Annotated in this window: 222 protein-coding genes, 5 tRNA genes and 4 pseudogenes (2 of these 231 only partly in view); 119 read left to right on the plus strand and 112 right to left on the minus strand. The window is 65.9% G+C overall.

Annotation, left to right across the window (positions count from 1 at the left end; translation table 11 throughout):
* From EXR94_04530 to lexA, 3 genes are all read right to left on the minus strand, one after another.
* Positions 1-1117, minus strand: partial view of a PDZ domain-containing protein gene (locus tag EXR94_04530; protein MSR01993.1) — the 5' portion only. The gene continues 311 nt to the left of window position 1, outside the view; only the first 1117 of its 1428 coding nucleotides appear in the window; its start codon is at positions 1115-1117; the stop codon falls past the left edge of the window.
* Positions 1090-1869, minus strand: coding sequence for a tRNA pseudouridine(38-40) synthase TruA (gene truA / locus EXR94_04535; protein MSR01994.1), 780 nt, complete (start codon positions 1867-1869; stop codon positions 1090-1092). The genes EXR94_04530 and truA overlap by 28 nt, the downstream gene beginning before the upstream one ends.
* Before the next feature lie 86 nt (positions 1870-1955).
* Positions 1956-2567, minus strand: coding sequence for a transcriptional repressor LexA (lexA, locus tag EXR94_04540; GenBank protein MSR01995.1), 612 nt, complete (start codon positions 2565-2567; stop codon positions 1956-1958).
* Between lexA and EXR94_04545 the strand changes: the two genes are divergently transcribed.
* The 3 genes from EXR94_04545 to EXR94_04555 are packed head-to-tail and all read left to right on the plus strand — an operon-like array spanning position 2560 to position 4102.
* Entirely contained in the window at positions 2560-3174 is a 615-nt protein-coding gene (locus EXR94_04545) for a hypothetical protein (protein ID MSR01996.1), read from the plus strand. The genes lexA and EXR94_04545 overlap by 8 nt on opposite strands.
* A complete protein-coding gene (locus EXR94_04550; GenBank protein MSR01997.1) occupies positions 3171-3704 on the plus strand; it encodes a hypothetical protein in 534 nt (177 codons plus the stop codon). Before EXR94_04545 ends, EXR94_04550 begins: the two co-directional genes overlap by 4 nt.
* Positions 3647-4102 carry a LytR family transcriptional regulator gene (locus EXR94_04555; GenBank protein ID MSR01998.1) on the plus strand — a complete coding sequence of 152 codons (456 nt, stop codon included), beginning with the start codon at positions 3647-3649 and terminating at the stop codon, positions 4100-4102. The genes EXR94_04550 and EXR94_04555 overlap by 58 nt, the downstream gene beginning before the upstream one ends.
* On the opposite strand, the gene EXR94_04560 is transcribed toward EXR94_04555, so the two are convergent.
* On the minus strand, positions 4058-5464 hold the full coding sequence (locus EXR94_04560; GenBank protein ID MSR01999.1) for a DUF4147 domain-containing protein: 1407 nt from the start codon (positions 5462-5464) through the stop codon (positions 4058-4060). The genes EXR94_04555 and EXR94_04560 overlap by 45 nt on opposite strands.
* On the opposite strand from EXR94_04560, the pseudogene EXR94_04565 reads away from it, so the two are divergent.
* A pseudogene (locus EXR94_04565) lies at positions 5373-5783 on the plus strand (hypothetical protein). The gene EXR94_04560 and the pseudogene EXR94_04565 overlap by 92 nt on opposite strands.
* Positions 5784-5987: 204 nt before the next feature.
* On the opposite strand, the gene rlmN reads toward EXR94_04565, so the two are convergent.
* Positions 5988-7052: a 23S rRNA (adenine(2503)-C(2))-methyltransferase RlmN gene (rlmN, locus tag EXR94_04570; GenBank protein ID MSR02000.1), complete on the minus strand. Its 1065-nt coding sequence runs from the start codon at positions 7050-7052 to the stop codon at positions 5988-5990.
* 116 nt (positions 7053-7168) lie between these two features.
* Here rlmN and aspS point away from each other — a divergent pair, with 116 nt between their 5' ends.
* From aspS to EXR94_04635, 13 genes are all read left to right on the plus strand, one after another.
* A complete protein-coding gene (gene aspS, locus EXR94_04575; protein MSR02001.1) occupies positions 7169-8971 on the plus strand; it encodes an aspartate--tRNA ligase in 1803 nt (600 codons plus the stop codon).
* Positions 8972-8975: 4 nt separating this feature from the next.
* A complete protein-coding gene (locus EXR94_04580) occupies positions 8976-9917 on the plus strand; it encodes a PhoH family protein (protein MSR02002.1) in 942 nt (313 codons plus the stop codon).
* The gene (gene ybeY / locus EXR94_04585; GenBank protein MSR02003.1) at positions 9853-10359 is read left to right on the plus strand and encodes an rRNA maturation RNase YbeY; all 507 of its coding nucleotides are present in this window, start codon (positions 9853-9855) and stop codon (positions 10357-10359) included. Before EXR94_04580 ends, ybeY begins: the two co-directional genes overlap by 65 nt.
* A complete protein-coding gene (locus EXR94_04590) occupies positions 10347-11549 on the plus strand; it encodes an HlyC/CorC family transporter (protein ID MSR02004.1) in 1203 nt (400 codons plus the stop codon). Before ybeY ends, EXR94_04590 begins: the two co-directional genes overlap by 13 nt.
* A complete protein-coding gene (locus tag EXR94_04595) occupies positions 11546-12751 on the plus strand; it encodes a CBS domain-containing protein (GenBank protein MSR02005.1) in 1206 nt (401 codons plus the stop codon). The genes EXR94_04590 and EXR94_04595 overlap by 4 nt, the downstream gene beginning before the upstream one ends.
* A complete protein-coding gene (gene mgtE / locus EXR94_04600; protein MSR02006.1) occupies positions 12748-14088 on the plus strand; it encodes a magnesium transporter in 1341 nt (446 codons plus the stop codon). The genes EXR94_04595 and mgtE overlap by 4 nt, the downstream gene beginning before the upstream one ends.
* A gap of 71 nt (positions 14089-14159) precedes the next feature.
* On the plus strand, positions 14160-15200 hold the full coding sequence (meaB, locus tag EXR94_04605) for a methylmalonyl Co-A mutase-associated GTPase MeaB (protein ID MSR02007.1): 1041 nt from the start codon (positions 14160-14162) through the stop codon (positions 15198-15200).
* Positions 15197-16909 carry a methylmalonyl-CoA mutase gene (locus EXR94_04610; protein MSR02008.1) on the plus strand — a complete coding sequence of 571 codons (1713 nt, stop codon included), beginning with the start codon at positions 15197-15199 and terminating at the stop codon, positions 16907-16909. Before meaB ends, EXR94_04610 begins: the two co-directional genes overlap by 4 nt.
* Positions 16910-16911: 2 nt before the next feature.
* Positions 16912-17334 carry a cobalamin B12-binding domain-containing protein gene (locus tag EXR94_04615; protein MSR02009.1) on the plus strand — a complete coding sequence of 141 codons (423 nt, stop codon included), beginning with the start codon at positions 16912-16914 and terminating at the stop codon, positions 17332-17334.
* Positions 17335-17399: 65 nt separating this feature from the next.
* Positions 17400-18455 carry a hypothetical protein gene (locus EXR94_04620; GenBank protein MSR02010.1) on the plus strand — a complete coding sequence of 352 codons (1056 nt, stop codon included), beginning with the start codon at positions 17400-17402 and terminating at the stop codon, positions 18453-18455.
* Between the two features lie 140 nt (positions 18456-18595).
* A complete protein-coding gene (locus EXR94_04625; GenBank protein MSR02011.1) occupies positions 18596-20125 on the plus strand; it encodes an acyl-CoA carboxylase subunit beta in 1530 nt (509 codons plus the stop codon).
* A gap of 39 nt (positions 20126-20164) precedes the next feature.
* Positions 20165-20542 carry a hypothetical protein gene (locus EXR94_04630; protein ID MSR02012.1) on the plus strand — a complete coding sequence of 126 codons (378 nt, stop codon included), beginning with the start codon at positions 20165-20167 and terminating at the stop codon, positions 20540-20542.
* Between the two features lie 361 nt (positions 20543-20903).
* Positions 20904-22775, plus strand: coding sequence for an ATP-dependent DNA helicase RecQ (locus EXR94_04635; GenBank protein ID MSR02013.1), 1872 nt, complete (start codon positions 20904-20906; stop codon positions 22773-22775).
* Here the strand turns inward: EXR94_04635 and EXR94_04640 are convergent.
* Positions 22772-24502: an alpha/beta fold hydrolase gene (locus tag EXR94_04640; protein ID MSR02014.1), complete on the minus strand. Its 1731-nt coding sequence runs from the start codon at positions 24500-24502 to the stop codon at positions 22772-22774. The two genes, EXR94_04635 and EXR94_04640, sit on opposite strands and share 4 nt — an antisense overlap.
* A 77-nt stretch (positions 24503-24579) precedes the next feature.
* Between EXR94_04640 and EXR94_04645 the strand changes: the two genes are divergently transcribed.
* The 5 genes from EXR94_04645 to EXR94_04665 all read left to right on the plus strand — a co-directional run bounded on the left by EXR94_04645 (position 24580) and on the right by EXR94_04665 (position 29000).
* Positions 24580-25800, plus strand: a complete 1221-nt coding sequence (locus tag EXR94_04645) for an acyl-CoA dehydrogenase (protein ID MSR02015.1) — start codon at positions 24580-24582, stop codon at positions 25798-25800.
* A 448-nt stretch (positions 25801-26248) separates the two neighbouring features.
* Positions 26249-27892 (plus strand): Rne/Rng family ribonuclease, encoded by a 1644-nt coding sequence (locus EXR94_04650; GenBank protein MSR02016.1) that lies wholly within the window; start codon positions 26249-26251, stop codon positions 27890-27892.
* 68 nt (positions 27893-27960) lie between these two features.
* Positions 27961-28278, plus strand: a complete 318-nt coding sequence (gene rplU, locus EXR94_04655) for a 50S ribosomal protein L21 (protein ID MSR02017.1) — start codon at positions 27961-27963, stop codon at positions 28276-28278.
* Between the two features lies 1 nt (position 28279).
* Complete coding sequence (locus EXR94_04660; GenBank protein ID MSR02018.1) at positions 28280-28531, plus strand: 50S ribosomal protein L27; 252 nt, start codon at positions 28280-28282, stop codon at positions 28529-28531.
* A gap of 127 nt (positions 28532-28658) precedes the next feature.
* Positions 28659-29000 (plus strand): hypothetical protein, encoded by a 342-nt coding sequence (locus EXR94_04665; protein MSR02019.1) that lies wholly within the window; start codon positions 28659-28661, stop codon positions 28998-29000.
* Positions 29001-29072: 72 nt separating this feature from the next.
* Here EXR94_04665 and EXR94_04670 read toward each other — a convergent pair whose 3' ends face one another.
* Genes EXR94_04670 through EXR94_04680 form a run of 3 tightly spaced genes read right to left on the minus strand, consistent with a single transcriptional unit; the run spans position 29073 to position 32484 of the window.
* Entirely contained in the window at positions 29073-30317 is a 1245-nt protein-coding gene (locus EXR94_04670) for an imidazolonepropionase (protein ID MSR02020.1), read from the minus strand.
* Positions 30314-31711: an amidohydrolase gene (locus EXR94_04675; GenBank protein MSR02021.1), complete on the minus strand. Its 1398-nt coding sequence runs from the start codon at positions 31709-31711 to the stop codon at positions 30314-30316. Before EXR94_04675 ends, EXR94_04670 begins: the two co-directional genes overlap by 4 nt.
* 32 nt (positions 31712-31743) lie before the next feature.
* Positions 31744-32484 (minus strand): hypothetical protein, encoded by a 741-nt coding sequence (locus EXR94_04680; protein MSR02022.1) that lies wholly within the window; start codon positions 32482-32484, stop codon positions 31744-31746.
* 142 nt (positions 32485-32626) lie between these two features.
* On the opposite strand from EXR94_04680, the gene EXR94_04685 reads away from it, so the two are divergent.
* From EXR94_04685 to EXR94_04725, 9 genes are all read left to right on the plus strand, one after another.
* The gene (locus tag EXR94_04685; protein MSR02023.1) at positions 32627-33157 is read left to right on the plus strand and encodes an RNA polymerase sigma factor; all 531 of its coding nucleotides are present in this window, start codon (positions 32627-32629) and stop codon (positions 33155-33157) included.
* Entirely contained in the window at positions 33154-33663 is a 510-nt protein-coding gene (locus EXR94_04690) for a hypothetical protein (protein ID MSR02024.1), read from the plus strand. The genes EXR94_04685 and EXR94_04690 overlap by 4 nt, the downstream gene beginning before the upstream one ends.
* Before the next feature lie 3 nt (positions 33664-33666).
* Complete coding sequence (locus EXR94_04695; protein MSR02025.1) at positions 33667-34182, plus strand: hypothetical protein; 516 nt, start codon at positions 33667-33669, stop codon at positions 34180-34182.
* Between the two features lie 74 nt (positions 34183-34256).
* Positions 34257-35585, plus strand: coding sequence for a nodulation protein NfeD (locus tag EXR94_04700; protein ID MSR02026.1), 1329 nt, complete (start codon positions 34257-34259; stop codon positions 35583-35585).
* 60 nt (positions 35586-35645) lie between these two features.
* On the plus strand, positions 35646-36617 hold the full coding sequence (locus tag EXR94_04705; GenBank protein MSR02027.1) for a UPF0365 family protein: 972 nt from the start codon (positions 35646-35648) through the stop codon (positions 36615-36617).
* A gap of 3 nt (positions 36618-36620) precedes the next feature.
* Entirely contained in the window at positions 36621-37151 is a 531-nt protein-coding gene (locus tag EXR94_04710; GenBank protein ID MSR02028.1) for a hypothetical protein, read from the plus strand.
* Positions 37152-37233: 82 nt separating this feature from the next.
* Positions 37234-37316, plus strand: a tRNA-Leu gene (locus tag EXR94_04715).
* A 165-nt stretch (positions 37317-37481) separates the two neighbouring features.
* Complete coding sequence (locus EXR94_04720; GenBank protein ID MSR02029.1) at positions 37482-40571, plus strand: SusC/RagA family TonB-linked outer membrane protein; 3090 nt, start codon at positions 37482-37484, stop codon at positions 40569-40571.
* 19 nt (positions 40572-40590) lie between these two features.
* Positions 40591-41901, plus strand: a complete 1311-nt coding sequence (locus EXR94_04725; protein ID MSR02030.1) for a RagB/SusD family nutrient uptake outer membrane protein — start codon at positions 40591-40593, stop codon at positions 41899-41901.
* A 69-nt stretch (positions 41902-41970) separates the two neighbouring features.
* Here EXR94_04725 and EXR94_04730 read toward each other — a convergent pair whose 3' ends face one another.
* Together EXR94_04730 and EXR94_04735 are read right to left on the minus strand one after the other, a co-directional pair.
* Entirely contained in the window at positions 41971-43017 is a 1047-nt protein-coding gene (locus EXR94_04730) for an aldo/keto reductase (protein ID MSR02031.1), read from the minus strand.
* Positions 43017-43358 (minus strand): TIGR04076 family protein, encoded by a 342-nt coding sequence (locus EXR94_04735; GenBank protein ID MSR02032.1) that lies wholly within the window; start codon positions 43356-43358, stop codon positions 43017-43019. The genes EXR94_04730 and EXR94_04735 overlap by 1 nt, the downstream gene beginning before the upstream one ends.
* 302 nt (positions 43359-43660) lie before the next feature.
* On the opposite strand from EXR94_04735, the gene EXR94_04740 reads away from it, so the two are divergent.
* The 25 genes from EXR94_04740 to EXR94_04860 all read left to right on the plus strand — a co-directional run bounded on the left by EXR94_04740 (position 43661) and on the right by EXR94_04860 (position 64750).
* Positions 43661-45145, plus strand: coding sequence for a leucyl aminopeptidase (locus EXR94_04740; GenBank protein ID MSR02033.1), 1485 nt, complete (start codon positions 43661-43663; stop codon positions 45143-45145).
* Positions 45146-45147: 2 nt separating this feature from the next.
* Positions 45148-45726, plus strand: coding sequence for a hypothetical protein (locus tag EXR94_04745; protein MSR02034.1), 579 nt, complete (start codon positions 45148-45150; stop codon positions 45724-45726).
* A complete protein-coding gene (locus EXR94_04750) occupies positions 45723-47573 on the plus strand; it encodes a hypothetical protein (GenBank protein MSR02035.1) in 1851 nt (616 codons plus the stop codon). Before EXR94_04745 ends, EXR94_04750 begins: the two co-directional genes overlap by 4 nt.
* A gap of 165 nt (positions 47574-47738) precedes the next feature.
* On the plus strand, positions 47739-48611 hold the full coding sequence (locus EXR94_04755; GenBank protein MSR02036.1) for a YicC family protein: 873 nt from the start codon (positions 47739-47741) through the stop codon (positions 48609-48611).
* Positions 48608-49246, plus strand: a complete 639-nt coding sequence (locus tag EXR94_04760; protein MSR02037.1) for a guanylate kinase — start codon at positions 48608-48610, stop codon at positions 49244-49246. Before EXR94_04755 ends, EXR94_04760 begins: the two co-directional genes overlap by 4 nt.
* Before the next feature lies 1 nt (position 49247).
* Positions 49248-49475 carry a DNA-directed RNA polymerase subunit omega gene (gene rpoZ, locus EXR94_04765; protein ID MSR02038.1) on the plus strand — a complete coding sequence of 76 codons (228 nt, stop codon included), beginning with the start codon at positions 49248-49250 and terminating at the stop codon, positions 49473-49475.
* 2 nt (positions 49476-49477) lie between these two features.
* Positions 49478-50671, plus strand: a complete 1194-nt coding sequence (gene coaBC / locus EXR94_04770) for a bifunctional phosphopantothenoylcysteine decarboxylase/phosphopantothenate--cysteine ligase CoaBC (protein MSR02039.1) — start codon at positions 49478-49480, stop codon at positions 50669-50671.
* Positions 50672-50726: 55 nt separating this feature from the next.
* Positions 50727-51443 carry a uracil-DNA glycosylase gene (locus EXR94_04775; protein MSR02040.1) on the plus strand — a complete coding sequence of 239 codons (717 nt, stop codon included), beginning with the start codon at positions 50727-50729 and terminating at the stop codon, positions 51441-51443.
* Positions 51406-52782, plus strand: a complete 1377-nt coding sequence (gene dnaB, locus EXR94_04780; protein MSR02041.1) for a replicative DNA helicase — start codon at positions 51406-51408, stop codon at positions 52780-52782. The genes EXR94_04775 and dnaB overlap by 38 nt, the downstream gene beginning before the upstream one ends.
* Positions 52782-54146, plus strand: a complete 1365-nt coding sequence (gene radA, locus EXR94_04785; protein MSR02042.1) for a DNA repair protein RadA — start codon at positions 52782-52784, stop codon at positions 54144-54146. The genes dnaB and radA overlap by 1 nt, the downstream gene beginning before the upstream one ends.
* On the plus strand, positions 54112-54834 hold the full coding sequence (gene ispD, locus EXR94_04790) for a 2-C-methyl-D-erythritol 4-phosphate cytidylyltransferase (protein MSR02043.1): 723 nt from the start codon (positions 54112-54114) through the stop codon (positions 54832-54834). The genes radA and ispD overlap by 35 nt, the downstream gene beginning before the upstream one ends.
* Complete coding sequence (locus EXR94_04795; GenBank protein ID MSR02044.1) at positions 54834-55481, plus strand: Sua5/YciO/YrdC/YwlC family protein; 648 nt, start codon at positions 54834-54836, stop codon at positions 55479-55481. Before ispD ends, EXR94_04795 begins: the two co-directional genes overlap by 1 nt.
* On the plus strand, positions 55379-55942 hold the full coding sequence (locus tag EXR94_04800) for a low molecular weight protein arginine phosphatase (GenBank protein MSR02045.1): 564 nt from the start codon (positions 55379-55381) through the stop codon (positions 55940-55942). The genes EXR94_04795 and EXR94_04800 overlap by 103 nt, the downstream gene beginning before the upstream one ends.
* Positions 55939-56736 carry a shikimate dehydrogenase gene (locus EXR94_04805; GenBank protein MSR02046.1) on the plus strand — a complete coding sequence of 266 codons (798 nt, stop codon included), beginning with the start codon at positions 55939-55941 and terminating at the stop codon, positions 56734-56736. The genes EXR94_04800 and EXR94_04805 overlap by 4 nt, the downstream gene beginning before the upstream one ends.
* Entirely contained in the window at positions 56708-57457 is a 750-nt protein-coding gene (locus tag EXR94_04810) for a ComF family protein (protein ID MSR02047.1), read from the plus strand. Before EXR94_04805 ends, EXR94_04810 begins: the two co-directional genes overlap by 29 nt.
* A gap of 23 nt (positions 57458-57480) precedes the next feature.
* On the plus strand, positions 57481-58494 hold the full coding sequence (gene gap / locus EXR94_04815) for a type I glyceraldehyde-3-phosphate dehydrogenase (protein ID MSR02048.1): 1014 nt from the start codon (positions 57481-57483) through the stop codon (positions 58492-58494).
* A complete protein-coding gene (locus EXR94_04820; GenBank protein ID MSR02049.1) occupies positions 58491-59681 on the plus strand; it encodes a phosphoglycerate kinase in 1191 nt (396 codons plus the stop codon). Before gap ends, EXR94_04820 begins: the two co-directional genes overlap by 4 nt.
* Positions 59681-60448, plus strand: a complete 768-nt coding sequence (locus EXR94_04825) for a triose-phosphate isomerase (GenBank protein MSR02050.1) — start codon at positions 59681-59683, stop codon at positions 60446-60448. The genes EXR94_04820 and EXR94_04825 overlap by 1 nt, the downstream gene beginning before the upstream one ends.
* Before the next feature lie 49 nt (positions 60449-60497).
* Positions 60498-60890, plus strand: coding sequence for a preprotein translocase subunit SecG (gene secG, locus EXR94_04830; GenBank protein ID MSR02051.1), 393 nt, complete (start codon positions 60498-60500; stop codon positions 60888-60890).
* A gap of 39 nt (positions 60891-60929) precedes the next feature.
* On the plus strand, positions 60930-62066 hold the full coding sequence (gene carA, locus EXR94_04835) for a carbamoyl-phosphate synthase small subunit (GenBank protein MSR02052.1): 1137 nt from the start codon (positions 60930-60932) through the stop codon (positions 62064-62066).
* Positions 62067-62130: 64 nt separating this feature from the next.
* On the plus strand, positions 62131-62478 hold the full coding sequence (locus EXR94_04840; GenBank protein MSR02053.1) for an integration host factor subunit beta: 348 nt from the start codon (positions 62131-62133) through the stop codon (positions 62476-62478).
* Between the two features lie 75 nt (positions 62479-62553).
* Positions 62554-62817 (plus strand): MoaD/ThiS family protein, encoded by a 264-nt coding sequence (locus EXR94_04845; protein ID MSR02054.1) that lies wholly within the window; start codon positions 62554-62556, stop codon positions 62815-62817.
* A gap of 15 nt (positions 62818-62832) precedes the next feature.
* A complete protein-coding gene (locus EXR94_04850; GenBank protein MSR02055.1) occupies positions 62833-63249 on the plus strand; it encodes a molybdenum cofactor biosynthesis protein MoaE in 417 nt (138 codons plus the stop codon).
* Positions 63246-64268 carry a GTP 3',8-cyclase MoaA gene (gene moaA, locus EXR94_04855; GenBank protein MSR02056.1) on the plus strand — a complete coding sequence of 341 codons (1023 nt, stop codon included), beginning with the start codon at positions 63246-63248 and terminating at the stop codon, positions 64266-64268. Before EXR94_04850 ends, moaA begins: the two co-directional genes overlap by 4 nt.
* A gap of 8 nt (positions 64269-64276) precedes the next feature.
* Entirely contained in the window at positions 64277-64750 is a 474-nt protein-coding gene (locus EXR94_04860) for a tRNA (cytidine(34)-2'-O)-methyltransferase (protein ID MSR02057.1), read from the plus strand.
* 204 nt (positions 64751-64954) lie between these two features.
* On the opposite strand, the gene EXR94_04865 is transcribed toward EXR94_04860, so the two are convergent.
* Positions 64955-66190, minus strand: coding sequence for a hypothetical protein (locus tag EXR94_04865; GenBank protein ID MSR02058.1), 1236 nt, complete (start codon positions 66188-66190; stop codon positions 64955-64957).
* A 286-nt stretch (positions 66191-66476) separates the two neighbouring features.
* Here EXR94_04865 and EXR94_04870 point away from each other — a divergent pair, with 286 nt between their 5' ends.
* The 35 genes from EXR94_04870 to EXR94_05040 all read left to right on the plus strand — a co-directional run bounded on the left by EXR94_04870 (position 66477) and on the right by EXR94_05040 (position 102787).
* A complete protein-coding gene (locus tag EXR94_04870; protein MSR02059.1) occupies positions 66477-67349 on the plus strand; it encodes a GTPase Era in 873 nt (290 codons plus the stop codon).
* A 13-nt stretch (positions 67350-67362) separates the two neighbouring features.
* Complete coding sequence (locus tag EXR94_04875) at positions 67363-67530, plus strand: Trm112 family protein (protein ID MSR02060.1); 168 nt, start codon at positions 67363-67365, stop codon at positions 67528-67530.
* On the plus strand, positions 67452-69212 hold the full coding sequence (cax, locus tag EXR94_04880) for a calcium/proton exchanger (protein MSR02061.1): 1761 nt from the start codon (positions 67452-67454) through the stop codon (positions 69210-69212). Before EXR94_04875 ends, cax begins: the two co-directional genes overlap by 79 nt.
* 58 nt (positions 69213-69270) lie before the next feature.
* Complete coding sequence (locus EXR94_04885) at positions 69271-70224, plus strand: diguanylate cyclase (protein MSR02062.1); 954 nt, start codon at positions 69271-69273, stop codon at positions 70222-70224.
* A gap of 11 nt (positions 70225-70235) precedes the next feature.
* Positions 70236-70328: a hypothetical protein gene (locus EXR94_04890; protein MSR02063.1), complete on the plus strand. Its 93-nt coding sequence runs from the start codon at positions 70236-70238 to the stop codon at positions 70326-70328.
* Between the two features lie 81 nt (positions 70329-70409).
* Positions 70410-70967 (plus strand): hypothetical protein, encoded by a 558-nt coding sequence (locus tag EXR94_04895; protein MSR02064.1) that lies wholly within the window; start codon positions 70410-70412, stop codon positions 70965-70967.
* Between the two features lie 96 nt (positions 70968-71063).
* Positions 71064-72168 (plus strand): peptide chain release factor 2 gene (locus EXR94_04900; protein MSR02065.1). Its coding sequence is split into 2 segments (ribosomal slippage): positions 71064-71129 and positions 71131-72168, totalling 1104 coding nucleotides; the frame shifts between segments, so codons are not numbered across the junction.
* On the plus strand, positions 72165-73703 hold the full coding sequence (gene lysS, locus EXR94_04905) for a lysine--tRNA ligase (protein ID MSR02066.1): 1539 nt from the start codon (positions 72165-72167) through the stop codon (positions 73701-73703). Before EXR94_04900 ends, lysS begins: the two co-directional genes overlap by 4 nt.
* A complete protein-coding gene (locus tag EXR94_04910; GenBank protein ID MSR02067.1) occupies positions 73700-74977 on the plus strand; it encodes an ABC transporter permease in 1278 nt (425 codons plus the stop codon). The genes lysS and EXR94_04910 overlap by 4 nt, the downstream gene beginning before the upstream one ends.
* Positions 74974-75684 carry an ABC transporter ATP-binding protein gene (locus tag EXR94_04915; GenBank protein MSR02068.1) on the plus strand — a complete coding sequence of 237 codons (711 nt, stop codon included), beginning with the start codon at positions 74974-74976 and terminating at the stop codon, positions 75682-75684. Before EXR94_04910 ends, EXR94_04915 begins: the two co-directional genes overlap by 4 nt.
* Positions 75594-76175, plus strand: coding sequence for a hypothetical protein (locus tag EXR94_04920; protein ID MSR02069.1), 582 nt, complete (start codon positions 75594-75596; stop codon positions 76173-76175). Before EXR94_04915 ends, EXR94_04920 begins: the two co-directional genes overlap by 91 nt.
* Positions 76172-77260 (plus strand): ATP--guanido phosphotransferase, encoded by a 1089-nt coding sequence (locus tag EXR94_04925; protein ID MSR02070.1) that lies wholly within the window; start codon positions 76172-76174, stop codon positions 77258-77260. The genes EXR94_04920 and EXR94_04925 overlap by 4 nt, the downstream gene beginning before the upstream one ends.
* A complete protein-coding gene (locus EXR94_04930; protein MSR02071.1) occupies positions 77257-79734 on the plus strand; it encodes an ATP-dependent Clp protease ATP-binding subunit in 2478 nt (825 codons plus the stop codon). Before EXR94_04925 ends, EXR94_04930 begins: the two co-directional genes overlap by 4 nt.
* Before the next feature lies 1 nt (position 79735).
* Positions 79736-82171, plus strand: coding sequence for an outer membrane protein assembly factor BamA (gene bamA, locus EXR94_04935; GenBank protein MSR02072.1), 2436 nt, complete (start codon positions 79736-79738; stop codon positions 82169-82171).
* Entirely contained in the window at positions 82092-82808 is a 717-nt protein-coding gene (locus tag EXR94_04940) for an OmpH family outer membrane protein (protein ID MSR02073.1), read from the plus strand. Before bamA ends, EXR94_04940 begins: the two co-directional genes overlap by 80 nt.
* Positions 82717-83841: a UDP-3-O-(3-hydroxymyristoyl)glucosamine N-acyltransferase gene (gene lpxD / locus EXR94_04945; GenBank protein MSR02074.1), complete on the plus strand. Its 1125-nt coding sequence runs from the start codon at positions 82717-82719 to the stop codon at positions 83839-83841. Before EXR94_04940 ends, lpxD begins: the two co-directional genes overlap by 92 nt.
* Entirely contained in the window at positions 83807-85117 is a 1311-nt protein-coding gene (gene lpxC / locus EXR94_04950) for a UDP-3-O-[3-hydroxymyristoyl] N-acetylglucosamine deacetylase (protein MSR02075.1), read from the plus strand. The genes lpxD and lpxC overlap by 35 nt, the downstream gene beginning before the upstream one ends.
* Entirely contained in the window at positions 85114-85905 is a 792-nt protein-coding gene (locus tag EXR94_04955) for an acyl-ACP--UDP-N-acetylglucosamine O-acyltransferase (GenBank protein MSR02076.1), read from the plus strand. The genes lpxC and EXR94_04955 overlap by 4 nt, the downstream gene beginning before the upstream one ends.
* A 1-nt stretch (position 85906) precedes the next feature.
* Positions 85907-86860 (plus strand): Gfo/Idh/MocA family oxidoreductase, encoded by a 954-nt coding sequence (locus tag EXR94_04960; GenBank protein MSR02077.1) that lies wholly within the window; start codon positions 85907-85909, stop codon positions 86858-86860.
* On the plus strand, positions 86512-87966 hold the full coding sequence (locus EXR94_04965; GenBank protein MSR02078.1) for a lipid-A-disaccharide synthase: 1455 nt from the start codon (positions 86512-86514) through the stop codon (positions 87964-87966). The genes EXR94_04960 and EXR94_04965 overlap by 349 nt, the downstream gene beginning before the upstream one ends.
* Positions 87963-88619, plus strand: coding sequence for a DUF374 domain-containing protein (locus tag EXR94_04970; protein MSR02079.1), 657 nt, complete (start codon positions 87963-87965; stop codon positions 88617-88619). Before EXR94_04965 ends, EXR94_04970 begins: the two co-directional genes overlap by 4 nt.
* Positions 88586-89629, plus strand: coding sequence for a tetraacyldisaccharide 4'-kinase (gene lpxK / locus EXR94_04975; GenBank protein ID MSR02080.1), 1044 nt, complete (start codon positions 88586-88588; stop codon positions 89627-89629). Before EXR94_04970 ends, lpxK begins: the two co-directional genes overlap by 34 nt.
* A 44-nt stretch (positions 89630-89673) precedes the next feature.
* Complete coding sequence (locus EXR94_04980) at positions 89674-90969, plus strand: Glu/Leu/Phe/Val dehydrogenase (protein ID MSR02081.1); 1296 nt, start codon at positions 89674-89676, stop codon at positions 90967-90969.
* A 3-nt stretch (positions 90970-90972) separates the two neighbouring features.
* On the plus strand, positions 90973-91440 hold the full coding sequence (locus EXR94_04985; GenBank protein ID MSR02082.1) for a 23S rRNA (pseudouridine(1915)-N(3))-methyltransferase RlmH: 468 nt from the start codon (positions 90973-90975) through the stop codon (positions 91438-91440).
* Positions 91441-91450: 10 nt separating this feature from the next.
* Positions 91451-92173 carry a class I SAM-dependent methyltransferase gene (locus EXR94_04990; GenBank protein MSR02083.1) on the plus strand — a complete coding sequence of 241 codons (723 nt, stop codon included), beginning with the start codon at positions 91451-91453 and terminating at the stop codon, positions 92171-92173.
* The gene (gene bshC, locus EXR94_04995) at positions 92167-93687 is read left to right on the plus strand and encodes a bacillithiol biosynthesis cysteine-adding enzyme BshC (GenBank protein ID MSR02084.1); all 1521 of its coding nucleotides are present in this window, start codon (positions 92167-92169) and stop codon (positions 93685-93687) included. The genes EXR94_04990 and bshC overlap by 7 nt, the downstream gene beginning before the upstream one ends.
* A 10-nt stretch (positions 93688-93697) precedes the next feature.
* Positions 93698-93979 carry a hypothetical protein gene (locus tag EXR94_05000; protein MSR02085.1) on the plus strand — a complete coding sequence of 94 codons (282 nt, stop codon included), beginning with the start codon at positions 93698-93700 and terminating at the stop codon, positions 93977-93979.
* 26 nt (positions 93980-94005) lie between these two features.
* Positions 94006-95529: a murein biosynthesis integral membrane protein MurJ gene (gene murJ / locus EXR94_05005; protein ID MSR02086.1), complete on the plus strand. Its 1524-nt coding sequence runs from the start codon at positions 94006-94008 to the stop codon at positions 95527-95529.
* Complete coding sequence (uvrC, locus tag EXR94_05010) at positions 95526-97343, plus strand: excinuclease ABC subunit UvrC (protein ID MSR02087.1); 1818 nt, start codon at positions 95526-95528, stop codon at positions 97341-97343. Before murJ ends, uvrC begins: the two co-directional genes overlap by 4 nt.
* A 9-nt stretch (positions 97344-97352) precedes the next feature.
* Positions 97353-98498 (plus strand): threonine synthase, encoded by a 1146-nt coding sequence (locus EXR94_05015; GenBank protein MSR02088.1) that lies wholly within the window; start codon positions 97353-97355, stop codon positions 98496-98498.
* A gap of 43 nt (positions 98499-98541) precedes the next feature.
* Positions 98542-99873, plus strand: a complete 1332-nt coding sequence (larC, locus tag EXR94_05020) for a nickel pincer cofactor biosynthesis protein LarC (GenBank protein MSR02089.1) — start codon at positions 98542-98544, stop codon at positions 99871-99873.
* Complete coding sequence (locus EXR94_05025) at positions 99870-101285, plus strand: tetratricopeptide repeat protein (GenBank protein MSR02090.1); 1416 nt, start codon at positions 99870-99872, stop codon at positions 101283-101285. Before larC ends, EXR94_05025 begins: the two co-directional genes overlap by 4 nt.
* Before the next feature lie 47 nt (positions 101286-101332).
* A tRNA-Gly gene (locus EXR94_05030) sits at positions 101333-101405 on the plus strand.
* Positions 101406-101483: 78 nt separating this feature from the next.
* Positions 101484-102470, plus strand: coding sequence for a sodium-dependent bicarbonate transport family permease (locus EXR94_05035; GenBank protein ID MSR02091.1), 987 nt, complete (start codon positions 101484-101486; stop codon positions 102468-102470).
* Between the two features lie 2 nt (positions 102471-102472).
* Positions 102473-102787, plus strand: coding sequence for a transcriptional regulator (locus tag EXR94_05040; GenBank protein MSR02092.1), 315 nt, complete (start codon positions 102473-102475; stop codon positions 102785-102787).
* Here EXR94_05040 and EXR94_05045 read toward each other — a convergent pair.
* Positions 102784-103530, minus strand: coding sequence for a TerC family protein (locus EXR94_05045; protein ID MSR02093.1), 747 nt, complete (start codon positions 103528-103530; stop codon positions 102784-102786). The two genes, EXR94_05040 and EXR94_05045, sit on opposite strands and share 4 nt — an antisense overlap.
* 32 nt (positions 103531-103562) lie before the next feature.
* Between EXR94_05045 and EXR94_05050 the strand changes: the two genes are divergently transcribed.
* From EXR94_05050 to EXR94_05100, 11 genes are all read left to right on the plus strand, one after another.
* Complete coding sequence (locus EXR94_05050; GenBank protein ID MSR02094.1) at positions 103563-104099, plus strand: hypothetical protein; 537 nt, start codon at positions 103563-103565, stop codon at positions 104097-104099.
* 101 nt (positions 104100-104200) lie between these two features.
* Entirely contained in the window at positions 104201-105466 is a 1266-nt protein-coding gene (locus EXR94_05055) for a DUF512 domain-containing protein (GenBank protein MSR02095.1), read from the plus strand.
* A complete protein-coding gene (locus tag EXR94_05060; protein ID MSR02096.1) occupies positions 105459-106784 on the plus strand; it encodes a ribosome biogenesis GTPase Der in 1326 nt (441 codons plus the stop codon). The genes EXR94_05055 and EXR94_05060 overlap by 8 nt, the downstream gene beginning before the upstream one ends.
* A complete protein-coding gene (gene plsY, locus EXR94_05065; GenBank protein ID MSR02097.1) occupies positions 106781-107383 on the plus strand; it encodes a glycerol-3-phosphate 1-O-acyltransferase in 603 nt (200 codons plus the stop codon). The genes EXR94_05060 and plsY overlap by 4 nt, the downstream gene beginning before the upstream one ends.
* Entirely contained in the window at positions 107380-108378 is a 999-nt protein-coding gene (locus EXR94_05070; GenBank protein MSR02098.1) for an NAD(P)-dependent glycerol-3-phosphate dehydrogenase, read from the plus strand. Before plsY ends, EXR94_05070 begins: the two co-directional genes overlap by 4 nt.
* The gene (locus EXR94_05075) at positions 108375-108770 is read left to right on the plus strand and encodes a MerR family transcriptional regulator (protein ID MSR02099.1); all 396 of its coding nucleotides are present in this window, start codon (positions 108375-108377) and stop codon (positions 108768-108770) included. The genes EXR94_05070 and EXR94_05075 overlap by 4 nt, the downstream gene beginning before the upstream one ends.
* Entirely contained in the window at positions 108767-109516 is a 750-nt protein-coding gene (surE, locus tag EXR94_05080; GenBank protein ID MSR02100.1) for a 5'/3'-nucleotidase SurE, read from the plus strand. Before EXR94_05075 ends, surE begins: the two co-directional genes overlap by 4 nt.
* A complete protein-coding gene (locus EXR94_05085) occupies positions 109498-110163 on the plus strand; it encodes a protein-L-isoaspartate(D-aspartate) O-methyltransferase (GenBank protein MSR02101.1) in 666 nt (221 codons plus the stop codon). Before surE ends, EXR94_05085 begins: the two co-directional genes overlap by 19 nt.
* A gap of 26 nt (positions 110164-110189) precedes the next feature.
* Positions 110190-110837, plus strand: a complete 648-nt coding sequence (locus tag EXR94_05090) for a DedA family protein (protein ID MSR02102.1) — start codon at positions 110190-110192, stop codon at positions 110835-110837.
* A 127-nt stretch (positions 110838-110964) separates the two neighbouring features.
* Positions 110965-111038 (plus strand) — tRNA-Arg (locus tag EXR94_05095).
* Positions 111038-111736 carry a tetratricopeptide repeat protein gene (locus tag EXR94_05100; GenBank protein ID MSR02103.1) on the plus strand — a complete coding sequence of 233 codons (699 nt, stop codon included), beginning with the start codon at positions 111038-111040 and terminating at the stop codon, positions 111734-111736. Before EXR94_05095 ends, EXR94_05100 begins: the two co-directional genes overlap by 1 nt.
* A 299-nt stretch (positions 111737-112035) precedes the next feature.
* On the opposite strand, the gene dapF is transcribed toward EXR94_05100, so the two are convergent.
* The 49 genes and pseudogenes from dapF to EXR94_05345 form a co-directional block, all read right to left on the minus strand.
* Positions 112036-112866, minus strand: coding sequence for a diaminopimelate epimerase (gene dapF, locus EXR94_05105; protein ID MSR02104.1), 831 nt, complete (start codon positions 112864-112866; stop codon positions 112036-112038).
* Entirely contained in the window at positions 112863-113582 is a 720-nt protein-coding gene (locus EXR94_05110) for a polyprenol monophosphomannose synthase (GenBank protein ID MSR02105.1), read from the minus strand. The genes dapF and EXR94_05110 overlap by 4 nt, the downstream gene beginning before the upstream one ends.
* Positions 113575-115935, minus strand: a complete 2361-nt coding sequence (locus tag EXR94_05115; protein ID MSR02106.1) for a hypothetical protein — start codon at positions 115933-115935, stop codon at positions 113575-113577. The genes EXR94_05110 and EXR94_05115 overlap by 8 nt, the downstream gene beginning before the upstream one ends.
* Positions 115922-116935 carry a flippase-like domain-containing protein gene (locus tag EXR94_05120; GenBank protein ID MSR02107.1) on the minus strand — a complete coding sequence of 338 codons (1014 nt, stop codon included), beginning with the start codon at positions 116933-116935 and terminating at the stop codon, positions 115922-115924. The genes EXR94_05115 and EXR94_05120 overlap by 14 nt, the downstream gene beginning before the upstream one ends.
* On the minus strand, positions 116835-117971 hold the full coding sequence (locus EXR94_05125) for a glycosyltransferase family 4 protein (GenBank protein ID MSR02108.1): 1137 nt from the start codon (positions 117969-117971) through the stop codon (positions 116835-116837). Before EXR94_05125 ends, EXR94_05120 begins: the two co-directional genes overlap by 101 nt.
* Before the next feature lie 3 nt (positions 117972-117974).
* On the minus strand, positions 117975-118955 hold the full coding sequence (locus EXR94_05130; protein ID MSR02109.1) for a glycosyltransferase family 2 protein: 981 nt from the start codon (positions 118953-118955) through the stop codon (positions 117975-117977).
* Positions 118952-120460 (minus strand): RNA polymerase sigma-54 factor, encoded by a 1509-nt coding sequence (gene rpoN / locus EXR94_05135; GenBank protein ID MSR02110.1) that lies wholly within the window; start codon positions 120458-120460, stop codon positions 118952-118954. Before rpoN ends, EXR94_05130 begins: the two co-directional genes overlap by 4 nt.
* Positions 120457-121221: an LPS export ABC transporter ATP-binding protein gene (gene lptB, locus EXR94_05140; protein MSR02111.1), complete on the minus strand. Its 765-nt coding sequence runs from the start codon at positions 121219-121221 to the stop codon at positions 120457-120459. The genes rpoN and lptB overlap by 4 nt, the downstream gene beginning before the upstream one ends.
* Positions 121218-122594, minus strand: a complete 1377-nt coding sequence (locus EXR94_05145; protein ID MSR02112.1) for a hypothetical protein — start codon at positions 122592-122594, stop codon at positions 121218-121220. The genes lptB and EXR94_05145 overlap by 4 nt, the downstream gene beginning before the upstream one ends.
* The gene (gene lptC / locus EXR94_05150) at positions 122591-123136 is read right to left on the minus strand and encodes an LPS export ABC transporter periplasmic protein LptC (protein ID MSR02113.1); all 546 of its coding nucleotides are present in this window, start codon (positions 123134-123136) and stop codon (positions 122591-122593) included. Before lptC ends, EXR94_05145 begins: the two co-directional genes overlap by 4 nt.
* Positions 123133-124086, minus strand: coding sequence for a KpsF/GutQ family sugar-phosphate isomerase (locus EXR94_05155; protein MSR02114.1), 954 nt, complete (start codon positions 124084-124086; stop codon positions 123133-123135). Before EXR94_05155 ends, lptC begins: the two co-directional genes overlap by 4 nt.
* Positions 124083-124628: a phenylphosphate carboxylase subunit delta gene (locus EXR94_05160; GenBank protein MSR02115.1), complete on the minus strand. Its 546-nt coding sequence runs from the start codon at positions 124626-124628 to the stop codon at positions 124083-124085. Before EXR94_05160 ends, EXR94_05155 begins: the two co-directional genes overlap by 4 nt.
* Position 124629: 1 nt before the next feature.
* The gene (locus EXR94_05165; GenBank protein MSR02116.1) at positions 124630-125439 is read right to left on the minus strand and encodes a 3-deoxy-8-phosphooctulonate synthase; all 810 of its coding nucleotides are present in this window, start codon (positions 125437-125439) and stop codon (positions 124630-124632) included.
* Positions 125436-127103 carry a CTP synthase gene (locus EXR94_05170; protein ID MSR02117.1) on the minus strand — a complete coding sequence of 556 codons (1668 nt, stop codon included), beginning with the start codon at positions 127101-127103 and terminating at the stop codon, positions 125436-125438. Before EXR94_05170 ends, EXR94_05165 begins: the two co-directional genes overlap by 4 nt.
* A 6-nt stretch (positions 127104-127109) precedes the next feature.
* Positions 127110-127871 carry a 3-deoxy-manno-octulosonate cytidylyltransferase gene (gene kdsB, locus EXR94_05175; GenBank protein ID MSR02118.1) on the minus strand — a complete coding sequence of 254 codons (762 nt, stop codon included), beginning with the start codon at positions 127869-127871 and terminating at the stop codon, positions 127110-127112.
* Positions 127872-128018: 147 nt separating this feature from the next.
* A complete protein-coding gene (locus EXR94_05180; protein ID MSR02119.1) occupies positions 128019-128780 on the minus strand; it encodes a hypothetical protein in 762 nt (253 codons plus the stop codon).
* 71 nt (positions 128781-128851) lie between these two features.
* Positions 128852-129784 (minus strand): site-specific tyrosine recombinase XerD, encoded by a 933-nt coding sequence (gene xerD / locus EXR94_05185; GenBank protein ID MSR02120.1) that lies wholly within the window; start codon positions 129782-129784, stop codon positions 128852-128854.
* Entirely contained in the window at positions 129754-130641 is an 888-nt protein-coding gene (locus EXR94_05190; protein MSR02121.1) for a DedA family protein, read from the minus strand. The genes xerD and EXR94_05190 overlap by 31 nt, the downstream gene beginning before the upstream one ends.
* A complete protein-coding gene (locus EXR94_05195; protein ID MSR02122.1) occupies positions 130368-130850 on the minus strand; it encodes a 2-C-methyl-D-erythritol 2,4-cyclodiphosphate synthase in 483 nt (160 codons plus the stop codon). The genes EXR94_05190 and EXR94_05195 overlap by 274 nt, the downstream gene beginning before the upstream one ends.
* The gene (mqnC, locus tag EXR94_05200) at positions 130847-131902 is read right to left on the minus strand and encodes a dehypoxanthine futalosine cyclase (GenBank protein MSR02123.1); all 1056 of its coding nucleotides are present in this window, start codon (positions 131900-131902) and stop codon (positions 130847-130849) included. Before mqnC ends, EXR94_05195 begins: the two co-directional genes overlap by 4 nt.
* Positions 131903-131919: 17 nt before the next feature.
* Positions 131920-132807 (minus strand): hypothetical protein, encoded by an 888-nt coding sequence (locus tag EXR94_05205; GenBank protein MSR02124.1) that lies wholly within the window; start codon positions 132805-132807, stop codon positions 131920-131922.
* Positions 132770-133915, minus strand: coding sequence for an aminofutalosine synthase MqnE (gene mqnE / locus EXR94_05210; GenBank protein ID MSR02125.1), 1146 nt, complete (start codon positions 133913-133915; stop codon positions 132770-132772). The genes EXR94_05205 and mqnE overlap by 38 nt, the downstream gene beginning before the upstream one ends.
* Positions 133916-134009: 94 nt before the next feature.
* Positions 134010-135254, minus strand: a complete 1245-nt coding sequence (gene fabF, locus EXR94_05215) for a beta-ketoacyl-[acyl-carrier-protein] synthase II (GenBank protein ID MSR02126.1) — start codon at positions 135252-135254, stop codon at positions 134010-134012.
* Entirely contained in the window at positions 135255-135497 is a 243-nt protein-coding gene (locus EXR94_05220) for an acyl carrier protein (GenBank protein MSR02127.1), read from the minus strand.
* 13 nt (positions 135498-135510) lie between these two features.
* Positions 135511-136254 carry a 3-oxoacyl-[acyl-carrier-protein] reductase gene (fabG, locus tag EXR94_05225; protein ID MSR02128.1) on the minus strand — a complete coding sequence of 248 codons (744 nt, stop codon included), beginning with the start codon at positions 136252-136254 and terminating at the stop codon, positions 135511-135513.
* A complete protein-coding gene (gene fabD, locus EXR94_05230) occupies positions 136251-137177 on the minus strand; it encodes a [acyl-carrier-protein] S-malonyltransferase (GenBank protein MSR02129.1) in 927 nt (308 codons plus the stop codon). The genes fabG and fabD overlap by 4 nt, the downstream gene beginning before the upstream one ends.
* On the minus strand, positions 137171-138157 hold the full coding sequence (locus tag EXR94_05235) for a ketoacyl-ACP synthase III (protein ID MSR02130.1): 987 nt from the start codon (positions 138155-138157) through the stop codon (positions 137171-137173). The genes fabD and EXR94_05235 overlap by 7 nt, the downstream gene beginning before the upstream one ends.
* Entirely contained in the window at positions 138158-139144 is a 987-nt protein-coding gene (gene plsX / locus EXR94_05240) for a phosphate acyltransferase PlsX (GenBank protein MSR02131.1), read from the minus strand.
* Between the two features lie 29 nt (positions 139145-139173).
* On the minus strand, positions 139174-139353 hold the full coding sequence (locus EXR94_05245; protein MSR02132.1) for a 50S ribosomal protein L32: 180 nt from the start codon (positions 139351-139353) through the stop codon (positions 139174-139176).
* A gap of 13 nt (positions 139354-139366) precedes the next feature.
* Positions 139367-139828 (minus strand): DUF177 domain-containing protein, encoded by a 462-nt coding sequence (locus tag EXR94_05250; GenBank protein ID MSR02133.1) that lies wholly within the window; start codon positions 139826-139828, stop codon positions 139367-139369.
* A gap of 42 nt (positions 139829-139870) precedes the next feature.
* Positions 139871-140302, minus strand: a complete 432-nt coding sequence (locus tag EXR94_05255) for a nucleoside-diphosphate kinase (protein ID MSR02134.1) — start codon at positions 140300-140302, stop codon at positions 139871-139873.
* Between the two features lie 9 nt (positions 140303-140311).
* The gene (sucD, locus tag EXR94_05260; GenBank protein ID MSR02135.1) at positions 140312-141184 is read right to left on the minus strand and encodes a succinate--CoA ligase subunit alpha; all 873 of its coding nucleotides are present in this window, start codon (positions 141182-141184) and stop codon (positions 140312-140314) included.
* Positions 141181-142320, minus strand: a complete 1140-nt coding sequence (locus EXR94_05265) for an ADP-forming succinate--CoA ligase subunit beta (protein ID MSR02136.1) — start codon at positions 142318-142320, stop codon at positions 141181-141183. The genes sucD and EXR94_05265 overlap by 4 nt, the downstream gene beginning before the upstream one ends.
* 91 nt (positions 142321-142411) lie before the next feature.
* A complete protein-coding gene (locus tag EXR94_05270) occupies positions 142412-144832 on the minus strand; it encodes a hypothetical protein (GenBank protein ID MSR02137.1) in 2421 nt (806 codons plus the stop codon).
* Positions 144832-146202, minus strand: a complete 1371-nt coding sequence (locus tag EXR94_05275; protein MSR02138.1) for a phosphomannomutase/phosphoglucomutase — start codon at positions 146200-146202, stop codon at positions 144832-144834. Before EXR94_05275 ends, EXR94_05270 begins: the two co-directional genes overlap by 1 nt.
* 89 nt (positions 146203-146291) lie before the next feature.
* Complete coding sequence (locus EXR94_05280; protein ID MSR02139.1) at positions 146292-147794, minus strand: NADH-quinone oxidoreductase subunit N; 1503 nt, start codon at positions 147792-147794, stop codon at positions 146292-146294.
* Positions 147791-149353 (minus strand): NADH-quinone oxidoreductase subunit M, encoded by a 1563-nt coding sequence (locus EXR94_05285; protein MSR02140.1) that lies wholly within the window; start codon positions 149351-149353, stop codon positions 147791-147793. Before EXR94_05285 ends, EXR94_05280 begins: the two co-directional genes overlap by 4 nt.
* Before the next feature lie 7 nt (positions 149354-149360).
* Positions 149361-151337 (minus strand): NADH-quinone oxidoreductase subunit L, encoded by a 1977-nt coding sequence (locus tag EXR94_05290; GenBank protein MSR02141.1) that lies wholly within the window; start codon positions 151335-151337, stop codon positions 149361-149363.
* A pseudogene (gene nuoK, locus EXR94_05295) lies at positions 151337-152194 on the minus strand (NADH-quinone oxidoreductase subunit NuoK). Before nuoK ends, EXR94_05290 begins: the two are co-directional and overlap by 1 nt.
* Positions 152191-152688: an NADH-quinone oxidoreductase subunit I gene (locus EXR94_05300; GenBank protein MSR02142.1), complete on the minus strand. Its 498-nt coding sequence runs from the start codon at positions 152686-152688 to the stop codon at positions 152191-152193. The pseudogene nuoK and the gene EXR94_05300 overlap by 4 nt, the downstream one beginning before the upstream one ends.
* Before the next feature lie 25 nt (positions 152689-152713).
* The gene (gene nuoH, locus EXR94_05305) at positions 152714-153925 is read right to left on the minus strand and encodes an NADH-quinone oxidoreductase subunit NuoH (protein MSR02143.1); all 1212 of its coding nucleotides are present in this window, start codon (positions 153923-153925) and stop codon (positions 152714-152716) included.
* A gap of 8 nt (positions 153926-153933) precedes the next feature.
* Positions 153934-155508, minus strand: coding sequence for a 2Fe-2S iron-sulfur cluster binding domain-containing protein (locus EXR94_05310; GenBank protein MSR02144.1), 1575 nt, complete (start codon positions 155506-155508; stop codon positions 153934-153936).
* Entirely contained in the window at positions 155505-156812 is a 1308-nt protein-coding gene (gene nuoF / locus EXR94_05315; protein ID MSR02145.1) for an NADH oxidoreductase (quinone) subunit F, read from the minus strand. The genes EXR94_05310 and nuoF overlap by 4 nt, the downstream gene beginning before the upstream one ends.
* A gap of 55 nt (positions 156813-156867) precedes the next feature.
* The gene (locus tag EXR94_05320) at positions 156868-157362 is read right to left on the minus strand and encodes an NAD(P)H-dependent oxidoreductase subunit E (protein MSR02146.1); all 495 of its coding nucleotides are present in this window, start codon (positions 157360-157362) and stop codon (positions 156868-156870) included.
* Positions 157359-158621, minus strand: a complete 1263-nt coding sequence (locus tag EXR94_05325; protein ID MSR02147.1) for an NADH-quinone oxidoreductase subunit D — start codon at positions 158619-158621, stop codon at positions 157359-157361. Before EXR94_05325 ends, EXR94_05320 begins: the two co-directional genes overlap by 4 nt.
* A gap of 17 nt (positions 158622-158638) precedes the next feature.
* The gene (locus tag EXR94_05330) at positions 158639-159268 is read right to left on the minus strand and encodes an NADH-quinone oxidoreductase subunit C (GenBank protein ID MSR02148.1); all 630 of its coding nucleotides are present in this window, start codon (positions 159266-159268) and stop codon (positions 158639-158641) included.
* A complete protein-coding gene (locus tag EXR94_05335; protein MSR02149.1) occupies positions 159265-159888 on the minus strand; it encodes an NADH-quinone oxidoreductase subunit B in 624 nt (207 codons plus the stop codon). The genes EXR94_05330 and EXR94_05335 overlap by 4 nt, the downstream gene beginning before the upstream one ends.
* A complete protein-coding gene (locus EXR94_05340; protein MSR02150.1) occupies positions 159879-160244 on the minus strand; it encodes an NADH-quinone oxidoreductase subunit A in 366 nt (121 codons plus the stop codon). The genes EXR94_05335 and EXR94_05340 overlap by 10 nt, the downstream gene beginning before the upstream one ends.
* Before the next feature lie 146 nt (positions 160245-160390).
* A complete protein-coding gene (locus EXR94_05345; GenBank protein ID MSR02151.1) occupies positions 160391-161587 on the minus strand; it encodes an acyl-CoA dehydrogenase in 1197 nt (398 codons plus the stop codon).
* Positions 161588-161733: 146 nt separating this feature from the next.
* Between EXR94_05345 and EXR94_05350 the strand changes: the two genes are divergently transcribed.
* On the plus strand, positions 161734-164115 hold the full coding sequence (locus EXR94_05350) for a hypothetical protein (protein MSR02152.1): 2382 nt from the start codon (positions 161734-161736) through the stop codon (positions 164113-164115).
* A gap of 51 nt (positions 164116-164166) precedes the next feature.
* On the plus strand, positions 164167-164745 hold the full coding sequence (locus tag EXR94_05355; GenBank protein MSR02153.1) for a dCTP deaminase: 579 nt from the start codon (positions 164167-164169) through the stop codon (positions 164743-164745).
* A 204-nt stretch (positions 164746-164949) separates the two neighbouring features.
* Here the strand turns inward: EXR94_05355 and EXR94_05360 are convergent, their stop codons facing one another.
* Positions 164950-165213 carry a hypothetical protein gene (locus tag EXR94_05360; protein ID MSR02154.1) on the minus strand — a complete coding sequence of 88 codons (264 nt, stop codon included), beginning with the start codon at positions 165211-165213 and terminating at the stop codon, positions 164950-164952.
* A gap of 317 nt (positions 165214-165530) precedes the next feature.
* Between EXR94_05360 and EXR94_05365 the strand changes: the two genes are divergently transcribed.
* Positions 165531-165740 (plus strand): hypothetical protein, encoded by a 210-nt coding sequence (locus EXR94_05365; protein ID MSR02155.1) that lies wholly within the window; start codon positions 165531-165533, stop codon positions 165738-165740.
* A gap of 204 nt (positions 165741-165944) precedes the next feature.
* Here the strand turns inward: EXR94_05365 and EXR94_05370 are convergent, their stop codons facing one another.
* The 6 genes from EXR94_05370 to apaG all read right to left on the minus strand — a co-directional run bounded on the left by EXR94_05370 (position 165945) and on the right by apaG (position 172244).
* Positions 165945-167375 (minus strand): hypothetical protein, encoded by a 1431-nt coding sequence (locus EXR94_05370; protein MSR02156.1) that lies wholly within the window; start codon positions 167373-167375, stop codon positions 165945-165947.
* Between the two features lie 45 nt (positions 167376-167420).
* Positions 167421-168194, minus strand: coding sequence for a succinate dehydrogenase/fumarate reductase iron-sulfur subunit (locus EXR94_05375; protein ID MSR02157.1), 774 nt, complete (start codon positions 168192-168194; stop codon positions 167421-167423).
* Positions 168191-170104 carry a fumarate reductase/succinate dehydrogenase flavoprotein subunit gene (locus EXR94_05380; protein MSR02158.1) on the minus strand — a complete coding sequence of 638 codons (1914 nt, stop codon included), beginning with the start codon at positions 170102-170104 and terminating at the stop codon, positions 168191-168193. Before EXR94_05380 ends, EXR94_05375 begins: the two co-directional genes overlap by 4 nt.
* A 3-nt stretch (positions 170105-170107) precedes the next feature.
* Entirely contained in the window at positions 170108-170803 is a 696-nt protein-coding gene (locus EXR94_05385; protein MSR02159.1) for a succinate dehydrogenase cytochrome b subunit, read from the minus strand.
* Positions 170803-171732 (minus strand): malate dehydrogenase, encoded by a 930-nt coding sequence (gene mdh / locus EXR94_05390; protein MSR02160.1) that lies wholly within the window; start codon positions 171730-171732, stop codon positions 170803-170805. Before mdh ends, EXR94_05385 begins: the two co-directional genes overlap by 1 nt.
* A gap of 107 nt (positions 171733-171839) precedes the next feature.
* Complete coding sequence (gene apaG / locus EXR94_05395; GenBank protein ID MSR02161.1) at positions 171840-172244, minus strand: Co2+/Mg2+ efflux protein ApaG; 405 nt, start codon at positions 172242-172244, stop codon at positions 171840-171842.
* Between the two features lie 20 nt (positions 172245-172264).
* Here apaG and EXR94_05400 point away from each other — a divergent pair, with 20 nt between their 5' ends.
* The 3 genes and pseudogenes from EXR94_05400 to EXR94_05410 all read left to right on the plus strand — a co-directional run bounded on the left by EXR94_05400 (position 172265) and on the right by EXR94_05410 (position 174279).
* Complete coding sequence (locus tag EXR94_05400) at positions 172265-172573, plus strand: hypothetical protein (protein MSR02162.1); 309 nt, start codon at positions 172265-172267, stop codon at positions 172571-172573.
* 103 nt (positions 172574-172676) lie between these two features.
* A pseudogene (locus tag EXR94_05405) lies at positions 172677-172922 on the plus strand (DUF1801 domain-containing protein).
* 274 nt (positions 172923-173196) lie between these two features.
* Positions 173197-174279: a nuclear transport factor 2 family protein gene (locus EXR94_05410; protein ID MSR02163.1), complete on the plus strand. Its 1083-nt coding sequence runs from the start codon at positions 173197-173199 to the stop codon at positions 174277-174279.
* A 444-nt stretch (positions 174280-174723) separates the two neighbouring features.
* On the opposite strand, the gene EXR94_05415 is transcribed toward EXR94_05410, so the two are convergent.
* The 14 genes from EXR94_05415 to EXR94_05480 all read right to left on the minus strand — a co-directional run bounded on the left by EXR94_05415 (position 174724) and on the right by EXR94_05480 (position 193499).
* Complete coding sequence (locus EXR94_05415) at positions 174724-176739, minus strand: hypothetical protein (protein MSR02164.1); 2016 nt, start codon at positions 176737-176739, stop codon at positions 174724-174726.
* Between the two features lie 27 nt (positions 176740-176766).
* The gene (locus EXR94_05420; GenBank protein MSR02165.1) at positions 176767-177951 is read right to left on the minus strand and encodes a homogentisate 1,2-dioxygenase; all 1185 of its coding nucleotides are present in this window, start codon (positions 177949-177951) and stop codon (positions 176767-176769) included.
* The gene (gene hppD / locus EXR94_05425; GenBank protein MSR02166.1) at positions 177952-179055 is read right to left on the minus strand and encodes a 4-hydroxyphenylpyruvate dioxygenase; all 1104 of its coding nucleotides are present in this window, start codon (positions 179053-179055) and stop codon (positions 177952-177954) included.
* A 43-nt stretch (positions 179056-179098) separates the two neighbouring features.
* Positions 179099-180463, minus strand: a complete 1365-nt coding sequence (locus EXR94_05430) for an MATE family efflux transporter (GenBank protein MSR02167.1) — start codon at positions 180461-180463, stop codon at positions 179099-179101.
* Positions 180464-180472: 9 nt separating this feature from the next.
* Positions 180473-182860: a hypothetical protein gene (locus EXR94_05435; GenBank protein MSR02168.1), complete on the minus strand. Its 2388-nt coding sequence runs from the start codon at positions 182858-182860 to the stop codon at positions 180473-180475.
* 30 nt (positions 182861-182890) lie between these two features.
* Positions 182891-184582 (minus strand): AMP-dependent synthetase, encoded by a 1692-nt coding sequence (locus EXR94_05440; GenBank protein MSR02169.1) that lies wholly within the window; start codon positions 184580-184582, stop codon positions 182891-182893.
* A 3-nt stretch (positions 184583-184585) separates the two neighbouring features.
* Positions 184586-184659, minus strand: a tRNA-Arg gene (locus EXR94_05445).
* A gap of 478 nt (positions 184660-185137) precedes the next feature.
* Entirely contained in the window at positions 185138-185974 is an 837-nt protein-coding gene (locus EXR94_05450) for a DUF4198 domain-containing protein (protein MSR02170.1), read from the minus strand.
* Positions 185971-189069, minus strand: a complete 3099-nt coding sequence (locus tag EXR94_05455; GenBank protein ID MSR02171.1) for an efflux RND transporter permease subunit — start codon at positions 189067-189069, stop codon at positions 185971-185973. The genes EXR94_05450 and EXR94_05455 overlap by 4 nt, the downstream gene beginning before the upstream one ends.
* Positions 189070-189078: 9 nt before the next feature.
* Entirely contained in the window at positions 189079-190557 is a 1479-nt protein-coding gene (locus EXR94_05460) for an efflux RND transporter periplasmic adaptor subunit (GenBank protein MSR02172.1), read from the minus strand.
* Positions 190554-191792 (minus strand): TolC family protein, encoded by a 1239-nt coding sequence (locus EXR94_05465; GenBank protein MSR02173.1) that lies wholly within the window; start codon positions 191790-191792, stop codon positions 190554-190556. The genes EXR94_05460 and EXR94_05465 overlap by 4 nt, the downstream gene beginning before the upstream one ends.
* Before the next feature lie 121 nt (positions 191793-191913).
* A complete protein-coding gene (locus EXR94_05470) occupies positions 191914-192324 on the minus strand; it encodes a hypothetical protein (GenBank protein MSR02174.1) in 411 nt (136 codons plus the stop codon).
* A gap of 393 nt (positions 192325-192717) precedes the next feature.
* Positions 192718-192791, minus strand: a tRNA-Pro gene (locus EXR94_05475).
* 30 nt (positions 192792-192821) lie between these two features.
* Complete coding sequence (locus tag EXR94_05480; protein MSR02175.1) at positions 192822-193499, minus strand: TetR family transcriptional regulator; 678 nt, start codon at positions 193497-193499, stop codon at positions 192822-192824.
* On the opposite strand from EXR94_05480, the gene EXR94_05485 reads away from it, so the two are divergent.
* Complete coding sequence (locus EXR94_05485; protein ID MSR02176.1) at positions 193345-195039, plus strand: class A beta-lactamase-related serine hydrolase; 1695 nt, start codon at positions 193345-193347, stop codon at positions 195037-195039. The genes EXR94_05480 and EXR94_05485 overlap by 155 nt on opposite strands.
* A 4-nt stretch (positions 195040-195043) precedes the next feature.
* Here EXR94_05485 and EXR94_05490 read toward each other — a convergent pair whose 3' ends face one another.
* From EXR94_05490 to EXR94_05520, 7 genes are all read right to left on the minus strand, one after another.
* On the minus strand, positions 195044-195820 hold the full coding sequence (locus EXR94_05490) for an aldolase (protein ID MSR02177.1): 777 nt from the start codon (positions 195818-195820) through the stop codon (positions 195044-195046).
* A 16-nt stretch (positions 195821-195836) separates the two neighbouring features.
* Complete coding sequence (locus EXR94_05495) at positions 195837-196457, minus strand: non-canonical purine NTP pyrophosphatase (protein MSR02178.1); 621 nt, start codon at positions 196455-196457, stop codon at positions 195837-195839.
* On the minus strand, positions 196454-197164 hold the full coding sequence (locus EXR94_05500) for a ribonuclease PH (GenBank protein ID MSR02179.1): 711 nt from the start codon (positions 197162-197164) through the stop codon (positions 196454-196456). The genes EXR94_05495 and EXR94_05500 overlap by 4 nt, the downstream gene beginning before the upstream one ends.
* The gene (locus tag EXR94_05505; GenBank protein ID MSR02180.1) at positions 197151-197624 is read right to left on the minus strand and encodes a D-glycero-beta-D-manno-heptose 1-phosphate adenylyltransferase; all 474 of its coding nucleotides are present in this window, start codon (positions 197622-197624) and stop codon (positions 197151-197153) included. Before EXR94_05505 ends, EXR94_05500 begins: the two co-directional genes overlap by 14 nt.
* Positions 197621-197992 carry a hypothetical protein gene (locus tag EXR94_05510; GenBank protein MSR02181.1) on the minus strand — a complete coding sequence of 124 codons (372 nt, stop codon included), beginning with the start codon at positions 197990-197992 and terminating at the stop codon, positions 197621-197623. The genes EXR94_05505 and EXR94_05510 overlap by 4 nt, the downstream gene beginning before the upstream one ends.
* Positions 197986-198582: a hypothetical protein gene (locus EXR94_05515; GenBank protein MSR02182.1), complete on the minus strand. Its 597-nt coding sequence runs from the start codon at positions 198580-198582 to the stop codon at positions 197986-197988. The genes EXR94_05510 and EXR94_05515 overlap by 7 nt, the downstream gene beginning before the upstream one ends.
* A gap of 606 nt (positions 198583-199188) precedes the next feature.
* Entirely contained in the window at positions 199189-199632 is a 444-nt protein-coding gene (locus EXR94_05520) for an acyl-CoA thioesterase (GenBank protein MSR02183.1), read from the minus strand.
* Positions 199633-199649: 17 nt separating this feature from the next.
* On the opposite strand from EXR94_05520, the gene EXR94_05525 reads away from it, so the two are divergent.
* Entirely contained in the window at positions 199650-200378 is a 729-nt protein-coding gene (locus EXR94_05525) for a UDP-2,3-diacylglucosamine diphosphatase (protein ID MSR02184.1), read from the plus strand.
* Positions 200379-200405: 27 nt separating this feature from the next.
* Here EXR94_05525 and EXR94_05530 read toward each other — a convergent pair whose 3' ends face one another.
* The 14 genes from EXR94_05530 to murA form a co-directional block, all read right to left on the minus strand.
* Positions 200406-200873 (minus strand): hypothetical protein, encoded by a 468-nt coding sequence (locus tag EXR94_05530; protein ID MSR02185.1) that lies wholly within the window; start codon positions 200871-200873, stop codon positions 200406-200408.
* 125 nt (positions 200874-200998) lie between these two features.
* Positions 200999-201379, minus strand: coding sequence for a hypothetical protein (locus EXR94_05535; protein MSR02186.1), 381 nt, complete (start codon positions 201377-201379; stop codon positions 200999-201001).
* 12 nt (positions 201380-201391) lie between these two features.
* The gene (locus EXR94_05540) at positions 201392-203065 is read right to left on the minus strand and encodes a formate--tetrahydrofolate ligase (protein MSR02187.1); all 1674 of its coding nucleotides are present in this window, start codon (positions 203063-203065) and stop codon (positions 201392-201394) included.
* A 20-nt stretch (positions 203066-203085) separates the two neighbouring features.
* Positions 203086-203865, minus strand: coding sequence for a TatD family deoxyribonuclease (locus tag EXR94_05545; protein ID MSR02188.1), 780 nt, complete (start codon positions 203863-203865; stop codon positions 203086-203088).
* Positions 203866-203886: 21 nt separating this feature from the next.
* Positions 203887-206484 (minus strand): protein translocase subunit SecD, encoded by a 2598-nt coding sequence (gene secD, locus EXR94_05550; protein MSR02189.1) that lies wholly within the window; start codon positions 206482-206484, stop codon positions 203887-203889.
* 15 nt (positions 206485-206499) lie between these two features.
* Positions 206500-207420: a bifunctional riboflavin kinase/FAD synthetase gene (locus EXR94_05555; GenBank protein ID MSR02190.1), complete on the minus strand. Its 921-nt coding sequence runs from the start codon at positions 207418-207420 to the stop codon at positions 206500-206502.
* Complete coding sequence (gene truB, locus EXR94_05560; GenBank protein MSR02191.1) at positions 207417-208229, minus strand: tRNA pseudouridine(55) synthase TruB; 813 nt, start codon at positions 208227-208229, stop codon at positions 207417-207419. Before truB ends, EXR94_05555 begins: the two co-directional genes overlap by 4 nt.
* Before the next feature lie 32 nt (positions 208230-208261).
* The gene (rbfA, locus tag EXR94_05565; protein MSR02192.1) at positions 208262-208636 is read right to left on the minus strand and encodes a 30S ribosome-binding factor RbfA; all 375 of its coding nucleotides are present in this window, start codon (positions 208634-208636) and stop codon (positions 208262-208264) included.
* Between the two features lie 9 nt (positions 208637-208645).
* Positions 208646-211552, minus strand: a complete 2907-nt coding sequence (locus tag EXR94_05570) for a translation initiation factor IF-2 (protein ID MSR02193.1) — start codon at positions 211550-211552, stop codon at positions 208646-208648.
* A complete protein-coding gene (locus EXR94_05575) occupies positions 211552-211869 on the minus strand; it encodes a hypothetical protein (protein MSR02194.1) in 318 nt (105 codons plus the stop codon). The genes EXR94_05570 and EXR94_05575 overlap by 1 nt, the downstream gene beginning before the upstream one ends.
* The gene (nusA, locus tag EXR94_05580) at positions 211866-213188 is read right to left on the minus strand and encodes a transcription termination factor NusA (GenBank protein ID MSR02195.1); all 1323 of its coding nucleotides are present in this window, start codon (positions 213186-213188) and stop codon (positions 211866-211868) included. The genes EXR94_05575 and nusA overlap by 4 nt, the downstream gene beginning before the upstream one ends.
* A 270-nt stretch (positions 213189-213458) precedes the next feature.
* Positions 213459-213827, minus strand: coding sequence for a hypothetical protein (locus EXR94_05585; protein MSR02196.1), 369 nt, complete (start codon positions 213825-213827; stop codon positions 213459-213461).
* Positions 213828-213862: 35 nt separating this feature from the next.
* Complete coding sequence (locus EXR94_05590) at positions 213863-214630, minus strand: laccase domain-containing protein (GenBank protein MSR02197.1); 768 nt, start codon at positions 214628-214630, stop codon at positions 213863-213865.
* Positions 214611-215894 (minus strand): UDP-N-acetylglucosamine 1-carboxyvinyltransferase, encoded by a 1284-nt coding sequence (gene murA / locus EXR94_05595; GenBank protein MSR02198.1) that lies wholly within the window; start codon positions 215892-215894, stop codon positions 214611-214613. Before murA ends, EXR94_05590 begins: the two co-directional genes overlap by 20 nt.
* Before the next feature lie 58 nt (positions 215895-215952).
* Between murA and EXR94_05600 the strand changes: the two genes are divergently transcribed.
* The 3 genes from EXR94_05600 to EXR94_05610 are packed head-to-tail and all read left to right on the plus strand — an operon-like array spanning position 215953 to position 217442.
* On the plus strand, positions 215953-216177 hold the full coding sequence (locus tag EXR94_05600; protein MSR02199.1) for a hypothetical protein: 225 nt from the start codon (positions 215953-215955) through the stop codon (positions 216175-216177).
* Complete coding sequence (locus EXR94_05605; protein MSR02200.1) at positions 216098-217375, plus strand: hypothetical protein; 1278 nt, start codon at positions 216098-216100, stop codon at positions 217373-217375. The genes EXR94_05600 and EXR94_05605 overlap by 80 nt, the downstream gene beginning before the upstream one ends.
* On the plus strand, positions 217341-217442 hold the full coding sequence (locus EXR94_05610) for a 30S ribosomal protein THX (GenBank protein ID MSR02201.1): 102 nt from the start codon (positions 217341-217343) through the stop codon (positions 217440-217442). Before EXR94_05605 ends, EXR94_05610 begins: the two co-directional genes overlap by 35 nt.
* Before the next feature lie 41 nt (positions 217443-217483).
* Here the strand turns inward: EXR94_05610 and EXR94_05615 are convergent, their stop codons facing one another.
* The 8 genes and pseudogenes from EXR94_05615 to EXR94_05650 form a co-directional block, all read right to left on the minus strand.
* A complete protein-coding gene (locus EXR94_05615) occupies positions 217484-217741 on the minus strand; it encodes an aminotransferase class V-fold PLP-dependent enzyme (protein ID MSR02202.1) in 258 nt (85 codons plus the stop codon).
* Positions 217742-217856: 115 nt separating this feature from the next.
* A pseudogene (locus tag EXR94_05620) lies at positions 217857-218537 on the minus strand (aminotransferase class V-fold PLP-dependent enzyme).
* A 161-nt stretch (positions 218538-218698) separates the two neighbouring features.
* Positions 218699-220114 (minus strand): Asp-tRNA(Asn)/Glu-tRNA(Gln) amidotransferase subunit GatB, encoded by a 1416-nt coding sequence (gene gatB / locus EXR94_05625; GenBank protein ID MSR02203.1) that lies wholly within the window; start codon positions 220112-220114, stop codon positions 218699-218701.
* Positions 220115-221494 (minus strand): Asp-tRNA(Asn)/Glu-tRNA(Gln) amidotransferase subunit GatA, encoded by a 1380-nt coding sequence (gene gatA / locus EXR94_05630; protein MSR02204.1) that lies wholly within the window; start codon positions 221492-221494, stop codon positions 220115-220117. It abuts the gene before it with no gap.
* Entirely contained in the window at positions 221491-221787 is a 297-nt protein-coding gene (locus EXR94_05635; protein MSR02205.1) for an aspartyl/glutamyl-tRNA amidotransferase subunit C, read from the minus strand. The genes gatA and EXR94_05635 overlap by 4 nt, the downstream gene beginning before the upstream one ends.
* The gene (locus EXR94_05640; protein MSR02206.1) at positions 221784-224075 is read right to left on the minus strand and encodes an ATP-dependent DNA helicase PcrA; all 2292 of its coding nucleotides are present in this window, start codon (positions 224073-224075) and stop codon (positions 221784-221786) included. The genes EXR94_05635 and EXR94_05640 overlap by 4 nt, the downstream gene beginning before the upstream one ends.
* 4 nt (positions 224076-224079) lie before the next feature.
* Positions 224080-225354, minus strand: a complete 1275-nt coding sequence (locus EXR94_05645) for a serine--tRNA ligase (protein MSR02207.1) — start codon at positions 225352-225354, stop codon at positions 224080-224082.
* The gene (locus EXR94_05650; protein ID MSR02208.1) at positions 225351-225920 is read right to left on the minus strand and encodes a hypothetical protein; all 570 of its coding nucleotides are present in this window, start codon (positions 225918-225920) and stop codon (positions 225351-225353) included. The genes EXR94_05645 and EXR94_05650 overlap by 4 nt, the downstream gene beginning before the upstream one ends.
* A gap of 116 nt (positions 225921-226036) precedes the next feature.
* On the opposite strand from EXR94_05650, the gene EXR94_05655 reads away from it, so the two are divergent.
* The 6 genes in view from EXR94_05655 to EXR94_05680 are tightly spaced (at most 52 nt apart) and all read left to right on the plus strand, a layout consistent with a single transcriptional unit that may run on beyond the window.
* Positions 226037-226387: a hypothetical protein gene (locus EXR94_05655; protein ID MSR02209.1), complete on the plus strand. Its 351-nt coding sequence runs from the start codon at positions 226037-226039 to the stop codon at positions 226385-226387.
* Positions 226387-227418, plus strand: a complete 1032-nt coding sequence (locus EXR94_05660; protein MSR02210.1) for a mannose-1-phosphate guanylyltransferase — start codon at positions 226387-226389, stop codon at positions 227416-227418. The genes EXR94_05655 and EXR94_05660 overlap by 1 nt, the downstream gene beginning before the upstream one ends.
* Complete coding sequence (locus EXR94_05665; GenBank protein ID MSR02211.1) at positions 227415-228572, plus strand: hypothetical protein; 1158 nt, start codon at positions 227415-227417, stop codon at positions 228570-228572. The genes EXR94_05660 and EXR94_05665 overlap by 4 nt, the downstream gene beginning before the upstream one ends.
* Positions 228569-229390 carry an MBL fold metallo-hydrolase gene (locus EXR94_05670; GenBank protein ID MSR02212.1) on the plus strand — a complete coding sequence of 274 codons (822 nt, stop codon included), beginning with the start codon at positions 228569-228571 and terminating at the stop codon, positions 229388-229390. Before EXR94_05665 ends, EXR94_05670 begins: the two co-directional genes overlap by 4 nt.
* A gap of 52 nt (positions 229391-229442) precedes the next feature.
* Entirely contained in the window at positions 229443-230255 is an 813-nt protein-coding gene (locus EXR94_05675; GenBank protein ID MSR02213.1) for a hypothetical protein, read from the plus strand.
* A protein-coding gene (locus EXR94_05680; GenBank protein ID MSR02214.1) for an amino acid permease crosses the window boundary here: on the plus strand, positions 230255-230686 show its beginning. The gene runs 981 nt beyond the window's last position; 432 of the gene's 1413 nt are visible here — the first part of the coding sequence; its start codon is at positions 230255-230257; the stop codon falls past the right edge of the window. The genes EXR94_05675 and EXR94_05680 overlap by 1 nt, the downstream gene beginning before the upstream one ends.

Below are 230686 nucleotides of genomic sequence, written 5' to 3' on the forward strand. Positions count from 1 at the left end.
CACCGGTGATGATCCGCCGGGACTCGACCGCGCCGGCCGGCGTTCGCTTGAAGCGAACCGCCACGGTATCGCCGACGTGGAGGTCGAGCTTGACGGCCTCCCAGTCAAGGTAGTTCCGGAGCCGGCGTCCGGCAGCCTCGACCAGGACGGCGCCCGCCTCGAGGCCGGCTCGCACGGCCGGGCCCGCTGGGGTCACTTCGGCGATCCGAACCCCGCCGGCACTCTTCCAGTCCCGCATCGAACTGGCATCGCCGACCGTGAGCCCGGTCCAGGCTCGGCGGACCGCGCCGCTCTTGACGATCTCGTCGGCGACCCGGATGGCCCGCTCGATCGGAATCGCGAATCCGAGGCCGATCGATCCGCCGGAGTTGGAGAAGATGAAGGAGTTGACGCCGATGACCTCGCCCAGGGAATTGGTCAGCGGACCGCCCGAGTTGCCGGGATTGATCGAGGCATCGGTCTGAATCATGTCGAGATAGAGGCCCGACTGGGTGTTGTTCGGTAGGACGTTTCGCCGGGTGGCGCTGACCACCCCGGCGGTGACGGTCGGCTCCGAGTTGCCCAAGAGGTAGGTGTACGGATTGCCTAACGCCACGACCCACTCACCGATCAGGATGTCGGTGCTCTTGCCGATGGCGGCGACCGGCAGGTCCTCGGTGATTCTCAAGACCGCGATGTCGGTCGTCGGGTCTTCGCCGAGGAGGCGAGCCGTGAAATCTCGGCCATCGGCGAGCGAGACGGTGATGGAGTCGGCGTTGTCGACGACATGCTGGTTGGTGATAATGATGCCGCCCGGGCGGACGACGAAGCCGGTGCCGTACCCCTGGATCTGGCGTTCCTGGGTCCGGGGGACAAAGAACGAGAAGAAGTCCATCGGGTCGCCGGCCGGCACCTGTCGTCGGGAGACCACGCTGATCGAGACGACGGACCGCGCGACCCGGGCGGCCGCATCGACGATCGCGGTCCGGCGGGAGGTCGTGAGCGTCTGGTTCTGCGCCGACCGCTGGGCATTGGCCGAATCGATGAGCGGGGGCATGGCCGGCTTGGCGGAGCAGGCCACGGACGCCGCCCCCAGCACGACGGAGGAGATTAGGAGCCGGAAGGAAGCGCGAACCATTCGTCTGGGTACACCGCGGTTATGAAGTAGAGGCCTTGCGCCGGTGCCGGCGGACTGGTCCGCACACCGGGGTCCAAGGCCAAGAGTCGGTCCATGTCGGCGAGCGCCCGACGCCCGAGGGCCACATCCACCATCGTCCCGACCAGCATCCTCACCATATGATGGAGGAACCGGTCGGCCCAAATCGTGAGGTCCATGCCCTGATCGGCGGGCCGGAGTGCCCAGCGGGCTTCCCGAATCTCGCATCGGGTATGGGGCCGCTTCGATCGGAGCACCGAAAACGCCTTGAAATCGTGCGTTCCCATGATCCGCCCGGCGGCCACATCGAGCCGGGCGGCGTCGAGGGCGATCCCGAGCGGCCACTCGTAGCGCCGGCGGAACGGCGACCGCGACAGTCGGTCGGTGCCGATCAGGTACCGGTAGCGCCGCTCAGTGGCCGCCCGGCGGGCCTGAAAATCGGCCACCGTTTCCCGCACCTCGGTCACGAAACAATCGGCCGGCAGCAGCGCATTCAACGCTCGATTCAACGCCGCCGGGGTCCAGCGATCGGGGAGGGTCATACTTACCCCTAATCCCAAAGCATGGACCCCGGCGTCGGTCCGTCCTGCCGCATGCGCGCGCACCGATTGGCCCGCGAGCCGCCCAAGAACGGCCTCCAACTCAGCTTGTACCGTGCGACCTTCACGCTGCCGCTGCCAACCGACGAAGGCAGTGCCATCAAACTGGAGCGTCGCGAGAAAAGTCCGCGGCATGAGGAATGGAATTTAGGCGGAAGGCGGCTCTGACGGTAGGACGTCGGGAGAGGTCGAGCCGACCCTCCCCTTGGCGGCTCGGGCGACTATTGGTACCGGCGAATGACCCCGACCACGACCCCTTGAATCATGACATCGGTTTCCGGAAAACGGAGGGGTTGAACGTTCGGGTTGGCCGGCTGCAGCCTGACCCACCCGCCGGCCTCCCGGTAGTACCGTTTGACCGTCGCCTCAGCCCCGTTGACCAAGGCGATGACCATCTCGCCGTTGTCGGCCGCTTGCCGGCCCTGGATGACGACAAAATCGCCGTCGACGATGTGATCGTCGATCATGGAATCGCCCCGGACCTTGAGGGCGTAGTTGGGGCCCCGGCGGCTCAGCATCTGGTCGGGTACCGAGAGGGTCTCGCCGTGGACGACCGCCTCGATCGGGGCTCCGGCCGCCACGAGGCCCAGGAGCGGAATCTCGGTGGCCCCCGCCGTGCCCTTCGGCGGCAGGACTTCGATCGACCGGCTCTCGTTGTAGGTGCGCCGGATGTAGCCTTTTCGTTCCAGATTGGTCAGATGCTCGTGAACCGTCGCGAGCGACTGGAACCCGAAATGCTCGGCGATTTCCTCAAAACTCGGCGCATAGCCATGGTCGCGGATGTGGAGCTCGAGGTAGCTCAAGATCTCTTTTTGACGCTTGGTCATGGCCATGGATGGTCTCCTGAGGGCACGGGGCTCAACGCCAGACCCGAAACTATCCCAAAGTACCCGAACGCGGCCCGAACCGCAACCAGGAGGTCGTTGTCGCCATGGAACTTGGCAACTACTTATCTTGGTGGCTTCCGCCGCCGGGGCCGCCAATTCGGCCCGAGTGGAGGTCGTCCGGACTGACCTAGGGGAGAGACTGACCACCGACATCGATTCCGCGGAGGCGAGCCGTGGGCAGGCCGAACTCGACTGGCCGATCGAGGTCGTGGTGGTCCCCACGGTTCGGGACGCCGACGGTTTGGCCTTGAGCAGTCGGAACCGGTTCCTGTCCCCTCCCGAACGTCAGCAGGCCTTGGTGCTTTCCCGGATGCTTCGGACGGTGGAGTCCGCCTGGTTGGCTGGCGTGCGAGGCGGAGCCGCGTTGCTCGAGGTTGGGCGCGAGGTGTTGGCGAGGGTGCTGGCGGTCCGCATCGACTACGCGGTGATCGTCGATCCGGCGCGGCTCGACGCCCTCGACGCGGTGGTTCCCGGGGCGATCGCGGCCGTCGCGGCGCGGGTGGGCACCACCCGATTGATCGACAACGTGATTCTTGCCGAGCGCGGATCGTGATCCCGGCCTGGGCCGCCATGGGGCCGGATCGCCTCGCTCATGTGCAGCGGGTCGTCGGGCTCGTCGATCAGTGGGCCGTCGCCATGCGGGTACCCGAGTCCGAGCGGCATCGGTGGCTTCGGGCCGCGTGGCTGCACGATGTGCTCCGCGATGCCGACCCAACCGAGTTGGCGCGGTGGGCGCCCGATGCGGTCGGTCCGATTGACCTCTGGCATGGGCCGGCCGCCGCGGCTCGCGCGCTGGCGGCAGGGGAAACCGACCGGGGCGTGCTCGACGCGGTTCGGTTTCACTCGGTTGGCTCCGCCGACTGGGACCGGGCCGGCCAGGTCCTCTACTGCGCCGATTTTCTCGAGCCCGGCCGGGAATTCGACCGTGCTGCCCGGGCCGCGTTGGCCGAGCGCCTGCCGACCGAGTTCGATGCGGTGTACTTCGAAGTGGTGCGACGGCGGCTGTCGGATTTGATTCGCTCCGGATGGACCCTTCCCGATTCGACGGTTCGTTTATGGAATTCGCTGGCAAGCTCCGGGTAGCCGCCATCGCGGTCGTGGCCCTGGCGGGGGTGGTGGCGGCAGCGCTGGTGTGGCGGGGAGCCGGTGCGGCGGACCTCGTCGGTGCCCAGGCTCCCGCCGCGCTACCGGGGATCGTCATCGAGGTTCGAAACGGCACCTCGCGGAGCGGCTTGGCCAGACAGGCAGCCCGGTTGCTTCGGGAGCGAGGAGTCGACGTGATCTTCGTCGGTACCTCGTCCGCCCGGCCAGACTCGACCACCGTATTGGTTCGGCGGGGAAGTGTGGTTCGGGGGCATGAACTGGCCCGGCTACTCGGCGGAGCGCGGGTTCGGTCGGAGCCCGATTCGCTGCTCCGGGTGGATCTCACAGTCCTGCTAGGCGCCGATTTTCGGCTCCCGAAGGGGCGCCTTCCCCTGTAGGTCCCTTGCGTCGCCCGTTACCGCGATCACGATATCCATGACGTTGGTGCCGGTCAGACCGGGGCGGAGGAGTCCGCCGATGCTGGCAAGGGCGGGATGGGCATCGTGGCGAGCCAGCGCCCGACTGGGGTCGAGGCCCGCTGCCCTGATGGCGGCCCAACTGTGGCGATCGACAACCGCGCCGCCCGCCTCGGTCGGACCGTCTCGGCCATCAGTGCCCCCCGCGAGCAGGACGATGTCTTGATCGCTCGCGGTGGCCGCCAGGATCTCCGCTGCGGCGATCGCTAATTCTTGGCAGCGCCCCCCGAGCCCGTGATCCTCTCCCAACGAGACCGTGGTTTCACCGCCCCAAATCCAGGCCCGGGGCCCGCCGGCGTCCGCCGCCACGAGCCGGCCGAGGGTCCGTCCGGCCTCGGCGGCGTCGCCGGTGAGCAGGGTGTCGGTTTCGACGACCTGGTAGCCTAACGCCCGGGCTCGCTCCGCGGCGTGGACCCGCGCGACCGCGTTCGATCCGATCACACGGGACCGGACGCCGGCAAAGGCCGAGTCGGCGGGCTTCGGCGTTTCGGGCAGGTCGCCCCGTTCCACCCGGTCGAGCACCCGCCATGCGAAGTCGGGCACGGTCACGGATCGCGGTACCCGCTGGAGGATTCGCCGGATCTCGCCGGCGGTGGACGGATCCGGCGCGGTCGGGCCGGACCCGATATCGGCCAAGTCGTCGCCGGGGACGTCGGACAACGCAAACACCCGGAGCGTCGCGGCGCGGAGGGCGTGGGCCAGGCGGCCGGCCCCCCACTGGGAAAACCGCTTCCGAACCCGGTTCAAGTCGCCGATCGGGAGACCGGATTGGCCGAGGGCCCGGATGAGCACCAGGTATTCCGTCGGCGATACTTCGGATACCGGGGCGCCGATCAGGCTGGTGGTGCCTCCCGACAGCAGGACCCAGACGTCCTCGCGGGGCTCGATCTCGGCGACCGCGACGGCCAGGGCGCCCGCGGCGGCCGTCGAGTTCCGGCCGGGGAGCGGATGATCACCGGCGACCCGGATCAGCCGGGGGTCGGGCGGGCTCCCGGCGTCGGGCGTCACGACCAAGCCGCCGGCAATCGGCACGTCGAGACGGTCGAGGTGCTGGACCGCGGCGGCGGCCATCGCGTAGGACGCCTTGCCCAGGGCGATCAACCGGACCCGCTCCGGGGGCGGTGTGGTGGCGAGCGCCTGGGTCAGCGCCCGGCTGGGTTCGACACCGCGGATGGCGGCGTCGTACATTGAGATGGCGTCGTGGCGGAGTTGGTCGAGTCGGCGAGACACGGCGGGCAATATACCTCCATCCCTCACCCGAGTGACGGTCGGATCACCGAGCATATTCCCCGGATTTTATGGACTCCACCGGCTCCCGGCCGAGGCGGAGCGACGCTTGGCGGGCCGGTTCGCGATCGACTGGAATACCGACGACCGGGATCTGCCGCCCGAGCAATTGGTTGAGCTCAGCACCCAGTACGACGGCCTGGTCACGACCGTGACAGATCGGCTCCCTGAGTCGGTTTTCGCCGCGAGCGGGCGCCGGATTCGGGTGGTCGCCAACTTCGGCGTGGGGGTAAACCTGATCGACCTCGCGGCCGCCCGGCGCCAGCGGGTGGTCGTGACGAACACACCCGATGTTCTCACGGACTGCACCGCCGATCAGGGGTGCCTTGGCGAGGAACGACACCGGCCGGGGAACGAAGGTCAAGAGCAGGAGCGGGTCGACGAGACCGTTCGGATGATTGATTGCGAAGATGACCGGGCCCCGCGGCGGTACCCGATTGGTCCCGGACACGTCGATGCGGCGAAAGAAGAGTCCGAGGATCCAGCCGAGCGTCGCGCGGAGGACGGTGCGGAGCATCGGTTACCCGGTCGGGGCCGGCTTGGCGGCGCGCCGCCGTTTCGCTTCCATCTCAACATAGAGCTGGCCGCAGGCAGCGTTGATGTCGAGGCCCCGGCTCCGGCGGACGACGGCTTCGATGCCGGCCGCTTTGAGGCGTTCGGCAAAGATCCGGATCCGGTTGCCCGAACTCGGCACCAGCCCGTCGCCTCCGCCCGGATGCAGCGGCAAGAGGTTGACGTGGGCTCCCAGCGGTTTCGCGATGGCAGCGAGTTGGTCCGCGTCGTGGTCGGAGTCGTTGCGGTCCCGGATCATGACATACTCGAAGGTGACCCGGCGGCCGAAACGGCGCGCCGAGGCGAGGACCTGATCGAGGGGATACTTCTGCTCGATCGGCATCAGCCGGATCCGGGCGTCGGGGTTGGCCGAGTGGAGCGAGATAGCCAGCCGGAACTGTTCCGGCCGGTTCCGGAGCGCGTCCATCCCCGGCAGAATCCCAACGGTTGAGACGGTGATGTGCCGGGCCCCGATCCCGAGGCCGGCGGCGTCATTGAGGATCGTCAGGGCGGTGTCGACCGCGGGCCAGTTGAGGAGCGGCTCGCCCATGCCCATGAACACGATGTTGGTGGGGCGGTCGTCCGGGTTGGCCAGAATGATCTCACGGGCCTGGGCCGCGATTTCGCCGCCGGAGAGATTACGGCGGAAGCCCATCCGCCCCGTCGCGCAAAAGACGCAGCCTAACGCGCAGCCCGCCTGCGAGGAAATGCACAAGGTCCGGCGGGTTCCGCTTGGAATCAGGACCGACTCCACCGCTTCACGGTCGGCAAGGCGCCAGAGGTACTTCTTGGTCCCGTCCGCGGAAACTTCGACCGATGCGGCCGTCAGCCGAAGGAGGGGCCAATCCTTGGCCAGTGCCTCCCTGAGCGTGCCCGGCAGCTCGGTTGCGTCGCTCCAGGAACCGATCGGCGCAATCCAGAGCCGGCGGAGGATTTGGTCGGTGCGGTAGCCGGGGAGGGCGTGCGCCGCGACCCAGGTGTCGATCGTGGAACGCGCCTCGGCGGGCGACAGGTCGAGAATGCTGGGGGCCATGGCGGGAAAGGTAACGATCCACCACCGGGCTGGCGAACACCCGGAAGAACTCACGTAACTCCTCTTGTTCCAATTGCTTGCCCGCAGGCAACCGGCGGCGTTACGTTTGGCCAATTATGCTATCATCACCCGACCGAACGGCCCACCGAACCCATCGCGCCGGCTCTCTGACCAAGGCGAACCTCGGGCAGACCGTCCACGTCGCCGGCTGGGTCCACCGCCGCCGAGATCTCGGCGGCTTGGTGTTCCTCGATCTCCGCGACCGCGACGGGCTTCTGCAACTCTCGTGCAGCCCCGATTGGAGTTCCGCCGCCGTGATGGCGTGCGCTGGTTCGCTCGGGGTCGAAACCGTCATCCTCGCGACCGGGCGGGTTGAACTCCGGCCCAACCCGGCCCGCGACGCGGACATGACGTCCCGGGAAGTCGAAGTCTACGTCACCGAGTTGGTCGTGGTCGGGCCCGCGGGTACCCCGGCTATTCCGGTGGCCCGGAAGGACAACGAAGAGCTCTCGTCGGAGGAACTCCGGCTGCGACACCGGGTGCTCGATCTCCGTCGCCCCGAGTTGCAGCGGAATCTTGTGTTGCGCCACCGGTTGGCGCAACGGGCCCGGGGCGTGCTGAGCGACTTGGGGTTTCTCGAGGTCGAAACCCCGATCTTGACCAAGCCAACCCCTGAGGGGGCCCGGGACTACCTGGTGCCCTCGCGGGTTCATCCGGGCGAGTTCTATGCCCTGCCGCAGTCGCCCCAGATCTACAAGCAACTGCTCATGGTGGCGGGATTCGATCGCTATTTCCAGATCGCCCGTTGTTTCCGCGATGAGGACCTTCGGGCCGATCGGCAGCCGGAGTTCACCCAGATCGATATCGAGGCCTCGTTCGTTTCGGCGGATGACGTCATGGGGTTCATCGAAGCGGTGCTCGAAGGTCTCTGGGCGGAGGCGGGCCAGCCGGTGCCGATCCCGTTTCCCCGCCTCACGTTCGCCGAAGCGATGGAGCGGTTCGGGATCGACAAGCCGGACTGCCGGTTCGGGCTCGAGATCAGCGATCTCACCGCGCAGTTAGGCGCGGACCGGGCCCCCTTCCTCTCGGACGCCGGCCGTGGCGGGATTCGGTTCCGCGGGATCCAGGTCCCCGCGGCTGCCGCGCTCACCCGGAAGGACTTCGACGCCCTGACCGAGACGGCCAAAGACGCGGGGGCTGGCGGCTTGGTCTGGATGAAGCGCGGGGATGCCGGCTGGGAGGGGCAGGGCGTCAAAGCGGTCGGGGCCTCGGGCACGGCGGCGTTGGCCGGTTCCCCCGGCGACGTGGTGGTGGCGGTGGTCGGGCCGGACCGGATGACGTCGCCGGCGCTCCATGCCGTCCGGACCGCGCTGATTCGCCGGTTGGGGTTGGAGCCGTCGCGGAAACATGCGTTTCTCTGGGTGATCGATTTCCCGCTGTTCGAGCCCGACCCGGCCACCGGGCAGCACATTTTTGTGCACCATCCGTTCACCTCGCCCCACCCCGACGACGCCGAATTCCTGGAGACGGATCCGGGCCGGTGCCGCGCCGTCCATTACGACGCTGTGTACAATGGCAACGAACTCGGCAGCGGGTCGATCCGCATTACCGATCCCGCCCTCCAGGCCCGGGTCTTCAAGCTGTTAGGCATCGAGGCCGATGATCAGCGGCGCCGGTTTGGATTCCTCCTCGATGCCTTGGCCACCGGGGCCCCGCCGATGGGTGGGTTCGCCATCGGGTTCGACCGCGTCGTCATGCTGCTCGCCGGCGCCACCTCGCTCCGCGATGTGATTGCGTTTCCGAAGACCACGGCGGCCCGGGCCCTCTTCGAAGGGGCCCCGACCCCGGTCGAGCAGAAGGATCTCGATGTCCTGAACCTGGCGATTTGCCCGGCGAATCCGGGGGTACCCGGTGTCTGAAGAAATGACCCAGCGGTTCGGGGTTGAAGGGGCCGACCCGCTGCTGCTCGCGGGGATCAACGACGCCAACTTGGTGGAACTCGGCCGGGTCTTGGGCGTTCGCGCCACCCTCCGGGGCGACACCCTGGCGGTCTCGGGGCCCGGCGAGCAGGTCGATCGGGCCTCACCCATCGTCCAGGGCCTCATCGATCTCGCGAGGATCGGGGAAGCGGTGACCCCCGATGTGATCAGCCGGTTGGTCACCGACGGCGTCATCCCGGCCGATCTCGCGGCCCCGGGCGAGGGGCGGATCCTCCTGCCCGGCCTCCGCCGGGCGATCCTCCCCAAGACCGTGGGTCAACGGGACTACCTCCAAGCCATCTCGCAACACGACATCGTCATCGGGATCGGACCCGCCGGTACCGGCAAGACCTATCTGGCGGTTGCCAAGGCCATTGAGGCGCTGGCCCGCAAGCGGGTCCGCCGGATCATCCTCGCCCGTCCGGCGGTCGAGGCAGGCGAGTCGTTAGGCTTTCTGCCCGGTGATATTCAGGCCAAGGTCGACCCGTACCTCCGGCCGCTCTACGACGCGCTCGAAGACATGATGCCGCGTGATCGGGTCCAGAAGGCCATCGAGAGCCGGACCATCGAAATCGCTCCGCTGGCCTACATGCGGGGCCGGACGCTGGCGGACGCATTCATCATTTTGGACGAGGCCCAAAACGCCACCGGCGCCCAGATGAAGATGTTCCTGACCCGCCTCGGCGTGAACAGCAAGGTGGTGGTCACCGGCGACAAGACCCAGGTCGATCTGCCGAAGCGCGAGGATTCGGGGCTGATCCAGATCGAGCGAATCCTCCCGGGTATCGACGGCTTGGTGTTCCATTACCTCACCGAGGCCGATGTGGTACGCCACCGGTTGGTTCGCGAAATCATCCGTGCCTACGCCGAGGATCAGAGCGGCTGAGCGGCGCCGAGCCGGGGCCGGCGAGGCAGCCGTCGTGACGGTTGCCGGTCGGCACCCGCCGGTGTCCCGGGTCCGAGTGGTTCAGGTCGTCCGCGGCGTGCTCGCCGGGGAGCGGGCGCGGGTGGCGATGTCCGTTACCTTCGTCGGGCCGACGCGGATCCGCCAGCTGAATGCCCGGTGGAAACACGCCGATCGGACCACGGATGTGCTGGCGTTTTCGCTCCCGCTCCCCGACGGGGGTCGGCAGGGTGACGTCTACATCTGTCGGGCGATGGCGGCGGGCGAGGCCAAGAAACGGGGTATTGCCGTGGGCGAGGAATTGGTCCGGCTGGTGATCCATGGCACCCTGCACGTGCTCGGCTACGACCATCCGGAGGGTGACGGGCGGGTCCGGTCCACGATGTGGCGGCGCCAGGAAAGGTACCTCGCGTGTCTGGGTTGATCACCGCGCTCCAGCTTGGTGTCGCGCCAATCCTGGCCGGCCTCTGCACGCTCTGGGCCGCGTTGGTGGCGCTCGCCTCGGAAAACGATGCCGGCTTGCCCCGGCTCCTCGGCCCGAGCACAACCGGTGATCACGCCTCGCTCAACCCGGCTCGCAGTCTCCACGTCATTCATCTCGCGCTCCTGATGATCAGCGCGTTCCTCGCTGGGCTCGCCTTGGCTTGGTGGGCGTGGCCGTTTCCTGAGTCGCTGCTTCGGTTGGCGCTCGCGGTCGCCGTCGTGTGGGTCGTGGGCGATCTCCTGCCGAGGCTCTGGGCCGCCAACGAACCCGGGCTGGTCCGATTCGACGGCCGGGTGGCGACGGGATCAATTGCCCTCTTTCAGCCGATTCTCCGCCTGGTGGCCTGGGCCGATCGGGGTGGCCGCCCCCTCGACAATGTCCGGTCCGGCCGGGGCGGGGACCAGGACGTTCGCGAACGACTGTCCGGCGTCTTCAGCTTGAAGGACATGACGGTCGAGGAGGTCATGACGCCCCGGATGGATGTCATCTCCGTCGACCTCTCGGCGGTCAAGGGCCAAGTGCTCGAAACCTTGCGGGCGGCGGAACACTCGCGACTGGTCGTCGTGGACGGCGATCCCGACAACGTGGTGGGAGTCATCTACGCCAAGGATCTCCTGGCCAGCGGCATCTTGCTCGAACAGCCCGATTGGCATCCGTTGGTCCGTCCGGTCGAGTTCGTTCCCGAGGCCAAGCGGCTCGATCGCCAACTCCGGGATTTCCAACGGGGAGCCGGCCACTTGGTGGTCGTCGTCGATGAGTTCGGGGGCACCTCGGGCATCGTGACGTTGGAGGATGTGCTGGAACAGATCGTCGGCGAAATCCAGGATGAGCATGACACGGAGGAAGCGCTCCCGATGGTCCGGACCGGCGACGGGGGGTTGACCGTTCAGGGTCAGGTCCCGCTCGTCGATTTGGAGGCGGAGCTGGAGTATCAGTTTGGCCGTGACGATGTCGGCACCGTGGGCGGATTGGTCTTGGCGCTCGCCGGGCGGGTTCCCCGCGCTGGTGACGCGGTGCCGGCCGGCGCCTATACCCTGGTGATCGACCAAGTGGCTCGGCGCCGGGTGCGTCGGGTGACCGTCCGGCCCACGGTGGCCGCGCCGGCCTCCTCGCCGGGAGATCGCCCGTGATCTGGCTGGCGGTCGGCATCGGCTTGCTGGTGACCCTGCTCGGGGCCACCGAAACGGCGGCGTTGATCACGGTGAGCCGGTCCGATCTGGCCGACGCGGTGTCCCGTCGTTTGAAGGGCGGGGCGGAGACCCTCGATTGGTTGGTGGACGCCGAGCGAGAACTGGCCGCGGCCACGGCCACCACCGGTCTCGGCATCGCGATTCTGGCGGCGGGTCTTTCCGCGGTGTTCGATGTGGCGACCGGCACGTTGCCATTATGGGGCGTCTTGGTTCTGCTCTTGTCGGTGGCCCTCCCGTTCGTGCTGTTCAGCGGATACGTCCTGCCCCATTGGTTGACCGCGCACCGGGCGTCCTGGGTTGCCGACCTGCTCCGGCCGCTGTTCAAGCCATGGACGCGGGTGGTGGCCTGGTTGCTTCCGGCCCCGACCCAGCGGCCCGCCGCAGACGTCCGGGCGTTGTGGCGCGAGGGCGCCGCGGGGGCGTTAGGCACCTCGGATGAGTTGGTGATGGTCGGCAACGTCATTACGTTCGCCGAGCGGCCGGTCCGGGAGCTGATGACCCCGCGGACCAAGCTGGTGGCCATCCCGGAGGGTGCCGGGTACGACGAGATCCAAGCGGCCTTCATCCACAGCGGTTACAGCCGCCTTCCGGTGTATCGCGGCACGCTGGACGAGGTGGTCGGCATGGTCCACGTCTTCGATCTGCTGAACGTCAAAGACGCGGCGCCGGTGCCGATCCGGCCGGTTGGGGCCACCCCGGCCAGCCGGGCCTCGGGTGATGTGCTGCTCGACATGCAACGGGAACGCCGGCATCTGACCGTGGTGTTGGACGAATTCGGCGGCACGTTAGGTATCGTGACGCTCGAAGACTTGCTCGAGGCGATGGTCGGCGAGATCTTCGACGAGCACGACGAGACCGCCGAGCGGAAGGCGCCCGATCAGTTCAGCCCGTGGGAAACAACCGGAGCCGCCGAGGTGGCCGAACTCGAGGACCGCTTCGGCGTCGCCCTCCCGGCCGGTCCCTCCCAGTCGGTTGGCGGCCGGTTGGCGGAATTGCTGGGCCGGTTTCCGCGCCCGGGCGAACGGCTCCGGGTGAGCGGTCTCGAGTTCGATGTCCTCGGGGCGACGGCCACGCGGATTGAACGCCTGCTGGTTCGGCGTGCCGGGGCCGGCCCAGTGCTGCTCGATCGGGAAAGGCGATGACCGGCGACGACGCCTGTCGGCTCTTGGCCCTGGTCCGGAACGGCCAGATTGCCGACTTCCTGGCCGAAGCCGAGGAACTCGGGGCCGCCGATCTGGCCGACGTGCTGGCTGAGGCTGACGAAGACGAGCGGGTTGAAATCGTCAAGCTCCTGCCGCCCTCCCTCTCCGGGTCGGCGCTCTGGGAGTTGCCGGAGGAGGAGCACGCCGAAGACACGCTGGCGGCGTTGGAGCCCGGCGAAGCCGCCGAGATTCTCGAAGGGCTACCGGACGACGATGCCGCGGATTTGCTCGAGGACCTCGAACCCGAAGAGCAACGGCGAATCCTGGCGGAAGTCGAAGATCCCGAACAGCGCGAAGAGGTCGCCGACCTGCTCCAGTACGACCGGGAGACCGCCGGCGGCCTGATGACGTCCCAGGTGGTGACGGTGATGGAGCACGAATCGGTCGGGCAGGGGCTCGACGAGATTCGGCGCCAGGCCGACGAGCTCGAGGATTTCTCCGAGGCCTACGTCGTCGACGGTGAAGGGCGTTTGAAGGGCATCATGTCGTTCAAACGCTTGGTCCTCTCGGCCCCGGACCGGCCGTTGCGGGAGGTCATGGAAGATCCCGACGTGACCGTGCCGCCGGAGATGGACCAAGAGGAAGTGGCCCGCTTGATGGGGCGCTACAACGTGTCGGCCATTCCCGTGGTCAATCGCGACCAACGCCTGCTCGGTCGGATCACGTTCGACGATGTGATGGACGTCGGCGAGGCCGAAGCCACCGAAGACCTCCTCCGATTCGGCGGCGTCTCGGGCGACGAGGACCTCGGCGCCGGCTGGCGCGAGGCGGTCCGGAGCCGGCTGCCGTGGCTCCTCGTCAATTTGGCCACCGCCTTCTTCGCGGCCATGGTGCCCCTGTTCTTCAGCGGCACCATTGAACGGCTGGGGTTTCTGGCGGCCTTCATGGGGGTGGTGGCCGGGATGGGCGGCAATACCGGGACCCAAGCCCTCGCCGTCAACGTCCGGCGGTTGGCGCTCGGTCTGATCGACTTTCGGGAATTCTGGGAGGTCATTCGGAAGGAAATGGTGGTCGGGGGGATCAATGGTGTGGCCACCGGATTCGTGGCCGGCCTCGTCGCCACCGTCATTAAGGGGAACCCGATGTTCGGCGTGGTGGTGTTCTTCGCCATGACCGGCAACATGCTGGTGGCGGGCTTCGCCGGGGCTTTCATCCCGATGATCCTCAAGCGGTTCGGGATCGACCCGGCGCTCGCGTCCTCGGTTTTTGTCACCACCTTTACCGACACCTGCGGGTTCTTCTTTCTCCTCGGGCTCTCGACCTGGCTTCTCCTCTAGCCTGAAGCTGCCTAACCCCATTTGCCGCCGCAACTTGCGTGTGATTGCCCGGGGTGCCAGTTTTCCCTGTAATGGAACCCAACCCGTTACTTGCCACCTTGACCGTTGAACACCCCGCTGCCCTGGCGCGGGCGATTTCAATCGTGGAGAACGGCCGCCCGGGTTTCGAGGAACTGCTCTCGGCTCTGCATCCGAAGCTGGGTCGGGCCCATCGGATCGGCATCACGGGTCCGCCGGGCGCCGGAAAATCGACCTTGACCCATGAACTCGCGGCCGCCTATCGCGCCCTGGACCTAACGGTGGCCGTCGTGGCGGTCGACCCGACCAGTCCGTTTACCGGCGGCGCCCTCCTCGGCGACCGGATTCGAATGGAAGGGGTAGCGCTCGATCCGGGGGTCTTCATTCGGTCGATGGCCACCCGCGGCTCGCTCGGCGGCCTCGCGACGAGCACCCGGGAGGTCTGCGATGTTCTCGATGCCGCGGGGTTCGACCGGATCCTGATTGAGACCGTGGGCGTCGGCCAGTCGGAACTCGATGTGGCCCGAATGGCGGATTCGACGGTGCTGGTGCTGGTGCCCGAATCGGGCGATGGGATCCAGACCCTCAAGTCAGGGGTGATGGAGATTGCCGACCTCTTTGTGGTGAACAAGGCGGACCGCCCGGGGGCCGAGAAATTGCGGTCGGAAATCGAGGTGACCCTCGGGATTCGGAAGGGGAATGCCCTCCGCCGGATCAAGGGCCATCACGGGGTCTCGCTCAAAAAGTTGGGCGTCAAGGACGTCCCCCCGACGCCGGAGCCGGCCGGGTGGGAGCCGCCGGTGCTGCTGGCGTCCGCCGCGAAGAGCGAGGGCGTCGCTGCCATCGTGGCGGCGGTCACGGCCCACTATGCGGCCATCGAGGCGACGGGTGAGCTGACCGAGCGCCGTCGTCGCCGGCTCGCCCTCCGGACCCGCGAAGTGGTCAGTCGGGCCGTCGAGCGTTGGGTGTGGCGGGAGGCGACCACCGAGGCCTTGATCGCCGATCGGATCGATGACATGGTCGCAGGCCGGACCAGCCCGTACGAAGTGGCCGCCCTGGTGGTGGCCGGACTGAAGGAAGGAGCGCTTTCATGAGTCACGGCAATGCGTCGGCGTCGGACTTGGCCAGCCGTCTGGCCGATCGGGAACGCGAGCTCGCGGAACTGACCCGCGAAGTCGAGGCGTGGCGGGCCGAGTTCGGCCGCCTGCCGTTTCGGTCGGACGGGAATTTCACTTCGATCTCCGGGCGGTCGGTTGAGCCGGTCTACACCCCCGCCAACTTGGTCGACACCCTGGGTGGGGACGGGATGCTCCCCGGTCGGTTCCCGTACACTCGCGGCATTCACCCGACGATGTACCGCGGGAAACTCTGGACGATGCGGCAGTTCGCCGGGTTCGGCACCGCAATCGATACCAACCGACGGTACCAATTCCTCCTCGAACGGGGCCAGACGGGTCTCTCCGTGGCCTTCGATTTCCCGACCCTGATGGGGTATGACTCGGATCATCCCCGATCCGAAGGCGAGGTCGGCAAATGCGGGGTCGCGATTTCGAGCCTGGCCGACATGGAGACGCTCTTCGAGGGGATTCCCCTCGATCAAGTCTCGACGTCGATGACCATCAACGGTCCCGCGGCGATTCTCTGGTGCTTCTACATCGCCGCCGCCGAAAAACAGGGCGTTGACATCGCCAAACTCCAGGGGACCGTCCAAAACGACATGTTGAAGGAGTACCAGGCGCAGCACGCCTGGGTCTATCCGGTCGACCGGGCAATGAAGATCATCGTCGACATGTTCGAATGGGGTGCGGAGCACACGCCCCGTTGGAACACCATTTCGATTTCCGGCTACCACATCAGGGAGGCCGGCGCCACGGCGGCGCAGGAGTTGGCGTTCACGCTCGCCAATGGCTTCTCGTACATCGAACACGGAATCGCCCGCGGGTTGGCCGTCGACAGTTTTGCGCCCCGGCTTTCGTTCTTCTGGGATGTCCATAACGACTTTTTCGAGGAAATCGCCAAGCTCCGGGCGGCCCGTCGGATTTGGGCCCGTCACCTCCGCGATAAGTATGGCGCCCGGGACGATCGCAGCTGGAAGATGCGATTCCACTGCCAAACCGCCGGCGTGAGCTTGACCGCGCAACAGCCGCTCAACAACGTGGCCCGGGTGGCCTACCAGGCCCTGGCCGCGGTGCTGGGCGGAACCCAGTCGCTCCATACCAATGCCCTCGATGAAACGCTGGCCTTGCCGACGGAAGAGTCGGTGCGCGTCGCGCTCCGGACTCAGCAAATTCTCGCCTACGAAACCGGCGCCGCAAACGTCGCCGATCCGTTGGGCGGCTCCTACTATGTCGAGGCGCTCACCGACACGATGGAGCGCGAAGCCGAAGGCCTCTTTGCCGAGATCGATGCCCACGGTGGCGTGGTCAAGGCCATCGAAAAGGGCTGGTTCCAGCGGCAAATCGCCGCGTCGGCGGCCCGGTTCCAGGATGAGGTGGATGCGGCGACTCGGGCGGTGGTCGGCGTCAATGCGTTTGTCGAAGATGAACCCGACCGTCCGCTCGAAACCCTCCGGGTCGGCGAGGAAGCCGATCGGACCCAGCGCGACCGGCTCGCGACGCTCCGGGCGGCCCGGGATGCCACCCGGGTCGGCCACGCCCTCGCCGAACTCACCCGAGCCGCCGAAGAGGAAAGGAACGTCATTCCCGCGATGCTCGACTGCGCTCGGTCGTATGCCACCTTGTTCGAAATTCGCCATGCCCTCGAACGGGTCTATGGCGCCTACAAAGAACCGGTGTTCTTTTAAACATGCCTAACACGAAACCGTTACCCCGGCCGATTCGCGTCCTGGTGGCCAAGCCCGGGCTCGATGGCCACGATCGCGGCGCCAAGGTCGTGGCGGCCGCCCTTCGCGACGCCGGAATGGAGGTCATCTACACCGGCCTCCATCAGACCCCGGAGATGATCGCGACGGCCGCCATCCAGGAAGACGCCGACGTGGTCGGGCTCTCGATTCTGTCCGGTGCCCACATGACGCTCTTCCCGCGGGTCCGGAAGCTGCTCGATGCCCAAGGACGCCCCGATATCCTGCTGACCGGCGGGGGCATCATTCCGCCGGAAGACATCGAGAGTCTGGCCAAGCAGGGTGTCGGCCGGCTGTTCGGGCCCGGCACGCCCCTGGCCGATTTGATCGACTACATCAACGCGTGGGCCGCCGATCATCTGGAGTAATCGATCCGAAGGGACCTCCTCGTGAGAACCTCGCTCATGACCCGGCCGCCGGGCCCTGGCACCCGATGCCCGTGACCTCCGAACCGGTCGTCCTCTGGCTCGGGCTCGCAGGGCTGCTCGCAGGGTGCGGCCCGCCGACCCTGCGGCTCGCTCCGCCACCGTTAGGCGCCGAGGCGGTGTCGTTGCTGGGTGACACGCTCTGGTCGGTCACCCTGTCCGCCGCGGAGGGTCAGGCCCGGGTCAGCCAGTTGGCGGAGGCGAAGCGCCGGGCCGGCGCCCGGTGGGACGATCTCAACACCCGGTTGCTGCTCGGACGCCGAACCGCGGCCATGGGTCGGCTCCGCGAAGCCATCGATATCTATACAGAGGCTATCGAAGCCGATCCGACCGACCCCCGGCTCTTCCGCCGCCGGGGTGAGTTGCTGTTGCTGGTCCGGGAACCTGATTTGGCGGCCCGCGATCTCGAGCGGGCCGCCAGCCGTGCCCGGGAGAGAATCTCGCCGGACGGCCGCCGATTCGCTCCCCCGGTCATGGAGTTTCTGGAGGGCCCTGACGGTCAGCTCAGCGGCGCCGGGGTGCTCCATAGCAGCCAGTTGCTGTTGGGCATGACTCACTTCATCCGGGGCGATTACCGCCGGGCCTATCCAATGCTCGTGGCCGCCGCCCAGTCGGCCGACGACGCCGACGGCATTGCCACGGCCTCACTGTGGCTACTGTTCACCCTGCGGCGCGCCGGGCGGCTCGCGGAAGCGGGCCAGATCGCCAAAGTCATCCCCGCGGACCTGCCGGTCGTCCATCGAACCGCCGAACTACGGCTGCTCCAGGCGTTTGCCGGGACGCTCTCTCTCGACTCGCTGCAGCGAGGCCTCGGCGGCGACATTCAATCGGAGGCGGCCGGTCTGTACCTGTACGGGCTCGGATCCACGCTGTTGGCCCGCGGTCGCCAGGCCGAGGCGGCGGAAGCGTTGGACGAGGTCCGTCATACCACGAACTGGGCGTCAATCATCTATGTCGCGGCCGAGGCGGACTTGGCGCGGCTCCGCCGTCCGTGTCTCGAGCCGAATCCGGTTCGGTTCCCCGACCACCGTTGGAATCGCTGTCTCGTCACCGCCATTCAATAGCAACCTTCACGATCGAGAATCACCTCGTGCCGTCTAAACCCCCGCCCCCGAAATCATCTCGACTCCGGTCCCTGACCGGCGAGTACCGTTCCCTAGCCGAGAAACTCCGCGCCGGCGGCGGTCCGGACCGGGTGGCGAAGATGCATGCCCAAGGCAAGCTCTCGCCCCGGGAACGAGTGGAGCGGCTCCTCGATCCGGGCACGCCGTGGTTTGAGATCGGCCTCTTGGTTGCCTACGACCGATACGACGGCCAAGCACCGGGTGCCGGGGTGATCACCGGCGTCGGGGTCGTCGAGGGCCGCGAGGTGGTGGTCGTCGCGAATGACGCCACGGTCAAAGCCGGCTCGTGGTGGCCCGAGACCATCGCGAAGATCCTCCGGGCCCAGGAAATCGCGATGCGCCAGCGAATTCCGATCATTTATCTGGTCGACAGCGCCGGCGTGAACCTGCCATACCAAGGCGGCGTCTTCCCCGGGCAATACGGGGCGGCCCGGATCTTCTACTACAACTCGATCATGCGGCGCTACCTCCACGTGCCCCAGATCGCCGCGGTCATGGGCAGTTGTGTGGCGGGCGGCGCCTACCTTCCGGCGTTGTCGGACGTGATCTTCATGGTCGACGGCACCAGTTTCATGGGCCTTGGCGGTGCTAACCTCGTCAAGGGAGCGACTGGTCAGGCCGTCGATGGCGAGACCTTGGGTGGCGCCAAGACCCACACCGAAATCAGCGCCGTGGCCCACTATCTCGCGGCGTCCGATGCCGAATGCCTGGTCAAGATTCGCGAGTACGTGGCCCGGCTGCCGCGGTTGCCCGGCGTTGCGCACCGGATCGCGGAGACCGTCGCGCCGGCCCGGCCGGTGGACGATCTGTACGACATTCTGCCCCAGGATCACCGGATGTCATACGACATGCGCCATGTCTTGGCCTGCCTGCTCGACGGCGGCCGGCTCGAGGAGTTCCAGCCGGCGGTGGCGGCGGAAATGATCTGCGGCCACGGCCGGCTCGAAGGCCGCCCGGTGGCCGTGATTGCCAACCAGCGGGGATTGATCAAGGCCAAAGCCGGCGAGCGGCCGCATTTCGGCGGCATCATCTACACCGAGAGCGCCGAAAAGGTGGCCTATTTCATCGAAACCGCCAGCCGCGAACGGATCCCGATCCTGTTCATCCAAGACGTGAGCGGCTTCATGGTCGGCCCGGAAGCCGAGCACTCCGGCATCATTCGCGCGGGCGCCCGCTTCGTCGAGGCGATGGCGACCGCCGTCGTGCCCCGGATCGTCCTCACGGTCAATCACGCCTCCGGCGCGGGGTACTACGCCATGGCGGGGCAGGGCTTCGATCCGGACTTCATTGTGTCCTGGCCCACTGGTCGGATGGGTGTCATGGAGGGCGAGGCGGCCGTCATGGCCGTCCACGGACCCACCATCGAAAAGGCCAAACAGCTCGGCAAACCGGTGGCGCCTGAGGTGGAAACCTCGATGGCTCAGATGCGAGCCGACTACGACCGCGACCTCGATGCCCGGCACGCGGCGGCGAGGGGACAAGTCGATGCGATCATCACGCCGGAGGAAACCCGGGGCATCCTGTCGCTCCTGCTCAAGGCCGCAGCCAACTACGCCGGACCGCACCTGGGCGCGTTCGTGCTGCCGCCGATCGATGACCATGGGCGCTAGCCGGCTCGGGGCGCTGGTCGCCGTTGCCGTTCTCGCCGCCTGTGCCGGCCGGCCGGGCCTCGGTGGGAAACCGGTTCCGAGGACAAGAGCGGCACCAGTATGGCGTCGCCCCACGTGGCGGGGGCGGTCGCGCTCCTGCTGTCAGCCCTCCAGCCAGAGCGGTGCCCCTGGACGTCGGAGCAGGTGAAGCCAGCCATCGTGGCGACCGGCGGGCGCTGCCGGCGTCGCTCCGGGTCGATCAGGGGGGCGGGTTGCTCGACCTCGTCGCCGCGGATCGGGTGCTCCGCCGGTTGCCTGTTGGCGCCTCGGTTCGGCTGGCTGTTGGCGGGGTGCCGGGAGCCGGAGTGTACCGGATCCTCGACCCCAACCGGCCGGCCACTGACACGACCGTCATGGTCGAGATCCTGGGATCGTTAGGCGGCCCAGTCCGCCTGACGTCGAATACCGCTTGGGTCGAACCCCCTGGGCAGGTGCAGCTCACCCCCCCGCAGACGTCGGTGCCGATTGGGCTCAGAGGGTCGGCCCTCCGGGACCCCGGCGTCTTCGGCGCCCGGGCTCGCGGAACGATCCAGCCCGGCGGAACCCAGCGGGTGTTCTTCCCGCTCGGCCAACTGCTGGTCGAGGTCAATGGCTCCGGCTGGGGCCGGGAGGTCCGGCTCCCCGAGCCGCTCCCGCCGATCATGCGGTGAGCCGATTCCGCTCCCCTCCGCAGTAATTCGGTCGTCCTCGCGGTAATTTCGGTTACCGCACCCCGTCGGCCGGGTGCCAGATTGTCGGCGTGACTCACCCAACGCCCTCGGGCAGCGACGGCCTGATCCAAGCCCGCGCCGTGCTCGCCCGCCATTTTGGCTATTCCGATTTCCGGCCCAGTCAGAGCCGAGTGGTGCACTCGGTCCTCAACGGCCGCGACACCTTGGCGGTCCTTCCAACCGGGGCGGGGAAGTCGGTGTGCTTTCAGGTGCCCGCCATGGTCCGGCCGGGCGTCACCGTGGTGATGTCGCCCCTCCTGGCGCTCATGGAGGATCAGGTCGAGGCGGCCCGCGCCCGGGGCCTCCCCGCCCGAGCCCTCAACAGCATCCAGAGCAAGTCGGCCCAGGCTCGGGTCAAGTCCGAACTCGCCGACGGCCTCGTCCGGCTGCTTTACGCGGCGCCCGAGCGCGGCCCCCGATTGGTCGAGGAACTCGCGAGCGCCGGAGCCACCGTCGGCTTGCTCGCGATCGACGAAGCGCATTGCATCGCCGAGTGGGGGCCGGATTTCCGGCCCGCCTACATGGCCCTCGGGCGACTCCGCCAAGCGCTCGGCGATCCGCCAACGGTGGCCTTGACCGGCAGTGCCACCGCCGAGGTCCGCGGCGTGATTGCCCGAACCCTCGGCCTTGGCGCCCGGGGTGGCTACGACCTCCACCTCGCCTCGTTCGACCGGCGGAATCTCTGGTTCGGCGTGGTGCCGGTCGGCTCCGAACGGGACCGGTTGGAACGACTCCTGGAGCTGCTCGGGCACGGCGACCGCGTCGCCATTGTGTATGGGCCAACCCGCAACGTCGTTGAGGCGCTGGCCCGGGTGGTTCGGGAGCGGGGCTTCCGAGCCGTCGCCTATCACGCCGGCCTAACGAAAGAACGCCGGGCCGAAGTCCTGACCGGATTCCTCGCCGACCGGTTCGAAGTGATCGTCGCCACCTGTGCGTTCGGGATGGGGATCGACAAGCCGAACGTCCGGTTGGTCGTCCATTGGACGATGCCGCCCACGCCGGAGTCCTACTATCAGGAGGCGGGCCGGGCCGGACGGGATGGCGGGTTGGCCCGATGCATCGCGCTCTACCAACCGGGCGACATCGATCGGGCCGTTCGGGAGTTGGCGGTGACATTTCCGCCGCGAAAGGTCATCGAATCCGCCTGGGCCGACCCGCGGGTGCTCCGCCGGCTTCCGAAGAATGTCGCGGCATCGGTTGAGCGCCTCCGCCGCGAGCTCCGGCCGGAGCGAGGGGTGGTCCGGTGGGACCGCGTCGTCCGCCGCGAGGGAGCCGCCCGAGCCCGTCTCACCACGGTGCGGGAGTACGCCGGCAACCGGACCTGCCGGCGGGCCACCCTGCTCCGGTACTTCGGCGAGCGCGTGGTCCGTTGTTCAGGGTGCGACGTCTGTGGCGGGCGATCGGCTCCGATCGTCGGTCTGCCGGCGGAGGCGGTCGCTCGGGTCCGTCGCCTTCGCTTGGCCCTTGGCGCCTCCGGCAGCCCATGGCGGGGCTCGCTGCTCGACGCCCGAACCATCACGGCCCTCGCCGCCGATCCGCCGGGAACGCTCGACGACCTGGCCGGCCGGGCCGGGGTCGGTGAGCATCTGGCCGAGCGGTTGGGCCCGGCGATCATGAGGGCACTCGGAACGGTGGAGCCCGGCCTGGAAGAACGACCCGATGGCGGGCCGTTCGACCGGCTGCGCGCCTGGCGGGCCGCGACCGCCCGGACTCGGGTGGTCGCGGCGTTCCGGGTGGTTCCCGAGGCCGTCCTCCAGCGGATCGTCGAGCAACGCCCGACCTCGCTCGGCGAACTCTCGGCCATCCCGGGTGTCGGACCCCGGTTTCTCGGGAACTATGGCTCGGACATCCTCGCGTTGCTGTCCGCTCTGGGTCCGACCGACCGGCCGGGGTCGGGCTAGGCCGTCGGTTTGGTCATCTGCTTCACCAGCCAATCCACGACCAATCCGATGGTCGGCCGGTCAACGGCAAACGACTTGATCTCGGTATATCGCCCCGGGAAACCGTCCGGATCGTAAACGAAAAGATGATTCAGATTCGGAAGCACCTTGGCCGTGATGTGTCGGTTCCCGGCGGCCTTGAACGCCTTGACCAGCAACGGAACCTGGTCGGGCGTCACCTGCTGGTCGTTGGCGCCGTTCAAGATCAAGACCGGGGTGGTCACCTGCCGAGCGGTGGCCAACGGCTCGTATTCGGCAAAGAACTTGAGCCAAGGGTTGCCGGCGGTCATCGAGTCCACCCGGGGGGCCACGGCGCGGAGGGCCGAATCGCGCGCCGCCGGCCTGAGCGAGGTGTCGTTCTTGATCCCGTTGCCGAGCTGGAAGTTGAGGATCTGTCGGCCGGTGTAGGCGGTGCCAGCCAACAGCACGATGCCCTTGAGCGACCCCTCGTCTTTGGCCACCATCGGCGCAATCAATCCGCCTTCGCTATGCCCGATCAATCCGAGCCTGGTTCGGTCGATCTCCGGGCGGTTCCGCAGCCAAGCCAGCCCCGCTTGAATGTCCTTGGCGAAATCGGCGCTGGTGGCGGTTGCCGCATTGCCCCCGGAGCCACCGAAGCCTCGGTCATCCATCCGGAGCACGGCAATTCCTCGCCGGGCCAGTGAATCGGCAAATTCGCGAAACGGCCGGAAGCCCTTGAACAGTGAGATGGCCTCGTCCCGATCTTGTGACCCGGATCCGGTAATCGTGACCACTGCCGGCGCGGGCGCCGCAGCCGTGGCACCCGCTGGAATCGTGATGGTTCCGGCCAGCGTGTGACCCATGGTGGTGGTCACCGTCACGTCGATCGCCCGGTACGGAGCCCCGGCCGGGGCGGAGTAATCGGGCTTCTCCATCGTCATGCCGGCCGAGCTCGGGCTGGTTCGTTCGATGGTGGCTTTCTGGGCCGGTATGGCGCCGCCGAGGATCCGGCCGTCGCGGTCGACCTTCAAACGCATCTCGCCGCCGGCCATCGTCAGGACCATGGAGTCGGCGCCCAGGGTGGCGACCCGCACCGGGAACGTCTGGCCCCCGTTGACCATGAACGCCGGGACCTCGGCCGGATTGCCGCCAAGCAGCTTGGCTCGCAGGAGAAAGACTTCGATCAGGGCGAACGAGGGATTGATGTAGGGCAGGGCCCCGGGCTTGGAGCCCAGACGCTCCGTCCGGGTCTGCCCGCCCCCGGAGATCGCGGCAAAGGCCGAGTCGCCCGTCAGGGTGAGCACCGCGGTCTGGCGCGCCGGTGCCGACCCGGAGTCGGTAGCCATCCAGAATTGGTTGTCCAACGATCCGATCAGACCGTCGGCTCCAATCGTGGCACTGAAACGGAGCCGAACGGCGTTAGGTTTGAGGAAGACCTCGGAGTCGATGCGGGTCGCCGTGCGGGTGAATCGCTCCAGGCTGATCGTGTCCTTCCCGGCCCGGAGCACGAACATCGCTTCCTGGGCGGCGAGCGGACCGGCGGCAAGCGCCAAGCCAACAACAGCAATCACGGACCTGACCATGGTGCCCTTCGGGTTGGGAGTGTGGAGCCAGTGTACCGCCGGGTCGGTGCGCGGGTTTCGAATCAGGGCCGTCTCGCGACCATCGTCCCGGGCCGGCCACAACCGCCCGTCCTGGACGGCCCCCGACTTCTCCATGAGGGCCACGGTGGTTCCTGAATGGGACGGTTCAAGCTAATCACCTTCTGCGGATCGTGGCCCTGAGGTGGCTATATTCCCGCCCTATGGACGACACTCTGTATTTTTCCGAGCACCATCAGCAGGTGCGCGAAATGGTCCGCGATTTCGCCAAGACCCATGTCGCGCCGGTGGCCCGCGATCTCGACCGCACCTCGACCTTCCCCTGGCAGAACATCAAGAAGATGGGGGAACTCGGCCTCCTCGGCGTTCCTTGGCCGGAGAATATTGGCGGCGCCGGCATGGATCAGATCTCCTACTACATCACGATCCACGAGATGGCCAAGGTTGACGCCTCCCACGGTCTGACCATCAGCGCCCATACCAATCTCGGCACCTCCCCGATCGTTGAGTTCGGGACCGAGGCCCAGCGCGGGCGCTACGTGCCGCTGCTCGCGTCCGGCGCCGTCATGGGCGGGTTCGGATTGACCGAACCGGGCGCCGGTAGCGATGCCGGGGGAACCGCGACCACCGCTGTGGACAAAGGCGACCACTTCCTGCTCAACGGCTCCAAGATCTTCATTACCCATGCGGGCGTCGGGGAGATCTTCTCCGTGACCGCCCGTACCGATCCGGGGACCGGACATCGTGGCATTACCAGCTTCATCGTGACCAAAGACACGGTCGATCTCGAGCTCTGCCGGACGCTGGGCGTCGGCCACGCCCCCGAGTTGCCCAAGATTGCGGGGGTCAACGCCGGCAAAAAGGAAGACAAGATGGGCTGGCGGGCCAGCGATACCCGCGAACTCCATTTTGACAATGCCGTCGTTCCCAAAGAAAACATGCTGGGCCCCCGGGGCGCCGGCTTCGTCAATTTCCTGAAGACCCTCGACGCCGGCCGGATCGGGATCGCCGCGCTGTCGTTGGGGATCGCTGAGGGAGCCTACGAGGCCGCCCGCCAGTACGCCGGAACCCGGAAGCAGTTTGGTCGATACATCGGGAGTTTCCAGGGCATCAGCTTCAAGCTGGCTGATATGGCCATGGGTATCGAAGCCGGAACCCACTTGCTGTATACGGCGGCCCGGCTGAAGCAGGCTGGAAGGCCGTTCAAAACCGAGGCGGCCATGGCGAAGCTCTTCTGCTCGGAACTCGCCATGAAGACCACCACCGAGGCCGTCCAGATATTCGGGGGCTACGGCTACATGGCTGATTACCCGGTCGAGCGGATGATGCGGGACGCGAAAGTCTGCGAGATCGGCGAGGGCACCAGCGAAATTCAGCGCCTCGTCATCGCCCGCCAGATCCTGGGCCGGGTGGTCGACGGCTGACCGGAATCGGGGGATCGGGCCGGACGCCTCCCCCTAAACTGCTTTCCGGCATATCTTTACCCAATGCGACCTATCCAGACCCTCCTGTCTTGGAACCCGGCGAGCCTCAAGCTCGGACTCGGCCGGGTCGTCGCCCAATGGATCAGTTTGCTGTGTCGTCCCTTCCGCCGGCACACCCAGGGCCGCTCGATCGTTAGCCTCAAGGCATCGCCATCCCACCATTGGTCGCAAGGTCTTCGGGCCGGCGTCGGGCTCACGGTCCCGGCTTCGGTCCGACTCCGGTTGCGGCCGGTCGGCGAGCAGAAGCTACCGCGGCGCTCGGGGGCAGGCGGAGGACTCCCTCGGCTTCGGACCATGGTCGGTCCGGCCACCCACCGTATGCGCGTCGTGACGTCGCCCCGGGCCGTGGTCCGGCCAGGCGAGGTGACGCCGGCGAAGGAAGTCTTTCGTGAAGCGCGAGATTCTCATCACCAGTGGCCCCCGGGAAACCCGGGTAGCCATCCTCGAGGACGACCGGTTGGCCGAACTCATGGTCGACCGGCCCGATCACCGTCGGATCGTGGGCGACATCTACCTCGGCCGGGTCGATGCCGTTCTGCCGGGGCTCCAAGCGGCGTTCGTCGATATTGGCTTGGAGAAGAGCGCCTTTCTCCACGTGTCGGATCTGTTGGAGCCGGACGAGGACGACGAGCCGAACGATAAGGACGAGGACGAGGTTCCTGATCCTGATGAGGCCGAGTCGGCCGCGGAGGAGGAGGAGGCGGCTTCCAACGGGACCAGTCGGCGGGGCGGCCGCCAGGCGGTTGCGGAACCTCGGCAGCGGGAGGTCTCCGGACGCCGGGCCCTGCCGGACATCGGCGAGATCTTGAAGAAGGGGCAGACCCTTCCGGTCCAAGTCACCAAAGAACCGATCAGCACCAAGGGCTCCCGGGTCACCGCCCAGATTTCACTGCCGGGCCGGTTCTTGGTGTACATGCCGTACGCCTCGCGCGTCGGGGTGAGCCGGAAGATCGAGAGCCGGGAGCAACGCGCCCGACTCCGCGAGATGGTCACTCGGCTGCTGCCGGAAGACGCCGGCGGGATGATCATCCGAACCGTGGCGGAAGGCGTAACCGAGGACCACTTCCAGCGGGAGGTCGAGTCGCTCCTCGCGCAGTGGAAGAAGATCAAGCGGAAACAGTTCTATGTCCGGCGGGCTCCGGCGTTGCTGCAGCGGGAAGCGTCGCTGACCCGCGGGCTGATCCGTGACGTCTTCTCCGACAAAGTCGACGCCCTCTGGGTCGACTCGGAGGAGGTCCATTCGGAGGTAGAGCAGTATCTCGAGCAGGTCGATCCGGACCTCAAGGGCCGCGCCCACCTCTACACCGAGGCGATTCCCCTGTTCGACAAGTTCGGGATCGAAGCGGAGATCAAGTCTCTCTTCAAGCCCCGAGTCGAACTGCCGACCGGCGGATCGCTGGTGATTCAGCCGACCGAAGCCCTGGTGTCGATCGACGTCAACACCGGCCGCTATACCGGGAAGAAGGACCCGGAACGGACGATCCTCAAGACCAACCTCGAAGCCGCCCGCGAAATCGCCCGGCAGCTCCGGTTGCGCGATCTTGGCGGGATCATCGTGTGCGATTTCATCGACATGGAGACCAAGGGCAACCGGGACCGGGTCCTCCAGGAACTCCGGGGCCATTTGGTTCGCGACCGAGCCCGGACCAAGGCGCTGGCCGTCTCGGACCTCGGGCTGGTGGAAATGACCCGGCAGCGGGTCCGGCCGTCCCTCTGGGCCTCGATGACCACCGAGTGTCTGCTCTGCCATGGGACGGGCCGAGTCTTTACTCCCGAGGTCGTGGCCCGCCGCATTGAACGGTCGCTTCGCCGGTGCGCCCTGGAGCGTCGGGAAAAGATCGTCTGTGTTCGGATGCACCCGGAAGTGGCTCTGTACCTCAAGGAAGAAGAGCCGAAACTGATGGTGGCGGTCGAAAAAGCCACCAGTCTTACCATCGAGCTCCGGGACGATCCGACGATGCATCAGGACGAGTTCCGGCTGATGTCCAGGCCTGGCGGCAGGGATATTACCGAGCTCTACGCGGTGGCTTAACCGGGCTCTTGCCCTATCCCGTTCTGCTGCTTATCATTACGGGCTTTCTCAAAACCCTGGAATCAGTGATGTACGCGATTTTTCGCTCCAAAGGTCAGCAGTACAAAGTCCAGCAAGGGGAGACCGTTCGGTTACCCTTGATGGACGAGGCCGAGCCCGGAGCCAAGTTGACATTCAGTGAAGTTCTTCTCACCTCAGATGGCAGCACCATCCAGGCTGGGCAGCCCTTTGTCCCCAACGCGGCCGTCGAAGCCGAAGTGATCGGCGAGGCGAAGGGCGATAAGCTCTACGTCTTCAAGTTCAAGCGGCGGAAGAACTACCGTCGCAAGACCGGTCATCGGCAGAAGTACACCGACGTCCGCATTACCGCCGTGAAGGTAGGCTGATATGGCTCACAAGAAGGGTGTCGGCTCGTCCAAGAACGGCCGGACCAGCAATCCCCAGTACCTTGGCGTCAAGCGGTACGGCGGCGAACAGGTGATCGCGGGCAACATCATCGTTCGCCAGCGGGGAACCAAGTTTCACCCCGGCCGAAACGTCAAGCGGGCCAATGACGACACCCTCTTCGCGCTGATCGACGGCAGGGTCACGTTCGAGTGGAAATCGAAGGGCAAGCAGAAGATCTCCGTCTACCCTTAGGGGCGGATCGAAAGGCTGGGGTCAATAAGGGCGCTGATGAGGCGCCCTTCGTCATTCTGAAACCTGGATCGGCAATTCGACGTTAAGCTCGCCACCCCCTGTTTCCATTTCCCGAGGAGGATCTGCGATGGCCACAGTGTTTGATCGTTTTCGAGATGAGCTCGACCAGTTCGGTGATCGCCTCAAAGAAGCCGTCGAGTCGAGCAAGTTGCATCTCGAACGCTCGAGTTTGATCGGCGTTCGAAGCAAGATCGCCTACAAGTTGGGGATGGCCGTCTACAAGAAGGAACGGGGCGGCGAGGCCAACCAAGGGCAGGTCGACGCGCTCTTTGCCCAGATGGACGATGTCACCGCCAAGATTGCCGGTATTGACCGCGAGCTCGACGGGCTCGACGGCGAAACGGTGCGGGTCGACGAGAAGCCGGCCCCCCCGGCCGACCCGGCCGAAGCCGAAGTGGCCAAGCCCTAGCCGGTCCAGCATCCCACCAAGCGACAGCCCGCTGCCAATCCACGGGCTGTCGCGCGTTCGGCGAACCCGGGTCTATCGAACCGGCGGCAGCGTTCGATACCGGTCCCGCAACTCGTGCTCCCGAGTTCGGAGTGAGGTATCCTGGCCTCGAACAAACACCCGCTCCGCCACGCTCGAAAACTCAAACGGATCGCCCGACCACACCACCACGTTCGCCACCTGACCGGCCGCCAGCGATCCATACTGAGTCAGTCCGAACGCTTCGGCCGGCCACGTGGTGACCATCCTGAGGGCGTCGTCCCATTTCACCCCATTGCGGACCGCGTTGCCGGCGGCATACCGCAAGCTCCGCTCTCCCCCGGCGTCGCCTTGCGCGATGACCACTTTGACGCCGGCCTCCCGGAGCAAGGTCACGTTGTCGAGTCGGGCCCCGAGGCCGTCAAAACTCGGAATGTCCCGGTTGGGCTCCATGATCACGGGGACCCCGGCGGCGGCGATGGCCGGGGCCACCTGCCAGCCTTCAATGGCCCCGGACAAGATGAGCTTGAGGCGGTATTCGCGGCCGAGCTTTAGGGCGTTGGTGATGTCGATCCGCCGGTTGGCCGTGATCACGACCGGCATGGTGCCCCGGAGCGCCGGCAACAGGGCCTCGAGCTCGGCAGCCGGGGCGCTGAACGCCTGGGTGGCGCGTCGCTTGTACTCGAGCCGGCGCCGGTCGTACTCGATGGCGTCGGCAAACAGACGCTTGAGTCGGGCAATCGTGCCAGCCCGGGCCCCCCCTCCCGCGCTTTTGCTTCCATCACTCAGGTCGATCAACAGCGCCGCCGGCGACCGGACGATCATCTGGCCCACCGTTTCACCGGCAAAATCAACAACCACGGCCGTGCCCGGAATGAACGACCCATCCGGCGTGTAGACGCCGGTTGTGACACCGCCCGTCCGGGCCACGGCGATCGAGAAGGCCGCCGGGTCGATGCCGTCGGTCAGATTAAATGACGGATTGACCTCGCCGCTTACCGAACGCTCGCCATAGCCACCGAGTCCCGCGACGCCGGTTCCCGCATTCGCCCCGGCATGGATCAGCCCGGGTGTGACCCACTTGCCGGTGGCATCAACGATGGTCGCTCCAGCCGGGACGGTCACGTTCGGCCCCACTGCGGTGATCTTGCCGTTGACGATCACGACCGTGCCGCGCTCGATCTTGGGGCCGGCTCCTGGAAAAACGGTCCCGCCGGTGATGGCGATCGGCTGGGCCGCCACCGGCGCCACGATGGCGCGGGCCGCCATCATCACCCCTAACATCCATCGGTTGTTCATCGTCCCACCCCCGGTTCGGTCTGGCCCAAGTTGAAGTCGGTTTTGTACTGGCGGGTCTTGTCGAGGCGGTCAAACACCAGCCAGCCTTCGTTCCAGACCTTTTCGGCTTTCGAGTACACCGAGAACGGGTCGCCGGACCAGAGCACTACGTCGGCCATCTTGCCGGGCTCCAGGGTGCCGGTGAGCTGATCGATCCCCAAGGTCCAGGCCGGGTTCGCGGTCACCCATCGAATCGCCTGGTCTCGGGTAACCGGAATCCCGGCGCGGTTCCCCGCGTACATCGCTTTTGCCGCATCTTGGTTCATGCGCTGAATCCCATCGGGGCTGTCGGTGTGGAGCACGCCCCGGGCCCCGGCGGCGGTCACCATCGCCAAGTTCTCGAGGATCTGGTCGTAGGCCTCCATCTTGAAACCGCCCCAGTCCGACCAAATCGACGCGGCCGTGCCCGCTTTGGCGAGCAGGTCGGCCACTTTGTAGGCCTCGATGCCATGGTGAAACGACCGGATCTTGAAGCCGAACTCCTGGGCCAAGTCGAGCATTTGGACCATTTCGTCCGCCCGGTAGCAGTGGTTCTGCACGAAGATCTCGCCCCGAAGCACGCCGGCGAGGGTCTCGAGCTTGAGGTCCCGGGTCGGCGGATCGCCCTTCCGGTCCTTGAGCCACTTGTCCCATCGCTGCCGGTATTGCTCCGCTTGGATGTATCCCGCCCGATAGCCGGCCATGTTGCCCATGGCGGTCGAGGGGCCCCGGCTTTGATACACTCGTTTCGGGTTCTCGCCGCAGGCCATTTTGAGACCGTACGGCGCGCCCGGGAATTTCATTTCTTGGACGGCCCGGGCGGGAACCAGCCGCACCACCACAGAACGACCGCCGAACAGGTTGGCCGAGCCGGGCAGGATTTGCGCGGTGGTCACGCCGCCGGCCACCGCGAGCGGGATCTGGGGATCGTGCGGCCAAAAGGAATGCTCGGCCCACACCTCGGCGGTGTTCGGGCTGGTGGCCTCGTTCCCGTCGGACTGCGCCGGGGCCCCTGGGGCAGGATACACCCCGATGTGGCTATGGGTGTCGATGAAACCGGGCGTCACGAATTTCCCGGTCCCATCGACGACGACGGTTCCAGGCGGCGGGGTCGAGACGTCGCCGACCGCTACGATCTTGCCATCCTGCAACAGAATCGAAGCGCCTCGGAGTTCCGATCCGGTGGCCGTCATGACCGTGGCATTCCGGATCACGACCGCGGGATTCGCCCGCCGCCGATAGGTCGACGGGAATTGCGGCCGATCGATACTCAAGGTGTCCTTAAATCGATCGTCCGCTTGCTCTGCAACCGCAGCCGCGGCGACCCCCGCTTCCATCGAACCGACCAACCAGAGTCTCCAAATTCCCCGCATCATTTCCCCAAGCCTTTCTGATGGATGACTTCGGACTACGGCTTTGTGCTGAGAACGACCTCGACTGGTGTATCGGTGATCCCGATTTTCACCAGCCGGAACGGCGGTTGCGCGGTGATCCAGAAGACCGCCGGCTGCCACCCGCCTGACCACTCCACCCGAAATGCCTCGATGGCACCGCCCCGGATCTCGACCGATTCCGTACCCAGGCCTCGGAGCGTGGTAACCCGGGCCTCGTTCTGCCCGCCGCTGAAGGTCAGAAACGACCATGTCGCGTTCGGCGTCCAGGGGAGGCCCGGCAACAAGCCCTGGATCGCGTTGTCATCGACCGGATTGGACCCGAGAGTAGTGTCGACCGGCACGGTCCTGGTGCCCTCGGGCGAGCCGGCGGTTGCCTGACCGCTCACCCGGGGGCCCTGGTAATCGAGTTCGACCGTCGTCGGCTGACTTTGGTTGGTGCCTTGCTGGCGAACCCGAAGCATGGCTCCCGCGTCGGAAATGTCAACGATGGTCCTCTGCTCCACGAGGCCCGCAATGCTGCTCTCTTCGGTCAGGCGCTTCCCGGTCGGGGTGTCCTCAACAACCGTTCGGGTCCACCCGAGTTGAATTCCCTTGACCAGGACCGCGAAGCTATCCGACCGCGGCACCAGCAAAGTCATGTCGAGGGGCAGGGCCGAGGCGGCCGCCGAAGGCGGCGATTTGGCGATCGCTTGCCCGGAGGCGGGCCGCGGGCCAAGAACGAAGATCAGGAGCATCGAGGCGGTGGGGCGGATCATCGCGGGGAATCTAGCGAGACCACGGCCTAACCCGCGAGCGCGATGATAACGCCATGCGGAATACGCGGTTATCCTTGAAACCAACCGCTCCGCCGATCGGGTACTTAACGCGGGCACCGCCGTTGCGTCAGATGGGCAGCCAATGATAGCCGAGACGGATGACGACCTGGTGACCTCGTTCTGTGCCGGGGAGGCATTGGCGGCCGACGAATTGGTCCGGCGCCATGCGACCTCCCTTGGTCGGTTTCTCTACTCGAACGGGGCCCCCGAATCCGACGTCGAGGACTTGGTTCAGGAGGCGTTCTTCAAAGCGTTCCGAGCCCTGCCCGGCTGGCGGCGGGAGGCCTCGTTCAAGAGCTGGTTGTTCCGGATTGGCGCGAACTTGAATCGAGACCAGTTCCGCCGCCGGAAGGGGCGGGAGACGGTTCCGATCGAGGATCATGATGTGGTCGATGGGTCTGACCCCGAGGGCGAGTCGGGTGCCGCCGACATTGAACGGCGGCTGCGGGCCGAGTTGGACCGGCTGCCGCGACTGCAGCGAGAGGTGTTCTTGCTGCGAGCCCAACAAGGCATGGAGTACGACCAGATCAGCAGCACGTTAGGCACGACGCCGGGGGCCGCCCGGGTCCACTACCATCATGCGGTAAAACGGTTGAAGGAGACGGTCCAATGACGCCGTGCGAACTACTCTCCGACCGGATGGCCAAGGTGGCTGCCGGAGATGCCGGGTGGACCGCCGACGAGGCCGGCCACTTGGCGGCCTGCGCCGATTGCGCGGCGGAATGGCGGTTGCAAAGCGCCGCCGGCCACCTGGGCCGGCGGCTTCCGCCGCTCGATCCGGCCCGAATCGTGACCCGGTTGCACCAGGAGCTGGCCACGGACCGGCCGGAGGTGGTTCCGCTGACCCGGCGGGGTCCGGTGCGGTGGGCCCTCGGGCTGGCGGCGGCGGCCTTGATTCTGGCCGTTCGGATGGTCGGTCCCTCGGGCGGTTCCGGGCCGGCGGACTCCGCCGTCCCGGGCGGCGTGTTGAGTGAGTTGGACGACCTGAGCGGCCAAGAATTGGCCTCGGTACTCGAAGTGATTGAAGTAGACCGCCCGGGGCCCTCGGTCGAGGAGCCGGGCCTCGGTGATTTGACGGCCGATGAGTGGGAGCGTTTGCTCCGAAACTGGGAGGGTTGAGGAATGATCAAGTGGGTAGTGGTTCTCGCGACGCTGGCGGCGGGGTTCGCCGGCCGGCTGCCGGCTCAGGACACGGCCGTCGCCGGGCCGATGGCGGAACGGCTCCGCCAACAGATCGAAGTCCGGTTTGGGGAGCGACTCTCCGAAGAATTGGGACTCACCGATGGCCAATCGGTCAAGGTCCGCGGCATCTTGGCCACCTGGGCCGTGAAACGGCGGAATCTGGAGCGGGAGGATCGCCAGCAGCGAGCGGAATTGTCGGCCGCGATGCGGCCCGGGGTGGCCGCCAACGATCAGGCGGTGTCGCGCCTCGTCGATGCGATCTTGGCCACCCGCGGCGCCATGGTCCAGACCTTCCGGGACGAGATGGCCGAACTCGGGACCGTCTTGAGTCCGGTGCAGCGGGCCCAGTACCTGCTGCTCCGCGATCGGCTTCTCCAGCGGGTTCAAGAGCTCCGCCAGGAACGGCAGGCCGAGGGCGGTCGGCCGCCACTTGCCCGGCGGCTCCGGCCCCGCTAAACCCCGCCTCGGCTCCCTCCCCATCCCGGGGGGAGACTATTAAATTGGTGCGGTCCACTTCAATGGAGTGAACGGTGCGGTCTGTCCTTCTGATCGGGTTGCTGCTGGCGGTTCCTTCCGCCCGATCGGGATTAACCCAGAAACAGCTGGTGTATCGGATTCCGATCACCGGGACGATCGAAAATGGGCTCGCGCCGTATGTGGCGAGGGTGTTGGCCGCGGCCAAGGCGGCCGGCGCCGAGGCGGCGGTGTTGGACATCGACACGCCCGGCGGGCGGATCGACGCGGCCCAACGGATCGTTGACGCCGTGCGGGGCGCTGGGCTGCCGGTGTACGCCTTCGTCAATCCACGGGCCTATAGCGCGGGGGCTATGATCGCTCTTGCCGCCGAGGGGATCTACATGGCCCCGGGTGGCGTGATCGGCGCCGCCACCCCAGTCGACGGGCAGGGCACGAAGGCGTCGGAGAAGATCGTGAGTGCCATGCGCGGTGAGTTCCGGGCACTCGCGGAAGCCCGCCAACTCGACCCGACGGTGGCCGAAGCCATGGTCGACGAGTCGATCGAGATTCCCGGCGTCAAGCCGGCGGGGAAACTCTTGACGCTGACCACCGATGAGGCCGTGCGGCTCGGCTACGCCAAATCCGTGGTGACCGATTTGCCAGCCCTGCTCGCGGCGGTGGGCCTCCCGGGGGCCAGGGTCACCTCGATCGAGCTCAACTGGGCCGAACTCGCCGTCCGATTTTTGACCAGCCCGCTGGTATCCCCGCTGCTGTTGTCGTTGGGGATGCTCGGTCTGATCTTTGAAATCAAAGCAGGGCATTTCGGACTCGGTGCCGTGGCGAGCTTGACCTCACTCGGGCTGTTCTTCGGGAGCGGGATGATCCTCGGACTGGCCGGTTGGGAGGAAGTCCTTCTGCTGGCCCTCGGTTTCGTGGCGCTCGGGGTCGAGGCCCTAATCCTGCCGGGCTTCGGCGTGGCGGGGATCATTGGGCTCGGGTTGGTGTCGACATCGATCATCCTGGCGTTGGTCGGCACCGCGCCGACCGGGGGCGACTTGGTGCAGGCCGGGGCCATTCTCGTGACGGCCCTGGTCATCACGGCGTCGGTGCTCTTTGTCTGGATCCGACACATCCCCCACAGTACCCGATTCCGGAAGGTCATGCTGCGGGACGGACATGCCGCGGTCGATGGGTATGTCGCGGCCCCGACCCGGGGCGACTTGGTGGGGCAATCCGGTACCGCGGTGACCGACCTTCGGCCGTCGGGCGCCGCCGTGATTGGCGACGAGCGGCTCGATGTCGTCACCGAGGGGGAGTATGTCGCCGCTGGGGCACCGGTCACGGTGCTTCGCTCGGACGGCTATCGGCACATCGTACGCGCAGTCAAGGTTTTGACGAATTGATCCAGCCTTTATCTCAACTTTGCGGGGGCATGAGTGAATACGGATAATCTCCAGCTCGGGCTGGTCGTGGCGCTGTTGGTCGGCGGCATGATCGTCTTGTCGATCTTCTTCCGGTTCGTTCCGATCGGACTCTGGTTCCAGGCCTTGGTGTCCGGGGTCAAGATTTCCTTTCTGCAGCTGTTCTTCATGCGGTTTCGGAAAGTCGACCCCGCTTCGATCGTGAATCCCTTGGTCAATTCCCACAAGGCGGGGCTAGTCCTGACGGCCGACCAGCTGGAGTCGCACTATCTCTCGGGCGGGAACGTGACCCGGGTGGTCAACGCCTTGATCTCGGCGGAAAAAGCCGGCATCGCGCTCGATTTCAAGCAAGCCACCGCCATCGACCTGGCCGGCCGCGACGTGTTCGAGGCGGTGCAGGTGAGCGTCAATCCGAAAGTCATCACGACGCCGAAGGTGGCGGCGATGGCCAAAGACGGCATTCAGTTGCTGGCGATTGCGAGGGTAACGGTCCGGGCCAACATCAATCGGCTGGTCGGCGGTGCCGGTGAAGAGACCATCCTGGCCCGGGTCGGCGAGGGCATCGTCAGTACCATCGGCTCCGCCGCCAGCCACAAGGCGGTGCTCGAGCAGCCGGATATGATCTCGAAGACGGTGCTGGCCAAGGGACTCGACGCCGGAACGGCGTTTGAAATCCTGTCGATCGACATCGCCGACGTCGACGTCGGTAAGAACATCGGCGCCGAGTTGCAGACCGACCAAGCCGAGGCCGATAAGCGAATTGCGCAAGCTAAGGCGGAGGAGCGCCGCACCTTGGCGGTGGCGATGGAGCAAGAGTACAAGGCCTTGGTGCAAAAGGAGCGGGCCAACTTGGTCGCTGCCGAGGCGCAGATTCCGCTCGCCATGGCCGATGCGCTTCGGAAGGGTAACCTCGGAGTCATGGACTACCAGCGGTACCGGAACATGGAGGCCGATACCCAGATGCGGCATTCAATCGCGGGCCCTCAGGACGCGGGCCCGGCCGGGTCGATCTAGTCGATGGGCGAGATTCTTCTTCTGGTCGTCTTGTTTGTGGTCGGCGGCCTGCTCCAGGCCGCCGGCAAGCGACGGCGTCAGGGTGCCGAGGGGCCGACCTTGCCGCCGACTGGGCTGGAGCCGTCACGGGAGTCGGGCGGCATGCTGGCCGAGATCCAGAAGGCGCTCGCAGAGATGAAACGAGCGAATGAGGCGGCCACCTTCTACAGCCTGGATGAGGACGAGGTGGAGGCCGTCACTCGTGAAGTCGAATCCGAAGTTCGGAACCTCGATGACGTGGCGCCCCGGCCGGCCCGGGTCACCGTCGTTCAAGACGACGCGATCGAGGCGCTCACCGCGAAACGAGCCGAATGGGCCGAGACACGGTCCCGGTCCCACACGAAGGCCGACCACCGGGCGTTCGATGCGAAGATCCGGGCGGTGGAGCCGGTGCTACCTGCCGGTCCGGACCGGGCGGCAGCACTCCGCCGGATGATCGTGTGGCACGAGGTGCTCGGAAAGCCGGTGGCCCTCCGGCGCCCGGAAGACGGCTAGCGGTTACCGGAAGGTCCGAAATGCTTGGGGCGATTGTAGCGGCTTGCCTGGCCCGCGGGGGAGACCCATATTCGGGGCCGTTGCCCGAGTGGCGGAATGGCAGACGCAGTGGACTCAAAATCCACCGGGGGCAACCCCGTGCGAGTTCGACTCTCGCCTCGGGCATTTCGTAGCCAAAGTTCGCGGCCGCCGGGCCGCCCTATCAGCAGCGCCCTTGCGTATTTTCCGCGATACCATAAGGTTTATACTGTATACCAATTCGGTAACACGTATATAGTCGATCGCTTATAGCTTCGATTCGCAGTTCCCCCTCGTTCGGAGAACGCCCGTATGGGTAATCGCTTCGCTCAAGCGCTACGTCGAGTAGCGTCTTGCTTGGTTGGGCTTGCCGTGGTCGCCACGCCATTCGCTCGGCCGGTTTTGTCCCAGGCCGCCGGTGCGGTCACCGGCACGGTCACCGACAGCAAGTCCGGTCGGCCGCTCGCCGATGCGCTGATCGCGGTGCAGGGAACGCCGGCAGGCGCCCGGTCCGGCACCCGCGGTGAATTCCGATTGGCCACCACGGCTACCGGTACCCTCACGCTCAACATCACCCGGATTGGCTTCAAGCCGACAACGGCCCAGGCCACGGTCGGCGGGGAGGCCATTCGGGTCGAGCTCACCGAGTTGGTCGTGAAACTCGACGAGTTGATCGTCACGGGTACGGTCGGTGATGCGCAGCAGCGCTCCCTCGGCAATGCCATCGGCCGGGTATCGGTAGCCGAGGTCACCAAGATCGCTCCGCCCTCGAAGCTCCAGGACATGCTGTCGGTCAACGTCCCGGGCGTCCGAATCATTCGGGCTTCCGGGGCGATTGGCTCCGGCGGCACCACCCGGATCCGCGGCTCGGGCAGCTTGAGCTTAGCGAACCAGCCGCTGATCTACGTCGACGGGGTCCGGGTCAACAACGCGGACGCGGCGTTCAGCGACGCGTTCGGCGGGCAGGAATCGCCGTCGCGGATCAACGACTTGAACCCCGAAGAGATCGAGTCGATCGAGGTCCTGAAAGGTCCCTCGGCCGCGACGATCTACGGTACTGAGGCGTCGAACGGGGTGATCCAGGTCATCACCAAGCGGGGCCGGGCGGGCCGGCCGACGGTCGACTTCCACGCCGATGCCGGAGTCAACTGGCTGCAGAACCCGGTTGGCCGCTACGCGTCCAACTACTACTACAGCCAGGTCGACAAGAAGGTCAAAGAGTTCAACGTTCTCCAGCACAACATTGACAAGGGACTCGGCACCCCGTTCTCTAATGGTACGCCGTTGGCCGCCGGCGCCTCGCTCTCTGGCGGGACCGACCAGCTGCGCTACTTCTTTTCGACCGATTTCAATCGCGACGAGGGGAGTGTCGACTACAACTGGCAGAACAAGTACTCGGCCCGGGCCAACGTCAGCTACACTTCGTCGAACGACAAGTTCAAAGTGGACTTCAGCATGGGCCAGGTGCGCTCGAAGTTGCAGGGAGCCTCGGGGTTCCAGCCGATCACCACCTCGATCCTCTGGGCCTGTAACTTCCCGGGGTGCGAGCCGAACCCGTCCGACCCGAACCACACCGGGTACAACGACGCGGGCCACGGCTACCAGTATTATCGGCCGGAGGACTACAGCATGGTCCGCGGGTTCGATAACATCGACCGGACCACGCTGAGCCTCAAGTTCACCCACCGGCCGTACTCCTGGCTCCGTCAGTCCCTGACCGTCGGCCCGGACTTTGTGAACAACAAGTCCTCGCTCGAGGTGGAGCTGAACAGCGAGCCCCGGCGGCCGTTCTTCAGCTACAGCAACGGCGTCAAAAACTCCACCCAGCAACGGTCGACCTTCGTCACCCTCGATTACGCGCTGTCCGGCGACTGGAACATCAGCAAGAACCTGGTCTCCACGACGGCGGTTGGCGCGCAGTACTACACCAAAGAGTTCGATTTCGTCCGCGGCACCGGCGAAAACTTCTCGATTCCGGGCGGCGGCAACATCTCGAGTGCGGCGCAGATCGGGGCCTCGGAAGGGTTCCAGCAAAACAAGACCGTCGGCGTGTACGCGCAACAACAGTTGGCCTTTAAGAACCGGTTGTTCATCACCGGTGCCGTCCGGGCTGACGACAACAGCGCCTTCGGTAACAACTTCAACCTGGTCTACTATCCCAAGTTCAGCGCGTCCTGGGTCGCCTCGGAAGAGCCATTCCTCCGGGATTCCAAGATCTTCTCGCAGCTCAAACTGCGGGGCGCCTGGGGCCGGGCCGGTCAGCAGCCGGATGTGTTCTCGGCAATCCAGACCTACCAGGCTAAGGTCGGCAGCGGGGGCCTCGGTGGGATTTCGCCGCAGAACTTCGGAAACCCGGACCTCAAGCCGGAAATCGGCGAAGAGTATGAGACCGGGTTTGACGCCGGTCTCTTCAATCAGCGGATCGGGATCGAGTTCACCTACTATAACAAAGACGTCAAGGACGCGATCCTCTCGCTGCCGCTCCGGCCGTCGCGCGGGTTCCCAGGCAACCAGTTCCTCAACATCGGGAAGACCCGGAACCGCGGCATCGAAATCGGGATCGACGGATCGGTGATTCAGTCCAAGAATTTCGGGCTTGACCTCCGGGCCACCCTGGCCACGAACAGTTCGTTGATCCTCGATATGGGCGGCACACCGCCGGCGTTCGTGGGGGGTTCGTTCATCCAGCAGTACAACGTCCAAGGCTTCGCGCCGAGCAGCTTCTTCTTCCCGAAAGTTGTGAGCTCCGACATCCAGACCATCAATATTGGGATACCGCTACCGCTCGGGTTCAACGTTAAGTGCGAGGGTGGTACGGATCTCGGGCTCGGCAATGGGACCGTGGTTCCCTGTGCCGGGGCCCCGCGCCTCTATGCCGGCCGCCCGACCCCGAGCTGGAACGGCAGCTTCAGCGCCACCTTCACGATCGGGAAGCGGCTCCGGATTCTCGGCTTGGTTGACGCGCTCGGTGGCAACACCGTCCTCGTCGGCGACATTGCCGCCATCCACTCGTTCTTCTTGAGCTCGAAGCAAATCCTGGAAGGCACCGACCAGGTCCTGTCGGGGTACGTTGGCCTCGAGATCCTCCAGGGCGATGGCAACAGCATTGGGGCAACCGGTCTGACCAAGGGTGGTTTTGCCCGATTGCGAACGGTCTCGGCGTCGTATGACTTCCCCAATAGCATCGCGAAGTTCTTCGGAGCCTCGCGGGGGTCCTTGACGCTGGCGGCCGAGAACATGGCGTTGCTATGGCGGGCGCAGAAGGAAGTCTTCGGGGTCAAGTGGATCGACCCGGAAATCACCCCGAACCGTAACGGGGACACCACCGGCAACTTTGGCTATACCCAAGAGTCGTGGCCGCAGATGGCGCGGATTCGCACCACCGTCCGATTCACCTTCTAACGGCGACTACCACACGGAGATGATGAGCGATATGAACATCCAACTACTCCATCGCGTCAGGGCGACCGCTGCTGTGGTCGCCGCCGGGTTCGGTCTCGGAGCGTGCGGCAATCTGCTCGATGTCGAGTTCCCGGGGCAGATTCCGGCAGAGAACATCAATAATCCGAGCCTCGCGCCGGTCCTGGCGCGGAGCGTCATTGGCGACCTCGAGTGCGCCTACAACAACTACTCCGCCGGCAACTCGGCCCACTCGGATGAGTGGGAGAGTTCGAACGGCAACGTGCCGGGTAGCAACTGGGGCGAACGCACCATCGGTGCGGGTGAGGACGACTATGCCCTCGGTCCCTGCGAAAACTACTCATACTTCGGCATGCCCTCGACGCTCGGGACGGCCCGGTACCAGTCCGAGGACATCTTTGCGAAGTTGTCGGCGTGGACGGACGCCGAGGTCGCTGGGCGGGCGGGTCTGATGGCCAAGGTTCGGGCCTACGGCGCCTACTCATATCTCCTGATGGGCGAGACCTTCTGCCAAGTCGCCTTCGACGGCAAGGCGCCGGAAGCCCCGGCTGCCGCGCTCACCAAAGCGGAGGCGCAGTTCGCCGAAGCCGTCACGCTGGCCACGACGGCCGGTAATGCCGATATCGTCAACCTGGCCCGCGTCGGTTTGGCCCGGGCCAAGATGGATCTCAAGAAGTGGTCGGAAGCCGCCACCGTCGCGGCCTTGGTTCCGGTTGGTTACGAGAAAATGGCCGACCGGGGCACCGAGACCTCCCGGCGTTTCAATAAGTTTTACTACTTCATGACCGATGGCGGCTACTACACCGTGACGGCCGAGCTGCGAGCCACGGCCGATCCGCTGTCCGAGAGCTTCGATCCGAGGTATAAGGTCAAGGACTCCGGTCACGGGGCCTTTACCCCGTTTATCCGGCTTTGGTACACCGAGAAGTATCCCGCGCTCGGCACCCCGATCCGGTTGGCCAGCGGTCGTGAGGCCCAGTTGATCCTGGCCGAGGCCAAGACCTATCCGGGGCCGCAGCTGGACGTCGCTGGCGCGTTGGGGATTCTGAACGCCCGCCGCGGTCAGCTCGGACTGTCCTTGATCCCGGCGACGACCAACACGTCTCCGTTGGTGGCTCGGACCGCGGTGATCAATGAGCGCCGGGCCGAGTTGTCGTTCGAGGGCGGCCACCGGACCAACGATCTGCTCCGGTACGCGCTGCCGTGGAAGGGCGCCAACGGCTCGACGAAGGTTGTGAATGAGTTCGACGGTCGGCCGTACGGCACGACCACCTGTTGGCCGCTTCCCACCAAGGAAGCCAACGGGGCCTGATCGGCTCTTTAGGTTTGCGAGGCGAAGAGGCGAGGGGCCGGGAAACCGGCCCCTCGCCTCGTTTCAGGGCTACCCGTCGCCGGCCTGGGCGTTGAGGTCGTATCGCATGATGGCAGCATGCCGGCCGCTCAAATCCCGCTCGGCCCCATAGACATCCCCGAACGGACCGGGGGCGGGTCCGGTCGCTTCAGCCAGGGAGGTCCGGTCGGCGTCGGTCAACCGGAGGGCCAATGCCGACCGGAGTTCCTGGGCTCGCTCGGCGCTCGGCATCCCGACGATTATGGCCGCGACACCGGGCCGGTCGAGAATGATCCGAGCGGCCACCGCCGACACCTCGACCCGGTGGCGGTTTGCGATTTCCGCGACGACCGCCAATATCCTCTGAAACACCGGCCATCCGCCGAGGTCGTCGATCACGAGCCGGTACTTCACCAACGAGCGATTGAGAAGCTCGAGCGGCTCGGCCCGGCCGAGCCAACGCCTCGACAGAAACCCGCCCGCCAGCGTCCCGTAGCAGAGCAGGGCCACGTTGCCGCCTTGGCACGCGGCCGCCAAGCCTCGGGCGGGGCGCTGATCGAGGATGGAGTACTGGAGCTGCATCGAAACGACCGGCACCCGAATGGCCAGGAGCTCGTGGAGCCGGGGGGTGTCGAAGTTGGTCAGGCCGATCAGCCGGATCTTTCCGTCTCGGGCCAGGTCGCCCAAGTACCCTAGCACCTCGGCGTAGCGCGCGACTCGGTAGTCCCACCAATGGAACTGGACCAGGTCAAGCCGCTCGAGGCCGAGCCGGGCCAGGGATCGGTCGATGATTCGCTGGACGCCCCGGCGGTTGAGGGTGGGGAGCGTGGCCAGGTCGGGCACGAACTTGGTGTGAACCTGAGGCGGAGCCTGGCCCGCCGCCAGCCGGCGCCGAACGTACTCGCCGATCGTCGCCTCGACGCCGGTATAGATGTCGGCGCAATCAAAGGTGGTGAATCCCTGGTCCAAGAAGCTATCCCATCGGGAAAACAGCTCGGACCGCTCCAGAGTCCGATCGGCGTGGCCGGCCGAGAGTTGCCAGCCGCCCAGAATAACCCGTGGAATCGAGTACCCGGGTCCCAAATCGATCAGTGGCATCATCCGGCGAGCGGCTCGCCGGATTCTTCGCTATGCCGGAACGTCCGCTTGCCGGTTCGGGAAATCCGATAGATCGCGCCGCAGTGGACGTCGGGGCAGGCGATGTCCGAGTCGGTGGTCATCCAATCGTTCCGGTGGGTTTCCCGTTGCTTTGCCGGCAGCAAGGGCAACAGGGCCGCCATGGCGTACAGGGGAAAGCCCTGACCCGTCGGAAAGGCGATCCGGCCGCCGTGGACCTCGAAGTAGTCACCGACCTGCTCGTGACAGAGCATTCGGCCCCGGCCCTCGATCACTTCGACCCGCAGGTCGTACAGACTGAACTGGTCGGATCCGGCGGTCATGGCATTCTCCCTGGGGGTCGAGCCGAAAAGTAACGGGGCGGCGGGCCCGCCGAGCCCGATTGTGCTAGGACACTGATACGGTGGCTCGGGGTTTGGGTTGAGACCCGATATGTCTCCCAAGCGGCCCGGGCTCCTCCTCCCTGTGCGGCTGGCCGATCCGATCAACCCGCTGGCCGCCCAGCGCCGAACCATGTTCTAGGCCCGCGTTTCCTTTTATCCTGGCTTGGTTTAGGTTCCCCGACTCGATCCGGTCCGCTGGGATTCAGGGACCTTCACCCTCGGCCACGGGTGGCTACCGACCGATGCCGTTTGCCTCGACCATTTCCGTTCTCTCCGCTGAGTCATACCGCGGCCCGCTGCTGATTCTGCTGGTTCCACAAGCCCCGCTGCCGAGTTCGCTTCAGCCGCTCGATCACCAGACGGGGGGTGCTCTGAGCCGGGTGTTGGCTAGCGGGGATTTTTCCGGCAAAAAGGATGAGACCGTCACCCTCTATCCGACCGGCGACATCCCCCGGATTCTGCTGATTGGGTTGGGCAAGCAGCCGGACCGCGCGTTGATTCGGCGGGGAGCCGCGATCGGTGCCAAGCGAGCGCGGGTTCTTGGCGCGCCGCGCGCCGCGCTGGGGTGCCCGGCCGAATCCCGGGCCGGCGTCGCCACCAAAGACGCCTTCCAGGCCCTGGCCGAAGGCGCGTGGCAAGGGGCCTGGCACTTCGCTGAGATGAAGCGGCCGCCCGAGGATCCCAAACCGGCGTTCGAATCGATCGAAATCCTGGCCGAGGCCGCTGATCGGGCCGACGCGGAGGCCGGCCACCGCCTGGGCGCGGCCATTGGGGCCGGGCATCAGTTTGCCCGCGGGGTCCAGGTGCTTCCGCCTAACGTACTTACCCCGACGAAGCTCGGCCAAACGGCTGCCGACCTCGCGGCGCGGTATGGTTTCGGCTGCACCGTCCTCGATCAGGCCGGGTTGGTCGCCGAGGGCATGGGCGGGATTCTCGCGGTCGGGCAGGGGTCGGCTGAGGAGTCGCGGTTCATCGTGCTCGAATACCGTGGTTCGAGCGCGGCGCCGATTGTCCTGGTCGGCAAGGGCGTCACGTTCGATACCGGCGGGATCTCGATCAAGCCGGCCCAGAGCATGGAGGACATGAAGTACGACATGTCGGGAGCGGCGGCCGTCCTGGGCACCTTCGACATGCTGGGGCGGCTCAAGCCGGCGGTGTCGGTGATTGGGCTGATTCCGAGCGCCGAGAACATGCCGTCGGCCACGGCCTATCGCCCGGCCGACGTGGTGACGAGCCATTTGGGTAAGACGATCGAGATCATCAACACGGACGCCGAGGGACGGCTGTTGTTGGCCGACGCCCTGTCGTATGCCCGCCGTTACCAGCCGGCCTGTGTCATCGATATCGCCACCCTGACCGGCGCGATCGGGATCGCCCTCGGTCACACCGCCTCGGGCGTGATGGGGAACGATGCCGCGCTGATTCGGGAAGTGATCGAGGCCGGGCAGCGGGCGCACGAGCGGGCCTGGGAGTTGCCCCTCTGGGACGAATACCGCGAACTGATCAAGTCCGACATTGCGGATGTCAAGAATTCCGGCGGCCGGGCCGCCGGAAGCATCACGGCCGGGTGGTTCCTGAAGGAGTTTGTCGAGGGCTATCCGTGGGCTCATCTCGACATCGCGTCCACGGCCTACACCGAACGCGATGACGCCGCCATGGTCAAGGGCCCGACCGCGATGGGCGTCCGTCTCTTTTCCGAGTTTGTGTTGGCTCGGGCCGGCGCTTAACAGTGTGGTGGCGGCTGGCGGCACTCGGCGGCGCCGCAGCCACGATCGCGTGCGGCGGGGGATCGACGGCGCCCGCGGACGAGGCGCCGTTCGATTTCGAATTCACCGACGTCGCCGGGGATACGGTCGCGGCCACGGCCAACCCTGAGGCGCTCAAGGGCATCGATGTGCTCAAGGTGTCGGGCCGAATCGACCGCGATAAGTTGATCGTAGTCCTGGAGTTTGCCGAGGCGCCGGCGCCGTGGAGTGCCAGCGAGCCGAACTCCCTGGATGGCTTCATCGACTTCGACCCCGACATCACCGGCGACCTCAAGACCACCAGCGGCTACTACCTCGATCTTCGGGACAACGGCGCGGGCCAGGCAGCCCTGGTGGGCGTGAGGCAGCGAACCGTGACCCTGGTGAAGGTCAGGTTCGACGGGACTCGGATGGAAGCGGAAATTCCCCGCACGGCCATCAGCTCGACGCGGGATTCCGACAACCAGCTGCAGATGGCGGTCGAAGTCGGTCCTCGAGGCCGGTCTCCCTCTGACCGGTCACCCAATGTCGGGTCCCACACCCTGAAGCCTCCGACCCCGTGATCCGGACCCTGGCGGCGGCGGGGATCGTCCTGGTTGCGGCGGGTAGCCTGGCCGCGCAGGTCCCGGACTCGGTGCGGGCCGACACGACCGCCCGGGACTCCACCGACTTCTCGGAACTCTTCCTCAAGACCTTTGAGGCTGGACGACACCGCGTCCCGGTGTTTCCGCGGCTGGGCCGCGCGGAGTTGATGGCGCCGCTGGGCCGGATCGTATACCACCGCGATTCGCTCGAATGGCATAACATGGCCACGTTGTCGGATCTGCTGGCGAAAGTGCCGGGCGTGTTCGTCTGGAGGGGCGGCTGGCTCGGCCGGCCCGAGCCGATCAACTTTCAGGGCCGGGCCACGGCCTCGATGGAACTCGTCATCGACGGGGTCCCGTACCAACCGCTCGGCCCCGATAGCGTCGCCGTCGACCCCAGTCTCTTGCCGATGACGTTTTTCGACCGGGTCGAGATCGAGCGCCTCCCTGGTCAACTTCGGGTCCACCTGTTCTCCCGGCGCCACGACCGCTTACCGCCTCGTACCAGGGTGGGGGTAGCCAGCGGCGATTTTCAGATCGCGCGGTATATCGCCTCGCTCGAAAAGCGAACCGCCGCTGGCTTCGGCTATGTCGTGGCGGCCGAGCACTTGGCGGTCCCGCTGCGAAGCGGCGACCAAGGCTCCTATTCCAATACCCAAACCTGGTTTCAGGCCAGCTACGCCCCAGTGGGCCGGATCAAGGCCATGGTCCAGCTGTTCCGTTCGGTACCGAAACGCGAAGATGTGGTGGCGCTGTCGGCCACGGGAGGCGTCAATCCGGCCGGGGACACATTATCCCAGGGCCTCGATGGTCACCGCGCCGACTTTCAGGCCAGTGCCGTGTACCAGGCGAGACCTGACGGACTCGGGTTCCGCGGCGTCGCGATCGCCGGCAGCAGCAGTTGGCGCGAGGATTCCACGGCCGTGTCCCTGGGAGGGCCGAACCGGCACGTCAAATATGTTGACCAGCAAGTTTGGCAACTCGGTGGCCAAGCCGGCTTTCGGACCCGGACCAGTAACCTCGAAGCGCGGGCATGGTACCGCAATCGGTGGACACCCCTCGAATTCCGGGCGACGGCCGCGAGCACGCCCGCTCGAGCCTTCGGAGCCGATCTCGAGGGGGTGTACCAGCGGCATGACGGCGATCGGCGCTCCGCGTATCTGAGTGGGCGAGTCGGCGTCAATGGGCCGGGCGGGCTTCGGATCGGCGCCATGGGTCGCACCGGCTCGCGGGTGGTGTACCCGATGCTGGCCGCCGCCTCGGCTGTGCCACTGACCGATCTGGCCGGGACGGTCGCTTGGGAGCGAGCTCGGGTCGGCGTGGAGGTCGGGTATTGGCGAACGGCTGCCTTCTCGCCGGAGCGGTATCCACTCTATCGAACGATCGACACCATCGGACCATCGGGACCCACGCGGTGGCTGACGGTGGCCGGCCGAGTGGCGCCGAAGCAGTGGTTCATTCTCGATGGCTGGTATAGCAACCCGATCGGAACCAAGCCCGAGGGCATACCCCCGACCCATTCGATCGTCAACCTGACCATTCAGAGTCGGTTCTTGCCGACCTTCCGAAGTGGGATCTTCGGACTCAAACTCCAGGGGTCGATGGAGACCTGGGGGACCGGAGTCATCGGGCGGGACCAGAAGGGTCTCCCGATTACCGAGCGGGGTGCCACCTTTTTCCGGGCGCAGATCCAGCTCAAGATCGGTGATTTCATCGCCTACTACGATCGGGCCAACTTCCAAGCGGCTCGGGCCGGATACCTCCCCAATCTTCCGGTGCTACGCCTAGCCAGTTCCTTTGGGGTCCGTTGGGAGTTCGCCAACTGAAGCCGAAGTGACCTAATCGCCCGGTTTCTCGTCTCTAAGAGTTTGTGCCACAATCGCTTACGACGTTTTTTCTCGCCGGGGTCCGATTCGGGCCGGCCAACCAAAGGGCTACCTCCGCGCCGGGCGTTCCGGTATCTTCCGTGGCTCTGGGTGAAGGAGTTCGGCGTGGCGTACAGTATGACCGGGTTTGGAGCCGCCGAAGGGGCGGTCGGGCAGGGCATCCTGAGGATCGAACTCAAGTCCGTCAACCACCGCTATCTGAGTCTCTCGCTCAAGGCGCCGAGCGAGTTGGTGGCCATGGAGCACGAGATTCGCGAACGGCTGCGCCGCGATTTCGAGCGCGGGCATTTCTCGGTGTCGGTTCGCTGGCTCGAAATGCCGGGGCGACAGAGCGGGCCGCGCGTCGATCCAGTCGGCACGGCTGCCGCCATGGATCGGCTTCGGGCATTGGCCGTCGCCGCCGGGGTCGAACCGACGATCAGTCTCGAACTGCTGAGCCGTCAGTCGGAGGTGTTTATGTCCGCCGACCCCGCGGCCGCGGTTGAGTGGTCGGCCGTCGAAGCCGTATTGGCCCAGGCCATCGATGAGTGTCGGGAAACCAGGCGTCGGGAAGGTGGGGTTCTCTCCGCCGACCTCACGCTCCGGCTGAGCTTGATTCGGGGCCACGCGGCCCAGGCGGCCGAATTGGCGCCGGCGCGGTTGATCCGGGAACGCGATCGTCTCCGGACCCAGGTCGCCCAATTGTTGGAGGGGCGAACCGTCGACGAGGGCCGCTTGTCGCAGGAGTTGGCGTTCTTGGCCGACCGGCTCGATATCACGGAGGAGTTGGTGCGTCTCGCGGCCCACCTTGACGCCAGCGACGCCGCATTGGTCGCCGATCGACCGGTCGGCAAGCAACTCGGTTTCTTGGCCCAGGAAATCGGACGCGAAGTGAACACCATCGGGTCCAAGGCTAACGAAGCCGCGATGCAGCATCTCGCCGTTGAGATGAAAGGGGAGTTGGAACGATTCCGGGAGCAGCTCGAGAACTTGGCCTGAAGCCGTTTCTGCTGGTGCTTTCGTCACCATCCGGCGGTGGGAAGTCGACTATTGCCCGCCACCTGCTGGCCGGCCGGGACGATGTGGCGTACTCGATCTCGGCCACCACCCGGGCGATCCGGCCGGGCGAGATTGATGGGCGGCACTACCACTTCCTCGGCCGGGACGAGTTCCTCCGGCGGGTGGCGGCGGGCGACTTTCTGGAATGGGCGGAATACGGCGGGCAGTGCTATGGTACCCTGCGCTCCGAGGTCGACGCCGGACTCGGTACCGGTCGGCACGTCGTCCTGGATATCGAAGTGAACGGCGCCGAGCAACTGCGGACCCGGTTCGAGAATGCGGTGCATGTGTTCGTGCTGCCGCCTTCGGGGGCCGCGTTGGTTGGACGCCTGCGGGCCCGGCGGACGGAGGATGACGCCGCCTTGGCCAAGCGGATCGACATCGCGACCCGTGAGTTGGCGGTGGCCGACCGCTACGACTATGTCGTGGTCAACGACGACCTGGTCGAGGCCGTGGCTGACGTGGCGGCGATCATCGACGTCGAGTCGCGGCGCCCCGCGCGGCTGGCAAATTTGCGGCAAGTCATTACGGCAATCCGGGCTGGATTGACCGGCGCAGTACCTAACGGAGGATGACATGGAAATTGTGACCCCGACCGATGCCGCACGGCATGCCGGCACCAAGTATCGGAGCATTTTGGTGGCCGCTCGCTTTGCCCGGATGGTCAATGAACTGCCGAAGGAGCGCCAGGTCCAGTTGGAGCAGGCGCACGGGTACAAGAAGCTCACGACGCTGGCGCTCCGAAAACTCGCCGCCGGCGAGTTGTCGTTCCGGGAATTGCGGCGCCGTCGGTCCGAGGTCTGACCGTGTGGGCCGACCGTCACGTCGTGGTCGGCGTGACGGGTGGCATCGCGTGCTACAAGGCCTGCCATCTCGTCCGTCGACTCGTCGAAGCAGGCGCTCGGGTTGATGTCGTCCTGACTCGGGGGGCAGCCGAGTTCGTTCAGCCGCTGACGTTTGAAGCCCTGTCGGGCCGCCCGGTCCTGGCCTCGCTCTGGGAGCCGGAGCGCGCCCTCGACCACGTCCGCCTGGGCCAAACCGCCGATCTGATTGTCGTCGCGCCCGCCACCGCCCATTTCCTCGGCCGACTCGCCGCCGGCATGGCCGACGACTTCTTGACCGCCCTTTGCTTGGCCCGGACCAAGCCGCTGCTGGTTGCCCCTGCCATGAATGACGCGATGTTTGCCGCCGACGCCACCCAAGAGAACCTTCGACGGCTGACCGACCGGGGCGTGGCCGTGGTGGGTCCCGAGCGCGGGGCGTTGGCCGAAGGGCCGTCCGACCGTCCCGGCCGGATGAGCGAACCGGAGACGATCCTGCACCATGCCGCCCGGGCACTCAGCGGCCGGTCGTCGTTGGCGGGACGTCGCGTCGTGGTGACGGCCGGGCCGACTCGCGAGGCTCTCGACCCGGTCCGGGTCATCACGAATCGGTCGAGTGGTAAGATGGGATTTCGGATTGCCCAGGCTGCCTGGTACCGGGGCGCCTCGGTCCGGCTCATTTCCGGGCCGAGTGGCGAACCGGACCCCGTGGGTGTCGAGGTCGAGCGGATCGAAACCACCGCCCAACTTGGGCAGGCCGTCCGACAGGCCCTCCCGACGGCCAACGTCCTGATCATGGCGGCCGCACCGGCCGACTACCGGCCGACGGTTCCGCTCGATCGCAAGCGTCCCCGGCAAGCGGGCCCCTTGTCGGTTGAGCTCGAACCGACCGAGGATATCTTGGCCGCAACGAGGCCGATCAGGAAACCGGGGGCCCTGATGGTGGGCTTTGTGCCGGAAACCGGCCAGGCCGTCGAGAAGGCCGCCGCCAAATTGGTCAAAAAGGGACTAGATCTGATCGTGGCGAATGATGCCTTGGAGCCGGGGGCGGGGTTCGAGGTCGATACCAATCGGGTCACCATCATCGACGCGTCCTGGGGGAAGCAGGTGGTGCCGTTCGGAACCAAAGCTGAGGTTGCGGAAGCCATCGTCAAGGCGGTCGAGGTGCGGCTTGGATGATCTTCGGCGGCGGTACCTCAAGCAACAAGCGGAACTCGGTGGAAAGGAACTGGTCATGAGCGGTGCCCGGCCGCGAGCCACCGCGTCGGCGGGGCCCGAGGAGAGTCCGGCTGCGGTGACCGCCCCGGCGGCCAAGGATTGGAGGGTCGGTGCGCCCCCCATTCCAGGGCCGGGGCTCACCATCGGCGAGCCGGACGGCCGCCTGGGGGCCGCGCCGTTGGCATGGGCCACTCTGGCCGACGTGGCCAAAGCGGCCAAGGCCTGTACCAGGTGTTTCTTGGCCCAGGGGCGCGCCAATGTGGTACCTGGGGAAGGCAATCCCCGAGCCCAACTGCTGCTCGTGGGCGAGGGGCCCGGGCAAACCGAAGACCAGACCGGCCGGCCCTTTGTCGGGCGGGCCGGTGAATTGCTGACCGGCATCCTTCGGGCCATCGGATTCGAGCGAGACCAAGTCTTCATCTGCAACGTGGTCAAGTGCCGGCCGCCCCAGAATCGGAAACCGCTGCCGGACGAAATGGCGAGTTGCTCGCCGTTTCTCGAGGCGCAGTTGGCCCTGATCCAGCCCAAGGTCATTCTCGCGCTCGGTGCCACGGCGGCCGAGGCACTCCTCGGAAGCAAGCGGAGCCTATCCGATCTTCGCCTGAAGGTGCATTCTTATCGGGGCACGCCGTTGGTGGTGACTTACCACCCCGCCGCGTTGCTTCGAAACCCCAACTGGAAAAAGCCTACCTGGGATGACGTCCGCATCGCCCGACAACTCGTCGAACGCTGATCCGCTCCGCGGGGCACCATGGAGCCAAGAGGCCGAACAGGCCGTCTTGGGGGCGATGATCCTCGACCAGGACGCGGCGCTTCGGGCCGCGGAGCAGATCGACCATTCGATGTTCTACAAGGAACCGCACCGGAGACTCTTCCGGGCCATGGTGGCCTTGACGGAACAGCGCGTGGTAATCGATCACATCACCCTTCGCGACGAGTTGGTCCGCCGCAACGAACTCGAGCTCGCCGGCGGCATGGAGTACATCGCCGAGATGGTCGAGTCGGTCTCGACGGCCGCCAATCTCGAGCATCATGCCCGGATCGTCAAAGACAAGGCGATTCTGCGCCGGCTGATCGAGGTGTCGACCAAGACCATCACCGAGGCCTATGACGCCCGGCTGTCGACGGCCGAACTCGTTGATCAGGCCGAGTCGCGGATCTTCAAGATCTCTCAAGAGCGGCGGTCCGACGGCTTCGTCCGGATCAAAGAGATGCTGTGGCCGACCATGGAGCGCATTGAAACGCTTCAAAAGAGCGGCAAATCGGTTACCGGAGTTCCGAGCGGCTTTGCAGATTTGGATGAGATGACGTCGGGGTTCCAGAAGTCCGAGTTGATCATCGTGGCGGCGCGTCCGTCCATGGGCAAGACGGCCTTCTGTCTCAATATCGCAACCCAAGCCGCCGTCGATGGTCATGGGGTGGCCATTTTCTCCCTGGAAATGTCGAAGGATTCACTGGTGCAACGGATGCTCTGTGCGGAGGCCCGGGTCGACAGTCAGGCCGTGCGTCGCGGCCTGCTCAAAGACCGCGACTTCACGAACCTGGCTCGGGCGGCCGGCGTCATGGGGCAATGTCCGGTGTGGATTGACGACACGCCGGCTATCACCCTGCTCGAGATGCGGGGCAAGGCCCGCCGGCTCAAGGCGGACAACGATCTCGGGATGATTATCGTCGACTACCTCCAGCTGATGCGGAGTCCGGAATACGCGGAAAATCGGGTTCAGGAGGTCTCGGACATTTCGCGGTCCCTCAAGGCCCTGGCCCGGGAACTCGAAGTGCCGGTCATGGCCCTGTCGCAGCTCTCCCGGGCCTCCGAACAGCGGGGCGGCGATCGCCGTCCGCAACTGTCCGACCTCCGCGACTCCGGGGCGATCGAGCAGGACGCCGACATCGTGATGTTCATTCATCGGCCCGAGTATTACGACCGGGAGGACGAGAGCAAAAAAGGCCTGGCCGAGATCATGCTGTCCAAGCATCGGAACGGCCCGACCGGTGAGGTCATCCTCCGGTTCACCAAGGAATACACCCGGTTTGACAGCTTTACCGCCCGGGACAACGCCGGTCACGGATGATGGCCCGAGCCAAATCGGTGTATCTCTGCGCCGAGTGCGGCCATGAACATCCGAAGTGGGTCGGCCGGTGTGAGGCATGCGCCGCCTGGAACGCGGTGGCGGAGGAACGGCTGCCCGCCACCGCCGGACCTCGGCGGTCCGCGAAAGATGGGGCCCCGGCGCGGCGTCCGGATCGGGTCAAGGCGTTAGGCGATGTCGCCGGCGAGAAGCTCCACCGTTGGTCGTTGGGGATTCCCGAACTCGATTTTGTGTTCGGAGGCGGGTTGGTCCCCGGGTCGATGTCGCTGATCGGTGGCGAGCCGGGCATCGGGAAATCCACCTTGCTCCTCCAGGCCTCCGCCCGGATGGTCGAAAGCGGCCGTCGGGTGCTCTACGCCAGCGGGGAGGAATCGGCCGAACAGATCCGGCTCCGGTCCGATCGGATGGTCGAGGATGCGAGCGGGGTTCTGGTCCTTGGCGAGACCCACCTCGAGTCGGTGCTGGCCGCGACGCGGGAGGTTCGGGCCGACCTCCTCATTCTCGACTCGATCCAAACCGCCTTTTCCGATTCCCTCGAAGGCGCCCCCGGAAGTGTCGGCCAGGTTCGGGAGTCGGCCGCCCTGCTGATGCGGTTCGCCAAGGAAACCGGCGTGGCCGTCATGGTCGTCGGTCATGTCACCAAGGGGGGCATGCTGGCAGGGCCCAAGACCTTGGAGCACATCGTCGATACGGTGCTTTATTTCGAAGGCGAACCCTCCCTCAACTACCGGCTGCTTCGGGCCACCAAGAATCGGTTTGGGTCGGTCGACGAGTTGGGCGTTTTCTCCATGACCGAGCGGGGCCTCCTCGGTGTCCCGAATCCATCGGCGGTGTTCCTCGCCTCGCGGTCGGCCGGAACGAGCGGCAGCGCCGTGACCGCCTTGATGGAGGGGACTCGGCCAGTATTGGTCGAGGTCCAGGCCTTGGCCGCGCCCTCCGGCTACGGGACCCCGCAGCGAGTGGCCACCGGGCTCGACCCCAAACGTCTCGCGGTACTGCTGGCGGTGCTGGAGCGACGCGCCGGCCAGCGGTTCGCCAACCTCGATGTGTTCGTCCAGGTTACCGGTGGGGTGCGGCTGAACGAACCCGGCGCGGACTTGGCCGTCGCGGCGGCGCTGGTCTCCAGTCTGACCAACTGCCCGACGCCTGCGGATGCCCTGTTCCTGGGTGAGGTCGGTTTGGGTGGCGAGGTCCGCCCGGTCGGCGGCGTCGACCGGCGCTTGGCGGAAGCCGGACGGTTGGGGTTCCTGCGGGCATTCGGATCGGGGCGCCACGTCTCGGTCAGCGGGGTCCGCACGATTCCACTGGATCATGTCGAAGAACTCGTTCGGGCCTTCGCGGCCTGACGTCGGCGTCGTGGTGGTCGCCGCCGGCCGGGGCCTTCGGGCCGGTGCCGGCCCGGCCAAGCAGTTTCGGCCCATCGCCGGCGTTCCGATGCTGCTCCGGTCCCTTCGTCCTTTTCTGATGCACCCGGCCGTCCACGTCGTCGTGGTCGTGGTGCCCGTCGAGGTGGCGGCCAAGCCCCCCGATTGGCTCGGGTCGCTGGCCGGTGAGCGACTCCGGGTGGTGGCTGGGGGGGCGGAGCGGCTCGATTCCGTTGAGGCCGGCGTGGCCGGCTGCGGAACGGACGTCGCGGTGATCCTGGTTCACGACGGGGCGAGGCCGTTCGTCGACCCGGGCGTGATCGGTGCCGTGATTGCCGAAGCCCGGTCGGGCCGGGGAGCCGTGGCGGCCGTCCCCCTCTCCGACACGCTGAAGTCCGCGACGAGGGGCCCCGGCCCGATCCATATTCTCGGCACGGTCCCGCGGGAGGGACTCTGGCGGGCCCAGACTCCGCAGGGCTTTCCCCGGACCATGTTGGCCGCAGCGCTCGCGGCGGCCCGCCGGGAGGGCCGTGGTGCCACCGATGACGCCGCCCTCTGCGAGGCGATCGGCGCGCCGGTCACGCTGATCGAAGATCTGACGACGAACTTCAAGGTCACCTCCGCCGCTGATTTCGTGTTGGCCGAGGCGGTGGCCAAGGAGTGGCGCTGATGGTTCCGTTTCGGACCGAAGCGGAGGTGGCCGCCGCCACGGCGGCGATTCGCGATCACTTCGGCCGCGGGGGGCTGATCGGGTATCCCACCGAAACCGTGTATGGGTTGGGTTCTCTGCCTAACGATGCCGGACTTGACGCCTTGGCCGCTCTGAAAGGGCGCCCTCCCCGGAAGCCGTTTCTACTCCTGATCTCAGGCCGGCCGATGGCCGAGCGATTTGGGCTGGTGTTCAGCGCGGCGGCCCGGGCCATGGCCGAGGCGTTCTGGCCCGGCCCCCTCACCTTGGTCCTGCCCGGCGGCGAGGGCCATCTGCCGCGCCGGCTTCGGGGCCAAGGGGGCGGCGTCGCGGTCCGCCACACCGGCCACCGCGGGATGGCGTCATTGGTCGTCGCCCTCGATACCCCGATTACCTCGACCTCGGCCAATCGACCCGGCGGCCCGACGGCGCCGGGCGCGGCGAAGATCGAGGAGTTGTTTCCGGCGGCGGTGGCCAACGGAACCCTGATGATTCTGGATGGCGGAGTCCTCGGGAACGTGCCGCCATCGACCTTGATCGACTGCACCACCACGGTACCCTCGATGATTCGCGAAGGGGCGATCCCCCGAGACGAGTTACGCCGGGCCGTCGGGAGGCTGGCGCCGTGATTCGGGTTCTAGTGGTCTGTACCGGGAATACCTGCCGAAGCCCGCTGGCTGAGGCCCTCCTTCGCCGGACGATTGAGGAGACTGGGCGGACCGATATAGCCGTCACGTCCGCGGGGACTGGGGCGTGGGACGGGGCGCCCGCGTCTGAAGGGTCGTACCTCGTCGCCTTGGAGCACGGGCTCGATCTCTCCGCCCACCGGGCCCGGCTCCTGACCCGGGCCATGGTGGAGGAGAGCCAGCTGGTCCTCACCATGTCCCGGACCCACCTCGCCCGGGTTCGGGAGCTCGGCGGCGCGGGGCGGGCGCACCTCCTCGGGGAATTCAGCGGTTTCACCGGCGCTCGAGGCGAAATCGACGACCCGTTTGGCGGAGATCTCGAAGAGTACCGCGCCACGCTGAAAACCCTGGCGGGGATCATGCGGGCTGTAGTGGCCCGGCTCAACGGCAGCACCCCGTCATGATCTCCGGTCGCACCAGAGTGTTCGCGCTGTTGGGCAATCCCGTCAGCCATTCCCTGTCACCCGCCATGTACAACGCCGCCTTTGGGGCGCTCGGTCTCGATGCGGTGTACGTCGCCCTCCGATGCGAGGCCTCCGAGTTGGGATCGCTGATGCAGGGGCTGGCGGGGGGCGGGGGCGGGGGAAACGTCACCATTCCGCACAAACGCGCCGCGGCGATCCTGGTCCGACCGATCGCCGAAAGCCCACTGGTAGGCTGCAACACCTTTTGGGGTGAGGCAGGTGATTTGATCGGTGACGATACCGATTCACTCGGCATCCGGGCGGCGTTTGACTGCCTCGGCCGCCCGGCTGGGACCTGGCTGGTGCTCGGGAGTGGTGGGAGCGCCATCGCGGCGGCCCTGGCCGCCGGCTCGGTCGGGGCTGGCGTGGCGATTCGGTCTCGGTCGGTGGGCCGGCGAGCCGCGCTGGCCGCCCAACTCCGATCGTTCGGCATCGCCGTCGAGCCGGAGGCCGGTATCGGGCTGGTGCTTAACTGTACCCCGCTCGGCATGGATCCCTCGGACCCCTTGCCCCTCCCGGTCGGTGAAATCCCCGCCGGCGCGGCCGTGCTCGATCTGGTCTACGGGCGGCCCGAGACTCAGTGGGTCCGCCTAGCCAGGGCCGCCGGGCACCGGGCCGCCGATGGCCAGAAAGTGCTGATTGCCCAGGGAGCCGCGGCCTTCGAGCGGTGGTTTCCGGATTCGAAGGCCCCGATCGAGGTGATGCGTGCCGCGGTGGCTGGCCGACTCGGCTGAGGCCCTCCGGGCGGCGGAACGATGGCTCTTGCCCGGCCATTGCCTGCTTTGCCAAGAGCGAGTGGGGCGGGGGACCGAAGACGCCTTGGTCTGCGCGCTGTGTCGTAGCCGATGGGTCCGGCTCCCCTTTCCTCAGTGTCCCCGGTGCGGCCAGCCGACCGACGCTGAGACCGAGTGCCGGGTGTGCCGCGAGTGGCCGCCGGAACTTGCCGGGGTGGCCAGTTCGGTGTGGATGGAGCCATCAGCCCGAAAAGCCGTGCACTTGCTCAAATACGATGGCTGGCATCGAATCACCGATTCCATGGCAGTGCCGATGGCCACGCTGTCTCCGGTGGCCGCCGGCAGCCTCCTGATTCCGATTCCGCTTGGGGCCGCACGCCTGCAAACCCGAGGTTATAATCAAAGCGCCGGGTTGGCGCGTTCAGTCGGCCGCCTGGCCGGAATTCCGGTTGCCGAAACCGCCCTAATTCGGGTCAGGGACACCCGAACCCAGACGACGCTGACTCCCGAAGAACGGGAAGCGAATCTGCGGGACGCGTTCCGGGTGGCTGGGTCCGTGCCGGCCAGGGTGGTCTTGGTCGACGATGTGTTTACAACCGGGGCAACCCTCGTGTCGGCGGCACGGGCGTTGCTAGAGGGTGGGGCGCGGGCCGTCACCGCCGTCACATTTGCCCGAGCCGAGTTGCCGCTTGCCGCGATCAGCCGGATCGGTCCACACTAAACAAACCGAAGGGGAGTCCCGCAATGGCGATTCGAGTGGCGATCAACGGATTCGGCCGGATCGGTCGGAATGTGCTCCGGGCCGCGACCATGGCCAACGTCACCGACCTCGAGATCGTTGCCGTCAACGACTTGACGGACACGAAGACTCTGGCCCATCTGCTCAAGTATGACTCGGTCCACGGCAAGTTCCCCGGCACCGTTGCGCCGGCGCCGGACGGGATCCATGTCAATGGCCGCACCATCAAGGTGCTGTCGGAGAAGGACCCCGCCAAGCTGCCGTGGCAAGCGCTCGGGGTGGATGTGGTGCTCGAATCGACCGGCCGCTTCACCGACCGGGAGCCGGCCGCGAAGCACTTGGAAGCGGGCGCCCGCCGGGTTGTGATCTCGGCGCCGGCCAAAAACGAGGACATCACCATCGTGTACGGGGTCAATCACCAGGCCTTCGATCCCGCCAAGCATTTCGTGATTTCCAACGCCAGCTGCACCACGAATTGCCTGGTCCCGGTCGTGAAAGTCATCCGCGATCATTTCGGGTTCGTCCGCGGCTTCATGACCACGGTTCATTCATATACCAACGACCAAATGATTCTCGACCTTCCCCACAAGGATCTCCGCCGGGCCCGGGCCGCGGCGATGTCGATTATTCCGACCACGACCGGAGCGGCCAAGGCCACCGCGCTCGTCATCCCGGAGGTGAAGGGTAAGATCGACGGCGTCGCACTCCGGGTCCCGACCGCCGATGTCTCCTTGGTCGACTTGACCTGTGTGGTCGAGAAGTCGACCTCGGTGCAAGAGATCAACGATGTCTTCACCGCGGCCGCGGCCGGCGCCTTGAAGGGGGTCCTGGCCGTCAGCGACGAACCGCTGGTGTCGATCGACTACGTCGGGAACCTGGCGTCGAGTACGGTGGATCTCCTGTCGACCCAAGTCATCGACGGGACGATGGTCCACGTGTCGTCGTGGTATGACAACGAGATGGGCTACTCGGCCCGGTGCGTCGACCTGATGCGGTACATCGGAGCGCTCGGCGCATGAAGCGGACGTTGGCCTCACTCGACCCGGCCCGCCTTGACGGTCGGCGGGTGGTAGTCAGGGTCGATTTCAACTGCCCGGTCAAGGACGGTAAGGTGACCGACGACACCCGGATCCGGGCGTCGCTGCCGACCATTGAGTATCTCCGGTCCAAGGGCGCGCGAGTCGTCCTCCTGTCGCATTTTGGCCGGCCCAAGGGGGCGCCGGATCCGAAATATACGATCCGGCCGTGCGTCCGCGCCCTGGAGTCTGCGCTCGGGGCCACCGTCACGTTCGTCGAGAATCCGGCCTCCGAGGCCGCGGTCGGTGCCACGAAGCGACTGGCGCGGGGCGGTGTGGCATTGATGGAAAACACCCGCTTCTATCCCGGCGAAGAAACCAACGATCCTGAGCTCTCGAGGCAGTTCGCCGCCCTTGGCGAACTTTACGTCAATGATGCGTTCGGTTCCGCCCATCGGGCTCAGGCCTCGACTTCTGGGATCGCGGAGATCCTCAAGCCGGCCGTGTCCGGGTTCTTGATGGAGACCGAACTCAACTATCTCGGCGAGGCGTTGACTCGGCCGAAGCGGCCCTTCATCTCGGTCATGGGGGGCGCCAAGATTAGCGGGAAGATCGATCTGATCGAAGCGCTGCTCCCCAAGGTCGACCAAGTGCTGGTTGGCGGGGCCATGGCGTGCACCTTCTTCAAGGCCATGGGACTCGAAACCGGGAACTCCCTGATCGAACCGGACCGGGTCGAGTTGGCGAAGGCGTTGCTCGACCGGGCCGGCGACAAACTGGTGCTGCCGCGGGGCGGGGTCGTGGCGCCTCTACTCAAGGTCGGGATCACGACGATTACGGTAACCCGCGACCGGATTCCGCCCGGGTTTGCGATCTTCGATATCGACCCGGCAACCGTTCGGGACTTCAGCGCCCGGATCCACGCCGCCGGTACGGTGATCTGGAACGGTCCGATGGGCGTCTTCGAAACGCCTCCGTTCGACCAGGGCACCCTGGGGATCGCCTTGGCGATGGCGGAGGCCACCAAGCGAGGAGCGGTCACGGTGGTGGGCGGCGGCGATTCCGCGGCGGCGGTGGCCCAGGCCGGATTGACGGACCAAGTCAGTCATGTCTCCACTGGCGGCGGTGCGGCCCTTGAGTTTCTCGAAGGCAAGGTCCTTCCGGGCGTCGCCGCACTGGACGAGGCCTGATGGCTCGGGGAAGGATTTTTGCGGCGAACTGGAAGATGCACCTCGGGCCAGCCGAGGCGCGGGACTACCTGGCCACGTTCCTTGCGGGATTCGAACCGGATCCCGCCGCCCGTTATTGGTTCTTCCCGAGTGCCGTGAGTCTGGAGGCGGTCGCGGTTGCGCTCAATGGTCACCCCAACATCGCGGTGGGAGCCCAGGACGTGTATTGGGAGCCCAAGGGGGCCTTCACCGGCGCGACCTCCGCCGGGCTCGCGAAGGCTGCTGGGGCAAGCATCGCGCTGATCGGGCACTCCGAACGGCGCCACGTCTTTGGGGAAACCGTGCCCGAGACGGCGCGGAAGCTTCGGGCAGTGCTCGGGAACGGCCTGACGCCGCTGCTCTGCGTCGGGGAGACGGTGGCCGAACGGGAGGCCGGGACGACGCTCGAGGTGGTGCTCGGTCAATTGCACGGCGCGCTCGACGGACTGGTCGCGTCCGACCTCGCGAAGGTCGTGGTGGCCTATGAGCCGGTATGGGCCATCGGAACCGGCAAGAACGCCCCCCCCGCCGCCGCCGCCGCGGTTCACTCGGCCATCCGGACTGATCTGCGAGGCCACGGGCACCCGGCCCCGGAGGTGCTCTACGGCGGCAGCGTCAATTTGGGCAACGTCGGCGCCCTGCTCGCCGAGTCGGAGCTCGACGGCGTCTTGGTCGGTGGAGCGAGTCTCGACCCCGCCGGCTGGCGCCGACTCGTATCGGGCACCTCGCCGCCCGGCTCAAAATCTTGACGTAGGCTGCCGCCAGCGGCTATCTTCACTAGCTAATTCCGAGGCCAATATGCTCTACGGGTTCATCCTAACGTTGCTAGTGATCGACGGGCTTCTTCTCGCCGTCGTCGTCCTGTTGCAGGCCGGACAAGGCGGGGGCATGGCCTCGCTTGGCGGCGGCACCACCGATTTGGTCATGGGCGGCCGTCAAGCGGTCACCATTCTCCACACTCTGTCGTGGTGGACCGGCGGCATCTTCATGACCTTGGCGCTGGTGCTGTCCTTGATCGCCTCGCGCAGTGCGGTCGGAGCCACGGACGTTCAGCAACGCCTCCGAAACGCTCCAGCTGCGATCGCACCAGCGCCGCTCAACCAGGCCCCGGCAACGACCGGAGCCGCGGCCCCTTCGGCATCCACGGCGGAGGCTCCAGCCCCCGCGACCCCGGCCGCGGCCACCAAGTAGACTAATGATCCACACTGACTGTCGTGACGGGGCGCTTCGATGACGGAGCGCCCCGCTTTCGTATTGCTCGAGGATGGCACCTGGTACGCCGGCACCGCTCGGGACGACCAAAGACCTGGCTTCGGTGAAGTGGTGTTTACCACCAACCTCACCGGGTACCAGGAGACCTTCACTGACCCGAGTTACATCGGTCAGATCGTCGTGATGACGGCCCCGATGATCGGCAACTACGGGGTGAATGACGGCGACATGGAATCCGGGCGCCCGCAGGTGGCGGGTGTGGTCGTCCGGGAAATGGCCCGGAGTTACTCGAACTGGCAGGCCACCGGCGGCCTTGATCAATGGCTGGCCGCGGCGGGCATCCCGGTCATTGAAGGGGTCGATACCAGGCGGTTGACGCGGCACATCCGAGAGCGGGGAGCGATGCGGGGCGTCATCGCGGTCGGCGCCGAGCCGAGCCCCGAACTCATCGCGGCACTCGCCGCGTCGCCGACGATGGTTGGCTTGGACCTGGCTTCGACCGCCGGGACCCGGGAAGTCTACGGTGAAGGTGGAGGCGGCAAGGGACCCCACGTCGTGGCCATCGACTTCGGTATGAAGCGGAACATCGTTCGGATGCTGTCCGCGGCCGGCTGCCGGGTTACAGTAGTGCCCTCGGACACCCCGGCCGAGGCCATCCTGGCCCGGAATCCCGATGGGCTGTTCCTCTCGAACGGCCCCGGCGACCCGGGGGCATTGGGCTCCGCCATCAAAACCATTCGGGAGTTGGCCGACACCGGCCTTCCCACTTTCGGGATTTGTCTAGGACATCAGTTGTTGGGCTCTGCTTTCGGCGGCCGGACGGTCAAGCTCCCGTATGGCCATCGGGGCGGTAACCACCCAGTCAAGGATCTCAAGGGCGGCCGGGTCCTCATTACGTCCCAGAACCATGGCTTTGCCGTCGAGGGCACCGCCGAAGGGGTCCCCGGAGCGCCCGACCTCGAGGTTACCCACCTCAATCTGAACGATGGGACGGTCGAGGGCGTGCGCCATCGGCACCTCCCGGTTTTTGCGGTCCAGTACCACCCCGAGGCCGCCCCGGGGCCCCATGATGCTTTCCCGCACTTCGGCGAGTTCCTTGACTTGATGGCCTCCCGGCCGTTGCAGGGACGCAACCCCTTGACACACAACAGTTAAGCCCCTACTATCGGATCGCAAGAAGCCGCCCGAAGGTGGGGGGCATGACCCTTGAGGGGGGAGAATGACGAAGGCCGATCTGGTTGAGCAGGTGACCGCCGCCATGGCTCGAACGGCGGGCCCGCTGATCTCGAAGAAAGATTGCGCGCGCGTCGTTGATGCCTTTCTTGACGCCATTAAACTGGCGCTTCGAGATCAGCACAACATTGAAGTGCGCGGATTCGGCACCTTCAAGATCCGACGCCGGAAGACCCGCATGGCGCGGAATCCGCGCACCGGTGATCCCGTCGAAGTGGCCGCCCGGCCGGTGCCGGTGTTCAAGCCTAGTAAGGAGTTACGAGCTTTGGTCGCCGAGGAGCATGACGGCGGACCGTTGCCGCCGTCGCATGACGACGACGATGATAACAATTAGCGAGTAACGCACCACTGTCGTCTCCAAGGCGAGCCTCGGGCGGCTCGCTTTTTTGTTCCTTGCCCGTTTCGGATCATGTACCCATTATCCGTCATGGCCTCAGTCCAAGTCCTGCTCTTCGCCCGCTATGCCGAGTTGCTCGGGAGTTCGCGCCTGCCTGTTTCGCTCGATCACGCCGCGACGGTTGGCGATCTGGTGGCGGTTCTCAGAACATTGCCCGGAGGTAACTCGTTGCCGGAGCGTCCGTTCGTCACCGTCAACCTGACTCAGGCCGGATTCGAACACCGACTGGCGGCCACTGACGAGGTGGCCCTGCTTCCTCCAATGGCCGGCGGCTGAGTGTCACATTTAGAGATGGCCCCGTTGGACGTGGCAGGTCTGATGGCCTCGGTCGGCGCCGCTGATCGGGGTGGCGTCGCCAGCTTTGTCGGGTTGGTGCGCGATCACCATGGCGGCCGCGCGGTGGTCGAATTGGAATACACGGCTTACGAAGCCATGGCGGATGCCGCGCTGGCGGCGATCGTGGCCGAAGCCGAAGGCCGGTGGCCGGTGGCCGTCGCGGTCCGCCATCGTCTGGGCGTCCTCGCGATTGGGGATGCCGCCGTCGTCGTTGCGGTCGGCGGGGCCCACCGTGACGAGACCTTCGCCGCCTGCCGGTATGTCATCGAAGAACTGAAGCGCCGGGTTCCGATTTGGAAACGAGAGCGCTATCTCGATGGGACCGAGGCCTGGGTGGACCCGACAGTGCCCGGCGGGATCGTGTCGGCATGACGGCGGTTCTTGACCGGTTCGCCCGGCCGTTAGGCAGCCTTCGGCTGTCGGTCACCGACCGCTGCAACATGCGGTGCGGCTACTGCATGCCGAACGCCGACTATGTCTGGCTCCCCCGTAGTTCGATCCTTTCCTTCGAGGAACTCGATCGGCTGGCCGGCATCTTCGCGTCCCTCGGCGCCGGGAAGGTGCGGCTGACCGGCGGGGAACCGTTGCTTCGGCATGACCTCCCGGCGCTGGTTCGCTTGGTGGCCGCCCGATCGGCCATCGGCGAGGTGACGCTCACCACGAACGGCATTCTCCTCGCCGATCAAGCCAAGGCGCTTCGGCAGGCGGGACTCGGCCGCGTCACCATCAGCCTCGACACCCTGAGCCCCGCCCGTCTCAAAGCCTTTGCCAAAACCGACCGGCATGGGGCGATTCTCGCCGGCCTCGACAGCGCCCGGCGGCATTTCCCGTCCGTCAAGCTCAATTCGGTCATCATCCGCGGGTATAACGAGGATGAAGTCGTCGGGCTGCTCGAGTTTTCGATCGAACGCGGCATCGAGCTTCGGTACATCGAATACATGGACGTCGGCGGCGCCACGGGGTGGGACCGCGACCAAGTGGTGAGCCGCGCGGAGATTCTGGACCTCGTGGCGAAACACTTCGGTCCGCCCATTCCAATCGATGGCCGTGGTCAGGCTCCGGCCGAAACCTTTGAATTGCCGGGCGGACACCGGTTCGGCGTCATTGCCTCGACGACGGCCCCGTTCTGCGGGAGTTGCGACCGGAGCCGGGTAACCGCGGACGGCACCTGGTACCTTTGTCTCTACGCCGATCGAGGCGTCGATCTCCGCCAACCGCTTCGCGACGGGGCCACCGATGCGGACCTCGCGGCGCTCGTGTCGGCGACCTGGGCGGCGCGAACCGATCGCGGGGCCGAACAGCGCGTGGCGTTGGCAGGACGTGGCGTGCTCCACGCCATCGAAGGCCTTCGGGCCGATCCTCGCCGAGAGATGCACACCCGCGGAGGGTGACCGATCGCATGGCCTTACATATCGCCTTGATCCAACCGGAGATTCCGCCAAACACCGGCAATATCGCTCGGCTCTGTGCCGCCACCGATACCAGTCTTCATTTGATTGAGCCGCTCGGCTTCTCGATTGAAGACGCCGACCTGAAGCGCGCCGGGCTCGACTATTGGGAGCACGTCGACCTCTGGCGCCATCGCAACTGGTTCGCCTTTCGCGACGCGATGGCCCGGAGTCGTTGTCTCTACTTTTCAGCCAACGCGGACCGCCCCTATTGGGAGGCCCCGTACCGGCCCAATAGCTGTCTCGTCTTCGGGAACGAGACGGAGGGGATGCCGGCCCGGATTCTGGAGAAGCATCCGGACGAGTGCTTTACCATTCCGATGTCCTCGGGCCACGTCCGAAGTCTCAACCTCGCCACGGCCGCCGGCATCGTCCTCTATGAGGCGATCCGAACCATGACCACCCTGCCGGTCAGGTCCGCCTAACCCACCACCGCGTCAGTCGGTGGGCTCGATCTCCCGGAGTTCGATCCGCCCGAATCGAAGATCCGGGCAGCTCCGGTCGATCTACCTGGAAGCCAAGCGCCGTCAGGGATCGGACTTCGTTGTCGGTCGGTTCGTCGACTCAATGATCTCGCTTGGGTCGGTACCGATTGCTAACTACCGCAGCGTGGTCTTGGGCCCGAAACCCTAACGGCACCCGTGGCCGTGATCGGCCGGCGTGCTCAGTCCATACCGGCCCATAGATCGGTGGTCGGCCCAGGAAACCTTGAGCCCGATACTCAGCGAGGTGAAGGTGGTCTTGCCGTAGGTGGCGGCGACATCGAATACGGTGCCGGCCGTTGACCGAACCCCGCCGGCCGTGACCTCGCCGAACGTGACGACGCAGCCTTTCGAGAGGAAGCGGCCCACCGGGACGGTGGCGCCGATCGTGTGCGAGGTCCAACGAGACATGCCCAGAATGCTGTTTTCGAGGTGGGGGCGGGCGGATCGGAACGGCGAGATCCGTTCTTCCTCCGGCCGGTCGGTCGTCTCGAAGCGATACTGGATCTGGAGGCCCGTCGTCCGCCAGGCTACCTCCGTAAGCCACGTGTCGTAGACGAAGAACCCGTCGAGCTCCGAGGTTCGAGCCCATTCGCCGAAAACAGCCAGCGCGGGTCCGGCCGGCCGGACGGTCAGGCCGAGGTGGCGTTTGGCCTGATTGGCTCCGGCGCCCGGCCGGTGCTCGGGGGAGCTGACGCCGGCCAACGAGGCCGCCACCTCGGCAACATCCCGATGCCGGATCGTGGCGCGAAGGGACCACGAATCGCCGAATCGGCCTCGGATCCGGGGCCATTGGCCGGGCCGCTCCGGTTCGTCTCCGTTGAAGACTGACCCCTCGATCAGGGCCGGACCGACTCCCAACTGGATTCCGGCAACGGCCCGCTCGAGGATTTGCGCCAAGTGGTGGTTGGTTGGATAGCGCGCAAAGGGTCGGGTCATCGGGTCGGCGGAACCAAAGGGAACGAATCCCTTGCCGGCAAAACCACCGACCCGGCATTGGAGTCGACGGCCGCACGGCAGGCGGGACGCTCCTTCGAGGATGATTTCGTGCCAATAGGTGTGGGGGTGGCGGCGGTCGACGAATCCTTCACCCCAGGCGCCCGGCGTCAGCTCCCCGTTCGGGATGGTGAGTCCTTCCAGGTTGACCGTGGCTCGGGCACCGAACCCCCGACCCAGGCGGACGGTTGCGGCGATCATCGGCTGGACCAGTTGGAACGCGGATCCGATCCGGGCTTCGGCAGTTGGATTAACCCGGTGGACCAGGCCGATGGCCTGGGCCGCCACGGTCACCCGAGTCTGGGCCCGCCCGTCCGTGGCCCCGGGCCATGCCAAGCCTGCCCCAAGGAGCCCGATCGCGGTCACCGCCCGAATCATAGACTTCATGTTAGCGGGGACAGTACATTTTTCACCATCTCTGACGATTGCCTGGTTCAACCCGGCTCGGCTGACCTTTCCGATCCGGGCCACCAATCTGTTCTCGATCGAGTTCTTCGCCTACACGTCGATCCTCGAGTGGGGGGAGGAAGAAGCTCCGGATTCCACTCGAAGACGATGCGGTCGTGACCGGCCGGGGGGTGGAGTGGCTCTACCCGGTGAACCAGCGGATCCTGGTGATCAAGTGAGGGGCGACCGGGTTATCCTTGGCTGTCGACAAGGATAGGCATTCGGAATGGCCCAAGGCCCCAAACTAATGACGAGATGCGGTCGAATTGCGATCGCCGGCCGGCCCAACGTCGGCAAGTCGTCGCTTCTGAACGCCCTGGTGGGCGACCGGCTGGCCATGGTGAGCCCGAAGGCCCAAGCCACCCGCGAACCCGTGATCGGCTTGCGCTCCGAAGGCGAGAATCAGTTCATCTTCGAGGATCTGCCGGGCCTCTTGGACCCGTCGTACTTGCTGCAGCGCCGAATGGTGGCGTTGGCGGTTGCCGCGATCGAGCGGGCTGACGTGATCCTGCACCTCCATCCCGCAGCCGAATTTCCCGCGCCTGATTTGGTGACCTTGCTGCCGAGTGGGGTCCGGCCAACCCATCCGGTCGTGGTGGCATACACCAAGGCCGATGTCGTTCCGCCGGCCAAGAGGGTGGCAGGGCAGTTGTATGTCTCGACCGAACCGGTGCAGGGACTCGACGTCCTCACCGCGATCCTCGCGCGGCATCTCCCGGAGCGGCCGTGGCAGTATCCAGGGGACGATCTCGGGACCCAGCCGGTCCGGTTCTTCGTCACGGAGTACCTCCGCGAAGCCGCCTTCCAGCACCTCGAAGACGAGGTCCCCTACTCGTTCGCTTCGGTGGTGGAGGAGTTCCGCGAAGCCGCCGACCCCATATACATTCGGACGACGCTTTTCGTCGAACGCGAGTCCCAAAAACGGATCTTGATCGGGGCTGGGGGCCGCACGATCAAATCCATTGGCCAGCATGCGAGGCTCCGGCTCGAACAACTGCTGGGCGGGCGGGTGTTTCTCGAGACCTGGGTCAAGGTGGTGCCGCATTGGCGTCAGTCGAGCGAGGTGCTCGCCCGTTTGGGATTTCCAGAACATTCATGATGGAGACCGCTTGATGAGCCTCGCGCCGGAATTGCTGGAAATCTTGGTGTGTCCGAAGTGCAAAGGGGACCTGGAGCACCGGCCGGACGAGCAGGTGCTGATTTGTCGCGCCTGCCGGCTGGTCTACCCAATCGAAGACGATATTCCCGTGATGCTGATCGACGAGGCCCGCCCGCTGTGACCGAAGGCTCCCTGCTCGAACGAACCGTGGCCACCGCCACGGACCTAGCCGCCAGTCATCGCCACAACTTCGTTGGCACCGAGCACCTCCTGGCGGGGCTGTTGCAGGACTCCGATGGGTTTGCCGCCACGCTCATTGCGAAGACCGGCCTCGATCTTGGGGTGGTCCGGGCCGGTTTGATGGATGGCCTCCGACAGGCCTCCGAGTCGGAATCGGCGGCGCGACTGTCCGTCAGCCGGTTTGCCGAGCGGGCCCTCGAAATGGCCAAGGCCTCGGCGGCGGCCGACGGTCGGGCCGCAGTGGAAGAGCGGGACCTGCTCCAGGTCTTGATTGCCCAACCCAAGGGCCGAATGGCGCAGCTGCTCAAGGGCGATGGGACGGCATTGCTGGCGCTTCGGGCGGCGCTCGGAACGCCGCCGCCCGCACCGGCGGCCCCGAGGCCCGAACGGAAGGCGCCGGACCGGCCCGAGCCCAAGCCAAAGCCGGCCGAGGCCAAGCCGGCCCGGCCTGCCCGGGAACCCAGGCCGCCGCGGGGGGGACCGGCCCCCTCTCAGCCGAGGCCGCCCCGGGGGGCTCCGGAGCCTGAGGAACGGGATCCTCGGCCGCTCCGGATTGCCAGGCCGGATCCGCCCAGGCGGTTTCGGTGGTCGCTCCTGTTGCTGCTCGCGGTGCCCGCGAGTGTCGGTCTCAGCATGATGAACGCGGCCCCCATCCTCGTCTTCGTGACGGCGTGCGTCGCGGTCTTGCCGCTGGCGGGCTTGATGGGTGAGGCCACTGAATCGTTGGCGGAACGGACCGGCCCGACGATTGGCGGGTTGCTCAACGCCACGTTCGGCAACGCCGCCGAATTGATTATCGCGATCGTAGCCCTCAAGGCCGGTCTGATCGAGCTGGTCAAGGCCTCGATTACCGGCAGCATTCTCGGGAACCTGTTGCTGATTCTCGGACTCTCGTTCATTGCTGCCGGCACCAAAACGCCGATCGTGAAGTTCAACCGGGCCAATGCCGGGATGAGCGCCGCGATGCTCGCCCTCGCGGTGATTGGCTTGGTCTTTCCGGCGCTGTTTCATGCCACGCATGGGCCGCCGAACGCCACCGCTGAATTGTATTTGTCCGAGGCGGTGTCGGTCATCCTGATCGCCACGTACCTCTTGTCGCTCCTGTTCTCGCTCAAGACCCATCGAGCCCTGTTCGGCGGCGGCGATCATCCGGCCATCGAGCCCAAGTGGCGGGTTGGGCCGGCGATTGGGATTCTGGCGCTGGCCACGGCCGGGATCGTGATCGAATCCGAGCTGCTGGTCCACTCGGTGCAGTCGGTGACGGCCACCTTCGGTCTGACCCAGACCTTCGTCGGGCTGGTCATCATCCCGATCATCGGGAACGCCGCGGAGCATGCCACGGCCATCGTGGTGGCCCGGAAGGGTCAGACCGACCTGGCCCTCCAGATCGCCCTTGGATCAAGCACACAAATCGCACTTTTGGTGGCACCGGTCCTGGTGTTTGTCGGGTTATTCCTGGGCACCGACATGAATTTGGTCTTCCCGGTGTTCGATGTCGCGGCGCTCGCAGTGTCGACCATCGTGATTGCAATTATCACCTTGGACGGCGAGACCCATTGGTTCGAAGGGGCCCAATTGCTAGCGGTTTATGCCATGATGGCGGCCGCCGCTTTCTTCATTTGACTTGGGTGACTGGTGGTCCTAAGTTACTAAGCCATAACCTTTTACGAAAGAGACCCGGGTGAGGAATCGCCCGACCATCTTGATGTTTGGCCTGGCGGGAAAGCCGGTCCCCGAGTTGGTCCAGACATGGGCCACGGAGAAGGATTTCCCCATCGAGATCCTGGACCAGCCGGACGACGTCGAGTCGATCATTCTCCGGGGGCACCCCTGCTTCCTGGTGGTGGACGGCGATGCCGCCGACGGCATGGGCCCGGAGTTGGTCCGGCGTCTGAAGAGCGATTCCTTTACCGCAATTGTCCCGACCCTGGTTCTGGCCACCCAGCACCACCCGGACCGGACGCGACAGTGGTTCGCGGCCGGGGCGGAGGAGATCCTCACCGAAGTGTTCCCGCCGGAGGAACAGCGGGCCCGGCTGGACGCCCTCCTGGTTCGGAGCCAACGGGACGTCTCGGTCCACCCCTCGACCCGGCTGCCCGGCGCTCCCGAAATTGACCGCGAAATCCGGCGCCGGCTCGATGCGACCCTGGACTTCGCGGTGTGCTACGCCGACCTGGATCACTTCAAGGAATACAACGACCGGTACAGTTACAATGACGGCGACCGGGTCATCTACATGCTGTCCCGGATTCTTCACGATGTGGCCAAGGGGCTCCTCGGCCCGCGGGGCTTCGTCGGGCATATCGGCGGCGACGACTTCATCTTCATCATCCCGGCATCCGAGATTAGCCTGGTGTGCACCGAGATCTTGTCGGTGTTTGACACGTTGGTCCCATATCAGTACAACGAGCAAGACCGGCGGGCAGGGTACTACCTCGGCAAGGACCGTCGAGGGCCACTGCACCGGGTACCCTTGATGACGCTGTCCGTCGGCATTGTCACCAACCGCCACCGCTCGTTTGCTCACCCGGCTGAAGTGAGCGAACTCGCCACTGAAATGAAGAGCTACGCCAAGACCCTGCCTGGCTCTGTTTTCGTGGTTGATCTCCGGCAGGCACGTAGCGACGAGAAGTAGGGGACTGGGGAATGAACGTTACCTGCACCGCCTGCCAAACTGTTTTCCGAGTCGACCCGGCTAAAGTTCCCGCGGCCGGTGTCCGGGCCCGTTGCTCGGTCTGAAGCGGGGTATTCTGGGTCCGCCACCCGGTCGCCATCCCCATCAGCAGCGCGCCGCCGTTACCGGCCGATCCGGTACCAGTGGTGGCGACCGGATCCTCTCCGGCGTCGGCGCCGGTTGCCCCGGCCGTCGCACCGCCGGCCCGGGTCGAGGTCGCATCGTCGGTGCCGGCACCGCTGTTGGCGCCGCTCTCCCTGATCGCTCCGCGACCGGAGGGTCCTGCTGTGGCGCCTCCGGTGTGGCGGCCCGAGCCGACCGAACCGCTGCGATTGCCGCCGAACCTCGTCCAACCGTCGGGCTGGCCGGCATTGCGTCCGACCTCGAATCCAAGCCCTCGTCCGGCCCCGCCGGCGGATCCCGGGGCCAAGAAGCCCCGGGGGAATCCTTTCCTCAGCCAGGATCCGGCCGCCAAGGCCCGACGGCTGGCCCGGGCCCTGATCTCGGACATGGTTGTCTACCACCCCGCCAAGCGGCGCGAAGGCCTCCAAAACGCCTCGCTCAAGCGGCTCTTCGACGAAGAAATTCGGAAGAGTTGGGAAGAGTATGTCGACCAAGTGGGCAAGGACGTGGCCGAGTCGACCCCGTTTTTCCACGAAGCATTGAATGAGATCCTGGCCGGGGGCAGTCCGGTTTTCCCGTAGAAACCATCGCCCTTTCCCCCTATATTTCGTTTGAGCCGGCCCTCCGGTCCCACGGAAGGCCGGCTCGCTTCTTTCTCGAAACCGGAGAGTATTCCCATGGCCGATACTGCCGAGCGCTTGACGACGTTGGACCGGCGGATGACCGAACTTCGAGACTTTCTTTGACTTGCCTGCCAAGACGGAGCGCCTCGCGGTTCTCGAGACCGACCAACTGATGCCCGGCTTTTGGGCCAACCAGGAGCGGGCTCGCGTGGTGGTGCAAGAGGTCAAGTCCCTGAAGGGATGGATCGGCCCGTCGGCCGATATCGCGCGCCGGCTCGCCGACGCTCGGGGTCTTGTTGAGTTGCTGGCGATCGAGCCGGACCCCGACCTGGCCGAGGACCTCGAGGGCGAGATCACGGCGCTGGAGCGGGCCACCGAGTCGTTCGAGCTCAAGTCGATGCTCCAGGGCGCGGACGACCATCGGGACGCGCTGCTGACGGTCCATCCCGGGGCCGGGGGTACTGAGTCGCAAGACTGGGCTGAGATGCTGACGCGAATGTACCGACGGTGGGCGGAACAGCACGGCTATCGGGTCAACGTGCTCGACATCGAACCGGGCGAAGAGGCCGGGATCAAGTCCGCGTCGCTCGAGATCATCGGTGAATATGCGTATGGGTTCTTGAAGGCGGAAAAAGGCGTCCACCGGCTGGTTCGGATTTCGCCGTTCGACTCCCAAGCCAGGCGGCACACCTCGTTCGCGTCGGTCTTCGTGTATCCGGAAATCGACGATACGATCGAAATTGACCTCCGGGACGAAGATATCAAGATGGATGTGTTCCGGGCCTCGGGGGCCGGCGGACAGCACGTCAATAAGACGTCCTCCGCGGTGCGCCTGACCCACATGCCGACCAAGACGGTGGTGTCGTGCCAGCAGGAGCGGAGCCAGCACAAGAACAAAGAAACCGCGATGAAGATGCTCCGCTCGGCCCTCTACCAACTCAAGCTGGAGGAACAGGAGGCGGCCCGTGCCAAAGTGGAAGCGACCAAGACGGACAACTCATGGGGCAATCAGATCCGGTCGTACGTGTTCCAGCCGTACACTATGGTGAATGACCATCGGACCGAGCTCAAGATCTCCGACGTTCAGCGGGTCATGGATGGCGATTTGGACGCCTTCATCCGGGCCTATCTCAAGCGGTTTGGAAGGTCGATCGGATGACCAGCGCTGACGAACGGAATTACGTCGAGCAGGCCCGGCGCGACACTCGGACTCAACTCGAAGCGCTGGGCGTTCGGCCATACGCCTATCGGTTTGACCGGAGTCATACCGCCTCGGCTGCTGTGGCGGCCTACCAGGACGAGATGGCCGACGCGGGCCCGGTGGTTCGGGTCGCCGGCCGGGTGGTGGCGCTCCGTTCCCAGGGCAAGACCATGTTCGCCCACCTTGAAGATCACACCGGCAAGGTCCAGGTGTACATTCGCCAGGATCAGCTCGGTGACCAGTATGCGGTCGCCAAGCTGGTGGACCTCGATGACTTCCTGGGCGTTTCGGGACAGTTGTTCCGAACCCGGACCGGGGAGGTCACCGTGAAGGCCTCGGCGGTCGAAATCCTGACCAAGAGTCTCAAGCCGCTGCCTCGAGGCAAGGCCCAAACGTCGGAGACCGGTGAGGTCGTGACGTTCGGTGGCGTCCATGATCCGGAGTTTCGGTACCGGCAGCGGTATGCGGACTTGGCGGTGCATCCCGAGGTCCGCCAGGTGTTCGTGACTCGGGCCGCGGCCATTCGATTTATCCGGCGGTTCATGGACGATCGAGGCTACCTCGAGGTTGAGACGCCGATTCTGCAGCCCTTGTACGGTGGCGCGGCGGCCCGGCCGTTCGTCACCCACCACAACGCGCTCGACATGCCGCTCTACCTGCGGATTGCCGACGAACTCTATTTAAAGCGGCTGATCGTGGGCGGGTTCGATCGGGTGTACGAGATCGGCCACGACTTCCGTAACGAGGGCATGGACCGGACTCACAATCCGGAATTCACCATGCTGGAGTTCTATGAGGCCTACGCCGACTATACCGACATGATGGCCATGATGGAGGCGATGATTCCCGGTCTGGTCGAGCATTGCCGGGGAAGCACGACGATCGACGTGGAGGGCCGGGCCATCGACTTCACGCCACCGTGGCCGCGGCTCCCGTTCGCCGAGTCGGTGGCCGAGCGGTCCGGGGTTGATATTCTGACAGCGTCGGAGTCCGCGATGCGGGATCGGTTGGTCCAGGCGGGCGCCACGAGGGAGGCGGCGGCCGCCATGACCGGCGGCAAGCTGATTGACGAAATGTTCAAGACATTCGTGGAACCACATTTGATCCAGCCGACGTTCGTTACCGAGCATCCGGTGATGATCTCGCCGTTGGCCAAGAAGCACCGGTCGAAGCCGGGAGTCGTGGAGCGCTTTGAACTTTTCGTCAATGGCCGGGAGATCGCCAATGCCTTCAGCGAACTCAACGATCCGGACGATCAGCGGGCCCGGTTTGAGGATCAGGTCCGACAACGAGCGGCCGGTGACGACGAGACGCAACTCTACGACGCGGACTACGTGCGGGCCTTGGAATACGGGATGCCGCCAACCGGCGGGCTTGGCCTTGGGATCGACCGACTGGTCATGCTCCTGACCGGGCAGGAGTCGATCCGTGATGTGATCTTGTTTCCGGCCATGCGCCCGGAGCGGGTGTCCGGGGAGGAAGGCGGCGGGTGACGCCGCGGCAGGGATGGTGGCCGAACGCGGTCGAGCGCACGATTGCGGTTCGGTATCTCCGGGGGCGCCCGTCCTCGCGGTTTACCAGCCTCAACACCAAGATCGCCACCGGTGGCGTCGCCATCGGGGTAGCGGCGCTCGTCGTTGTCTTAGGAGTCATGAACGGGCTCCACGACGATCTCCGGGACAAGATCCTGATCGGCAACCCCCACATTCATGTGTTGACCTACGGGGCCAACCTCAAGGTCGACAACTGGCGGGCGGTGCTCGATTCGGTTCGGCAGGATCCCGAGGTGGTGGCGGCGGCCCCCGAAGTGCTCGTCAAAGGGCTGCTCATCAATAGCTCGAACTACCCGGCCGGTGTGGATGTCGTTGGATTCGATCCGGACACCGGGGCGGTGGCGGTGACGACACTTCCCCAGGCGGTGGCCGGCGGGGCGCTGTCGTTCACCCCCACATCCGACACCGTCGACGGTGGCATCATCTTGGGCTATCGCCTCGCCGAGCGGCAATCAGTCCTGGTTGGGGACATCGTCACTCTGTTTTCGGCCGGCGACATCGGGAAGATCAACCGGGCATTGGGCGTTCGAACCCCGCGGCCGTGGGTCTTCGAAGTCACCGGGACGTTCAACACCGGGATGTACCAGTACGATGACCAGTTTGCGGTGGTGCGGCTCGACGTCGGCCAGCGCGTGGCCGGTCTTGGGACGGCCGTCTCGGGGATTCAGGTCCGGGTTACCGACGCGTGGCGGGCCCAGACCGTGGCGCGGCGGCTTGAAGACCGGCTCGGCTATCCGTACCGAACGTCGGCCTGGCAGGATCAGAACCAGAGTCTGTTTGGCGCGATGAAACTCGAGAAGATCGGCATGGGTCTCATCATCACGTTCATTTCGATCGTGGCGGCGTTCAACATCCTCGGCACTCTGACCATGATCGTGGGCGAGCGGACCCGGGAAATCGGTATCCTCCTGGCCATGGGCCTGACCTCGCGGTCGATTGGGCGAATTTTCGTGACTCAGGGGGCGGTCATTGGGGTCGTTGGGACCGGCCTGGGTCTGGTCGCCGGCTTGGTCCTGGGGTTCATCCTCGATGGATCAGCGCTGATCCGGATCGACCCGTCGGTGTATTTCATCGATCACCTGCCGGTGCACACCGAACCGCTCGATGTGGCGCTGGTCGTCTTGGTGAGCTTTGCGATTACCCTGGCCGCCACGATCCCGGCGACCCGATCCGCCTCGCGGCTCGAACCGGTGGCAGCGATTCGTCACGAATGACCGTCATTCTCGAGGCCCGCGAACTCGGGCGAACCTACCTCGGGGGTGACGGCTCGCCGATTACGGTGCTGGACGGGCTCGAGGTGGCGGTTGCCGCCGGTGAGTTCGTCGCCATCGTCGGCGCCAGCGGCGCCGGGAAGAGCACCCTGCTGCACCTCCTCGGGGCGTTGGATGGGCCAAGTCATGGTTCGGTGCACCTCGAGGGACGTTCGGTCGGTTCGCTCACGCCGGTCGAGAAGGCCCGGGTGCGGAACGAACGGGTCGGGTTTGTGTTTCAGTTTCACCACCTGCTTCGGGATTTCACGGCCGTTGAAAACGTCATGATGCCGCTGGTCATCGCCGGGGTCAGCGAGGCGGAGGCGACGGGGCGAGCGGTCGAGGTTCTGAATCAACTTGGACTCGGACACCGGCTGGGCCATTACCCGGCTCAGCTGTCCGGAGGGGAACAGCAGCGAGCCGCGGTGGCGCGGGCGGTGGTTACCCGGCCGGCCGTGGTGCTCGCGGATGAACCGTCAGGAAATCTCGATCCGGCGAACGCCCGGGTGCTGCATGAGGTGCTGGCCGCGCTTCGGGAGCGGTTCAACACCGCGCTGGTCGTCGCCACCCACAACAGCGAATTGGCCTCCCAGGCCGACCGGGTGCTTCGGCTCGAGGGCGGACGCCTCACCGAGCTCGATCGATCCGCCGAGCGACCGGCCGCTCTGTGAGTCAATGCAGCGGATGTGGTCAGGCCAAAGGGGTCGTCGACTTGACTCACATTGAGGCCGGCGAGGTCAAGACGATTCATTTGTGTGCCCAGTGCGCTGCCGCGAAGGGGATTCAGACCCCGGCCGCGGTGGCCGAAACGCCCCTTGGCGGGCTCTTGGCTGCGCTCGGAACCGCGACGTCGGCATCCGCGGGGCGGGTGGTCGAGGCCACCTGCGGCCGGTGTGGGAGCACGCTCGCGGAGTTTCGGGAAACCGGGCGGGTCGGCTGCGCCGATTGCTATGACGCCTTCGGCGAACCGCTCCGGGAATTAGTGCGACGGCTCCACGGCTCCACGCATCACACGGGGAAGGCATACCGGGCGCCTGGCGCAGTGCAGCCAGTCCCAGCTGAGGCAACGTCCGAACTCAAGGAGCGGCTCCGCCAAGCGGTCGAGCGGGAGCAATTCGAGCTGGCCGCCGCGCTCCGGGACCGGCTGAAGGAGCGGGGATGATTGACCTCAACCTGTTGCCGGACGGCGGGCTCGGCTGGCTCGACGCCAGCGGGCCGGCCAGCCACATGGTGCTATCGACCCGGATCAGATTGGCCCGAAATCTGGCCGGAACCCGGTTCAGTACCCGGATGGACCGACAGGACCGACAGGCCGTTCTCCAGTCGGTCCTGGCGGCGGCGGGGCGGACCGCCTCCCTGGGCCGGGCGGTCACCTTCCGGATCGACCAACTCGATCCCACCGATCGCCAGATGTTGGTCGAGCGGCACCTGATCAGCCGGGAACTGGCCGGCAACGACGACCAAACCAAGGGGCTGGCTGGCCGGGCATTGCTCCTGCAGGACAGTTCGGCGGTGATGGTCAACGAGGAGGACCACCTTCGGCTCCAGGGGTTGGCTTCGGGGGCCGATTTTGGGCCGATTTTTGAACGGATCGAAAGCGTGGACACCGAACTGGGGCAACAACTTGCCTTCGCGTTTCACCCAGATCTCGGTTACCTTACTTCGTGTCCGACGAACGTCGGAACTGGGCTTCGGGCATCGGTTTTGATCCACCTTCCCGGGCTGGTTTTGACGAAGGAAATCAACAAGACGCTGCACGGTTTGACGAAGATGGGCCTGACCTATCGGGGTTTGTACGGGGAAGGCAGCGAGGTGGTCGGCAACTTTTTCCAATTGTCGAATCAGACCACGCTTGGCAAGACGGAAGCTGAGTTGCTGGATCAGTTGCGGGCGATCGTTCAGCATGTGATGACGGTGGAGGAGCGGGCTCGGCAAGTGCTGCTCCGGGATGCGACGGCCGTACTGGAAGACAAGTGTTGGCGGGCATTTGGACTGCTGCGGTATGCCCGATCACTAGGCTTCGAGGAAACGATGAATCTCTTGTCCGGCGTGCGTCTGGGTGTGAGCCTCAAGCTGATTCCAAGCGTCGGAATGTATGCGCTCAATAAATTGTTGGTGTTCGCACAGCCCGCTCACTTAGGGGCGTTGGCAGGGCGGGAACTCGATCCCGAAGCGATGTCGATCCGGCGGGCGGAATTCGTCCGTCGGACGCTGGAAGATGAAGTCCGACGCGGACAGGTCACATGAACGGTTACAACTTTACTGACCGGGTACGGAAGGTCCTCCAGATGGCTCGGGAGGAGGCCGCCCGGCTCCATCACGAATATGTCGGCACCGAGCACATTCTGCTTGGTCTGATTCGCGAGGGCGAGGGTGTCGCCGCCGCGGTCTTGACCAATCTCAGTGTCGATCTCGAGGAAGTTCAGCAGAAGATCGAGGAAACGGTCAAGAAGGGCAAAGCCTCCTCGGCGCCGGGTCCGGATCTGCCGTATACGTCACGGGCCAAAAAGGTTCTCGAGCTGGCCATGACCGAGGCCCGGGAGCTCAACCATTCCTACGTCGGCACCGAGCACTTGTTGCTGGGGCTGCTGCGCGAGGAAAAGGGCATTGCCGCCCAGGTGCTGACGGATGCCGGCGTGACGCTGGAGCAGTCCCGGGCGGAGACGCTCCGGTTGCTTGGCAGTGAAATGCCGCCCCAATCGTCGGGCGTTGCGCCCTCGCCGCCGCCGAGTTCCCCGGCCCAGAAATCCGAGAAGAAGTCGAAGACGCCGGCGCTCGATCATTTCTGCCGTGACCTGACGCAGTTGGCCGCCGAAGGCCAACTCGATCCCACGATCGGACGCCACAAGGAAATCCAGCGGGTCATGGAGATTCTGGCCCGCCGGAAGAAGAACAACCCGGTACTGATCGGCGAGCCGGGAGTCGGCAAGACGGCCATCGTCGAGGGGCTCGCGATCATGATCGCGACCAATACCTGTCCCGATGTGTTGCGCGACCATCGGGTGCTGTCGCTCGACATGGCGGCGGTGATTGCCGGAACCAAGTATCGGGGCCAGTTCGAGGAGCGGCTCAAAGCGGTAATGAACGAAATCGCCCAGAACAAGAGCATCATCCTGTTCATCGACGAGTTGCACACCCTGGTCGGGGCCGGGGCCGCCGAAGGCGCCATCGATGCGTCGAACATGTTGAAGCCGGCGTTGGCCCGTGGCGAGTTGCAGTGTGTCGGCGCCTCAACGCTGAACGAATATCGCAAGTACATCGAGAAGGATGGGGCGCTCGAGCGCCGGTTCCAGGCCGTGGTCGTCGATCCGCCATCGGTCGACGAGACGATCGAGATCCTCAAGGGCCTCCGTAAGAAATACGAAGACCATCACCGCGTGGTGATTCCGGACGAGTCGCTCAAGGCGGCGGCGGAACTGTCCGAGCGGTACATCACCGATCGGTTTCTCCCGGACAAGGCGATCGACGTGATCGACGAGGCGGGCGCCCGGGCCCGGTTGGCCACCCAGGCTCCTCCGCCGGAGTTGTCACAGCTCAAGGCCGAGCTGGACAAGGTCAATCAGGAAAAAGAGAACGCCGTTCGCGACCAGAACTTCGAGCGCGCCGCGGCGCTTCGGGATTCCGAGCGCGATCTCCAAAACAAGATTCGGTTGAAGCAAGAGGAGTGGGAGCGTGACCGCCAGAGTCGGCGGCCGGTGATCGACGAGGAAGCCATTGGGTTCATCGTGTCCCGGTGGACTGGGATTCCGCTGACTCGGCTTCAAGAAGCGGAGACGTCGCGGCTGCTGCGGATGGAAGACGAGATCCACAAGTCGGTGGTCGGCCAGGAAGAGGCGATTGCGGCGGTGTCCCGAGCGATTCGGCGGTCGCGGGCCGGCCTGAAGGACCCCCGTCGACCCATTGGCTCCTTCATCTTTTCCGGACCGACCGGCGTCGGGAAGACCGAAGTGGCGCGTTCGCTCGCCATGTTCTTGTTCTCCGACCCGGCGGCCCTGATTCGGGTCGACATGTCCGAGTACATGGAGAAGTTCTCGGTGTCGCGGCTGATCGGCGCGCCTCCCGGATACGTCGGCTACGAAGACTCCGGTACGCTGACCAAAGCGGTCCGTCGGAAGCCGTACTCAGTGGTGCTCCTCGACGAAATCGAGAAGGCTCACCCGGATGTATTCAATATCCTGCTTCAGGTGCTCGATGAGGGTCATCTGACCGACAATTACGGGCGCATCATCGACTTCAAGAACACCGTCGTGATCATGACCTCGAACGTCGGCGCCCGGGACATCACCCAGAACAAGTCGCTGGGATTTCACCAGGCCGGGGGGGCGCACTCGTTCGCCAAGATTGCCGAAACCGTGAAGGAAGAGATCGGCAAGGTGTTCAACCCGGAGTTTCTCAACCGGGTCGATGACGTGATCGTGTTCCACCCGCTCGACAAAGAGCACATCGTCAAGGTGGTGGCGATTCTGCTCAAGGACCTCGACAAGCGGGTGGGTCGTGAGGTTCGCTTGACGGCCGCCGCGGCCGACTTCTTGGTGACCAAGGGCTATGATCAGAACTACGGCGCCCGGCCGCTGAAGCGGGCGATCCAGAAATACATCGAGGATCCGCTCTCAGAGCGGCTCCTGTCTGGCGAAATTACCCGGGGCGAGGAGTTCGAAGTCGACATCGCCCCTGAAGGGGACCGACTCATGTTCCGGGCTTTCTCCGGTACCCATCCGTAAGATGACGGAGCGGGTGGTGAGGAAACGGGTACGCCTTTGGCGGCATGGCCTTGCAGCCGTCGTGGTCATCGGGCTGGTTTCGGCCATGGCCCGCGGGGCCGTGGCCCAGGATCCGGCGGTGCCTGCCGCGCCGCCCTCGGTCGACAGCATTGCCGTCGAGGGCAATGCTCGGCTCCGGGCGGAGGAAATCATCAGCTTTACCGGTATCCAGCTGTTCCAACCCTTCAACTATCGAAGCATCCAACGGGCGATCACGGCGCTCTACGCGACCAGCCAGTTCGACGACGTGCAGGTAGATGGCAAAGAGCTTGACACCGGTGGGTACTTGCTGACGATCTTCGTCAAAGAGCGCCCGGTGCTGCAGCGGTGGAGCGTTCGGGGGGTCGAGAAGCTCGACGAGTCGAGTGTTCGCAAGAAAGTGGCGGTCCTCGAGGGGCGAGCGATCGACCGCGTGGCGGTGGCGCGATCGATGGCCGCCATCGACTCGTTGTACAAGAAGAAAGGCTACTTCGCGGCGGAAGTGTCCGTCGAGGAGACCACGCGCGACTCGGCCAATGCGGTCGAGGTCGCCTTCGTGGTCAAAGAAGGCGGCAGGGTTGCCATCAGCCAAGTGGTGATTGAAGGCAACGAGAAGTTCAAGGACCAAGCGGTCATCGGCGGGATGACTTCCAGGCCCGAGGGATTCTGGTGGTTCCGCAAGGGCGAGTACACCGAAGACAAGGTCGAGGACGACGTCCGGAACCGGATCCCGCAGTGGTATGCCGATCGCGGGCATGTCGATCTCCGGGTGCTTCGCGACACCCTGGTGACCGACAGTACGCCGGGGAAGGCGATCCTCAAGATCACCGTCGACGAGGGCAAGCCGTACGTGGTCGGGGCCTTCGATGTCGTCGGGAACCGTCGGTTTTCGGCCGATCAGTTGAGTCTGTTTTTTCCGTTCGGCCTTGCCGTCGTGGCGGGTAGCGGCACCGATGTCGGCGCCGCGTTCAGCAAGGCCGATTGGGAGACCGCCACGGGCAAGGTCCGCGATCTCTACTCGAACAACGGATACATCTCCTCGCAAGTCGAACCCGAGGAAGTCCGCCGAACCGGTGCCGACGGGAAGCCGCTGGTGGACCTCCGGTGGCGGATTTTTGAGGGGCAGCCTGCCACGATTAACAAGATCATCATTCTGGGCAATGATGTGACCCACGAACGGGTCATCCGCGAACAGATCGTGTTGGTGCCGGGGGCGACGTTCAACCGAGATCTGTTGATTCGGTCGTATCAGAACGTGTCGAACCTGAACTTCTTTGAGCAGCCGTTGCCGGCGCCCGACGTGCAGTCGGCCGAGAACGGGACCGACGTCGATGTGATTTTCCGAGTCACCGAGCGGAACACCGGCAACGTGAACTTCGGGGCTTCCGTCGGGCAGGGGGTGGGGGTCGGCGGTTTCTTGGGGCTCGAGGAGCCCAACCTGTTCGGCAAGGGAAAGCGCGGCAAGATCCAGTGGCAGTTTGGCCGGAACATCAACGATTTCAATCTCAGTTATTCGGATCCGGCCATTCGCGATAGCCGGATTTCAGGGACCCTCACGTTGTTCAACAGTCGCCAGCGCTATACGGTCGGTGACTTGGGCCGGATTCGTCGCGAAGGCGCCAACGTTCAACTCGGCTTTCCGCTCTTCGGGTCGCGCTACACCAGGGTGTTCGCGTCATACGGGTTCCAGCGGAACCGGTTTACCGATACGCCCGCCGACCTAGCCGACCGGTTCCGCTGTGATGAGAGTTGCAGCCGTTCCTCGTTAGGTCTGAGTTTGGTCCGCGATACCCGGGTCGGCCTGCCGTTCCCGGTGGGCGGGAGCTCGATCACGACCTCGGGGGAGTTCAACGGCGGATTTCTCGGCGGTAGCGGTCAGTATCAAAAAGTGGACCTCGAGGGGAACTGGTTTACCCCGCTCGGCCGGACCGGCGGAGACAACTTCGGCGGCGGGATCCAGTTTACCCTGGGGTTCAAAGCCAAGAGCGGCTTTGTCTTTGGTGAGGTTGGCCCGTTCTTCTACGAGCTGTATTCGCTGGGCGGCGTGCAGTACGGGATTCCGCTCCGTGGCTACGACGAGTTCTCGATTACGCCGCTTGGGTTTGATCCGACGGCCAGCGGCTCGCAGGTCCAGCCGGGCTCCTTCGGGAAGGCTTATGCCGCCTTTACGATCGAGGCCGGCGCCCGATTGAGCCAGCAGTTCTATGTCAACATCTTCTCGGACGCGGGCAACGTGTACGGCCGGGCCCGGCAATTCAATCCGACCCGTTTGTTCCGCAGCGTGGGTGCCGGGGTGGCGTTGATTTCGCCCCTCGGGCCCATCGGGATCGATCTAGGCTATGGCCTGGATCGGATCGATCAGACCGGTAAGCCCAAACCCGGCTGGCAGCTGCATTTCCGCTTGGGCAATTTCTTTTAACCCGCCGGCCTTCGGGACGACGGTCTTTTTGGAGGATACGATGTTGTCTGTTCGCAATGCCCTGGTGATGCTGGCGCTCACGCTCACGCTCACGATCACGATCGGAGCCGGATCCGCCGTGGCCCAGGCCACGCCCCTCAAGCCCCAGCCCCAGGCACCGCCACCGGCGGCGACCGGGAGCAAGATCGCGTTCATCAACGCTCAGGCGCTGCTCCGGGGTATGCCGGGCTATGCCCAAGCCGAGAGCACATGGACGAAGGACAACGAAACGGCCACCGGCGAAGCCCAGAAACTCCGGGCGGTGTTCGATTCGGCCGTCGCCCAGTATCAGCAGCAACAGGCGCTGATGACCCCGTCCGCGCGCACCACCCGGGAAAAGGCGTTGCAGGCGCAGGGCGATTCGCTGCAAGCCAAACTCCAGGGTCTGCAAGCCCGGGTTGGGAACAAGGAGCGGGAGTTGATGGGTCCGATCCAAGAGCGGCTCAAGTCGATTATCGACGGGATCAGGGCCGAAGGGAATTACCTGATGATTATCGACCTGTCGAGTGACGCGGCGGCGAGCGTGGTGTCGTACGACAAGTCCGCTGACATCACCCTTCGGGTTGCTCAACGGCTGGCGCAGGGGCAGTCGAACTAGGGTGCCCGATGCCGCGGTGGTCCTGACCGCGGCGGCCGTAGCCTCGTTGGTCGGTGGCCGCCTTGAGGGGGATGAGTCCGTCGAAATTCGCGCCGTGGGTCCGCTCGACCGGGCCCACGGCGGTGCGCTTTCATTCCTGACGTCAGCGAAGTATGCCGATCAGTTCGCGGCGTCGACCGCCGGCGTGGTGTTGGTCCCGATCGGATTTCACCAGCCCGCCACGGGGCCCGGCACCCGGATTGCCGTCGCCGACCCGCAGCGGGCCATGGCCATAGCGGTACGGGCTTTGTTTCCGGCCCCGCCACCGGCGCCGGGCATCGATCCGACCGCCTCACTCGGCCGGGGCGTCCGAGTGGCCCCCACGGCTTGGGTCGGACCGTACGCGATGCTCGGGGCCGGCGTCGAACTTGGGGACGGTGTCAGGGTGGGCGCCGGCGCCGTCCTCGAGGACGGCGTGATCGTCGGGCAGGGCTCGGTCATCGAGGCGCGGGTCGTCTGTCATGCCGGGGTGTCGATCGGTGAGCGTGTGGTCGTGAAGGCCGGGGCGGTGCTCGGCGGGGCCGGGTTCGGCTTCGTGTCGGATCGGGGCGGACATCAGCCGATTCCCCATGTGGGAGGCTGCCGGATTGGGAACGACGTTCAGATCGGAGCCAACAGCTGTATCGATCGAGGCAGCGTCGATGACACGGTCATCGGCGACGGCTCCAAGATCGACAACCTCGTGCATATTGGGCACAACTCCCGGTTAGGCAAGCGGTGCCTGGTGATGGGCGGCGTCGTGGTGGCCGGCAGTGCCCGGATCGGCGACGACGTGATCTTGGCCGGCCACAGCGCGGTCGGGGGTCATTTTACCGTCGGCGACCGGGCCCGGATCGGGGCCAAGGCGGGGGTGATTTCCGAGGTGCCGGCGGGGGCCGACGTCAGCGGGTTTCCGGCCCGTCCGCACCGCGAATTCCTGCGGGCGCAGGCCGCCTTGTACCGGCTCGCCCCGATTATCGATGAGTTGGAAACGCTCGTTCACGATCGGTCCTGAGACTATGTCGAGACGCACCCTGGCGGCACCCGTCGAGCTTTCCGGTACCGGCCTGCATACGGGCGTGGTCACCACCGTGCGGTGCCGTCCCGCCGCACCTGGCAGCGGCATCCGATTCCGCCGGGTCGATCTGGCCGGCGCGCCGGAATTCCTGGCCCGGGTCGATCAAGTGGACGCTACCGAGCGCCGCACGGCCATCGGGCATGGGGACCAGACCGTTCACACGGTCGAGCATCTCCTGGCGGCCGTCGCCGCGCTCGAAATTGACGACTTGGTTGTCGAGGTCAACGGGCCGGAAGCCCCGATCCTCGACGGGTCATTCTCCCCGTTTCTGGAGGCGCTCTTGGCCGGGGGCGTCGCGGTCCAGGAGGGTGAGCCGACCGTGTTCACCGTCGCCGCGCCGTTTACGCTGACGGTCGGCGAAGCGAACTACGTGGTGTCGCCGGCTAAGGGCCTTCGGGTCACGGCCACGATTGAGTGGGACCACCCGTCGATCGGGCGGCAGACGGCCTCTCACGACGTGACGCCCGATTCATTCCGGCGGGAATTGGCCCCCGCCCGCACCTTCGGCTTCGCCCACGAAGTCGACGCCCTGCGGGCCAAGGGACTGCTCAAAGGGGGGTCGATCGAGTCGGCGGTCGTGTTGTCCGCCGATGGGGTCGTCAACGGCCCGCTTCGGTGGCCCGATGAGTTCGTGCGGCACAAGATCGGCGATGTCATCGGCGACCTCGCCTTGACCGGCGGCCGGGTCCGGGCCCATGTCATTGCGACCCGACCCAGTCACGAGGGCAACGTGGCGTTGGCCAAGGTTCTGGTGCGGACGGCGGCGCAGGGCGGGGGACGGGTCCTCGATATCAGCCGGATTCTCTCGGTTATTCCCCACCGCTATCCGTTTCTCTTGGTCGATCGGATTCTCGAAATCGAACCGAAGAAACGGGTGGTGGGGATCAAGAACGTCACCATCAACGAGCCGTTTTTTCAAGGACATTTTCCCGGCCATCCGGTCATGCCGGGGGTGTTGATCGTCGAGTCGATGGCGCAGGTCGGCGGGATGCTGCTGATGGACGAATTCGACTCGCCCGGCGAGAAGGTCGTCTACTTCATGACCCTCGATAACATCAAGTTCCGCCGCCCGGTGGTGCCTGGTGATCAGATCCGGCAGGAGGTCGAAATGGTCCAACTCCGGGGGCGGACCTGCCGGCTCAAAGGGGTGGCCTACGTCGAGGGCAAAGTCGTGTGCGAGGCCGAGATGATGGCCATGGTGGTCGACAAATGACCCTGGCGCCGGCCGTGACGGCCATCCACCCGACCGCTGTGGTGGATCCCACGGCGGTGCTCGGTGAGGGCGTCGAGGTCGGGCCCTTCGCGATCGTCGGGCCGAGCGTCACGGTGGGTGATCGAAGCCGGATCGGACCGCGGGCCACGCTCGAACGGAATGTCAGGCTGGCGAGCGGCGTCGTCGTCGGGACCGGGTCGGTCGTCGGCGGCGATCCGCAGGATCTCAAGTTCAAGGGCGAGGAGACCTGGGTCGAGATTGGGGCGGACACGGTCATCCGAGAGTATTCGACGATCAACCGGGGGACGACCGCTTCGGGCGTCACCACCGTGGGGTCGCGGTGCTTTATCATGAGCTATGTCCATTTGGCGCACGATTGCCACGTCGGCGACCACGTCATCATCGCCAACGGCACCCAGCTGGCTGGGCATGTCACGGTCAACGACCGGGCGATCGTGTCCGGGCTGGTGGCCGTCCATCAGTTCGTGACCATCGGGGCTCTCGCGTTCGTCGGGGGTTGCTCCCGGGTCAATCAGGATATTCCGCCGTTCGTCAAGGCGGTCGGGAATCCAGTGGAACTCTATGGCCTCAATAGCGTCGGGTTGCAGCGGGCAGGCTTGGCGGAGGACACCGTTCGGGCGCTCAAGCGGGTCTACCGGCTGTTCTTCAACTCGGATTTGAACCTGTCGCAGGCGGCGGAGCGGGTCCGGGCGGAATACCCAGACCTCGCGGAGGTCCGCCAGTTCCTCGATTTCGTCGGCCGCTCCAATCGGGGCATCCCTTCCTGACATGAGCCGGATCCCCATTGGGGTGATCGGGGTCGGAGCGTTAGGCCGCCACCATGCGAGACATCTGGCCACGTCGACCGTGGCCCGACTGGTGGGCGTCCACGATCTGGATGCCGCCCGAGGCCGGGAGGTGGCCGACAGCGTCGGCACCCGGTTCTACCCTGACCTCGACGCCCTCCTCCAGGACACCGAGGCCGTCACGATCGCCGTTCCGACGCCGGTCCATGCCGCGGTGGGTCTCCGGGCGCTGGAGCGCGGCCAAGCGGTCCTGATGGAAAAGCCGCTCGCCGTCACGATCGCCGAAGCCGACGCCCTGATTGCTGCCGCGGCGCGACGTGGCGTGCCGCTTGTGGTGGGCCATGTCGAGCGATTCAATCGGGCCGTGCGGGCCGCGGCCCCGTATCTTGGCGACATCAAGTACTTCGAGAGCACCCGATTGGCCCCGTTCCAGGCCAGGGGTTCCGATGTCGCGGTCATCCTCGACTTGATGATCCACGACCTCGATTTGGTGCTGCACCTGACCCGTGGCGACCCGGTGTCCGATGTTCGGGCCAGCGGCGTCGCGGTGCTCAGCCCCCATATTGACGTGGCCAACGCCCGGGTCGAATTCCAGGGCGGTGGCGTGGCGAATATCACCGCCTCGCGAGTGGCGCGGGACCGGGTCCGCAAGCTCCGCCTGTTTCAGCCGAATGGGTATCTGTCCCTCGACCTGGCGGCGGGGACCGGTCTCTTCATGCGGCTCCGCGGGGATCGCCCCGCCGGCCCGGCCAGCAACCTCGAGGATGTCGCGGAGGTCGTGCCGCTCGAGGCGCCCGAAGGGGACGCGTTAGGCGCCGAGTTGGAGAGCTTCGTCCGGTTTCTCCGGGGCGACCCGAACCCGGTGGTGACCGCCCTCGAGGGGCGGGCGGCCTTGGCCTTGGCCCTCCAGGTCAGCGAAGCGGTCGCCGGCCGGTGACGCCGCGGGTCTTCATTTCCGCCGGGGAGCCGTCGGGCGACCTCCATGGGGCGCCGGTCGTGCAGGCCCTGCGGCGCCGGTTTCCCGGCGCGACCATCGAAGGATTCGGCGGGGCCAAGATGGCCGCGGCCGGGGCCACCATTCTTTGGCCCATGGACCGGTACACCGTCATCGGCTTCGTCGAGATTTTGGCCAAGATCCCAGCTCATGTCGCCCTCCTGCACGCCATGGCGCGGCGTTTCCGGACCGGGCAATACGATCTCGTGGTGCTGATCGATTATCCCGGATTCCACCTTCGGGTGGCGGAAGCTGCCAAGGCGGCGGGTGTCCCGGTCCTCTATTATGTCGTCCCCCAACTCTGGGCCTGGCGCCCGCAACGGGCCAAGCGGTTCCGGAAGGCCGTAGATCGCTTTGCCGTCATCTTTCCCTTTGAGGAGGCATTCTTCCGGGGATTGGGGCTCAAGGCGGACTACGTCGGGCATCCGCTGGTCGAAGCGGCGGTCCGGCCCGGTCGGGAGGAGGCGCGGGCCACGTTAGGCATACCACCCGGGGCCCGAGTCGTCGGCTTGTTTCCCGGGAGCCGGCCTCAGGAGGTCGACCGGCACTGGGCCGCCTTTCGGGATGCGGGCCGGTCGCTGATCGACGGGGGCTTTGCGGACCAGGGACTGGTGGCGGCGATTCCCCAGGGCCACTATCCCGACGCGGGGGTGCTCCGGTTGGCCCGCACCAATCCAGCGATGGTGCTCGCGGCCGTCGATGCGGTCATCGCCAAGTCGGGGACGACCACGCTGGAGGCGGCATTGACCGACACCCCGATGGTGGTGGCTTATCGGGTCCATCCGTTGACCGCTTGGTTTGCCCGTCGGGTGATGCGGGTCCAGTGGATCAGTCTGGTCAATCTGATCGTGGACGGACCGGTCGTGGAGGAACTCGTCCAGGAAGATGTCACGGCCGATCGGCTGGCCGGGGCGGTCCGCCGACTGTTAGATCGCGACCATCCGGACACCCGGGCCCAACTCCTCGGATTGGCCGAGGTCCGGAAACGGCTGGGCGGCGCCGGGGCGGCCGACCGGGTTGCGGCGATGGCCGCCGATCTGATCGGATGAAGTGGCCCCTCTCACCGAAGGCGACCGCGATCGCGGCAGGGACGCTGGTCTCGGCCGTGGCGGCGAGCTGGCGGGTCGAGGTGGCAGGGACGGAGTCCTACCGGACCGCCGCGCACGACGGGAGGGGCTTTCTGTTTCTCCTCTGGCACGAGGCGCTCCTGCCATTGCTGTGGCACCACCGACGGCAGGACATTGCGATCGTCGTCAGTGAGGCGCAGGATGGCCGCTACTTGGCCGAATACGCCGAACGGTTGGGGTATCGTTGTCTGCTTGGGTCGAGCACCCGGGGCGGGGCCCGGGCCCTGCTGGGCGCCGTCCGAGCCCTCGAGGCTGGTACCACCGTCGCCTTTACGCCCGATGGTCCCCGAGGGCCTCGTCGGGTGGTGAAGCCGGGTATCTTGGCCGCCGCCGCCCGGAGTGGCGCTTGGGTGCTGCCCATCCACGCGGAGGCCGATCGGTGCTGGCGGCTCCGGTCCTGGGACCGGTTCGTTGTGCCCCGGCCGTTCGCCCGGGTGCGGATCGGGTACGGTGACCCGTTTCAGGTCCGAGCCGGCTCGGATTTGGAGACGGCGGCGGTGGACGCTGCGTTTCGGCTTACCCTGGTGGAACAGGAGATCTCATGGCAGGACGGCGGGGCGACGGCCACCGGCTGATTCGTTGGCTCTGGACGAGTCGGCGGGTCGATGCCAAACTGGCGCGGGCCGGGTTGGCACCCCTGTCGGCTCTTTGGCGGTCTGCGGTTGCATTGCGAAACATTGGGTTTGACCGGGGTTGGCTCCCGGTTCGGAGCCTGCCGCTGCCATCGGTGGCGGTGGGCAACCTGACGGTCGGTGGTTCCGGGAAAACCCCGATCGCCGGTTGGATCGCGAAACACTTTCTAGTCCGGGGGGTAACGCCCGGCATCCTGCTCCGCGGCTACGGGCACGACGAAGTGCTGCTGCATGAGCGGAATGTGCCGGGGGCGGTGGTGGTGGCGAATCCCGATCGAGTCGCCGGAGGAGAGTTGGCGGAGGCCCGGGGTGCCCAGGTTCTGGTGATGGACGACGCCTTCCAACGCCGTGATGTCCGCCGCGACTTCAACCTGCTGCTGGTGGCGGCGGAGTCGGCCCGGGCGGTTCGATGGTGCTTGCCGGCGGGACCGTGGCGGGAGCCGATCGGATCGGCCCGCCGGGCGGAGGGGTTGATCGTGACCCGGAAACGTGCCGACCTGGCTGCGGCCTTGACGGTAGCCCGGGATCTGGCGCCGTTGATCGCGGGGCCGGTCAGCGTCGTGCACCTCGGCACAGCCCGGTACGTCGGGATGCTGAGTGGCAAGGCCTACGGGGCCGATGCTTTGTCGGGGCGACGGGTGGTGGCGGCGTCAGCCATCGCTGACCCGGAGGCGTTCGTGGCCCAGACGAAGGCCACGGGGGCTCAGGTGCAGGTCGCGACGTGGCGGGACCATCACGACTTTCGCGACGAGGACGTGGCCTGGCTGGCCCGGGCGGCTCGAAAGTCGGACTTTGTCGTCTTGACCGAGAAGGACGCGGTCAAGCTCAGGGACCGGTGGCCGGCCAGCATTCCGGAACCCTTGGTCGCCGATTTGGTGGTAACGTGGGAGGAAGGCGAGGCTGAGATCGTGGCCCGGCTCGACCGCCTCCACAGCCCCGGACAACTGGTGTAACTTTATCATCCTTCACGACTTGGAAGGGAGAAACTGGAGCGCGGATGACAGCCACAAGTGGGAATATCCGACCGGAGCGAGATACGCACCTCGGAGGGGAAAATCCCTTTGAATCGATGATGGCGCGGTTCGACATCGCGGCCAAGAAGCTGAACCTGGAGCACAACGTGTACAGTGTGCTGCGTCACCCGGAGAAGCAACTCATCGTGGCGTGCCCGATTCTCCGGGACAACGGCCAGGTTGAGGTGTTTACCGGCTACCGCGTTCTGTACAACACGGCCCGCGGGCCGGCCAAGGGCGGCATCCGGTTCGACATGGGGGTGACCCTCGACGAGGTCAAGGCCCTGGCGGCATGGATGACGTGGAAATGCGCCGTTGTCAACCTGCCATTCGGTGGCGCCAAGGGCGGCATCCTCTGCGATCCCTCGACGATGTCGATGGTGGAGCTCGAGCGGCTGACCCGCCGGTACACGTCGGGAATCATCGATTTTCTGGGCCCGGATTCGGACGTGCCGGCACCGGACGTCAACACCAACGAGCGGATAATGGCGTGGATCATGGACACCTACTCCATGCACAAGCGCCACACGGTGACGGCGGTGGTGACCGGGAAGCCCGTCGAGATGGGCGGGTCGTTAGGCCGGCGCGAGGCCACCGGCCGGGGGTGCATGCTCGTCACCCGCGAGGCCTTGAAGGGCCTCAATATGCCGATTGACCAGCGGACCCGGGTGGTCGTGCAAGGGTTCGGCAACGTGGGCTCGATCAGCGCCAAGCTGATGCAAGATCTCGGGCTCCGGATCGTCGCGGTGAGCGACAAAGACGGCGGCATCTACAACAAAGAGGGGTTCGACGTCAGCGACCTGATCGCTCACGTGAAGGAACACAAGTCGCTGAAGTCGTACCCGAGTGCCGATCGGATCACGAACGAGGAACTCCTCTCGCTCGACTGCGAGGTCCTGGTACCGGCGGCGCTTGAGAACGTGATTACCGACGACAACGCCGGAACGATCAAGGCCAAGATCATTTGCGAAGGGGCCAACGGCCCGACCTCGGCCACGGCCGACCAAATCCTGCAGGACAAGGGCATCTTGGTCATTCCCGACATCCTGGCCAACGCCGGCGGCGTCACGGTGAGTTACTTCGAATGGGTTCAGGACCGGGGCGGATACTTCTGGGACGAGGAGACCGTGAACACCCGGCTGGAACGGATCATGGTCGAGTCGTACAATGAAGTCGCCGGGATGGCGGCCACCCACGGCGTCAGTATGCGGATCGCGGCGTACATGGTCGCCATCGACCGGGTCGCGAAAGTTCACCGGCTCCGCGGCATGCATGCGTAGTGGCTGGTTGCCGTGATCACCACCCTGATCGCGGTTGGGAAGCTCCGGCCGTCGTTGCAGGAGGCGTGCGATGACTACCTCGCGCGCCTTCGCCGCTATGGCGATGTCGTGACCCGCGAGGTGCGGGAGGCACCGGCCAGCGCGTCGCCCCCCGAGCAGCGGCGGACGGAAGCGAAGCGACTGTTGGACAAGGTCCCCGAGCGCGCCGTCGTCATCGCGCTCGACCGCACCGGCACCGGATGGACCAGCGAAGGCCTGGCAAGCCATCTCGGTCGATGGCGGGAGGGGGCACGGCCGCTCGCCCTGGTCGTCGGCGGGTCAACCGGGCTTGATGCCACCGCGCTCGCCCGGGCGGATCACCGATGGAGCCTTGGGCCGCTGACCCTGCCGCATCAACTGGCCCGGCTGGTGGTGCTCGAACAGTGGTATCGTGCCTGGACGATTCTTCGTGGCGAACCGTATCACAAGTAGATCGGACCCGATGGGCGATTGGTTTCAAAAATGGTTTGGCGAGGAGTACCTTCAGCTCTACCCCCATCGGGACGGCCTCGATGCGGAGGAGATGGTGGCCCTGATCGAACGGACCCTTCCGGACCAGCCCCCGGGCCGGGTGTTGGACATCTGTTGCGGAGCCGGCCGCCATGCGCTCGCCTTTCGGGATCGCGGCTTTGGGCCGATCGGCGCCGACCTCTCGGCTCATTTGCTGGAGCGAGCCCGGGAGGTAGCCCATGTCCCGCTGGTGCGGGCCGATCTTCGGGCGTTGCCGTTTCGACCGGGTTCGGTCGGGCTTGTGGTCAATCTGTTTACCAGCTTCGGATACTTCGAGCATGATCGTGAGCATGTGGCCGCGCTGCGGGAGATGATCAAGCCCTTGCGTCAGGGAGGTTGGTTCGTCATCGACTACCTCAATACCACCCAGGTCATTGCGACGCTGACGAGCTGGGAGGAAACGACGTTGGGTGGCATGCCGGTGGTCATCGAACGATCGTTGAAGGACGGCGTCCGCTTTGTGATCAAGACGATTACGACCCCGGACGGTCGTCAGTTTCTCGAGCGAGTCCGGTTGTATCCGCCGGCCGAGTTGATCGCCATGATCGAGCAGGCCGGCGGCCGGGTCCGCCATCAGTTTGGGGACTATCACGGGGGGCCGCCGGGCCCCGACCGGCCCCGAGTCATTCTCTTCGCCCAGGCGGCGGCATGCTGAACTTCTTCGATACGCCGTTAGGCACCGCGCCGGCATGGCCCGAGCCGCGGCAGGGTGGCGTGGCCGCTGCGCTTCTCTCCGGATTCGTTGGTGGCACGGAGGCCGTCCGCGACAAGCTCCGCCATCCCGAGGTGTTGGTGGTGACCACGGGTCAACAGCCCGGCCTGTTTACCGGCCCGCTCTACACCATTCACAAGGCCCTGTCGGCTCGGGCGCTGGCGGTGTTGTTGGAGGAACGGTGGCACCGCCCGGTCGTCCCGGTGTTTTGGTTGGCCGGCGATGATCACGACTACCCGGAAGCCGCCGGGACCCATTGGTTCGGGCCGGACGGGGCCTTGGTCGCGGCGGCGCTCGACCCGCGGCCGGCGGAGGCGCCCCAGCGGCCGATGTTCCGGGAGCCGGTTCCGGCCAAGGCGGCGGAGCTCATGGCCGAAATGGTGGCGGCGCTTCCCCCGGGACTGGCCCGAGACCAGACCTCGGCGTGGTTGGCCCGCCACTACCGGCCTGACAGCACGCTCGCGGCGGCGTTCGGTGGGGCGTTGGCCGAGGTCCTCCGTCCCCTGGGAGTCATCTGCTTCGACCCGACGGGAGCTCCCGCCAAAGGCGCCGCGGTTCCAACCCTGGTGGCGGCCATCCATCGGGCGGAGGAGCTCGACCGTCTGCTGGTGGCCAAGGCCGCCGAGTTAGAAACTCGCGGTCAGACGGTGAGCGTCAAAGTCGGCGACGGCGCCACGCTGGCCTTTCTCGACGGGCCCGGTGGCCGCGACCGCCTCGTGCTCGATCCGGGCGGGTTTCGGACCCGGCGGGGCGGGGAGGTCGTGTCGGACCAAGATCTCGATCGAATCGCCCGCGAAGAGCCGATCCGGCTGTCGCCGAACGTCCTGCTCCGCCCGGTCATCGAGAGCGCCTTGTTGCCCACGGTCGGCCACATCGCCGGTCCCGGGGAGCTTCGGTATCTCGCCCTGGCCGGCGGGTTGTACGAAGCCCTGGGCGTCCCCAAGCCGGCCGCCATCCCGCGATGGTCCGGTGTGCTGGTCGAGCCGCGGGTCGAGCGGAGCCTCGAGAAATTCGGCACGACGGTCGCACTGGTCTCCGAGGCCGGAGCTGAGGTTGAGCGGCGGGTTCTTCGCGGGCTCGTTCCACCCGATTTCGACCCGGCGTTCGCCGACGCCAAACAAGCGATCGCCACGGCCTACGAACGAATCGTGGCCGTGGCGAGGGCCATCGACCCAACGCTCGAGCGGCCCGCGACCGCCAGCCGGGGTGGGGCGGAGAGCGGTTTGGCCGACCTCGAGAAGCGGCTCCTGCAGGCTCAAAAACGCCGGCAGGGCGAAGTCCTGGCGCAGTGGGAACGGGCGCGAACCGCCATTCGGCCGGCGGGAGCTCCCCAGGAGCGGATTGTGGGCCTTCCGGCCTTTGCCGGACGGTATGGTTTCGGTTTCTTGTCCGCGCTCGCGGACCATATCGTCACGTGGTACCGGCGCGCCCTTGAAGGTGGGGCGCCTCCCGCCTAGACTCGGACCCATGGTGTTTCTCGGACTGATGATCCTGGCGGCCCTCCTGATTCCCGTGGCGGTGGTGTTGGTCGACTCGCCAATCGGCAAGGCGCTCGCCCGTCGTCTCGAAGGACCAAACTACCCGCCACCCGACTTGGCCGCCCTGGCCAAGAAGGTCGAGGTGCTCGAAACCGAGGTCGATGATCTCGGCCGGTCCGTCGCGGCGCTTCGAGACGAGAACCAGTTTCTACAAAAGCTGATCGAGGCGGCGCCGAACCGATCCATCCTGCCACCCCGAACCGACTCCTGACCACCCAGCGCCGCGGTGCCGCGGCGGTGGTCGCGGCCGGGATCTTCGTGAGCCGCGTCGTTGGGTTGGTCCGCCAACGCGTCCTCAGTCACTACCTCGGCCAAAGCGCGGTCGCCGACGCGTTCAATGCGGCGTTCCGGATTCCTAATGTTCTCCAGAATCTCTTTGGGGAAGGGGCCCTCTCCGCCTCGTTCATTCCGGAGTATGTCAGGCTTCGATCGTCGGGCGATGAGGCGGGGGCCCGGCGGCTCGCGGGGGCCGTCGCCGGGTTGTTAGGCACCGTGGTGCTGGTGCTGGTGGCGGTCGGGGTCGCGGCCGCTCCCTGGTTGGTCGATATCCTGGCCCTGGGGTTTTCCGGGCCGACCAGGGAACTCACCGTGGCCCTGGTCCGGATCCTGTTCCCGGGCATCGGCCTTCTGGTCCTGTCGGCCTGGTGTCTCGGGATCCTCAACAGCCACCACCGGTTCTTTCTGTCCTATGCGGCGCCCGTGGTGTGGAGCCTTGCCATCATCGGGGCGGCCCTGGCGGCGGCCGGCGGTGCCCCTGAGCGGCTGGTGATCTGGGCGGCCTGGGGCGCGGTGGCGGGGAGCGCGCTCCAGCTGTTGGTGCAGTTGCCGACGGCCCTGCGATTGGCGGGCTCGGTTCGACCGAGCCTCGACCGGACGGCCCCCTCGGTTGGGGTCGTGCTCCGGAACTTTGGTCCCGCCTTCTTGAGTCGCGGCGTTGGCCAGATCAGCGCCTACTTCGATACCATCATCGGAAGCCTCTTGCCGGCGGGGGGGCTGACCGCGCTCACCAACGCCCAGGCTCTCTACACGCTCCCGATCAGTCTGTTCGGCATGTCGGTAGCCGCGTCCGAGCTGCCGGCCATGTCGGTGGCTGCCGGATCGTCGGTGCCCTCGGAGGCGCTCCGGGCCCGGATCATGGCGGGCACCGACCGGGTGGCGTTCTTCGTGATCCCAACGGTGTTCGCCTTTCTCTTCTTCGGACATTTGGTGGCAGGCTTGGTATTCCAAACTGGGCGATTCGGGGCGGAGGATGCCCGGTGGGTGTGGGGGACGCTGGCCGCCAGCTCGCTCGGGCTCTTGCCCCAAGCCTCCGGGCGGATCTTGAGCTCGGCCCACTACGCGTTAGGCGACACTCGGCGACCGCTTCGGTTTGCCGCGATTCGCCTCGCGGTTGGGGTCGTGATCGGGTATGCCGCTTCGCAGTTTGGCCCCGGACTCCTCGGCATTGACGATCGCTGGGGCACGGCGGGCCTCGGGCTGGCGGCGGCCATCGGCGGCACCCTCGAGTTTGGGCTGCTGCGCCGGTCGCTCGAGGGCACGATCGGATCGCTGGCGGTTGATCGGGTGGCCCATGCCAAACTCTGGGCCTCCGGTCTCGTGGCGACGGCCGTTGGCTGGCTGGTGGCCGTGGCGGTGCCACCCGGGGCCCCGTTTCGTACGGCCGCCCTGGTGCTCGGTGTTTTCGGTCTGACCTATCTCGGTGTCACGGCCGTCGTGGGCGTGGGGCGGGTCCGGGACTTCCTTGCCCGGATCCGCCGATGACCGGGCCGGACCATCTGCTCGAACGGAAGTTGGAGACCTTGCCGGACGGGCCCGGCGTGTACCTCTGGAAGGACCGGACCGGCCAGGTCCTTTATGTCGGCAAGGCCAAGAATCTCCGAAGCCGGGTCCGGAGCTACTTCCCATCCGATCATTCGGGAAGCCTCAAGAACCAGCTGCTGGTTCGCCAGATTGTCGATGTCGAGACCATCGTCGTGGCGAGTGAAACCCAGTCCTTGCTGCTCGAGAACAATCTGATCAAGGAGCACCAACCCCGCTTCAACGTCCGCCTCAAAGACGACAAGAGCTATCCGTCGATTGCCGTGACGATGAAAGAGCCGTTTCCAAGGGTTCTGGTGACCCGCCGCCGCGATCTGCCGGGTGCCCGCTACTTTGGCCCGTACACCGATGTGGCCGACATGCGGCGGAGTCTCGCTTTGATTCGGCGAATTTTTACAGTCCGGACCTGCAGCGACGACTTGCCGGCGTCCCGGCGTGAGCGACCCTGCCTCGACTATCACATCGGGCGCTGCAAGGCCCCGTGCGTCGCCCGGCAGGAGCAGGCGGACTATCGGTCCATGATTGACGAGGTGATCCGGTTTCTCGAGGGAAAGACCGGCGACGTCCGTTCACGGCTCCGGGACATGATGCTGGCCGCGAGCGGCGGCGAGGATTTCGAGCGGGCCTGCGATCTCCGCGATGCCTTGAAGTGGCTCGAACAGGTCGATGCTCCCGCGGCCGTGGATCTCCTTGCTGGCGGCGATGCCGATGTCGTGGGTTATGCCCGCGACGGTGACGACGTCGTCTGCGTACTGCTCCGGGTCCGGGACGGCCGGATGATTGCACGCGACCATCGGATCTTGGATAACCTCGAGGATGTCGCCGATGGTACCGTCCTCGAACACTTCCTCATCCGCTACTACTTGCACGCGGACGACCGGAGCCGGCGAGTCCAGATCCCGTTTCCGCCCACCGACTTCGACGCCGTGCAGGCGGTGTTTGCCGATGCAGAGTTCGCGACGCCGATCCGGGGCACCGGCAAACGATGGCTCGATCTCGCGGACCGGAACGCCCAGCACCTGCTCGAGAGCCTCAAGCTCGAGTCGTTCGAAACCGATGAGCGGTCCGACGATCCGGTGTATGCCCTCGGACGGGCGTTAGGCATGGCGACGGTACCCAGGACCTTGATTTGTGTCGACATCTCCACCAATCAAGGCCGGGACACCGTGGGGTCGTTGGTGTGGTTCGAAGCGGGGCGTCCTAAGAAAGCCGAGTACCGGAAGTTCAAGATCAAGGGGCCGGGCCAGCAGGATGACTTCGCCGCCATCCATGAGGTCGTGACCCGGTATTTCAGCCGCCGGGTGGAGGAGCAGCGGCCACTCCCGGATTTGGTGGTCATTGACGGCGGCAAGGGGCAACTCAGTTCGGCCCTCGACGCGATGTCGGCGCTCGGCCTGGCCGCGATTCCACTGATCGGACTCGCGAAGAAGGAAGAGGAGATCTTCGTCCCCGGCGCCGCCGAGTCGCTCCGCCTCTCTCGGCGGAGCACAGCCCTCAGACTGCTCCAGCGGGCCCGCGATGAAGCCCACCGGTTCGGGGTCACCTACAACCGGAAGCGGCGGACCGACCGGACCATCACCTCCGCGCTCCTGACCATTCCCGGCGTTGGGCCAAACCGGCGGCGGGCGCTGATCGAGCGGTTCGGGAGCCTCGCGGGCGTCAAGTCGGCCAACGCGGCCGAGATCAGTACCTTGGCGGGGTTCTCTACCAAGCTGGCCGAACGGATTCTCGAACATCTGAAGACCCCATCGACCTGAGCGGCTCTAATGCTTGATTGGCATCTCGAATGCTCGAAGTGCGGCGTCACTCGCGGCCCCGAAGGGCTGCCGAGCGTGTGCGACGCCTGCGGCAAGCCCTGGCTGGTCCGTTACCCCGAGCGGAGGCCCGCGCTGGCCGATCGGGATCATCCGACTGGTGGCCGCGGGATGTGGCGGTTCCGCGCCCTCTTGCCGGTGGCCGCGGGAGAGACCCCCCTGACGTTGGGGGAGGGAGATACCCCGCTCCTTCGGGTCGATCGGCTCGAGCGGGACCTCGGGTTTCGGAGCCTCTGGGTCAAGGACGAGGGCACCAATCCAACCGGCTCCTTCAAGGCCCGGGGGCTCTGTGCCGCCCTCCACCGAGCCACTCTGGCGGGTGCCTCCGCGTTCACCTTGCCGACCGCTGGGAATGCCGGGGTAGCCGCGGCGGCTTACGGGGCCCGGGCCCGCGTGGCGGTTCGGGTGTACGCACCCCGGACTACCCCGGCTCCGATCTTGACCCAAATCCGCGCGTTCGGTGCCGATCTCCAACTCCTCGACGGGCATATCGGCGATTGCGGCAAGGCCAGCCGGGCGTTTGCGGCAGAGTCGGGGGCGCTCGATCTCTCGACACTTCGAGAGCCATATCGGATCGAAGGCAAGAAGACGATGGGGCTCGAACTGGCGGAGCAGTTTGATTGGAAGCTACCCGATGTCATCATTTATCCGACCGGCGGCGGAACCGGCTTGATCGGGATGTGGAAAGTCTTCCAAGAAATGGCCGCCCTTGGCTGGGTGACTGGAACATTGCCGCGAATGTTCACCGTCCAGTCTGACGGATGCGCGCCGGTCGTTCGGGCCTTCACCACCGGTGCCGACGAATGTGTTGCCTGGGAAAACCCCTGGACCGTGGCCAGTGGCCTCCGGGTGCCTGGCCCCCTTGGTGATCGCCTGATGCTGGAGGCGCTCCGCCAGAGTGGTGGCGGGGCGGTTTCGGTCACCGACGAGGAGCTCGGCCGGGAGGCCGCCCGGGGCTCGAGCCGGGAGGGTATCGACTTCTCCCCCGAGGGCGGTGCCGCGCTGGCCGCCGCGGTCGAGCTCAAAGCCCAAGGCGTCATCCGGGCGGACGATCAGGTGCTGCTTTTCAATACCGGAGCCGGCTGGCTCTATCGGTAGGGCGGTTGCCGAGAGCCCGATCGGGGGCGATATTTGTAAGTCTATGTCGTCTCAACGGTTCGCCCTGATCGACCCGGCCGCTGGCATTAGCGGGGACATGCTGCTCGGCGCCTTGATCGAACTCGGTGCTTCGCCGGCGTGGCTCCAGGGCCTTCCGGCTCGGCTCGGGGTTACGGGTGTTGGGATCACCATCGACGCCGTCATGCGATGCGGGATGCAGTGCACCAAGGTGACCGTGACCGTCAATGGTGCAACCGAGGGGCCTGGAGACGTCATTGATGGGCAGCCAGCGAGCGGGCCTGAGCGCCCGGCCCATCACCACCACCATCCGCAGCACCCGCATGACGCCGGGCATCATCACGAAGCCGGCCACGACGCCCACCGGCATGTGGGCGAATTGCTCGAGATGATTGCCAGGGCGGAATTGTCCCCGGCTACCAAGCAAAGAGCCACCGAGGTTTTCCGGTTGTTGGCAGAGGCTGAGGGCCGGATTCATGGCGTTGCCGCGGAGTCGGTGGCCTTGCATGAGGTCGGGGCATTCGATGCCTTGGTCGACATCGTTGGCGTGGTCGAGGGGTTTGAGCAACTCGGGATCACCGACATTCGGACCCGCCCAGTGGCGCTCGGGAGTGGCTGGGTCCGGGCCGCTCACGGCCTGATGCCGGTGCCAACCCCAGCCACCGCGTTGCTGGTCGAGGGGCTGGCGGTGGCGCCGGATGGGCCGATTCAAGGCGAGGCCACCACCCCGACCGGCGCAGCCCTCCTCCGGGTCCTCGCCACGCCGGCGGCGCTCGGCGAATGGTCGACCGTCAAGACCGGTTGGGGGGCTGGGAGTCGAGACCCAGCGGGCTACGCCAACACGCTCCGAATCGTGATCGGAGAACCCGCCGATCGAGGGGCGGAAGATGTCGTGGTCATCGCCACTGACCTCGATGACCTGAGTCCCGAGTACCTCGAGCCACTCCGCAGCGCGCTGGTCGCGGCCGGGGCGATGGATGTCCAGACCTGGCCGATCCAGATGAAGAAGGGCCGCACCGGGTTTCGGGTGGAGGCGCTTACCCCGTCGGATCTGGTTGGCTCGGTTACGGGCGCGTTCTTTACCCACAGCCCGACGGCCGGAGTTCGCCGATGGACGGCGGCTCGTTCGACGCTCCGCCGGGATCATTGGGTGCTCCAAACCGGCGACGGCGAGCAGTTTCGGATCAAGACCATTCACGGGCCTGCCGGGGCCCAGCTTAAGCCGGAGTTCGACGACGTGGTTGCCGCGGCCGAACGGTCCGGACAACCGGCGTATCAGGTGTTCCGCAGAGTTCAAGCACAGGCCCTCCGGGCGGAGGAGTCTGCATTCGCCCCCACGAAGGAGTCACAACCATGAAGCGCATTTGGTCTGGGGTACTCGCGACCGCCATCGCGGGCACGGCGTACGCCCAGGGGCCGGTGTTGCAGCCCAAGCTCGCCGAACTGCAGGCTGCCAAGTTTTCGGTACCCCTCTGCCCGCTCAAGGCCCAGGGCAGTGTGCAAAAAGGCCTCGATGCCCTTCGCAAGGCCTACGATCCCAAGGCCGACCGAGCCGCCAAGCTCGCCGAGGCCAAGGATCTGATTCTTCAAGGCATCGCCAAGGAAGCTCAGGGCATCTCGGCGGCGGCTTGGTATTACCTCGCCCGCGTCTATCTGATGCAGGGCGACGTTGGCGGGGTCGACTCCACGCTGCGGAAGGCGCAGGAACTCCAACCCCAGTGCGAAATCGACATCGACCAGATTCGCCAGAACAACTGGGCCCAGTTGGCCAACGCCGGTCTCGAGATTCAAAAAGCCGGCAACATCGACGGTGCGATCGTCCTCTTCCGCGACGCCGACCGGCTCTTTTCGGGGATGCCCCATGTCGCGTCGAACCTCGGCGTGCTGTTTGCCAATGCCGGGAAAGACGACAGCGCGGTCGTCTACTTCGCCAAGGCCATGAAGATCGCGGCGGCCGGTGACACCTCGATGATTGGCGACCGGAATTCCAACGGGCTCAACCTGGCGCTGATGTATCAGCGACTGGACCGGCACACAGAAGCGGTGCCGGTCCTGCGGCAGTACTTGGAGTGGGAACCGAACAACATGGATGCGCGGAAGGCCCTGTCGCAGTCGTTGCGAGCCGCCGGGATGGCGGCCAGCGCCGATTCGCTCGAGAATGCCATGGTCGAGGAGATGTCGAAGCAGAATCTCGACTCGCTCGACACCCAGGACATTCTGGCCATTGGTGTTGCCGCGTTCAACGCGGAACGGTATGCCGATGCTGCGACCGCCTTCGATAAGGCCGTCTCCCGCAACCCGTACAGCCGGGATGCCGTCTACAACCTTGCCAACGCGTATCTGGCCCTCAAGGACCACGAGAACCTGGTCAAGACGGCCACGAAATTGATCGAGCTCGAGCCGATGAACGAGGACGTCTACCGGCTCCAGGGGCAGGGCTACAAAGGCTTGAAGAAGGACGCCGACGTCCTGAAAGCCGCCGAGAAATTGGTTGGCCTCCAAGTCACGATCGAGATGACCGGCTTCCAGCTCGGCCGCTCGAACGTCAAGCTCGAGGGCACCGCCACCGGGCGGGCGCCGACGGATGCCCAAGGGAAGACCATCAAGCCGGATTCCGTCTCCCTCGTCGTCGAGTTCGTCACCAGTGCCGGGACCGTGGTGGATACCAAGAACGTCGTCCTGCCGATTCTTCCGGCCGGGACCGTCCACAAGATCAGCGTCGATGCCAAGGGCGCTGATATTGCCGGCTGGCGGTATCGCAGCAAGTAGGGCACTTGCATGGCCCGGATGGCGGAACCATTATTCCGCCATCCTATGCGGGCGTAGCTCAGTTGGTAGAGCGTCAGCTTCCCAAGCTGAATGTCGCCGGTTCGAGCCCGGTCGCCCGCTCTCAAGCGAACAACGGCCGTCGCATCTATGCGGCGGCCGTTGGTGTATCCACCTTCCGTTCGTGAGGCCCCAGCCGGAATGAACGGTACCTCGACCGCCGATCTGTTGGCCGCCAATCTGCTGTCTCCCTTCGTCCTGGCCTTCACCCTCGGCGTGGTCGCAAAGCGGCTCGGGAGTAACCTCTCCCTGTCGAAGGACGTCTATGACGGGCTTTCGACTTATTTGCTCTTGGCGATCGGCCTCAAGGGTGGGGCCCGAATCGCCCAGGCACCGGTGGACCAACTCCTGGCCCCAACGGGCGCGGCCCTCGCCCTCGGGCTGATAACCCCCGTGGTGGCTTTCGCGGTTCTTCGGCTGGCGGGCCGTCTGTCGCGGGTGGACGCCGGCGCGATTGCCGCCCACTATGGTTCGGTGTCGGCGGTCACGTTTATCGCCGCGCAAAGCCTGGTTGAGCAGCGGGGCGATGTCACCGAGCCGTTTCTTCCGGCTCTATTGGCCATCATGGAGGTGCCCGGTTTGGTGGTTGGGCTGGCCCTCGGGATTACGGGCCCCGGTCGGGGCGATCGACCCCTTCGCCAGGTGTTCCACGAGATCGTCCTCGGCAAAACCCTGGTGCTGCTGCTCGGCGGCTTGGTGATCGGCGCGGCAGTGGGGGTCGAACGCTTGGCACCGGTGCAGCCGTTTTTTGAAGGACTCTTCCCTGGTGCGCTGACGCTGTTCCTGCTGGAACTCGGGGTCGTGGCCGGTGCCCGGCTCGGCGACCTCAGACGGATCGGGCCGTTCCTGCTCGGGTTCGGCACCGTTGTTCCGATAGTCCATGGCGTACTCGGCGTGCTGTTGGGCAGCTGGGCGGGCCTGTCGGTCGGCGGCGCCACGGTACTTGGAGCCATGGCAGCGAGCGCCTCCTATATCGCGGCACCCCCGGCGGTTCGACTTGCCCTGCCGGATGCCAACCCGACGTACTATCTCACGGCGGCCTTGGCGATCACGTTCCCGTTCAACCTGATCGCCGGGATTCCGCTCTACTATTGGACCGCGTTGTGGGTTGCGGAAAGGATGACCTGACGATGGCAACCACGTCCCTCAAGTTGGTGACGATCGTGGCCGAGCCGGTTCTGGAGTCGCAACTCGTCAAGGATCTCCGTCACCTCGGGGCCACAGGCTGGACCATCGTCGAAGGCCGGGGCGAAGGGTCCCGCGGCATGCGGGCCAGCGATCTGCCGGGGACCAACGTCCGAGTCGAAACGATCGTGACGGATGAGGTGGCTGACCGGATCATCAGCCACGTTGCGGATCGGTACTTTCCCCATTACGCGGTCATCGCCTACGTCACCGACGCCGCGGTCGTCAGGGGTGAGAAATACGCCCGGCGGGCGCGTTAGTTCCCGGGCCCCGGTACCGACTCCCCGACCGCACCGCGGGTCTTGACCAGGGAAGCGACAATCGACGCGGTGATCGTGCTCAGCACGACCGCCAACGAGAGGGCGGTCGGGATCTTGTAGATGTCAATCAGGATCATCTTGATTCCAACGAACAGCAGGACCGCCGCCAGTCCGTATTTGAGGTACACGAATCGGTGCACCACGCCCGCCAGCAGGAAGTACATCGACCGCAAGCCGAGGATCGCGAACACGTTGCAGGTATAGACCAGGAACGGTTCCTTGGTGACGGCAAAGATCGCCGGGATCGAGTCGATCGCGAACCCCAGATCGGTCAGCTCGACCATGACGAGGACCAAGAAGAGCGGCGTTGCCAACCACTTGCCACCCTCCTTGATCCAGAAACTTTGGCCGTGGTACCGATCGGTCAAGGGCAAGACGCGGCGCATCCACCGGAGAACGGGGTTGTTCTCAGGCGAGTGCGATTCCTGCCGCATCATCATCTTGATCCCGGTAAGGATCAGGATCGCGCCAAAGAGGTACAAGATCCAATGGAATTGTTCGAGGACGTAGGCACCCACCCCGATGAAGACACCCCGCATCAGCAAGGCGCCCAGGATGCCCCAGAATAGCACCCGGTGCTGGTATTGGCGGGGCACCGCGAAGTAGCTGAACAGGATTACGAATACGAAGATGTTGTCGATCGAGAGGGACTTCTCGATCAAGTAGCCGGTCAGGAACTCCAGGGCCGGTCCCTGACGCCCTGCCGAAACTCCTGGTGCACCGCCTCCTCCGGCCGGCGTTCGACCAAGCGCCTGGGGTCCGGATGATCGTCCACGAAGACAAGTTAGGGTGGTTGCTCGCCGACGCGCCGGCCCCCGCGAGCCTCCACGTCCGGACCTACAGCCACTTGGTCGTCGAAAGCGGGGTCAGCTTCTTCGCGGTCCCAGAGAGGGCGGCGGCCCTCAAGCGCAGGTTTCCGCCGAGCCTGCATGGTGCGCCGATGCTGCTGCCGACCGGCAATACCTCGCTTCGTCGGGGGCTCGACGCTTGGTTTGCGGCGCAGGAGATCGTCCCGGTGGTGGTCGCGGAAATCGACGATAGCGCCGTCCTCAAGATCTTCGGTGTGGAGGGGCTCGGGGCCTTCGCCGCCCCCACGCTGGTCGATCAGGATGTGACCAGGCGGTCCGGGGTCCGCCGTTTCGGCGGCACCGAGGCGGTCCGAGAGAGTGTCTACGCCATCACTGTGGAGCGGCAGATTACCAACCCGGCGGTCCGGGCCATTACCCAACTCGGAGCCGGGAAGAAGCCTTAGAAATGAGGTGAGATGCAGTGGGTTAAGTCTTGATAAAACAAGCCACTAGGGCCATCTTTATCCCCGGTTGATTTGGTGTTTTCCTGAGATGGGGCTCTCTTGTGATTCGTGTGGCGACGGTGGTGGAGGGCTCGATTGCCGATCAGCTCGGGCTCGTGACCGGGTCGGAGTTGGTGAGCGTGAACGGCAACGAGCTCGAGGACTTCCTGGACTGGGAGTACCATACGGCTGACGAGGAGTTCCTGCTCCACATCCGGCAGCCGGACGGCGAGGAGATCGAGTTCGAGGTGGAACGTGATCTCGACGACCCGATCGGCCTGACGCTCGAGCCACCCCGGATCCGCCGGTGTGCCAACCGCTGCGACTTCTGCTTTGTCGACGGGAACCCCGCGGGGCTCCGCGAGGCCCTCTACATTCGGGACGACGATTACCGGCTGTCCTTCCGGTATGGCAACTTCGCGACCTTGACGAACCTGAAGCCGAAGGACGTCGAGCGGATCATCGCGTACCGGCTGTCGCCCCTTTATGTCTCGGTCCACGCCACGGAACTGGTGGCGCGCCGATACCTGCTTCGGAACCCGACCGCCCCCGACATCATCCCTCAACTCCGCCAGTTTGCCGATCACGGGATTCAGTTCCACACCCAGATCGTGATGTCGCCCGGGGTGAACGACGGCCCGGTGCTCGATCGGTCGCTCCGGGATCTGTACGAGTTCGGGCCCGAAGTGCTGAGTGTCTCGGTGGTGCCGGTCGGGTTGACGGAGTTCAGCAAACACAGCCTCTGTCGCGAGCCGACCGTGGCGGAGTGCCGGGACGCCGTGGCGATGGTGGAACGGTGGGGTCGGCGCGCCCAAACCGAACGGGGCATGACCTGGGTTCATGGGGCCGACGAGCTGTATTTGCGGGCTGAGCTGGATCTCCCGCCGGCATCTTTTTATGGGGCCTTCGAGCAAGTGGAGAACGGCGTTGGTGCGGTCCGGTTTCTCCAGCAGGAGATCGCCGAATCCGCCCCGGCGTTTGCCCAGTGGAAGGGAAAGCGGGTCGGGGTCCTGACCGGGATCTCGATGGGGGCGCTGATGCCCCAGGTGCTCGAACCGCTGACCCGCGTCTCGGGGGCAACCATCGATCTGATCCCGATCGAAAACACCCTGTTCGGCCCCCGGGTCACCACCGCGGGTCTCTTGCCCGGGCGGGATTTTCTGGCGGCCCTCCAGCGTCGGCCGGGGCTCGATCTGGCGCTGCTCCCGGGCGAGGCCTTGAATGATGATCAGCTGTTCATTGACAACATGCCGTTGACCGAGCTGGTGGCCGCGGCCACGATGCCGATTCGGCTTTCGAAGTACTTCGTGGACGCCCTCGATGAGTAAACCAACGGTAGCAATTGTCGGCCGGCCAAACGTCGGCAAGTCGACCCTGTTCAATCGGTTCGTGGGTGGCCGCCAGGCCATCGTGTCCGATCAAGCCGGCACCACCCGGGACCGGCATTTCAGCGACGCGGAGTGGAATGGCCGGTCGTTTTGGGTGGTGGACACCGGCGGCATGGTCCCCGACTCGGACGATTCGATGGACCGGGCGATCCGTCGCCAGGCCGATCTCGCCATTGAAGAAGCGGATTTGATCCTCTTCGTCGTCGATGGGTTGGCCGGCTTGCATCCGATCGACGAGGCCATCGCGCACCATCTCCGCCGGACGAAGCGGCCGGTCATGGTGGTGGTGAACAAGCTCGACGCCATGCCGAAGGTGATGCCGGACCCCGAATTCTACGGCCTGGGGCTGGGCGAGCTCGTGCCGGTCTCCGCGTCGGTCGGGAAGGGCAGCGGCGACTTGCTCGATGCCATCGTCGAACGGTTGCCCCCGAAAGAGGCCGACCCGTCGGAGGAGGAAATCCGGGTCGCGATCGTGGGTCGCCCGAATGTCGGCAAGTCCTCGTTGGCCAACCGCTTGCTCGGTGAAGACCGGTACGTGGTGTCGCCGGTTCCGGGGACCACGCGGGACGCGGTCGACTCGCTGCTGACCTATCACGGGAAGCCGATTCGATTCATCGACACCGCCGGCCTCCGGCGGAAATCCCGCGTCGACGACGATATCGAGTTCTACTCGACCGTCCGGACCCGCCGGGCGATCGACGAGGCTCACGTCTGCGTGCTGGTGATCGACGCCACGCTCGGGGTTCACCACCAAGACCTTCGGATCGCGACCGAGGCCTGGGATCGTGGGACCGGGTTGATCATCGCCGTCAATAAATGGGATCTGGTCGAAGACAAGGAAACCAATACTGCCGTCCGTGGCCAAGCGATCGTGGTGGAAAAGGCTCCCTTTTTAGAATGGGTTCCGTTCGTCTACGTCTCGGCGCTGAGCGGCCAGCGGGCCCGGAATGTCCTCGATCAGGTCATCGCGGTGGCCGAGGCCCGGCTGCGGCGGGTTACGACCTCCGAGGTGAACCGGGTCCTCGAGGCGCTGGTGGCGAAGAATCAGCCGCCGCAGCGGGAAGGCGAGGAAGTGAAGCTCCTCTACACCTCCCAGATTGGCGTGGCACCGCCGGTGTTTGCGATCGTCAGCAATCGCCCCGATGACGTGGTGGAGCACTATCAGCGCTATTTGCTCCGTGGTTTCCGCGAGGCCTGGGGCTTCGAGGGCGTGCCGATCCGGCTCAAATTCCGGGAGCGGAAGGGCCGAGACCGGTGACCGTGGCGGCGTGGTTTCTGGCGTCCTACCTGCTCGGGGCGATCCCGACCAGCTACCTAGTAGCCCGCCTGGCCAAGGGAGTCGACCTCCGGGAGATCGGCAGCAAGAATCTCGGCGCCACGAATCTGTACCGATCGTTAGGGTGGGCCTACGCGATTCCGGTTGGGCTTTTCGATCTGGCCAAAGGGGTGGTCCCGGTCTTGGTGTTCGGCCCCTGGGCCGGCGGGCCAAGCTGGCTCCCGTTGGCGCTCGGCTTCACGGCCGTCATCGGCCATGTCTATAGTGTTTTCGTAGGCTTTCGAGGCGGTAAGGGTGTGGCCACCGCGGCCGGCGTCATGTTGGGGCTCGCTCCTTGGGCCACCGCGGTTTCGCTGGTGACCTGGATCATTGCGGTTCGGGTATCCGGGTACGTCTCCCTCGGCAGCGTCTTGGCCGCGGTGGTCCTCCCAATCGGCGCCTATCTCCTCCATCCGAGTCTCCGGCCAACCGTCTGGGTTTTCGCGCTGCTCGGTTTGTTCATCATCGGGATGCACCGGGCCAACATCGCTCGACTCCTGGCGGGCACCGAAAACCGCTTTGGCAAGCGAGGCATCTCGTGAAGCCGGTCGCGGTGCTCGGAGCCGGCAGTTGGGGCACCACCCTCGCTGACATGCTGGCTCGGAAGGGACTCCCGGTTCGGCTCTGGGCCTACGAAGAGGCGGTGGTCGAGTCGATCGAGCGCCACCATGAGAACGCCATGTTCTTGCCGGGTGCCCGACTGGCGGCCTCGCTGACCGCGAGTTCGGATCTCGACGCCGTGGTGCGGGGTGCTGAGTTCGTGGTCTCGGTGGTGCCAAGCCATGTGGCCCGTCAGGTCTTTACCCAGGCCGCGAGCGCCCTTGATCCGCATGCAGTCGTGGTCAGCGCCACCAAGGGAATCGAGACCGATACCCTGGGCCTGATGTCGGAGGTTGCCCAGACGACGCTGCCGCCGCACCGGTTCGTCGCGCTGTCGGGACCGAGCTTTGCGCAGGAGGTATTTCAGGGGCAGCCCACCGCGGTGGTGGCAGCCTCCGACGACCGGGGCGCGGCGGAAGCGGTGCAGCAGCTGTTCGCCACTGGATACTTCCGGGTGTATTCGAACCGGGACGTGGTCGGCACCGAGTTGGCCGGGGCACTCAAGAACGTGATTGCGATCGCCGCCGGGATCCTCGAAGGCTTGGGGCTGGGCAACAACCCGCGGGCGGCGTTGGTCACCCGGGGATTGGCCGAGATGACCCGCTTGGGCGTGGCCCTCGGCGCCGATCCGGGAACCTTTGCCGGATTGGCCGGGATGGGTGACTTGATCCTGACGACCTGTGGCAGTCTGAGCCGGAACCGGGCCTTAGGCGTGGCCCTGGCGCAGGGGGCCAGCTTCGAGGCCTACCGCGGTGAGCACCGTACCGTGGCCGAGGGCGCCAACACGGCCCAAGCCGCGGTCAGACTCGCCGACCGCCACCGGGTCGAGCTGCCGATTACCACGCAGGTGGCGAACATTCTGTTTGCGGGCACCGCCCCGCGACAGGCTATGGCGGACCTGATGGAACGAACCCTCAAGCCGGAGCAGTGGACATGACCGGTCCCCGGCCGACCCAGGAGTTCTTTTCGATCGGGGAGGTCTGCGCCCTGACCGACCTCAAGCCGCACGTGCTGCGCTATTGGGAAAGTCAGTTCCGGTTCTTGAGTCCCGCGAAGAACCGGTCCGGCAACCGGGTCTACAAGAGTCGCGAAGTGGAAATGATCTTGCTGGTCAAGCACCTGCTGTATGCGGAGAAGTACACCATCGACGGCGCCCGGCAACGGGTCGAACAATTCCGGCGCACCGGCGACCTCAAGAAGCAAGCCTCCCGGGTGGCCTCGCACCAAACCCTCGATGAGGTCGGCTCGGCCCTCGACGACATTCTGGCAACGCTCGACGGCACGCCGCGCCGATCAGCACCATCCCCCGACGTGGAATTCTGGCAATGAGAATTCTGGTATCAAATGACGATGGGATCCTGGCCCCGGGGATCGGGATTTTAGCCGGAGCATGCCGCGAGGTCGGGACCGTGACCGTGGTGGCTCCGGACCGAGAGCAAAGCGGCACGTCCCACTCGCTCACCCTCCATCGTCCGCTCCGGCCAGCCCGGACCCACGACGGGGCGTTTCAAGTCGACGGGACCCCGACCGATTGCGTCCTCCTGGCCGTCGGGGCGCTGATGCCCGAACGGCCTGATTTCGTTTTCGCCGGCATCAATCACGGCGCCAACATGGGTGAGGACGTGCTCTACTCCGGCACCGTGTCGGTCGCGATGGAGGCGGTGACCCTGGGCATTCCCGGGATCGCGTTCTCGTTCGCGAGCCGCGACCCCGATTTGATGGCCAGCTACCATGACACCTTGGTCCGGTTGATTCGCCGGATTACGGCGATGCCGGATTTCCCCGCCGAAACCCTGCTGAACATCAATCTTCCCAAGCGCCACGCGTCGGAGGTCAAAGGGGTCAAGGTCACCAAACTGGGGAGCCGGTTCTTCTCGAGTTCCATTACCAGGATGAGTGATCCTTGGGGCCGTGAGGTCTTCTGGATCGGGGGCGGAGAAGTGACCTGGACCGGCGAACCGGACACCGACCACGCCGCGGTAAAGGACGGGTATATCTCCGTCACCCCGCTGCATATGGATCTCACCAACTACCGTTTGATGGAGGCGGTGGGGTCGTGGTCACTCGAGCTCTAGACGTTCCCGACAGCTACGGGGGGTACCGGCTCCAGCTGATTGAACAGCTCCAGGCCAAGGGGATTCGGGACCTAGCGGTGCTGAAAGCCATCAGCATGGTTCCCCGGCACCGGTTCGTGCCGGATGGACTCCGGCATCGGGCCTACGAGGACTCGGCGCTCCCGATCGCGGCCGGCCAGACGATCTCGCAGCCGTGGGTTCAAGCCCGCTCGCTCCAGGAACTCCGACTCACGGGGCGGGAAAAGGTCCTCGAGGTCGGGGCTGGGTCGGGGTACCAAACCGCGCTCCTCTCGATCGTGGCGGGATCAGTGATTGGGATTGAACGGGTGCCCTCGTTGGCCGACGGGGCCCGCGCCGTGCTTCGGGACCTTGGGATCACCAACGTCACGATCCTCGTGGGAGATGGCACCATGGGCTGGCGTCCCCTGGCGCCGTTCGATGCCATCGTCGTGGCGGCAGCCTCGCCCTCGGTACCAGAGCCGCTGATCGAGCAGCTGGCGCCTGGGGGGCGGATGATCATTCCGATCGGCGACCGGGACGACCAGGTCTTAACGCTGGTCGAGAAGACCGGCGGTCCGGTCCAAGTTACCCCGCTGTCCGACGTCCGATTTGTGCCCCTGTTGGGCCAATTCGGGTTTCGCTCCTAGGCCCCCTTTACTAGATTGCCGCCGTGATTGACTTCTTTCGGTTTGCCATCGATTTGGTCCTCCATCTCGATCGCCACCTCGGCGACCTGATCAGCCAATACGGCACGGGGACCTACGTCATCCTGGCCCTGATCGTGTTTTGCGAGACGGGGCTGGTTATTACTCCGTTTCTTCCGGGTGACTCGCTGCTGTTCGCCGCCGGGGCCTTTGCCGGGCTGGGGAACCTCAATCCGTGGATCCTCTGTGCCAGTTTGATGGGGGCCGCGATCCTGGGCGACAATCTGAACTACTGGATTGGCCGCTATATCGGCCCCCGGGCTTTTTCCGGTCAGTTCCGCTTCATGAAGAAGGAGTACCTCGAACGGACCCAGCGGTTCTTCGACCGCCATGGCGGCCGGACCGTGGTGATTGCCCGCTTTGTACCGATCATTCGGACCTTCACGCCCTTTGTGGCGGGGGTCGGAGCGATGCCGTACCCGCGGTTCCTTGCCTATAGCGTTGGGGGCGGGCTGCTCTGGGTCTTGGGGTTTATTTGGCTCGGGTACTTCTTCGGCAACCTGCCGATCGTGCAGAACAACTTTGGGATGGTGATCGGGGCCATCATCCTGATCTCGGTTCTGCCGATGGTTCTGGAGGTGGTTCGGGCCCGGCTGGCGGCCAGAGAAATAACATGAGCGCGACAGCTCAACCTGCTGACTTATTGCAGGTTACGTCGTTCACTTCATCCTAACTAGCAGGAATGGGTTGGTTTGTAGCGGTTGGTCCGGCGGGCCCTAGTCAACCCATTCCGGTTCAGGTTTGGCCCTCGTAGCTCAGGTGGATAGAGCAGCGGTTTCCTAAACCGTTGGCCGGAGGTTCGAATCCTCTCGAGGGCATGTTATCTTGGACGTCTCTTTACTCCTTCATAGGCAATTCGCTGATGGGCACAACTGCAACTGATCCGGTCCGGGCCGCCGAGCATCCAATTCTCGCTTGGTTTCAGACCCACCAGCGGGCGGTCGGTATCGCCGCAGGGGTCGTTTTCGTCCTGGCTCTCGCGGGCTGGTACGTGGTGGAAAGCGGCCGCCGGAAGCAGGTCCAGGCCCTGAACGCCCTGGATCAGGCTCGGAATTCGATGGAGGCTGGAAACTATCCGGAGGCATCGACCGGGTTTCAGAAGGTCAGCCAGAACTATTCGGGTACCGATGCGGCGTACGAGGCGTCCTTGGCTCTGAACCAGGTCCGGATGCTATCCGGCCAAAGTCAGTTGGCGGTCGACGACCTTCGGAAGCTGGTGGCGGCGAACCCCCCGGGGGCTCATGGCGCCGCCGCTCGGGCCCACCTTGGGATGGCTCTCGAGAACACCGGGAAGCCGTCCGAGGCCGCGGCCGAGTACCTCAAGGCGGCCGATCTCGCGCCGGAGGTCTTCCGCAAGGTGGATGCGCTCCTGAACGCCGCCAGGACCTACCGGCTGGCGGGGAAGGAAGCCGAGGCGGTTACGGTCCTTTCGGACCTGATTAAGGCCTACCCGCGCGAAACGGCCGGCGTGGCGGAGGCCGAGGTCCGGCTGGCGGAGATTACCAGGGGTAAGTAAGGGCGGTTGGCGCTGTAGGCAGTTGAGGCTCCCGCACAGGTCCGGCGGGAGCCGTTCCTTTTCGGGTCGGCCATGGCATGGTAGCTATCGCTAACGTCGTATAAGATGTATTATGTTAAGTGTCAACGTGGATAAGGGTGGATAAGTCGGTGCCGATGCTGCCCCGTTCGATTCCGGCTAGCGCCGCGCCCGGCCTTCTGGTCTTCCTGCTCGCCTGCAGCACCGGTTCGGATACCGGTCCGGGTCCTTGATCGAGCCACTCGGACTGGCCCTGGTGACCAACGAGGCCGAGGTGGCGTTTATCCGCTGAGGCCGGGCTCGAATTCCCCGGAAAAGACTAGCCGCCCTTCGCCGCAGAGCCAGACGTCGGTTGCCTGGGTTCCATCGAGCGCGGCCGCAACCGAATAGATACATCCGCTCCCAGCCCTGATCTGAATCGGGAGCTCCGACAAACCGGCGGATCCGACGGCCAGGGCGGCCGCGATGGTTCCGGTGCCGCACGCCAGGGTTTCGGCCTCAACGCCCCGTTCGTAGGTCCGGATCTCCCAGGGGGTCGTTCGGTCCCCAGTGGGGCCGATGAAGTTGATGTTACTTCCCGCCCCGCCGAAGATCGGGGCATGGCGCAATTCCCTGCCCCTCGTTTCGACGTCGACGGCGGCAACCTTGTCGACGAAGACGATGGTGTGCGGCACGCCAATGGTTCCCTGAAAAGCCCGCTGCTCGCCCGGGTGGAGCGGGATCAGGATCGGGACCGGCAGGTTGGCCGTAGGGAATTTCAACTCGGCCAAGAATCCGGGACCAACGCAGCGGCTTTCCAACCGGCCGGCATCAGTGGCGAGGGCGATATGCTCGGGGTTGGCGAGCCCGAGTCGGACCGCCAGCCGAGTGGAGCAGAGGGCGGCGTTGCCGCACATGTCGGCGGGGGACCCGTCGGCGTTGAAGTACATCATCCGGATGGCCCCGTCCTGTGCCACTGACAGGTGAACGACGCCGTCCGCTCCGACGCCCCGCCGCCGGTCACACACCCGGCGGATCCGCTCCGGAGTCCAGTCGGCCAGATGGTGCTCGCGGCCGTCCACGACCACGAAGTCATTTCCCGACCCCGACATCTTGTAGAACCGGGAGCTCATAGCCGCCCGAATCGGTCGGCGATCCACAGCCACCAGACCATCCAGGCCGCTTCGCGAACGATGGCCTTGCTCATCTTGCTGCTGCCCTCGACCCGGTCGGTGAAGACAATCGGGATCTCGACCACCCGATACTTCTTCCGCCAGGCCCGAAAACTCATCTCGATTTGGAAGGCGTAGCCGTTCGACCGGACCCGCTCGAATGGAAGGGCCTCGAGCACTTCACGCCGGAAGCATTTGAACCCGCCGGTGGCGTCGGTCAGCGGCAGCCCCGTGACCCACCGAACGTAGATGTTGGCACAGTATGACAGCAGGAGCCGGGACATCGGCCAGTTGATGACGTTGACGCCGCTCTTGTACCGCGATCCGACCACCAGATCGGCCGAGTCGGCGGCCGCGAGGAGTTTGGGGAGAAACTTGGGGTCGTGGGAGAAATCGGCGTCCATTTCGAGCAGCCGGTCAAACTTCCGCTCGAGGCCCCACGCAAAGCCGGCAAGGTACGCTTTGCCGAGGCCTTCTTTCTGTGGCCGATGCAGCACGTGCACCCGGGCGATGGCCGCCGCCAACTGATCGGCCAGGCGTCCGGTGCCATCGGGCGAGTTGTCGTCGACCACCAGGACTTCGAGCCGGTCATCCTGCTCGAGGATGGCCGGCACGATCTGCGAGATGTTCTCGCTCTCGTCGTAGGTTGGGAGAATCACCAGGAACCGCTCAGGCATCGCGGGGCTTCCTGCGCGCCAGGGCCGGCGCGGCGAAGAGCGCCAGCACGCCCAGGACCGACAGCATGGAAATCAGCTTCCCGCGGTGGTACTCGGCCCCGTCGAACTCCAAGATGACCTCTTTGGCCCCCGGCGGCAGGACCACACTGAGCAAGGTGTTTTGGGCCCGGAGCACCGGGGCGGGCTTCCCGTCGATGGTGGCGCGCCAACTCGGATACCAATTCTCGGCGACCACGAGGTATTCCGGGCCTGGGCTGGTTCCGGTTACCGCCACGGTCATCTTGCCGGCCCGCCACTCGACCACCTCTGCCCTGAGGGCCGACGCGGCTGGGACGCTGTTGTCGAGCGGGGCCGGGCTGACGGAGGTGGTGTCGGCGTACAGGGCCAGTTGTTCGATCGGGAACCGGGGATCCGACAGCGTTGGAACCAGCTGGGCTTCCGGAACCTTGGCGGCGCCGGCGTAGACCCGGGCATACGGCGGGACGGTGTCGGCCTCGTAAAGGTACGCCGTTCCGAAGAAGGTCTTCTCGGGCCCGAGGATCTGGCGGAATCCGGGCAGGTTCTGGGGTTCGGTGAGGACGACGAACCGGATCGCGAGGAGTTTCCAGAGGTTGGGATTGAGCTGATTCCCCCAATCATTCTTGCCGCCGAGGAGATCGTCCCAGGTTCGGAGCTCGTTGCCGTGATACCCGAGCATGGTTGGAATCCCAGCCGACATGAGCCAGGATCGGCGGTAGGGATTGCCCCCCTCCGGCCCAAACACCCGGTACGGGAGTTTCGTGGCTTGGATTCGTTGGATGACCGGATCGGCCGCGTAGGTGACGCGGGCCGGCGGCGAAAAGACGAAATACTCGCGCCCGATGACCCACGGATCGATCCACGTTGCGACGAGGAGCAACCCGAGCCCCGCCCATGAGGGGAGCCGGAATCGGATCAGTGCGAGGGCCAGGGCGCCGACGACGGCCGTCACGAGAAGGAGCCTGCCACCATCGGCCTGGAGCGCCGACGCGTTGGCGATGGCCACCTCGATGAATCCCTGGTAGCCCGGGCTCCTGGCCATGTCCTCGGATACGAGTTGGAGCAGCCCGGCGGCGGCGAGAAGTCCGAACACGCCGAGGGCGATCGTCGCGCCGGCGATCCGCCGCTTCGACGCGGCACCCCGTACGAGCCGCTCCGCCCCGATCGCGGCAAAGAACGCGAGGGCCATGGCCACCAAGAAGAAAGCCTGGCCAGGCGCCCGAAGGCGGCTCGTCAGAGGAATGATCGCGTACCAGATTCGGAAGAACGGCGTGCTCCCGCCCAAGGAAACCAACAAGAACACGATCCCGATGGCGACGAACGCCCGCCGAGCCGTGCGTCGGTCCGGACCGCCCAGTCCCATGGCGGCGAGGAGCAGGATGACCGGGCCGAGGTACTCGGAGTGGAGTCGGAGACCGTTAGGCCCGAAGTAGTTCGTCATCCCGCCGTAGATTTTCGGGAGGAGGACCCCGACGAGCTCGCCGGCCGGGAGCGAGAATTGAATCGCGTGTTCCCATCCGGTGTTGGCGCCACCGGCTGCCCGGGGACTGAACGGCACATACGCCGCCATGGGGAGGGCGTAGATGGCGTAGAGGCCGATGCCGAGGGCGAGGGCGCCGACCGATCCGGCCATGACCCGAACCTTGTCGGATGTTCCCTTGGGGCCCTCGGCGCCAAAGAGCCAGAAGGCACCCCACAGCGCGCCCGCCACCAGGAGATATTGGGTCGTCTGCGGGTGGCCCTGGAGGGCGAGGCCAGTCGCCAACGCAACGACCGCGTAGCCGATGGTCCGCCGGTCCCGGACCGCCCAGACGATGCCCGAAAACAGCAGAGGAGCCGCGGCGGACACGAAGAGCTTGCCGTCATGACCAGGATGCACCAAGGAGATGACGATCCCGGTCATTTCATAGGCCAGGCCGCCGACTACGGCACCGGCCCAAGACAGGCCTAACGTCCGGAGCAGCCCGTACATGAAACATCCGGCCAAGACGATGTGGACGGCAAATCCGAGGCTCATCGCCACGTCGGTCGGAAGGAACCAGCGGAGCCAGGCCGTGGGATAGAAGATGTCTCCGTGGGCCGCGCCGACGAACGGCATGCCGCCGAACAAGTACGGATTCCACTGCGGCACCGACCCGAACTGGCGATGGTACTCCGCCGCGAAATGCCGGAAGCTGTACCCTGCAATGAACTGGTCGGAGTCTGGGCCGGCCAAGAACTGACCCGTGAAGATCGGCCAGCAGAGCGTCAGGCCCGCCACGAGAAAGATCAGTCCCGCCGCGAGTGTTGGCCACGGTGGCTCGAAATCGAGCCGGGGCCGTTCAGGTTCCGTCATGTACCCTCCTCCGAGCCAACACGAACGGCGCCGCCGCAAGCAAGTCTGCGAGCGTCATCCCGACCCGGGACACCGCAGCCAGTGCCAGCGCCTGGGCGGGCCCCAAGGCCGATTCCGTGACCAAGAAAAATACCGTTTCCCGGACCCCAAAACCTCCGGGTGCGAGCAGAAACAGGAAGCCGGCCAGGTACGATGCGGTGAAGGCACCGATTGCCTGGACTAATGTCAGCCTGGAGTCGACAAAGAGGCCGGCAGCGAGCCAGTACAAGGCGACGCCGTACATCGTCCACGCGAGTCCGTTCGCCACCACTCCGATGGCCATTGCCTTGGGGTCCGGCGTTGCGATTGTGGCGTCAACGCCAAGCCGCCGGAGGAGCCAGTTCAACAGCGCGGGCCGGAGGACCAGGCCCAACGTGACCGCGGCCACCCCGATCAACGACCAGAGCACCAACCGAACCGCCGGGTGCTCGCGCTCGAGCGCGGCTGTCCCCGTCACCGCCACCGTCAACGCGCCGGTTGCGATCGACACCAGTTGCAGGACGATCGCCGATGCCGTGGCCGTCAATGCCGGAACCCCCTGTTCCCGGCCGAGCACGCCCAGGCCGGCAATGGTCCAGAGCTTTCCGGGAAGGTACTTCCCCATGCTGGAGAGAACCCAGACCCGCGCCGCCGACCACCAGGCGATCTCGGCGCCCCACCCGTTCACGACTCGCCGCCAGGACTCGATCAGCAGGCCGTAGGTGGCGAGGACGAGCCCGAGGCTCGCGACGATCGGGACCACCCGAATCCGCCACTCGAGCGGGGTCGTTCGAATCGTCACCCAGTTCTGGATCAAGAACCGGAGGGCGTACCCAACGATGGCCAGCCCCACGGCCGCCTGAATCCACCGCCAGCGGCGGCTACCCACCGAGCGCCTCCTGATACCACGCCTCGCATCGGCGGGCGATGGTGTCGGGATCGAGGCGGGCCCGCCAGGCCTCGCCGGCCCGCAATGCGGCAGCGCGGGCGCCGGGCTGGCCGAGAAGGATACCCACGGCCTGGGCGATCCGGGTCGGCCCGGGGTCGACGATCATTCCGGCGCCCGGCTCCCGCAGGATGTCCAACACCCCGCCGCCGTCGCGGCAGGCAATGACCGGGACGCCAGCCCCGAGCGCTTCGACAGCGGCGAGGCCAAACCCCTCGCGCTCGGCGGGAAACAAAAAGAGGTCCGCATGTCCCATGGTCCGCGCCACCGCCTGGGGCTCAACCATGCCGGTGAAGACGACCCGGTGGCCGGTGCCGAGCGCCCGGACTTTCGCTTCCAAGGCGGGCCGTTCGGGGCCGTCACCGACGATCGTGAACTGGAGACCGGGATGCTCGGTCAGGAGGGCCGCGTGCGCCTCGATGGCCATGGCGACGCGTTTCTGACTGGTGAGTCGGCCGACGAACACCAATCCGCCGCCGCCGGCCGACCGGTGAGAGCTAAGGACGACGGGCATCGGGCTCACATGCGCCGCAGACACGGCCCGGCCGGTGCGTCGTTCCACGTCGTCGCCGATGGCGCTACTCACGGCCGTGACGACCCGGCCGAGCCTGAGTGCCCGATGGGCCAGCCATGACGCTCCGGGTTGTTCCAGCATCCTGGCATCGGTGCCGTGGAGGGTTACCACGCAGGGAGACGCCGCCGGGACGGCCAGCCCCGCCGGGAACCACCAATGGGCGTGGACCACGGTCGGCTGGTCTGACAGTTGAGCCCGGGCCCCTCGCCTCAAGCCCCGGATCATCCCGAGCAGGGTCCAAAGACCGGCCGGCGACCGAAGCGCTTCCTGCATCCGCCCCGAGTAGGCATAGCGCTCCCGGCCCGGCGAGGCGTACCGGACGCGGGTGACCGGGATCTCGTCGACCGAGTCGGAGCCGCCCCGGCCCTGGTCGCTCGGTGCCACCACCCGAACGTCGTGGCCCCGTCCGACCAGGGCCCTGGCCAATGGATGGAGGAACGCGCCCGCTACATCCCCGGGAAACCGAGGATAGTTATGGGTGAGGAACACCACCCGCATTCGTTAGGCGGGCGGCGAGGGGTTGCCGCGGCGGAGATCGCGGGCGATCTGGCGCATTTCTTCTCGAGAGCCGGCCACCAGCTCGGCGACGAACCCGAACCCGAACAGCGAAATGCCGCTGATGACCATCATCTCGACCAAGTTGAGCCAGGGCCGGAATCCGAGCTGCCAGGGCCCGAACCGGAGCACCAGGGCCACGATGCCGGCGAGGAAGCCAATCAAGAAGAGGACGGCACCCAACACCCCGAAGAACAACATCGGTTTTCGGCCGAACCGAAGTTGGAACCACACCGAGACCAGGTCGAGCACCCCGACGGGAATCCGGGTCCAAGTGAACTTCGAGATTCCGGCGCGCCGCGGGTAGAGCGGGACCGGCCGGGAGGTCAGGCGATAGCCTTCGACCGCGGCGATCACGATCATGTAGCGATGCCAATCCGGCCGCATCGGGACGATGCCCATGATCTCGGCGCGGTAGGCTTTCACCGAATTGAGGTCTTCCACCTTCACGCCAAACAGGAAGCGGCAGAGCCGGTTGTAGATGCCGCTGACGAAGGCCTTCTCGTACTTGCCCTGCTTCGATCCGGTGACCATGTCGGCTTCGCCGTCGAGGATCGGGCGCACCAACGCGGGGATATCGGCCGGCAGGTACTGGAGGTCGGCCGGATAGAAGACGAGCACATCGCCGGACGCGGCATCGGCCCCGCTCCGAAGCGCCTCCGCGATGCCCTGCTGCCGCCGGTGGGTTACGACCCGAAGGAAGTCGTACTGCCTCTGGAGCCCGGCCAGCACCTCGGCGGTCGGATCGCGCGAGCCGTCATCCACCACCACCACTTCGAACGAAAAGCCGCCCCCCCCAAGGGCCTCCGCCGCCAGCCGGCAAAACTCCGGCAGATTCTCCGCCTCATCCTTTGCTGGAACCAACACACTCACCGCCACCGGCCGTGTGCCGAGCGCCGAGCCCCGAGTGCCGAGTGTCGAGCTCATACCCGCTTCCGCATCCTGGCGGGCAGGATCCCGAGCTGGTCGCGGTACTTGGCCACCGTCCGCCGGGCGATCTGGATGCCCTGCTCCTTGAATCGATGGACGATTTGCTGGTCGGTCAGGGGCTTCGAGGGTTGTTCTTCGCCGATCATCTTTTGGAGCTTGGCCCGGATCGAACGCGCGCTGGCGTTTTCGCCGGACGCCGTCGTCAGGGCGCTCGAGAAGAAGAACTTGAGCGGGAGGACGCCGCGGGGGGTCTGGACGTACTTCCCGTTGGTCACCCGGCTCACGGTCGATTCGTGCATACTGATGACCTCGACCACCTCGCGGAGGGTCAACGGTTTCAAGTGCTCCACGCCCTTCTCGAAGAAGGCTCGTTGGCGATCGACGATGAAGTTCATGACCTTGAGCATGGTCTGGCGCCGCTGCTCGATGGCCTGAATCATCCAGTTCGCGCTGTTCATCTTCTGGGCGATGAAGTCTTTGTTCTCCTGGGTCAACGACTTCTTGTCACGAGCGACGTCCTGATACGACCGGCTGAGCCGGAGCCGGGGCACCCCGCTGTCGTTGAGGCTGACATGGTACTTCCCGTCGACCTTGACCACGATCAAATCGGGGATGATGTAGCCGTCGCCGCGGCTCGAGTACTTGAGGCCTGGCTTCGGGTCGAACCGCGCCAAGCCGTCGGCGGCGGCTTGGACCTTGCCGGGCTCGACGCCGAAGCGCTTGGCCAAGTCGTTCCAGCGGTGGGCAATCAGATCGTTGAAGGCCTCGGCCACGAGTCGGAAGCTCAGGGAGTTGGCTTCCTCGGCGTCCCGGAGTTGCAAGACGAGGCACTCCCGGAGGTCGCGCGCGCCGACGCCGGCCGGATCGAGCCGCTGTACGATGTCCAGCATGTGCTCGAGTTCCGAGATCTCGAAGTATGGGATTGACGGCGGACGAGGCGCCGATGGAGGATCCGCTTCCCCCGCGACCCCGTCGGCCTCATCGTGGTCGGCGCCGGGCTCGACGTACGAGTCCAAGAGTGCGTTGACGGAGCCCTGGATGTCTTCGAGCGACGCACCGAGATAGCCGTCCTCGTTGATGTTGCCGAGGAACTCCTCGCTGAGCAGTTGTTGGCGGGGCGTGAGGTCCGTTAACTGGAGTTGCTCCCGAAGATGGTCGATCAGGTCACGCTGCTCGACACACACGGGTTCCAGATACTCCTGTTCCTCGAATTGCTGCTTGGTGCCGCCGACATCGAATCCGTTGAGGAGGATTTCCTCCCAGTCAATCTCGTCTTCCTTGTCTTTGGTTTCCTTTTCCTGCTCGGCTGTTGGTTCGTTTTGCTCCTGCTCTTCTTCTTCCGGCTCCAGGAGTTCGAGGAACGGGTTGGTCAGCAACTCCTGCTTGAAGTGCTGCTGGAGATCCATCATCGGCATGTAGAGCATGTCCATGGCCTGGTACAGCCGTGGATTGATCCGAAGCTCTTGACGGATCCCCGTGTGGAGCGCAAGTCCGGTTCTCACGAGGTACTCTCCATTCGGGCCAGGCGCTCGCGCAGCCGTGCGGTCATGGTTGGGCCAAGGTAGAGGGTGGCCACCTGGTCGTTCAGGACCAAGTCCCTGACCGTGCCGGCTGCGCGGACCTCGCCGTCGTACATGATGTAAGCGCGATCGACGATGTCAAACATCTGTTCCACGTTATGGTCGGTGATCAAGACGCCGATGCCCCGGTGTTTGAGATCAGCGACGATGGTCTGAATGTCATGCACGGCAATGGGGTCGACGCCGGCAAACGGTTCGTCAAGCAGCATGAACTTCGGTTGAGTGACCAGAGCCCGGGTAATTTCCAACCGGCGCCGTTCCCCTCCGCTCAGCGTATAGGCCCGGTTCTTCCGGAGGTGGTGTAGTCCCAACTCATCTAGCAGCCGCTCAAGCCGGTCGCGCCGCTCGGCCCGGCCCAGGGGCAACGTCTCGAGGATCGCGAGGACATTATCCTCTACCGTCATCCGTCGAAACACGGAGGGCTCCTGGGCAAGATACCCGATTCCATTCCGGGCCCGCCGGTACATCGGCTGCCCGGTGATGTCCTTGTCGTCGAGTTGGATCCGGCCGCTGTCGGGCTTGATCAGACCGGTGATCAAGTAGAACGTCGTCGTCTTCCCGGCGCCGTTAGGTCCGAGCAGCCCGACGACCTCGCCCTGGCGAACCTCGATCGAAACGTCGTTGACCACCCGGCGTTTCCGGAAGGCCTTGTTGAGGCCATGGCCGGCAAGGGTGCTGGTCATCGTGGCACCGGGCGAACGGCCGTGGTGTCGCGGCGGCGGCCGGCGGCCGGCTGGAGGTGGACGCCTTCGACCGATCCGGTCGCGTCGACCTGCTGGACGGAGTTGGAATCGGCGGTAATCCGCATCGTCACGAGAATCCGGTCAGCCCGGGTGTAGTTCATGGATCCCTTGGTTTGGCCGCGCTCGGGGGCCACTTGATAGAACGACCGGGCCCGTTGTTCGGCTTCCAGTTGCTGGATTGCGAGGCGGTTGGGGCCCGACGGAGTCCGTTCGAAGAAGGTGACCGTGACCTTGTCGCCGGCGATCCAGTCCCGCCGGGCACCGGTGGTCGTATCGCCCGACAGGCCGGCCCAGCCGTTCCCGAACGCGATGACCTTGGACAGCTTCTGGTTCGGGCTCTCGACCAAGATCGAATCACCCTGGACCTGGTAGTCGGCCGAGACGGCGGTGGGCCGCACCCCATTGCCCCAGGCTACCGTCTGCTCGGCCTGTCGCTGCCGGAGCCGAATCATGATCGAGTCGGCATCCAGGGTCACGTCCCGGCTCACCAGCCGGGCACTGTCCCTGCCGTTGACCGAGGATAGCTCCCGTTGGGCCAAGCCGATGTCGATGATCCGTCCCGTGAGGGTGAAACCCGGGCCGGTGCCGGTGGTGTCTTGCTGGTTCCTGAGCGCCGCCTTGCCGATCAGCTGCCCCGCTTGCTTCTTGCCGCTGTCGAGCCAGAGGGAGTCGCCGCTCCCTTTGAGATTCTCGTGGTCAATCGTCACCGCGCCGCCGGCGTTGATGACGTCGCTCCCGACGGTCCGGACGGTGTTCCCGATGATGATGTACGGCGCCTGCACTCGGCCGGTGGAGTCCGTTACCACGTAGGACACGGTGGGGCGGTTGTACCCGAGGACCTCGAGTTCGGTGCGAATGCCCCGCACCGGGCGGAGATAGTCGATCCGGGCGCCCGAAATCGTCGATCCGGTCTTCAGGTCCCGATGCACGACATTGCCCTGAGCCTCGAACCGCTCGCCGTCCTTGAAATAGGTGCCGAAATCGGCGTCAAGATTGGTGGTCGAGTCGCGGTACTTGACCCGGCTTCCCTGCGAGATGAACTGGACGACGTTGCCGCCGTACGAGGCGACGCTGTCGGAGTAAATGTGGATGTTTCGGCCCACGCACTGCGCGTGGATGTTGCCGCCCGCGAACAGATGCTCGACGCCCGGCGTCGGCTCGGTTCGGACTCCTTGGCGATCGACGTTGAGGATCTCGAGCCGGCACCGGTCGTTGGCGGGTGCGGCCCTCTTCCGAGCCTGGGCCCCGGTCCGACCGGCCACGACCAATCCGGTCACGGAGACTAGGAGGGCAATTCGCCGGAGGCCGGTCATCGCTTGTCCTCGAGGATGACGCCCCCGCTCCGCTGGATACCCTTGGGTTGATCGGTGACCACGTACTTGAACTCGAGGTCCGAATGGAACCGGCTCCCGGTCATCCGTTCGGTGCGTGATTGATACGTAAACGCGCTATCGCTCGAAATCTGCAGGGCCACCTTATCGTAGATCAGATGCTGAGTGGCCAGGGTTCGCCCGTCGGTCGAGACGACCTTGACGTTGCCGGTCGCGTCGAGCGAGCCGTTCGTCATGGTATAGATGCCGCGTGTGGCGGTCAGGACCGAGGATTGCTTGCCGTCCTCGAAGAAGGTGACCTGAAGGAGGCGGAGGTCCATCTTTTGGGCGGCCTGATAGACGTAGGCCGTCTCGGCCACGACGTGGTTTTGGCGGGCTCCTTCGTTGAAGAGGTCCGTGCTCATCTTGAGCATGACCTGATCGGCGCTATCGGCCGGCGCGGTGGCCGCGTTCGGCCGAATGCCGTCGGTCGCGCAGGCCCCGGCGCCCACCCCCGCGACCACAACCACGAGAAGCGCCCTCATACCGCGCCAGCCCGCATCAGGTCGTGGAGGTGGACCACCCCGCAGAGGCTCCCGGCCTCGTCGGTAACCGGGAGTGCCATGATGCCGAACCGCTCCATCAGGCCGGTCGCTGTAATGGCCGGCTCCTCGGCGCCGACGGTTTTCGGGGCATCGGTCATGACCTGACGAACCTCGAGGTCCCAGTACTCTGGGTTCCGTTCGGCAATGCGGGACAAATCACCCGCAGTAATGACGCCCTGCAGCCGGCCCTGGCTGACCACCAACGCAATGCCGCGCTGGTGGGCCAGATGTTCGATCGCCTGGCGCATCGGATCGGCCGGTTCCAGGGTCATACCGGGGGGCTGCATGACATGGTGGACCCTGAGGAGCAATCGCCGCCCGAGCTGGCCGCCCGGGTGGAGGCACGCAAAGGCCTCGCGCGAGAACCCCTTCTGCTCCAAGAGCGCCACCGCCAACGCGTCGCCTAACGCCAAAGCCACCGTGGTACTGGTGGTCGGGGCCAAGTCGTGCGGGCAGGCTTCCTCGTCGACCCCGGCATCGAGGACCACCCGAGCCGCCCGGGCCAGAGTGGATTGGAGGCCGCCGGTGATGGCGAGGATCGGGACCGCTTTCCGCCCCAGCATGTCGAGCAGGCCGAAGAGTTCCTCGGTTTCCCCGCTCTTGCTGAGCAGAATGGCGGCATCGCCCGGGCCGATGATACCGAGATCACCATGGAGGCTGTCGGTCGGATGGAGAAAGGCCGCTGGCGACCCCGTCGAGGTCAGCGTCGCGGCGATCTTCCGGGCCACCAGCCCCGATTTGCCGACGCCCGACACGATGATCCGCCCGGTGGCCGCCTGGAGCAACTCCACGCCGGTGGTGAAACCGGTGCCGAGCATCTGGCCGGCGCGGGCCACGGCAGTCGCTTCCAAGCGGAGGACCCGGCGGCCGGCCTCGAGCACGCTGGTCATGCGACGTCCCGCGCGGCCCGGTACCGCGCCACGACCGTCGCCCACTCGCCCCGGGCTTTGAGGAGAGCCTCGATCACTTCCCGGACCGCCCCCTGGCCGCCCGACCGCATGGTGGTCCATTTTGCCACCGCCTTGATCTCGTCGGTTGCGTTGGCCACTGCGATCGGCAAACCGACCCGCTCCATCACGCTCAAATCCGCGAGGTCGTCGCCGACGAACGCCACCTCCGTCCAATCGAGGCCGCGCGCGGTGAGCAACGCGGCAAGGGCCGGGAGCTTCCGGCCGCCGCTGTCTTGGATCAATGCTCCAATGTTGAGCTCGTCGGCGCGGAGGCGGGTGGCCTCCGACTCCCGCGCGCTGATCCAGACGACCTCGATCGGGGTGCCTTGCAACAGCCGGATTCCGAGCCCATCCTGAATGTCGAACCGCTTGAGTTCGACCCGCCGTCCATCAACCGGCCCGAGGAAGATGCCGTTGTCGGTCAGGACGCCGTCAACGTCGAGGGCCAGCAAGCGGATGCGACGGGCCAGGACGGGATCCACGCTACACTCCACGGGCCGTCCGCCAGACCGCGACCGCGCGGCTGACCAAGTGCTCGACTTGTTCGAGCGGCCACTGGGTCTCGCGGTCGCTGCTGGCTCGGGACGGGTCGGGATGGGTTTCGAGGAAGAATCCGTCGACCCCCGCGCCCGCGGCCGCCATCATGAGGCCGGGAATCGCGTCCCGGGCGCCGCCGCTCGAGCCCGCCACACCCTGCCCCGGCCGCTGGACGGAGTGGGTTGCGTCGAAGAGCACCGGCCCTCCGGTGGCCGCCCGCATCCGATCGAAGTTTCGCATATCGACGACTAAGTCGCCGTACCCGAAGAACGTCCCTCGTTCAGTGGTGGCCACCTCGGTGGAGCCGCCGAGCCGGACTTTCTCGACCGCGCCGGCCATGGAGGCGGGGTCCATCCATTGGCCCTTCTTGACGTTGACCGGCTTGCCGGTCCGTCCGCAGGCAACGAGCAGGTCGGTCTGACGGCAGAGAAACGCCGGAACCTGGAGAACATCGGCGACCTCGGCGACCGCCGCGACCTGATCGACTTCGTGGACGTCGGAGAGGATTGGGAGGCCGGAGGCGTCGCGGACGCGGGCCAACGCCGCGAGGCCCGCCGCCAATCCGGGACCCCGCGGCGCATCGCCGCGGGAGCGGTTGGCTTTGTCGAAGCTCGCTTTGAAACAGACCGCCACGCCGAGGGCGCGGCCCAGGCGGACCAACCGTTCAGCCACCACCAGCATCGTCTCGGCATCCTCCACGACGCAAGGCCCCGCAATCAGGCAGGGTGATTCCGGGGACTGAAAGCGCCAGGTCACTTGGGGGTGCCGAGCAATTCCTGGCGAACGCTCATCGGCGCCTCTCGCTCTCCGAAGGCGTGCTTCCGCGCGGCGGCGATGAACGAGGCGAACAGCGGATGCGGCCGGGTCGGGCGCGACTTGAGCTCGGGATGGAATTGGCAGCCGAGATGCCAAGGGCTCGCGGGCAACTCGATGATCTCGATCAGGCCCCCATCGGGCGACTGCCCCGAGAGGCGCATGCCGTGCTCCGCGAGGACATCGCGGTAGGCGTTGCTGACTTCCCAGCGGTGCCGGTGGCGTTCGCTGATTTCGGTGGCCCCGTAGGCTGCCGCCGCGAGGCTTCCGGCGCGGAGCCGCGCGGGGTACGCGCCCAGCCGCATGGTGCCGCCCATGTCGCTCACGCTCCGTTGGGAGGCGAGGAGGGAAATCACCGGGACTTCGCAGTCGGGCTCGAACTCGGTGCTGTTGGCGTTGAGCCCGCACACGTTCCGCGCGAACTCGATGATGGCGATTTGAAGGCCAAGGCAGATCCCGAAGTACGGCAACCGGTTCTCTCGGGCCCACCGGACCGCCTCGACCATCCCCTCGACCCCCCGGACGCCGAAGCCGCCCGGGACCAGGAGGCCGTGGACGCCCGAGAGTAGCTGGCCCGCCGATTTGGCGTCGGTAAACTTATCGCTCGACATCCACTGAATGTCGACCCCGACCTCGTTCGGGATCCCGGCATGGAGCAGGGCTTCCTGAACCGATTTGTAGGCATCATGGAGGTCGGTGTACTTCCCGACCACCGCAATCTTGACCCGAGCGGGCGGCTCGAGAATGCTCTCGACCATGTCCCGCCACGGCTTGAGATCCGGTTCCTTGGTCTCGAGGTGGAGCCGTTCGCATACTTCCCGGTCCAGGCCCTGCTCGAGGAACTTGAGCGGGATCTGGTAGATCGAGGTGACGTCGGGGCTTTCGACCACGCAGCCGAAGTCCACGTTGCAGAACAGCGCGATCTTGCGTTTGATCTCCGAGCCCAAGGGATGGTCGCTGCGGCAGATGAGAATGTCGGGCTGAATCCCGATCTGCATCAGATCGCGCACCGAGTGCTGGGTCGGCTTGGTCTTGAGTTCGCCCGCGGCGGCGATCCACGGCACCAGTGTGAGGTGCATGAAGAGGGCGTTCTCCCGCCCAACTTCCTGGCGGAATTGGCGGATGGCCTCGAGGAACGGCAACGACTCGATGTCGCCGACCGTGCCGCCGATTTCCGTAATCACGACGTCATGCCCCGGCGCGCTCCGCCGAATGGCTGCCTTGATCTCATCGGTGATGTGCGGAATGACCTGGACCGTCGAGCCGAGGTACTCGCCCCGGCGTTCCTTGGTGATGACGGTCTGGTAAATCCGGCCGGTCGTGATGTTGTTCTGCTGGGAAAGCGACCGGTCGATGAACCGCTCGTAGTGGCCCAGGTCCAAATCAGTTTCGGCGCCATCGTCGGTGACGTAGACCTCGCCGTGCTGGAACGGCGACATCGTCCCCGGATCGACGTTGATGTACGGATCGAACTTCTGGAGGGTCACGCTGAGGCCCCGCTCGACCAAGAGCCGGCCGAGTGACGCGGCCGCGATTCCCTTCCCGAGCGACGACACCACGCCGCCGGTAACAAACACAAACTTGGTATTTCCAGTCGCAGCGGTCATCGGGTCCTAGTCCCCTGTCGCAGTGGCGGTCCAATGGTGCTCGGCGCGAGCCAAATCATCCGGCGTATCGATCCCGGGGAGGGCCGGCTCCGCGAGCCGCGCCACTCCGATCGTCATTCCCAGGTACAGCGCCCGCAATTGTTCGAGGCGTTCCCATCGTTCCAGATCCGTCGGCGAGGCGGCAACCCAGCGGGCCAAGCCCGGCTTCGTGTAGGCGTACAATCCCAAGTGCTGCCAGTATGATGGCCCCTCGCGCTCGGCGCGCCCATCGCCGTGATCGGCGGTGAACGGGATCCGCGCCCGGGAAAAGTAGAGCGCCTGCCCTCGTTCGTTGCAGACCACTTTCACCCGGGCCGGATCGTCGGCCTCCGAGGCGAGCAGCGGAACGGCGGCCGTTCCGATGTCGTCGCCGGCGAGGACCCGGGCCACCGCGCCGTCGATCGCGGCGTGGGGCAGAAACGGCTCGTCCCCCTGGACATTGACGACCACGTCGAATCGGCTGAATTCAGTTTGGGAGGCTACCTCGGCCACCCGTTCGGTTCCGGACTCGTGGCGAGGTGAAGTCAGGATCACCCGCCCGCCGGCCCGCTCGACGACTGCTTGGATTTCCGGGACATCGGTGGCGACCACGACCGCATCGAACGTGGGATGGTTCCGAACTCGTTCCCAGACCCTGAGGATCAGGGGCCGACCGCCCAGCAGCTGGAGCGGCTTCCGCTCCAATCGAGTCGACGCTAACCGGGCGGGAATGACACCGAGAACGGGCATATTCCAAACTAAGAACGCGGCCGACCGTTGTCAAAAGTCGTGCCGCGTCCTCGGTGACCCCAGGCTCTAATATGTAAGGCCTAGTTGCGCAATAGTTTAGGCTACCGCCGTTGAGACTGGTTCAGAACCCGATCGCGAACCTAGCGGCTACCGGGGAGGCTTCTTGGCCGGTGGAACCGGGAGCGGGGCCTCGGGGGCTTTCGGCGCCGGTTCCGGCACGTCGGCGGTCCGCTCCGCGGCGGCCTCCGACATCGACCGCCGGAGGGTCCGCATCTCCCCTTCGAGCGCCTTCATCTCGCTCTCGATCGCGTCCCGAGCCGAATCAGATGCCGCGGTCCGGAGCCCGGTGGCCAAGCTTTGAATGCTGTCGCCGATGGCCTTGAACCGCTCCGCCTCCAACTCCGCGGCCCGATGTTGGACGTCCCGCCCTTGGAGCCGCCGGGCGACATCCCGCGGGAGGACCAGCGGGATCATCGCGGCCCGGGCCCATTCGCCGTCTTGCATGGTATTGACGATCAGGGAGCCGAACGGCGTCATCAGGCTATCGGCCGTTACGCAGCGGAACGAGCTCTTGTCGGACAACCGAGACGGGTCATCGACCGTGACCGTACAGTCGCGAAGCTGGTGAAGCTGGCTGGAGTCGGTCATCCGGACCGTGGCATCGACCGATTCGACCGTCTCCGGGTTCGAGCGATGGAGGACGACCCGGCGGAAGGTCCCGGCCTTGATCCCGTCGATGTTGAACGGGAGGAACGGAAGCGGGATGGTGATGGCGAGATCGGAACTGGTTTCCACCGCCTGGATCACTTGGTGCTTGGTAGCCCGGACGATCCCGACAATCCCGTATCCGACGCCAAAGATGACCCCGGCCTTCAGGGCGATTTTTCCCCAATACCATTTCATGTCCATGCGGCACCTCCTGGTGAGCGGCGATTCAATGTTACAGTCTGTAACGTAGCCCCAGTGACCTGGGTTTCAAACTATCCGCGGGGGTGAAACTGGAGGTGGACGGAGCGGAGGTACTCTCGGTCGACATGGGTGTAGATCTGGGTCGTCGACAGGTCGGCGTGCCCCAACATTTCCTGGACCGCCCGAAGGTCGGCCCCGCCCTCGAGCAGGTGGGTTGCGAAGCTGTGCCGGAGGGTATGGGGGGTGACCCGTTTCTTGATCCCGGCCCGCGTGGCGGTGCGCTTTACTATTCCCCATGCCCCCACCCGGCTGAGCGGCTGGCCCCGGAAGTTGAGCAAGAGTCGTCCCCGGGTCTGGCCGCGATCGAGATTGGGCCGAATCGAGTTGAGGTAGAGGGCTACGACCGAGATGGCCTTCCGGCCGATGGGCACGAGTCTTTGTTTGTCTCCCTTGCCGATGACCCGGACTAAATGGTCGCCGAGAAAAAGGTCCTCGAGCCGGAGGTCGCAGAGTTCGGAAACCCGGAGCCCGGCACCATACCCGAGTTCAAGCAGGGTCCGGTCGCGCCAGGCGAGCGGATCGTCGATCGGCGGGGCGATCAAGAGGGCGTCGATTTCCGGGACCGACAACACGCTCGGGAGTTTCCGGCCTTTGCGCGGGGTCTCGAGCCGGTCGCTCGGATCTTCGGTGGTGGCCCCTTCCCCGATCAGAAAGCCGAAGTAGGTGTGGAGGCTCGAGACGTGCCGCCGGATCGTCGCGGGGCTGGCCCCGGTGTCCTTGAGGGCAAAGACGAACTCGCGAAGGTGGGTTCGGGTGACCGCCGGCGGCCGTTCGATGCCCCGCCCCGCCAAAAATCCGACCATATGCCGAAGGTCGCGAAGGTAGTTGTCGACCGTGTGGCGGCTGGCACCGGCCTCCAGCGCGAGGTAGTCCCGGAACCCCTCGAGGGCGAACCGCCGAGACTGCTCGTCGGTCACACCACCGGGGTGCGTCGTCGCCACCAGAGAAACCCGGCTACGAGAAGGACCACGAGGATGCCGGAGGCGGCGCCTAACGTGGAGTAGATCGAGTTGAGCACCCGAATCACGACTTCCCACTGGTCGCCGAGGCGGGCGCCGATCCAGGTCAAGGTGCCGAACCAGACCGCCGAGGCCAGAGCGGTGGGAATCAGAAATCGGGCTGGTCCGATCCGGTTGAGCCCCGCAAACGGGGCCACCACCGACCGGAACCCAGGGAGCAACCGGGTCAGGAACAACCCGGCGGCGCCACAGCGCCCGTATTGCTGGAGCAGGAAGGCCATGGCGGCAGGGGGCACGATCAGCCGCCCGGCTCGCGACGCGGTGAACCGATCAGAATACCGGGCGGCGCCGGCGTAGACGGCCACGGCGCCGACCAGACTCCCGACCCAGGCGGTCAGGAAGATAGCGAGCGGCCGGTAGGTGCCATCGTGCGAGAGGAAAGCGGCAATCGTAACGAAGACATCCGACGGCGATGGCGGGAAGATGTTCTCGATGGCGCAGGAGACGGCGATCAATCCATACACGACGGCGGGCGGCCACTGCGCCAGCGAATGGAACAGCGATTCGCTCACGAACTCTCCACCGTGGCCACCGCCATGACGGCAACGCCCTCGCCCCGGCCGATGAATCCCATGCCCTCGTTGGTTTTTGCCTTGAGGCTGACCCGCCCCGCCGGCAGACCCAGGACACTCCGGATCGCGTCGGCCATGGCGGACTTGTGAGGGCCGAGCTTGGGGTGCTCGAGGATGATGGTGACGTCGACCTGTACCGGGCGGAACCCCTCCGCGGCCAAGCGGGCCCGGGCGAGGTCGAGGAGCCGCATGGAATCGGCATCCCGCCACGCGGGATCGGTATCAGGAAACAGGGTGCCGATGTCGCCGAGGGCGGCGGCCCCGAGCAACGCGTCGATGATGGCGTGAGCCACCGCGTCGGCGTCCGAATGCCCAGCGAGCCCTTCGGGATGGGGAATCCGCTGGCCGGCAAGGATCAACGGCCGGCCCTCGACAAACCGATGGGAGTCGTATCCGATGCCGATCCGAAGCACGGTCAGCCGACCGCCGCGAACTCGTCGATGAAGGAGTAGTCCTGCCGCCGCCGGCGGACCTGATATCCGGCGTCGCTGATGGCCCGCTCCATTTCTCGAAGGGTGGCGCTGTGGGTCGTCCCGGCCGCCGAAACGACGTTTTCCTCCATCATCAGGCTGCCGAAATCATTGGCCCCGAACCGCAGGGCCACCTGCCCCACCTTGAGCCCCATCGTGACCCACGACGACTGGAGATTCGGCACATTAGCCAAAATGATCCGGCTGATGGCCAGCGTCCGAAGGTAGGTGACGGCGTCGGTCTTCGGCTGGTCGGCCATGTCGGTGCCGTCGGGCTGGAGCGGCCAACAGATGAAGGCGGTGAAGCCGCCGGTCCGGGTTTGGACGTCACGGACCCGGAACAGGTGCTCGATCCGGTCGGCGTTGGATTCGCCCAGGCCGTACATCATGGTAACTGACGTCTTCATGCCCTGCCGGTGGGCCTCCTCCTGAACGCCCAACCACTCGTCGGTCTGGGCCTTCTTCTTGGCGACCCGTTCGCGGACGGCATCGACGAGAATTTCGCCGCCGCCGCCCGGGATGCTGTCGAGTCCGGCGTCCTTCAGTTGCCGAACGACCTCTGCCACCGACAACCCGAACCGCTCGCTGAAGAACACGATCTCGGACGGCGAGAAGCCGTGGATGTGAATCGGATGATTGGCTTTGATGTACCGCATCAGTTCGAGATACCAGTCGAACGGAATGTAGGGATTGTGGCCGCCCTGCAAGAGGATTTGCACGCCGCCAATTGCCTTACACTCGTCGATCTTCTCGCCGATCTTCTCGAACGGCAACACGTAGCCCTCGGCGTGCTTTGGCCGGCGGTAGAACGCGCAAAACTTGCAATCGGCGACGCAGACGTTGGTGTAGTTGATGTTGCGGTCGACGATGTAGGTGACCACTTCCTCGGGATGATGCCGATAGCGCTCGGCGTCGGCCAACCGGCCCAGTTCGAGTAGCGGGGCTTTCTCATAGAGCTCGAGATACTGCTCGAATTCGCTGTCGGTACGATCGACGATCATGGGCAATTCCTTGACGCTTAGGCGGCCGTGATGAACGAGAGCGAGCCGTCCGGGACCAACCCATCTTGGGCCAACCGCCGGAAGAAGTCCGTGAGACCGGCAAGGTGCCGGTAGGACAGGGCGTAGTCGAGATCGCCGAAGTAGGCCCGCACGACGGACCGTGAAATACCGGTGGCCAACGCCGCGGCGTCCGCTAGTTCGTCGAGATGATCGAGGCCCCAGGCCCGCGATTCCAGGAGCGCTTGATGCACGATCTGGGCGGTCCGGTGGTCCGTGTCCCGCCGGGCGGCCCACACCGCGAAGACGAACGGCAGCCCGGTCCATTCTTTCCAGGCCAGCCCCAAGTCGGTCATGTACGGGTAGGCCGATTGGGAGGCCAGCACCAGACAGGCATCGCCGATGACGAGTACCGCTTCATGCGGGAAGCCCGCGAGGGCGGTCAGGTCGGATGACTCGGCCCGGACCGTGGCGAATTTCGGGGCGACCCGCCATCGATGGCGGCACAACAACTCGAGCAACAGGATGGACGTCCGGGATGAGGCCGTGCGGAGCACCGTGGCCCCGTCGAGCTCATGCACCGGCCGCTTGCTGAACAGCGCCACGCTCTGGACCGGGCCGTCGCAGCTGATTGCGAGATCGGGGAGCAGGTGGTACGCCGCGGCGTTCCGGGCGTATTCGACCGCCGATACGACACTCAGGCCGAGTTCGCCGGCCGCCAGCAAGTCGTTCAGTTCGGCCGCCGTTCCGCTAATCAACTCCGACCGGGGCGCGACGATGCCGCGGTCCATCGCGCCATAGATTGGAAAGCAATTGATCCAGGGGATTCGGCCCAATCTCAGCACTCGGCGCTCGGCGCTCGGCACTCGGCTACGCGGCCTCGGCGAAGTCGGTCCGGACCGGTTGATAGAGTGCGTCGCGTTCGACCGGTCGTTTGCCGACGCCTTGAATCATGTCGACTAAGGCGCGGTACGGCATCAGCATCTGGGTTTGGGCGCCGGCCTCGTGGTAGACGCGCTCGAAGACCACGGTGCCCTCGAGATCGTCACATCCGAACTGAAGGACGACCTGGGACATGAACGGTGTCACCATCGGCCAGTGGGTCTTGATGTGGTCGATGTTGTCGAAGTAGAGCCGCCCGACGGCGATGTTCTTGAGATCTTCATAGCCGGTCGTGGCGGACCCCGCCCGGCCCATTTCGGTGCCGAGTTCATTGTTGTCGGGGTGGTAGGCCAGCGGGATGTAGGTCAGGAAACCGCCGGTCTCGCCCTGGAGATCCCGGAGCATCGTCAGGTGCTCGATCCGATCGGCGGCGGTCTCGACGTGGCCATAGAGCATGGTGCAATTGGTCCGAATGCCGAGCCCGTGGGCCGTCCGGTGTACCGTGATCCACTCGTCGCCAGTGAGCTTTCGCTCGGCGATGGTGGCCCGGACCGCGGTGCTGAATACTTCGGCGCCACCACCCGGCATGGTGTCGAGGCCGGCTTCCCGGAGCCGGATCAGGACGTCCGCCACGGTCGTCTTTTCGATCCGGGCCAAGTGGGCAATCTCGACCGCCGTGAGCGCCTTGATGTGCACGTGCGGATGGCGCTCCTTGAGGCCGCGGAACATATCGGCGTAGTAACTCAGGGGCAGCTTGGGATGGAGTCCGCCAACGATATGGAACTCGCGGGTCACGCCCCCGCTGGCCGCCTCGGCTTCGTGGTAGACCTCTTCGAGGCTCCGGGTGTAGCTCCCTTCCTCTTTCGGCATCCGGGCGAAGGAACAAAACACGCAGGTGTTCCGGAGGATACAGACGTTGGTCGGGTTGAGGTGCTGATTGGCCGAGAAGAACACCCGATCGCCGTTCTTCTGGTAGTTGGCCCACTCGGCCAGCGCCCCCAAACTCAAGATGTCATGGGTCTGGTACAGGGCGATCCCATCGGCGGGATCAAGCCGGCGGCCGGCGAACACCTTGTCAGCGATGGGCCGCAGCGCTGGGTCTTTAAAGCGGGCCGGATCGGGCGCGGCAAACATGCTATCTCCGTTGAGGAAATACACTTACGTGAGGCGAACAGTAATCTAGTCGTTCTTGCGGCAGAGAGGGAGCGCTGGACCTTGGTTCGGGGAATCAGGGATGGAATCGCCGGACCGCCAACGTCACGTTGTGACCGCCGAAGCCGAAGGAATTGGAAATGGCGACATCGACCTCGCGGTCGATCAGGACGTTCGGGGCCGAAAACAGGTCGCAGTTTGGGTCGGGGGTGACCTGGTTGATCGTCGGCGGGACTTTGCCGGTGGTTGCCACCTTCAGCGAGACGGCAAACTCGAGCGCCCCGGCCGCGCCCAACAGGTGGCCGGTCATCGATTTGGTCGACCCGAACACCAGTTTGGAGGCATGGTCGCCAAAGACGGTCTTGACGGCCGTGGTCTCGGCGACGTCGCCCAACGGCGTGGAGGTGCCGTGGGCATTGACGTACCCAACCATGGAGGGGTCAATCCCGCCATCGGCCAGACAGTCTCGCATGGCCCGCTGGGCCCCTTCGCCGTCGGGGGCGGGGGCGGTCATGTGATGCGCATCGCCGCTCATGCCGTACCCGACGACCTCACCAAGGATCGTGGCGCCGCGCGACATGGCGTGCTCGAGGCTTTCCAGGACGACCGAGGCACTGCCGTCGCCGAGAACGAAGCCGTCGCGGCCTTGGTCGAAGGGCCGGCTGGCCAATTCGGGCGCCTCGTTCCTGGTGGAGAGCGCCTTCATGTTCTGGAATCCGGCAATGGCCAACCCGGTGATTGCCGCTTCGGCGCCGCCGGCGACGATGCACACGGCCTTGCCGTGTTTAATCAGGTCGTAGGCTTCGCCGATGGCATGCGCCGACGAGGCGCAGGCCGACACCGTGCAGAAGTTTGGCCCTTTGAGGCCGTAGCGGATCGACACCATGCCGGCGGCGATGTCGGGAATGAACATTGGGACGAAGAAGGGGGAGACCCGATCCGGCCCTTTCTCGATATACGCCCGGCACTGCTCTTCGAACGTCATCATCCCGCCGATCCCGCTCCCGATGATGACGCCGGTTCGCAGCGGGTCGGGGAACTTGCCCTCCAGCCCGGCCTGGGTAATGGCCTGATGGGCGGTTCCGAGGGCCAACTGGAGGAACAAATCGTACCGGCGGGCTTCTTTCCGATCGATGTAGACGAGCGGATCAAACCCTTTGACTTCGCAGGCAAACCGGACCTGGAGCCGGCTCGGATCGAACTTGGTGATCGGCCCGGCCCCGGATTTTCCGGCCAGCAAATTGGTCCAGGTGTCGTCCATCGTCAGACCGACTGGGGTCAATGCCCCCAGCCCGGTCACCACGACGCGTGCTGGCTTCACTTACTTGCTCCCCATCTTCTCCTGGAGATACGTCAACGCCTCGCCGACGGTCTTGAGCTTTTCAGCCTCCTCGTCCGGGATGTCGATGTCGAATTCTTTCTCGAACGCCATGACCAGCTCGACCGTGTCGAGCGAATCGGCCCCAAGATCTTCCATGAAGCTCGCCCCGTCGGTGAGCTTCTCCCGTTCGACGCCGAGTTCTTCGGCAATGATGTCTTTCACCTTCTCGACCATGTCGCTCATGTCATCCCCTACGTTAAATGACCATGCCTCCGTCCACGACGAGCACCTGACCGGTGACGTAGCGGGCAAGATCGGAAGCGAGGAAGAGCACCGCACCGGCAATGTCGGAGGGTTGCCCCAGCCGGCCGAGCGCGATTTGAGATAATAACGCGTCCCTGGCCTCTTGAGGCAAGGCGGCGGTCATGTCGGTCTCGATGAAGCCGGGGGCGACACAATTGGCCGTGACCCCCCGGCTAGCGTATTCCTTGGCGACGGACTTCGTGAAGCCGATCAACCCGGCCTTGCTGGCCGCGTAGTTGGCTTGGCCCTTGTTGCCCGTGATGCCGACGATGCTGGTGATGTTGATGATCCGGCCGGCCCGGCGTTTCATCATCCCGCGGATCACGGTTTTGGTGGTGTAGAAGGCGCCCTTGAGGTTGGCGTCCAGCACCTGGTTCCAATCGTCGTCGGCCAGTCGGATCAGCAGGTTGTCCCGGGTGAGCCCGGCGTTGTTCACCAGGATCGAGATCGGTCCGAGGGCCTTTTCCGCCGCGGCGATCGCGGCCTCGACCGCCGCGCGGTCGGCCACGTCGCAGGCCACCCCGACCGTCCGGGGCCCCAATTCCGAGGCCACGGCGGCGGCTTGGTCCGGATTTCGGCCTACTACCGCGACGGAGGCGCCTGCTTGGTGAAGCGCGGCCGCAATGCCCCGCCCGATTCCACGGGTGCTGCCGGTGACAAAAGCCACCTGGCCGGTGAGGTCGATTGCGACGGTCATCGGAGGAACGCCTCGACCTCGTCGGCCGTCCCCAAACCGACATACTCGGCGTCATCGACGATCCGCTTGACCAATCCGCCGAGGACCTTGCCGGGACCGATCTCAACGAATCGAACCACCGGGGCCAGAGCCGCGAGCGCGCGAACGCACTCGATCCACCGCACGGGGGCGGTGAGTTGCTCCTCGAGCCGGCGTTTGGCCAGCGCGGCTGTAGTGACTGCGGCGGCGCTGGCATTGGCCATGATGGGGAAGGCAGGGTCGGCAAACGGCACGGCCGCCAGCGCGGCGGCCAGGCCCGGAACCGCCGGGGCCATCAACGGCGAGTGGAAGGCGCCACTGACCTTGAGCGGGAGGACCCGCTTTGCCCCGGCCGCTTTGCAGGCGGTGCCGGCCCGGTCGACCGCGCCCGGATCGCCGGAGATGACGGTTTGGTCCGGGGCGTTGAGATTGGCCGCGACGGCCACGTCGCCCGGCGTTGACACCGCGGAACACTGCGCCACGACCTCGTCGCTGGCCATTCCCAAGACGGCCGCCATCGCGCCGGGCCGCTGGCTTCCGGCTTCTTGCATGAGTTCGCCGCGGCGCCGGACCAGCCGGGCGGCATCGAGGGCGGACAGGGCCCCCGCGGCCACGTAGGCCGAGTATTCGCCGAGGCTGTGGCCGGCGGCGCCGCTGACGGGCCCGAGCCGGCCGGCCACCAGGGTCAATACGGCCGCGGAATGGGCGAGAATGGCGGGCTGGGTGTTGCTGGTTTGTTGGAGCGCATCCTCGGGGCCTTCGGTCATGATCCGACTGAGCGGAAAGCCTAACGCTTGATCGATGGACTCGAGGGTTTGGCGGGCGGCCGGAAACCGGTCGGCCAAATCCTTGGCCATCCCGACTTTCTGGGCGCCCTGCCCGGGGAATAGCAGGACGGTTACCATCGAACCACCACGGCTCCCCAGGTGAAACCGGCGCCGAAGCTGACCAGCAGCACCACCATCCCAGGCTTGAGGCGGCCACTCTGCTCGGCCTCGACCAAGGCCAGCGGAATCGTCCCGGCGGAGGTATTCCCGTACCGATCGATGTTGATGACGACCTTCTCGATCGGGACCCCCACCTCGCCGGCGGTCGAGTTGATGATCCGGAGATTGGCCTGGTGGGGGACGAGGAGGTCGATATCCTGGGGCCGGAGCCCGGCCTTGCCGAGCGCTTGGTGGCAGGCCTGCGCCATCCGGCGGACCGCCACTTTGAAGACTTCCCGGCCCGCCATCTTGACGAAGAGCCGCCGGTCCCGAATGATGGCCTCGGTCGGCGGCTCGGTTGAACCTCCGGCGGGGATGTACAGCAGATCGGCCAGGGTGCCGTCGGCACCTAACGAAGTGGAGAGGATGCCCCGGTTGTCGACGGAGGGAACCAGAACCGCGGCCCCCGCGCCGTCGCCGAACAGCACGGCGGTGTTGCGGTCCTGCCAATCGACGATTGACGACAACCGGTCGCCGCCCATGGCGAGGACCCGTTGGCTCGCCCCACTGGCAATCAATCCTTCGGCCACGGTCAACGAGTAGAGCCACCCCGGACACGCTGCGACGACATCAAACGCGGCCGCGGTCCCGCCGCCCAGCTTGGCTTGGACATCGCAGGCGGCCGACGGCAGGCGCCGGTCGGGCGTACAGGTGCCGCAGATGATGGTGTCGATGGCGGCCATCTCGAGGCCCGCCGCGGCGAGGGCCTCCCGGGAGGCCGACACGAAGAGGTCGGACAGGGCCTCGTTCGGCTGCAGCACCCGGCGCTCGCGAATTCCGGTCCGCTCGACGATCCAGTCGTTGGAGGTGTCGAGGGTCTTCTCGAGGTCGGCATTGGTGATGACCGTCGACGGGGCCGCCGCCCCAATGCCGGCAATCCTGGCGATGGGTTTTCGCATCTACGCTGGTTCTGCCGACGGGGCGTGGGACGCGAACTCGGTGCCGATATGCTGCGACAGTTCGCTCTCGACCGCCTGAACCGCAACCCGGATGGCGTTCTTGATGGCGTCGGCGTTCGAACTGCCATGACAGATAATAGGATTGCCCTTGACCCCGAGGAGCGGTGATCCGCCGTATTGGGAGTAGTCGAGCATCCGGAACGCTTTCCGGGTCGAGGGCTGCTCCCAGATGCCTTCCCGGGTGGCCAACAGGCGGACCAGGCCCAGAACCGATTCGTAGAACTTAAGGACGACATTGCCGACGAAGCCATCACACACCACGACATCGACGCGGCCGATCCGGTGATGCTCGCCCAGGATGTCCCGGCCCTCGATGTTGCCGGCGTAGTTGATGCCCGGGGCCTGCTTCAGCAACAAGTGGGCTTCCTTGACGATGGCATTGCCCTTGCCCTCTTCCTCACCGACGTTGAGCAGCCCGATGGTCGGGCTGGGACGGCGCTGAATGTCCCGCATGTAGATCGTGCCGAGGTAGGCAAAGCCGAGCAGTTCCCGGGGCGAACAGTCGAGGTTGGCTCCGGCGTCCAACATCAAGACGGGTCCGTCGGCGGTGGGCAGGAGGGCTCCGACGGTGGCCCGTTCGACCCCCGGATGGAGGCCAAGGAGCATGGTCGAGGCCGCGAGCATGGCCCCGGTGTTGCCGGCGGAGACGAAGACGTCGGCCTGGCCACTGGCCTCGAGCCCCAGGCCGACGACGATGCTGCTTTTTTGCTTGCGGCGGACGGCTTCGAGCGGCCGCTCGCCCGGGCCAATGACTTCGGGCGCCTCGACGACGGAGATTCGGCTGGCGTCGAAGCCCGAGTGTTTCGCGATCTCGGCCTCAACCAGCGCGGTTTGGCCGACGAATTGAATGGTAAAACCGGGTGGGAGTTCCTTCAGCGCCAAAATTGCGCCCTCGACCTCGGTCGTGGGCGCCCAATCGCCTCCCATCGCGTCGAGCGCGACGCGAACCACTTGCCTCAGTCCTCGACCTCGAGACGCTTCTTGCCGGCGTAGTACCCGCACGATTCGCAAATCCGATGCGGGAGCCGGGGCGAGCTACACCGGGGGCAGTTCTGCAGCTTCATGCCGGCGGCCGAATGATGACTCCGGCGCATCCGCTTCCTCGATTTCGAGGTTTTTCTCTTGGGTACGGCCATAAACTCCTCGGGATTACTTGGGTTCGTTGCAGGTGCACGGACCCTGGTTCAAATCTTCGCCACACTTGGGGCACAAGCCCGCGCAGTCCTCGCGGCAGAGCGGGTACTTCGAAAACGCCAACGCCAACTCTTCGCGGACCGCCGCCGTCACGTCGACATGGGCGACCGGCTCGGTGAGCGGATACACGCTGGGGTCGTCCTGGAGATCGGGGTCGGCGGAAAAGACCGCAGCCACGGCCGACTCGACCGGCACCTCGAGGTCCTTCAGGCAACGACGGCAATTGGTCTGGGCCCGTCCGGCAAAGCGCCCGTGCCACACATAGTCGCCCCGACCGGTGATCTCGAGAGTGCCCGCGATAGCAAGCGGCCCGGCCAATGAAACACCCAGCCCTTCGAACAGGGCGTCGGCGGCCGGGACCGTTCCGCTGGTCTCGACCGGTCCCCGATGGATCTCTCGAATATCAACCCGGAGCATAACCCGTAAAGCTAGCCGCGAGATAGGTTTAGGACAAGGAGTTCAGCCCCAGAGATTGGCCCGCTCCGCCTCGGTAAAGAAGAACCCGATTTCGCGCGCCGCATTCTCGTCGCTGTCCGAGCCGTGGACCGCGTTCCTCCCCTTGGATTCAGCGAAGAGCTTCCGGATGGTGCCGGGGGCCGCTTCGGCGGGGTCAGTGGCGCCAATGGCCGTCCGGAAGGCCTTGACGGCGTCGTCATGCTCGAGCGCCATCGGAAAACACGGCCCGCTGGTCATGAAGTCGACCAGCTCCTGGTAGAACGGTCGGCCCCGGTGCACGTCGTAGAACGCCTCCGCCTCGACTCGGGAGAGCCGCGCCAGCTTCCCGGCCCGGACCTTCCAACCGGCCCGTTCGAGATGGGCGATGATATTGCCGGTGTTGGCTTTGGCAACCGCGTCGGGCTTAACAATTCCTAGGGTCAATCGGCCAGCCATGGAATCCTCTTATTTCAGGCGCTGTTGGATCAGTTGAACGACGTCGGCGGGACGCTCCATCACGCTGACGCCGGCGGCTTTGAACGCCGCGATCTTTTCGGCGGCCGTTCCGGACGACCCCGAGACGATCGCGCCGGCGTGGCCCATCCGGCGTCCCGGCGGCGCGGTCTGTCCGGCAATGAATCCGACCACCGGCTTGGTCACCTGCTGGGCAATGAATTCCGCGGCCTTCTGCTCGTCCGTTCCGCCGATTTCGCCCATCATGACAATGGCGTCGGTGTCAGGGTCGGCCTGGAACGCGGCGAGCACGTCGATGAAGTTGGTGCCGATGACCGGATCGCCGCCGATTCCAACGCAGGTGCTCTGGCCAATCCCGTGCTTGGTGAGCTGGTTGACGACCTCGTAGGTCAGGGTACCGCTTCGGGACACCAGACCGACGCGGCCCGGCAAGCAGATGTTGCCGGGGATGATCCCGACCTTGGCCACCCCGGGGGTAATGAGCCCCGGGCAGTTCGGCCCGAGCAGCCGGGCGCCCTTGTCCCGAACGAACGGCATGACCTTCGTCATGTCGAGAACCGGAATGCCCTCGGTAATGCAGACGATGAAGGCGATCCCGGCGTCAGCGGCCTCCGCAATGGCCGCAGCGGCGAAGGGCGGCGGCACATAGATGACCGAGGTGTTTGCTCCGGTGGTTTGGACGGCCTCGGCGACGGTATCGAATACGGGGACCTTGGCTTCAAATTGCTGGCCGCCCTTCCCCGGCGTGACCCCGGCGACCACGTTGGTGCCATACGCCAGCATTTGCTTCGAGTGGAACGACCCGTCCCGTCCGGTAATGCCTTGGACCACCAAGCGGGTCGAGGCGTTGACGAAAATGCTCATTTGGCCCCCTTGGCGAGCGCGACCGCCTGCTTGACGGCCTCATCCATGTCGTTCAGTGCTTTCATGCCGACCCCTTCGAGAATCTTGATCGCTTCCTTCTCGTTGGTGCCGGTCAGGCGAATGACGATCGGGACCTCGACCTTGAACTGCCGGGTGGCCGTTACGATACCGTTGGCCACGTCGTCGGTCCGGGTAATGCCGCCGAAGATATTGAACAGGATGACTTTCACGGCCGGATCGGCGGTGATGATCTTGAGCGCGTCGACCACTTTCTCCGGGTTGGAGCTCCCGCCGATGTCCAAGAAGTTGGCCGGTTCGCCGCCGTAGTACTTGACCAGGTCCATAGTGGCCATTGCCAGGCCCGCTCCGTTCACGACGCAGCCGACATTGCCGTCGAGCTTGATGAACGTGAGGTTGGCCTTTCGGGCGGCAACTTCGCTCGGAGCCTCGGCGGTTTCGTCGCGCAGGGCGGCGAGATCCCGGCGCCGATCGAGTTCATTGTCGTCGATCGAGATTTTGGCGTCGAGGGCCAGGACTTTGCCGTCCGGGGTCGTCGCGAGCGGGTTGATCTCGGCCAGGGAGGCTCCGTTGGCCATAAAGGCCGCGTAGAGTTGCTCCATGATCTTCGCGGCCGCCCGCACTTGGTCGAAGTTCTGGTACAACTTGAGGGCCAGACCTAACGCCTGGTGCGGAAGGAGTCCGTACCGGGGATCGACCGCCAGGCGGTGAATCTGCTCGGGCGTCTTGGCGGCCACTTCCTCGATGTCGACCCCTCCAGCCGGGCTCACCATAAACAGCGGCCGTTGCGACTCGCGGTCCATGATCAACCCGACGTAGCATTCGGTGACGATGTCGGCCGCGGGAACCACCAAGACCTTTTCAACCACCAGGCCCTTGATGGTCATGCCGAGAATGCGAGTGGCGTGTTCCTTCGTTTCGTCGGGGGTCTGGGCCAATTTGACCCCGCCGGCCTTCCCGCGGCCCCCGGAATGCACTTGCGCTTTGACGACGACCGTGCCGCCGAGCCGGCGCGCAATTGCAGTGGCCTCGTCGGGGGTGGAGGCCACCCCGCCATCGAACATCGGGACTCCGTGAACCTTGAGTAGTTCGCGGGCTTGGTACTCGTGGAGGTTCACATTCCCCCCGGGGAATGAAGCGTTAGTGGGGAGCGAGCAAGTTCTGGGCGGAAAAGGTAGCCGGTGGCTTAAGCCTAAACAATGCCTTGACTTACGGCTTAGGGTCGCGGGCCGGGACGCCGGCTGGCCGAAGCAAGGCTCGAAGATACCCGAAGGCCAGGCCGAAGTCCTGAAGGTCGCCCCGTTTGAGCGCGGCCTCCGCCCGGTCGAGCCACTCCCGGGCCCGCTCCAGGCGCGGTCCGGCGGCCGACCCGACCGCCGCCGGCGCGGCGACTCCGCGAAGGTTCTGCCACGCCTCGTCGTAGGTCCTCCCCGCTCCGAGCCGGTTGCCGACGGCCAGATTGACGAGGATGAGGGCGCCCTGTCCCGGAATGCCGAGGGCGTAATTGGGTTGGTACGCCACCAAGGTGTCGCCGAGGGTCGAGAACCGGATTACGCCGGGGAGGTAGTCGGCTCCGGCAGCCCGGACCGAATCCCGGATTTGTTGAAAGAAAGGAAACCGGTCCCAGCGCTGCTGGAGCTCCCGCGGCGCGGGAACCGACGAGAGCGTGTCCTCCACGGTTACCCAGCCAAGGCCCCGGGGCCCCGCCGGCGCGACCAAGAGGGTCGTGACCCGGGTGCCGTCGTCGCCTCCGAACGGGATGCGATAGGGATCGATGGCGAGCCCGCTTCGGGACGATTCACTGACCGGGCTGCTCTGGCGCCCCATGGAGGCCACCGAGCGCCCGAGCCAGCCGGGTCCTTGAAGGACCTGAGCTTGGATATCAAGCAACTCGGGCGGGAGGCCCCGTTGCGCCCCAATCGCGGGCATCAGCGCCGAGGCCGGCTCAATCAGCGGGGCCGCGAGCCGGGCCCACGCCGTGGCCAGGGAATCGGCGTCCGGCCGGAGATACACGCGGACCTCCCCGCCCCTGGCTCGGACCACCCCAACGAAACCGGCCCGGACCGACCCGACGTCCCGGCCCCGCCAGGCTACCGTCCGGCTCGACGGAAAGCGATCAACGGTCAGGTAGCCATCGGACACCCAGTAGACATCGCGGTCGACGACCGTGGGGCGCGGCCGGCCCCAATCGGCGAAGGGCGCAATACCCTGGAGCCGGCTGACCGGGTCGAGGCGCCACGCCAAGCGCTGGCTCGGTCCGGCCCGGAGCACCGGTCCATGTTGCAGCGCCCACGCCAAGGCGATCCGGCGAGGCGTGCTGTACAGGGCGACGCCGGCTGCCGCCGGGTCGAGATCGAACTCCGGCGCCCCGGGCGCCGCGTGGTGACGCGACAGGGTGACGTATGGGACGATTCCCGGCGCAAACGCATCATCACCCCATCGGAGCGAGGTCAGCCCGCCGTTCGGTCCCGGTAGGTGGTCGGCCACCGCAACCAAGGACGGGTCGCCGAGGGGCCGGCTCCGAAGTACAAACCAGATCCGGGTTGGGGCGGCGCCGACCTCGACCATCCCCGGGACGACATCGAGCACCCGGTTGCTGTCGCCGGTGGCGAGCCGGCCGAGGGCTTCCGCGTCCCAGATCGACGGACCGAGGGTATCCGGAATTCGAGCGCTCCCCTCAACGAGGGGGATGGAGTAGGCCACTGAATCGACGCCCCGAAGTTGGGAAAGTTCGGCAAGGCCGATCGGGGTTTCCGTGACGCGCGACTGGACCAAGATGTTGCCGCCAAGGACCGCGAGGCCCAGACCGACCCACCCAGTCAGCGCGATGACGAACCGGAACTTGAGGGTCCAGAGCAGCGTCAAGACCGCCGCGGTCGCGGCGAAGAGCACGGTCAATTCGGCGATGGTGGTCCGGAGCAGAAACTCGGACGGTGCGATGGAGGCGCTCCGGGTGGCGGCCAACCGGTACGGCTCCAAGGCGAAGTGCCACCCGATCAACCCGGCGGTGGCGATGAGCAGGACGCCAAGCTGGAGCCGTGACTGCGGCGCGAGCCAAAGGCGGCGATCGGCGATCCGCATCGTGCCGCCGAGGGTGTTGATGAAGACGATCATGACGAGCGACGGGATCACCGTCGTCGCCGCCCGGTCGTAGAGGAGTTCCCAGAGCGGGAGTAACGCGGCAAAGACCCCGAGGTCCACTTGGAGCAGAAGGTCCGGGACGCCGAACCGGACGCCCTCGGAGGCGAGGAGGGCCGGCAGCAGCCAGGTGCCGGTGCCGCCACCGACTCCGACGCCGGCGATGATTCCCACTCCCGCGGCCACGGCATAAACCGACCGTTCCGAGAAGCGGCTGAGGGGCTTGGGGACCTCGCCGGTCTGGAGCAGGATCGACCGAGTTACCCAGACGAAGTGGCCGACGAACCACGAGATGGCCACCACCAGGCCCAGGAGCTCGAGGGCGCCGGTGGTGATCGCGAACCGAGTCCCGACCAATGCGGCCGACTCGGAGACGCGGGCCTCCCAGAGGCGCTCGGTGGCGAACTCGGCCGTCCACCGGCCGAGCACCAAGGTGGAGACGACGGTGGCCACGGCGACCACGAGACGCCGTCGCCCGCGCGGCATGACCATCAGGCCTCGATACCTTGGTCGGCCAGCCAGGCGCGCATTTCGGCATGGTACCGGTTCAATGCCTCCTGGCTGGTTGCCTCAAACCGCATCACCAGCACGGGCTGGGTGTTGGAGGACCGAAGCAAGGCCCAGCCGTCGGGATAGGCGATCCGCACCCCGTCGATCGGGTTGACCGGGTAGAGCGAGCGGAAATGGGCGGATGCCTTTTCAACGATCCCGAACTTGACGTCGTCGGGACAGTCGACCCGGAGCTCGGGGGTTGCGAAGGTGCGCGGGAGATCGGCGATCAGGCGCTTCAGGCCGAACGGTTCCGAAGCGACGATCTCGAGGAGCCGGGCGGCCGCAAACAGGGCGTCGTCGTAGCCGAGGTAGTCGCCGCCGAAGAAGATATGTCCGCTCATCTCGCCGGCCAGCGGGGCCTGGAGCTCCTTCATGCGGGCTTTGATCAAGGAGTGACCGGTCTTCCACATTTCGGGCTTGGCTCCGGCGGCGGCGAGCGCCTTTGGCAAGACTTCCGAACACTTGACGTCGAAGATGACTGAGATTCCCGGTCCGAACCGGCGCACCGCATCGCGGCCGAGGATGACCAGCAACTGGTCGCCGAAGAGAATGTTGCCGTCCTCATCCACGGCGCCGATGCGGTCGCCATCGCCGTCGAAGGCCACGCCGAGTTCCGCCCCGGTCCGGCGGACGTCGTGAATCAAATCCGCGAGGTTGTCGGGAACGGTCGGATCGGGGTGGTGATTCGGGAAGGTGCCGTCGGACTCACAGAACAGAGGCACCACCTCGCACCCCAGGGCCGTCAGGGTCCGAACGGCGATCAGGCTGGCAACCCCATTGCCGCAGTCCACCACGACCTTGACCGGCCGGGCGAGCCGGTGGCGGGAGAGGATGGCCTGCTGGTATCCGTCGAGGATCGAGCTGTCGGTGCGCTGGCTTCCCGATCCGGTCCGCCAGGTTTCCGCCACCATGACGTCGTAGAGGTGGAGAATCTCGTCGCCGTGGACCGAGTCGCCGTTGAGGACCATCTTGAACCCGTTGAACTCAGGCGGGTTGTGGGACCCGGTGACCTGGAGGCCGCCGTCGGTTTTCAGGTGGTGCACGGCGAAATAGAGCGCGGGCGACGGGACCATGCCGACATCGACCGCGGTGCCGCCCGCGTCGGTGATTCCCTGCCGGACGCCCGTGGCGAGGGCGTCGCCGGAGGGCCGGTTGTCCCGCCCAACGGCCAGCACCGGGGCCCGCCCCATCCGTTCCCACGCCGCGGTCGCGAAGGCTCGTCCTAACGCTCGCGCGAGCTCCGGGGTCAGTTCCGTGCCGACGATGCCGCGGACGTCGTATTGGCGGAAGATTGTCCTGGGCAGGTTCATGGTCGTGACACGCCTCTCCCGCGGATGATACGGCCCAGCGACGCCGAAGCGTCACTGGGCAGTAGTAACCCCGACGGAGCGGGCCGAATCTAGCGGCCGATCCGATCGAGAACGGTTCCCGCGAACGAGGCCGCGCTCTGGTCCGAGCCGGTCACGAGGATCTGCGGGATCACGCCGAAGACCAAAATCAACACCACGCCGATGGCGACGGCCCATTTAGCCGCGGGAGGCAACACGGCCCCTTCGTGGGCTTGATCGGACACCGGTTCCCGCATGTAGATCGATCGAACCACCGGCAGATAGTAGCCGGCCGACACCAAGCTGGTCAGGACGAGGACGATCGCGAGGAGCCGATGATGCTCGGCGGTCACGGCGGTCAAGATGGCCCACTTGCCGATGAAGCCGAAGGTTCCGGGGAAACCCAGCAGCGAGAACATGCAGATGGTGAGGGCGAAGGCGATCCAGGGCCGGTTGCGGGCCAGCCCGGCGATCGAATCGACGGTCACGTCCCGTTCGCCGCCCCGCCCCAAGATCCCGAGGATGCCGAAGGTCGCGAGCGTCGTTAGCACGTAAGCACCCAAGTAGAGCAACGTCGCGCTGGCCCCGGCCCGGCTGCCAGCCCAGACCGCCGACAGGATGTACCCGGCGTGAGCAATCGAACTGTAGGCGAGCATTCGCTTGATCGAGCGCTGCACCAGGGCGACCAGGTTGCCGACGATCATCGAGGCCGCCGCCAGGGTTCCGACGAGCGGCTGCCAGGTGTCGATCGAGGTGCCGAAGCCGACCATCAGGACGCGAACCAGCGCGACGAACCCGGCCACCTTGACGCCGGTGGCCATGTAGGCGGTCACCGGCGTGGGGGCACCGTCATAGACATCGGGGGCCCACATGTGGAACGGGACGGAGGCGACCTTGAATCCCAGCCCGATCAGAATCAGGGCCACCCCAATGGCCGCCATCGGGGACATGCCGTGTTGGGTAATGCTGGCGCCGACGGCCGTCAGGCTGGTCTGGCCGGTGGCGCCGTAGACCAGGGCAATCCCATAGAGCAGGAAGGCCGAGGCGAACGCCCCCACCAGGAAATACTTGATGCCGGCCTCGGCCGAGAGGACGCTCCGGCGATTGAACGCCGCCAGCACGTAGATCGGGACCGACATCACCTCGAGGCCCAGGAATAGCACGATCAGGTCTTCGGCCCCGGCGAGAAACATCATGCCGGACGTGGCCATGAGGAGCAGCGCGTAATACTCGGGTGCGATCAAGTCCTCGCGTTCGAGATAGTCGAGTGAGAGCAGGATCGCGCCGGCGCTCGCGATCAAGACCAGCAACAGCGAGGCAAAACGGTAGCCGTCGAGGGCCACCATATGCGGTGGCCCCTCGGCCACCAAGCCGGCACGCCAGAGTGCCACGAGGACCGCCGTAGCGGCCCCGATGCCCGCCAGCGCCACCCAGCCCGCGAGCTTCGAGTCCGCCGCGGTCTGGTGGCGCCAGGCGTTGAGGAGGAGCACGATCAAGGCGGTCGCGGTCACCACCAGTTCCGGCAAGAGCGCGATCAAGGTGCCGGCCGGGGTCGTCAGATTGAGGCCGGTCATCGGGCCACCTCACGAATCGGCACGACCTCTTCGCCGGGGACCGGCATACCCCGCACCGTCATGATGAAGCGGCGGGCCGTGGGCTCCATTTTGTCGAGCACCGGTTTGGGATAGAGTCCCATCCAGACGATGCCAACCAGCAGCGGAATCAACACGATCAGTTCCCGGCGAGTGAGATCTGGGATGGTTTGGTTTTCCGGCTTGTCGAGCCGGTTAAAGATCAGGCGCTGGAGGGCCCAGAGCAGATAGGCCGCGGCGAAGATCACCCCAGTCGTGGCCAGGCCTGTCGCGACCGGGTACTCGCGGAAGCTCCCGATCAGGACCAAGAACTCGCCGACGAAGCCGTTCAACCCCGGGAGTCCGATCGAGGCGAGCGAAACGACGGTGAGGACCAGGCTGAACACCGGGATGACCCGGGCCAGTCCGCCGTAGGCGCTGATTTCCCGAGTGTGGCGCCGTTCGTAGAGCATCCCAATCAGGAAGAAGAGCGCGCCCGTCGAGAACCCATGCCCGATCATCACCATCAGGGCGCCTTGAACGCCCTGAATGCTGCCGGCCCAAATCCCGAGCATCGCAAAACCCAAATGGCTCACCGAGGAGTAGGCCACCAGTTTCTTGATGTCCGGTTGGACCATCGCAACCAGGGCCCCGTAAATGATTCCGATGACCGCGAGGGTGACCACGATTCCCTCGACGGCTTGGCTGTACGCCACGTTCGGAAAAAACGGCAAGGCGAACCGGAGGAAGCCGTAGGTGCCCATTTTGAGGAGCACGCTCGCCAGGATGACGCTGCCGGCCGTGGGCGCTTCGACGTGGGCGTCCGGCAACCAGGTGTGGAACGGGAACATCGGGACTTTGATCGCAAAGGCCAGGAAGAAGGCCAGGAACAACCACGGCGCAACCCGCCCCATGATCGGCGACTGGGCGTAGGACAACAGGTGGAAATACGAGAACGAGACGGTACCGCTCATGACGGCCGCCACCCGCACCATGACGAGAATGGCCACCAGCATCAGGAGGGAGCCCGCCATGGTGTACACGAAGAACTTGAGGGCCGCGTAGAGCCGGTTCTTCCCGCCCCAGATCCCGATCAGGAAGTACATCGGGATCAGCATGACTTCCCAGAACACATAGAACAAGAACATGTCGGTGGCGATGAACACGCCGATCATGCCGGTGGTCAGAATCAGGAGGAGGGCGTAGTACCCTTTTTCCTTCTGGGTGATGGAGTTGAAGCTGCCCAGGACGCACAGCGGCATCAGCATGGTGGTGAGCAACACCATCATCAGGGAAATCCCGTCGATCCCGACGGCGTATGAGATGCCCCACCCCGGGATCCATGGCGTCGACGACAGGAGTTCCATGGTGCCGTTGACCGTGTCGACCGACCACCAGAGGCCGGCCGAGAGCACGAATTCAGCGATGGTGACCACCAAGGCCAATCGCTTGGCCACGCCGGCGGGCGCCAGGAAAATGGCCAGGGCCCCCAGGAGGGGCACCGCCAGGAGGGCGTGGAGAATCCACGCGTTGTAGCTGACCGAGTTCAGGAAGTTGATCATGGCGACCTTACCGGACCGCGGCGTGGATGAGCCAGACCGCGCCGATGGCGAACACGATCACGTAGAAACCGACCTGGCCGGACTGGAGCCGCCCGCCAAGCCACCCCAGGCCGCGAGCCAGGCCGGCGGACCCGTTGACCCCAACGCCGTCGATGACGCCCTGGTCGACGAACTTCCAGAGGACGAGCCGCGAGATCCCGGTCAGCGGCCGGACGATCAGCGAATGATAGATCTCGTCGATGTAGTACTTGTGGAGCAGCACCTTGGCGAAACCGACCTCCTCGGGTGCTTTCTTCGCGACGATGATCGGGACGGCCATCGTGGCCCGGTAGCCGGCCCAGAGGCCGAGTACAGCGATGACGACCGCCGCCGCAATCAGGGCGTACTCGGTGGACCCATGGGGCAGTTCCGCCGGCATGAGCTTGGCCGCGGGCGCCAGGACCGGTTCGAGCCAGGTGTCGAGTCCGTGGTGCGGGAGGCCCGGAACGAACGTCGGCAGATTGAGGAGGCCGCCGACGACCGTCAGGATACCGAGGACGATCAACGGGCCGGTCATGACCATCGGCGCTTCGTGGAGATGCTCCCGCTCCTTGTCACCAGTCCGATTCTCGCCGTAGAACGTCATGGCCAGGAGCCGCATCATATAGAACGCGGTCATCAGGGCCGCGACGACGCCGCCGGCCCAGAAGACGTAGTAGATCGGCTGTTCGGCCCCGCGGCTGAACGCAAAGGCGAGAATCTCGTCCTTTGAGAAGAAGCCGGAGAACGGCGGTACGCCCGCGATGGCCAGCGTGGCCAGCAGCATCAGCACGTAGGTGACGGGCATGTACTTCTTGAGCCCGCCCATGTTCCGCATGTCCTGCGGGTCATCGTGGCTATGGCTCGTGTGATAGGCGTGGTGCATCGCGTGGATCACGCTACCAGAGCCTAGGAACAGGAGGGCTTTGAAGAAGGCGTGGGTCACGAGGTGAAACACCCCGGCCGAGTACGCTGCCGAGCCGACGCCGAGGAACATGTAGCCCAACTGCGAGACGGTCGAATAGGCCAGGACTTTCTTGATATCGTACTGGCGGAGGCCGATCGAGGCGGCAAACAACGCGGTCAGCGCGCCGACCCCGGCCACGACCATGCTGGACGTCGGCGCCATCGCGAACAGCACGCTGGTCCGGGCCACGAGATACACCCCGGCCGTCACCATCGTGGCCGCGTGGATCAGGGCGGATACCGGTGTGGGGCCGGCCATGGCGTCCGGGAGCCAGACGTAAAGCGGAATCTGCGCCGACTTGCCGGCGCACCCGAGGAACAGGAACAAGGTGATGGCCGTGACCACCCCGCCGCCGACGGCCAGGATCTGGGGGGCCCGCGCCGCGATCTCGGTGAACTCGAGCGTACCAAGGTGCCAGAACAGCAGGAACATGGCCAGCATGACGCCGAAGTCGCCGATCCGGTTGACGATGAATGCCTTCTTCCCGGCATCGGCGTTGGCCTTCTCCTGGTACCAGAAGCCGATCAAGAGGTAGGAACAGAGCCCCACGCCCTCCCAGCCGATGAACAACACCGGTAAGCTCGACCCGAGCACGAGGATCAGCATGAATGCGATGAAGAGGTTGAGATAGGCGAAGAACCTCGCAAATCCCTCGTCGTGATGCATGTAGCCGACGCTGAAGATATGGATCAGGCTCCCGACCCCGGTGATCACCAGCATCATCACGGCCGAGAGTTGATCAACCTGGAGCGACAGATTGATCTTCAAGGCCCCCGCCCCAATCCACGCCCAGAGGGGCACGATGATCGGGGCTTCAGGCGGGTGGCTCCAGAGGCCGGCAAAGATCGCCAGCGCGACGCCGAAGGCGCCGAGCAGCACGCCCGGGCCCACGAGTGAGACGATGCGTTTCGCGTCCGGCTTGACCATGGCCACGGTGCCGTTCACCAGGAAACCCAGGAACGGCAGGGCGATCGTCAGCCAAATCCAGGAGGGATTCATCAGCCCTGAAGGAGGTTGATGTTCTTGAGGTCAACCGACTTGGTGTGTCGGAAGATGGCGAGGATGATCGCCAAGCCGACAGCGGCCTCGGCCGCGGCGACGGTCATGACGAAGAAGACCATGACTTGTCCGCCGAAACCGTGGGCGGTCGAGAGGGCGACAAACGACAAGTTGACGGCGTTCAGCATCAACTCCACGCACATGAACAGGACGATCGCGTTGCGGCGGGTCAAAACCCCAACGACCCCGATCGCAAACAGCATGGCCGAGAGCAGGAGGGAAGGTCCGAGGAGCATCTAGAGCTTCCGTTTGGCGAGGACGACCGCGCCGACTGCCGCGGCCAAGAGAAGAATGGACGTGATCTCGAACGGGACCAGATAGGTCTCGAACATCGGCTTAGCCACGGCGCCGATCGGGTTGCTGAACGCGGCGGCGGATTGGACCGGCCCGCCCCCACCGGCGGTGAGCGGGCTCGCCGCGCCCGCCGTTTCGGTCAGCCGGGCGGCCAGTCCCGCCACCGAGGTGGTGCGAAAGCCCAAGAACGCGGCTACGAGCGCCGACCCCAGCAGGACCGCCACCAGCCGAGTGGGGCCTTTCTTGATGTCGCCCGCCTCGTCCTTGCCGAGATTGAGCAACATGATGACGAACATGAAGAGCACCATGACCGCACCGGCGTAGACCAGCACCTGCATGGCGGCAATGAACTGGGCGTTCAGCAGCACGTAAATGCCGGCCAGGGCAAACATGGTCGACACCAGCCAGAGGGCCGACGGAACCGGGTTCCGTTGGGTGATGCAGAGGACGGCCGAGACGACGGCGAAGACGGCCAGGGCGTAGAAGACGATTTCCGTCATCATTGGCCTCGGAGGTCGGCGGGGTCCCAAAGGGTCGAGACCGGATGGGTCTGCGACGTCAGCCGCTCGAGGTCATAGACGAACCGGTCCCGGCTGTATTCGGCGTTCTCGAAGTGCACGCCGACATGGATGGCCTCCTCTGGACAGACCTCCTGGCAATAGCCGCAGAAGACGCAGCGGAACTCGTCGATCTCGTAGATCAACGGGTAGCGGTTGCCGTCCTCGTCCTCGCCCGGCACCAGCTTGATGCAGTTGGCCGGGCAGATCTGGGGGCAGAGACCACACGCGACGCATTTCGACCGGCCCTGTTCGTCGGCGAGCATCCGGTGGGTGCCCCGCCAGCGGGTCGAGAGCGTATAGGCGCCCCGCTCGTCGGCCGTGCTCCGCTCCTCCGGGTACTGCATCGTGACCTTGGGCTGGAACATGTGCTTGAAGGTGAGCACCATCCCCTTGAGCGCCGCACGGACGTAGCTGTTTTCCCGATCCGGCCGCTTCATGACCTTCACACCAATTGCCATAGACTTAGCTCCCCGCGTTCGCCGGGGTCCGCGGCTGCCGGTACGAACCCGACAACAGCGTACCGCGATCGAGGATGAAGAAAATTACGTAGCACAGCACGGCGTTGACCCCGAACAGGACCAAGGAGCGCACCTTCGGATCGGAAATCCCGACGACCGATTCCAACACCCAGACCAAGACGGTGGTGACGATGATGTAGGCGAGGGCGAGCGGAATCAGGAACTTCCACCCCAACGCCATCAGCTGATCGTAGCGGAACCGGGGCAAGGTCCACCGGATCCACATGAAGAAGAACAGGAAGAAAAAGGTCTTCAGGAACATAGCCAACCCGGTAATCAGGGTGGCGAGTCCGCTCCCGGTTTCATCCCACCGGCCGGGAAGGTCCCAGCCGCCGAAGAACAGCGTGGCCATCATCGCCGAAACCGTCACCATGTTGGCATACTCGGCAATGAAGAACAGCGAGAACTTCATCGCGCTGTACTCGGTATGGTATCCGGCGATCAACTCCGACTCGGCCTCCGGAAGGTCGAATGGAAGCCGGTTGGTTTCGGCGAACCCAGCCACCATGAAGATGAAGAATGACACCGTCAGCGGCAGGATGAACCAAAGCCCCTGCTGCTGGGCCCGGATCACTTCGCTGAAGGTGGCGTTGCCGGTCAGGAGGAGCAACGGAATCAAGCTCATGCCCATCGCGACTTCGTAGGAGATCATCTGGGCGCTCGACCGGAGCCCGCCCAGCAAACTGTATTTGCTGTTGGACGACCACCCGGCCAGCGCGATGCCGTAGACACCGAGTGAGCTGATGGCCAGCACGAACAGGAAGCCGATCGGGAGATCGGCCACCGACATGGCGAGCGAGCCGTGATAGGAGACAGCTCCCAACAGGGGCAGGTTCCAGTCGACGTTGACCGTCATCGGCGCCGCCCACGGGATGACCGCGGCAAGGCACATCGCCGGAATGAAGGCGAGCGCCGGGGCTAGGATGAACAGGGCGGTGTTCGCCTCGGCCGGGAACGTTTCCTCCTTCAGGATGTTCTTGACGCCGTCGGCGGCGGGCTGGAGGAGACCAGCCCACCCAACCCGGTTGGGTCCCCGCCGGTTTTGCATCCAGGCCGAGACCTTGCGCTCCATTAGCGTCAAGAGCGCTACACCGACGATGGTGACGGTAAAGACGACCAGCATCTTGATGACGGAGAAGAGCAGGAACCCCTTCATGGCAGGTGTCATCGAGTCGCCCCCGCGGTGGCCGGGTTGACGACGCGGCCGGTATGGCCCAAGTCGGCGTAGGTCAGGCCCGCGAGCGCCGGGACCGATTTGCCAAGGGCGGCGAACGCCTCGGCGGCGGTGGCCGGGACGGCCAGTCCCCGGGCGAAGTGGGCGGCCTCGGCGGCGATCCACCACGCCGGCCGGGACATGGCTGGCGCAGATTTGGCCTGGAAATACCGCTGCACTCGATGATCGCGGTTCACATAGGTGCCATTTTCTTCGGCCATGTTGGTCGTGGGCAGGAGCAGCCGCGCGCCATGGAGCCGCTCATCGTCCACCGTGCCGATGACGACGGTATTGGCGCCGAGGGCGGCCACCTCCGCATCGGTCAATTCGGCGTCGAGGACGATGGTGAGGTCGGCGGCCTTGGACGCGGCCACCGCCGCCTTCCAGTCGGTTGAATAGCCGGTGAGGCCGGCCCCGTGCAGATTCGGCACCCGCTCCGCCCGAAGCGCCAGATTAGGGAGGCCCGCGAGCGGAGCCTCCGCCCCGATTGGCACCTGGATGGCCGCCACTACCCTGCTCCCGTCGACCAATTGCCGGACCAACCCGAGCGATTCCGTCGACGCCCGCCCCGAGGCCAGAATGACCACGCTCTTAGCCGCCCCAACCAGCCCGGCCAGTTCCTGAAGCGCCTCGTCCCACCCAACCGCCGAGTGCCGAGCGCCGAGTGCCGAGTGCCGAGCCGCCAACGGCGCCTCGATCCGGTCCCCCCGGTTGAGCCACCGGTAGTCGGCCCGGCCGGTATCGCAGATGAAGTGACGGTTGACGTCCAGGTTCGGCCGGGGCCGGAGCCGGACGACCACATCGTCGCGGGTGTCGATCATGGTGTTGCAGCCCTGGGTACACCCCGGGCAGACGCTCGCGGTCTTGTCGAGATCCCACGCGCGCGCCTTGTGAAGGAAGTCCTTCGAGATCAGCGACCCGACGGGACAGAGGTCGACCACGTTGCCCGCCCAGGGGTGGGTGAGCTCGTGATCGGGATCGATGCCGATGTAGGCCCGGTCGCCCCGCTCGGAGACGTTCAACACCGGCTCGTCGGCCACGTTCTCCATGAACCGAACGCAGCGGGTGCAGAGGATGCATCGGTTCGCAACGTACAGTATGTCGGGTCCAAAAGCTTCGACCGGGTTGTACCGCTTGGCGTAGTCCGAGTACCGGGTTTCGGCGCGCCCTTCTTGGAAGACATAGTCTTGCAGTTCGCACTCGCCGGCCTGATCACAGATCGGGCAGTCGAGCGGGTGGTTGATCAACAGGAACTCGAGAACCGATTCCCGGGCCTTCTTCGATTTCTCGTTGTTGACGTTGATCACGTTGCCCTCGGCCACCGTGGTGACGCAGGCCGGCATCAGCTTCGGCGCCTTCTCCACGTCGACCAAACACATCCGGCAGACCGCCGGCGAGGGGAGCGACGGATGGTAGCAATAGTGCGGTACCAAGATGCCCGCTTGCTTGGCCGCCTCGATGATCGTGGTGCCCTTGGGCACCGCGATGGCTACGCCGTCGATGGTTACGTTGACCAGATCGCTCATACGGCCGCCAGCGCCGGGGCTTTGGCCCGGCTCAAATAGGCTTCGAATTCTTCGGGAAACTTCTTGATGCCGCTGACGATCGGAGCCGCGCAGGAGTCGGACAGGACGCAAATCGTCCGGCCGGTCATCTGTTCAGAGAGATCGAGCAGCAAGTCGAGATCGGAATGTTTGCCTTGGCCCTTCAGGATCCGCTCGAGAATCTTGGTAGTCCAGGCGGTGCCTTCGCGGCACTGGGTACACTGAGCGCAGGACTCATGGGCGTAGAACTTGGCCAAGCGGTACACCTCGTATACGATGTCGGCGGAGTCATCCATCACGATGAATCCGGCCGAGCCGAGCATCGAGCCCTTCTCGACGATGCCCTCGTAGTCGCAGAGCGCGGACTCGGCTTCGGCGGCCGTCATGATCGGGACCGACGAGCCGCCCGGAATGACCGCCTTGAGTCGCCGGCCCGGCCGCATCCCGCCGGCCAAGTCGTGAATCAAGTCCTTCATCGGGAAGCCCATCGTGATTTCGAAGTTGCCGGGCTTCATGACATGGCCGCACACCGAGAACAGCTTGGTGCCGGTGCTTTTCGGATTATTGAGGCAGAGTGCCTTGTACCAGGCGGCGCCCCGGGTCAGGATGTGACTCGCGACCGCCAATGTTTCGACGTTGTTGATCGTCGTCGGCATCCCGAACAGCCCCGCCACGGCCGGGAACGGAGGCTTGATCCGGGGATTGCCCCGCTTCCCTTCGATCGAGTTCATCATCGCGGTCTCTTCACCGCAGATGTAGGCACCCGCTCCGCGGTGTAGCACGATGTCGATCCGCTTGCCCGAGCCGAAGGCGCTGGCCCCGAGCGCCCCGTTGGCATAGGCCTCTTCAACCGCCCGAGTCATAACTTTCCACGGCTCGGTGAACTCACCCCGGATGTAGACGTAGCAGCGCTCGGCCCCGATCGCGTAGGCCGCAATAGCGCAACCCTCGATCAACTGGTGGGGCGTCCACCGCAGGATCTCACGGTCTTTGAAGGTGCCGGGCTCGGATTCGTCGGCGTTGCAGACGAGGTAGTGGGGCTTGTTGTCGCCCTTCGGCATGAAGCTCCACTTGAGGCCGGTCGGAAACCCCGCCCCGCCTCGTCCCCGGAGCCCCGAGGCCTTGATCTCTTCAATGATCCCGTCCGGCGTCATCGAGAGGGCCTTCTTGAGCCCCTCGTACCCCCCCCGCTTAACCCACCCGGAAAAGGTCCGAGCCTCCGCGTCCCCAAAATACTTCGAAAGGAGCACTGTCTCCTTCGGATGCGACGGATGAGGAAACCCCATTAGCCCACCCTTTCCCGTACCGCCGAGTGCCGAGTGCCGAGTCCCGAGCCCCGATTCATACATACCTCGCGAGGATTCCGGGCACCCGTTCGGGTGTGACGCCGTCATGGAAATCGTCGTTGATCATGATCGGCGTCGCGAACCCGCACGCCCCCAAACATTCGACTTCGGTCACCGTGAACCGTCCGTCCGCACTGGTGGCTCCGAGTTCACCGCAGCCGGTGGTCGAGAGAATCGCCTTGAGGACGTCGTCCGAGCCGCAAAGGTGGCACGGTGAGGTTCCGCAGACCTGGATGAAGTTCCGGCCGACCGGATGAAGGTGGTACATGGTGTAGAAGGTGGCCACGCCCCGGATATAGGCCGGGGTCAAGCCGAGGACCTCGCCGATTTCGGCGATCCCTTCGGGGGCGATCCAGCCCCGCTCCTCCTGTACCATCCAGAGGGCCGGCAGCAGGCAGGCCTGCTTGGTCGGATAGTCGGGAAACAGCGCTTCGAGCTTCTCTTTGATCCGCCCCACGAACACCGGGGCATATGACGCGGCGCCGCTCATCGGTCAATCTCTCCCATCACGATATCGATGCTTGCGTTGATGGCAATCACGTCCGACAAAAGGGCGCCCTCGCATAGTTTGGGCAGGCAGGCCAGGTTGATGAACGAAGGCGGACGGATCCGCCATCGGACCGGCTTGGCCGTCCCGTCGGACACGAAGTAGTAGCCAAGCTCGCCCTTGGGATTTTCGACTCCCATGTACGCTTCGCCGACCGGGGCGGCCACGCCCTCCATCACTTGTTTGAAGTGGTGGATCATGGCTTCCATGTCGCTCATCGCGCGCCCTTTGGGCGGCAGGATGACGCGATGATCCGCGGTGTTGAGTGGCGCGCCCTTCAGGGTGGCGAGCCGGTCGAGGGCCTGGTCGAGGATCCGGTTCGACTGGTACATCTCCTCGAGCCGAACCCGGTAGCGGTCGTAGATGTCGCCGTGTTCACCGATCGGGACATCGAAGTCATAGGTGTCATAGCCCAAATAGGGCCGGTCTTTGCGCACGTCATAGGATACGCCGCTTGCCCGGAGCATCGGCCCCGAGAGCGAATAGTTGATCGCGTCCTCACCGCTCAGCACCCCGACGCCCTGCGTTCGCCCGCACCAAATCGAGTTGCGGGTGAACATCGCGTCGACTTCATCGAGGGTATGCGGGAACGTCCGGCAGAAATCCCGGAGGCCGGCCTCGAATCCTTCGGGGACGTCGGCCATCATGCCGCCGACGCGGGTCAAGCTGGTGGTGAGTCGGGCTCCGGTCCACGATTCCTGGAGGTTGTAGATCCGTTCCCGCTGGTAAAACGACCACAGGAACGGGGTAAAGGCCCCCAGGTCGATGCCCGTCGTACCCAGCCAAACCAAGTGAGAAATGATCCGGCTCATTTCGCAGGCAATGACCCGGAGGACCTGGCACCGTTCGGTGATCTCGACGCCCATCAACTTCTCGGCGGCCAACGCCAGGCAGACGTTATTGGCCATCGGGGACAAGTAATCGGTCCGGTCGGTCAGCGGCACGATCTGGTTGTAGTGCCGGTATTCACCCAGCTTTTCGAACCCCGAATGGAGATAGCCGATATGGGGGATGCAGCGAATAACGGTTTCGCCCTCGAGCTCGAGTACCAGCCGCAAGACGCCGTGGGTGGCCGGGTGCTGCGGACCGATGTTGACCAGCATGTGCTCCGCGCCGAACTCGTCGTCCGAACCCTTCTTGGCCGACAACGGGAGGCGGGTTGCTCGTCCCTCGGCGTCGACGCCGGGCGTGGCCAGCGACATTTCCAAAGTGCGGGTGCTCATCGGATCTCTCCCCGCTCGCCCTTGACCAGCCGGCGCTTCATGTCCTCGGGCAACTCATCGAACGCGTCGGCAATCGTCAGTTCTTCCATCGAATAGTTGGCTTCGGGGTTGGCCGCCAGCACCTGCCGGGTCTGCTCGGCCCGGGAAAAATTGCCGCGGAGCGGGAAGTCCTTCCGGAGCGGGAACCCCTCGGCGTAGGTGTCCCACATCAAAATCCGGCGGAGGTCAGGATGGCCCCGGAAGGTCACCCCGAACAGGTCGAACACCTCGCGCTCGAGCCAGTTGGCTCCCTTCCACAAGTCGAAGACGGAGTCGACGGCGAGCGGCGCGGTCTTATTCAGCTCGATCTTGATTCGGAGGTCGGCCTTCCGATCGAGCGATCGGAGCTGGTAGGAAACCTCGAGCGGGTGTTCCGGGTCGCGATAGTCGATCGCGGTGATGTCGGTGAGGTAGTTGAACTGCTGGCCGGCGGTGGTCTTGAGCCAAGCCAGGATCTCATGGGCCCGGGCGGGCTCAACCCACACGATGGTATCGCCGCAGGACACAGCGGCCCGCCGGATGGCCGGCCCGAACGCCGTCCGAAGGGCCTCGACCGAGGGCGACAGAGCCGTCGCGGTGGCCGTCATGCGGAACGAGTCTGGTGGACGGAGTTGCCGAACGGTTCCGAGACGACGTCAATTTTCTCGGGCGGCATGAAGAAGCCCCGCTCGTCCATCAGAAATTCCTGCCGGAGGGTCGGATCGGTGATCGATTCGCCCTTGATCTTCTTCTGCAACATCATGATCCCGTACAGCAACCCTTCGGGGCGTGGCGGGCACCCGGGGACATAGACGTCGACCGGGATGATCGTGTCGATGCCCTGCACCATGGCGTAGGTATCGAAAATCCCACCGGTCGAGGCGCAGGCACCCATCGAGATGGCCCATTTCGGCTGGGGCATCTGATCCCAGATCCGGCGAATGATCGGCGCCAGCTTGAAGGGAAGCCGCCCGGCGCAGATCAGGACGTCGGCCTGCCGCGGCGAGAAGCTCATCCGCTCCATGCCGAACCGGGAAATATCGAACCGGCCGGCCGCCGTGGCCATGAACTCGATGGCGCAGCAGGCGGTGCCGAACGGCATCGACCAGAGCGAGTTGGCCCGGCTCCAGTTGACCAGCGAATCGAGTCTGGTGGTCATCCAGTTGGGCGAAACCGCCGGAATCTCGGCCGTTTCCGGGTTGGCATCGGGAGGTAGTGTCAGTCCCATTGGAACGCGCCCCGCTTCCAGACGTAGATGTAACCCACGGCGAGAATGCCGACGAACACCAGCATCTCGATGAGGAGGAGGCCCCGGATTGCCGTGAGCTGGTGGAAGGCTACCGCCCACGGAATCATGAAGACGGTTTCGATATCGAAGATGATGAACAGCATCGCGACCAGGTACCACTTGATCGAGAACCGTTCGCGGGCGTCGCCAAGAACCGGGATGCCCGATTCATAGGGCGCCACCTTGGTGGCGGTGCGTCGATAGGTCGAGAAGATGTGCGAGACACCGAGCATCATGATCGCGTTGGCGACCACGAACCCGATCAGCACCAGCACTGGAACGTACGACCGTAGCATGGCAGCGGTCCCGATGACTTGTAATAGGCCAGCCGGCAGGAATGGCATCGTGAAATATTTCACGAACTTCGGAGGTCGAATCTAACCAAGCGTCAAATCCAGTTCAACCCAGCCGGTACCCCCGCAAATGGCGTCCGCGACTGGGTTTAGTACCACTCTGGCTGCATTGAGAGCGGCGTCTCGTCAAGGCGGCGTAACAGCTGGTGGGTCGGCTGGGTGGCGGCAAGGACCCAATCCAGGAAGTAGCGGGCGGCGGCCAGTTTGCCCAAGTAAAAGCGGTCCCCTGGGCTGGCCTCGAGGCCTCGTTGGGCGGCCAGGGCCTGCTCGACCCAGAGCCATCCGACGACGGTGTGACCGAAGACGGTCAAGTAGGGGAACGCGTTGGCCAGGCCGCGTTCGGGGTCGGGACACGCCACCAACCGGTCGGTGGTCTCGACCAGCGCAGTGACGCCCGCCGCCAACGCGGTCCCCAGATGGATCAGGTTGGTGTTGGTGCCGACCGCCCCCGCGCTGCCGAGCGGGCGGAACTTGCCTTCGCCGAGATTGAAGACGGGGTTGACGGTGCCCCGCGAGCCCATTTTATGGTTCAGGCCGCCGATGCAGACGTCAGTGCGGTCGGCCAAGGTGCCGTCGTCCGCCATCAAGTACTTCGGGACGATGAACAACGAGATGCCGCGGACGCCGGCGGGGGCGCCCTCGATCTTCGCCATGACCAGATGGACGATATTCTCGGAGAGTTCGTGGTCGCCGGCGGAGATCCACATCTTCGATCCGAACAACCGGTAGGTCCCATCCGGGCCCGGCACCGCCCGGGTGGTGATGTCGGCGAGGGACGAACCGGCCTGGGTTTCCGAGAGGGCCATGGTGCCGAAGAACCGCCCGGCCGGCATCGGCTCGGCGTACTGCTCGATCTGCGCCGGGGTGCCGTGGGCCAGGATCAGGTTGACCGCCGCCCCGGTCAGCAGCGCGTAGCCGGCCGTCGACCCGTTGGCGGCTTTGAAATGGGCAAACGCGGCTTTCTCGACGACGCAGGGCAGCTGGAGGCCGCCGCGATCAGCCGAATGGCCCGCCACCATGCACCCCGCCTCGACGTAGGCGTCGAGCGCTTCTTTGACGGCGGGATGGGGGTGAACCCGATGGCCGTCAAACGTAGGCTCGGCTACGTCCACGGTCTTCCAATGGGGCCGAAACCGGGTCTGGGCCAGGACCTTGGCCGCGTCCATGATCTGATCGAACGTTGCCCGGCTATGCTCGGCACAACGAGCCCGTTGGCAAAGCGCCTCGGTGTCGAGTACTTCATAGAGTTGGAACTCGAGATCGCGGCGGGAGAGCAAATCAGCCATTGAGGTCGACCGTTGGGGTGGGGGCGACTCGGCGCCGTAGAATCTACGCCCCCGCTCTGCCGTCGATACCATGGGCCGGCCCCCGATCGGTCCCGGCGCCGCACTTGTGAAGGCACCGGCCCAGTGGGTAGGGTTCCGTCTTCCTCATGGCGCGCTACACCCTCCAAACTTCCGGCCGGCTGGCCCTGGCCGGCCCCGACGGCCCGTGCGGGGTCGACGATCCGATTGCCCTCCCGCTCCTCGTCCTGGCGGCCCTCCACGCCGGGGGCGGAGTCGACGACGATGCCGCCTTGCTGCTGCTGACGCCGGACCTCACCCCCGCGGCCGGGCGCGCCCGGCTCGCGGCCGCGGCGGCCGCGGTGGCGGCCAGTGCCGGCGCCCCGCTGATCGAGTATTCCGACGGCCGCCTCACGCTTCGCCGGGATCTGGTGGGGGTGGATGTCGAGACCTCGGCGGTGGCGGAACACCACCCGCTGCAGGCCGGCTTTCTGGCCGGTGTCCTGCTGCCTTCACCGGAATTCGGCGACTGGGTGGCGGACGTTCGGCCCCGGATTCGGGCGGCCCATGGGCCGGCTCGGTTGGGATCGTGGCTCGGCACCCCGACCGACCGGACCGCGGCCTTGATCGCTGTCGGGGGCCTGATCCTGCTGGTGTCGGTGTGGGCGACCCGGGCCGCCCCTCCGCCCGGCCTGGCGGCCGGGGCCGCGATCGTGCTGGCCGATCTCGACAATGCGACCGGCGACACCCTGTTCGACCAGTCGTTGATCGTGGCGGCCGCCGTCGGCCTCGGGCAATCGGCGCGCTTCAGCATTCTGTCCCGGAACCGAGTGGTGGAGGCCCTGCAGCGGATGGGACAGTCTCGGACCGACACGGTTCGGCTCAGTTTTGAGTTGGCCCGGGAAGTGGCGGCCCGGGAGAATACCCAGTACGTCCTCGGGTTTCGGATCGAGCGGGTTGGCGAGGGGTACCGTCTCTCCTCAACGCTTGCCGAGGCAGGGTCCGGCCAAGCGGTGCGTTCGGCCGAAGCCAGCGCCGAGACCCGGGCCGGCACGTTGAGCGCGCTGGACCGGTTGATCGATGAAACCCGGGCGGGTTTGGGAGAGAGCCGAAGCGAACGGCGGGAACGTTCGGTGGGCCTCCCGGCGGCGACGACGCCTTCGTTCGAGGCGCTCCGGTCCTACGCCCAAGGCAGTCTGGCCTGGGGGCGGGGTGAGTTTGCGATTGCCAAGGGGTTGTGGGGGCGGGCGCTGGATTTGGACACCGGGTTTGCGATGGCGTTGGGGGCCATGGGGGCGTACTACACCCGCCATCACGATCGGGCCGCGGCCACCCGGTTCTATACCCAGGCGCTGCGGCAGCGGGACCGCCTGACCGAGTTGGAGCGGCTTCGGCTCGAGGAGGGGTACGCTGGCCTTCGGGGTGAAACCGATTCGATGCTCGCGATCGACCGGGCCATCGTGGCGCGGTTCCCGTCAGCCGAGAGCTGGTACGGCTACGGGACCGAATTGATGCGCCTCGGCCGGAGCCGGGAGGCACTGAACGCCCTGACCGAGGCCCTCAGGTTCGACTCGACGGACGCCAACATCCACGGGAACTTGGGCAACGCGGCAAAGCAAACGGACCAGCTGGATCTGGCCCTCGAACACTTCAACCGTGCCGCCGCGATTGATAGTACCGTGCTCCTCCGCGGGTTCGTCATCGCCGAGTACGGCGAACTACTGGTTCGGCTCGGCCGGTTCGACGAGGCCGACGACCATTTTCGGCGGATCCTTAGCCGCCCCGGGATTCGGGACCGGCCCTATGCCCTTCGGAGTCTCGGGCTGCTCCGCGTGTGGCGGGGCCGGCTCGATGAAGCGGTCGGATTCCTTCGGCAAGCCACCGCGGCCTCGATCCAGGTCGATGACCGGACGGCGCTCGGCGCGCTCCGGGGCCGGGCCTATGAGGGCCTAACGCTGCTGCTGATGGGCGATGGTCAGGAAGCCAACCGGGCGCTCGACTCCTTGATGACCAGTATCCGTCCGAATGTCGAGCCGCAGGCCCTCGCCCTGTTTGTCCGGACGCTCCTGCGGGCCAACCGAATTGCCGATGCCCGGCGGCTCGCCACCCTGCCGCATGACACCGTGGGCCAAGCCGATCGGAAGGCGCTCCGGTTTGTCAGCGCGGCGGTGGCCATCGCCGGCGGGCAGGCGGATTCAGGCATGGCACTCCTCGAGGCCGGCGCGGCCGCGCCCCAGCCGGCGGTGACCAACTGGCTTCGGGTCGAAGGTCTCGTGGGTCAGCGGAAGGCCGAGCCTGCTCTCGCGCTCGCGGACTCGCTCACCGCCAGCCGCGAGTTTGGAACCGAATCTCAATTCGAGTGGATCTGGGGCTTGGTCCGGGCCGCCGACCTCGCCGCTGAGCTCGGCCACGGGAAGGCGGCGCTGGCGGGGTACCGGCGTCTCATCGACCTGTGGAGCGGTGGCGACCGGTCGTCCGCCTTGCTCGACCACGCCCGGAAACAAGTGGAGGTCCTCGGAACCGCACGGTGACGTTATATTCGCTGGTCCTTTCCTACTACCCCCACGCCTGGAAACTCGCGGATGTCCATTAAATCCGATCGTTGGATTCGCCGGATGGTGAAGGAACACGCCATGATCGAGCCATTCACCGATTCGCAGGTCCGGCAGGTCGATGCCCAGGGCCGGAAGGTGATTTCGTACGGCGTGTCCTCGTACGGCTACGACATGCGGGTGGCCGGCGAGTTCAAGATCTTTACCAACGTGCTGTCGGCCATCGTCGATCCCAAGGACTTCGATCCGAAGAGCTTCGTCGAATTTCAGGGCGACACCTGCATCGTCCCCCCCAACAGTTTCGCGCTGGCCCGTTCGGTCGAGTACTTCCGGATCCCGCGGAACGTCCTGACCATCTGCGTCGGGAAATCGACCTATGCCCGGTGTGGCATCATTACCAACGTGACGCCGTTCGAGCCCGAGTGGGAAGGCCACGTCACCCTGGAAATCTCCAATACCACGCCGCTCCCGGCCAAAGTCTACGCCAACGAGGGCATTTGTCAGGTGCTGTTCTTCGAGGCCGACGCCGACGACGTCTGCGAGACGAGCTACAAGGACAAGGCCGGCAAGTATCAGGGCCAGTTGGGCGTCACCCTTCCAAGGCTATAGACCTATGGCATACGAAGACCTTGACCCGGCCCGGCCCCGCCGCCTCGATGGGTGGCGGAGTCCGACCCTCGGGCTCGACCTGGTGGTGCCAAACCCCAACTGGCGGACCAGGGCCCGGTAGTACCAGCCCGTCCACCGGATCCTGGGGTCATTGGCTGAAAGATTGACCGGCAGCCGGATGTTGGCGCTGGCGACGCCAAGTGGCTAGAGGAAAGTGAGATGCCGAACCTGCTCTGCCAGGGGCCGGTAGTCGATCCGTCGCTCGTGGAACCGGCCCCGCTTGCCCCAGATGGTGAGGCCGAGGATCGCGAGGATCACGGCCAGTTCGATCCGGCCCCAAAGGCCGGCTGCTGCCCACCCGCTCCCGTTCGCCATGAGCCCCATCCCCGCGGCGACGGCCGCCATCCACTCCAGGCTGAATACCATCGTGAAGGCGGATCGATACCGGTCGGCGTAGTAGGTCGCCAAGTGGTCGAACCACCCATGGGTCGGGGGCCAACCCTTCGGTCAATTGGCCCCGAATGCCGGGGCCGAGTTCGGCCCACCGGGCCAGCCAGAGCGCGGCGGTGGCCTCGGGATAGTTCGAGGGGATCCGGCGCACCGCCAGATTCCGGAGGGCCCCAAGCCAGGCGAATGCCGTGGGCGCCAGGGACGAGAGATGTCGTCTCGCCGACCCGCCGAAAGCACGTTGGCGGTGCCGCCCAGATCTGGAAGTACCTTGCGGGTGGCGTCGGCGGGCTCGCCGCCTTTTCTTGGCGCGCTGGTTGGTGGGCGGTTCCGGATCGATGCTTCATTCCTTCGAGGTCGAAGAAGCGACCTCGGGATCCGAGTTTCGGACCACGATTCGCCCGCGGAGCGTCCGGTTCGTCGAGAGCCCGTCGAGTATTCCGCCGCGGGACAACCGGGCCTGTGACGACCCGTTTATCGCGACACAGGCCCGGTCCATCAACACCGAGGGGTGGCTCGACTTCGATGCGCCGAAGCGGGAGCTGTAGGTGCCCCTCAACTGCACCACGTATGACCAGGCAGGCGGGGTGGTGGCCAATGTCGTTCTGGCCAATCGGATCCGGGCCGACGCCACCGACTGGTACAACCCGTTGGGGTGAGGCCGCCAAACACCGGGGTCGTGGAAAGCGGGAGCGTACCGGGTCGACTGTGCCTACGGCGGAAAGGTGGTCGTCAGTGGTTCGTTCAAGGTGCTAGCGAGTGATGTCGTACACCTGCAGACTCGGGTTGGGTGGGTTACTGGCGGCAAAGACGAACAGCCGCCCCCCAATCCGAACGACCTCCCCGGTATGAAGTCCGTTGGCCACGACCACCGACCCAGCCAGCACGGGCCGGGCCGGATCGGCCAGATCGTAGACGTAGAGCCCGTGCTTGGACCAATCCGCCGTCACGACGAGCAAGGTGCCGTCGTCGGTCACGGCCACGTCGCTGACCGTCCGGCCCTCGGGAATCCGGAGCGAGTCGGCCAAGACCGGGCCGCTACCGCTGATTCGCCAAATCTTGACCGCATCGCCGACGCCCGACCCGTTGCGGGGGCTCCCGCCCCAGGTGCCGGTGTAGGCGTACTGACCCTTCACCCAGAGATCGGAACCCCAGCGTTCCGGGACGTTGTTGCCGCCGCCTAACGTGGCCAGGGTGATCGGGTCGAGCTTCCAGAGTCCGCTGGCTAAGTCATTGGCCCAGAGGGCGCCATCGGCCAGCATGATCCCCCAGACGAAGGTGTTGCCGATTCCTCCAGGGCGGACCTGGGCCCGGATCCGGGGGGTCAAGTCGCCGTTCAGGGTGCCCGACACGTCGAGCGCCACCACCCCGCCGTTGTAGAACGCCGCATAGAGGATCTGTTTGGCTTCGTCCATCCAGAAATTATGGACGCCGGCGCCCGGGATCCGAAGCGAGGCCACTTCCCGGGGGGCGGTCAGATCGGACACGTCGACGACATGGAGATCGCCGGCGGAGGTGTCGATCAGGCGGGCCGGTCCCTCCTGCCCGATGAAGAGGTAGCGCTTTTCGCCCGACACCGGATTGTGGAACCACCACGCGTTGTGGACGGCGGGGCCACCGGGGACGCCGTTGGCGCTGGTGACGAGACGGCTGATCTCGACCGGGTTCGACGGCGAGCCGCCCTTCCGGCCGTTCCCGACGTCGTAGATGACCACGCCGGTGTTCCAGGCGCAGACGAAGGCGATGCCGTCCCGGACGAAGGTGTCGTGAATGCCGTACTGCGGCGGGATCGGCACCTCGCCGACCAGCACGGGTGCGGTGCTCGGAGTGAGCCCCGTCAGACTGAAGACGGCCCGGGCCGTATCCAACTGGGCCCGGATGGTGACTGGACCGGCCGCGGTGAGGCGGATCCGGGCCGTGGCAACGCCCTGCCCGTCCGTTGGGGTCTCGGCGACGATGGTGGCGGCACCGATCACGACCTGCCACTGGAGCGCCTGGCCCACGGCCACCGCGCCGCCCTGGGCTACGGCCACCCGCAGGAGCACTGGAAGCTCGCCGTCAACCTCGGCCCGTTGATTGTTGCCGCCAACGACCGCCAGGGTCACGGCAGGCGGGGGTGGCGGAGGGACCGGTTCGCTGGTGCAGGCGACGGTCAGGGCCAGGAGGCAGGTGACAAATCTCATTTGGTCTCCAGGACAACAACCAAGTGGGGGGCCTGCCCTGACAAATCAGGCTCCGTCGCCGACTTGGTGCTCGGGACGAGCGGTGGCGGAGGCCTGGAGGAAATCAGCGTTCATCCTGGCAATGGTCCAGACCCCGATCTCTTTCGGACACGCCTCCGAGCACTCCCCGAAATTGGTGCAGCCGCCGAAGCCCTCGAGATCCATTCGGCCGACCATGGCGAGCGCCCGGCGATAGCGCTCGGGTTGCCCCTGCGGGAGTAAGCTCAGATGGCTGACCTTGGCCGCCGTGAACAACATGGCGCTGGCGTTCGGACAGGCGGCGACGCAGGCTCCACACCCGATGCATTGGGCCGCGTCCATGGCCCGGTCGGCTACATCCTTTGCCACCGGCACCGCATTGGCGTCGGGGGCATTCCCCGTTGCGATGCTGATAAACCCTCCGGCTTGGATGATCCGATCGAGCGCGCTTCGATCCACCGACAAGTCTCGGATGATGGGGAACGCCCGGGCCCGGAAGGGCTCGACCGTAATCGTGTCGCCGTCCTCGAAGGACCGCATGCGAAGCTGGCAGGTTGTGGTGGCCTTGTGGGGCCCGTGCGGGAGGCCGTCAATGACCATCGCGCAACTGCCGCAAATCCCTTCCCGGCAATCGTGATCGAACGCGACCGGCTCGGTGCCCTTGGCAATCAGGTCCTCGTTAACGACGTCCATCATCTCGAGGAACGACATCTCGGGGCTGACGGCGTCGGCCCGGTAGGTCTCGAACCGGCCGGCCGCCTTTGGCCCGGCTTGCCGCCAGACTCGGAGCGTGATTTTCATTTGTAGCTTCTCGTCGTGAGCTTCACGTTGTCGAACTGGAGCGGCTCGCGGTGCATCACGGGAGGGTTCGCGTCGCCCTGGTACTCCCAGGCCGCCACGTAGCAGAACCCCTCGTCGTCACGCTTTGCCTCACCGTCCGGGGTCTGGTACTCGGTCCGGAAATGCCCCCCGCACGATTCGTCCCGGTGGAGCGCGTCCCGGCACATCAACTCACCGAACTCGAGGAAATCTGCGACGCGGCCGGCCTTTTCCAGCGATTGATTCATCTCCTCGCCCTGGCCGAGGACCCGGACCGACGACCAGAACTCCGCTCGGAGTCCCGGGATCAAGTCGAGGGCCGCCCGCAGGCCCTCCGCCGACCGCTCCATGCCGCAGTGGTCCCACATGATCTTGCCGAGTTCCCGGTGAAACGAATCGACGCTCCGCCCGCCTCCCACCGCGAGTAACCGCCGGGTCCGCTCGGTCACCCCGGCCACCGTGGCGGCGGCCTCGGCGATGGTGGCCTGACCGGCGCCCGGTTTGACCTGGGCCAGGTAGTTGCCGATGGTGTACGGAATCACGAAGTACCCGTCGGCCAGGCCCTGCATCAGCGCGCTCGCCCCAAGCCGGTTGGCGCCGTGGTCGGAAAAGTTGGCTTCGCCTAACACGAACAGGCCGGGAACGGTGCTCATCAGGTTGTAGTCGACCCAGAGCCCGCCCATGGTGTAATGGACCGCCGGGAAGATCCGCATCGGAAGCTGGTACGGGTTCTCGCCGGTAATCCGCTCATACATGTCGAACAGGTTGCCGTAGCGTTCCCGGATCTTCGGCTCGCCCAATCGTTTGATGGCGTCGGCAAAATCGAGGTAGACGCCGAGCCCAGTTTCCCCGACGCCGCGGCCGGTGTCGCAGGCCTCCTTGGCGGCCCGGGAGGCAATGTCCCGCGGCGAGAGGTTGCCGAAGCCCGGATATTTCCGCTCGAGGTAGTAGTCGCGCTCGGCTTCGGGAATGTCCGCCGGGGTCCGCTTGTCGCCCGGGGTTGTGGGAACCCAGACCCGGCCGTCGTTTCGGAGCGATTCGCTCATCAGGGTGAGTTTGGACTGATAGTCCCCACTCATCGGGATGCAGGTCGGATGGATCTGGGTGTAGCACGGATTGGCGAAGGCGGCGCCGCGCTTGTAGGCGCGGTAGGTGGCGCTGACGTTGCAGCCCCTGGCGTTGGTTGAGAGGTAGAACACGTTGCCGTAGCCGCCGGTGGCCAGGATTACTGCATCGGCCAAATGGGACTCGATGGCCCCGGTCACCAAGTCCCGGGTGACGATGCCGGTGGCACGCCCGTCGGTGACGATCAGGTCGAGCATTTCGGTCCGGGGCACCATGGTGACCGATCCGGCGGCAATCTGCCGTTCGAGCGCACTGTAGGCGCCCAACAGCAACTGCTGCCCGGTTTGGCCTCGGGCGTAGAACGTCCGGGACACCTGGGCACCGCCGAACGACCGGTTCGATAGCAGGCCCCCGTACTCCCTCGCGAACGGGACGCCCTGGGCCACGCACTGGTCGATGATATCGGTCGACACCTGGGCCAGCCGGTAGACGTTGGCTTCGCGGGCCCGGAAGTCCCCGCCCTTGATGGTGTCGTAGAACAGCCGGTAGACGCTGTCGCCATCATTCTGGTAATTCTTGGTGGCGTTGATCCCGCCCTGCGCCGCGATGCTGTGGGCCCGGCGCGGCGTATCCTGGAAGCAGAAGCAGCGGACCTGGTAGCCCAATTCGCCGAGCGAGGCGGCCGCCGAGGCGCCGGCCAACCCGGAACCGACGACGATGACGCTGTATTTTCGCTTGTTGGCCGGGCTGACCAGCTTCAAGTCGAACTTATGGCGGTCCCACTTCTGCTCCAGCGGACCGGCCGGAATCCGGGCGTTGAGTTCCATGGGTTACCGAACCAATCCGAAGAGCACACCCAGCGGAATCGATACGAAGCCGAGGGGAATGAAGACCGAGATGAACCAGGCTAGATGGAGCCGAATCCCGTTGACGTTCGGGTGATTGGCACCGAGGGTTTGGAACATGCTCCAGATCCCGTGGTGGAGATGCAGAGCCAGCGCTGCCATGGACACGAGGTAGAACAGGGCCACCCAGACTACCGAAAAGCTCCGAACCACGTTCTCGTAGGGCTCGCCCTTGACAAACAAAGACGGGAGAATGGTGCCGGTCGTGAAATGGAGGATATGGAAGATGACGAACGTGGCCAGCAGCAGCCCGCCGATCCGCATCAGGCGGGCCGCGAGGGTCGAGACCTGGGGCCTGAGCTTGGCGTACCGCTCCGGCCGGGCCGCTCTGGCCCGACGGGAAAGCGTCAGGGCGGCGTGGACGTGGAACACCAACGCCACCAGGACCACGGCCCGAGTGCCCCAGACCAGCGCCGGATAGCTCTGGAGCAGCGCGGCATATCCGTTCATGGCGGCCGCACCGCGATGCACCAGCAAGTTCCCGATCATGTGGATCGTGATGAAGCCGACCAGCACGATGCCGGTAGCCGCCATGACGACCTTCCGTCCAATGGTCGACGCGTAGAACCGGACCAGCCACCCGCCCGCCGGTCCGGCCGCCGGGACCGAGGGGGCCGCCATCAGGCCCCGACCGCCGCCTGCATCGAACGAACCCCCTCGGCGGAGGTGTGGAGATCTTTCCTCTCTTGGTCCGTCAGGCTGACCTCGATGATCTGCTCGAGGCCGTTCTTCCCGAGCTTGCAGGGCACGCCGCAGAACACATCCTTGAGACCGTACTCCCCGGTCAGCCAGACGGCGCAGGGCAGGATCCGCTTTTTGTCGAGGACGATGGCTTCGACCATCTGCACGGCCGCCGCGCTCGGGGCGTAATAGGCCGAGCCGGTCTTCAGGTGCGCCACGATCTCAGCGCCACCGTTCCGGGTCCGGGTCACGATTGCGGCCAACTTGTCCTCGGCCAGAAGCTGCCGAACCGGAATCCCGGACACCGTGGTATAGGACACCAGCGGCACCATGGTGTCGCCGTGGCCGCCTAACACCATGGCTTGAATGTCTTCGACCGACACGTCCATGGCTTCGGCCAGGAACATCCGGTACCGGGCGGTATCGAGCACGCCGGCCATCCCAATGACCCGTTCGCGGGGGAATCCGCTGGCTTTCATGGCCACGTAGCACATTACGTCGAGCGGATTGGAGACGACGATGATGATCGAGTTCGGGGCAACCCGGGCAATTTCCTTGGAGACGGCCGAGACGATGCCGGCGTTGGTCTTGACCAGGTCATCCCGGCTCATGCCGGGCTTTCGGGCAATTCCGGCGGTGACGACGAAGATCTCGGAGCCGGCCGCGAGGTCGTAGCTGTTGGTGCCGACGATCCGGGTGTCGTAGCCCTCGATCGGCCCGGACTGCCATTGATCGAGACCCTTGCCCTGGGGCACGCCCTCGACGACGTCGACCATGACGACGGTGCGGGCCAAATTGTTCTCGGCGAGGCGTTGGGCAGCCGTTGCGCCGACATTGCCGGCCCCGACGACAGTGATCTTGTTGAGCATAGGAGGGGTAATCGGTCGAAAAGGGTAACGGTTGAATGCGAAAACGCCCGCCCGGATGACCGACCGGGACGAGGGAAAATCTAGCGATACCAGCCGGTTAGGCCAAGCTAGTGGCGATCGGCTTCGGCGGTGGCGTCGAGGTTGAAGCGCGGGACCTGGGCTAGGAACCGAGTGCCATCATCGCGGAGGAACTCGTAGTGGCCTTCCATGAATCCTGAAGGACTCTTGAGAATGCAGTAACTCTGGTATTCGTAGGTCCGGCCCGGCTCGATCCGGGGCTGCTCGCCGACGACCCCGTCGCCGTTGACTTCGTGGTCCTCGCCGAGTCCGACGGAGTCGTGGATCCGCCAGAGCCGGGTGAGCAGCTTGGCGGGGACGACCCCGACGTTTTCAATCCGGATCGAATAGGCAAAGACGAAATGGCCCAGCGACGGGCGGGACTGCCCGGGCAGGAACGTGGGTCGCACGGTGATGCGAATCCCGTCGGTCAGGCGATAGTAGAACGGGGGCATGGTCGCTTTGGCGGAGTCCGGTGGCCGATCATGACGAGCGCAACGTACGCCAGTCGGGGCCGATTCACCAACCCCCTGCCCCGCGGCCCGAACTTGGTAAGGACCTCCCGGTCGGGATCTACCTGTCCGCGGGCGTGCTCGAGGCGGGTGACCCTGATCTCGAGGGTATCGGGAAAATCGTCAGTGGGACGGCCCATTTGGCCGGCGTGCTCGCCGGGCGGAAGTATCCGGGGCTCAAGCTGGTGACTGAATTCCATCCTGACATGGGTCACGTGGACGTCGTGGGCACGGCGGTGGTCCGCGGGCTCCGGACGCTCTACGCCAAATGACCGCCCCCAGGGGCGCCGGAGACGTTCCGCTGGCGCCGGACGCTCGTGAGTTCATCGCGGCCGCCGCCTCCGGCGAAGGCGCCGAGCCGGACGCGTGATGACGCGACCCAGGGTCAGACTCCGGGCGGGCGGCAACCCGCAAAACGCCAAGGCCGACGGAGACGCGTCGGTGCCGGCCTACATCGCGGCCATGCCGGGTTGGAAGCGTGACACCGGGATACGCCTCGATGCCCTGGTCGGCCAGCAGGTCCCGTTCGTTCAGCAGGCCGTGAAATGGAACCCGCCCTTCTACGGCCTCGAGGGTCAGGGCTGGTTCCTCGGGCTACACGTGTTCACCCGCTACGTCAAGGAGACCTTTTCCGCCACTTTATACACAAGCGTGACGGAGTCGCCCATCCCGACCCTGGCGTCCGCTTATAATTGTATTACACGGCTCGTAGCCACTCAGGTTCCCGAGCAAGCCGGCAACCCAGACTGAGGATCGAACACTTATGGTCGAGTACAACGTATTGGTTCGGCATCTACCTACGGTGACAGTTGTCAAGGTAACCGCACAACGAGGGTCAGCGGTTATCGCGTTGGTACTCGGTGTCGCTGGGTCGCCACTCCGCGCTCAGCAGTGGTTGGCGAGCACCTCGTGCACGGCGAGCGCCGCGCCGATTGCTGATCTTGCAATCACACACATGGTTAATGTTGAGAGTGCAGCAGCCTCAGCGGTGGCGGATGCCGCGTTGCTCGTCGATCCCACCTGTGGCGCAGCCAAGTTGGTGCGTGCCAGCATAGCACGAACCGAGGCCAATGGTGGTTCAAAGGAACGGTGGCTAGCGTCAGCGCGTGCAGGGAAGCTCACGGCGTCGGAAGTCGCGTTCGCCGAAGGCGTAGCCAGCCGCAAGTGGGAAGAGGTGAGCGCCAACGCCATTGCGGCTGGCGACAAGTCCCCGGTGTTTGCATTCTGGACTTCTCCGGCGGCGGGGCAGACGGGCGTCGACCAGTTGGCGGCGTTTGCCACGGCCCATGCGATGCATCCTCGGATCGCTGCACCGGCATTGAACCTGCTCGCGTATGCCTACGCGCAGGCGAATAATGGCGTCACGCAAGTCGACTTTGCCAAGGCTAAGACCTACGCTGAACAGTACGCCAAGGCGTACCCGTCCGCGAACTCGTACGATTCGCAGGCGGAGATTGCGGCACTCTCAGGAGACTTTGCGGCGGCCCTCGCGTCGCAGGTTAAATCCGTAGACATCGCAGGAAATCAGGCGAGCTACCTGGACCGCGCGGATGCGTACAGTCGCCGGACGCGCCGCGAGCAGATTACGACGACGCTGACCAACGCCCTGCAGAAGCTCAACGGAGCGGACACCTCCAAGAAGAGCCTACTCGGCGAGATGATGGTGAACTGCAATTCCAATATGTCGCCGTGCTACCAGTTGAATCCGACGACCTTCATGGCACGCGAAGCCGACGTGAAGTGGGTGACCGGCGGGACGAAGGTGTCGGACGTGAAGATCTACTTCTTCAATGACGACACCGACATGGCGATCGCGACCTACATGGATAACGGCACGTATGTCGTCGACGGGCGCTCGGTCGAATATCAAACGCGTGCCTCGAGCGTCTGGATGCGGAACGATACGACGGGTGCGTGGACGATTGTGCACAGCAATTACGCGCCGGCTGGCGGAGCCGGAATTCCTGCGAAGCCGTAACGCGTGAGCGAGGTCATCCGTGGGCAGCTGCCTACGCTGATCGCTCTGTCGAAACGACGGCGGGGCATCCCATTTGGGATGCCCCGCTGTCGTTGAGGAGGCATGCTGGATCGATATTCACGAGAATGATGTCGACGAGAGATGGCTAGCGAGGTGGGTCAAGCAGGCGGCGGCGTTGCCCGGGTGGCTCCCGTAGCCGACGTGGCTACCGCGCCTTCCAATATGCCGCCATCCGGGCTTGAGTGGTTCCGTGCAGTTCGGCGCGCTTGGTCCGATCGTCGCCTCCATCGAACGTCGACCAGGTGCCAAGCCGACCCGGGCGATTCGTTCGCCGGTCGATGGAATTGGGGCGGTATGGAGCGGCATCGCGGGCTGGATAGCGAGGTGCCGCCACGGGACGAACGCCGTGGCGGCACGCCGGGAAAGCAAATCCCGCCGTCACACTCAGGGCGTCAGTTCGCGCCGCTTGGGCTCGAGCCGGACGATCCAGAGGCCGTTGTACATGTCGTTGACGTAGGCGAGTCCGTCTTTCGGGTTGACCACCACGCCCCAGGTCATGGCCGTGTTCTGGACTGTGCCCGTCATGTCGGCGGTGTTGACGTGGACCATTTCCCTGCCCTGTGCCCGGAGATCGCCCTTGAGCTGGCCGGAGACATCAAAGGCCCGGAAGCCCGCGTTGTAGGCACCCATGTAGAGGGTGTCGCCGGCCACCCAGACGTTATGCACGCCGCCGTACTCCGGCTCGTACCACGCCACCGACTTCGGGTGCTCCACATCGGAGACGTCGACGACTTGCATGCGCCCGTAGGCCCGGCCCGCCGAGGCGTCCTTGCCGCCCCGCACGCCGGCGGCGGGAAAGACTTCGTCGGCGATGAAGACGTAGTTCTTGTGGCGCCACGCGGTGTGGGTGCCCCGGATGAAGCCCGGGCCGCCCGAGGCCTCGACATCCCGGTAGAGGGCGTTCAAGTCGTACTTGAACTGGCTCACCAACTGGGGATTCGACGGACTGCCGCCCTTGATCCCGTTTCCGATATCGAGAATGACCAGGCCGTCGTTCCAGTAGCTCGCGTACATCAATCCGTCCTTGATGTCGATATCGTGGAGCGAGCGCCCGGCATCGGGGCGGTCGGTTTTCCACACCGAGACTTCTTTCGGGTGGTATGGATCGTTGATATCGATGACGTGCATCGCCCCGGTGCCGTCATTGGTCAGGTAGACGTGGGTGCCGAACTTCTCCTGCCTGTACACGAACGCCGAGTGGACGCCGGCGGTGACGGTCTCGGTGTACTCGGCGATGACCTTGGGATGCGCGGGGTCTTCGGTCGAGGCGATGACGATCCCGTTCTTCCGGTCGGACGCGCCCTCGCGGGTAAAGACGATGAACTTGCCGTCAGGCGTCGACATCACGTCGTTGATCCGGCGGGTGTTGACGATCAAAGAGTCGGTGAGCGTCGGCTTCGACGGGTCACGGATGTCGATCACGAACAGGGCGTCGCCGCCGGAGCCGGAGCCCAGGTAGGCATAATCCCCGCTCGGGTGAATCCAGATTTCCTCGGTGGTGAACCGGGTCCGGGGTAACCGGCCGACGATCGTGGCCGGCCGACGGACATCACGGGGGGCCAGGGTGACGGTGGCTTCCGCCGACCGGCTCCCGATGCTCGCGGTGATCAGGTAGGTGCCCGCCTCATACCCGACGAACGAGCCGTCGGCGTCGATCATCCCGTGTCCCGGCGAAAAACTCCACTGGGGCGTGAAGCCGGTCACGGCGCGGCCGGTCCGGTCAACGGCATCGACCTTGAACGTCACGACGTCGCCGGCCTTGCCGTTGGTGGTCTCGGGTGAGAGGCTCAACTTGGCGATGGTGTTCGGGAAAACCTTAAGGGCGAACGACTGCTCGGCGGCGCCGGCCCGGGCGGTGATCCGGGCGGTGCCGGCGGCCTTGGCATCGAGGAGACCGTCGGGCCGGACCGTGACGACGGCCGGCGCCGAGCTGGTCCAGGTGACGCCGTCGGTGCGCTGATCGCCCGACTTGGAATAGGTCTTGGCGTCGAGCCGGAGCCGCTGTCCGGCGATGACGGTCTCGACCTTCGGGCTGAGCGTGATCCGCGCGGCCGGGCCTGCCACCATGTTGATCTTGATCAATTCCCGGACCGGCCGGCTACCGGGCACCGACGCGGTCGCCATCACGTTGAAGGAGCCGGTGGAACCGGAGCGGACCAGGCCCGTCGGCTCGACCGAGGCTTCGAAACGGGCGCCCTGGCCCAAGAAGGTGATCCGGGCCTCCGGTACGGGCTTGCCGCTCGCATCGACCGCCGAGGCGATGAGGCGAAGGGTATCCTCGGCCGCCATGGTGACGTTGGTGCCTGGGGTGATGACGATCTTGGCGACCGGGCTCGCCGGCAGCTGGGTGGCCGAGGGAGCCGGGGTCTGGAGTGCAAGAAGAGCGAGGACTGTCAACATCGGTAACCTGGTCCTTTGGAAATGGGATCAGCTGGTCGGCGGATTGAATCCGGGGCCGGCCTCAACCCAGGAACGGAAATACTTGGGATCTTCGATCGGCAACGCTTCCAGAGCGGTCTTGAGCGGACGGAAGGTGTCGACCATGACGGCGAGCTCGTTGGTTTCCTTGGCGCCGATGCTGGCTTCCATCCGGCCCGGGTGGGGCCCGTGCGGGATCCCGTCGGGATGGAGGGTGATGCTGCCGTATTCGATGCCTTTCCTGCTCATGAACTCGCTCGAGGCGTAGTAGAGCACCTCGTCGGAGTCGACGTTACTGTGGTTGTACGGCGCCGGAATCGCTTCGGGGTGGAAGTCGTAGGGCCGGGGGCAGAAGGAACAGATGACGAATCCGTCGCCCTGAAAGGTCTGGTGGACCGGGGGCGGCTGGTGGACCCGGCCGACGATCGGCTCGAAGTCGTGAATGTTGAAGGCCCAGGGGTAGAACATCCCGTCCCAGCCGACGACGTCGAAGGGATGGTGGTCGAGGATGAATTCGTTGAGCCCATGGTGTTGCTTGACCAAGATCTGGAACTCACCGCGTTCGTCGTAGGTCTTGAGTTCCGTCGGGATCCGGAAATCCCGCTCGCTGTACGGCGCCCCTTCGACGATCTGGCCGTACATGTTGCGGTACCGGGTCGGGGTCCGGACGTAGCCCCGGCTCTCGATGATCAGGAACCGATGCGGCACCGGGTCGAGCCTGAACCGGTGCATGATGCCCCGATGGATGACGAGGTAGTCACCTTCTTTGTAGGGCAGGTCGCCGAACTGCGATTCGACGACGCCGCTGCCCTGGCTCACGTAGACCACTTCATCGCATTGGGCGTTGCGGTAGAAGTGGGTGTCATTGACCGTGGGCCGGGCAAACAGCAGGGCGCAGTCGTCGTTGAAGAGGACCGGGACCCGGTCGAGCGTGGGGCTCCCGCCGTCCTTGATCATGGCGGTCTTGAAGTGACGGTGTTTCAGAGTCTGGTCCGGGTCGACCTGATAGGCCGTTTCCCGGAACCGGTTGACCCGGAGGATCGTGGTGGGCGGGTAGATGTGATAGAGGAGTGAGGCCGGGCCGGTAAAGCCCTCGTTGCCCACCAACTGCTCTTGGTAGATCCCGCCGCCCGGTTTCTTGAAGACGGTGTGCCGCTTCCGCGGCATCGTGCCTAACGTGTGGTACACCGGCATCTAGAGGTTCCCCCGGCGCGCCTGTTCCCGCTCGATCGATTCGAACAGGGCTTTGAAGTTGCCCTTCCCGAAGCTCTGGGCGCCCTTCCGCTGAATGATCTCGTAGAAGAGCGTGGGCCGGTCCTGGACCGGCATAGTGAAGATCTGGAGCAGATATCCTTCGTCGTCCCGGTCGATCAGAATGCCCAACTCGCGGAGCGGTTTCAGGTCTTCATCGATCGTGCCGACCCGGTCGAGCACCGTGTCGTAATAGCTGTCGGGGACTTTGAGGAACTCGACGCCGTTGTTCTTGAGCTGGGTGACGGTTTCGATGATGTTCTTGGTGGCCAGCGCGATGTGCTGGACGCCCGGGCCCCGGTAGAAATCGAGATACTCCTCGATTTGGGATTTCTTCTTGCCCGAGGCGGGTTCGTTGACGGGGAACTTGATCCGGCCGTTGCCGTTCGACATGACCTTCGACATCAAGGAGGAGTATTCGGTGCTGATGTCTTTGTCGTCGAAGGAGAGAAGGTTGAAGAAGCCGAGCACCCGCTCGTAGAAGCCGACCCAGTAATTCATCCGGCCGAGTTCAACGTTACCGACGCAGTGGTCGACATATTGAATCCCGGTGCTGGTCCCCTTCATCGGCGAGGAGATCTCGACGAAGCCCGGCATGAAGGGGCCCCGGTAGTTCTTGCGTTCCACCAGCGAGTGGATCGTGTCGCCGTAGGTCTTGATGGCCGCGATCACGATTTCGCCGTGGTCGTCCTTCATGACCCGGGGCTCGTGGACCGACTCGGCGCCCCGTTCCATGGCGGTGGCATAGGCCAGCCGGGCGTCGTCGACCCAGAAGGCCAGATCGCGGACCCCGTCGCCGTGTTTGTTCACGTGGGCGGCGATGTCGCCGTCGGGCCCGAGCGGCGAGGTCAGGACGAACCGGAGCTTATCCTGCTGCAGCAGGTAGCTGGCCCGGTCCCGGACCCCGGTTTCGGGGCCCCGATAGCCGACCAAGTTGAAGCCGAATGCGGCGCGGTAGAAGATTGAACTCTGTTTGGCATTGCCGACGAAGAACTCGATGTAGTCGGTTCCGTTGATCGGGAAGGCGTCGGTAGCGGTTTCGGGCATGACCTGGGTGGCCATTCTGATCTCCAGTTGAGACCACCGGAATTTAGCCTGGAGGCCCCGGGCGGTCGATAGTAAGCCGGTCCAGGCTTCGCCGGAATTGACTCCGGACCCGGACCACCAGGATCGTGGCCACGACGAGCAGCCCGGCCACCAGGCCCCACCAGAGCCCCCGAGGCCCCCAGCCGAGGTGGAAACCCAGCCAGAGGCTGATCGGGAGGCCGATCACGTAGTACCCGGCCAAGTTGATCAGGACCGGCACCCGGGTGTCGCCGATGCCCCGGAGGACGCCCACGGCCACCACTTGGGCGCCGTCAAACACCTGGAAGAGGCCCGCCAGCGGGAGTAGCCCGGCCGCCACGCTCAGGACTGCCGGGTCCGGCGAGTAGGCTCGGGCCAGCACCCCGGGAAAGCCCAAGAATATCGAGGCGGTCAGGGTCATGAACGCGACCCCGACCACCAAGGCTGCGCTCGAAATCCGGCGGGCTTCATCCGGCCGTCCCCCGCCGACCGCTCGCCCCACCAGCACCGACGCCGCCGTCCCGATCCCGAAGGGAACCATGAAGGTGATCGCGGCCATGTTGAGCGCCACCTGATGGCCGGCCACGGCGTGGCTGCCGATCCGTCCCATCAACAGGCCCACCCCGCCAAACACCCCGTACTCGAACAGGATCTGGAACCCGATCGGGAGCCCGAGCGCGAACATCCGGCCGAGCGGACCCAGGGAGAGGGATTCCGGCCGCCAGGGGATCAGGTACGGCTTGAGTACCGGCCAACTGGCCACCAACGCCGCGGCTAGCATGGCCCACCGACTGATGGCCGTGGCCAACGCCGCGCCCGTTACCCCGAGGGCCGGGGCGCCAAGGTGCCCGAAGATGAAGGCCCAGTTGAGGACGACGTTCAGCAGGTTGGCCAGCCCGATGATCAGGAGCAACGCCCGGAGGTTGCCGAACGACTGGAGGACCTCGCGGATCATCATGAACGCGAAGTACGGCAGAATGCTTGGCAAGACGGTCCGGATGTACTGGCCGGCCAGCGGCACCACGGCCGCGGGTTGCCCGGTGAATCGGAGCACCGCCTCGATCGGAAGCATCGCCAGCATGGTTGGGACGGTGACGATGATTGCGATCAGGATTCCCCGCTGGACGCCTCGGGCCATGCCGATCTCGTCCCGGGCCCCGTAGGCCTGGGAGATGACCGGATCGAGGACGGTCAGGCAGCCCATGCCGATGGTACTGGCGGCAAAGAACCAGACGCCGGCCACTGAGGCCGCGGCGAGGGCGTCGGCCGACACCCGCCCGAGCATGGCCGCGTCCACGACGCCCATGAGCATCAGGCCGACTTGGACCGCGGCAAGCGGGACGGCGAGGTCGAGGAGCGAGCGGAAGTCAGCCCGGGTTGGGCGCTGCATCAGCGCGCCTCAGAACCGCCAGAGATACGTCACCTTGGCAACCCCGCCCCGAGCGACGGTTCGAAGCGGCAGGTCGAGATCGCCGTTGGCCACAGTCGACCAGCCGATCTGAATGCTCTGGCCCGGATGAATCAGGTAGGTGACCAAGGCGTCGGTGCGGAAGACGTTTCGCTTCTGGTCGAGGGTCCCGCTCGGCCGGTAGAAGCGCTCGAACCGGTATTCGCCGATTAGCCGGAGTCCGAGCCGTTGGGAAAGCTGGAATTGACCTCTGACCCGGGGAATGGCCGACTCGGCGTAGACATTGTCGCGGGCTCTGGTGGCCGTCCGCCGCCAGACCCGGACCCCGTTCAAGTCGAGGTTGATCCGAAGCGCGGGAAACGGCCGGATCGTCGCATTGAGCGATCCACTCATGAAGAAGCTCGGTGACGCCGGACCGTCGTCCACCACGTTGTTGTAGATCAGTTCCTCGCCGGCCCGGAAGAAGACGGTCCAGCCGAGCTGGCGGAGCCCTTCGGAGCCGAAGTAGATGAACATCCGATCGAGTTGGTCGAAATCGATCCCATCCACGCGATAGAACGCCCGGGTCACTCCGACGCTGAACGTCGACGCGGCCGGGAGGGTGAAATCCACATAGGATGACACCAGGCGGTCGGTTCGCCGGCCGAGTGACCCGATCCGGCCGGAGGCGTCATGCTCGTAGCCCTGTTCGAAGCGAACTTGGGGCCTGACCTGGCGAATGAACCCCACGCCTTGCCGGAGGTACGAGACATAGCCGGAGAACAGGGCGTAGTTCGTTCTCGGCGTAAAACCCAGATGGGTTTCGAATTCCGGCGTGATGTCGACCAGGCCGATGCCGGCGTTCCAATGCCGGTCGTCGAATTCGAAGGACCCCTGCACCGAGGTCCCAACCCGGCTTTCGTGGTTGAGGCTCCGGGCGTCGTCGGGGAGGCTGTCGAGGGCGCGGTCGAGCGCGGCAGGGTCGGTCAAGGTGCGGCCCAGGGTCCGCCGGATCCTCCCGTACACGTCGGGTTCTTCGGTGCGGCTTCGAGCCGCCGCCAGCCGGAGCGTGGTGTTGCTGCTGAAGCGAAGCCGGGAGTCGATCGCGCCAACCAGGCCGTAGCCATCGCCGAACCGGCGGGCGGTGACGGCGGCGCCGACATATCCGTCGTGCAACACGTCGAGTTTGATCCGGGCCACTCCGGCGCGGGCATCGCCGCTCGGGAATGGATCAATGGCCCGAGCCGAGAGCCCGCCGATGTCCCGGTCGAGCGTGTAGTCTCGCGCGGCGTCGAGCGAGCCGAGCAATCCGAGGGTGAGCCTCCCGGATTTTCCCGTCAGCTTGACGCCGAGGTCCGGGTCAACGATCCGCCGCGAGTAGAAGATGTTGACGGGCGGGGTGTAGAACCCGGCGTCCTGTCCCGGCATCGGGAACCGGGTCAGGAAAATGTCGTTGCCCTCGAGGAAGAAGGGCCGTTTTTCCGGGAAAAACAACGCGAACCGGTTGTTGATCTCGATCTGGCCGGCATCGGCTTCGATCTGGGAAAAATCCGGATTCAGCGTTCCATCGAGAGTGAGGTTCGGCGAGATCCGGTACTTGAGGTTGGCGCCGACCTCGCCGGTGGCCCGCCCGGCATCGGATGGAAGGCCGATGTCCGGGCGGGACGAATTGGCCCGGCCCACCACCGACGGATTGAACTCGAAACTGGTGGAACCGCCGATGTCCTCGATCCCGGTCAACGTGATCATCTGGCATAACTCGCACCCGAGGTCGCGATTCTGCGGCCAGGGCGTGTCTTCGGCGCCATCCCGGCCATAAAACCGGGTCAGACTGAAACCCCACCGCTGGGTGCTCTGGTTCGGATACCGGAGTGATTTGAACGGAATCGCGACCTCGATGATGTACCCGTCCACAGAGACTTTTCCCGCCGCGTCGTAAATGGCATTCCACTCTTCGAACCCCGCGCCTTCCACGACGAGCCCGTCGCCCTGAATCCCGATTGGGTTGACGGTCAACAGGAAGGCGCGTTGGCGAACATTGGTCGGGTCGATCGAGATCGCGATGAAGTCCTGGCTTTGCATCGCGACGTTGTCGCGTTCATGAAGCCGATACCGAATCTTCCCGGGCTCATCCTTGGCCCGAATCGCGAAGTAGATGGCGTCGCGGTCGTACGTCAGGTAGGCGGTGGTCGCTCCGTGCGGCGTCCCGTTGTCGGCCGGGGTGGTTTGGACCCAATCGCCGAGGGTCGCCGCCTTGGTCCAGGCGGCATCGTCGAGGACGCCGTCGATGACCGGCCGCTCTGCCGTTCGGGGCACCGCCAGCTCCCGGGTTTGGGCGGCGGCCGACGCGCCGAAAGCGACCGCCAGGGTGACGGAGAACAAACCAGGTGCGATGGGCATGAGCCGCGCAAGATAACCGCCCCCATGGAGTTAGGCGGGTCCCAAATCCTCTTCCCAGAAACACCGGGGGCCCCGGGGGGCGGCGGCGGTTTGCCGCTCGCGATGGCGAAGCTCGACCCGGCGGATCTTGCCGGAAATCGTCTTCGGCAGTTCGGCAAACTCAATCCGCCGGATCCGCTTGTACGGGGCCACTTTGGCCCGGACGAACCGGAGGATGTCGAGCGCGACTTCGGCCGACTCGGCGAACCCGGGCCGGACCGCCACGAAGGCCTTCGGGACCACCAGTCTAACGGGGTCCGGACTCTCCACCACTGCGGCCTCGGCCACGGCCGGGTGTTCGATCAGCACGCTTTCCAATTCGAACGGACTCAGCCGGTAGCCCGCGCTCTTGAAGACGTCGTCCGAGCGCCCGACGTACGTGAGGTAGCCGTCCTCGTCCTTGACCGCGACATCGCCGGTCCGATAGAACCCCTCCTGACGGGCCCGCGTCATCTTGCTCGGATCATCGAGGTAGTCGTCCATCAGGCCGATCGGGGCATCCTCGAGCGAGACCGAGATCTCGCCGTCGCCACCGTCGGGGCCTTCCTGACCGTCGACGGGGCGGAGCGAAATGCGAAACCCGGGCGCCGGCCGCCCCATCGATCCCGGTTTGACCGGTTGCCCTGGAAAACTGCCGACCAACAACGTGGTCTCGGTTTGCCCGTAGCCTTCGCGGATCGTCAGGCCCCACGCGGCCGCTACTCGTTCGATCACTTCGGGATTGAGCGGCTCACCGGCGCTCAGCAGCTCGCGGAGGACCACCGGATAGGCGGCCAGGTCTTCGTTGATCAGCATCCGCCAGAGCGTCGGCGGCGCGCAGAAGCTGGTGGCGCCGGACCGGACCAACGTCTCGAGGACCGCCTTGGGTTCGGCTCGCGGGTGATCGAACACAATGACGGTGGCGCCCATAATCCAGGGGGCGAAGAAACTACTGTAGGCGTGCTTAGCCCAGCCCGGCGAGCTGATATTGACGTGGCGGTCGCCGGGTTTGAGGCCGATCCAGAAGGCCGTGGTCAGGTGCCCGATCGGGTAACTCTGGTGGCTGTGGAGGACCAGCTTCGGCTTGGCGGTGGTCCCGGAGGTGAAATAGAGCAAGAGCGGATCGGTGGCCTGGGTTTCGCCTAGGTCGGTCAGGGCGGCGGACTGGTCGGCCACGAGCGACCAGTCCAGCCATCCGGGGGTATGCGGACCGACTAGGATCCGGACCCCGCCCTGCCCCAACTCCCCGACCTTGCCGGCTCCCTCGGGATCGGTGATGACATGCTTGGCCCGCCCGCGCTGGAACCGGTCTTCGAGGTCGGCCCGGGTCAGCTGCGGGGTGGCGGGAATGACCACGGCACCCAGCTTGAACGCCGCCAGCATCGCCTCCCACAAGGCTGCGACGTTAGGCAGCATAACTAGAATCCGGTCGCCCCGCGCGACGCCTTGGTCGCGGAGCAGGTTCGCCGCTTGGTTGGACCGCCGCCGGAGCGCGGCAAAACTGTGGGTAGCCCCGACGCCCGCCGGCCCGGCAAACACCAGTGCCGCGGTGTCGTTGGCCTCGGCCAGGACGTCGAAATGGTCGAGCGCCCAGTTGAAGCGCTCGAGACGGGGCCAGGCAAAGTCCCGGACCGCCCGATCGTAGTCGGTGCGGTGGGCCACCAGAAAATCGACGGCCTGCTGGAACGGCGATGACTGAGTCATGAATGCGCCCGGCAGGAATCGAACCTGCGACCCACAGCTTAGAAGGCTGTTGCTCTATCCAACTGAGCTACGGGCGCCCGTCCCGGTAAAGATGTCGGTACATTTGATGAATGTCGATGCCTTCTCGTGGGGTCGGGTGCGCAATCGGGGCCCTGGCAGCGGCCGGCGCTTGGCTGGCGCTGGTCGGGCCTTGGCGACACGCTCCACGTCGAACCCGATGAGGCGATGCCGGTTCTGGCCGCCTTCGGCGGCCCGACCGCGACCTAGTCGTGGACCGGCACTAACGGAGGCGCCACCAGGTCCTGGGTAACCCGTTCCATCTGGGCCGGGTTGGCCGGCATCTCCGCTGCTTGGCTCGGCGGGGTTCCCTGGCGCGGCGCGCATCCGAGTACGAGGGCGAGCGCCAACAGGCCGATTGGAGCCTCGGGCATGGTACGTCTCCTGGAGCGGGGTTCAGAACTTGATGGCGTAGCCACAATACCCTGCCCGCTATGATGCGAGTGTGAAGGGGCGTCCGATCCGGCAGTCCGGTCGCCCCGACCAGCTCCAGGTTCCCTATTTCACGCCGAAGGTCAACGTGGCCCACTTCGATTGGTGGGTCACCTCATCGGCCTGCTTCGTAACCTGTCGCATATTGATGAACTTCACGTACCAGGCCCCGGGACTGGTCACGGGAATCGCGATGACGCCGTCCGGTCCCGACCGGTTGCCTTGCTCGGCGATGGTCCCGCCGCTCGCCGTCCGGGCTCCGTAGGTCACGTACTGGCCGGCCACCGGCTGACCGTCCACCAGAATCCTGACCCGGAGACTCGCGCCCTTCGTGAGGCTATAGGGATTCTCGAGCGGGACGATCTCGGCCGGATATCCGAGGACGGTCGCGAACCCGCTGGTCCGAGAGTCACCGACCTGCACGATTGACTTGACGTGTTTTTCGTATCGTTCCTTAGCGCCGGTGGCCAACTCGCCGCTCTTCTCTCGGCGGGCGAGCTCATCCGGAAGGCCGTCCTCCTTGAGGTATTCGTTGAAGTCTTTGCCATCCATTTCGATGGCGTTTGCCTTGGTCGACACGCCCAATACATAGGTGCCGGCCGCTCCGGCCTTGAAGACCACGCGGCTGGTATCGCCGGCCGGGTTCCAGGCCGCAGTGTCGATTCGGGTCCGTCCACTGGGCCCCATGATGCTGATATCGGCCAAGCGGACCCGGGCGATGGAGTTCATGCTTTGGTCGAACGTACCGTTGAGCAGCATCGCCGGGATCGCGGCGTTCGGGGCCACGAAATACTGGGCCGGCTTGAGGAACATGTCGTGGGCCAAGGCCACCACGGCCGTGAGGGTCACTGCGGCCGCGCCGGCGGCAACGGCCCGGCGGCGTCGAGAAGACTGCGTCATCATGGGGCGACTCCTTGAGGGATGTTCGGGGACGACAATGCAGCCGAGCGGCGCTCGGCGATCAGATACAGCGCTGGTACGACCAACATATTGAGCGCGGTGGCCGAGAGTAGGCCGCCGAGAATGACAATGGCCATCGGGGTTTGAATTTCATTGCCCGGTTTGCCGCCGCCAAGGGCCAGTGGAATCAGGGCCAGTCCGGCGGTCAGCGCCGTCATCAGGATCGCGGCCAGCCGTTCCTCAGAGCCGCGCTCGACCGCTTCGCGAAGGGGGACGCCGAGCCGCCGGAGGTGGCGGTAGTGGGACAACAGCAGAATACCGTTCCGGGTCGCGATGCCGAACAGGGTGACGAATCCGACCAAGGACGCCACTGAGACGATCCGAGTGGTGAGAAAGATGGCGGCCACTCCCCCGATCAGGGCGAGCGGCAGATTAGCCATCGCGAGGCCGGCGATCCGGACCGAGCGAAACTCCGAGTAGAGCAGGAGAAAGATCAACGCAGCAACCACGAGCGAAACCGACGCCAGCACCTGACTCGACTCGCGTTGAGCTTCGAACTGGCCGCCGTACTCGACGTGGTAGCCCTCGGGCAACCGGACCCCTGACGAGACGATCCGCTGGATGTCGGCCACGGCGCCACCGAGGTCCCGGTCCGCCACATTTGCCTGGACCACGATCTTCCGCTGGCCGTTCTCCCTCGACACGGTGTTGGGGCCGCGGTCCATCCGGATCGTCGCCAACTCGGACATCGGAATCGCTCGCCCGGTCGGCGTGGTCACTGCGAGCTGGCCGATCGCCGTGGGATCGGCCCGCAGGAGGTCATCGCCGCGAACCACGAGTGCCGTCCGGCGGCCCTCCTCCAGGATCTCTCCGACCTGCTCGCCGCCGAGCGCCACGTCGATGGTCTCGGCGAGGTCGGCGGCCGTCAGGCCGTGACGGCTCAAGGCCCCACGGTCCGCGTCGATCCGGAGCTCCGGTACGTCGCTTTGCTGCTCGAGCTGGAGATCGACCAGTCCCCGAACCGGTTTGAGCGCCTCCTCGACCTGGGTGCCGAGTTCGCGGAGCCGATGGAGATCGGGGCCGAAGATCTTGACGGCGATGTTGGCCCGGGTTCCCGACAGCAGGTGGTCGATCCGGTGCCCGATCGGCTGGCCGATGGTGATGTTGGTGCCGGGAATCGCCGAAAACTCCAGACGGAGCGCCTCCGACAGGCTTGCCCGGTCGACCTCCGGTTGGAGGGTGACGTCAATCTCGGCGGCATTGGACCCCTGCGCGTGTTCGTCCAACTCGGCTCGGCCCTGCCGCCGGTCGGTCGAGCGGACCCCCGCCTGCGCTAGGAGAATGCGCTCGACTCGGTTGCCAATGGCGTCAGCCTCCGCCAGCGACGTCCCCGGTACGGTAACCACCGAGATGGTCAGCGCACCTTCGTTGAATTCCGGGAGGAATGCCGTCCCGAGGTACGGCATGGCGGCGACCGTCACCGCCAGTGCGACCAGGGCCGAGGCCACCACTCGCCCCGGCGCGTCGAGGACCCGCGCCAACGTCCATCGATACCGGGCGCCGAGCCACGGGAGCAACCGGCTCTCGCGGGCGTCCGTCGCCGCCGCCGGTAGCAGCAGGTAACAGAGCACTGGGGTCACCGTCATGGCGACGACCAGGGACGCCAACGTGGCGACCACGTAGGCGATACCGAGGGGCCGAAGCAACCGCCCCTCGACGCTCTCCAGGAAGAACAACGGCAGAAACACGATGATGATGATCGCGGTGGCATAGAGGATCGAGGCCCGGACCTCACGAGAGGCGCCATACACCACCCGGAGCGCGGAACGTCCCCCGGGATTGGCCCGCCATTGGCGGAGCCGCCGAAAGACGTTTTCCACGTCGATGATGGCATCGTCGACCAACACCCCGACGGCGATCGCGAGTCCCCCCAGCGTCATCGTGTTGACCGCGATGCCGAAGGCGGCCATCGCGAGGATCGCAACCGCCAGTGACAACGGGATGGCCACCACTGAGATCGCGGTGGTCTGCCATCGGCCGAGAAACGCCAACAGGACGATCACGACCAGGACGGCGCCGTCGCGGAGCGCCAGCGTCACGTTCCGGACCGCCACGCTGATGAAATCGGCCTGCCGGAACAGATCGGTCTCGATCGTGATGCCCTGCGGCAAGGTGCGACTCAAGTCGGCGAGTGCGGCCTCGAGCCGGTCGGTCAGCTCCAGGGTGTTGGCCCCGGGCTGCTTCTGCACCGCCATCACCACGCCGGGCTCGGCCTTGATCGACCCGGTGCCGATCTTGGGTGCTGCCCCGATCCGCACGGTGGCGAGCTGCCCAATGAGCACCGGCGCTCCGCCCCGGACCGCGACGGCCGACCGCTCGAGGTCCTCGGCGGTTCGGGCGCGCGCCAGCCCGCGGATCGCGATTTCCTGGCCGGATGCCGCGTAGATCCCGCCCGAACTGACCGCGCTGGCTCGGCGGGCTGCCGTGGTCAACTCGGCCAGCGTGACACCGGCCCCCCGAAGCCGAGCCGGGTCCGGAATCACTTGATACTGGCGGACCTCGCCCCCGATCGGGATCACCTGCGCCACTCCCGGCACCGAGAGCAATCGACGGCGGACGGTCCAGTCGGCCGCCGTTCGAAGCGCCTGCGGATCGGGGCCTCGGAGGCCGACCATCATGATCTCCCCCATCACCGACGACACCGGCGCGAGGACCGGTGCCGCCAGGCCGGCGGGGAGGGTACTCGAGACGGTTTGGAGTTTCTCGGCCACGATCTGCCGGGCCCGGAAGATCTCCACATCCCACCCAAACTCGACCCAGATGACCGCGATGCCGTGGGCCGTTGACGAGCGGACCCGCCGAACGCCCGGGGCCCCGTTCATCGCGGTCTCGATCGGGAACGTCACCAGGGTCTCCACCTCTTCGGTGGCCATTTGGTGCGCCTCCGCCAGAATCGTCACGGTGGGAGCGGTGAGATCGGGAAACACATCCACCGGGAGTCGGACCGCGGTCCAGGTGCCGGTGCCGACCACCAACGCGGCAATAGCCAACACCAGCATCCGGTTCTTGAGCGACCAGGCGATCAATCGATCCAGCACGATAGCCTCCTAGTGCTCGTGGCCGTGGGCGGGCACCACGCTGCTCTGCGACGCCAGGCGAATCTGATAGGCGCCGTCGGTGACGACCCGTTCCCCGGCGGCGACCCCGCCCGACACCAGCACCCGACTCGCGTCCCGCGCCCCAATCGTGATGGTGCGGGCCTCGAATCGCTCGCCGGCGATCTGAACGAACACCGTGGGCCGGCCGTCGAACTCGAGCACGGCCGTGGCTGCGACGATCACTCCGCTTCGCGGCCCGCCGACGGGGAGCATCGTCCGCGCGGTTGCCCCGACAAGAATCGCGCCGTTGCGGTTGCCGACTGGATAGAGCACTTCGACGGTGCGGGAGACGGAGTCGATGACCGGAGCCACGGCCAGGGCCAGGCCGGTTTCAATCGCCAGACCGGTGCCGTCAATCCTGACACTGGCCGGCCGCCGCCGATCGAGGGTCGGGGCGATCGCCGCCGGCACCAGGGCTCGGAGCCAAACGACCGCCGGGTCGACGATCGTGAGCAACGGCGCGCCGGCGCTCACTAAGCTTCCGCCGGTCAGATGCCGGGCGGCGACGATCCCGCCGATCGGTGCCCGGACCGGAACGTTCCCGCCCACCAGTTCGCCGCCGCCGAAGCCGGCCAAGGCTTCCCGCGCGGCGCGAACCCGGAGCTCGGCCTCGTGGAGCCGCCGGGCTGGTGCCGCCTCGGCGGCTACGAGGCGTTGGGCCCGGGCCTGTTCGTCTTCCGCTTCGGCCAGACCGGCCCGGGCCGTGGCATACGCGCTGCCGCCATCGCCTAACGCCGGCGACAACGAGGCGATGATCTGGCCGGTGTTGACCCGGGAGCCGGGAACGAGCGCCGATCCTACCCGGGGGTCGATCGTCCCGGCGAGCGGGGCCGTCACCGTGACCCGACGGCCGGCCGCGGGGACGATCTCACCCGGCACCTCCACCGATCCCACCAGGGAGCCCTCCACCGCGAAGGTGGTTCGGAACTCCCTGGTCTTCCACTGTTGCTCCTTGAGAAAGGCGGTTCCCCGCGGTGCCGGCCCTTCGTCGGGTGCGTCGTCGATCGTGGCATAGACCACCACGTCTCCGGCGGCAATCGAGTCCACGGCCGCCGGACTTCTCACCAGGACCGTGAGCCGATACCGGCCGGCGGGCCCCGGCGTGAGCGTCGGGCCGAAGATCCCGGGTGATCCTGGCTCACCCTGGACGGCCTCAACTGGGGCTCCGCCGCCCACCGGGGTGAGTCGCAAGGTGACTTCGCCGCTGGCCAGCGGGGCAAAATCGGTGAGGTCAGTCAGGTGGACGGCGAACTTCGCGGCTTCCCCAGAAATCAAGGTCGGGTGCTCGAGAAACAACTCGGTCGAGTCGGTCCACCGAGTGATCCGTTCGGTGGCGATCTCAAATACCAAGGCGGGCTCGGGCTTGGCGCACCCCATCATCACGGTCATGCTCGCCGCCCCGGCCCAGCGGGTCATCGTGCCTGTCATCGGACACCCCCGATCTCAGTTGGTCCAGTGGCGGCTGCCAAGTCCGCGTGGCGTCCGGCAATGGCAGCGTCGAGATCGACTAACGCCGCCTGGGCTTCGTAGTAGGCGCGAACGGCATCGAGCCATTGGGCCACCGGCAACTCGCCCTCGGCGAACGCCACCGCGATCGCGCGGAGGGCGACGTCGGCGTCCGGCCCGAGGCGGCTCCCAAACACCCGGCGCTGCTCGATCAGCGCCCGAAGACCCGACGCCAACCGGCGGACCTCTGTCGCGGCATCCCGGTGGAGCCGGTCTCGATCGGCCCTGGCCCGGTCGGCCAACGCTAGCCGACCTGCCGTTGCCTCCGATCGACGGTCCCAAAGGGGCAACGGAAACGCGAGACCGGCAACGAAGCCGGTAAACCGCCCCGGGCGGCCGGCGCTTTCCTCGCGCTTGTAACCAGCCGACATGGTTGGCGTCGGAATCCAATCGCGCGAGCGGGCCGTCGCCTCGGCCGCGGCCGCTGTCACCGTTAGCTCGTTGGCTTGGAGGTCGCCCCGCGTTGGCAATCCGCTCAAAAGCGAGTCGATGGAGGCGATGGGCCCCTCGGGAGGCAGCGTGTCGACGACCTCGAGTTCAGAGCCCGGCCGGCCAATCAGTGCCGCGAGTTCGGTCGCGGCGCTATCGGCCCCGAACCGCGCCGCAATCATCGCCGCGGTGTATCGGGCCGCTTCGAGCTCGAGTCGGCGCCGGTCGAAGCCGGATGCGTCGCCGGCCTCGAACCGGCGACTGACGATCGCGGCCGCCGAGTCGGTCAGCTGCCGGAGCCGGTCGGACAGTGCCGCCCGTCGGCGGGCCGACACCAGGTGGACGAAGGATTTCGTTACTCTGGCGTCCAGAAGTTGGGCGGTGCGGGACAGGTCGGCGTCTGCCGCGCGCGCCCGAGCCGAGGCGGCTGACCGCTCGGCGGTGCGGACCCCCGTCAGCTCAAGCCGTTGTTCGAGATGGATCGTGACTTGTCCGTTGACCCCGTCGGGCCCGCTGGCCCGCTCCCGGCCGAAGACCAAGTTCGGGTTGGGAAAGGCCCCGGTCTGACGGGCCCAGGCGCCCGCGGCCCGGGCCCCGGCCCGAGCAGAGGCCAACTCGGGGCTGGTGGCACCAGCCAGTTCGAGGGTTCGGGTCAGCGTTAGGCGTTCCTGGGCCGTCAGGGCTCCCTGCAGGCCAGGCAACATTAGCAACACAATGGCAATTCGCATGCGGTCTCTCGCGAGAAGTACTCCGGAACCGGCCGAAACCAACGAAAACCAAGGCCGGAACGGACCGATCAGGTTCGTTCGCGGGCACCCCGACGGGCTCGGGTTCGACTACGAACCCGGGTCAGTAACGCGGAGGAGCGCGGGGAAGGCCGGGAGGATGGTGGGTTTGGTCGGGCTGGAGGTCGAGCGGTCCAAAGGCGACCGGCAATCGGGTGGCGACCCCACCGCGGAGCTCGCCGATCGGCGGGGCATCGGCGATGGCCAGGTCGGCCCGAGTGGCGAGGCCCGAACTGATCCGGGCGGCATGATGTTCCGAGTCAGCATGGTCTCCGGAGGCCGAGTGGTCCGATCCGGTGTGTGGTAATCCTTGGTCATGATCCAGGTCATGTTCGTGGTCACCAGCCGACCAGGCATGGTGGTCCGTCACGGCGGCATGGGCCCGCTCATGCGCCAATCCGGCGATCGACGGCGCGATCACCAGCCAGCACGCAAGCGGCGCAACGAACCTTCGCGCCAGAGGTCGGATCAACATGGGCTTCGGTAAGCTAACTCGATCCGGCCTCCCCCGTCCACTCGCGCACGACCCGTGAGGGCGACCCGCTTCCCGGGGTGTTCGCGCCCCCCCCTTTTTGTGGGTGGGACCCGGGTATAGTTGACGAAGGCACATTTTCCTCAGGAGGTCTGCCTATGGACGGATTCCAATCGCCTGCAACGATGTGGCCGGGAGCAAGCGCGGGTCTCCGTACCGCTGGGTTGGAAACCCGCACTGGGCGGGGGTTGGTCGTGCATCTCCGCACCTCCGGCCGTCGGAAGGTCGCCGCGTCGTGACCCGCCACGGACCGCCGACCGCAACAGGGTGAGCCGGCCTGCCGCGAAAGCGCAAAGCCCCCCAGTAGATCGGCTGGGGAGCTTTGGTCGAACCAAGTCGGGGCGCCGGGATTTGAACCCGGGACCTCCTGCGCCCAAGGCAGGCGCGCTACCGGGCTGCGCTACGCCCCGTCCGGCGGGACGAATATAACCCCGCAAGGGTCACCGCCGGGCCACCCTCGGACGACGGGGGCGCGGCAGTTCGAAGCGGTTCGTCATATAGCCATCGACGATGGCCCATTGTTTGTCCGGCGGGTACGCCTTGGGCCGCAGCGTGTACCCGAGTCCGATGCCGTCCGAGAGCGCCACCAAGGCGTCCGCCTCATGTCGGGCATCGATCTCGACCGAGAGATCCCCGCGCGCCTGAAGGGCCCGAATCTCGAACTCCAAGCGGCCGTTCAGGATGGCGAGCCGTCGTTGGTGTTCATCGCGGAGCTTCGTGTCGCTCATGGCGAGCCCCACGAACGATACCCACAGTTTCCAACCCGCCACCTGGCGGGGGCCTAGCGGCAAGGTGGTTCGCAGAATCCGTCGAACCCGCTCGATTCCCGTAACGCCCGCGAGCGCCGCATCCATATCCCGGACGATGGCCGTGCCCAGTCGATCGAGCGCGAACAACAGCAGCTCCGCCTTATCATGGAAATGGTACGTCACGACCCCGGTCGTGGCGCCGAGCTCGGTGGCGATGGCCCGCATACTCGCCTTATGGAGCCCGTCCCGAAGGATCACCCGCCAGGCCGCCTCCGCCACTTCCTCCCGAGTAATCATTCGTCCCGCGACACGCGCCATGGTCCGGCCTCCGCTGCTTGGCACCAACACAACGCTGGTTATATTAAGCATAACACCTGTTGTGTTCCGATTCCTCGTTGCGCCCTGGAGCGCCCGATATGTCGCTGCCCACCACCCGCTCCCCCGGCGCCGTCGTCGCCACTCTCAAGGGGCTGTTCTCATGATCCGCCGATCGTTGGCACCGGTTCTTTGCGCCGCCGCCCTGACCGCCTGTGGCAAATCCGCCGCCGACTCGGTCGACGCCAAGCTCGACCGGATCATGACCGACGCGCTCGCCAAGCGGGAGCTCCCGGCCGCCTCGCTCGTGGTGGTCACGGGCGACCAGATCGTCTATGCCAAGGGATTTGGCCAGGCCGATCTCGCATCCGGCCGCGCCATGACCGATTCGACCCCGACCGTGATCGGATCAACCTCTAAGCCGCTCACCGCCCTCGGCGTGCTCAGACTGGTTCAGCTTGGGAAGGTGGCGCTCGATTCGCCCCTGGCCCGCTACACCCCGGACCTCCGATTCAAGGACCCGCGGGGAGCCGCTATCACGGTTCGCCAGCTGCTCAACAACCGGTCCGGAATCGTGTCCGGTTTCTCCGGAGCGGCGCACGCGATCCCGTCGATCCAGGACGACCAGGCCGTCGAGCGGATCGCCCGCGAGACGGCTGAATTGCCGCTCGATTTCGCGCCCGGGACGAGCTATGTGTACTCCAACCGCGGCTGGCTGCTGGCCGGTTATCTGATCCAACGGGTGGCCGGCGAGCCGGTCGAGGCATTCATGAAACGAGAGGTGTTCGACGCTCTCGGCATGACCGGTACGACGCTCGAATTCTGGAAGGTCGATGGCCTGGCGACCGGCTACGCCGAAGGGTTCAAGGTTCGAAATCAGCCCAGCACGGCATCGCTCCATCGGGGATACGGCCCCTCCGGCATGACCGTGTCGACCCCGCGAGACATGGGCCGGCTGTTGGTGGCCATGCTGAACGGCGGGAAGACCGTCTTGAAAACCCAGTTCCTGACGCCCGAGCTGATCGTCGAAGCAATCCGGCCCCAGGCCGAGGCTGAGAGCGAACTCGGCGGACCGACGAAGTACGGCCTGGGATGGGAGGTCGACTCTTCGTTCGGAGCCCTCACCGTCAAGAAGGCCGGCTCCGTCGGCACGATGGTGTCGCTCTGGATCATACTGCCCGACCAGAAGACGGCGGTTGCCTTTGCGTTCAATCGTGAGGACTACAAGGTCATGCCGATTGTTCCGGCCGTCCTGAAGGCGTTGAGGGGCGGGCCGGTCGACACCTTGCCGGCCGGCACGTGGGTCGCCCCGCCACCGCCGGCCGGGGTTACCATCGCCGCTGCGGTCCTCCGCCAGTGGGTGGGCCAGTACGACACCCGACTTGGCGACACCCAGGTTTATCTCCGCTCCGACTCATTGTTCGCGGACTACGAAGGCACTGGAACCACCCTGGTTCCAGTCGACGATTCGACCTTCGCGATCGTGGACGATCAGGTGCGGCACGCCGGCAAACGGTTCATCTTTCGGAACCAGGGCACGGCGGTCACCATCTGGAACTCGGCGAAGGACTCGCTCGGCGTCCGGGTCCGCTGAGCGTTCAGCCGCGGATCGTATCGACGGCTTCCTTGGCGGCTTTTTGTAGGAAGCCAACATCGCTGTTGATGCTCACCAGCCGCATGCCCTTGCGGGCCCACTCGGTGGTGAGCGCCACGTCATTGGTGTGGATGGCCGGATAGACGCCGGCCTTCGCGCACGCCGCCATCATCCGATCGATCGCGGCCATCAGGACGGGGTCCCGCATCTTGCCGGGGACGTCGAGGGCAATCGAGAGGTCGTTCGGCCCGATCAAGGCCGCATCGACGCCCGGCACGGCCACGATCTCCTCGATTCGCTCGACCGCCTCGCGAGTCTCGATCTGAACGATCACGAACGTCTCGCGATTCGACTCCGCCATCATCTGCACGACATCGCCGCCTTTGAACTCGGTGTGACCGCGGCCGAGGGCGCTCCCTCGCCGGCCCACCGGGGGATACTTGACGATCGACACCGCGTCCCGCACCTGTTCCGGCGTGGTGATCCGGGGCAGCATGACTCCCTGGGCCCCGCCATCGAGTGACTGACTGATCAGTTCGTAGGTCAGCGCCGGGACCCTGACGATCGGGGTGAGGCCGATCGTCCGGGCGGCGCGGCTCAGATCCGCCACGGTCTCGCTGCTGAAGACCCCGTGCTCGTTGTCGATGATGACCCAGTCGAGCCCCGCATTCAGAAGGCACTGAATCACGGCCGGCTGACGGATTTCGGCCACCATCGTACCGATGGCGGTTTGCCCCTCGGCAAGGCGTTGCTTCAAACGGTTCGGCGGAATGATGGCCATGGGATCGTTCGGGGGTTCAGAGTGGTCGGACCGTCAGTGCCTCGAGTAAGGCGCGGAACGCCTTTCCTCGGTGACTGACCGCATCCTTGTCAGCGTCCGAGGCCTCGCCAAAAGTCCGGCCGAGGTCGTCGCTCAGGAAATAGGGATCATAGCCGAACCCATTGGTTCCCCGGGGCTCAGTGAGAACCAAACCGGGGGCCGAGGCGTCGAAGGTCTCCGGGATGGCCGATGGTTTCCTGACGAGGACCAGGACACACCGGTAGCGGGCTCGGCGCCGGTTCTCGGCCGCGCCTGCCAGCCGGCGTACCAACATGGCATTGTTGGCCGCGTCGATCTGCAGCGAGGTTCCCGACGCCTGGGCCCATCGCTTCGAGCGCACACCGGGTTCGCCGCCCAAGCTGAAGACCTCGAGCCCGCTGTCGTCCGCCACCGTTGGCAGGCCCGTCTTTCGGCAAAAGTATTCCGCCTTGGCCCGGGCGTTGGCCTCGAAGGAATCGTGCAGCTCGAGCGCGTCCTCTGCGGCTGCCTCGACAACCCCGGCGTCATCCGGGAACGCCCCGTCGAACGGCGCCGCCGCCAGCAACCGCCGGACCTCGGGCTGCTTGCCGGCGCTTCGGGTGGCCACCAAGAGCTTCACCGGCCGAGCGCCGTTCGCTGCGCGGTGAAGAGCTCGCCGATCCCGGCAGTGGCGAGATCGAGGATCTCGCCAAACTGAGACCGGGTGAAGACCCCCTGTTCGCCGGTGCCCTGGATTTCAACGAAATCGGACGGGGCGCGCATCACGACGTTGGCGTCGACGCCCGCGTCCTTGTCCTCGACGTAGGCCAAGTCGAGCAAGGCCGCATTGTCGACAATGCCGACCGACACGGCGGCCACCAACTGCCCGAACGGCGACGGCTGCCCGGTCCGTTGGGCCAGCCAGTCGCAGGCGTCGGCCAGGGCCACGCACCCGCCGGTAATGCTTGCGGTCCGGGTGCCGCCGTCGGCTTGGAGGACATCGCAGTCAATCTTGATGGTGTATTCGCCGAAGTCCCAACGGCCCATGGCCGCCCGGAGCGAGCGACCGATCAGCCGTTGGATTTCCTGGCTCCGGCCTCCGGGACCGTTCCGTTCCCGGCTGGTCCGCTCGAGGGTGGCCCGGGGCAGCATCGAATACTCCGCCGTAACCCAGCCCAGTCCGCTCCCCTTTTTGAACGGCGGGACGCCGGTCTCGACGGAGGCGGTGCAATGCACGAGGGTGCCACCGAATCGGACCAGGCACGATCCTTCGGCGTACGGATTGGCGTTGCGTTCCAGGACGACCGGGCGAAGCTGGTCGGGGGTTCGGCCGTCAGCGCGATTCACGAATTCGCTCCACGAGTGAGGTAGTTGAACGGTCAGGGACGAGGGGGACTATGACGACCCGGCCGCCCCGGGCTTCGACGAAGGATGCGCCGACCACGGTCTCTCGAGAATAGTCGCCGCCTTTGGCGAGGACGTCGGGGCGGATCGCCTCGATGACGGCGGCGGGGGTCGGGTCGCCGAATAACACGACCCGGTCGACCGCTCCGAGTCCGGCCAGGAGTCGGGCCCGATCGGCGGCGGGAACGAACGGCCGGCCAGGTCCCTTGCCGAGCGAGCGGGCCGAGGCGTCGTCGTTGACTCCGACGACGAGGGCATGGCCGAGGGCCCGGGCGGCCTCGAGATATTCCACGTGACCGCGGTGCAGCAAATCGAACACGCCGTTGGTGAACACGACCGAGCCGCCGACCCGGTCGCGCCACGCCACGGCATCCTCCAGCGGAACGACCTTCCCCGCCGTCACTGGGAGTGGGTCGCCGTCGGTTTGAAGGTGACGGTCTTTGTCACGAACGGCAGATTCAGGTTCTCAGTGTAGACGGTCGAGATCGTGATGGTCCGCGGATAGATATCGGTTCGCCGGATCTGAAAGTTCCTGGCCGCCGGCGGAATCCCGGTTTCATCGGAGGCTTCCCGGAGATTGCGGAGGATCTGCTCGGTCGGCTGGGTTTGGGCAAAGAGCGCGGCGGAGTCGATCTTGTCCTTGATCGCGTAGAACCGGTAAGAGACCCGGCCCACCTGCATGCCGTAGTAGACGGGGATAATCGTGACCACCAGCGACCCGAGATAGCCGGTCATGCTGGCGCCGCGGCGGCTCTTGGTCGGATTTACCATTGAGATTGGGCTCCATCGACGATGTCCGTGATCAATTTCTCGATCGCTTTTTTCCGGCCTTCGATTTCGCTTGACGTATAGTCGCCTTCGACCGAGAGACCGTTCCGCTCCCAGAGAATCTTGTTGTTCTTCTGATCGAAAATCTGGACATTGATCGTGATCTGCACCTTCCGACGGCTCACCTGCACGTTCTGGTTTTTCTCGTTGCCTCCAAAGGCCACCGGGATGTCCGGATCGTACCGTTGGATCGATCCCCGGACCAAGGCATCAGCTAGCGCTTCGCCCGAGGGCCGGAGGCCGAGGCGGTTCTGGACGGCCTCGCGAACGGCGCGGTTGACCTCGGACGTCAATGACGGCTCGGCCGTCAGATTGTCGAACGGAAGCACCGCCACCGTTTTGATGGCTGGTGGGAACCCGGTGCCGCCGCCGAAGCCATAGAGGCAGCCCGACAGTCCGGCGCCGAGGCTAAGGCTGAGGAGGAGTCCAGGTATCCGGCGCAAAAGTTGAAGCTTTCTGGTTGGAGGAAAACGTGATGTCAAGGCGCGCCGGAACGCTCGGAACGATGAGGCGCGCGGTTTGCGGTCGGCCATCGGCCCCAAAAACAGTCTCGACCGTGCCGACTTTCTTGCCCCCCTGGCGCAGTTCGGCAATCAGGCGTCCGTCCGCGCCACCGAGCCGGACGTAGTCGACGGTATCGGCCCCGATATGGTACTGCCAGACGGTTAGGACCGAATCCGCGTACCGGCGGACGACCGCATCGGCCGCGGGGGCCCGGACCACGCCGAGGAGCGCCCAGAAGAGTGGATAGTTCGGCACCAGGCGTTTGACGTCGTTTTCCGGGTTGGCCCAGAGGGCGGTATCGCCGCTGACGAAGGCCGCCGCCCGGCCGGAGCCGAGCGGTCCCTGCACGTCGAGCCGGGCCGAATCCGGGGGAGCGAAGCGAATCCGGCCCCGGCCGCCGGCGGCGCCTTGGTCGTCTCGGAACTGCCACCGGAACCGGATCTCCCGCGGGTCGGCTGGAATGGTGGCGAGGGACCACGCCATGGCGCTGTCCCGGGAGGCGGACACCAAGCCGGCAGGCTTGGGGAAAGTAATGGCGCCGCCACCGCCGCACCCAGCCAGCGCCAGCGCCGCGCACACGTGAACGGGCCTCATCGCTAGATGATACACGGTGACGGCCCCCGGCGCTCGACGGGTCACAACCGGACCGGGTCCGCTGAAATCGGGAGGAGTTCGGCGACCTCGGCCGGAAGCCGGGCCCAGCGCGAGTTGGCGTCGATGACCATCAGGCTGGTGCTGGCGGTGGCCAGGATCCGGCCGGTGTCGGCGTGCTCGACGACGTAGCCAAACCCGATCCGGCGGGAGGCCCGTTCCCGGACCCAGCACCGAATCGTGATCCGGTCATCGTACCGGGCCGACTGGCGATACCGAATGGTGAGCTCGCCGACCAGGAGCCGGATACCGCGCCGTTCCAACTCGGCATAGCTCACCCCGGTCCGGCGGAGGTGCTCGGTGCGGGCCCGGTCGAGCCACACCAGATAGCAGGCATGGTACACCACCCCCATCTGGTCGGTTTCGCTGTAGTTGACTCGCCACTCGGTGACGGAAATGTCGGGGGTCGCTTCCATGCGTTCCTCCATTGTCCTATTTTCGGGCCATGCTCGGAACCCAGCTGGTCGTGGTATCCGACGCCCACCTCGGCGCGGCGTCACCAGAAAACGACGCCGCCTTTCTCGATTTCCTCGACACCGTGCCCACCTTGGGCGATTGCCTGCTGGTCAACGGCGATCTGTTCGACTTCTGGTTTTCCTACCGCCGGGTCATTCCTCGGGCCGGTTTTGCGGTCACCGCTGCTCTGACGTCGCTCGGGCGGCGGCTCCCGGTGGTCATGACCGGCGGCAACCACGACCGGTGGGGCGACTCGTTCTGGCAGCGCGAAGGCGGGATTGCCTACTCCGCCGCCGAGCTCCGCCTGCAGGTCGGCGCCACCGAGGTCTTGGCCCTCCACGGCGACGGGGTGGCGGAAGAACACCGGTCCGCCGCCGTGATGCACTGGATCACCAGGCATCCGCTCACCGCCGGCGCCTTTCGGCTGCTCCACCCCGACCTCGGGTTCTGGCTGGTGGGCAAGATGAGCCGGGGCCTGGCTGACTCCACTCGCGATCCCGGGGTCCTCGACCGAGCCCAAATCCGGCAAGCCGCCTGGGCCCGGGACCGGTTGTCGGCCGAACCGGCCCTCGGACTCCTCATCATGTCCCACACCCACCGGGCCGAAACGACGGAGCTGTTTCCGGGCCGGCACTATCTCAATCCGGGCGCCTGGGTCGAGGGTCGGCGCTATGCGGTCGTCGGTCCCTCCGGCGTGGCGTTGTGCCGGTTCCGCTAAGGTCAGCCTAACGTCACTTCGTTGGCGTCATCGGATCCGGAACGGGATCGACGCGCCGGCCGCCAGGCCGCCGCCCGGGAGCGGGGCCACTTGGAACTTGATGTCGGCCGGAAAATTGTGGAGCTGCGTGGCCACGAACGCCTCCAACCCGGCAAACAGGTGATTGAAGCCGATCAGAATCAGCCAATCCTGGCGCTGGCTTCGCTTCCCTTCGATTCGCGCCGAGTCGGCCGCGACCCGGTTCAGGTACTTCAGTTCCCGGATGGTCTTGACCGACATGCCTAACGAAAGACCCTCGATCGTCACGAAGATCGCCCCGGTGAGCTTGCGGTCGAGCCGGGCTTGGCCCCAGCCTGGTACGGCCAGGGACATGAAGAACGCGGGCAGCGGCTTGATGGGCCGGCTCATCAGGTTCGATGAGTCGGGGCCCACCGGGGCAGGAACGGGCGTCTGGGCCTCGAGAACCGCGGAAGCGGTCAGGAGGGCCAGGGTCACCAGAAATCTACGCCGGTGGCGGGAGCGTGTGGGAATCGAACCCACCGGAGCCGCCAGAGGCGTCTCCATCGCGGTTTTGAAGACCGGCCGAACCACCAGGCCCGATCCGCCCCCAAGTCGCGGCACTAGCGGACCGCGAGGCACTCGATTTCGACTCGGACACCCCGCGGCAGGCCGACCACGGCCACCGTCGAGCGCGCCGGACGGTGGTCGCCAAAGGCCTTGGCGTAGGCCTCGTTCATGGCCGTGAAATCGGCCATGTCGACCAGGAAAACGGTCGTTTTGGCCACCCGATTCAGGCTCGATCCCGCGCCCTCGAGCACGGCCGCCAAATTCTTTATGACTTGGGCGGTCTGCTCCGGCACCCCCCCAGCCACCACTTGCATCGAGACGGGGTCGAGCCCGATCTGTCCGGCCGTGTAGACCATATTGCCAACAACGGTCGCCTGGGTGTACGGACCGATGGCCTGCGGCGCCGCGGCGGTACTGACAAACTCAATCGACATGGTTCGTTCCTGTTAGAAGAGTCCTTCAATGCGCCCATCGGCGTGGACCCGGATGGCCTCGGCCGACGGGACTTTGGCTAAACCCGGCATCGTCATGATCTCACCGGCCAGGGCCACCACGAATCCAGCGCCGGCGGAAGGATAGACGTCTTTAATCGTGATCCGAAAGCCTTGGGGCCGGCCGAGTTTGGTGGGGTCGTCGGAAAACGAGTACTGGGTCTTGGCGATGCAGACCGGCGTGTTACCAAGCCCAATGGCGTCGCAGAGCGCGATGTTCCGGTCGGCGGCGGCGCTGTAGTCCACGCCGTCCGCGCCGTAGATTTCCTTGGCGATGATCTCGATCTTGGCCTTGATGGGGAGTGCCGTGTCGTAAATCGGCTTGAACCGCGCCTTCGCTTCGCTCAGCACCTCGAGGACCTCCTGGGCCACGGCCTCCCCGCCCTTGCCGCCCTCGGCCCAGACGTCGGACAGGGCCGCGCGGACGCCCCAACTCTTGGCCGCGGCCAGCACGGTATTGATCTCGTCCTGGCTGTCGGCTAGGAATCGGTTCAAGGCAACGATCACCGGGAGGCCGAACTTGCCGAGGTTGGTGACGTGCGCTTCCAGATTGACGAGGCCCCGGGTCAGCGCTGCGACGTCCGGCGTGCCCAACTGATCCTTCTTCACCCCGCCGTGCATCTTGAGGGCGCGGACCGTGGCCACGATGACCGCGGCTTCGGGGTTGAGCCCCCCGACCCGGCACTTGATGTCGAGGAATTTCTCGGCCCCGAGGTCGGCGCCGAAGCCGGCTTCGGTGACTACGATATCGCCCAACGACAGACCGAGCTTGGTCGCCACGATCGTATTGCAGCCATGGGCGATGTTGCCGAAGGGCCCGCCATGGACCAACGCCGGCCCGCCTTCCAGGGTCTGGACCAGGTTCGGAATAATCGCGTCCTTCAGCAGCAGCGTCATCGCCCCCGAGGCCTTGAGGTCCGCGGCCGTGATCGGCTTCTTCTCGCGAGTAAACCCGACCACGATCCGGGCCAGCCGGCGCTCGAGATCCTGGAGGTCGGTGGCCAGACAGAGAATGGCCATGACCTCGCTCCCCGGGACGATCACGAACCGGTCCTCGCGCGAGGGCCCGCCGTTGAGCCCGCCCAGGCCGACGACGATCTGCCGAAGGGCCCGGTCGTTCATATCGATGGTTCGCGGCCAGGTAATTCGCCGGCTGTCGATGCCGAGCCCGTTGCCGTGATGGATATGGTTGTCCAACATGGCCGAGAGGAGATTGTGCGCCGAGGTGATGGCGTGGAAATCACCCGTGAAATGGAGATTGATTTCGTCCATCGGAATGACCTGGGCGTATCCACCGCCCGCGGCCCCGCCCTTGACCCCGAACACCGGCCCTAACGATGGCTCCCTGATGCAGATGACGGCCTTCTGGCCCAGCCGCCGGAGGGCTTGGCCGAGGCCCACGGTTACGGTCGACTTCCCTTCTCCGGCCGGCGTCGGGTTGATCCCCGTCACGAGTACCAGACGTCCGGTGGGGCGCCGGGCCCGGATTGCCTCGGGTGTAATCTTGGCCTTGTACTTCCCGTAGGGGAGAATCTCGTCGGCACTCAACCCGAGTTCGGCGGCGACCTCGGCGATCGGCCGCGGTCTGGCGGCCTGGGCAATCTCGATATCTGAGGGAACTTCGGACACGAACGACCTCCTCTGAAAGTTCAGGGCTGCGAAACCCGGGGACCGAAGACCCGCACGGCGTTCGCGACCAGCGTGGCCGCCAGGGCGGCCTCGTCCTGCCCCATCACCTCCGCCAAGCGGCGGGCGGTAGCCCGGACGTACGCCGGTTCGTTGCGCTTGCCGCGAAACGGCACCGGGGCGAGGTATGGCGCGTCGGTTTCAACCAAAAGACGGTCGAGCGGCACCTCTCGGACAGCGGGGTCGAGTTGCCACGACTTGAAGGTGATCATGCCGCTCAGGCTGATGTAGTGTCCCAATGCGACGGCGCGGCGGAGCAGTCCGGCGCCGCTCGAAAACGAATGCATGACGGCCACCACGCCGGGTTGGTTGGCGAGCACCGCGGCCATGTCGTCGTCGGCGTTCCGAGCGTGGATCACCACCGGCTTGGCGGCGGCGCGGGCAATCTCGAGTTGGGCTTCGAACGCCGAGCGCTGGAGGTCCCGGGGCGAGTAATCGTAGTGATAGTCGAGCCCCATCTCGCCGGCGGCGACGACCCGTGGGTCAGAGAGGGCCGCGGCCAGCCAGGTCCCAAGCTCCGGAGTCCACCGGGTGGCCTCGTGGGGGTGGAGGCCGGCCGTGGCCGAGAGGGCGGTTGGGAACCGGTCGACGAGGCGCTGGGCTCGCTGGTAGGCCTCGGGCGACTCCCCGATGACGACCGCGTGCCTGACGTCCTCCGCGGTCATCCGCGAAACCACCCCGTCAACCTCGGCGGCAAAGGCCGGGTCGGCGAGGTGGCAATGCGTGTCGATGAGGGCCGACACGGGACCGACGGCGTCGACTCCTCAGCCCACCGGCTGGGGTCGGCTGGCCGCCGGCGGCGCGCTCCGAGCCCCTCGGGGGCTGGTGAGGCCCTCGCCGATCTTTGGCGGCCACTTGTGCTCGATCCACAGCAGCACCGGTGCGGCGATAAAGATCGACGAGAATGTACCCGTGAAGACGCCGAAGAACATCACCAAGCCGAAGGGCCGGATCACCGCTCCGCCGAAGATGACGAGCGCCGCCAAGGTGGCTAGGGTGATGCCGTGCGTCAGGATGCTTCGCGGCAGGGTCTCATTGATCGAGCGATTCAGGATCGAGCCGAAGTCGTCTCGCCGGAACTTGTGGAGGTTCTCGCGGGCCCGGTCGAAGATAATGATCGTGTCGTTGAGCGAGTACCCGACCATGGTCAGAAACGCCGCCACGACGACCAAGCTCACCTCGATGTCGGCCACCGCCACGAACGCCACCGTGGCCAGCAAATCGTGCGCGGTGGCGATCACCGCCGCCAGGCCGAAGCGCCACTCGAAACGGTAGGCCAGATACGCCAAGACCGCGAAGAACGACAAGAAGATCGCGAGGAAGGCCTGGGTCTGGAGTTCGTCGCCGACCTTGGCGCCGACCGCCTCGGTCCGAAGGATCTCGAACTTGCCGGCTCCCAGTACTTGGTCGAGGCCGGCCTCGACCGCCGTCGCCGCGGCCTGGGTGTTATTCGCGTCGGCGGCCGTTTTCCCGATTCGGGCCCGGACCACGAACTCACCCGGCTGGCCGAAGCCGGAGACTTCAGCCCCCGGTAGCCCACTCCGAATTTGGTCGTCCGTGGTGCTCGGATCGGCCTTGACCTGGAGCAACGTACCACCGGTGAACTCGACACTGTAGTTCACTCCGCGGGCCACCAGAAAGACTGCACCGACCACCAGGATCGCGGCCGTGATCCCATAGGCATATTTCCGGACGGCGATGAAGTCGTAGTTGGCGTTCTTGAACCACCGGATCGAGCCGACCGACAACGTGGCGGCGTCTGAATTCCGCTGCAACCACCACATGTAGAAGGTCCGGGTTGCGAAGATGGCGGTAAACATTGAGGCGAAAATGCCGACGATCAGGGTCACCGCAAAACCCTTGACCGGGCCGGTACCGAACCAGAACAGGAACATCGCAGTGAGGACCTGGGCGAGGTTCGAGTCCACGATGGCCGGCATGGCGTGGCGGAACCCCTCGTCGATCGACAGCCGGATGGTCTTGCCCAGACCCAATTCTTCTCGGGTCCGCTCGAAGATCAGGACGTTGGCGTCGACCGCGATCCCGATCGACAGCAAGAACCCGGCAAGGCCCGGCAACGTCAACGTCGCTTCGAACAAGGCCAGGGCGCCCATCGTGAGCACACCGTACAACACGAGGGCCCCGACGGCAACGACCCCGCTCATCGCGTAATACCCAATCATGATCAAGACCACGAGGACGGTCCCGATGACGCCTGCCAAGATCCCGCTTCGGATCGAATCGTTACCGAGGCTCGGGCCGACTTGGCGCTCTTCGACGATCTTGAGCGGGGTCGGGAGCGCGCCAGCCCGGAGGGTCAACGCGAGATCCTGGGCCTCCTGTAGGGACCGTCCGCCGAGCTGAATCCGGCCCTGGCGGTCGATCCGGCTCTGAATGACCGGCGGCCGCCCTTGGACCTCATTGTCGAGCACGATGGCCATGTAGTCGCCGACGTGCCGCCCGGTTTCCTGACCGAATTTCCGGCCCCCGGGCCGGTCGAGTTCGAAGTTGACCTCCGCGCCGTTGGTCAGCGGATCGACCTGGGCTGTGGCGTTGACCAAGCTCGCGCCGGTGATGATCGGTTTTTCCTCGAGCGCGTAGAGCAACCGATAGGTCGCCGTGCCGACGCTGGTCGCCGCGGTGGCCCACCGGAACTCGACGTTCCGGGGCCAGAGCCGCCGGATTTCGGGCAACCGGAGCAGGCTGTCGACGTACTTGTAGGCGCTTTCCTTGACGGCATACTCGCCCGGCATTTGCTGCACGCCGGCCACGCCGGCCGACTCGATCACCGAAGCCAGCACACCACCCTTGACCGCCGCGGTGTCTTCGGCGGCGGCCTTCGTGGTTGAATCGCCGCCCAACAACTCCTGCACCGCTGATGGCTTTGCCGCCTGGGCCCCGACGGACGCCGCCATCACGCCGAGGTCGCGAAGGGCCCGATCCATCGACGGGATTGCCTTGTCGAGTGCCTGGGTTTTATCGGTGATCCGGAACTCGAGAAAGGCCGCTCGCTGCACCAACGCCTTTGCCCGGGCCGGGTCCTTGAGGCCCGGCAACTCCACCACGATCCGGTCGTTGCCGACCTTTTGAATCAGGGGTTCGAGCACACCGAACTCATCGTACCGTTTCCGCAACACGGTGAGCGCTAAGTCGAGGTCCTTGGCCGGGTCGGCCGACACCCGCTCGCTTTGATCGAGTTCGAGGCCCAAGTGCATCCCGCCTTGGAGGTCGAGACCCAGATTGACGACCGAGCCCACCTGCGTTCCCGTCGTGGTCTTCCGCTTGTTGTTCCACAACGACAAGCCGGCCGCCGCGAGGATGAGCGCGATGAGGATGATCCGATTGCGAAGATTGGTGAACATCGTTCCGACACCACGTTAAAGGTCTCTCGTGCCTTCGAGTGCCGCCCGCGCGGCACGCCGATCGATTTCCAATTGGACCCGAAGCGCGTCCAGCGAGTCGAACCGCCGGATCGGGCGAAGCGGTGCGACCCATTCGATTCGGATCTCCCGCCCGTATAAATCGCCGTCAAAATCGAAGAGATGGGCCTCCAACCACCGGCCCCCATCCCCGACCGTCGGGCGACTGCCCTGGTTCATCATCCCGCCGGCGACCCCGCCGCCCCACTCCACCCGCACCGCGTAGACCCCGTCGGGGGGCAGCAATTTACTCTCGGGCGGCGCCAGGTTCACAGTCGGAACCCCAATGGTTCGCCCCCGCTCGGCGCCCCGCTCCACCCGCCCGCTGACCCGATAGGGCCGGCCCAAGCCGCGGGCCGCCTCCCCGAAGTTCCCGGTTTCGATCGCGGCTCGAATCGCGCTGCTGGAGATGACGTTCTCGCCATCCGCCACCGGGTCCACCGCTTCGACCCGAAATCCGTGCCGGCGTCCGAGCGCCTCTAACGTGGCCAGATCGCCCGACCGGCCCCGGCCGAATCCGTGATCATGCCCCACCACCAACTCGGCCATCCGACACCGGTCGAGCAGCACCGACCGGACGAAGGCCTCCGGTTCGAGCGCCGCCAAGGCGCGGTCGAATCGGAGCACCACCAAGTAGTCGAGCTCGGTCTCGGCCAACGCGGCTGCTCGCTCCGCCGCCGTGGTCAACCGCCGGGGCGCCATCTCCGGCCGGAGCACCGCCAGCGGATGGGGCTCGAATGTGACCAACACGCTGGCCCGGTTCGCCGCCCGGGCCCTCGCAACCAGGTCGTCCAGCACCGCCCGGTGTCCCCGATGAAGCCCGTCGAACGTGCCGACCGTCACGACGGTGCCGTTGGCCATGACCGGGAGCCGGCTCATGCCGCCATCACGAGCACCGGCTGCCACGCCCCGTCCGTGGCCGTTCCGATCGCAACCAGCTGCCCATTCAACACCAGTGCGGCGGATCCACCGCCCGTCGTTTCCCCAACCCGTCGACCCTGCCGGAGCCACCCGGCCTCCTCCTCGGAGACCGTCACCCTGGGCATCGTCCCAAGCAATGCCAGCGGCTCGATCAGCGGCTCCGCACCGGTCAGCGAGGCCAGCGGAACCGCGTCGTGGACGTGAAACGGACCGACCGACTCCCGGCGGAGCTCGACCAAATGGCCGCCCGTACCTAACGATTCACCGAGGTCGCGGGCCATGGCGCGGAGGTACGTCCCCGGGCCCACAACCGCCCGCCACGATACCAATGGCGGTGCATACTCGACCACAGTGACCCGGTCGATCGTGACCGTGGCCGGCTTGAGGTCGACCGCCCGCCCCTGCCGGGCCAACGTATAACTCCGAACCCCGTCGACCTTCTTGGCCGAGTAGGCGGGCGGTCGTTGCTCGATCGATCCGACGAACCGGTCGAGCGCGGCCTCAACCGCGCCTGGTGAGGGCCACTCGCCGCTCCATTCCTGGCCGGCCCGCTCGCCGGTCCCGTCGTCGGTCGTGGTGGCGAATCCGAGCCGGGCGGTGGCCAGGTACGTCTTCCGTTCCGCTTCCACGAACCGGGCCAGCCGAGTGGCGCCACCTAACATTACGACTAACAATCCCGTCGCGAACGGATCGAGCGTCCCGGTATGGCCGACCGCCTTGATCTGGAACCGCCGGCGCACGGCGGCCACGACATCGTGCGAGGTCATGCCGGCCGGTTTGTCGATCAAAAGGCCGCCCGTCAGGGCGCCTCCTCACCCCGCTTGAGGGCGCCCAGGATCGCCTCGATCTTGGCGGCATGCTCCTGGCCCCGGTCGGCTACGAAGCTCAACTGCGGGGTGATTCGGGTGGCCAACGCCTCCGCCACCTTAGAGCGGAGAAACCCCGCCGCCCGTCCGAGTCCCTCGAGTGCCGCATCCCGCTCCGCTTCTTCGCCATGGACCGTGACCAGAATTCTGGCGTACGACAGGTCCGGGCTCACTTCGATCCCGGTGATCGTGACCATCTGGATCCGCGGATCCCGGATCTCGCGGAGCAACGCCTCCGCGACGACCTGACGAATGACCTCGGCAACCTGATCCGGCCGGCGCTTCGACGACGGGGACGAGCGGGCCACCGGGAGCGCCTAACCGGCCGCGCTGACCGGCGGGCTCGCCAGGGTCCGCTTCACCTCGTCAACCCGGAATGCCTCGATCCGGTCGCCGACTTTCACGTCGTTGAAGTTCTCGACCCCGATGCCGCACTCGAGACCTTCCTTGACTTCCTTGACGTCGTCCTTGAAGCGTTTCAGGCTTGACATCGTCCCGCTGTACACTGCCTTGCCGTCCCGTACCACCCGAACCTTGGCGGTCCGAATGATGGTGCCCGACCGGACCATGCTGCCGGCGATCGTTCCGATCTTGGTGACCTTGAACAGTTCCAGAACTTCGGCCTCGCCGAGGATCGTTTCCTTCTCCTCTGGCTTGAGGAGGCCTTCCAGTGCGTTCTTCACATCCTCGACGGCTTCATAGATGATCCGGTAGGTCCGGACGTCGACCTGTTCCTGCTCGGCCAACTGACGGGCATTGGCGTCGGGCCGGACATGGAAGCCGAGAATGATGCTACCCGAGGCCTTGGCGAGGAGCACGTCGCTACCCGTGATCGCGCCGACGCCGCGGTGGACGATATCGACCCGGACTTCGCTGGTCGACAGCTGGGCCAGGGCGTCCGCGAGGGCTTCCGCCGGACCACCCTGGTCGGCCTTGATGATGATCCGGAGCTGGCTGACTTGGCCGGCCTTGAGCTGGCGGCTGATGTCCTCCAGCGAGGCACCGCGCTGGCTCCGCCGGTTCTGGGCTTCCCGATCGAGCCGTTGTCGCTTCTGGGCAATGTCGCGGGCTTCGCCCGCGTCGGCCACGCTCAAGAACACGTCGCCCGCGGCCGGGACGCCCTCGAACCCGAGGACCCGCAACGGAATTGACGGACCGGCTTCCTTGACCGTCTTGCCGCGTTCGTCGGTCAACGCCCGAACCCGGCCGGAGAACTTGCCGCAAATGAAATTGTCGCCGACCCGGAGGGTTCCGCGCTGGACCAGCACGGTGGCGAGTGGCCCCTTGCCCGGGTCGAGCGTGGCTTCGAGGACCGCCCCGGTGGCGCGGGCGTCGGCGTTGGCCTTGAGGTCGAGGATCTCAGCTTGGAGCAGGATCTGCTCCAGTAGGTGATCGATCCCGGTGCCCTTCTTGGCCGAAATCGGTGCCGAGAGCACCTTCCCGCCGAACTCTTCGAGTACCACGTTGTGCTGCAAGAGATCTTGTTTGACCTTCTGCACGTTGGCGGTCGGGAGATCGACTTTATTGATCGCCACGATCATCGGCACGCCGGCATTCTTGGCGTGGCTGATTGCTTCAATCGTTTGGGGCATGACTTGGTCGTCAGCGGCAATGACCAGCACGACGATGTCGGTGACCTGAGCACCCCGGGCCCGCATGGCCGTAAAAGCTTCGTGACCGGGCGTGTCCAGGAAGGTGATGGTCTTCTCCCCGTCCGCGAGCGTGACGTGATAGGCCCCGATGTGCTGGGTAATGCCGCCCGCCTCGCCGGCCACGACGTTGGCTTTCCGGATATAGTCGAGCAAGGAGGTCTTGCCGTGGTCGACGTGACCCATGATCGTGACCACCGGCGGCCGGGAGGTGAGTTGGTCGGCCGTATCAACCGCGGGCGTCGATGCCTCGGCGGCGTAATCTTCTTCCTTGGTGGCCTGGAACCCGAATTCCGACGCGATCATTTCGATCTGGTCGAAGTCGAGCCGCTGGTTCACCGTGACCATCATGCCCATTTCCTTGAACGCGAACTGGACGATCTGGGTGGCCGGGATCTTCATGGCATCGGCCAACTCGGACACCGAGACGAACTCGTTGACCCGAATCCGGGTCTTTTCGCGTTCGCGTTCCTCGGCACTCTTGGTGGCCAACATGTCCCGATAGCTCGGCTCGTCAGCCCGGCGTTTCCGCGGACCGCCCTTCATCCCGGCCAACGTCTTCAGGATGTTGGCTTGGACCTGATCCTGATCGACGTAGTTCTTCCGGGTCTTCTTACCTTTCTTGCGATTACCCTGGGCGGAACGGGCTGGTGCGTCGGGCCCGAACGTCCGGGCTGCTGGTGCGCCCGGTGCACCGGGTCGGCCCGGGGGGCCGCCTCGGCTCGGCGGCCCGCCCCGTCCCGGAGGACCGCCCGGGCGAGGCGAGCCGGGACGCGGCGGACTGCCGGGACGATTGAATTGACCGGGCCGGTTTGCGGCACCCGGAGGGCCGCTCCGGGGTGCACCACGATCGCCCTGGGGCCGATCGCGGTTCGGGCCGCCGGCGGAGCTGAACACCGGGCGCGGTCCGGCCGGCGGCCGGGTAACCCGCGGCGGTACGAACGGCCGACGGGGAGGCGCGTTGGGATCGAGCGCCTGCACCGACACCGGGGGAAGCCGGGGTGGAATCGGAGGCAACGGGGGCGCCACCGCCCGGGGCGGCGGCGGGGGGGGGGGCGGCTCGACCGGCTCCGGCTCGGCGGCGGGCTCGTCCGCGGACGGCGGCGCCGGCTCCTTGAACAAGGCCTTGGCCCGCTCTTGAATCGAAACCACCGGCACCGGGGGCGCCGCCGGGGTGTCGATCCGCTCGAACTGGATCGGTTTCTCGAGGTCGAGAATCGCGTCATGCGCGGCCTTCTCGGCCACCGCAACCGCTTCCGATTCGGCGACCTCGGCCGCGGTGCGCCGGCGCTTCGACGGCTTGATCTCCGGCGAAACGAGGGCCTCGGCGACGGGGGCTTCCGGAGCGGCGGCGGCCTTCGGGCTCCGCCGCTTCGGCTTCTTGGGCTCATCGGGGGCCGCAGCCTGCTTCCGCTTCTCCCGTTCCCAGCGGAGGCGTACCGCAGCCACCTGCGCGTCGTCGAGCGGCTGCAACGGGCCGCGGGCGACGACATGCATGTCTTTGAGCAGCGTCATCAGCTGCTCAGTCGGAACTCCGAACTCACCGGCTAAATCCTGGACTTTCGTCTTGACCACTAGGCCTCCGTCGAACCCTGCCCACGCGCGAACCGGATAATGCCGTCCGCCAACGCCGAATCGCGTACCCCGGCAACCATCACCGGCGGCTTGCCCAGTCGGGCTCCCATTTCCTGTGCAACCGGGCCCGCCACTTGGGGGACCCCCCGCGCCGTGGCCAACCGGGCGGCCTTCTCGAGCGCCCGCTGACTGGCGTCGCTCGCTACCACGATACAGCGGCACTCGTTGGCCTGGAGGGCCCGGCGAACCGCCTCAACTCCGACAATCACGTGACCCGCCTTGAGACCGATCCCAAGCAGGCCGGTGAGATCGCTCATTCGCTCTTCGCCGCGTCCTCGCCAGGTTCATCCGCCGTCAAGTCGGCCAGGAACGCCAACAACTGCTCGGCGGCTTCCGGGGTGACCCCTTCGATCTTCAGCAGGTCGGCCCGTTCGAGATCGAGGACGTCGTTCAATGTCCGGTAGCCGGCGCCGTCGAGTTTCGTCACCAAGTCCGGTGACAGACCCTTCAGTTCCGACAATTGGATTTGGGTCACGATTTCGTCACCAAGCGGTTCCGGTGCGAACAATGGCCCTTCGCCACCGCGTTCGAGCCACTCTCGGCTCGAATAGAGGTCGATCTTCCAACCCGTCAACTCCGAAGCCAACCGGACGTTCTGGCCGTTTTTCCCGATGGCCAGGGACAACTGGTCTTCGTCGACGACCGCCTGAATCGTCTTGCTTTCAGGATCGGAGAACACCTTGGCCACTCGGGCCGGCGCCAGCGAGAGCCGGGCAAACCGCTCCGGATCCGGCGACCACGGCACGATGTCGATGCGTTCACCCGATAGTTCGTTGACCACCGCCTGCACCCGCGAACCCTTGAGACCGACACAAGCGCCGACCGGATCGATGGCGTCGTCCTTCGAGATGACCGCCACCTTGGTGCGGCTGCCCACTTCCCGGGCAATGGCCCGGATCTCGACGACGTTCTGGGCGATTTCCGGAACTTCGAGGCGGAACAGCGCGGCCACGAACATCGGATCGGCGCGGGACAACACCAGCCGAGGACCCTTGGACGTTTCCTCGAGCCGCTTCAACACGGCCCGGATGATATCGCCCTGATGGAAATGCTCTCGGTGGTTCTGTTCCCGGTACGGGACGATAGCCTCGGCCTCTTTGAACTTGGCGAGCATCAGGACCACCTTGCCCCGCTCGATCTGCTGAACCTCGCCCGAGAGCAGTTCGCCGATCTTGTCGCCGAACTCTTCGCGGATCTTGGTCCGTTCGCCTTCGCGAACCCGCTGGATGATCCGTTGCTTGGCGGCCTGCACCGCCAACCGGCCGAACTCCGTGAACGGAACTTCTTCCTCAAGCACATCGCCGGGCTGGAAGTTGGCGTCTTCGTACCGCGCGTCCTCGAGCGCCACCTGGCAGCTCGGATCGTCGACGGTTTCGGAGACGGTCCGGAGCCGGACCACCCGAATGATGCCCTTCAACTCATCGACCTCGAGTTCGAATTTGACATTAGGCCCGAACTTCCGAACCAACGCGGCGTGAATGCCGTCGCGCAGGAGGTCGAGAAGATCGGAGCGATCAAGTTGTTTGGCGTTCGTGAGTTCACGGAACGCCGTCAGCATTTCGACTGAGCCAGCCATCGACTTTACCCCCCACAGCGGAGGTCAAGGTGAGCGCGAGCCACCGGCAGCTCGCGACGAGTCCGCTAAGAAATATGAGCACTGGACGACCGCTGGGCAGGAAGCCACAACGTACGTCCCCAGTGGGCGGGGGGACATACGATCCAAACCTGGGCTCCGAAAACAAAAATGTGGGGGAAAACCCCACATCTCCACGAGCCACACTCCCCCAACCGCACCGAACGGAAGAATCTACCCGTGCCGGGGGGGAACGTCAATTGGCTCGATCCGCTATTGCCTTGAGTTGTCGACCGTTACGCCAATGGAACGGAAGCCGACGTTGCCGGCAAAATCGGTCGCTTCGACCCGGAGCGCGTGGGGGCCGTTCCCCGCCCCCTGGGTGGCCCAAACGACTCCATACGGTTCGGCGAGGTCTTCGAGCAGGACGACCCCATCCACTTTGAACACGACCTTCGCAACCCCAAATCCATCAAAGACTTGGGCCGAAAAAGCCACCTGCCCGGACACCGTGGAATCGGCTTTGGGCGACACAATGAACACGATCGGGGTGTCCGTGTCCGCCTGGGCGGGATTCCCGCATCCGGCACTGGCCCAAGCCAAGCCAGCCAAGCCGGCCGCAACGAGTTTTCGGGTCATCATGTCAGTTCTCCGTACGAGGAATCCTCGGCCCTGAATTATGGGGCCAGGAGCCCGAGGAACGCTACCATCCGGCCGTCCCGTCCCCCGGACCCCCGATGGCTCATGAACCGATCAGTCATGTGCGCTGAGCAATGGGAGGACACCGTGATGGTGCCGATCCCCTGGGCGCGGCCCTGCTCCGCCAAAACCGCTCGGAGGTCGACCCGCGGCTGGTCGGGGCGTCCGCACGCCGAGGCCACCTCCGGGCCAACCTGGTAGCAATCGCCGCAGATGCCGACCCCGCAGTGCATCACCAAATCCGCCGGAGCGGAACCGGCCCGGCAGGCCAGCCCCTCGACGCCGGCCGCGACGATCCCCGCGGCCGTGCCCCGCCAGCCCGCGTGGAGCAAGGCGATGGCCCGGCGCACCGGGTCCACGAGGTAGACCGGCACGCAGTCGGCCGCCGAGACCGAGAGGAGGAGTCCTCGGTGAGAGGTCGCGTGGCCGTCGGCGTCTTCGTGGATGGCGAAGCCCCGGAAGGGTTCCTGCCAGAGCACCCGGGTGCCGTGAACCTGGCGGGCCACCGTGAGGCCGACGAACTCGGGAAACGCCCCCGCGAGCACCCGCCACCGATCGAGGACCCGCCCGACGCCTTGGCTGCCGGCGAGGCCCAGGTCGAACGGCTCCGGGGTCGGCCCGCGGGTCGTGATGCCGGCCACCACGCCGAACCGTTCCCGCCACCCGGGAACGGCCAACCACGGCAACGGCCCGCCGGCCCCGTCCGCTTCAGCGAGCCGGGCCGGCTCAGTCGTCAACCCGTTCAATCTCGGCGCCTAACGCCCGAAGCCGGGTGTCGATCCGCTCGTACCCCCGCTCGATCTGGCCGATGTTGTGGATCGTGCTCTGCCCCTCGGCCGCGAGCGCCGCGAGCAACATGGCCATCCCGGCCCGGATGTCGGGGGACTCGACCGTCCCGCCCCGAAGCGGCGAGGGCCCCGCGATGACGGCGCGGTGGGGATCGCACAGCACGATCCGAGCGCCCATCCCGATCAGCTTGTCGACGAAGTAGAGCCTCGACTCAAACATCTTTTCGAAGATCAGGACCATCCCAGTGCACTGGGTGGCCGCGACGACGGCGATCGACATCGTGTCGGCCGGGAACGCCGGCCAGGGCCCGTCCTCAAGTTTCGGGACATGACCGCCGACATCGGCCCGGATTCGCCGCTCCTGGTCTCGATCGACGATCAGTTGATCGCCATCGAGACGGGGGCGAATGCCGAGGCGGTCGAAGCCGATCAGGGTGGCCCTGAGATCGTCCCCCCGGACCCCGTCGATCGTGAGCTGGCCGTTGGTGACGGCCGCCAAGCCGATGAAACTCCCGATCTCGATGTGGTCGGGGCCGATCTCATAGTGGGTCCCGTGGAGCGGCTTCCCACCGGTAATCACGTAGGTATTGCTCCCGATACCCTGAATCTCCGCCCCCATGGCCACCAGCATCCGCGCCAGGTCTTGGACGTGGGGCTCGGCGGCGGCGTTCCGGAGGATCGTGGTGCCCTTCGCGGCGACCGCCGCCATCAGCGCGTTCTCGGTCCCCGTGACGCTCGGCTCGTCAAGGAAGATGTCCGCACCCACGAGCGTCTTGGCGTCGATCTTGTAGCGGTCGCCCACCAGGATCGTGGCGCCGAGCGCTTCGAGCGCCAGGAAGTGGGTGTCGACCCGCCGGCGCCCGATGACGTCGCCGCCGGGGGGCGGCAACTCCACCTGGCCAAACCGAGCCAGGAGCGGCGCCGCCAGCAGAATCGACGCCCGGATCTTGGCGCAGAGCCCCGGATCGAGGGGTTTCGACGTCACCCCGGCCGGGTCGACCCGCACCGTGTTCGGGCCGGTCCACGCCACCCGGGCGCCCAGGTCCTCCAGCAGCGCCATCATCATCGCGACGTCGCGGATTTTCGGCACGTTCCCAAGGTCGACCGGGCCATCGGCGAGCAGCGTCGCGGCGAGGATCGGGAGGGCGGCATTCTTGTTTCCAGCCGGTCGGACGGTCCCCGAAAGGGACCGCCCGCCTTGGACGATGAATTTGGGAGGCATGGAGCAAACCTCGCCACCGCCCTAGCGGCGCGTCAAGCGGCTGACGTTATTTTGCGGGATGATCACGCCCCTGCCCTGGGTCGGCCCCACTGTGGCCCTTGCCCTTGTCGCCATTGCGCTCGCCTTCCTGACCATCGCCCTCGTGGCCCTGGCCGCGGCCCGCAAGGCCACCAGCGAGGCCTCCCACCTCGCCCGCGAACTCGGTGAGTTGCGACGGGAATGGGCTCCGACCATCCAGGCCCTCACGGCGCAGGGGGCGAGGTGGACGAGGTGGACGAGGTGATTGTCGTGAGCCGCCGGCTCAGGAAAAGCGCGGTCCGGGGGGCCCGGCGGATCGAGGGCCGACTCGAGGACCTCGATGCGCTGTACGGAGCCGTCTCGTCCGAGGTCCAGGAAACCGCGCTCGACGTCGCCGCCACCCTCCGGACGGTCCGGGCGGGCGCTTCGGCCCTCAACCGGATCAAGCGGTTCTTGGGCCGAGGACGGCGGTGACCCGATCGCCGGTGCTGGTCGGTGTCGTCCTGGCTTGCCTGGCCTTGGTGCTTTCGCCCACCGACGCCCACGCCTGGACCCACGGCACCCACATCTACCTCACCGACACGATCCTGGCCAACGCCGGCCTATTGCCGGGCAGCGTGGCCGATCTCATTCGGGCCTTCCCGTATGACTTTCTCTACGGCGCGATCGCCCCGGATACCTCGATCGCCAAGCAGTACGTCCCCAAGGGCCGTCATTCCCATTTCTGGAACGTCGGACAAGAGACCTTCGACTTCGCCGCGACGGATGCGCTCCGGGCCTTCGGGCTCGGCTATCTGACCCATCTGGCGGCGGATACGGTCGCACACAACTACTTTGTTCCTCGGCAGCTGCTGCTCACCAGCAGTCCGCAGACGATGGGACACCAGTACTGGGAACTCCGGGCCGAGACCCATCTCACGGACCGGTTTGCCCGTCGGGCCCGCGAGCTGATTCGCCTCGATCACACCTTGGCGGATACGCACCTCGGACGGATCGTGTCACCGACCCTGTTCAGTGTGAAGACCAACCGGCGTATCTTCCGGAGCATCGTCCACCTCTCGGACACCAAGAGTTGGCAGCGGGCCATGCAGGCGGCTCGGGAGCGGAGCCGGTGGTTATTGACCGATGCGGACGTGGAACGGCATCTAGCGACTTCCTATGACTTCATCATGGAAACGCTCGCGGAAACGGCGAATCGAGGCGGGTTCGCCCGGACCCTCGATCCGTCGGGAGACACCCCGCTTCGGCGGGCCAAACGGTGGCGGCGGGAAGCATTGTGGCAGGGCGGCTTGTGGGTGCCGGAACGAATGGTCGAGGTGGCCGAACAACGATTCGGTTTGCCGGACCCCGGTCTCGGGTTCTGGCGGGCGTCGGTGGTCGAGCGGCCGTGGATTACACTGACTTCAACAACAGAAGGAGCATCGGACAATGGGCAAGGGCGATCGCCGGAGCCGGAAGGGTAAGATCTTCCGAGGAACCGCAGGCAAGAAGCGACCGAAAGGCAAGAAAAAGCCGGAGAAGAAGGCGTAGCGATTACCGAAGGGCGGGCATCAGCCCGCCCGGTTCCACCCCTACCCGATGCTCTGAACCGCCGCGATCAACCGGTCGATTTCCGCCTCGGTCGTATAGCACGCGCACCCGGCCCGAACCAACCCCTCCGCCCCCAACCCCAGGCGTTCCACCACGGGCGTCGCGTAGAAGTCGCCGTGACTCACGAAGACGGCCTGCTCGGCCAAGTGGCTGGCCACTCGGCTCGAGCTGACGCGGTCCAACGAATCCAAGCGTCGGCGTCCTGGTCCCCTCGAGCCCCTGTCCAAAGCGTCGGACACCCGGGGTGCTCCCGAGCCCGTCCCCCAATCGGCGGAACAACGTCATGGCCCGTTCGTGCAGGACCTCGTACGAGGCGATCAGGGATGCCCGCCGGCCGCCGTGGGGTGATACGCCGGCGAGAAAATCGATGGCGGCGTGCGTGCCGGCAATCCCTTCGTGGCTTGGGGTCCCGGTCTCGAGTCGCTCGGGGCTCGACTCGGGTGCGGACCGCACCTTCGGAATGTCGAGGCCGTCGATCAGCGCCTTTCGGCCATAGAGGATCCCCAGGTGCGGACCATAGAACTTGTAGGGCGAGCAGCCGAGGTAGTCGCAGCCAATGGCCTGGACATCGGGCAGCACGTGGGGCGCCGAGTGAACCGCATCGACGAAGGAGAGAGCCCCGTGGGCCCGGGCCGCGTCACAGGCCACCCGGACATCGGATCGGTCACGGTGCCTAACGCGTTGGAGGCCCACCCCACGGCCACCAAACGGGTTCGTGGGCCGATCGCCCTGACCAGCCGGTCGAGGTCGAGGGTGCCGTCCTCGACCCGGAACGGAATCCGAACTAAGGCCAATCCGGCATCGCGGGCAATCGCCTCCCAGGGGCCCACATTGCCCTGATGATCGAGTTCGGTCACCACGATTTCGTCGCCCGCTTGCCAGCCGCGAACCAGTCCCCGTGCCAGATGGAACGTCAGCGTGGTCATGTTGAGCCCGAAGGCGACCTCGTCCGGACTCGCGTTCAAAAAACCCCCGACCGCTTGGCGGGCCTCGCCGATCAGGACGTCGGTTTCGCGGCTGCTCGGGTAGTGCCAGTGGGTGTTGGCGTTGTGATGGCGGAGGTAATCGGCCATCGCCTCGATGACCGGTTCCGGCACTTGGGTGCCGCCCGGCCCGTCGAAATTAGGCCACCGGGATCCCCCGGTACAACCGGTCGAGGGCCCGGAACTCCCGCCGGATCAGAGCCACGGACTGACTCATTCGAGTTTCCTTTCGATCAACGACCCAATGGCCTTGGGGTCGGCTTGGCCACGGCTCAATTTCATGACCTGCCCGACCAAGAACCCGAGCAACTTCGTTTCCCCGCTCCGGCACCGTTCGACTTCCTTCGGCGAGGCGGCCAGCACTTGGTCGACCCAGGCCTCCAGCGCGCCGTCGTCACGGACCTGCATTAAACCGAGTCTGGCGGCCGCCACGGCCGGCGTTTCGCCCGACGCCGAGATCGCTTCGAGGATAGTCTTCCCGGCCGAGTGGCTGACCTCGCCCCGCTCCACGATCGCGATCACGGCGGCGAGCGTGGCGGCGGGCACCGGCACGGTCCCGGCGGCGTTGTAGTGGCCCAAGATCTCGCCCATGACCCAGTTGGCCGAGGGCTTGGGGGCCGCTCCGGCGTGGACGACCGCCTCGAAATAGTCGCCGATCCGCCGGTCGGCGGCCAGCACCCTGGCATCGTAGGCCGACAGCCCGTACCCGGCGGCGAATCGTTCTCGCTTGGCGTCGGGCAATTCGGGAATGGCGGCCCGGGCTTCGGCGATCCACTCGGCGGACAGCACGACCTCCGGCAGGTCGGGATCGGGAAAATAGCGGTAGTCGTGACTGTCTTCCTTCGACCGCATCGGCCGGACGGTGCCAGTGGCCGCATTGAACAGCAGCGTGACTTGCTCCACGGCTTGCCCGGCTTCGAGGAGCGCCTGCTGCCGTTCCCGCTCGGCGTCGATGGCCCGCGCGACATTGGCGAAGCTGTTCATGTTCTTGACTTCGGTCTTGGTGCCTAACGGCGCTCCGGGGCGGCGGAGCGAGATGTTGGCGTCGACCCGGAGGCTTCCCTGCTCCATGCTGCACTCGCTGATGCCGGCGTAGACCAGGATTTGCTTCAGGGTGGTCAGATAGGCGCGGGCCTCGCCGGCACTTCGCAAATCGGGGCCGGTCACGATTTCGGCGAGCGGGAGGCCGGCCCGGTTGAGGTCGATGGCGGTGGCGTTCGCAAACCGGTCGTGGAGCGACTTGCCCGCGTCCTCTTCGACGTGGAGCCGGGCGATCGGAACGCTGATCGGTCCCCGTTCGGGCGACTCGCAGCGGACCGACCCGCCGGTCGCGAGCGGCCGGTCGAATTGCGAAATCTGGTATCCCTTGGGCAGGTCGGGATAGAAGTAGTTCTTCCGGGAAAACACGCTCCGCCGATGGACCGTGCAGTCGAGCGCCAAGGCGGCCCGGGTGGCGAGCCGGAGGGCGCCCTCATTGGGAACCGGCAAGGCACCGGGAAGGCCCAGGCACACCGGACAAACATTGTGATTCGGCGGGCTGCCGAATGTGGTTGGGCAACCGCAGAACAACTTCGAGACCGTGGCGAGCTGCACGTGGACTTCGAGGCCGATGACCGTTTCCCAACTCATTCAGCGGACCTCGGCCGTTGGATCGAGCCGGGCCTCGAGCGCGGCGGCAATGGCCAGCAACGGGGCTTCCTGCCAGGCCGGTGCAATGACTTGAACTCCAATCGGGAGACCGCTGTCCCGTCCCACCGGGAGGCTCAGAGCCGGGAGGCCCGCCAGGCTCACCGCCGAAACGAAGATGTCGGCGAGGTACATGGCCACGGGGTCGGCGGTCTTGTCACCGGCCTTGAAGGCCGGCGTTGGGGTCGTCGGGGTAATCAGCGCGTCGATCCCAGCCCCGAACACCCGGGAGAAGTCGTCGCGGATTCGGGCCCGGGCCGCTTGCGCCCTCCCGTAGTATGCGTCGTAGTAGCCGGCGCTGAGCACATAGGTCCCGATCAGAATGCGCCGCTGCACTTCGGGGCCGAAGCCCTGGCCCCGGGTGGCCCGGTACATCGTGGTGACGTCGTTATCGCCGCCCTCTCGGAGGCCGAACCTGACGCCGTCAAATCGGGCCAGGTTGGCCGCCGCCTCGGCCGGGGCGAGGACGTAGTAGGCGGGCACCGCGTACGACGTGTGCGGCAGCGACACGTCCTGGACCCGACCGCCGAGATCCCGAATCAGGCCGATCGCCCGGTCGACGCCGGCCCGGACGCCGGGGTGGAGGTCGGGCGCGAAGTATTCGACCGGCAGTCCGAAGGTGAGCCCCCGGAGGTCGTGGCGCGGCGGATCGAGCGCCAGCGGTGGCTCCGCCCTGGCGGTGGCGTCGGCGGGATCGGCGCCCGAGACGACGGCCAGCACCCGGGCGGCGTGGTCGACGGTCCGCCCGAAGACCGAAACGCAGTCGAGCGACGACCCGAAGGCCACCAGGCCGTACCGGCTGACCCGGCCGTAGGACGGCTTGACGCCGACGATGCCGCAGAAGGCCGCCGGTTGTCTCACCGAGCCGCCGGTCTCCGAGCCTAACGCCGCCGGCACCACGCCGGCCGCCACCAACGCGGCCGATCCGCCGGAGCTTCCCCCCGGCACCCGATCTCCGTCGAGCGGATGGAGCACCCGCCCGTAGGCCGAGTGCTCCGTCGACCCACCCATGGCGAACTCGTCCATGTTGGTTTTGCATGCCACCATCCCGCCGGCGGCCCGAAGCCGGTCAATGACCGTGGCGTTGAACGGCGACCGGTAGCCCTCGAGGATCTTCGAGGCGCAGGTGGTCGGCAAGTCGGTGGTGACGATGTTGTCTTTGATGGCGATGGGCCAGGCGTAGAGCGGGCCACCGGGCTCCAGGGCCTCAACCCGCCGAGCTTCAGCCGCGAGCGCGGCCGGCGACCAGGCCAAGGCGGCGTTTAACGAACCGGCCCGGTCGAGACGATCCGCCGTATCGGCGGCGACGGCGGTGGGATTCACCCGTCAGCCCGCGCCTGGGACCGCGGTACCACGAAGAATCCCTCGACGAATTGCGGCGCAAAGTCCGCCGGGCCCGTGGCCATCGGCGGTTGCCGCACCACATCCGCTCGGAACCCAGGCGCCGGGGCCGGTTCGTCGGCCGAAGACTCTCCGCCCGCGGCCAGGGCTCTGAGTTGACCGACATACGACACGATCCGGTCGAGTTGCGCCGCCAACGTGGACACCTCGTCGTCCGCCACCTCGAGCGCAGCCAAGGCTGCGAGGCGGGCCACGTCGGCCGGCGTTACGCTCATGCGCTCTCCCAATCCCGTTCGAGGCCGGCGTAGGCCACCAAGAGCTGTTTGGTGCCGAACTCAGGATCATCGAAGGCCACCGTGACCTTGAGGTCCTTTCCGCCGCCCTGGAGACCCTGAATCAGGCCACTCCCGAACCGGCGATGCTTGACCCGCTCGCCTTTGACGTAGCGCGGCGCGTCTTGGGAGACCTCTTCGACCGCGTCTCGATCGGGTGCCTTCGGCGCCGAGCCGAAGGACGGTTGCGGAGGCCGTTTTTCCCAGGTGTTGCCGCCGAATCGGGCGCCCGAGGTCCGGCCGCCGTAGCGGTTGGCGCCGCCCCAGCTCGGGGCAAACAGCGACGACGTGGTCTTCTCATCGACAATGCCCGGCGGAATCGTTTCGAGGAATCGGGAGGCCATGCTCGGGAGGATTTCCCCGCCCCGCCGCCGCGACCGCGCAAAGGAGAGGTAGAGCTTGTCCTTGGCCCGCGTCAGCGCCACGTAAAAGAGCCGCCGTTCCTCTTCGAGTCCCTCGGTTGACTCCGCCGCTCGGGAGAGCGGAAACAGGCCGTCCTCCATGCCCGCCACCACGACGAGGGGCCACTCGAGGCCTTTGGCGGTGTGAACGGTCATCAGGGTCACCCCAGCCTCGTCGCCGTCGGACTTATCGACCGCCGACAACAACGCCGCTTCGGTCAGGAAGCGCTGGAGCGGGGTGGTCTCGTCGCCTTCGGTCACCACTTCCGACCAGCTGGCCGCCGCCGCGACCAGTTCCTTGACGTTGTCCCAACGGTCTTTGCCCTCCGGGCCTTCCTCGTGCAACACCCGTTCGTAGTTGATGGCTTCGATGACCGCCTCAAGGATCACCGCGGGCTGGTCGCCGCCGACCCGCTGTTTGAGGCCGCCGATCAACTCGGCAAACCGGCGGAAGGCCTCTCGGATGTTCGGGCGGAGCCCGGCAATCCGTTCGGCAATACTTGAGGTGTCGAGGAGCGGGCGGCCCCAAGTGGCGGCCACCTCACGGAGGGCGGCGAGGCTGGTGTCCCCGATGCCCCGTCGGGGAACCCCGACCGCTCGAAGGAACGCCTCATCGTCCGCGGGGTTCACCAAGAGCCGGAGGTAGGCCAGCAGGTCCTTGACCTCGCGGCGCTCGTAAAAGCTCACCGAACCGACCACCCGGTAAGTCATGCCGGCGCGGCGAAAGGCCTCTTCCATGGCCCGGGATTGGGCGTTGGTGCGGTAGAGGACCGTCATCTGGCTGGTCGTGTAGTCGCCGGAGGCCCGTCGGGCGCCCAGCTCCTTCACGATCCACTCCGCCTCGTCCCGCTCGTCGGCGGCACCCACCATGGTCACCGGCTGGCCGCCGCTCCGCCGGGTCCGAAGGGTCTTCCCAATCCGGCCGGCGTTCGGCGCAATGGCTGCATTGGCCGCGTCGAGCACCACTTGGGTGCTCCGGTAGTTCTCTTCGAGCCGGACCAGTCGGCAGCCTTCGAAGTCCTGCTGGAACTCGCGCATATTCCGAACTTCGGCGCCCCGCCATCCATAGATCGATTGGTCATCATCCCCGACGACGAAGGCGTTTCGATGGCGGGCGCTCAGGTCGCGAATCAGCTGGTACTGGGCCTTGTTGGTATCCTGAAACTCATCCACCAGCACGAAGCCGAACCGCTGCTGGTACCAGGCCAGCCGTTCGGGGTGGTTCTTGAAGAGGGTCAGTGGATGGAGCATGAGATCGTCGAAGTCCATCGCGTTCTGGTTCTTGAGCGCGGTGGTCAGGCCCCGGTAGATCTCGGCGGCGACGCCGGTCAGCGGATCGGGGCTCGAGGCATGGAGCTGGTCGGGCGACTGCATCCGGTTCTTGGCGCTCGAAATCACGTTCTGCACCAGCTTCGGCGGGAACATCTTCGGCGACACGTTCCGCTGCTCCAGCAAGCGTTTGATCAGCGCCAATCGGTCGGTTTCGTCATAGATGGTGAACTCCCGGGAGAACCCGAGATGCTCGGCCTCGCGCCGGAGGAGCCGGGCCGAGAGGCTATGGAAGGTGCCGATCCAGAGCCCCGCCGGGTCGCGATCCAGCATCGCGCCGATCCGCTCTTTCATCTCGGCGGCAGCCCGGTTCGTAAACGTGACGGCGAAGATCTTGTCGGGCCGGACCCCGTGGCGCTCGATCAGCAGGGCAATCCGGGTGGTCAGCACCCGGGTCTTCCCTGACCCGGCACCGGCCAGGACGAGCATCGGGCCCTCGACATGTTCGGCCGCCGCGCGCTGCTCGGGGTTGAGCGCGAGGACCAGGTCGGAGCTCGCCATGTCGTTAGGCCGTGATGCGATCGGTACCGAGGTATGGCACCAGGACGTCAGGGACTCGGATCGACCCGTCGGCCTCCTGGTAGTTCTCGAGGATGGCGATGATGGTCCGGGGAAAAGCAACTCCCGACGCGTTCAGGGTATGCACGAACTCGGGCTTCACGCCGGGCGCCGGCCGGAATCGCACATTGGCCCGGCGGGCCTGGAAGTCGGTGAAGGTGCTGGAACTCGAGACCTCGAGCCACGCGCCGGTGCCGGGAGCCCAGACTTCGAGGTCGTAGGTCCGGGCCGAGGCGAAACCGGTATCTCCGGCCGCGAGTTCGAGAACCCGGTACGGCAGACCAAGCCGTTGGAGCACCGTCTCGGCATGACCCGTCATGGTGTGATGGTCGGCGTCGCTGGCCGTCGGCTGGCACAACCGGACCAATTCGACTTTGTCGAACTGGTGGACCCGAATCAGCCCCCGGGTATCCTTGCCGTGCGAAAACGCCTCCTGGCGAAAGCACGGCGTGTACGCCACGAAGGTTTTCGGCAGGTCCGCGGCATCGAGGATTTCATCCCGGTGGATATTGGTGACCGGGACTTCGGCGGTTGGAATCAGAAACAGGTCGTCGGCGGTCCGGTACATGTCCTCTTCGAACTTCGGCAGCTGGCCGGTGCCCGTCAGCGAGGCTCGATTGACGAGGTAGGGCGGCTGAACCTCGCGGTAGCCGTGCTCGCGGGTATGGAGGTCGAGCATGAAATTGGCCAGCGACCGGACCAACCGGGCACCGAGGCCGGTATAGAGCGGGAAGCCCGACCCGGTGATCTTGGCGCCCCGGGGCAGATCGAATAGGCGCAAGGTCTCCCCAAGCTCCCAGTGCGGCTTGGCGGCAAACGGAAACGTCTTCGGTTCGCTCCAGGCGCGAACCACTCGATTGGCGGTGGCGTCGCCGTCGGGTGTACTCGGGTGAGGCAGATTCGGGATTCCCAGCGCGACTCGCTGCAGCGCCTCATCGGCCAGCCTGAGTTCAGCGCCGAGGGCCTTGACTCGATCGCCCGACTCCCGGAGCTCGGCCATCAACTCGTCGGCGGGCTCCTTGGCCCGCTTCCGTTTGGCGACTTCTTCAGTGGCGGCGTTTCGTTTGGCCTTGAGCGCCTCGACTTGGGCAACGAGGCCCCGCCAGGTCTGGTCGAGGCCGGCCAACGCCTCAACGGCTTGGTCGGTCGAGGGATCCTGGCGGCGGGCGATGGAACGGCGGAAGGCTTCAGGGTCTTGGCGGAACAGCTTGACGTCGATCACCGTTTCGGCAAACCGGGTTCAAGGCCTCGGTACCCACAATTGACATTGGCCAGGATTCGGAACTTGACCGACCGCTGGACCTGGTCGAACCCGAGCACCTCAAGTTTGGCATAGTACGGGATCCCGAGATAGCACCCGTTGGGTAATCCCGAACGCACCTGCAGCACCTGACCCACCGCGAGCTTGACCGGTTTGTTGACGACGAATCCGGTTTGTTCGGCCTCGGTAATCGCGTCAAAACCAACCGTCGAGACGAGAAACCCGGCTCGGCCCGCCTCTGACGCGCTCGGCGGCGGCGGCGCCACCACCGTGTACGGGACGAACTCGGAGCCGTTGGTCGGGTCAATCCGGTAGAGGAAGTCGACATTGTATTGCGCCGGGTCCAGGCCAATCCGAATCAAGCTCCGGCTCGGAATCACGTATCCGCTGGGCCGGTCGAGGGCCGTGCCGTTGACCGCATAGATCTCCACCGTATCCACCGTGTTGGTGATGGAGGCGGGAAGGACGGCGAACGGGTCATTGCAGGCGGCGAGGATGACCGCGGCGACCACCGGAATAACTGCCAAGATGCGCATACGGGGGGGAAGCTAGGGACCGCGCCGGGGCCGGTCAACCCACGGTCTTTCCTTGACTTCGCTCGTGGACAGGGACTAGTCTGCTGAGGTTCTGACCCCGGTCATCCATGTCTTTCCGTTCCACCATCAATCAGTGGCCCTCCCGCTCATCGGTCCGCGGCGCGGCGGTGATCAGCGAGGACGGTCTGTTGATCCACGACGAATTGGACCCCGGGGCCGATCGGGAGGCCGTCGCCTCGGCGGCGGTGACCGTCCGTCGTCATGCCGAGCAACTCGGCACCGCCGCCGAGGGCGGGAGCCTCGGATCGGTGGTGGTGGAACTCAGTCAGGGTATGGCGGTCCTCGCGTCGCTCGACGACCGCCATACCCTGGTCGTCCTGGCCCGCCCCGATCGGGATCTGGGCCAGCTTCTCTTCGACATCCGGTCGGCGAGGGCAGTTCTCGCCGCGGTGGCCTGATGCAGTGGGCCGTTATTCTGGCCGGCGGGTCAGGCACCCGGTTTTGGCCGTTGTCGACTCCCACCCGACCCAAACAATTGCTCCCGCTGGCGGGCGCGGGGTCCACCGCGGAAGCGGCCTTTGAGCGATTGGCCGGCCTCCTGCCACCGGAGCGCATTCTCCTCGTAACCGGCGCTGGGCTCGCCGGTCCCCTGCGGACCAAACTGGGGGTGCCCGCGGAGAATGTCTTGGTCGAGCCGGAAGCCAAGTCGACCGGCCCAGCCCTGGTCTGGGGAAGCTGGGTGGCCCGATCCCGCGATCCCGAGGCGGTCGTGCTCTCGACCCACGCGGATTGGCACGTGCCCGATCCGGCGGCGTTCGTTCGAACCGCTGAAGTCGCGCTGGCGGTGGCGGACACCGCCCCGTGGCTCGTGACGGTCGGCGTGGTGCCGACCCGGCCGGAGACCGGGTACGGCTATATCATCCCGGGCCAGCCGGTCGAGGGCGGGTTCCTGGTGGCTGAGTTCAAGGAAAAGCCGACGGTCGAGGGGGCCGGCGCCCTGATCGCCCGGGGCGCCCTCTGGAACTCGGGTCTGTTTGCCTGGCGGGCCGACACCCTGCTCACGGAGATCGAGCGTCATGCGCCGGAAATGGCCGGAGCGCTCCCCGCCCTGGCCCGCGCCGATGTCGCGAGTTTCTTTCGACACTGCCACGCGGTCTCGATCGACGTCGGGGTGCTCGAGCGGAGTCCGGCGGTTGTCGTGGTGCCCGGCCCATTCGAATGGGACGATATCGGAACCTGGGAGGCGCTCGCCCGGATCCGGCCGCTCGATCCAAACCGCAATGTCCTGGCGGGGAACGTGACCGCCGTTGACACCCGCGACTCCATCGGGTGGAGCGAGACGATGCCGATCGTCATGGCCGGCGTCGAGAACGTGGTCGTGGTCGAAGCCAACGGCCGGATCTTGGTCATGGATCGACGGCACGCCGCCGGGCTGAAACAGATCCTCGAACAATTGCCACCATCCGTTCGGGAGATTGCGGTATCATGAAGATCTATTGCCTCGACCCTGCCGACCCCGGCGACGGGTGGCTCCCGTTCTCGGGGGTCCGCCCGATCGCCGAGCTTCGGGCCGGGGCATTCCTGATCTCGGATCGGTGGCGGCGGTTGCTCAACGCCGACGTGGCCGGGGTGATCTCGCCGGCAACGCCCCGGTTCGCCGACGTGGGCTCGCACCCGGTCGTTGATCAAACCTCGATTGTCGGACCGGCGATCGTCGTCCGGTCCACCTTTGCCCCGATCGGGACCGGTCTGGTGCTTCCCCCCGGGGTGTCGGGTCTCACGTCGAACGGCGCGACCGTGGCGTGGCTGGTGCCGCCGGGACAGCGGTGGCAGGGGCCCGAGGCCGTGCCTGACGGTTTCGCCATTCGGGGGATGCCGCTCGAACAGACCGCCGACCTGGTTGCGGCATGCGAGCGGTTGCTCGAGGATGATTGCGCCTCGCTCCGCGACGATGGCGGCGACACCGTGCCGCCCGGCTGCGTGGTTCTTGGCGATCCGGCGGGACTCGTGGTGCGAACCGCCTCGGTTGAGCCCCATGTGGTGTTCGACGTCCGCAAGGGTCCGATCGTGCTCGAGGCCGACTCCGTCGTTCGGGCCGGGACTCGCCTCGAAGGCCCGCTCTACGTCGGGCCGCACAGTTGGCTTCTCGGGGGCGCCATCCGCCACTCGGCCATCGGTCCGCACTGCCGGGTCCACGGTGAAGTCTCCGGCTCGGTGTTCTTGGGCTATGCAAACAAGAGCCACGACGGTTTCGTTGGCCACTCCGTCGTCGGGCAATGGGCCAACCTCGGCGCTGGGACGATTACCTCGAACCTGAAGAACACCTACGGTCCGATCCGTCTCGACGGCCCCAATGGCCGGATGGAAACCGGCCGTTCCCTGCTCGGGAGTCTGATCGGCGATCATGCCAAGACCGGCATCGGCACGTTGTTGGCCACCGGGACGGTCATTGGCGCCGGGGCCAACGTGCTCGCCGGCAAACTGCCCCGCTACATCCGGCCGTTCTTCTGGGATCAGCGCGACCACCTCACGCTCGACGGGTTCCTCACCATCGCCCGCCGGGTCATGCCGCGCCGCGGCGTCGAGGTCACGGCTGAGCTCGAGGCCTCGCTGGCTTCGCTGCACGGTCGCTTGGCCCGGTGATCAGGCTCTCGGTCCTCGGCTCCGGGTCGGGCGGTAATGCCTTCGTCCTGGAGAGTCCGGAAGGCATGTTGCTGCTCGATGCCGGGTTCAGTGCCAAGGAACTGACCCGCCGGGCCGCCCTGGTCGGCCTCGACTTGGGCAAACTCACGGCTATGGTGCTCACCCACGAGCACGGGGACCACGCCTCCGGTGCCCGGCGGCTGGCGACCCGGTTTGGGGTTCCGATCGCCGCCACCGAAGGGACCCTCCGAGCGCTGGCCCTGCCGCCGGAATGCCCGCGCCTGGTCTTGCGGGGTAGCTCGATCACCGAGATCGGTCCGTTTTCGCTGGAGAGTTGCCGGACCTTGCACGATGCCGCCGAGCCGACGGCGGTTGTCGTCGAAGCCGGCGACGTCCGGATCGGCCTAGCCTACGACTTTGGTCGCCCCACCATGGGGCTTCGGCATCTGCTCCGTCATTGCGACGCCATCGTCCTCGAGTCGAACTACGACGATGTGTTGCTCCGAACCAGCGACTATCCACCGTCGGTCCAGCACCGGATCGCGGGCTCGGGCGGTCACCTGTCGAACCGAGTGGCCGCTGAGTTGCTGAGCGAACTCCATCACGACGGTCTCTCGCTCATCGTGCTCGCCCACTTGAGCCGTCAGTGCAACGACCCCGGCGTGGCCCGTTCGACCGTCGGGAGCGCGTTGGCTCGGCGCGGATTCCGCGGCAGCCTCGAAGTCGCCGATCAACGGATTCCACTTGGCCCGCTCGATATTCGAGCCAGTGGGGCCAAGTACCGGTTGCCCGCCCAGGCCGCGCTTAAGCTTACCTAACGTCGAGGCCGGGCCGCCGCGGTCAGCGGTCTCGACTGAAAGCAGGTTACGGATGGGCTCCTTACCAAGGTGGTTCGCAGTTGATGCCGGGTGCCGGGTGTTGAACACCGACGCCCGCTGGTCCCTGGCCGGCCTCGGTCTGCTGGTCCTCGCGGCCGGCTCCCCCGATCTCACCGCCCAGGGACCCCGGATCTTGAGAGGGCGCGTCGTGGCCGAGGGCACCCGGCAACCGTTGGCCGGCGCGGAGGTCGTGCTGATGGATCTTGGTCGACTCTCCCGGACCGGATTGAGCGGCTCTTTCGAGTTGCAGGTCCCGCCGCCGCCCTATCGGGTTCAGGTGCGGCGGATCGGCTACCACGCCCGGGCCTACCGGATCAAGAACACGGCCGATACGCTCGAGGTGGAGTTCTTCCTGGCCCCCGCGGCGGTCCAACTGGATTCGATTTCAGTGCTCGGGAAGGCCGCATCGGTCTCGGCGCGATTGGTCGACTTCGAGCGCCGCCGGCAGGTGTCGGCCACCGGCCAATTCCTCACCCTCGATGACCTGACGCGGTACGGAGACAACCGCCTCGGCGACGCCCTCCGCCGCGTTCGGGGAATTCGGGTGGTACCGTTTGGGACCGGCGGGCAAACGGTGGTCTCGATGCGGGGCGTCAGCGGCTTTTCTGGAGAGAGTTGCTACCTGGCGGTTTGGTTGGATGGCATCTTGGTCACCAGCCCGGGCCGTCCGTATGACCTCGAGGTTCAACGAATCGCTCGGTTGGCGGCGGTCGAAGTCTACAGCGGCCCCGCCCAGGTCCCGATTGAGTTCGACGCACCCGGCAACAGTTGCGGGGTGCTCGTGTTGTGGACCAAGGACCGCTAGTGGCCCAGGAGCCGGACGCCCGGTCGGGCTTGATTCCCGCCATCACCCGGTCGGGCGCGGTCGCCATGGTAGTCGGATCGATGATTGGCGCCGGGGTCTTCATTGTCTCCGCTGATGTCATGCGGCAAGTGCAGTACCCGGGACTGGCCTTGCTGGCGTGGCTCTTTGCCGGGCTGGTACTGGTGGCGGGTGGTCTGACGTACGCAGAGTTAGGCGGGATGTTCCCGCGGGCCGGCGGCTTGTATGTCTACCTTCGGGAAGGCATCTCGCCTGTGGTTGGATTTCTCTACGGCTGGACGCTCTTTACGGTTATCTGGACCGGGGGGGCCGCCGCAGCGGCCGTCGGGTTTGCCCGTTACACATCGGTGCTCTTCCCCTCCCTGTCGGCCGATCTGCTGGTCGGCTTTCCGATCGCCCTGCCGAGCGGTACG

Source organism: Gemmatimonadota bacterium (assembly GCA_009692115.1).
Taxonomy (GTDB): Bacteria; Gemmatimonadota; Gemmatimonadetes; order Gemmatimonadales; family GWC2-71-9; genus SHZU01.

Bases quoted from the DNA above. Each gene is read 5' to 3' on its own strand.
- truA (MSR01994.1), bottom strand. From the start codon at position 1,869: ATGCCGCGGACTTTTCTCGCGACGCTCCAGTTTGATGGCACTGCCTTC.
- EXR94_04545 (MSR01996.1), top strand. From the start codon at position 2,560: ATGGCCATGGATGGTCTCCTGAGGGCACGGGGCTCAACGCCAGACCCG.
- lexA (MSR01995.1), bottom strand. From the start codon at position 2,567: ATGGCCATGACCAAGCGTCAAAAAGAGATCTTGAGCTACCTCGAGCTC.
- EXR94_04555 (MSR01998.1), top strand. From the start codon at position 3,647: ATGGACCCTTCCCGATTCGACGGTTCGTTTATGGAATTCGCTGGCAAG.
- EXR94_04560 (MSR01999.1), bottom strand. From the start codon at position 5,464: ATGCTCGGTGATCCGACCGTCACTCGGGTGAGGGATGGAGGTATATTG.
- rlmN (MSR02000.1), bottom strand. From the start codon at position 7,052: ATGGCCCCCAGCATTCTCGACCTGTCGCCCGCCGAGGCGCGTTCCACG.
- aspS (MSR02001.1), top strand. From the start codon at position 7,169: ATGCTATCATCACCCGACCGAACGGCCCACCGAACCCATCGCGCCGGC.
- EXR94_04580 (MSR02002.1), top strand. From the start codon at position 8,976: ATGACCCAGCGGTTCGGGGTTGAAGGGGCCGACCCGCTGCTGCTCGCG.
- ybeY (MSR02003.1), top strand. From the start codon at position 9,853: ATGTGGTACGCCACCGGTTGGTTCGCGAAATCATCCGTGCCTACGCCG.
- mgtE (MSR02006.1), top strand. From the start codon at position 12,748: ATGACCGGCGACGACGCCTGTCGGCTCTTGGCCCTGGTCCGGAACGGC.
- meaB (MSR02007.1), top strand. From the start codon at position 14,160: ATGGAACCCAACCCGTTACTTGCCACCTTGACCGTTGAACACCCCGCT.
- EXR94_04610 (MSR02008.1), top strand. From the start codon at position 15,197: ATGAGTCACGGCAATGCGTCGGCGTCGGACTTGGCCAGCCGTCTGGCC.
- EXR94_04615 (MSR02009.1), top strand. From the start codon at position 16,912: ATGCCTAACACGAAACCGTTACCCCGGCCGATTCGCGTCCTGGTGGCC.
- EXR94_04620 (MSR02010.1), top strand. From the start codon at position 17,400: ATGCCCGTGACCTCCGAACCGGTCGTCCTCTGGCTCGGGCTCGCAGGG.
- EXR94_04625 (MSR02011.1), top strand. From the start codon at position 18,596: ATGCATGCCCAAGGCAAGCTCTCGCCCCGGGAACGAGTGGAGCGGCTC.
- EXR94_04645 (MSR02015.1), top strand. From the start codon at position 24,580: ATGGACGACACTCTGTATTTTTCCGAGCACCATCAGCAGGTGCGCGAA.
- rplU (MSR02017.1), top strand. From the start codon at position 27,961: ATGTACGCGATTTTTCGCTCCAAAGGTCAGCAGTACAAAGTCCAGCAA.
- EXR94_04660 (MSR02018.1), top strand. From the start codon at position 28,280: ATGGCTCACAAGAAGGGTGTCGGCTCGTCCAAGAACGGCCGGACCAGC.
- EXR94_04665 (MSR02019.1), top strand. From the start codon at position 28,659: ATGGCCACAGTGTTTGATCGTTTTCGAGATGAGCTCGACCAGTTCGGT.
- EXR94_04670 (MSR02020.1), bottom strand. From the start codon at position 30,317: ATGAACAACCGATGGATGTTAGGGGTGATGATGGCGGCCCGCGCCATC.
- EXR94_04675 (MSR02021.1), bottom strand. From the start codon at position 31,711: ATGATGCGGGGAATTTGGAGACTCTGGTTGGTCGGTTCGATGGAAGCG.
- EXR94_04680 (MSR02022.1), bottom strand. From the start codon at position 32,484: ATGATCCGCCCCACCGCCTCGATGCTCCTGATCTTCGTTCTTGGCCCG.
- EXR94_04685 (MSR02023.1), top strand. From the start codon at position 32,627: ATGATAGCCGAGACGGATGACGACCTGGTGACCTCGTTCTGTGCCGGG.
- EXR94_04690 (MSR02024.1), top strand. From the start codon at position 33,154: ATGACGCCGTGCGAACTACTCTCCGACCGGATGGCCAAGGTGGCTGCC.
- EXR94_04695 (MSR02025.1), top strand. From the start codon at position 33,667: ATGATCAAGTGGGTAGTGGTTCTCGCGACGCTGGCGGCGGGGTTCGCC.
- EXR94_04710 (MSR02028.1), top strand. From the start codon at position 36,621: ATGGGCGAGATTCTTCTTCTGGTCGTCTTGTTTGTGGTCGGCGGCCTG.
- EXR94_04720 (MSR02029.1), top strand. From the start codon at position 37,482: ATGGGTAATCGCTTCGCTCAAGCGCTACGTCGAGTAGCGTCTTGCTTG.
- EXR94_04725 (MSR02030.1), top strand. From the start codon at position 40,591: ATGATGAGCGATATGAACATCCAACTACTCCATCGCGTCAGGGCGACC.
- EXR94_04730 (MSR02031.1), bottom strand. From the start codon at position 43,017: ATGCCACTGATCGATTTGGGACCCGGGTACTCGATTCCACGGGTTATT.
- EXR94_04735 (MSR02032.1), bottom strand. From the start codon at position 43,358: ATGACCGCCGGATCCGACCAGTTCAGTCTGTACGACCTGCGGGTCGAA.
- EXR94_04740 (MSR02033.1), top strand. From the start codon at position 43,661: ATGCCGTTTGCCTCGACCATTTCCGTTCTCTCCGCTGAGTCATACCGC.
- rpoZ (MSR02038.1), top strand. From the start codon at position 49,248: ATGGAAATTGTGACCCCGACCGATGCCGCACGGCATGCCGGCACCAAG.
- EXR94_04775 (MSR02040.1), top strand. From the start codon at position 50,727: ATGAGCGGTGCCCGGCCGCGAGCCACCGCGTCGGCGGGGCCCGAGGAG.
- dnaB (MSR02041.1), top strand. From the start codon at position 51,406: ATGACGTCCGCATCGCCCGACAACTCGTCGAACGCTGATCCGCTCCGC.
- radA (MSR02042.1), top strand. From the start codon at position 52,782: ATGGCCCGAGCCAAATCGGTGTATCTCTGCGCCGAGTGCGGCCATGAA.
- ispD (MSR02043.1), top strand. From the start codon at position 54,112: ATGTCGAAGAACTCGTTCGGGCCTTCGCGGCCTGACGTCGGCGTCGTG.
- EXR94_04795 (MSR02044.1), top strand. From the start codon at position 54,834: ATGGTTCCGTTTCGGACCGAAGCGGAGGTGGCCGCCGCCACGGCGGCG.
- EXR94_04805 (MSR02046.1), top strand. From the start codon at position 55,939: ATGATCTCCGGTCGCACCAGAGTGTTCGCGCTGTTGGGCAATCCCGTC.
- gap (MSR02048.1), top strand. From the start codon at position 57,481: ATGGCGATTCGAGTGGCGATCAACGGATTCGGCCGGATCGGTCGGAAT.
- EXR94_04820 (MSR02049.1), top strand. From the start codon at position 58,491: ATGAAGCGGACGTTGGCCTCACTCGACCCGGCCCGCCTTGACGGTCGG.
- EXR94_04825 (MSR02050.1), top strand. From the start codon at position 59,681: ATGGCTCGGGGAAGGATTTTTGCGGCGAACTGGAAGATGCACCTCGGG.
- secG (MSR02051.1), top strand. From the start codon at position 60,498: ATGCTCTACGGGTTCATCCTAACGTTGCTAGTGATCGACGGGCTTCTT.
- carA (MSR02052.1), top strand. From the start codon at position 60,930: ATGACGGAGCGCCCCGCTTTCGTATTGCTCGAGGATGGCACCTGGTAC.
- EXR94_04840 (MSR02053.1), top strand. From the start codon at position 62,131: ATGACGAAGGCCGATCTGGTTGAGCAGGTGACCGCCGCCATGGCTCGA.
- EXR94_04845 (MSR02054.1), top strand. From the start codon at position 62,554: ATGTACCCATTATCCGTCATGGCCTCAGTCCAAGTCCTGCTCTTCGCC.
- EXR94_04850 (MSR02055.1), top strand. From the start codon at position 62,833: ATGGCCCCGTTGGACGTGGCAGGTCTGATGGCCTCGGTCGGCGCCGCT.
- moaA (MSR02056.1), top strand. From the start codon at position 63,246: ATGACGGCGGTTCTTGACCGGTTCGCCCGGCCGTTAGGCAGCCTTCGG.
- EXR94_04860 (MSR02057.1), top strand. From the start codon at position 64,277: ATGGCCTTACATATCGCCTTGATCCAACCGGAGATTCCGCCAAACACC.
- EXR94_04865 (MSR02058.1), bottom strand. From the start codon at position 66,190: ATGAAGTCTATGATTCGGGCGGTGACCGCGATCGGGCTCCTTGGGGCA.
- EXR94_04870 (MSR02059.1), top strand. From the start codon at position 66,477: ATGGCCCAAGGCCCCAAACTAATGACGAGATGCGGTCGAATTGCGATC.
- EXR94_04875 (MSR02060.1), top strand. From the start codon at position 67,363: ATGAGCCTCGCGCCGGAATTGCTGGAAATCTTGGTGTGTCCGAAGTGC.
- EXR94_04890 (MSR02063.1), top strand. From the start codon at position 70,236: ATGAACGTTACCTGCACCGCCTGCCAAACTGTTTTCCGAGTCGACCCG.
- lysS (MSR02066.1), top strand. From the start codon at position 72,165: ATGACCAGCGCTGACGAACGGAATTACGTCGAGCAGGCCCGGCGCGAC.
- EXR94_04915 (MSR02068.1), top strand. From the start codon at position 74,974: ATGACCGTCATTCTCGAGGCCCGCGAACTCGGGCGAACCTACCTCGGG.
- EXR94_04925 (MSR02070.1), top strand. From the start codon at position 76,172: ATGATTGACCTCAACCTGTTGCCGGACGGCGGGCTCGGCTGGCTCGAC.
- EXR94_04930 (MSR02071.1), top strand. From the start codon at position 77,257: ATGAACGGTTACAACTTTACTGACCGGGTACGGAAGGTCCTCCAGATG.
- bamA (MSR02072.1), top strand. From the start codon at position 79,736: ATGACGGAGCGGGTGGTGAGGAAACGGGTACGCCTTTGGCGGCATGGC.
- EXR94_04940 (MSR02073.1), top strand. From the start codon at position 82,092: ATGGCCTGGATCGGATCGATCAGACCGGTAAGCCCAAACCCGGCTGGC.
- lpxC (MSR02075.1), top strand. From the start codon at position 83,807: ATGAGTTGGAAACGCTCGTTCACGATCGGTCCTGAGACTATGTCGAGA.
- EXR94_04955 (MSR02076.1), top strand. From the start codon at position 85,114: ATGACCCTGGCGCCGGCCGTGACGGCCATCCACCCGACCGCTGTGGTG.
- EXR94_04960 (MSR02077.1), top strand. From the start codon at position 85,907: ATGAGCCGGATCCCCATTGGGGTGATCGGGGTCGGAGCGTTAGGCCGC.
- EXR94_04970 (MSR02079.1), top strand. From the start codon at position 87,963: ATGAAGTGGCCCCTCTCACCGAAGGCGACCGCGATCGCGGCAGGGACG.
- lpxK (MSR02080.1), top strand. From the start codon at position 88,586: ATGGCAGGACGGCGGGGCGACGGCCACCGGCTGATTCGTTGGCTCTGG.
- EXR94_04980 (MSR02081.1), top strand. From the start codon at position 89,674: ATGACAGCCACAAGTGGGAATATCCGACCGGAGCGAGATACGCACCTC.
- EXR94_04990 (MSR02083.1), top strand. From the start codon at position 91,451: ATGGGCGATTGGTTTCAAAAATGGTTTGGCGAGGAGTACCTTCAGCTC.
- bshC (MSR02084.1), top strand. From the start codon at position 92,167: ATGCTGAACTTCTTCGATACGCCGTTAGGCACCGCGCCGGCATGGCCC.
- EXR94_05000 (MSR02085.1), top strand. From the start codon at position 93,698: ATGGTGTTTCTCGGACTGATGATCCTGGCGGCCCTCCTGATTCCCGTG.
- uvrC (MSR02087.1), top strand. From the start codon at position 95,526: ATGACCGGGCCGGACCATCTGCTCGAACGGAAGTTGGAGACCTTGCCG.
- EXR94_05015 (MSR02088.1), top strand. From the start codon at position 97,353: ATGCTTGATTGGCATCTCGAATGCTCGAAGTGCGGCGTCACTCGCGGC.
- larC (MSR02089.1), top strand. From the start codon at position 98,542: ATGTCGTCTCAACGGTTCGCCCTGATCGACCCGGCCGCTGGCATTAGC.
- EXR94_05025 (MSR02090.1), top strand. From the start codon at position 99,870: ATGAAGCGCATTTGGTCTGGGGTACTCGCGACCGCCATCGCGGGCACG.
- EXR94_05035 (MSR02091.1), top strand. From the start codon at position 101,484: ATGAACGGTACCTCGACCGCCGATCTGTTGGCCGCCAATCTGCTGTCT.
- EXR94_05040 (MSR02092.1), top strand. From the start codon at position 102,473: ATGGCAACCACGTCCCTCAAGTTGGTGACGATCGTGGCCGAGCCGGTT.
- EXR94_05060 (MSR02096.1), top strand. From the start codon at position 105,459: ATGAGTAAACCAACGGTAGCAATTGTCGGCCGGCCAAACGTCGGCAAG.
- EXR94_05075 (MSR02099.1), top strand. From the start codon at position 108,375: ATGACCGGTCCCCGGCCGACCCAGGAGTTCTTTTCGATCGGGGAGGTC.
- surE (MSR02100.1), top strand. From the start codon at position 108,767: ATGAGAATTCTGGTATCAAATGACGATGGGATCCTGGCCCCGGGGATC.
- EXR94_05100 (MSR02103.1), top strand. From the start codon at position 111,038: ATGTTATCTTGGACGTCTCTTTACTCCTTCATAGGCAATTCGCTGATG.
- dapF (MSR02104.1), bottom strand. From the start codon at position 112,866: ATGAGCTCCCGGTTCTACAAGATGTCGGGGTCGGGAAATGACTTCGTG.
- EXR94_05110 (MSR02105.1), bottom strand. From the start codon at position 113,582: ATGCCTGAGCGGTTCCTGGTGATTCTCCCAACCTACGACGAGAGCGAG.
- EXR94_05115 (MSR02106.1), bottom strand. From the start codon at position 115,935: ATGACGGAACCTGAACGGCCCCGGCTCGATTTCGAGCCACCGTGGCCA.
- EXR94_05125 (MSR02108.1), bottom strand. From the start codon at position 117,971: ATGCGGGTGGTGTTCCTCACCCATAACTATCCTCGGTTTCCCGGGGAT.
- EXR94_05130 (MSR02109.1), bottom strand. From the start codon at position 118,955: ATGAGCTCGACACTCGGCACTCGGGGCTCGGCGCTCGGCACACGGCCG.
- lptB (MSR02111.1), bottom strand. From the start codon at position 121,221: ATGACCAGCACCCTTGCCGGCCATGGCCTCAACAAGGCCTTCCGGAAA.
- EXR94_05145 (MSR02112.1), bottom strand. From the start codon at position 122,594: ATGACCGGCCTCCGGCGAATTGCCCTCCTAGTCTCCGTGACCGGATTG.
- lptC (MSR02113.1), bottom strand. From the start codon at position 123,136: ATGAGGGCGCTTCTCGTGGTTGTGGTCGCGGGGGTGGGCGCCGGGGCC.
- EXR94_05155 (MSR02114.1), bottom strand. From the start codon at position 124,086: ATGACCAGCGTGCTCGAGGCCGGCCGCCGGGTCCTCCGCTTGGAAGCG.
- EXR94_05170 (MSR02117.1), bottom strand. From the start codon at position 127,103: ATGACCGCTGCGACTGGAAATACCAAGTTTGTGTTTGTTACCGGCGGC.
- kdsB (MSR02118.1), bottom strand. From the start codon at position 127,871: ATGCCCGTTCTCGGTGTCATTCCCGCCCGGTTAGCGTCGACTCGATTG.
- EXR94_05180 (MSR02119.1), bottom strand. From the start codon at position 128,780: ATGGACATGAAATGGTATTGGGGAAAAATCGCCCTGAAGGCCGGGGTC.
- mqnC (MSR02123.1), bottom strand. From the start codon at position 131,902: ATGATCGTCGATCGTACCGACAGCGAATTCGAGCAGTATCTCGAGCTC.
- mqnE (MSR02125.1), bottom strand. From the start codon at position 133,915: ATGTTTGCCGCGCCCGATCCGGCCCGCTTTAAAGACCCAGCGCTGCGG.
- EXR94_05220 (MSR02127.1), bottom strand. From the start codon at position 135,497: ATGAGCGACATGGTCGAGAAGGTGAAAGACATCATTGCCGAAGAACTC.
- fabG (MSR02128.1), bottom strand. From the start codon at position 136,254: ATGACCGTCGCAATCGACCTCACCGGCCAGGTGGCTTTTGTCACCGGC.
- fabD (MSR02129.1), bottom strand. From the start codon at position 137,177: ATGGTAACCGTCCTGCTATTCCCCGGGCAGGGCGCCCAGAAAGTCGGG.
- EXR94_05235 (MSR02130.1), bottom strand. From the start codon at position 138,157: ATGCGAAAACCCATCGCCAGGATTGCCGGCATTGGGGCGGCGGCCCCG.
- plsX (MSR02131.1), bottom strand. From the start codon at position 139,144: ATGGGAGGCGATTGGGCGCCCACGACCGAGGTCGAGGGCGCAATTTTG.
- EXR94_05245 (MSR02132.1), bottom strand. From the start codon at position 139,353: ATGGCCGTACCCAAGAGAAAAACCTCGAAATCGAGGAAGCGGATGCGC.
- EXR94_05250 (MSR02133.1), bottom strand. From the start codon at position 139,828: ATGCTCCGGGTTGATATTCGAGAGATCCATCGGGGACCGGTCGAGACC.
- EXR94_05255 (MSR02134.1), bottom strand. From the start codon at position 140,302: ATGGCTGGCCGATTGACCCTAGGAATTGTTAAGCCCGACGCGGTTGCC.
- sucD (MSR02135.1), bottom strand. From the start codon at position 141,184: ATGAGCATTTTCGTCAACGCCTCGACCCGCTTGGTGGTCCAAGGCATT.
- EXR94_05270 (MSR02137.1), bottom strand. From the start codon at position 144,832: ATGGTCATGCCGCGCGGGCGACGGCGTCTCGTGGTCGCCGTGGCCACC.
- EXR94_05275 (MSR02138.1), bottom strand. From the start codon at position 146,202: ATGAACCTGCCCAGGACAATCTTCCGCCAATACGACGTCCGCGGCATC.
- EXR94_05280 (MSR02139.1), bottom strand. From the start codon at position 147,794: ATGACCGGCCTCAATCTGACGACCCCGGCCGGCACCTTGATCGCGCTC.
- EXR94_05285 (MSR02140.1), bottom strand. From the start codon at position 149,353: ATGATCAACTTCCTGAACTCGGTCAGCTACAACGCGTGGATTCTCCAC.
- EXR94_05290 (MSR02141.1), bottom strand. From the start codon at position 151,337: ATGAATCCCTCCTGGATTTGGCTGACGATCGCCCTGCCGTTCCTGGGT.
- EXR94_05300 (MSR02142.1), bottom strand. From the start codon at position 152,688: ATGAAGCGGCCGGATCGGGAAAACAGCTACGTCCGTGCGGCGCTCAAG.
- nuoH (MSR02143.1), bottom strand. From the start codon at position 153,925: ATGAAGGGGTTCCTGCTCTTCTCCGTCATCAAGATGCTGGTCGTCTTT.
- EXR94_05310 (MSR02144.1), bottom strand. From the start codon at position 155,508: ATGAGCGATCTGGTCAACGTAACCATCGACGGCGTAGCCATCGCGGTG.
- nuoF (MSR02145.1), bottom strand. From the start codon at position 156,812: ATGGGGTTTCCTCATCCGTCGCATCCGAAGGAGACAGTGCTCCTTTCG.
- EXR94_05320 (MSR02146.1), bottom strand. From the start codon at position 157,362: ATGAGCGGCGCCGCGTCATATGCCCCGGTGTTCGTGGGGCGGATCAAA.
- EXR94_05325 (MSR02147.1), bottom strand. From the start codon at position 158,621: ATGTCGCTGGCCACGCCCGGCGTCGACGCCGAGGGACGAGCAACCCGC.
- EXR94_05330 (MSR02148.1), bottom strand. From the start codon at position 159,268: ATGACGGCCACCGCGACGGCTCTGTCGCCCTCGGTCGAGGCCCTTCGG.
- EXR94_05335 (MSR02149.1), bottom strand. From the start codon at position 159,888: ATGGGACTGACACTACCTCCCGATGCCAACCCGGAAACGGCCGAGATT.
- EXR94_05340 (MSR02150.1), bottom strand. From the start codon at position 160,244: ATGCTACGGTCGTACGTTCCAGTGCTGGTGCTGATCGGGTTCGTGGTC.
- EXR94_05345 (MSR02151.1), bottom strand. From the start codon at position 161,587: ATGGCTGATTTGCTCTCCCGCCGCGATCTCGAGTTCCAACTCTATGAA.
- EXR94_05350 (MSR02152.1), top strand. From the start codon at position 161,734: ATGGCGCGCTACACCCTCCAAACTTCCGGCCGGCTGGCCCTGGCCGGC.
- EXR94_05355 (MSR02153.1), top strand. From the start codon at position 164,167: ATGTCCATTAAATCCGATCGTTGGATTCGCCGGATGGTGAAGGAACAC.
- EXR94_05365 (MSR02155.1), top strand. From the start codon at position 165,531: ATGCTTCATTCCTTCGAGGTCGAAGAAGCGACCTCGGGATCCGAGTTT.
- EXR94_05370 (MSR02156.1), bottom strand. From the start codon at position 167,375: ATGAGATTTGTCACCTGCCTCCTGGCCCTGACCGTCGCCTGCACCAGC.
- EXR94_05375 (MSR02157.1), bottom strand. From the start codon at position 168,194: ATGAAAATCACGCTCCGAGTCTGGCGGCAAGCCGGGCCAAAGGCGGCC.
- EXR94_05380 (MSR02158.1), bottom strand. From the start codon at position 170,104: ATGGAACTCAACGCCCGGATTCCGGCCGGTCCGCTGGAGCAGAAGTGG.
- EXR94_05385 (MSR02159.1), bottom strand. From the start codon at position 170,803: ATGGCGGCCCCCTCGGTCCCGGCGGCCGGACCGGCGGGCGGGTGGCTG.
- mdh (MSR02160.1), bottom strand. From the start codon at position 171,732: ATGCTCAACAAGATCACTGTCGTCGGGGCCGGCAATGTCGGCGCAACG.
- apaG (MSR02161.1), bottom strand. From the start codon at position 172,244: ATGCCCCCGTTCTACTATCGCCTGACCGACGGGATTCGCATCACCGTG.
- EXR94_05415 (MSR02164.1), bottom strand. From the start codon at position 176,739: ATGTTGACAGTCCTCGCTCTTCTTGCACTCCAGACCCCGGCTCCCTCG.
- EXR94_05420 (MSR02165.1), bottom strand. From the start codon at position 177,951: ATGCCGGTGTACCACACGTTAGGCACGATGCCGCGGAAGCGGCACACC.
- hppD (MSR02166.1), bottom strand. From the start codon at position 179,055: ATGCCCGAAACCGCTACCGACGCCTTCCCGATCAACGGAACCGACTAC.
- EXR94_05430 (MSR02167.1), bottom strand. From the start codon at position 180,463: ATGCAGCGCCCAACCCGGGCTGACTTCCGCTCGCTCCTCGACCTCGCC.
- EXR94_05435 (MSR02168.1), bottom strand. From the start codon at position 182,860: ATGCCCATCGCACCTGGTTTGTTCTCCGTCACCCTGGCGGTCGCTTTC.
- EXR94_05440 (MSR02169.1), bottom strand. From the start codon at position 184,582: ATGACTCAGTCATCGCCGTTCCAGCAGGCCGTCGATTTTCTGGTGGCC.
- EXR94_05450 (MSR02170.1), bottom strand. From the start codon at position 185,974: ATGATGACGCAGTCTTCTCGACGCCGCCGGGCCGTTGCCGCCGGCGCG.
- EXR94_05460 (MSR02172.1), bottom strand. From the start codon at position 190,557: ATGACAGGCACGATGACCCGCTGGGCCGGGGCGGCGAGCATGACCGTG.
- EXR94_05465 (MSR02173.1), bottom strand. From the start codon at position 191,792: ATGCGAATTGCCATTGTGTTGCTAATGTTGCCTGGCCTGCAGGGAGCC.
- EXR94_05470 (MSR02174.1), bottom strand. From the start codon at position 192,324: ATGTTGATCCGACCTCTGGCGCGAAGGTTCGTTGCGCCGCTTGCGTGC.
- EXR94_05485 (MSR02176.1), top strand. From the start codon at position 193,345: ATGGCCCGCATACTCGCCTTATGGAGCCCGTCCCGAAGGATCACCCGC.
- EXR94_05480 (MSR02175.1), bottom strand. From the start codon at position 193,499: ATGCTTAATATAACCAGCGTTGTGTTGGTGCCAAGCAGCGGAGGCCGG.
- EXR94_05490 (MSR02177.1), bottom strand. From the start codon at position 195,820: ATGGCCATCATTCCGCCGAACCGTTTGAAGCAACGCCTTGCCGAGGGG.
- EXR94_05510 (MSR02181.1), bottom strand. From the start codon at position 197,992: ATGGTAAATCCGACCAAGAGCCGCCGCGGCGCCAGCATGACCGGCTAT.
- EXR94_05515 (MSR02182.1), bottom strand. From the start codon at position 198,582: ATGGCCGACCGCAAACCGCGCGCCTCATCGTTCCGAGCGTTCCGGCGC.
- EXR94_05520 (MSR02183.1), bottom strand. From the start codon at position 199,632: ATGGAGGAACGCATGGAAGCGACCCCCGACATTTCCGTCACCGAGTGG.
- EXR94_05525 (MSR02184.1), top strand. From the start codon at position 199,650: ATGCTCGGAACCCAGCTGGTCGTGGTATCCGACGCCCACCTCGGCGCG.
- EXR94_05535 (MSR02186.1), bottom strand. From the start codon at position 201,379: ATGTCGATTGAGTTTGTCAGTACCGCCGCGGCGCCGCAGGCCATCGGT.
- secD (MSR02189.1), bottom strand. From the start codon at position 206,484: ATGTTCACCAATCTTCGCAATCGGATCATCCTCATCGCGCTCATCCTC.
- EXR94_05555 (MSR02190.1), bottom strand. From the start codon at position 207,420: ATGAGCCGGCTCCCGGTCATGGCCAACGGCACCGTCGTGACGGTCGGC.
- truB (MSR02191.1), bottom strand. From the start codon at position 208,229: ATGACCTCGCACGATGTCGTGGCCGCCGTGCGCCGGCGGTTCCAGATC.
- EXR94_05575 (MSR02194.1), bottom strand. From the start codon at position 211,869: ATGAGCGATCTCACCGGCCTGCTTGGGATCGGTCTCAAGGCGGGTCAC.
- nusA (MSR02195.1), bottom strand. From the start codon at position 213,188: ATGGCTGGCTCAGTCGAAATGCTGACGGCGTTCCGTGAACTCACGAAC.
- EXR94_05585 (MSR02196.1), bottom strand. From the start codon at position 213,827: ATGATGACCCGAAAACTCGTTGCGGCCGGCTTGGCTGGCTTGGCTTGG.
- murA (MSR02198.1), bottom strand. From the start codon at position 215,894: ATGCCTCCCAAATTCATCGTCCAAGGCGGGCGGTCCCTTTCGGGGACC.
- EXR94_05600 (MSR02199.1), top strand. From the start codon at position 215,953: ATGATCACGCCCCTGCCCTGGGTCGGCCCCACTGTGGCCCTTGCCCTT.
- EXR94_05610 (MSR02201.1), top strand. From the start codon at position 217,341: ATGGGCAAGGGCGATCGCCGGAGCCGGAAGGGTAAGATCTTCCGAGGA.
- gatB (MSR02203.1), bottom strand. From the start codon at position 220,114: ATGAGTTGGGAAACGGTCATCGGCCTCGAAGTCCACGTGCAGCTCGCC.
- EXR94_05635 (MSR02205.1), bottom strand. From the start codon at position 221,787: ATGAGCGTAACGCCGGCCGACGTGGCCCGCCTCGCAGCCTTGGCTGCG.
- EXR94_05640 (MSR02206.1), bottom strand. From the start codon at position 224,075: ATGGCGAGCTCCGACCTGGTCCTCGCGCTCAACCCCGAGCAGCGCGCG.
- EXR94_05655 (MSR02209.1), top strand. From the start codon at position 226,037: ATGTCTTTCCGTTCCACCATCAATCAGTGGCCCTCCCGCTCATCGGTC.
- EXR94_05660 (MSR02210.1), top strand. From the start codon at position 226,387: ATGCAGTGGGCCGTTATTCTGGCCGGCGGGTCAGGCACCCGGTTTTGG.
- EXR94_05665 (MSR02211.1), top strand. From the start codon at position 227,415: ATGAAGATCTATTGCCTCGACCCTGCCGACCCCGGCGACGGGTGGCTC.
- EXR94_05675 (MSR02213.1), top strand. From the start codon at position 229,443: ATGGGCTCCTTACCAAGGTGGTTCGCAGTTGATGCCGGGTGCCGGGTG.